This is a genomic window from Kocuria sp. CH-021 (genome assembly GCF_049716185.1).
Classification (GTDB): Bacteria; Actinomycetota; Actinomycetes; order Actinomycetales; family Micrococcaceae; genus Kocuria; species Kocuria cellulosilytica.
In genome coordinates this window covers 1-194,124 of the sequence record NZ_JBNAFK010000003.1, presented here as the reverse complement: position 1 = coordinate 194,124, position 194,124 = coordinate 1, and the positions used below count along the sequence as shown (strand labels likewise).

Here is a 194,124-nt window from a genome sequence, read left to right as displayed (position 1 = left end):
GCCCTCGGGACGTGCGCCCTCGGGACGTGCGCCCTCGGGACGTGCGCCCTCGGGACGTGCGCCCTCGGGACGTGCGCCCTCGGGACGTGCGCCCCGGCGGGCCCTCAGGAGCGGGCGCGGCGTCCCCGGGATCGGCGGACCAGGGCGGCGGCGATCGCCGCGACGCCGGCCGCCGAGAGCCCCACGACCCACCCGGTGGCGGCGGAGCCCGCGGACGCGTCCTGGGCGGGGACCCGGGTCACGGTCCCCAGCGAGATGCGCGTGAGCGTCCCGGGGCTCACCTGCTGCTGTCCGGGCAGCAGCTGCCCTCGGGCTCCGGGGGCGTGCTGGAGCAGGGCTCCGGAGCCGGGACGGTGGACCGCGGCGGCACCGGGTCCGACGAGGGAGGCCTGCTCCATGGCGGGGGGCTCCGCCGCGTGCGCGCTCCGGTCCGCCGGGGTCCCGGCGCCCGCCTCCGCCGGGACCTCCTCGGCGCCGAGCTCCCCGGTGCGGTCCTGGCCGGCCGGACCCTTCCCGGCGCGGTCCGCGCCGTCCTCCGGAGGCTCGGACCCCTCGGTGCCGGGGGAGGGGCGGTCGTCCGCCGGTGTGCCGCCGGCGTCGGGCGCCGCAGTGCCCTCGGGTGCGGAGGCGGGGGGCTCGGCCGGGCCGGGGTCCGGCAGGGGGTCGGCCGCGCCGGCCGGTCCCCCGTCCGGCGCAGGCTCGGGCAGGGGCTCCTCGGCGGGGGAGCCGGCGGCCGGCGGAGGAGGCTGCGGGGTCTCGGCGGCGTGGGCCGCCCCCGGTGCGGGGGCGAGGATCAGGAGGGCGGCCAGCGCCAGGGGGCGAAGGGTCATGGGGGTCTCTCCGGGGGGTGACGACGGATCAGGACCACATCGTAACGTTGCGTCGCTCCACCACCCGCGTTCGCTAATGCAATATCCTGCTGATGTGACGGAACGGGCTGTTCCGCCGCACCCGCAGCTGCCCCCCGGCTGCTCTCCCCCGTCCTCTATCCCCCCAAGAGGTCCTCCTTGAAGCTGCCTTCGTTCCCCATGCCCTCGACCGCCCTGCCCGCCGCTCTCCTGGCCGGCGCGATGCTCGCCGGCACGATGGTCGGGGCGACCGCCCCGGCCCACGCCTCGACGACCAACACGGTCCACACCGCCGCCGGCGTCTCCTCGCAGTACCACCTCTACGACGCCGGCGTCGACCGGTCCGAGGCCGTCGGCGTGGTCTTCTACTTCGACGGCGACGGGCAGTACTACGCCCAGCGCCCCACCGCCTCGATGCTCAGGACCATGGCCGCCCGGGCCGCTGCCAAGAACATGATCCTCGTGGTGCCGGTCGCCCCCGCCAACCGGTCCTGGACCTCGAACAGCGAGGCGGTCGGTGACTGGTTCCGCGCCCTGGCGGCCAGGGTCGTCTCCGAGCAGCGTGTCGACACGACCCGCATCCACCTGGCCGGGTACTCCGGCGGCGCGGAGTTCATCTCCACCGAGGTGCTCTCCGACCGCGCCGGCTGGATCCGGGGCGGCGGGTCGACGCTGATCGGCGGCGGCGGCGTCTACAACGGCCGGCTCGAGAGCACCCCCGACGCCGCGCTCCGGGCCACGGACCCGACCTGGTACGTCGGCTCCCTCGACAGCTACGGCGCCACCCAGCCGTCCAACTGGTCCGCGCTGGACGCGGCCGGCAAGGGTGCGGCCGCCTACCGGAACGCCGGCTTCGCGAAGGCCGACCGCGTGGTGATGGCCGGGCTGCACCACACCAACTACGACCTGGCCGACCTGGTCGGTGACGACGTCGACCGTCTCTACGCCGGCACCGGCGCGGCCCCGGCGCCCGGGACCGTCTCGCCCACCGGCAACGACGTCGTCAACGGCTACCAGCTCACCGGCGCGATCGGGCGCACGTGGGCGGCGCTGGGCGGCACCGCGTGGGCCACGCCGGTCAGCGCGGAGTACGCCTCCGGGCACGGCTCCGTCTACCAGCGCTTCGCGGGTGCCGACGGCCGGGACAAGGCCCTCTACTGGTCCAAGGCCACCGGGACCCGGATGGTCGACTACGGCGGGTCGATCGGCCGGAAGTTCGCGGCCGACGGCTACGCGGGCAGCTACGGTCCGCCGCGGACCAACGAGAAGCGGACCGCCGACGGCGGTGCCTACCAGGTCTTCGACGCGTCCGGGAAGCGGACCAAGATCATGTGGTCCTCGCGCACCGGCTCGAACGCGATCAAGGAGTACGGGGCCATCGGGCGGAAGTGGGCGGCCCTGGGCCACGAGCGGGGCCTGGGCTACCCGACCACCGACGAGTTCAGCACCTCGAGCGGCATGGCCCAGAACTACACCGGCGGCCGGATCGAGTGGAACGCCACCACCCGGGCCGTCACCGTGACCCGGAGCTGACGCCGGAGCCGGCCCCCGGGGGCGCCGGCGGTCCCTGCGGACCCCTCGCCGGAACCGGCAGCGCCCCCGGCGGCCCGTGCGCCGCCGGGGGCGAGGGTGCACTGGCCACCGGCAGCGCGCCGGGCAGTGGCTCCCCGTGCGCCGCGGGGCCCGCCCCTAGGATGAACGCATGATCTTCAAGTCCGTGGGCGACTCGCGTCCGTACCCGGACCACGGTCTGGTCACGCCGACGGACTGGTCCGGCGTCCCGCCGCGCCGGGTCCGCCTGGACCAGCTGATCACCACGAAGACCACCCTCGACCTGGCCAGCCTGCTGGACGCGGACTCCACGTTCTACGGCGACCTCTTCCCGCACGTGGTGCGGTGGGACGGCCACCTCTACCTGGAGGACGGGCTGCACCGGGCGCTGCGCACCGCGCTGCACCACCGCACGGTGATGCACGCGCGCGTGCTGGAGCTCGGCCCCGCACCGGGTGCGCGTGCGGAGCGGGGCGCGGTCAGGACGCGGCGCTGAGCGGAGGCCGTTCGGGGGCGAGCGGCACGGGGTGGCCCTCGGCGTCGAACTGCGCCCCCAGGCCCTGCTGGATGAAGCGGACGGTGGAGCGGATGTGCTGCTCCCGCGCCGCGCGGTCCTGGTCGGAGTTCTGCCCGCGGTCCGCCGCGGCGGTCAGAGAGCCGTGGACCAGGGCGGCGAGCTCCGAGATGTCGCCCTGCGGCAGGTAGGACTGGCCGATCGCGTCCCGCAGGATCGCGGCGAGCAGGCCCTGCAGCTCGCCCACGTGCTCGCCCAGCTTCTGGTAGTCCTCCGGGGAGAGGACGGTGCGCATGGTGGGACCCGGGGGCAGGTGGCGCCTCGTGAGGTCCTCGATCTGGGCACGGATGTAGACGGCGAGCCGGTCGACCGGGTTGGCGACGCCCTCGAGGTCGCGGCGCAGATCGGTCATGAACCGCTCGGTCTCGTCCAGGGCGTAGGCCACGAGCAGCTCGCCCATGTCCGCGAAGTAGTTGTAGACCGCGGTGCGGCCCACGCCGGCGTTCTTGGCCACGTGCGTCATGGTCAGTCCGGTGAGGCCCTGCTGGTAGAGCAGCTGGCCGAAGGAGTCGAGGATCGCTCGTTTGGTGTTCTCCCGCTGCGCGGCATTGGTGGCCGCAGAAATACGAGGCATGATGACACCTTATCTGTGCGTGTCACCAAATTATGCACACTGTGCTGAGCGTTGGTGACGGTATGTCTGACTATGACACCACCGTTTCCGGGAATTCGGCTCCTCCGCGCAGAAGATCTGGGGAAACGTCCAGGAAACCCTCAGCAGGACTGTGCTCCACGGCCTCGCGGGCCGGACGCCCGCCGGACCGGCCGGCGGGCGTCCGGGCCCTCACCCGCTCACCGCTCGGCGGCCGAGCCGCCCTGCCAGAGGGAGTCGAACGGGGCGCGCGAGCTGAGCCGGCGCCGGATGCCCGCGGAGACGAAGGCCTTCGCGGCGCGGGCCGCGTCGAGGGGCTCGGCCCCCTTCGCCAGCTCCGCGGCGACCGCGGCCGCGAGCGTGCAGCCCGCCCCGGCCACGGGGACCTCGCCGACCTTGGGCTCCGAGAGCACCTCGAGGGTGGTCCCGTCGTAGAAGACGTCGACGGCGTCGGGGCCGGCGAGTCGGACCCCGCCCTTGGCGAGGACCACGGCACCGGACGTCTCGTGGATCCGCCGCGCGGCCTCCACGAGGTGCTCGACGGTGCTGATCTCGTCCATGCCGGACAGGGAGAGGGACTCGAAGTGGTTCGGGGTCACGAACGTGGCCAGCGGCAGGACCTTCGCCTTCAGCGCCTCGTCCGTGTCCAGGGCCGCGCCCGGCTCCTGGCCCTTGCAGATGAGCACCGGGTCGAGGACCAGGTGCCGCGGCGCCAGTGCGGTGAGGACCTCGGCCGTGGTGGCGATGGTCTCGGGGCTGCCCAGCATGCCGATCTTGACGGCGTCGAGCTCGTGGGCGGCCGTGATCGCCTCGAGCTGCTCGCGCAGCACGTCCTGCGGCACGGGGAACAGGCGGTGCCCCCAGTCCTCGGCCGGGTCGAAGGAGACGATGCAGGTGAGGGCGAGGGAGCCGAAGACCCCGAGCTCCTGGAAGGTCTTGAGGTCGGCCTGGGCGCCGGCGCCACCGGTGGCCTCGGAGCCGGCGATCGTCAGGGCCACGGGCGGCTGGGCGGCGCGGTCCGCGGCGGCGGGCGTGGGAACGGTGCTGGTGTCGGTCATGGGAGCCATTGTGCGCCCCCGTCCGGGGCCGGGGCCAACCGCCGGGGCTAGACTGTCGGACGGTCTCCGGCCGGTCCGCGGGTCCCCGCCCGGGGCCCGCGGCGGCGGGGAAGGGGCTCCCGGGTGGCAGGCGGGGCCCCGCGTCCGTCCAGCACACCGCACAGATCGAACCACGGCGTCCGCCCGCGCGGGCCGGCGCCGCGTCAATACAGATTGGTGACCGACCGTGTCCTCCTCCTCCGGCCCGGCCCCCGCCGGGTTCGCCCGCCGCCCCCGCACGCACTTCGACCTCGTCGTGGCGGCGTACTGCGTGGTCCTGGTGCTCTCCAACGTCGCCGCGACCAAGGGGGTCGCCTTCGGCCCCGTCATCACCGACGGGGGGTTCTTCCTCTTCCCCCTCGCCTACGTCCTCGGCGACGTCGTGGCGGAGGTCTACGGCTTCCGCTCCGCCCGCCGGGCCATCGTCACCTCGTTCGCCGCGGGGCTGTTCTCCTCGGTCGTGTTCTGGCTCGTCATCGCCCTGCCGCCGGCGGAGTTCTACGACGGCCAGGCCGCCTTCGAGGCCGTCCTCGGCCCGGTCCCGCTCATCGTGGCGGGATCCCTGCTGGGCTACCTCGCGGGGCAGCTGCTCAACGCCTTCGTGATGGTCCGGATCAAGGCCCGCACCCGGGAGAAGCACCTGTGGGCGCGGCTCATCGGCTCGACCCTGGTGGGCGAGCTCGTGGACACCGTGGTCTTCTGCACCGTGGCGGCCCCGGTCATCGGCATCACCACGGCGGGGGACTTCCTCAACTACGTGGTGGTGGGCTACGTGTACAAGGTCCTGGTCGAGGTGCTCGTCATGCCGGTGACCTACGCCGTGATCGGCTGGCTCAAGCGCCGGGAGCCGACCTACGGCGAGGCCGGCGTCGCGGGGGAGGCCCTCGCGCCCCTGCGCTGACGAGCCGGGCCGGGTCCGGCGCCGGGGAGGCGGCCCCGGCCCGGGTGCCGAGGGGCTACAGCCTCGCCTGGGCGCCGAGGGGCTGCGGCCCCGCCCGGGCACCGAAAGGCTTCGGCCCCTCCCGGCCGCCGAAGGGGCTGCGAGCCCGCCCGGGTCCGCGGACAGGGCTCAGAAGCCGAGGTAGGCCAGCTGCGCGCCCACCGAGCTGCGGGCGGCGGGCAGCACGTGCGCCGGGACGTCGGCGTAGATCCGGGCCGTGATGGCCTCGAGGGTCGCCGCGCGGCCCAGGCTCCGCAGGGCTTCCCGGACTTCGGCGAGACGCTCCATGCGGTGCTCGAGGAGCTCCTCGCACACCGACTCGACGTCCTCCCGCACGTCCGCGTGCGCCGGCAGCACCAGGGCGTCGCCCAGCACCGCCAGGCGCTGCAGCGAGCGCAGGTAGTCGCCCAGGCTCCCGTCCGGGTGGTCGAGCATCGTGGTCCCCCGGCCCAGGACCGTGTCTCCGGTGAGCACCGAGCCCGTGGCGCGCGCCGCGGCCACGGCGTCCCCGCCCGGGGCCGGCGTGTCGTCGGGCAGGTGGAAGCTCACGGAGTCGGAGGTGTGCCCGGGGGTGTGCAGCACCCGGATCCGGCACCCGGCGGCCTCGATCGTCTCGCGGTCCGCCAGCGGGGCGGCGTCGCGGCAGAACTCCGGCAGGAAGGCGCGCACGGGCGCGCCGGTGAGCGCGTGGAAGTCGTCGACGGCCTCGGTGTGGTCGGCGTGGCGGTGCGTGACCAGCGTCAGCACGGTCCGCCCCGCCGCGGCCAGGGCGGCGAGGTGGCCGCGGTCGGCCGGACCCGGGTCCACGACGACGACGTCCTGCTGCCCCGGCGCCCCGATCAGCCACGAGTTGGTGCCGTCCAGGGTCATGGGCCCCGGGTTGGGCGCGGTCAGCCGCCGGGTCAGTGCAGTGGTGCGGGTCGCGGCGTCCTGGGTCATGCGGGCAGACTATCCGAGCCCGGCGGGGGACCGGCACACCGGTCCCCGGCGCCGGCGGTCGGTACAGTGGCGCACGTGAGCACCGAACCTGCGCCGGAGCCGGGGGCCCGCGAGCCCGGCACGCGGCCGGCGTGGGTCACCGCGCTCAAGGGCGGGGCGCTCCTGGTGCTGCTGGGCGTGGCCGTCTGGTACCTCATCGGCCACGAGCTGCCGACCGTGGAGCAGGTGCGGGCCTTCGTCGAGGAATTCGGCGCCTGGGGCCCCCTCGTCTTCGCGGGGGTGTTCGTCCTGGTGGCGGCCACACCGATCCCGGTGACGATCATGGCCGTCTCCGGGGGGTTCCTCTTCGGCATGGCCCAGGGCAGCGTGGTCGGGGTCGTCGCCACCACCGCCGGGGCCTGGCTGGGGTACTGGCTCGCCCGGTTTCTCGGCCGCGACGCCCTGTACCGGCTCGCGGGCAGCCGCGTCGAGGCGGTGGAGCGCAAGCTCGTCGGGAAGGGCTTCCTCACGGTGCTCGTGCTCCGGCCGGTCGTGCCCAACTGGACCCTCAGCTACGGGGCGGGGCTCGTGCGCATCCCGCAGCGCGACTACCTCGGGGCCACCCTGCTGGGCGGGATGCCGGGCCAGGTGAGCTTCGCCGCGGTGGGGGCGTTCACGTCCCGGCCGTCGTGGCCGGCCCTGGCGGTGGTCGCGGCCTCGTGGGCGGTCGTGGTGGTCGTGGGCGTGCTCGCCTGGCGGAGGTCCCGGCACGAGTCCCGGCGCGCGCCCGGTGCCGACGGCGCCGGGAGCACCGAGTAGGCGCAGCCGGTCGGGCCCCGGGCACGGCGACGCCCGGCCCTCGGAACGAGTACCGGGCGTCGGCCGTGCGGTGCGGCCGTGCGGACGCGCCGAGGGTCAGGCGTCGTGGCGGACCGCGGTGGACCCGTCCGACGGCTCGTTGCCGAGGAGGTGCAGCGTGCCGCTCTTGCGGTCGGCGAGGTACTCCTTCATCTCCTTCTTGATGACGGGCAGCAGCAGGTAGACGCCGAGCAGGTTGACGAATCCGCAGACGAACAGCGCCGCGTCGGCGAAGGCGATGACCTCGCTGAAGGTCAGGACGGTGCCGGCCACGGTGAAGAACAGGTAGATGCCGCGGAAGATGTTGTCGCTGAGCCGGCTGCGCCCGAACAGGAACTCCCACGCCTTGAGGCCGTAGTAGAACCAGGTGATCAGGGTGGAGAAGGCGAACAGGATCACCGCGATCGCCAGGATGATCGGGAACCAGGGGATGACCGTGGCGAAGGCGTCCGAGGTGAGGATGACGCCGTCGGGGGCGCCCCCACCGGCCTGCACCTGGTCGATGCCGGCCTGCAGGCTGGGGGCGCTGGCGATGACGATGGCGAGGGCGGTCATGGTGCAGATGATCACGGTGTCCACGAAGGGCTCGAACATCGCCACGAACCCCTCGCTGACGGGGCGGCGGGTCTTGACGGCCGAGTGGGCGATCGGGGCGGAGCCGAGGCCCGCCTCGTTGGAGAACGCCGCGCGCTGGAAGCCCACGATCATGACGCCCAGGACGCCGCCGGCCATGCCCTCCGGGGAGAACGCGCCGTCGATGATGGCGGCGAACGCCGCAGGCACCTGACCGATGTTGACGAAGATGACGACCAGGCACGCGGTGACGTAGACGGCGGCCATGGCCGGCACCAGCCGGCTGGTGGTGGCGCCGATGGACTTGATGCCGCCGATGATGACCAGGCCCACGCAGCCCGCGAGGATCAGCCCGAAGATGAGGGCCGCCCCGGCGCTGCCGAGGAAGCCGTCGGGGCCGCCCGTCACGTTGCGCGCCTGGGCGAACGTCTGGTTGGCCTGGAACATGTTGCCGCCGGCCGCGCCGAACAGGAGGATCGCGACGGCGAAGATGCCGGTGAAGATCTTGGCGACGACGCTGCCGAACTTGCCGTAGGCGACGAGCAGGTACCGGAAGGGCCCGCCGCTGACGGTGCCGTCCTCGTGGACCTCGCGGTACTTCACGCCGAGCGTGCACTCCGCGAACTTCGTGGCCATGCCGAGCAGGCCGGCGCAGATCATCCAGAAGGTGGCGCCCGGCCCGCCGAGGGCCATCGCCGCGCCGACACCGGCGATGTTGCCCAGCCCCACGGTGCCGGACAGCGCGGAGGTCAGGGCCTGGAAGTGGGGGACCTCACCGGGGTCGTCCTTGGACGAGAACTTGCCCCGGACCACGTCCCAGGAGACCTTGAGGCCGCGGAACTGGATGAAGCCGAAGTAGACGGTGAAGATCACGCCGGCCGCGATGAGCCAGGCCACGACGAACGGGAAGCTGACGCCCGCGACGGTGATCGGGACGAAGACGATGGTCGAGAAGACCTCGGTGATGGGGGCGAACGCCGAGTTGATGGCGTTGTCGATGGCCGCCAGCCATTCGACGTCCTCGGCCACGGTCGCCTTGGGTGCCGCTTGTGTGATCTGCATCTCACCACTACACCCTGCCGGAGGGCCGTTGGCAACAGACACGCCTGTCGTCCGAAGTGCGATCTTGTCATGGCAACAAGAAGTTAACACGCGGCGGCCCGGCCTCTCGCGAGAGGCCGGGCCGCCGGGGGTGCTGCTCCGGTGTCGTCGTCGGCGCCGGAGCGCCGGGGTCAGCGACCGGCGTGCGACCCACCGGTCAGGTACTGCGGGGAGGTCATGGCGCACACGCGGAGGCCGCGGGCGAGGTCGCTGCCGGCGCGGCGCAGGGCGCCCTCGGCGCGGATGCCGGCGGGGGCTGCGGCCCGTCCGATGGCGGTGAACAGGAGGGCGGGGAGACCGAAGACGAAGAGCAGAGCCATGGGAACATCGAGCTTTCTGTGCGCGGGGCGAGAAGATCCGTGGGTCCGAGGCTGGGTCGCCGGACGTGCCGGCGAGGGGCTGTTCCTCGGTTGACATCTAAAGTCTAACGGGCCGATAGTGAATCATTCAATGTGATTGTGCTCACGGGAGGAGCGAATTGTTGCGTCTTGACGATATTGACCGGCAGATCATTGCGTCACTGGTCCAGGACAGCCGGGAGAGCTATGCGGCCATCGGCCAGAAGGTCGGTCTGTCGGCCCCCGCGGTGAAGCGCCGGGTGGACGTGCTGCAGCAGACGGGTGCCATCAAGCGCTTCACCGCGGAGGTCGACCCCCTCGTGCTGGGGTGGCACATCCAGGCCTTCGTGGAGCTGCACTGCGACGGCGGCCTGTCGCCGTCGATGATGCGCACGATGGCCGCGGAGATCGCCGAGGTGACCGCCGCGTACACGGTCACCGGCGAGGCGGACGGCATCTTCCTGATCCGCGCGGAGAACACCACCCACCTCGAGGACGTCATGGTCCGGATCAGGGAGTGGAAGGGCGTCAACCACACGAGGAGCTCGGTCATCCTCTCGCACCTGTGAGCGCGTCGCCGCGGGCTCTGTGATACTGGGCACACATCATCGGCGTCAGGACAGCGAGGACGGGACATGGATCAGCAGTCGGATGGAGTGATCGTGGTGGGAGTCGACGGGTCTCCCCAGTCCGTGGCGGCGCTGCGCTGGGCCGCGCGCCTCGCGCCGGCCTACGGCGCGACCCTCACGGTCGTGGGGGCGTGGGAGAACCCGCCCGAGTACGTGAACTTCGTGCACTTCAAGGACGACCACTTCGACGAACTGGCCCGGAAGCGGGTGGACCGGGCGGTCCACGAGGCCTTCGGGGACGACGTCCCGGCCGGGCTGCGCACCGTGGTGGAGTTCGGCCACCCCTCCAAGGTGCTGATGCAGCACAGCGAGGGGGCCACGCTGCTCGTGGTCGGGCGCCGGGGGCACGGCGGCTTCAAGGGGCTGCTGATGGGTTCCACGAGCTCGGCCTGTGTCGCCCACGCCCCCTGCCCGGTCCTCGTCCTCCCCGAGGAGTCGGTCGAGGCCGAGCACGCCGGGGCGGCCGCGAGCGCCGGCTGAGGGCGCCGGCGGCCCCCGGGGCGGCCGGTGCCCGTCACCGCGACGTGCGCCGGCCGCGGCGCGCACGGCGCCCCGCGCTCTGTGATACTGATCACGTCAGGGTGATCACACGAGCAAAGGATCGGGCATGAGCAACGGAACCGCAGCAGCGATCGTCGTCGGGGTCGACGGCTCCCCCCAGTCGGTGGAGGCACTGCGCTGGGCGGCGCGGACCGCGGACGCCCTCGGCGCGGGCGTCAAGGCGGTCGGGGCGTGGGAGTACCCGCCCGAGTACGCCGGGTACGTCCCGCTGGGCAGCGACAACTTCGACGAGATCACCCGGAAGCGGGTCGACAAGGCGGTCCACGAGGCGTTCGGGGACGACGTGCCGGCCGGGCTCAGCACCTCCGTGGTCTTCGGCCACCCGGCCAAGGTCCTGGTGCACGAGAGCGAGGACGCCACGATGCTGGTCGTGGGGCGCCGGGGCCACGGCGGCTTCCGTGGGATGCTGCTCGGCTCGGTCAGCGCCGCGTGCGTCACCCACGCCTCGTGCCCGGTGCTCGTGATCCACGAGGACCCCGACGCCGGGCGGGGGGCTCAGGACCGGCCCGCGTAGTAGCGGCCCAGGACCTCGTCCCGGTACTCGACCCAGGTCCCGTCGGCCATGGCCTCGCGGGCCCCGTCCACCATGCGCACGACGAACCGCTCGTTGTGGATCGACGTGAGCGTGGCGGACAGCCGTTCCTTCGCCTTGAACAGGTGGTGCAGGTACGCCCGGGTGTAGTGCGTGCACGTGTAGCAGTCGCAGCCGGCGTCGATCGGGGCGAGGTCCGTGCGGAAGCGGGCGTTGCTGACGGTGAAGCGGCCGTCCGGGGCGTACACGGTGCCCGAGCGGGCCACCCGGGTGGGGGAGACGCAGTCGAAGGTGTCCACGCCGTTCTCGAGGGCCGTGAAGATGTCGTCCGGCTCCGAGATGCCCAGCAGGTGCCGGGGCCGGTCCTCGGGCAGCTCCTCGCTGCACCAGCGCACGATCGTGCCGAGGTTCTCCTTCTCGAGGGCCCCGCCGATCCCGAAGCCGTCGAAGTCCATCGCCCCGAGGTCCCGGCACGCCTTCCGGCGCAGGTCCTCGTACTGGGCGCCCTGGATCACGCCGAACAGTGCCTGGTACGGCCTGTCGGCGCGCTCCTCGGTGAGCCGCACGTGCTCGGTCACGCACCGCTGCGCCCACCGGCGGGTCCGCTCGAGGGACGACTCCTGGTAGCCGCGGGAGTTGTGCAGCGTGGTCAGCTCGTCGAACGCGAACATGACGTCCGCGCCGAGCCGGTGCTGCACCTGCATCGAGATCTCCGGGGTGAACCGGTGGACGTCCCCGTTGATGTGGGACCTGAACGTGACCCCGTCGTCGTCGACCCGCGCCAGGCGCTCCTTGCCGGTCGCGACGTCGTCGTCCCCCGCCGTCGCGGCCGTGGACATGTCGATGACCTTCCGGAACCCCGACCCCAGGGACATGACCTGGAAGCCCCCGGAGTCCGTGAAGGTGGGGCCGGACCAGTTCATGAACGACCCGAGCCCGCCGGCGGCGTCCAGGACGTCCGCGCCGGGCTGGAGATAGAGGTGGTAGGCGTTGGCGAGCAGGGCCTGCGCGCCGAGCTCCGCCATGGACTCGGGCAGCACCGCCTTGACGGTGGCGGCGGTGCCGACGGGGACGAAGGCGGGGGTCCGGATCGTCCCGTGCGGCGTGGTGATGGTCCCGGTGCGGCCCAGGAACGGGCCGCCGCCCCCGGCGCGTCCCCGGGGGGCCGGGGCGGTGTCGGCCAGGCGGTGCTCCGGCTCGAAGCCGAAGGCGGCGCGGGCGGCGCTGGGCGGAAGGGTCTTCTCAGGTGCGGGCACCCGTCCATTGTGCGGCACCGGCCGGGGCCGTGGAGCGCGGTCCGGGCCGGGGCCCAGGGCCCCGTGCGCGGGCGGGACCGCTCAGCGGCCCCAGCCGGCGTGGGCCACGGCCTGGCGCACCAGGTCCCCGCGTCCGCCCGCGAACTCGGCCTGGACCTCCGGGCTGAGCGCCTCCTCGGGGCTCATCCAGGACAGCTGCAGGGCGTCCTGGCGCGGGCTGCACTCGCCGCGCACCGGCACGATGTAGCTCAGCGCCACGGCGTGCTGGCGGTCGTCGGTCAGGCCGGTCTCGGACGGGGAGGGGAAGAACTCGGCCACGGCGAACGGCGTGGTGGACACCGGCAGCTGCGGGAAGGCCATGGCGCCCAGGTCCTTCTCCAGGTGGCGCAGGAGCGCCGCCCGGATGGTCTCCCGGTACAGCACCCGCCCGGAGACGAGCGTGTACATCATCTCGCCCTGGGGGGTGGCCTGCAGCAGCAGCCCGATCTCGGAGAGGTAGCCCAGCGGGTCGAGCCGGACCGGCAGGGCCTGCACGTACACCATCGGCAGGCGGCGGCGGGCCTCCTGCAGATCGTCCTCGTTGAGCCAACCGGGATGCGGATCGGGGGTGCGGAGGAAACTCATACTGCTGTTCTATCCCAAGACCCCGGGCGGGGCCACGGCCCCCGCCGCCCCGGAGGGCCGGTTCAGCGCACAGCGGAGCCGGGAGCTCCCGCCGCGGTCACGGGCGGGTCAGCCGGGCGGCGGCCTCCAGGACCGTCCACGCCTGCACCTGGGTGGACAGCTCGACCGGCACGCCGGGGCGCTGCGACTCGTCGGCGTGCCGCGCCGGGTCCGGGGAGAAGATCGCGACCGTCTCGCCGGCGGCCGTGCTGTCCGGCGCGCTGAAGTCGACCGCCGGGTCGAACTCCCGCCGTCCCGCCCACAGGGCGTCGGCGGTGCCCGTCACCAGCTCCGCCGCGGTGCCGCGGACCGCGGCGGGCAGGCCCGGGTGCAGGGCGGCGTCGGCGAGGTAGCGGGCCAGGATCCCGCTGAACAGGCCGGCGTCCCCACCCCCGTGGGTGCGCAGGACGGGGTGCCCGTCCAGCTCCCGGCCGTACTCCGCCGCGGCGCCCGCCACCACGTCGGCGGCCGCGCCCAGCAGGTCCGCCCGGTCCGGCCCGGCCGTGCCCGGGGCGTCCGCGAGCTCGAGCAGCGCGCCGAGCACGGGCCCGGAGTTGTAGCTGAACAGTCTCTCGTCCAGGCGGGTCACCTCCGCCCCGGATCCGGCGGCGACCAGGCGCAGGCCGTCGTGGAAGACCTTCCGCTCGGGGTTCCACAGGGTGCCCCGCAGCCAGCCGAGCACCGCACGGGCCTCCTCCGTGCGGTGCGTGCGCACGAAGGCCAGGGCCGTGGGCGCGGAGGACGCCGTGTTCTTGACGTCGTGGCGGGTGTTCCAGAAGACCCCGCCGCCGAGGTCCCCGGTGTGGCCCTGCTCCAGCCTGGCGAGCAGGGCGCTGCCGGCGTCGAGGCACGCCACGTCCGGCCGGCCGGTCAGGGCGCGGTCCAGTCCGGCGAGGCGGCCCACGGCCAGCAGCAGCCACGCCATGTCGTCGTAGTAGGAGTTGTGGGTCACCCGGCCGCCGCTGCGCAGGGTGATGCCCCGCAGCAGCCGGTGCCCCTCCCGGCGGAACCTCCCCGCCCGCGCGGGCTCGTCCAGGTGCCGGAGCCCGGCGTCCACCAGCGCGTCGAGCAGGTGCGCCTGCCACCAGTAGTGCCACGGGGCCTTCAGGGACGTGGGACGCGGGTGCGCCGGGGCGCCGAGCAGCGTGCCGGGCACCCCCAGCGCCCGCCCGCCGAACAGCTCCCGGACCGAGTGCGCCGCCCGGTCCGCCTGCTCGGACCGCTCCGCGGCCGTGGCGGCAGGTCCGGCGGCGCCGGTGGGCTCGGTGGTCTCGGTGCGGTGCGCGGCGCTCGCGCCGGTCGTCGTGGGCATGGGGGCTCCTGTGTCGGCGGGGGAGAAGTGCTGCGACCGAGCCTAGGCGCTCGCCGGGGGCGGCGGGACGCCCCGGTCCCGGGCCCGGCCGAGGAAGAGCCGCCGGTGCAGGGTCTCGGCCGGTCCGGGCCGGCCCTGCCGCTCCAGCACGGCCGCACCGAGCAGCGTGGCCAGCCACACGGCGGAGCCGAGCAGCAGCGCGGCGGTGGGCGTCAGGGAACGGCCAAGGCCCAGCGCGAACGGGGGCAGCAGCACGGTGAACAGCACGGACTGCGCGAGGTAGCCGCTCATCGACCGGCGGCCCAGGGCCTGCAGCGACCACAGCGCGGGGTGCTCCCGCGCCCTGAGGGGTCCCGCCGCGGCGCCGGGGGCGCCGCGCAGCACCCGGTCGCAGACCAGCGCCACCACGAGCGCGTAGCCGATCCCCTGGGCGGCCCCTGTCACCGCGTCCGCCCCGGTGAGCACGGACCCCGCGACGGCAGAGGGCTCGAGCCGGTCCGTGGTCAGGAGCCCGGTGCCGGCGCCCGTGAGCAGCCCGAGGCCGATGCCGGCCAGTGCGGCGGCGAGCAGCCGGCCGCGGCGGGGACCGGGCTCCTCGAGCACCCGGTACCGGCTCAGGGCCAGCCCGAGCAGCAGCATGGGCAGCAGTCCCAGCAGCTGGAGCGGGGCGAAGGACACCACCCCGAGTCCTTCGGCGAGCCCGAGCGCCAGCCGCTCCGGGACGGAGCCCGCCACCAGGCTGGGGAACGGCGGCGCGCCCGGCGACCGCACGGCCCAGCTCGCCGCGCCGTAGAGGACCATGAGGACCGAGCCGAGGGCCGCGAGGACCACGAGGGTGAGCGTGCTCTCGGCGATCAGCACGGCCAGGAAGAGCCCCCCGAACGCGTAGGCGGTGATGATGTCCCCGGGGAAGAGCAGGCAAGCGTGCAGGGCCCCGAAGAGCAGCAGCCACCCGTAGCGGCGCAGCAGCAGCCGGCGCGCCAGGGGCAGGGGCGTGCCGCGGGCCGCCTCCCGCGCGGTGATCTGGCCCACACCGTAGCCCACCAGGAACGAGAACAGGGGGAAGCCGCGGCCGTCCACCAGCATCGACATGGCCATGTTGACGACGTCGTCCGCCGTCCACCCCGCGGTGCCGGCGCCGGTCCCCAGGGTCCGGTCCCGGGGGCCGTCGGTGGGCCCGGCCGCCCAGATCCACACGGTGATGTTGGCGACCGCGATGACCCAGAGCATGAGCCCCCGGGCCACGTCCGGGGCCGGGACGCGCCCGGCCGCCCGGGGGGCGCGCGGAGCGCTCACGCGGCGTCGCCGGTCATGAGGGCGCGCCGGCTCTCGAGCACGAGCGGCACGCCGGTCACGGGGTGGACGAGGGCGATCCGCCGGGCCAGCAGCTGCAGCGGGCGGTCCGGGTCCTCCGCGCCGGCCGGCCGCACCTCCGGGTACAGGGGGTCGTGCCGGACGGGCACGCCCAGCCCGGCCAGGTGCACCCGGATCTGGTGGGTGCGCCCGGTCTCGGGCCGGACGGCGTAGCGGGCCCACGTCCCCTCCGCGTCCGTGAACGGCGGCCCGGCCGCCTCGAGCACGGTGCGCGCGTTGACGGGGCCCGGGACCTCCCGCGCCTGCAGGGACGTGCGGTCCTTGACGATGCGGGACTCGACGAGGCGGGGCAGGTCCAGGCCGGGCCGGTGCTCGGCCACGGCCTCGTACTCCTTGCCCACCGCCCGCGCCTGGAAGAGGCTCTGGAACCGGCCGCGGGTGGCGGGGTCCCGCGAGAGCAGCAGGACCCCGGCGGTGCCGCGGTCGAGCCGGTGCAGCGGGGAGAGCCGGTCCTCGCCGCGGGAGCGGCGCAGCTTCACGAGCGCGCTCTGCGCCACGAACCCGCCGCGCGGTGTGGTGGGCAGCCCGTGCGGCTTGTCGACCGCCAGCAGCCACTCGTCCTCGAACAGCACCGGCAGGTCCCCGGGCAGCTCCGGCTCCTCGGGCAGGGCACGGTGGTACCAGACCGAGGCGCCGGGGCGGAAGGGGGCGCCGGGGGAGAGCGGCCGTCCGGCGTCGTCGACGATCCCGCCGCAAGCGAAGAGCTCCTCGAGCTCCGGGGCGGACGCGGGGAACCGGTTCAGCAGGTGGTCGCGGACGGTCCCGGGGGCCTCGGCCTCCCCGGCGGGCAGCCGGACCCGGACGGGGTCCACGCCGTCCCGCAGCGGCAGGGGAGCGGGGGCGGGCCGACGTCGTCGCATGGTTCCCGATCGTGCTCCGCCCGCGCCCCGTTGTCCACTCCGCGGGCCCGCGTTCCGCCGGCCCGCGGTTCCTGCGAGAATGGACGCGCACGTCACCGCCCTCCGACCGGAACGAGGCCCATGGCAGCCGAAGAGGTCGTCCTCCTGGACGACGAGCACCGTCCCATCGGGACCGCGCCCAAGGCCGGGGTGCACACCACGGACACCCCGCTGCACCTCGCGGTCTCGTGCTACGTCCTCGACGACGCCGGACGGCTGCTGCTGACCCGCCGGGCGCTCGCCAAGAAGACCTGGCCCGGGGTGTGGACCAACAGCTTCTGCGGCCACCCGGGCCCGGGCGAGGGGTTCGTCGAGGCCATCGCCCGCCGGGCGGGCCAGGAGCTGGGCTTCGAGGTGACGGGGATGCGGGAGGTGCTGCCCGACTTCCGCTACCGGGCGGTGGACGCCTCCGGGATCGTGGAGAACGAGTTCTGCCCCGTCTACGTGGCGCGGGCCACCGGCCGGCCGCGGCCCCTGCCCGCGGAGGTCGCGGAGGTCGCCTGGATCGCCCCGGAGGAGCTGTTCGCCGCCGCGGCGGCCGCGCCGTTCCTGCTCAGCCCCTGGCTGCTCGAGCAGGTCGCGGACGACCGGCTGCGCGGGGCGCTCACGGAGCGGGCGCCCGCCCGCCCGTAGCGGCCCGCCCCGCGGCCGCCGGCTCACTCCATCCGCCCGGCCAGGTCGGCGGCCACCGTCTCGAGGGCGGCCCGCAGCGCGAGGATCGCCGGGCGGTGCGCGCTCGAGCCGCGGATCGAGGTGAACACCGTCCGCCGCGGCCCGGTCGGCAGGTCGACCAGCCGGCAGGGCGAGTCCCCGCCCGCCCACATGAGGTCCGGCATGAGCGCCACGGCGTTGCCGGACTCCACGAGCCGGGTCTGCGCCTGCAGGTCCGCCGTCGAGAACCGGACGTCGGGCTCGAAGCCCGCCCGCCGGCACAGCTGCTCGCCCCAGTGCCGGGAGGCGGCGCCGCGCGGCTCCATGACCCACGGCAGCTCGCGGGCCTCCCGCAGGGACGTGACGGACGCGTGCTCGGGGCCGGGCGGAACGGCCAGGCGGATGGCGTCCGTGATCAGCCGCCGCCGGTCCAGGTCGGGGTGGTGGGCGGCGGCGTGGCTCGGGTACTGCTCGGCCACGACCACGTCGAACTCCCGGGTCCACGTCTCGTAGAGCGCCCGCTCCGGCTCCGCCTGCACCATCTCGACCCGCACCTCCGGGTGCTCGCGGCGCATGGCGCCCAGCACCTCGGGGAGCAGGGCCAGGGCCGCGGACTGGAACACGGCGACCCGCACGGTGCCGGTGACCGTGCTCAGCGACGCCGCCAGGTCCGACTCGGTGCGCTCCAGGACGTCGAGCAGCTCGGTGGTGCGCGCCACCAGGATCTCCGCCTGCGGGGTGAGCTGGACCCGCCGGCCGGCCTTGGACAGCAGCGCCACCCCGGCTTCCTTCTCCAGCGCGGAGAGCTGCTGGGAGACCGCTGAGGGGCTGAAGTTCAGGGCCGTGGCGACCTCCGCGAGGGTGCCCCGCAGCGCGAGTTCCCGGAGCAGCCGCAGCTTGCGCACGTCCAGCACGGCGCCACCTCCAAAGGGTCAGTTCCGCTGATGAATGATCTGCGGAAACATTCACTTTATCCGAATCGTCCCGGGCCGCATAGTGGAGACATCGCAGTGCTTTCGGCCCAACCCAGGGAGTACCACCCATGACCACGATCCCCGTCCCCGCGACCGCGCCCACCCCCGCGGATCCGTCGACAGGTCGCACCCTTCCCCACGCCGCCGTTCCCGGGTCGCTCCCCGAGCAGGCCGTGGCCACGGTGCGCCGCTGGCTCACCGAGGCCGAGGAGTTCCCCAAGGACGCCTCGGGCGAGCAGCTGGCCGGGGTGCTCAAGGATCCCAGCGGCCTGGACTTCACGGTCGGGTTCGTCGACGGCGTCATCCGCCCCGAGGACGTCCGGGTGGCCGCCCGCAACCTGGCCCGGCTGGCGCCGAAGGTCCCCGCCTTCCTGCCCTGGCACCTGCGCACCGCGGTGCGCGCGGGCGGGGCCCTGGCCCCGGTCGCCCCGCAGGTCGTGATCCCGGCGGCCCGCAGGGCGCTGCGCGAGATGGTCGGGCACCTCATCGTGGACGCCAGCGAGGCGAAGCTCGGGAAGTCGATCGCGAAGATCCGCAAGGACGACGTCCGGCTCAACGTCAACCTCCTGGGCGAGGCCGTGCTCGGGGACCGCGAGGCCGCCCGCCGGCTCCAGGGCACCCATGACCTGCTGGCCCGCCCCGACGTCGACTACGTCTCCATCAAGGTCTCCTCCACCGTCGCCCCGCACTCCGCCTGGGCCTTCGACGAGGCCGTCGCCGAGGTCGTCGAGAAGCTGACCCCGCTGTACGCGCAGGCCGCCTCCTTCACCACGCCGAAGTTCATCAACCTGGACATGGAGGAGTACAAGGACCTCGACATGACCCTGGAGGTCTTCACGCGGATCCTCGACCAGCCCCGGTTCCGGGAGCTCGAGGCCGGCATCGTGCTGCAGACCTACCTGCCCGACTCCCTCGCGGCGATGATCCGCCTGCAGGAGTGGGCCCGGGCGCGCCGCGCCGCCGGCGGCGCCCCCGTGAAGGTGCGCGTGGTCAAGGGCGCGAACCTGCCGATGGAGCAGGTCGAGGCCTCCCTGCACGACTGGCCCCTGGCGACCTGGGGCACCAAGCAGGACTCGGACACCCACTACAAGCGGGTCCTCAACTACGCCCTGCAGCCCGAGCACGCGGACGCCGTGCGCATCGGGGTGGCCGGGCACAACCTCTTCGACATCGCCTTCGCGTGGCTGCTGGCCGCCGAGCGCGGCGTGTCCGGGGCCGTCGACTTCGAGATGCTGCTGGGCATGGCGACCGGCCAGGCCGAGGCCGTCAAGCGCGACGTCGGCTCCCTGCTGCTCTACACCCCCGTGGTGCACCCGGCCGAGTTCGACGTGGCCATCGCCTACCTGATCCGCCGCCTGGAGGAGGGGGCGTCCCGGGAGAACTTCATGTCCGCGGTCTTCGAGCTGGCCGAGGACGAGGAGCTCTTCGAGCGCGAGAAGCAGCGCTTCCTCGCCTCCCTGGCCGGGCTCGACGACACCGTGCCCGCCCCCCACCGGGTCCAGGACCGCAGCCTGCCGGAGGCGCCCGCCCCGACCGACGCGTTCGCCAACACGCCGGACACCGACCCCGCCGTGGCCGCCAACCGGGACTGGGGCCGGGCGATCCTCGACCGCGTCCCGGGCTCCCGGGCCGGCACGGACACCGTCACGGCCGCGGCGCTGCGCACGGAGGAGCAGCTCGACCGCGTCATCGACGCGGCCCTCGAGGCCGGCCGCGGCTGGGCCGCGCTGACCGGCGCCCAGCGCGCCGAGGTGCTCCACCGGGCCGGCGAGGCCCTGGCCTCCCGCCGCGCCGAGCTGCTCGAGGTCGCGGCCGCGGAGGCCGGCAAGACCCTCGACCAGGCCGACCCGGAGATCAGCGAGGCCATCGACTTCGCCCACTACTACGCCGAGCGCGCCCGGGAGCTGGACGAGGTCGACGGCGCGTCCTTCGTCCCCTCCCGGCTCACCGTGGTGACCCCGCCGTGGAACTTCCCGGTGGCCATCCCGGCCGGGTCCGCGCTGGCCGCCCTCGCGGCCGGCTCCCCGGTCGTGTTCAAGCCGGCCGGCCCGACCAAGCGCTGCGGCGCCGTGGTGGCCGAGGCCGTCTGGGAGGCCCTGGACGCCTCCGGGGTGTCCCGCGACGTGCTCGCCCTCGTGGACCTGGAGGAGCGTGCCCTCGGCCGCCAGCTGATCTCCCACCCCTCGGTGGACCGGCTGATCCTCACCGGCGCCTACGAGACGGCCGAGCTCTTCCGCTCCTTCCGCAGCGACCTGCCCCTGCTGGCGGAGACCTCGGGGAAGAACGCCCTGATCGTGGCTCCCAGCGCGGACTTCGACCTCGCCGCCAAGGACGTCGCCTACTCGGCGTTCGGCCACGCGGGCCAGAAGTGCTCGGCCGCGTCCCTGGTCATCCTCGTCGGCTCCGTGGCGCAGTCCCGCCGCTTCCGCAACCAGCTCGTGGACGCGGTGACCTCCCTGACCGTCGACCACCCCACCAACCCCGCCGCGCAGATGGGCCCGCTCACCGAGCCCGCCGAGGGCAAGCTGCTCCAGGCCCTGACCACCCTGGAGGAGGGCCAGTCCTGGCTGATCGAGCCGCAGCAGCTCGACGGGACCGGCCGGCTGTGGAGCCCGGGCGTGCGCACGGGCGTGCAGCGCGGCTCCGAGTTCCACCAGGTCGAGTACTTCGGCCCGGTGCTCGGCGTGATGACCGCCGAGACCCTGGAGGAGGCCGTGGCCATCCAGAACGAGGTGGAGTACGGGCTCACGGCCGGGCTGCACTCGCTGGACCCGGAGGACATCGCCTACTGGCTCGAGCACGTCCAGGCCGGCAACCTCTACGTCAACCGCCACATCACCGGGGCCATCGTCCAGCGCCAGCCCTTCGGCGGCTGGAAGAAGTCGGCGGTCGGTCCCGGCACCAAGGCCGGCGGTCCCAGCTACCTCATGGGCCTGGGCGAGTGGGAGCCGGCACCGCTGCGCGGGGACGGGCTGCCCGTGGCCGACGCGGCCGTCGTCGAGCTGCTGCAGGCCGCGCAGTCGGGGACGGCGGAGCTCGTGCCGGCCGAGGCGGAGAGCCTCGAGCAGGCGCTGCGCAGCGACGAGGCCGCCTGGGCCGAGGAGTTCGGCGTGGCCAAGGACGTCACCGGCCTCTACGCCGAGCGCAACGTCTTCCGCTACCTGCCCCTGCCCGTGACGGTGCGCCTGTCCGAGGGCGAGCCGCTGGCCGACCTGCTGCGCGTCGTCGCCGCCGGGCTGCGGGCGGGCTCCGCCCTGACCGTCTCCTCGGCGCGCGAGCTGCCCGCCCCGGTGCGCGCCGTGCTCACCGACCGCGGCGTGCCCGTGCAGGTGGAGGACGACGCCGCGTGGCTGGCCGGCGCCCCGGCCCTCGGCGGCGGCCGCGTCCGGCTGATCGGCGGGGACCGTGCGGCGTTCATCGCCGCGACGGGCTCGCGCCCGGACCTCGCCGTCTACGCCCACCCCGTGACCGGGGCCGGCCGGGTCGAGATGCTGCCGTTCCTGCACGAGCAGGCGGTCAGCATCACCGCCCACCGCTTCGGCACGCCCCACCGGCTCACGGACGAGCTGATCTAGCGGCTCACCCCGCGCAGCGCGGGGTGAGGCGGTGGCACCAGGGCATCCCGTGCCCGAGGACGGGCTCACCGCGCTGCGGACCGCAGTCGTGCCCCGGTCCCGGGGACGGGAGAGGCGCCGCCCTCGCGGATCAGTGCGAGAGCGGCGCCCACGGAGCCCGGCCGGCTGTGCTCCGGTGTCCCCCCAGGTGCATCGCACATCGGACCCGTGAGCCGCCGGGACTCGTCACCGCAAGGTTACTGACTTGTAGACCAGTGTTCCGCATTTCGTAAGGCGGCTCACAACCCGGGTGGGCGCCGCCTCCACGTGCGGGGACGCCCTCCGGCGACCGGGGGTGCTGCTGTCGCGCCGGGGCGCGCGGAACGGGGCTCAGTAGTCGGTGCGCGCGGCGTTGCGGGCCCATGCCTCGAACGGCGCGGTGCGCTCGTCGAGGGCCACGGGGAGGACCTGCAGGGACCGCTCGTGCTCGGGCTTGGCGAAGTACTCGTAGAACTCCGCGTCGTCGAAGCCGCCGGAGGCCGCGTCGTGCCGGTCCGCGGCGTACCAGACGGCGTCCAGCCGGGCCCACAGGGAGGCCGACAGGCACATGGGGCACGGCTCGCAGCTGGAGTAGAGCGTGGCGCCGGAGAGGTCGAAGGTGCCCAGCTCGCGGCAGGCGTTGCGGATCGCCATGACCTCGGCGTGGGCGGTGGGGTCGTTCTCCGCCGTGACGCGGTTGACCCCGGGGAAGCGGCGGCCGTCGGGGGCGACGACGACGGCGCCGAAGGGTCCGCCGTCGACGGCCGCGTTGCCCACCGCCAGGTCGATGGCCTCGAGCAGCAGCTCCCGGGCGTCGGGAGGCGGCGTGCGGTCTGTGTCCATGCGGATCTCCCGGTGTGGGCGCAGGGGCCGCCGCGGAGCCTCCCGGCCCGGGGCGGGGTGGGGCGCCGACGGCGGCCGCCGCGAGGTCGACGGTGCGGTTCCGCCTGCTGGGCGGTCTCCGGGGATCCGGACCCGCCGCGGGCTTGTCCAGAGGCTACCGAGGAGTCTGCCGGACCACAACGGCCGCGGCGGCGGAGGAGCGGCTCCCGGACGGGGCGTCGCCCGCAGGGCTCCGTCCCGCCCTCAGGCGGCCCGGCCGGTGTCCACGGGCAGCCCGCCGAGGCGCCACTCGAGCAGACCGTCCTCGAGCCGGCGGGCCCGGCGTCCCCGGGCGCGCAGGAGGTCCACGGCCTCGTGGGCGAGCACGCACCAGGCGCCGCGGCAGTACGCCACGACCTCCCGCCCGTCCGGCAGCTCCGCCAGCCGCGCGGACAGCTCCTCCAGCGGGATGGAGACGGCCCCGGGGATGTGGGCGGCGGCGTACTCCTCGGGCGGCCGGACGTCCAGGACGGTGAGCTCCCCGGCCTCCGCCCGGGCCAGCAGTTCGTCGCGGTGCACCTCCCGCTCGCCCGCCTCCCCGGCGAGGGCGCCGCCGGTGCCGAGGTAGTCCTCGCGGGCGCGTTCCACCTCGGCCAGACGGTCGCCGGCCACGGTGCGCAGCTGCGCGTAGAGGCGTGCCACGTCCTGTCCCGCCAGGTCGTAGTGGATCCTCGTCCCGTCCCGGCGGGTGGTCACCAGTCCGGCCTGCTTGAGCACCTGCAGGTGCGCCGAGGCGGTGCTCAGGCCCAGGCCTGCGGCCGCGGCGAGGTTCTCCACGCTGCGCTCGCCCTGGGTCAGCAGGTCCAGCAGCTCCAGCCGCTTCCCGTTGCCCAGGGCCTTGCCCACTCGGGCCAGCTGCTCGAAGAGCGCGGCCTTCTTGCCCGGGTCCCCCATGTCATCCTCCAAAGATCTGTGGAACACTGTTGGAAGCATTGTTCCACGCTTCCGTGGAATACCGGACCACTCGCCGCCCGGCGGGTCCACGACACGAGAGGGAACGGTCATGAACCGGCGCACGAGCCCCCGCCCCACGGCTTCCCGGCCCCTCCGCCTGGGCCTGCGCGCCAACGCCGCCCAGTTCGCCCTGCTGGTGGCGGTCAACGCCCTGGTCGGCGGCATGGTCGGCCAGCAGCAGACCGTGCTGCCGTTGCTGGCCGAGGGCGAGTTCGGGCTCAGCGGCTACACCTTCATCTTCACCTACGTGGCCGCCTTCGGGATCACCAAGGCGATCGCCAACTGGTTCGCCGGGACCTTCTCCGACCGGTACGGGCGCAAGCCCGTGCTGCTGGTCGGCTGGCTGTTCGCCGTGCCCGTGCCGCTGATGCTGATCTTCGCCCCGGACTGGGGATGGGTCGTGGCGGCCAACGTGCTGCTGGGCATCAACCAGGGCCTGACCTGGTCCACGACCGTGGTGATGAAGATCGACCTCGTGGGCCCGGCCCAGCGCGGGCTGGCCATGGGGCTCAACGAGGCCGCCGGCTACGGTGCGGTGGCCGTGACCTCCCTGCTGGCCGGGTACCTGGCCGAGCAGTACGGGCTGCGCCCGGCGCCGTTCCTGCTGGGCATCGCCTACACCGCCCTGGCGCTGCTGCTGTCCGGGGTGTTCGTCAAGGAGACCCGGGCTCACGCCCTGCTCGACGCCGGCCGGCACACCCCCCGCGCCGACGGCCTCCACGACCATCTGCACGGGGAGCTCACCGACCGCCAGGTCATCGCCCAGACCAGCCTCAAGGAGCCGGCACTGTCCTCGGCGAGCCAGGCGGGGCTGGTCAACAACCTCAACTTCGGGCTCTCCTGGGGGCTGTTCCCGCTGCTGTTCGCCACCGCCGAGCTGACCGTGGGACAGATCGGGCTGCTCTTCGCCCTCTACCCCGGAGTGTGGGGGATCGGGCAGCTGGTCACCGGCGCCCTGTCGGACCGCATCGGGCGCAAGCACCTGATCACTGCCGGAATGGCCGTCCAGGCCGCCGCCCTGGTGCTCATCGCCCTGGGGGAGGGCTTCGGCGGCTGGGCCGCCGGCACCGTGCTGCTGGGGGCCGGTACCGCGATGGTCTATCCGACCCTGCTCGCGGTGGTCGGTGACGTGGCGCACCCGGTGTGGCGCGGCCGTGCCGTGGGCGTCTATCGCGTCTGGCGCGACCTGGGCTACGCGGTCGGGGCCGTCCTCGGCGGGATCGTGGCCGACCTGCTGGGCCTGCACGCAGCCGTCTGGGCCGCCGCCGGCATCAGCGCCGTCTCGGCGCTGGTGGTGGCGGTGCGGATGTACGAGACCCACCGCCCGATCGCGGCCGCGCCGCGGCCCTGAGCCCCCGCCCGCGACGCCCCGGCCCTGCGCGGCCGGGGCCTGCCCAGCAGGGTGCGGGCCCGGGCGTGCTGCGGCCGGTCGCTAGAGTGGAAGCCACCCACCCGCCCCACCGGGACCGCACCCCACCGGGCCCGGCCCGGGCGCCGGTGCCGCACCGGCGACCCGGACCCCGAACTCCCCAGGAGGGCACTCCTCCCATGGCCGACCTGCTCGACTTCAACCACGGCGGCGCCACGCATCCCGGCGCGCGCGCCGCCGTCCATCCCGGCGCGGACTCGGGCGAGCACGTGGTGCTGTACACCGTGGTCGCCGAGACGGACGAGCACATCGTCCTCGACGACGGCTTCACCTACGACAAGCGCACCGGCGTGGTCCAGGGCCCCGCCGGACGCCCCACGCTCCAGAACCGCATGACGGCCACCGAGGGCAGCGCGATGTTCGCGTCCTGGTCCCCCATCGCCCAGCAGCCCCGCCGCCCGTTCCCGGCCGGCGCCCCCGGCGGCGGCTCCGGTCCGCAGGGCGCCCCGGAACGCCGCCTCAGGACGGTGCTCCGCCGCCTCGGCCGTCGGCGAGGCCGGTGACCCGCGGCGGCGGGCGGCGGGGCAGCGCGCTGACGGCGTGCGGCGCCGGCAGGCCATAGGCTGGACGGCGGACCTGTCCACCCGTTCCCCTGAGGAGTGCACCGTGCCCCTGATCCAGCGACACCTGTTCGGCCCCGGCCCGTCCAACCCCTACCCGGAGGCCACCGCGGCGCTGGGCCACCCGCTGCTCGGCCACCTGGATCCCGCCTTCCTCGACATCATGGACAGCGCCTGCGACGGCCTGCGCACGGTCTGGGGCACGGACAACCGGCGCACCCTGCCGCTGAGCGCCACGGGCTCCGCCGGCATGGAGGCGGCGTTCGTCAACACCGTGGAGGAGGGCGACGTCGTCGTCGTCGCCGTCAACGGCCTGTTCGGCGAGCGGATGTGCGACGTCGCGGCCCGCTGCGGTGCCGAGGTGGTGCGCGTGGACTTCCCCTACGGGGAGCCGATCGACCCGCAGCGCGTCGCGGAGGCGCACCCGTCCCCCAAGATCATCGCGGCGGTGCACGCGGAGACCTCCACGGGCGTGCGCTCCGACATCGCCGCGCTGGGCGCGCTCAAGGGCGACGCCCTGCTGCTCGTGGACGCGGTCACGTCCATCGGCGGCATCGAGCTGCGCGCGGACGACTGGGGCGTGGACCTCGGCTACGCGGGCACCCAGAAGTGCCTGGGGGTCGCCCCGGGGCTGGCGCCGTTCACGATCTCGGACGCCGCGTTCGAGCGCCGGGTGCAGCACCCCCGCTCCTGGTACCTCGACCTCGGCATGCTCGGCGGCTACGTGGGCGAGGCCCAGGGCGGTGCCCGCACCTACCACCACACCGCGCCGACGGCGATGATCGCGTCCCTGGACGCCGCGCTGCGCCGGATCGCCGAGGAGGGCCTGGAGAACGTCTGGGCCCGCCACCAGGCCGCCGGGGACGCGCTCCAGGCGGGGCTGCAGGACATGGGCCTGGAGCTGTTCGCCGCCGAGGGGCACCGCCTGCCGGAGCTGACCACGGTCAAGGTGCCCGAGGGCGTCGACTCCGCCTGGGTGCGGTCCTACCTGCTGGAGCACTTCTCCGTGGAGATCGGGGCGGGCGTCAAGGAGTACGCGAACACGGTGTGGCGGATCGGCCTGATGGGCCCCAATGCCCACGCCGGATCGGTGGCCCTCGTCCTGGGCGCCCTGCAGGAGGCGCTGCGGAAGGCCCCCGCACTGGTCTGAGCCGTCCCTGCGCGCCGTGGTCCGCCGCCCGCACCGGTCCCGCCCGCACCGGTCCCGCCCGCACCGGTCCCGCCCGCACCGTGCGGGCGGGACCGGCGAGCGCGCGGGGCGGACCTCGCCGCGCGCACCGGGCGGGTGCCGCGGGAGTTCTCAGCCGAGGTCGGTCTCGGAGCGCTCGATGCGCTCCCCGGTGCCGGGATCCGCCACGGTGCTGCGGGTGGAGCGGCGCCGGGACGGCACGGCGGCGGCGATCAGGACCAGGGCGAGGTAGGCGACGCCCACCCAGAAGATGATCTGGCCGGCCAGTGCGAGGTTGACCGGGCCCACGACGGACGGCAGCGCCAGCCAGAGGATCAGGCCGACGGCGATGGTGATCAGGGGGCCGGCAGGGTTGAGTCGCATGGCGGGTCCTCTCGGGAGGGCGGACGGAGCACGAACGTATTAAGTAAAGCAAATCAATGCTCGATCATGGGGAACGCGCCCAGCCGGGGCGGGGAGCACGTCCGGCGGGACACGGCACTGCCCGCCGTGCCCGACGCGCGGAGTCATGTTCGGTCGCGGCCGCGCCCGTTCCCCGCGGCACCCCGGCGCCCCGCGTGCCGTGCCCCGGCGCCCCGCCCGCGGGACCGCCCCGGCACGGCTCGGGACCGGCCCGGGAGCGTGCCGCCGAAGAGCTCTCTGACCAGGAGCGACTCCCGGGTCGACTCCCGGGTCGGGGCCCGGACGGGCCCCGATCCGGCTCGGCGCGGTCCCCTGGCGGGCACGGGCCCGGCCCGGTGCCCGCGGCGCCGGGAACGCGGCCACGGGGCGGCCCGGCACGCCGCTGCCCGCCGCTGCGCCGGACTGCTGGCCGGACCCGTGCGGCTCTGCTTCTATTGAGGAACGTGGGGGCCTACCGAGGAGGAACATCCGATGGAAACCTGGATCTGGATCGTGCTGGCCGTGGTCGTGCTGGCCGTGGTGCTCCTGGCCGTGCTGGCCGGGAGCCGCAAGAAGAAGGAGCGCGACGCCGCCCAGCGGCGGGAGGACCAGGAGCGCGCCGCCGAGCTGCGCTCCCGCAGCGAGGAGGAGGACCTCTCGGCCCGTGAGCGCAAGGCGGACGCCGACGCGGCCCGTGCCGAGGCCGAGCGGGCCCGGATCGAGGCCGACCGCCTCGAGCAGGACGCCCAGCGGCGGGCCGAGGACGCCGAGAAGGTGCGCCAGGAGGCGGAGACCCACCGCCGGGACGCCGCGGCGCTTTCCCCGGACGGGGACGACTCCACGGCCGGTGCCACCCCGCGCGGCCGCCACGAGGACGGCGCCGGCCACGAACGGGACGCCCGTTCCGACGACGCCCCCTGGCAGGACGTCGACGCCGGGCCGGACACGCGCTCCCGGGGCGACGGTGATCTCCGGTCCGACGGCGACGCCGGGCCGGACACGCGCTCCCGGGGCGACGGTGATCTCCGGTCCGACGGCGACGCCGGACCCGACCCGCGGACCCGGGGCGACGGCGAGCCCGGGCCCGGGGACCGGCCGCGCGCCTGAGCCCCGGTGACGCCCGCGGCCGGTGCCGGGATCCCGGCACCGGGCGCGGGCCCGGACGCTCCTGCGGTCACTTCTCCCAGGGAGCCTTGATGGGGTAGTAGCGCTCGAGGAAATCCGTCATCCGCTCGGCGCGCTCGGGTGCGGGCACCTCCGGGAAGCTGCCGTCGTTGAGGCAGAACATGTCCAGGTTGCGCCGGCCGAGCAGCTTCTCCATCTGCTGCAGCCCGGAGCGCGTGGTGGTGTCCACGTACTGGGTGCGGGCCGTCTCCTGGGTCACGGCCCGGCCGGTCAGCAGCGCGTAGTAGTGGTAGAGCGAGTTCGTGACCGAGATGTTGTCCGCCGCCCGGAAGCGGCTGGCCGCGGTGCGGGCGAACTCGGCGGGGAACTCCCGCTCCATCTCGGCCACCACGCTGCGCCGCAGGGGCGCGGCGCAGTGCTGCAGGTGGCGGGTGGTGATCCGGCCGAAGCGCTCCCACAGGAGCCGGCGGTTGACGCGGGCGGCGTTCTCGAAGCCCGAGCGCTCGGCGGAGTTCTCGCCCAGGCCGATGCGGGTCTCGTTCTCCACGAACTTCGTGATCCCCCCGGGCGAGAAGAACAGCGCCGGGCCGATCGGGCGGCCGAAGAACATGTCGTCGTTGGAGTACAGGTAGTGCTCCGAGAGCCCCTCGATGTGGTGCAGCTGCGCCTCCACCGCCTGGGAGTTGTAGATCGGCAGGGCCGAGGTGTCCGCGAAGAACTCCTCGCTGCGCACGACCCGCACGCGCGGGTGCTCGGCCAGCCACGCCGGCGGCCGGGAGTCGGTGGCGATGTAGATGTTGCGCACCCAGGGGGCGAACATGTGCACCGAGCGCAGGGCGTACTTCAGCTCGTCGACCTGCCGGAACCGGGCCTCGTGCGCGTCGCCCTCGCCCACCACGGCGTCGGCCATGTACGAGGCCCGGACCCTGCGGTACTCCTCGTCGGAGCCGTCCACCCACGAGAAGATCATGTCGACCGCGAAGTCGATGTCGATGGCGTGGTCGGCGAACATGTTCTCGATCGTGGGCCAGGTGAGACCGAAGCGCTCCACGGTGCCGCGCACGGCCTCGGCCACCGGGACGGTGCGCCGGGTCAGCGAGTTCTCGATGGGCAGCCGGATCTCGTCCTCCCCGAACTCCCAGAGCTCCACCTGCACGCCCGTGCCCGCGCCGTAGTAGAGCTGGGCCTCCGCGGAGTAGTGGGGCCGGAACAGCCGCAGCACCCGGGCGTTGCGGCGGGAGGACAGCTCGCCGTCGGCCAGCAGCTGCACGGTCTTCTTCTTGGTGTCCATCGGCTTGACGTAGTAGGGCTCGCCCACGGCCGCGTCCACCAGGGCCTGCCGGAGCCGGGGCCGGTCCTTGAGGTCCACCGCGATGACGGGGCGCTCGTCGTTGCCCCGCACCAGCAGGTAGTCGACTCCCGCGGAGTCCAGGACCCCGCGCAGGAAGAGCAGGTTCTGGACCATGACGTCGTGCGGGGTCTGGTCCGTGATCCGCAGGGCGAAGCGGTCCTTGTAGCGGACGACGTCCTCGCGCTGGTCCAGGGCCGCGGCCGAGGCACGGGACGCGGAGCGGAACTCCTCACCGTCCGCGCCGTCCTCGGGTGCCGCGAAGTACTCTGCGCCGAGCAGGGTCGTGTTGATGGTGCCTCCTCATGATGTCGGGCCGCTGGGGCGGCGATCTCATGATAAGCCGCCACGGCCGGACTCAGCGGGGGAGGGGCTGGCAGCGCTCGCAGAACCACACCGGGCGGTCCCGCGGCGGCCCGGGGTGGGGCTCGCCGGGCACGAGCTCGGCGTCGTCGATCCGTGCCTCCCGGATCGGGGCCCCGCACCGGCGGCACGGCTGCCGGCCGCGGCCGTAGACCCAGAACTGCTCGCCCCGGCGGGCGGGACCGCCCACCGTGGAGCGCTGCGAGCGGTCCCGGTTGGCGTGCAGCAGCCGGTGGGCGAGGTCCACGACCGCACCGAGGTCCGGGACGGCGGCCACCGGGGTGAAGGGGTGCAGCCGCCGCAGGAACAGGATCTCGTTGCGGTAGACGTTGCCGATGCCGGCGAGGTTGCGCTGGTCCATGAGCGCGGCCCCCGCGTGCCGTCGCGGGTGCAGGGCCAGCCGGGCCAGGGCCTCGGCCCGGTCCCAGTCCGGGCCGAGCAGGTCCGGGCCGAGATGGCCCACGAGCTCGTCCTCGTCCGCGGTGGCCACGAGGTCCAGCATGCCGAGGTCGAAGCCGACGGCCTGCGCGGCCGCGTTCTCGAGCACCGCCCGGGCCTGGTGGCCGGGGCGCCGCCACCGGGCGCCGGGCGGATAGACGTGCCACATGCCCTCCATGAGCAGGTGGGAGTGCAGGGTGAGCGGGGGCAGGGCGTCGGGGCCGCCGTCGGTGCGGACCAGCAGGTGCTTGCCCCGCGGCAGCACCTCGGTCACGATGCGCCCCGAGAGGTCCGCGGTGGCGATCGACGGGAAGCGGAGGTCGCTGCGGGTCAGGACCTTCCCGGCCAGGGCGCGGCGCAGCAGGGCGGCCTGGCGGTGGACGGTGTCACCCTCGGGCACTGCAGCCCCCGGGGTCCCGGTCGGCGCTCATCGGCGCATCCTCAGCCCGCGCGGCGTCGAGTAGAACCCGCCGGCCAGCAGGGACTCCCGCACCGCGGTCTCGACCGGGCCGTGCCCCAGGACCCCGGCGCCGTTGACCTTCTCGACGGTCAGCTTGTCCACCGCGCCCCGGCGGACGGTCTCGGCCACGGCGGGCCCGGCGGCGGCCAGCGCGGCCGCGTCGTCCGTGAACGCGAGGACGGTCCGGCCGCCGCGCTCGACGTACAGGACCAGGGCCCCGTCGACGAGCACGACGACGGCGCCCGCCTTGCGTCCGGGCCGGTGCCGCCCCGCGGGCGCGCCCCCGCCGTCCGGGGCGGGGACGGACACGGGCTCCGGCCACTCGAGCGCGGCCCCGTAGGGGTTGGCGGGGTCGGTCGCGGCCAGCGCCAGCGCCACGGGCTCCTCGGCGCGGACCTGGTCGTCGGTGCTGAACGTCCGGAGGTGGTCCACCGTGGCGGCCTGCGCGAACTGGGCGGCGCCCAGGCCCTCGATGAAGTAGCCGCGGCGGGCCCGGCCCGTGTCCTCGAGCGTGGAGAGCACCTTGTAGACGGTGGCGAAGCCGCCGGGGAGCTCCTCGACCGCCACGGGGCCCTTGGTCACCACGCCGTAGCGGTCCATGAGCAGCTCCGCGGTGGCCGACGCCCGCAGCGTGGGGTCGAGGGGTTCGGGGCGCAGCATCGACCAGCGCCCGGCCACGAGCGGGGAGTCGTGGCGCTCCAGGGTGGCCGCCCGCGCCGGCGCCCGCAGCGCCCCGCCGATCCCCGGGCGGGAGGCCGCGCCGGGCCGCAGCCGGGCGGCGCCCCGGCGGGACGTGGTGCGTCCCCGCGGGGCCTGGGCCCGGTGCCGGTGGGCGGCCTGTCCGCCGGAGAGCAGGGAGCGCACGGGCAGGAAGGTGTCGTTGGTGATCAGCCCGGACCAGACGAGGTTCCACAGCGCGGTGGTCAGCTCGGCGGCGGGAACGGGCTCCCCGGCGGCGTCGAGCAGGCCCAGCAGCTGCGGGAAGAACCACGCGCCGCCGGGGGCCAGGACGTCGAGGACACGCCGCTCCAGCGTGGAGTCCAGGGCTCCGGCCGCGACCGCGAGGGTCTCGGCCGGGGGCAGGGTGAGCTGGGCGGCCTCGCTCAGGTGCAGCGACACCCACCCGTCGTCACCCGCCAGGGACCCGGCCCCGGACCAGAGGATCTCCCCGGTGGCGGTCAGCTCGTCCAGCAGCTCGGGGCGGTAGTCGGCCACCCGGGCCGCGAGCACCAGCGGCTCCCAGGCCGAGGCGGGGACGGCGACGCCCGCGAGCTGGTCCACCACCGTCAGCACCCCGTCCTCGCCGCGCAGCTGGTGGCCCCGGCCCACGTGCTGCCAGGCCGGCAGGAACCGGGCGTAGACCTGCCCGGAGACGGGCTCCACGTCCCGGCGCAGCGCGGCCAGCGAGCGGCGCCGGATCCGGCGCAGCACCTCGGACTCGCACCACTCGGAGGCCGCCGGGCCGGCCCCGCCGCCGTCGGGGCGCACCGGGCGGAACTCGCCCTCGACCACGCGCCGGTCCGCGGCCAGCCGCTCCAGGGTGGTGCGCACCACGGCCGGGCCCAGTCCGAGCCGCGCCGCGGCCTCGTCCACGGTGAAGGGCCCGTGGGTGCGGGCGTAGCGGGAGACGAGGTCGGCCAGCGGGTCCTCGACCGGTTCCACGAAGGCCAGCGGCACCCCCATGGGCAGGGGCACGCCGAGGGCGTCGCGCAGCCGGGAGGCGTCCTCGATCGCGGCCCAGTGCTCGACGCCGCGCAGGTGCACCCGCAGCGCGCGGTTGGCGGCCACGAGCTGGTCGAGCCACGCGGCGGCGACCTCCTCGGGGCACGCGGCCTCCGGGTCCCCGGGGTCCTGGAGCCGGCGGACGGCCTCGGCGGTGGTGAGCGGGCCGAGCAGGCGCAGCAGGTCCGCCGCGCCCTCGAGCCCGCGCAGCCGGCGGTCCGGGGCCAGGCGCTGCAGCTCCGCCTCCGTGCGCTCGATGACGTCCGGGTCCAGCAGCTCCCGCAGCTCGGCGCGGCCCAGGAGCTCGTTGAGCAGGGCGGCGTCGAGGGACAGCACGGCGGCCTTGCGCTCGGCGAGCGGGGAGTCCCCCTCGTAGAGGAACTGGGCCACGTAGCCGAAGAGCAGGGTGCGGGCGAAGGGCGAGGGCTGCTCCGTGGTGGTCTCGACCACCCGGATCGCGCGCCGCTCGACCGCCCGGTGGAGCTCCTTGAGCGCGGGCAGGTCGTAGACGTCCTGGAGGCACTCGCGGATCGTCTCCAGGATGATCGGGAACTGCGGGTACTTCCGGGCCACGTCCAGCAACTGCGCCGAGCGCTGGCGCTGCTGCCACAGCGGGGAGCGCCGGCCGGGGTCGCGGCGCGGCAGCAGCAGGGCCCGGGCGGCGCACTCCCGGAACCGGGACGCGAACAGCGCCGAGCCGCCCACCTCCTCGGTGACGATCTGGTCGAGCTCGTCGGCGTCGAAGAGGAACAGCTCGGCTCCGGGGGGCTCGTCCTCCATGGCCGGCACGCGCAGCACGATGCCGTCGTCGGCGGCCTGCGCGGAGCCGTCGAGCCCGTACCGCTCGTGCAGCCGGGCCCCCACGGCCAGCGCCCACGGGGCGTGCACGGGCATCCCGAACGGCGAGTGCAGCACCACGCGCCAGTCCCCGAGCTCGTCGTGGAAGCGCTCGACGACGAACAGCCGGTCCGACGGGACCTGCCCCACGGCCTCCTTCTGCTCGCCCACGTAGGCGAGCAGGTTGTCGGCCGCCCACTCGTCGAGCCCGGCCGCGCGCAGCCGGGCCCGGGCGTCCGGCTCGGCGGCCCCGGCGATCTCACGGTTGAACCGGCCCACCGCGCGGCCCAGCTCCACGGGCCGGCCGGGGCCGTCGCCGTGCCAGAACGGGAGCTTGCCCGGCACGCCCGGGGCGGGGGAGACGATGACGCGGTCGTGGGTGATCTCCTCGATCCGCCAGCTGGAGGCGCCCAGGGCGATCACGTCCCCCACGCGCGACTCGTAGACCATCTCCTCGTCGAGCTCGCCCACCCGCTTGGAGTTCTTCCCGTCCTGCTCGCCCACGAGGTAGACCGCGAACAGCCCGCGGTCCGGGATCGTGCCGCCGGAGGTCACGGCCAGGCGCTGCGCCCCGGGCCGGCCCTCGATGGTGCCGGTCTCCCGGTCCCACACGATCCGCGGGCGCAGCTCGGCGAACTCGTCGGACGGGTAGCGGCCCGCGAGCAGGTCCAGGGTGGCGTCGTAGGCGGAGCGGGGCAGGGTCAGGAACGGGCAGGACCGGCGGACGGTGTCGAACCACTCCTCGACGTCGACCGGCCCCAGCGCGGTCGCCGCGACGGTCTGCTGGGCCAGCACGTCCAGAGGGTTGAGCGGCACCGCGAGCGGCTCGATCCGGCCCTGCAGCATCCGCTCCACGGTGACCGCGGCGTCCAGCAGGTCCCCGCGGTGCTTCGGGTAGAACCAGCCGCGGGAGACCTCGCCCACCTGGTGCCCGGCGCGGCCCACGCGCTGCAGGCCCGAGGCCGCCGAGGGCGGGGCCTCGATCTGGACCACCAGGTCCACCGCGCCCATGTCGATGCCCAGCTCGAGGGAGGACGTGGCCACCACGCAGCGCAGCCGTCCCGTCTTGAGGTCGTCCTCGATGACGGCCCGCTGGTCCTTGGAGACCGACCCGTGGTGGGCGCGGGCCAGCACGGGCGCCGCGCCCTCGTAGCGGCCGGTCTGCCGGCGCAGGTCCGCGGGCTCGGGCCCCGCCGCCCCGCCGGCCGCGGCCGCCTCCGGCCCGGCCAGGGCGGAGCGCAGCACGTCCCCGACCTGGCGGGGCCCGGGCGCCCCGCCGTCGTCGTGGGGGCCGGCGCCGTCCCGGCCCGTGCCGCCGCTGTCCGGGGCGCCGCCGTCCCGGGCGCCGCCGTCCGGCTCCGCGTGCGCCACCCGGAACGCGTAGATCTCGTTGAGCCGTGCCGTGAGCTTCTCGGCCAGGCCGCGGGAGTTGGCGAACACGATGGTCGACCGGTTCTCGAGCACGAGGTCCACGACCCGCTCCTCGACGTGGGGCCAGATCGACGCCGTGGTCGTGGGGGCGAGGGCATCGAGGTCGTCGTCGCCGAAGGCGGAGCCCGCCAGCGACGGGGAGGCGCTGGGCCCGCCGAGCACCGTCATGTCCGGGATGGGCACCGAGACCGTGAGGTCCCACGTCTTCTCCGCCCGGGGCGCGACGACGGTGACCGGTTCCCGCCCGCCCAGGAACCGGGCGACCGTCTCGATCGGCTCGACGGTCGCGGACAGCCCGATGCGCTGCACCGGCTGCGCCAGCAGGGCGTCCAGCCGTTCGAGCGTGAGCGCCAGGTGCGCCCCCCGCTTGGTGCCCGCCACGGCGTGCACCTCGTCCACGATCACCGTCTGCACGTCCGTGAGGGTCTCGCGCGCCTTGGAGGTCAGCATCAGGTACAGCGACTCGGGGGTGGTGATGAGGATGTCCGGGGGGTTCGTGAGCAGGGCCCGGCGGATCGCCTGGGGCGTGTCCCCGGAGCGGACGCCCACGCTGATCTCCGGCGGCTCGACCCCGGCGTGCCGCGCCGTCTGCGAGATGCCGATCAGGGGGGCCCGCAGGTTGCGCTCCACGTCCACGCCCAGGGCCTTGAGCGGGGAGATGTAGAGGACCCGGGTTCCGCGACGCTCGCCCGCAGCGCTCGCGGACCGGGCCTTGGCCCGCAGGGTCCGGCCGCCGGCCGCCGCGGCATCCGCGGCGCCGCCCGCTGTGCCGGCCGCACTGCCCTCGGCCGTTGTGCGCTCGGCCGTTGCACGGGCGGTCGTTGCATGGGCGGCTGCTGCACCGGCGGCCGGGGCCGCGGCGCCGGGAGCCGCGGCGGCCTCGGCCACGAACCGGTCCAGCGCCCACAGGAACGCGGCCAGGGTCTTGCCGGAGCCGGTGGGCGCCACGATCAGGGCGTGGTGCCGCGCAGCGATCGCCCGCCACGCGCCCTCCTGGGCGGCGGTGGGCGCGGCGAACGCACCCGAGAACCAGGCCCGGGTGTGCTCGGTGAACAGGCTCAGGGCTGGGTCAGGCGCCAAAGCCCTGGATCTCGAGCTGGTGGATCTGCGGATCGGCGCAGGCCTTCACGGGGAAGGGGATCACGACGGACTCCGTGTTCTCGGGCGGGTAGACGCGCAGCCCGGTGGCGGACCGGGCGTCGCAGGACTGGTGGTTGGCGGCCTGGCCCACGCGCAGGCCGGCGACGGCGGACTCCCCGGGCGCCAGGACCCGGCCGGTGCCGGGAACGGTGGCGTCCCGCACCGCGGGGGAGCCGATCATCGTGCCGGCGGCGTCGACGAAGGAGACGCCCGCGTAGCCGGCCAGCGTGCACGGGCCGGCGCCCGCGTTGCTGAGGACGAGGTTCACGTGGACGGAGCCGGCGGCGCCTCCCACCGGGGTGGCCGCGGCCTCGAGCTGGGACGTGGCGCACAGCGGGGCGCCGCCCCGGGTGCGCGCGCCCGCCGCGCGGCCGGCAGCCGGGCCGCCGGCGGCCGTGCCGTTCTCCGCGCCGGCGCCGGCCGGCACGCCACCGTCCGTGCCGTCCTCGGCCGGCACGCCACCGTCCGTGCCGTCCTCGGCCGCGCCGGGACCCTGGGCCGGATCGCCCGCCGCCGGGGCCTCCGCCGGTCCGGCGGTGGACCGGTCACCGGGCTGCTCGCCGTCCTGCTCGGCCGGCTCGCCCGCCCGTTCCCCTGCCGGCTGCGCGGCGTCCTCCGCGACGTCCATCGTGCTGTCCCCCGCCCCGGTCGCCGGGGCGGTCCCGGACGGCGCCGCCGCGGAGGGGGCCGCTCCGCTCCCGGCCGCACCGGCCCGGTCCGGTGCCCCGCCCGCGCAGGCGGTCAGGGCCAGGGCAGAGACGAGGGCCAGAGCGCCCAGGACGGGGCGGGGAGCGGGGAAGAGCGAAGACATGGGGGGATATCCTCCTCGTGCGGACGTCGTGGCGTGCCACGTCCCGGGAAGCGGTCCCGCCCGGGCCCCTCATTCTAGGCGGGCCCACCGACACGGCGGCCGGAGGCGGCGCCGCCGGCCGCCGGTGCCGGCGGCCGTGCGCTACCGCCCGCCGGGCTCCACCGGGGGCAGCGCCGCGCGCATCACCTCGGCGAGGTGGACACCGTCGGCGCCGGTGCCCTGGGCGATCTGGGTGCGGCACGAGAAGCCGTCGGCGAGCACGATCGTCCCGTCCGCGGCGGCCCGGATCGCGGGGAACAGCTCCCGCTCGCCGAGGGTCTGCGAGACCTCGTAGTGTCCGGGCTCGAACCCCCAGTTGCCCGCGAGCCCGCAGCACCCGCCGCCCACCACGGCGGTGTCCACGCCCAGCTTCGCGAGCACCTCGAGCTCCGGGCCGTAGCCGCTCATCGACTGCTGGTGGCAGTGGACCTGGCACACGGCGCCGGCGGGACCCGCCTCGGTGGCCAGCTGCCGGAACGGCCACGCGCCGCCCTCGGCCAGGTGGCGGGCCGCGAACGCGCCGATCGTCGTCGTCAGCTCGGCCACGCGCCGGGCCCGGGGGTCGCCGGGGAGCAGCTCCGTGATCTCCTCCTGGAGCATGACCGTGCACGAGGGCTCGAGCCCGATGACCGGGTAGCCGGCCTCCAGCAGCGGCTCCATCACGTCGAGGGTCTCGCGCAGCACCTTCTGCGTCATGTCCAGCTGCCCGGTGGAGTGCCAGGTCAACCCGCAGCAGACGTTGCCCATGGGCATCAGCACCCGGTAGCCCATGGCCTCGAGCACCTCCACGGCGGCCCGCCCGGGGGCGTCGGCGGAGAAGTTCGTGAACGTGTCGGGCCACAGCACCACGGTGGGCCGGCCGTCGGCGTCGTCACCGGGGCGGTGGGCGGCGGACCGGCGGCGGAACCAGCGGGTGAGCGGCTGCTCGGCGAAGGAGATCATCCGCCGCCTCGGCTCGATCCCGCCGAGCCGCTTGGTCAGCTCCTCGACGGCACGGCTGGACTCGAGCAGGTTGATCGCCCGGAAGGAGAAGGGCACCTTCTCGGCGATCCGCATCAACCACGGCATCCAGCCCATCGTGAAGTGGGCCATCGGCCGCCGGTCCCGGCCCAGGAACGAGAGCAGCCCGTGCCGGTAGTGGTGGTGCAGGAACTCGGCCTTGTAGGTCGCCATGTCCACGTTGACCGGGCACTCCGAGGCGCAGGCCTTGCAGGACAGGCACAGGTCGAGCGCCTCGAGGGTCTCCTTCGACTTCCAGCCGTCCGTGATGGACTCCCCGCGCAGCATCTCGGCGAGGGACCGGGCGCGGCCGCGGGTCGAGTGCACCTCGTCCCGGGTCGCCTGGAAGGACGGGCACATGGCCCCGACGTCGGAGCGGCACGCGCCCACGCCCACGCACCGGTTCACCGCGCTGGAGAACGAGCCACCGTCACCGGAGAACGCGTGCACCGGCGTCAGGTCGAACGTCCGGGCGCCGGGCCCGGGCCGGATGCCCCGGTCGATGGGCTCGGGATCCACCAGCACGCCCGGGTTGAAGACGCCGTCCGGGTCGAAGACGGCCTTGAACTCCGCGAAGGAGGACAGCGCCTCGGGGGAGTAGATCGTGGCCAGCAGCTCGGAGCGGGCCCGGCCGTCGCCGTGCTCGCCGGAGACCGAGCCGCCGTAGCGGTGCACCAGCTCCGCGGCGCGCTCGATGAACGTCCGGTAGGCCGCCACCCCGGCGTCGTCGGAGAACTCGAAGGAGATGCGGATGTGCACGCAGCCCTCCCCGAAGTGCCCGAAGGGGATGCCGGTGAGGCCCAGCTCGTGCAGGAGGTCGTAGAGGTCGCGCAGGTACTCGCCCAGGCGCGCCGGCGGGACCGCGGAGTCCTCCCAGCCGGGCCAGGCCTCCCCGCCCTCGGGCAGGCGGGTCACGATGCCCGCGCCGGCCTCGCGGATCCGCCACAGGGCCCGCGCCTGCCCCGCGTCGGAGACGATCACGGAGTCCACGACGTTCTCCGGGACGAGCCCCGGCAGCGTGCGGGCGGCCGCCTCGGCCTCCTCGAGGGTGTCCGCGCCGACCTCGCAGTAGAGCCAGCCGCCGCCCCGGGGCAGCTCCGAGCCGGCGCGCTCCTGGCCCTGCCGGGTGCGCAGGGCGTCGAGCAGGTCCGAGCCCATGCCCTCGATCGTGTAGACGCCGGGCACCCGCAGCTTCGGCGCCGCCGTGGCGGCCTCGAACGCGTCCTCGAAGCCCAGCACGGCCAGGGCCGTGTGGGCGGGCTTGCGGACCAGGCGGACCGTGAGCTCGGTGATGATCCCGCACGTGCCCTCCGTGCCGGCGAAGGCCTTGGCGGCGTCGAAGCCCTTCTCGCCGAGCAGGTAGTGCAGCCCGTAGCCGGAGACCTGGCGGGGGAACTGGCCGAGCTCGGTGCGCAGCATCGCCAGGTGCCGGTCGCGGATCCCGGTCAGGGCCCGGTCGATCCCCGGCTCGGAGGTGCCGCCCTCGCGCAGCTCGACCACCCGGCCGTCGGCGAGCATGACCTTCAGGGAGACCAGGTTGTCCGCCGAGGTGCCCCACGCCACGGAGTGGGAGCCGCACGCGTTGTTGGCGACCATCCCGCCGATCGTGGCCCGCGAGTGCGTCGAGGGGTCGGGGCCGTAGGTGAGGCCGAACTCGGACGCCGCGGTGCGCAGCTGGTCGCAGATCACGCCGGGCTCGATGGTGGCGGTCAGCGCCTCGGGGTCGATCGACAGGATCCGGTTGAAGTGCCGGGACGTGTCGACGACCAGTCCCTCGCCGATCGCGTTGCCCGCCACGGAGGTGCCCCCGCCGCGGGAGACCACCGGCCAGCCCCGCTCCCTCGCCAGGGCCAGCAGCTCGCGGACCTCCTCGACGCTGCGCGGCTCGGCCACCGCCTCGGGCAGCCGGCGGTAGATCGACGCGTCCGAGACGTAGGCGGCGCGGGTCGTGAGGTCGTCACGGATGTCGGTCATGGTCCACTTCCTGCGCCGCGCCGGCGGCGGTCCGTCCGGGATCTGGTCAGAGCTGGCGGGGTCGTCCCCGCAGGGACGGGCGGCTCACCACTCGGGGGCGATGGTGACCTCGGCGCCGTCGAGCTCCTCCGACCACTCGACCTGGCAGCTGAGCCGCGAGGTGTCGTGCCGGGTGTCGTCGAGCATGTCGAGGAGGTCCTCCTCCTCGTCGTTGATCTCGTTGGCCTTCGAGAAGGAGCCCTGGTCGAGGTAGGAGTGGCACGTGGAGCAGGACGCGTTGCCGCCGCAGGTGGCCAGGATCGGGTACTTGTGGCGGGTGAGGGCCTCCATGAGGCTCTCGTAGTCCTTCCACTCGACACCCTCGGTGCGGTTGCCCTCGCGGTCGATCACGGTGATGTTGATGCTGCTCACTTCGATGGCCTCCTCGGGGCGCGCTCGCCCCTGGTCTCGACGTCGGGAATCCCGCCCCATTGTACGGTCGCACGGCGGACGCCCCGGACGCCCCGGACGGGCCGGGGCCGGTGCCCGCCGGGGCCGGGGCGGCTCAGCCGGAGACCGGCAGCGGCCGGATCGTCAGGGACTGGGCCACCTGGCCGAGGTAGCCGGCCTCGTCGTGCAGTGCGGACTCGGTGAGGCCCACGCCGGTCGCCCCGAAGGTGACGTGCGTGTCGAGGCCCACCCACGGGGAGACCGGTTCCCGGACCAGGTGCACGCTCAGGTCCACGTTGGGGAAGGCCATCTCGTCGGGGCCCACCCGCACGGCGATGCCGTTGGCGGCGTCCACGGCCGCCAGGAACCGTGCCGTGGTGGAGGACTCCTCCCCGCCGACGACGGCGTGCGGCGCGCGCAGCCACATGGCGGCCCGGCCGGGCCGGTGCTCGCGCACGGTGCGGCCCTCGAGGGACGCGATGTACCCGCCCGGCCACCGCCCGGTCATCGTGGTGGGCAGGGCGTCGGTCACCGGCGGCAGGGCCTCCCGGTGCGTGCCGGCGGAGCCCGCGGTCTCGCCCCGGAGCAGCCGCCACACGCTCAGCCGGATGCAGGAGCGGCCGCCGTGGCTCATCGTGGCCTCGACCAGCTCGATGGTCCGGCCCGGGCGGACCACCCGCGTGGTCACCTCGACCTCGCCGCCGGGGATGAAGCCGAGGATGTCGTAGGAGAAGCGCACGGGCAGCAGGTCCTGGCGGGGGTGGTCGGCCTCCACGGCGTGGGCGAGCAGCCCCGAGGCGGCGCCCATGTGCTGCTCGGCCTCGTTCCACGCGCCCTGCGAGTGCAGCGTCGAGCGGAACCGGGTGCCGTCCAGCCGCACGAAGTACGCGTCCGGGTACTCCTCCCCGTCCGTTCCCAGGTGTCCGACTGCCTGTGCCGACGTCGTCATGCTCCGCCTCTTCCGTCCGGGCCCGCCGCTCGGCGGGCGTGCTGATCGCCACCACGGTATCCGCTCCCGGCCTGCGGGTCCGGGTCCGGGCCGTCGCGTGCTCCCGCGGGCGCACGAGGATCCCGGGGCCCGCGGGCGGCGTGGGCGGGCACGCGGAAGGCCCCGGGTCCCTCAGGACCCGGGGCCTTCCCGACTGGCGGTGACGGAGGGATTTGAACCCTCGTTGGCTCTTACACCAAACATCATTTCGAGTGATGCACCTTCGGCCGCTCGGACACGTCACCAGCTCGCAGTACTGTACCGGCTGGCGTGCTCAACCGCCAAAACCCGCGGAGCCGGCGGGGCCGGGGGCGGCCGGCCCGGCGCCGCCGCGCCGGTGCCCCGCGAAGAAGTCGAGGAGCAGCCGGGAGCACTCGTCCTGCAGGACGCCGCCGGTCACCTCCACCCAGTGGTTGAGCCGCCGCTCCCGGAGTACGTCGAGGACGGAGCCGGCCGCCCCGGCCTTGTCGTCCCACGCGCCCAGCACCACCCGGGGCACCCGCGCCAGGACGATCCCGCCCGCGCACATGGCGCAGGGCTCAAGGGTCACCACGAGCGTGCAGCCGTCCAGCCGCCACGAGCCCAGAGTGCGGGCGGCCTCGCGCAGGGCCAGGATCTCGGCGTGGGCCGTGGGGTCGCCGTCGGCCTCCCGGCGGTTGCGGCCCCGCCCCACCACCGTTCCGTCCGGGCCGACGACGACGGCGCCGATCGGCACGTCCCCCGTCCCGAGCGCGGCCCGGGCCTCGGCGAGGGCCAGCCGCATCCAGGCCTCCGCCCGGGCCTCGGATCGGGTGCGCGGGGGCAGTGCCATGCGGGTCTCCTCCTGGGCGGATCCCCCTGGCGGGGGCGGGCCCGGCGAGGGGGCGGGGCGCCCCGGTGGCCCGGTGGTAATTTTGGTCCATGCGAGTGACCGTTCTCGACCACCCTCTGGTGGCACACAAACTGACCGTGCTCCGGGACAAGAACACCACGTCCCCGGTGTTCCGCCTGCTCGTGGAGGAGCTGGTGACGCTGCTCGCGTACGAGGCCACCCGGGGGGTCCGGGTGGAACCGGTGGAGATCGACACGCCGGTCACGCGCACCACGGGCGTGGGGCTGTCGAAGCCCCGGCCGCTGGTCGTGCCGATCCTCCGCGCCGGCCTGGGCATGCTCGAGGGCATGACCCGGCTGGTCCCCACGGCCGAGGTGGGCTTCCTGGGCATGGCCCGCAACGAGGACACCCTGGACATCATCACCTACGCCGAGCGGCTGCCCGACGACCTCACCGGGCGCCAGGTCTTCGTCCTGGACCCGATGCTGGCCACGGGCGGGACCCTGCGGGAGGCGATCAAGTTCCTCTACCGCCGCGGGGCCGAGCAGATCACGTGCGTGTGCCTCCTGGCCGCCCCCGAGGGCCTGGCCGCCCTCGAGGAGGAACTGGGGGACTCGGAGGTCAACATCGTCCTGGCCGCGAGGGACGAACGGCTCGACGAGAACGCCTACATCGTCCCGGGCCTCGGGGACGCCGGGGACCGGCTCTACGGCGTGGTCGACTGACCGCCGTCCGCGAGAATCCGCGGACCAGGTGCGAGAAAAGGCCCGCCGGCCGCGTCGGCGGGCCTTTTTCACTCCCGCGACTTCCGTCCACATCGTGAGACAGGAGATCGGCGACCGGAGGCGTCTTGACAAGTGCCGCGCAACCTGCCACCCGTGCGGAGTGCGGAACGGATCGGCCCAGATCTCTGATATCCCGGGGGAGATGCGCTGACCGCCGCCGCTGCGGCCGGCTGAAGGGGGTTCATTTTGGCGGAGAAACTGGACAGCAGTCGTTCTAATCTCACATCGTGAGAAAGCGTCGTGAATGTTTCTTGCGGGATCGGTGAGGCTGGTGGACGATGAGAGCAACGCCACTGTCAGGGATTTTTCAGCTTCGCGGGGACCCTCCCCGGAACCACCACGGAGTGCGGGGATCCGGACGCCGGCAGTGGTGAGGCCGTTCCGAGGGGCGGTTCGACTCAGGCGGACGGAACCTCGTCCGCCGCACGACGGAAAGACGAGGGGCACCAGATGCCAGGCACACCGGGATACGTGCACATCTCCCAGCGCAACCGCGCGAGCGAAGCTCGTGCTGTCCGCGGTCCGGCCGCGGCCCCCGAGCGGGGGCAGACCGCCCCCGCGGACTACCGCAGCCTCCGGAACACGCTCGGCCCCATGCCGGCCGCCCCGGGGGAGGCGCCGCTCCCCACCCGCCTGCAGCGGGACACGGCGCCGCGTCCACAGGCCCAGGAGAACGAGGCGCGCGGCTTCGTGATCTACGTGGGTCTCAACGAGGAGACCGCGGCGGCCAGCGGCACGTCGCTGGTCAAGATGGTCCAGAGCATCCGGGCCTACGCCCAGCAGCTGGTCCCGCAGGCCGACTCCTACGCGGCGGTGGCCCTGGCCCCCGCCGACACCGCCGGCACCGACCTCGAGGTCGTCCGCAACGCCCTGGGGGACCCCACCTCGGGGGCCGTGCGGCCCGCGGCGCCCGCCGCGCCCGCGCCGGCGCCCGAGACGAAGACGAGCCAGTCCACCGGGGTGCTCATCGACCTCTCCCGCCGGGAGGTCTTCCTCGACGGCGGACTCCTGAACCTCACCTTCAAGGAGTTCGAGCTGCTGAACTACCTCGTGGAGAACGGCAGCCGGACCGTCGGGCGCCACGAGCTCCTGCACAGCCTGTGGCGCGACTCCGAGGAGGTGCCCAACGAGCGGACCATCGACGTGCACATCCGGCGCCTGCGCTCCAAGCTCGGCCGGCTCGCGAACACGGTGCGCACCGTCCGCGGCCAGGGCTACCGCTTCTACGAGCACCCCGAGGTCGTCGTGTGGGCGGCCCCCGAGTACTCGATCTGATCCGTCGCCGGCCCCGGCAGGCCCCGGTCCCTCCCGCAGCGCGGAGGCGCCGGGGCAGGTCCGTGCCCGGCGCTCGCGTGGCATCATGAACCGATGACCCGCCACGACCGGAAGAAGCTCGTCCTCATGCGGCACGCGGAGGCCGAGCACCCGTGGGGCGTGGCCGACCACGACCGCCCCCTGCACCGGGACGGGGCGACGGACGCCGCCGCCGCGGGACGCTGGCTGCTGGCCCACGGGCACGTGCCGGACATGATTCTGTGCTCAAGCGCCCTGCGCGCGCGCCAGACCTGCACGTGGGTGTGCAGCGAGCTCGGCGACCTCGCACCGACCGCCCGGCTCGACGAGTCCCTCTACGCGGCCCAGGACAGCCGGATCATCGCGGTGGTCAACCACGTGCCCGAGACCGTGGAGTCCCTGCTGGTCATCGGCCACCTGCCCGGTCTGCGCGACGCCGCCCTGCGCCTGGCCACCCCCGACTCCGACTACGACGCCGTCATGGCGCTCGCCGACGGCTGCCCCACCTCCGGCCTGGCGGTCCTGGAGGTCCCGGGCGCCTGGGCCGGACTGGACGGCGCCGACGCCCGCCTGGTGGACTTCACGGTGCCGCGCCCGTCCGCGGGGGACCGCTGACCGGCGGGCTCCGGCCGCCCGCGCGGCGGCCGGACCGACGAAGGAGCAAGGGATGCGACAGATCGAATTCACCCCGTCCGGGGACCGCGTGGGCGTGATCGGGTTCGGAGCCATGGGCCTGAGCTGGGTCTACGACCGGCACGGGCTGACCGAGCGGCGCAAGCACGAGGTCCTCGGGCTCGCGGTGGACCTCGGCATGAACGTGGTGGACACCGCGGTGCTCTACGGCGGGGGAGCGAACGAGGCGCTCGTCGGCGCCGCCCTCGGCGGGCGCCGCGACGAGGTCTTCCTCTGCTCCAAGACCGGTCTGCGCGCCGCCTCCCTCGACCCGCCCCGGACGGAGCGCTGCGGGCGGCCGGACGAGGTGCGCCGATCGGCCGAGGACAGCCTGCGCCGGCTGCGCACCGACGTGGTGGACCTCTACTACCTGCACCGCGTGGATCCCGACGTCCCCCTCGAGGAGACGTGGGGCGCGATGGCCGAGCTCGTGACCGCCGGCAAGGTGCGCCACGTGGGGCTCTCCGAGGTCAGCACGGAGCAGGCCGACCGGGCGCACGCGATCCACCCGGTCGCGGCCGTCCAGTCGGAGTACTCCCTGTGGACCCGCAACCCCGACGGCTCGGGGCCCACCGCCGACGGGGACCCCTCCGGGGACGTCATCGGCTGGTGCGCCGAGCACGGGGCGGTGTTCGTGCCCTTCTCCCCGCTGGGCCGCGGCTACCTGGCCGGTGGCCTCGCGGGCCGGGAGTTCTCCGGCGCCGACTTCCGCTCGCGCAACCCCCGGTTCACGGCCGAGGCCATGGCCGCCAACGAGGACGCCGTGCTCGCCCCCCTCCGCGAGGTCGCCCGCCGGCACGGGAGCACCTGCGCGGCGGTCGCGATCGCCTGGACCGCGGCGCGGGGCGAGCACGTGCTGCCGATCCCCGGCACCACCGACCCCGGCCACCTGCGGGAGGACGCGGCGGCCGCGGAGCTGCGCCTGACGGCCGAGGACCTCGACCTGCTGGCCGGCGTCGTCGCCGTCGGCGACCGGTACTGAGCGGCGCGGGCCGTGCGCGCGGTCGTCTGCGGGGCGGGCATCGCGGGACTGGCCCTGGCCGGGTGCCTGGGCCGGCAGGGCTGGGACGTCGTCGTCCTGGAGCGGGCGCCGCGCCCGCGGGAGCAGGGCTACATGATGGACTTCTTCGGCCCCGGCTGGGACGCCGCGGAGGCGATGGGCGTGCTGCCCGCGGTCCGGGAGCTCGGCTACACGGTGGACCGGCTCAGCTACGTGGACGAGCACGGCCGCGACCGGGCCGGCCTGCCGTTCGCCCGGTTCGCCCGCGCCCTCGACGGGCACCTCGTCAGCGTGATGCGCCCCGACCTCGAACAGGTGCTCCGTGAGCACGCGCGAGGTGTGGCGGAGCTCCGCTTCGGACGGCGCGTCGTCGGCGTGCGGCAGCGTCCCGGCGGGGCCGGCGCGGTGCTCGACGACGGCACCGTGCTCGACGCCGATCTGGTCGTGGGCGCCGACGGGGTGCACTCGGCGGTGCGGCGCTCGGCGTTCGGGCCCGAGGAGCGCTACCGCCGCTGGCTCGGCCTGCACACGGCGGCGTACGTGTTCGAGGACCCGGAGTCGTACCGGCGGATCGGCAGCCGCTTCTGCCTCACGGACAGCATCGACCGGGCCATGGGCTTCTACGGGCTGCGCGACGGGCGCGTGGCCGCCTTCGCCGTGCACCGGAGCGCCGCGCCGTCCCTGCCGGCCGCGCCCCGCGAGGCCCTGCGCGCCGTCCACGGCTCGCTCGGCTGGATCGTGCCCCGTGCCCTGGCGGCCTGTCCCGCCGCGGACCGGCTCTACTACGACGCGGTGACGCAGGTCGAGGTGCCGCGGTGGAGCAGCGGCCGGGTGGTGCTGCTCGGGGACTCGGGCCAGGCGGTGTCCCTGCTGGGCGGCCAGGGCGCGTCCCTGGGGATCGCCGGGGCGTGGCTGCTCGCCGAACGGCTCGCCCGCGCGGCATCGGTCGACGAGGCGCTGGCGGACTGGGAGCGGGTCTGGCGGCCGGTCGTGGCCGAGAAGCAGCGCGTGGCCCGCGGCGGGGCGCAGTGGTTCCTGCCGTCCTCCCGGGCGCGCCGGCAGGCGCGGCGCCTGGCGCTGCGCCTGGCCGCCCTGCCCGGGCTCGACTCCGTGGTGACCCGCGGTCTCGTGGGGCGCGCCGGGGGCGACATCCACGCCCTCGCCGCGGCCTGAGCTCTCCGCCGCCCGGCCGGAGCCGGGCACGAAAAAGCCCCTCACCGGCGTTTCCGCCGGTGAGGGGCTTCTCGACTGGAGTGCGCCCGAAGGGATTCGAACCCCCAACCTTCTGATCCGTAGTCAGATGCTCTATCCGTTGAGCTACAGGCGCATCGGCGTCCCGGCGTCACCGCCGTTCAAGCCGGACACAACTCTACATGTGGCCTCCGGCTGCGCAAAATCCACCGGTGCCCGGCCGGACGCCCGGCGCGACGGGCCGCGGCGCGCGTAACCCTGCTGGGGCGTGGCGGGGCCGGGACGATAGGATGGGGCCACATCACAGTAGAGACCGGCCGCCCACCTCCACGCCGCTCACTGTGGGCCCGGTGACACCGGGTCGAGTGTTCGACGACGAGCACCACCACGAGAGCCCCGGGCGGTCGGCGGACGGCCTCAACGAGGAGACATGTCAATGGCTGACAACCCCACTGCAACGACGGAGACCACCGGGCTGAACGAGGCTGTGAAGGGCGCTCTGAACAACGCGCCCACCACCCACGCGCACCTCCTCTCGTGGGTGCGGGAGATGGCGGAGCTGACCCAGCCGGACCGCATCCACTGGGTGGACGGCTCGGAGGCCGAGTGGACGCAGCTCACGGACGAGCTCGTGGACGCCGGCACCTTCGTCCGCCTGGACGAGACCAAGTTCCCCAACTCCTTCGCCGCGTTCTCCGACCCGGACGACGTCGCCCGCGTCGAGGAGCGGACCTTCATCTGCACCAAGACCGAGAAGGGCGCGGGTCCCACCAACAACTGGGAGGACCCGGAGGTGATGAAGGGCACCCTGCGCAAGAAGTTCCGCGGCGCCATGCGCGGGCGCACCATGTACGTCATCCCCTTCGTCATGGGCCACCTGGAGGCCGCGAGGCCGAGCTACGGCGTGGAGATCACCGACTCCGCCTACGTGGTGTGCTCCATGCGGATCATGGCGACCATCGGCACGCCCGTGCTGGAGAAGATGACCGAGCAGAACGGGTTCTTCGTCGAGTGCCTGCACTCCCTGGGCGCCCCGCTGGCCCCGGGCGAGGAGGACGTGCCCTGGCCCTGCAACCCGTCCAAGTACATCGTCCACTTCCCCGAGGACCGGGCCATCTGGTCCTTCGGCTCCGGCTACGGGGGCAACGCGCTGCTCGGCAAGAAGTGCTACGCCCTGCGCATCGCCTCCGCCATCGCCCACGACGAGGGCTGGCTGGCCGAGCACATGCTCATCCTCAAGATCACGAACCCCGAGGGCCGGAGCCGCTTCATCTCGGCGGCCTTCCCCTCGGCCTGCGGCAAGACCAACTTCGCGATGCTCGAGCCCACCCTCGAGGGCTGGAAGGCCGAGATGGTCGGCGACGACATCGCCTGGATCCGCTTCGGCAAGGACGGGCAGGCCCGGGTGACGAACCCGGAGGCCGGCCTGTTCGGCGTGGCCCCGGGCACGGGGTGGCCCACCAACCCCAACGCCATGCGCGCCATCGCCCGGGGCAACACGATCTTCACCAATGTGGCGCTGACCGACGACGGCGGCGTCTGGTGGGAGGGCATGACGGACGAGACGCCCGAGCACCTGACGGACTGGAAGGGCCGCGACTGGACCCCGGAGAGCGGCCGTCCCGCCGCGCACCCGAACTCGCGCTTCTGCACCCCCATCAAGCAGGCCGACATCCTCGCCCCCGAGTACGACGACCCCGAGGGCGTGCCGCTGTCCGCGATCGTCTTCGGCGGCCGCCGCAAGACCACCGTCCCGCTCGTCTCGCAGTCCTTCGGCTGGGAGCACGGCGTCTTCCAGGGCGCCACGCTGTCCTCGGAGACCACGGCCGCCGCGAAGGGCGCCGTCGGCGTGGTCCGGCGCGACCCCATGGCCATGCTCCCGTTCATCGGCTACAACGCCAACGACTACCTCGAGCACTGGGTCGAGGTCGGCGAGCGCATCGGCGAGGACGAGATGCCCAAGGTCTTCTACGTCAACTGGTTCCGCCGCACCCCGAGCGGGGGCTTCGCCTGGCCGGGCTTCGGCGAGAACTCCCGCGTGGTCAAGTGGATCTTCGACCGGCTCGAGGGCACGGCGGGCGGCCGGGAGACCCCGATCGGCACCGTGCCCACCAAGGAGGACCTCGACCTCACGGGCCTGGACGTCTCCGACGACGAGCTCGAGGCCGCCCTCAAGGTCGACGCCGGGGAGTGGAAGGCGGAGCTGCCCAGCATCGACGAGTGGTTCCAGCGGCTCGGCCACGTCCCCGAGCCCATCCTCGAGCAGCGCGCGGGGCTGGAGGACCGCCTGAACCAGGCCTGATCCCGGTCCGGGCCGCAGCGCCCCGACCCGGACGCGGACGAGGGGTCTCCCTGACGGGAGGCCCCTCCTCCGCGTCCGGGGGCCGCGTGGGACAATGGAGATGTTCCCGCGGACGGCCGGGACGCACCAGGACTGGGAAGGAGCCGCCATGAGCGAGCGGAGGACCCGGACGTGCGGCTGACGGCCTTCTCGGACATCGCCCTGCGCGTCCTGCTGCTGACGGGAGCCGTCCCCGAGGGGGAGAGGCTCACCACGCGCGCCATCGCCGAGGGCGTGGGCGCCCCCTACCACCACGTGACCAAGACCGTGGGCCGGCTCAGCGGACTCGGCCTGCTCGCCTCGAGCCGCGGCCGCACCGGCGGGGTGTCGATCACCCCCGCCGGCCTGGACGCCTCCGTCGGCTCGCTCCTGCGCGAGCTCGAGGCCGGCTCGGCGATGGTCGAGTGCGAGTCGGCCGGCGGGGACTGCCCCCTGGACCACGGCTGCCGGCTGCGCCGCGCCCTCGCCGACGCCCGGGAGGCCTTCTACGGCGCGCTCGACGACGTGCGCGTGCGGGACCTCGTGAGCGAGCGCCAGGTGGGTCCGGTGCTGGTGTCCATCGGGCTGCGCCCGCCCGAACCGCCGGGCGGCGCGGCGGGCGGCGCGCCGATTCCGTAATCCAGCATCTTAAATGCTAGTTTGGGGATGTCACCCACCGGCACCCCAGGAGGCAACCGTGCTGTCCGACCAGTCCCGTCCCGTCATCGAGCAGACCATCGGCGTCGTCGCCGAGCGCATCCCGTTCATCACCCCCGAGTTCTACCGGTCCATGTTCGAGGCGCGCCCCGATCTGCTGGACGGCATGTTCAGCCGCTCCAACCAGAAGAACGGGACCCAGGCGCAGGCCCTCGCGGGCTCCATTGCGATGTTCGCCTCGTGGCTGCTGTCCCACCCCGAGGGCTACCCGGACGAGCTGCTCTCCCGCGTGGCGCACAAGCACGCCTCCCTGGGCGTGCTCCCCGAGCACTACCCGATCGTCCACGAGCACCTGTTCGGCGCGATCGCCCGGGACCTCGGCGACGCCGCGACGCCCGAGGTCGTGGCGGCCTGGGACGAGGTGTACTGGCTGATGGCCGACGCCCTCATCAAGATCGAGGAGGGCCTCTACGCGGGCCAGGCCAACACCGTGGTGTTCGCCCCGTACCGGGTCGCGGCCAAGGAGCGGACCGGGACCACCACCACGGCGATCACCCTCGAGCCCGCCGACGACACCCCGATGACGCCGGCGGAGCCCGGCCAGTACGTGACCGTCGAGGTCCGGATGCCCGACGGCGTGGAGCAGCCGCGGCAGTTCACGCTGGTGCCGGGTCCCGAGGGCACGCGCCGGATCGCGGTCCGCCTCGACGAGCGCGGCGAGGTCACCCCGGTCCTCCACCACGACGTGCAGGTGGGCGACGTCCTGCGGGTCTCCAACCCCTACGGCGACGTGGTGCTCCCGGACGGGGACGGGCCCCTCGTGCTGGCCTCCGCCGGCATCGGCGTCACCCCCATGCTCGCGTTCCTGGACCGGCTGGTCCGCCAGGAGTCGCAGCGCCAGGTCCTCGTCCTGCACGCCGACCGCTCGGCCGCGACCTGGCCGCTGCGCGAGCTGCACGAGATGCTGGTCGCCGAGCTGCCCTCGGCCCGCCTGGAGACCTGGATGGAGACCCCGGGGGAGGGCGACCACGACGGGTTCATGGACCTCGACGCCGTGCCGGTCCCGGCCGACGCCCAGGTGGTGCTCTGCGGCCCGCTGCCCTTCATGAAGGCCGTCCGTTCCGCGGTGATCGCCCAGGGCGTCCCGGGCCGCAACGTGGCCTACGAGATCCTGGGCCCGGACCAGTGGATGCTCCACGACGAGGCGCGCGAGACCGCCGGGGTCTGAGGCGCCCGCAGCGCACGGGGCCCCGCCGGACGAGCTGTCCGGCGGGGCCCCGTGCGTTCCGGAGGCGTCAGGCGCGCACGATCCCGAGCACCCGGTCCCGGACCCGCTCCATGGTCGGCCGGTCCTTCGCCTCGACGTTGAGACGCAGGAACGGCTCGGTGTTGGAGGGGCGCAGGTTGAACCACCAGCCCTCGTCCGGGCGGCTGAGCGTGGTGCCGTCCAGCTCCTCCACGGTCACGTCCCGGCCGGCCAGGGCGTCCACGACCCGCCGGACGGCGCCCGCCTTGTCCTCGACCGTGGAGTTGATCTCCCCCGACGCCGCGTAGGGGTCGTACTGGTGCATCAGCTCGCTCAGCGGCCGGTCCTGCTCGCCCAGGGCGGCCAGGAGGTGCATTGCGGCGAGCATGCCGGTGTCCGCGTTGAAGAAGTCCTTGAAGTAGTAGTGGGCGGAGTGCTCGCCGCCGAACACGGCGCCCTCCTCGGCCATCACGGCCTTGATGAACGAGTGGCCCACCCGGGTGCGCACGGGGCGCCCGCCCCGTGCGGTGACCAGCTCGGGGACGGCGCGCGAGGTGATGAGGTTGTGGATGATCACCGGCTGCTCGACGCCCTCCGCCCGGGCGCGGTCGATCTCGCGCTCGGCGACCAGCGCGGTGACGGCGGACGGGGAGACGGTCCCACCCTGCTCGTCGACCACGAAGCAGCGGTCGGCGTCGCCGTCGAACGCGATTCCCAGGTCCGCGCCGTGCTCGAGCACGGCGCGCTGGAGGTCCACGAGGTTCTCGGGCTCGAGCGGATTGGCGGGGTGGTTGGGGAACGTGCCGTCCAGCTCGAAGTACAGGGGCACGATCTCCAGCGGCAGCGCCTCCAGCACGGCGTCCCCCAGCACCGCGGGGGTGGTCAGCCCGGCCATCCCGTTGCCGGCGTCGGCCACCACCTTGAGCGGCCGTGTCCCGGACAGGTCCACGAGCGAGCGCAGGTACTCCGCGTAGCCGGCCAGGACGTCCCGCTCGGTGACCGTGCCGGGCGCGGAGGCCTCCGGGACGGCGCCCTCGTCGAGATAGCGCTGGGCGAGGTCACGGATGTCGTAGAGCCCGGTCTCGGAGGAGACCGGGACGGCGCCGGCCTTCGACATCTTCATGCCGTTGTACTCGGCGGGGTTGTGGCTCGCCGTGAAGGTCACCCCGGCGGCGTCGAAGGTCCCGCACGCGTAGTACAGCTCATCGGTGGAGATCAGCCCGATCTTCACGACGTCCGCGCCGCGGCGCACGGCGCCCTCCGCGAAGGCGTCCACGAACTCCGGCGAGGAGGGGCGCATGTCCCCGCCCACCAGGACCGTCAGGCCGGCGAGGCCCAGGACGTCCACGAACGCGGCGCCCGTGGCCCGGACCGTCTCTGCGGTGATGGACTCGCCCACGATGCCGCGGACGTCGTAGGCCTTGAAGGAAGCTGAGAGATCGATAGTCACAAGGGGTGATCTTAGGCCACGGCCGCTCCCGGGCGCCGCGGGGCGCGGGCGGTCCTGTGATTGGATGACGAGCATGGTCGAGATCCTCCGCATGCGCAACCCGGTCCAGCACTATGCCTGGGGCTCCCGCGAGGTGCTCGCCCGGCTCCAGGGCAGGCCGGTCCCGAGCGATGAGCCCGAGGCCGAGCTGTGGGTCGGCGGGCACCCCGCCGCCCCCTCGACGGTGGTGCGGGACGGCCGGGACGAGCCGCTGGAGGGCCTGCCGTTCCTGCTCAAGATCCTGGCCATCGACGCCCCGCTGTCCATCCAGGTCCACCCCTCGCCGGAGCAGGCCGCGGCCGGCTTCGAGCGCGAGCAGCGGGCAGGGGTCCCGCTCGACGACCCGCGGCGCAACTACAAGGACCGCTCCGCCAAGCCCGAGACCGTGGTGGCCCTCACCGGCGTGGAGCTGCTCACGGGCGTCCGGTCCGCGGAGCGGCTGTGCGCCACGGCCGAGCGACTGGGACTGGACTGGCTGCGCGAGGTCGCCGGCGGCGGGCGCCCCGTCCTGCCGTCCGTGCTGACGATGGACGAGGACGCCGCCGCCGCCGCCGTGCGGGCCACCGTCGCCGCGGCCCGCGCCGCGGACCCGGAGGACCCCGTGGCCGCCATGGTCCGCTACGTGCAGGACCGGCACCCGGACGACCGCGGTCTGCTGGTCGCGGTGTGCATGAACCACGTCCGCCTCGCCCCCGGCCAGTCCCTGCACACCCCGGCCGGGCAGCTCCACGCCTATCTGTCCGGAACGGCGATCGAGGTGATGAGCTCGTCGGACAACGTCCTGCGCGCCGGGCTGACGGGCAAGCACGTGGACGTGGCCGAGCTGCTCGCCGTGCTGGCCGACGAGCAGGCGGAGCCGGAGGTCGTGGAGCCCGCGGCCGACGAGCGCGGCCGCCGCGTCTACCCCCTGTGGGACGAGCGGCTGTCGCTGACCGTCCACGAGCTCGTGCCGGGACGGTCCGTCCCGGTCGAGCTGGAGGGCACCGCGGTCCTGCTGAGCACGGGGGAGCAGGTGCTGGTGCGCGCCGCGGACCGGGAGTGGGAGCTGGGCGGCGGGGAGTCGCTGCTGCACCGGGGCGGCGGCGCCGTGGAGCTGTCCGGCGACGGCCGGGTGTTCACGGTCTCCTGCCGCTGAGCCGCGCCGCCGCACCGCGGGAGCAGATGGGGCCGGGGTCGGGGCCCGCCGGAGCCCGCCGTACCCGTCAGGGGCGGCGGCGGTGCCGGGGCACGGGGTGCAGCGGCGCCGACGGGTCCGGGGAGACGGACGCCCGCATCGTGTCCACGATCAGCTGCGCGAACCATCGCTGCGCGGGCCGCTGGTGGCCGGGCTCACGGGTGTAGACGGCCAGCTGCAGGACCGGCATCTCGACGGGGTGCGGGAAGACGCGGATCCCGGCCGCCTCCACGAGCGTCTCGGCGAGGTACCGCGGCAGCACCGCGAGGCAGTCGGTGCGCTCCACGACGGAGACCAGGCCCGTGAAGTGGGACAGCCGCAGGGCCGTGCTGCCCGGGGCGCCCGCCCGCTCCGCCGCGACCTCGGCGAGCTCGTGGCCCATCGAGGGGGCGAGCCGGATCCGCGGCTCCGCCGCGAACTGCTCGAGGGTGAGCTGCTCCCGGACGCGCGGGTGGTCGCGGGCGGCGATCACGACGTACTCGTCCGTGCCGATGACCGTCCGCACGATGTCGGCGCCGCCGATGTACGGGGCGCAGATCGCGGCGTCCACCCGGTTGCGCAGCAGGTCCTCCGGGACGTGCTCCACGTCCAGGGGCAGCACGGTCAGCTCCACGCCCGGAGCCTGCTCCCGCAGCGCCGTCATCACGGACGGCAGGAACGCCAGCTCCCCGAGGTCGGTCAGGGCCAGGGTGAAGCACTCGCGGGCGCTCGCCGGATGGAACCGGCCGCCGGAGGAGACGGCCGCCGTCACCTGCGCGATCCCCGCCTTCACCTGGGGGAAGATGCTCCGCGCGAACGGGGTGGGGCTCAGGCCCCGGCCCTCCCGGACGAAGAGCTGGTCGTTGCACTGCCGGCGCAGGTTCTTCAGGGCGTGGCTCACCGTCGGCTGGGTGAGGTGCAGCTCGGCCGCGGCCCGCGTGGCGCTGCCCTGCTCGTAGACCGTGCAGAACACGCGCATCAGGTTCAGGTCCAGCTCCACGGGGATGCTCCTCGATCGGCGGCTCATAGACGTCATGTATCGGTCCATCGACAAGATGTACTGGTTTGTGAATGCTACGCCACTAGAGTGATCCCTATCACAGCCCGGGTCCGCCGGGTCGCACAGCGCGGTGCGGACGGCGGGCCCGGCACCGACCACGGACGTCAGCACCGGACCGGCGTCAGCACCGACATCACCACAGAGAACACAGGGAGGCATGATGCGGCGTCCGCTCATGGGCTTGGGAGCAGCAGGATCCGTACTGGCGCTGGCCGCGTGCGGCGGCGACGGCGGCGGGGGCGCCGAGGGGGAGATGCAGGACGTCACCGTGGGCGTCATCCCCATCGTCGACACGGCCGCCATCTGGCTGGGGGAGGAGCAGGGCTTCTTCGAGGAGGAGGGCATCAACCTCGACATCCAGACCACCACCGGTGGTGCCGCCGCCGTGCCCGGCGTGGTCAGCGGGGACTTCGACTTCGCCTTCGGCAACACCCTGTCCGTGATGGTCGCCCAGGACGAGGGGCTGGACATCCGCTTCGTCACCAACGGCACGACGACCTCCGGCGACGCCGAGCGCGACTTCAGCGCCGTGGTGGTCCCCGCCGACTCGGACATCCAGGGGCCGGAGGACCTGGCGGGCAAGACCGTGTCGGTGAACAACCTCAACAACATCGGCGACACCACGATCCGCCACGTCGTGGAGCAGGCCGGCGGCGACCCCGACTCCATCGAGTTCGTGGAGGTCGGCTTCCCGGACGCCCCGGCGGCCCTCGACCGCGGCCAGGTGGACGCCGCCTGGATCCTGGACCCGTTCCTCACCCAGGTCCTCGACGAGGGCGCCCGCGCGGTGTCCTACAACTTCGTGGAGTTCGACCCGGAGCTCGACATCGCCGGCTACTTCACGACGGCGCAGCGGATCGAGGAGGACCCGGAGCTCGTCGAGAGCTTCCAGAACGCCATGAACAGGTCCCTCGAGTACGCGAACGAGAACCCGGACGAGGTCCGCGACATCGTGGGGACCTACACGGAGATCAGCGACGAGCTGCGCGAGAAGATGGCCCTGCCCCGCTACCGGACCGAGTTCGACCGGGAGTCGTTCCAGAAGCTGGGCAGCGCGGCCGTGGAGTACGGCTCGCTGAACAACGAGCCCGACCTGGACACGCTCCTGCCGTAGCGCAGGAGCACGGACCGACAGGAAGGATCCCATCCATGGCACGGACCCGCGCCGGCCGGTCCTGGGGGCCCGGCGTCCTCGGTGTGCTGGGAATCCTCGGATTCCTGCTCACCTGGGAGCTGCTGCCCCTGACCGGCATCGTCAACCCGCGCTACCTGCCCCCCGCCAGCGAGGTCCTGCTGGAGCTCGGGGAGCAGCTCGGCTCGGCGGGCTTCTGGCTGGCGGTCTGGCAGACCGTGCGGGCCTGGTTCCTCGGGCTGCTCATCGCCGCGGTCGCCGCGATCGTCCTGGGGCTGGTGATCGGCAGCAGCGCGTTCCTGCGCCGGGCCACGCACAGCACCATCGAGTTCCTCCGGCCCATCCCGTCGGTGGCGCTCATCCCGCTGGCCGTGCTGCTGTTCGGGGTGCAGCTCGAGTCCACCCTGCTGCTCGTGGTGTACGCGTCCTTCTGGCAGATCCTCATCCAGGTCCTCTACGGGGTCGGTGACGTGGACACCGTGGCGCAGGACACGGCCAAGAGCTACGGCCTCGGACCGGTGGCCCGCGTCCGGTACGTCACGTGGCCCACGTCCCTGCCCTACGTGATCACCGGGCTGCGGCTCGGGGCGGCCGTGGCCCTGATCCTGGCGGTGACCGCCCAGCTCGTGATCGGCACGCCCGGGCTGGGCCGGGAGATCTCCCTGGCCCAGTCCGGCGGCGCCGTGACCGCCATGTACGCGTTCATCGTCACGGCCGGGCTGCTGGGCGTGCTCATCAACCTGGGGATGCGGGCGCTCGAGCGCCGGGCGCTGTCCTGGCACTCGTCCGTCCGTGGAGAGGTGGCGGTGTGAGACTCGTCAAGACCCTGGGCTACGCCCTCGCGCTGCCCGTCCTGCTGATCCTCGTCTGGTGGGTCTACACCCTGGTGGAGACCAGCTTCTACGTCCCGGAGCCGGGCGAGTTCGCCACGACGTTCGTGGACGTCTGGTTCGGGGACCGGTTCTTCGACGACGTGCTGCCGAGCATCGGCCGGCTCCTGGTGGGACTGGCGCTGTCCATCCTGCTCGGTGTCGTCGCCGGGCTCGTGATCGGCTCGGTGCGCTGGCTGCGGAACCTGCTGGAGCCCGTGCTCGAGTTCTTCCGGGCCATCCCTCCGCCGGTGCTGGTGCCCGTCCTGATGCTGCTCATCGGCGTCAACGACCAGATGAAGGTCGTGGTGATCGTGCTGGGCTCGGTGTGGCCCGTGCTGCTGAACACCATCGAGGGCGTGCGCTCGGTCGACTCCGTCATGAACGAGACGGCGCGCTCGTACGGGATCCACGGGTGGTCGAGGATCATCCACCTGGTGGTCCCCGCCGCCAGCCCGCAGATGATGGCCGGCATCCGCCAGGCCCTGTCCATCGGGCTGATCCTGATGGTGATCTCGGAGATGTTCGCCTCGTCCTCGGGGCTCGGGTTCACCATCGTGCAGTTCCAGCGGTCGTTCGCCATCCCCGAGATGTGGAGCGGCATCGCCGTCCTGGGTCTCATCGGCGTGCTGCTGGCGTTCGTCTTCCAACGTGTTGAGCACAAGGTCCTCGCCTGGTACCGGGGCCTGAAAGAGGTGGAGAATGCAGGCTGAATCAGGAAGCTCGGCAGCGGGCGGCGGCGCGGCCGCCGACCGGACCGGCCCGGACGGGACCGCCACGGAGGTCTCGGACGGCGGCGCCGGCCGGACCGGGGGCAAGGACGTGCTGCTGTCCGTGCGCGGGCTGCAGAAGATCTACCAGAGCGACCACGGCGACGTGGAGGCCGTCCGCAACCTCACGTTCGACCTCAACCGCGGCGAGCTGGCGTGCCTCGTGGGACCCTCCGGCTCCGGCAAGACCACGCTGCTCAAGTGCATCTCGGGGCTCATGGCGCCGACCTCCGGCGAGGTGCTGCTGGGCGGGGAGCAGGTGACCGGCCCGCCTAAGGACATGGCCGTGGTCTTCCAGGAGTACGGGCGCAGCCTCTTCCCGTGGATGACGGTCCGCGAGAACGTGGAGCTGCCCCTGAAGAACGCCAAGCTGGCCCGGGACGAGCGGAGCCGGCTCGTGGAGGAGGCGATCGCCGCCGTCGACCTGCGCGGCGCGGACAAGAAGTACCCGTGGCAGCTCTCGGGCGGCATGCAGCAGCGCGTCGCGATCGCCCGGGCGGTCGCCTACCAGCCGAAGATCCTGCTCATGGACGAGCCCTTCGCCGCGGTGGACGCCCAGACCCGCGCCGACCTCGAGGACCTCATCCGGGACGTGTGGCACCGGATGGGTGTGACCGTGCTGTTCGTGACCCACGACATCGACGAGTCCGTCTACCTCGGCGAGCGCGTCATCATCCTCTCGAGCTCGCCCACGGTGGTCCAGGAGGACCTCGCGATCGACCTGCCCGACGACCGCGACCAGCTCACCACCCGCGGCCTGCCGCGGTTCACGGAGCTGCGCGGCCACGTCTACGAGGAGATCCAGCGCGCCAAGCGCGAGGCCGGCACGAGAGCCTGAGCCGGCCGGCGCCTCCACCGGCCCCCGGGCGGAGGCGCCGGCGGGCCCCGGGCGGAGGCGCCGGCGGGCCCACTACACTGGGCCCACCGGCTCCGGAGCGCCCGGCGCCTGTTCCCACGGGAGGCACGCCATGAGCACCACCCCGTCCGAGGGACTGCGCGGCACCACCGCGCCGTGCCCGCGCTGCGGCGCCACCGGCTTCGAGCTGGTCTACGTGCAGATCATGCCCGACGACTGGGACCAGGCGCGCGACGTCGAGCTGGCGTCCCCGTCGATGATGCTGCCCGACGGGCGCGCCCCCGAGTTCTCCTGCCAGAACGGGCAGTGCCGCCACCTCTGGTGAGCCCCGGCCGCCCCCGGCGGTGACCACCGCCGGCCCCTCGCCCCGCCCGGGGGCACGCCGGGCCCTGCCCCCGGGACCGTCCCCGGACGCGGCCCGGCAGTCGCGGGTCAGTCCGGGGAGCGCCCGCTGCGCCCGCCCGGACCGGGGGAGTACCCGTGGTCGGTCGCGTAGGCGCCGAGCACCTCCTCGGTGCTCTCGCCCGAGCCGTGGAACTCCGTGCGCAGGTGCTGGCCGATGTCGGAGACGGCCGAGGAGAGCATCGCGGCGCTGAGCCGGACCTCCTCGGCAGGGGACTCCCCGGCGCGGGCCGCGATCTCCATGGCGTAGGGCAGGAAGACGGCCAGCGCCGCGTCCTCCTTGACCTCACGGAAGTAGTAGGACTCCGCGTTCTGCACGAGGGCCACGTGCACGTCGACCACGTCCGCGGTGAGCTGGTCCACGGTCCGGCTCGCGCCGGCGCGGTCCAGGTGCGCCACGCGTTCCGCGAAGCCCACGGCCTGCAGGGCGCGCAGCCGCACCGCGAGGGCGCGCCGCCGGGCCAGGGCCGGATAGATCTGGATGAACCACGACACCGTCGCGGTCAGCAGCGCGAAGCCGATCAGGGCCTCGATGGGCGAGACGAAGCGCAGCCACGCCCCGGTGGGCACGACGTCCCCGAAGCCGAGCGTGCCCAGGGTCACGAGCGAGATGTGGAGCGCCTCGGCGAAGTCGTCGTACTCCTCCGGGTTCATGCCCTCGGCGTAGTAGAAGCCCTCCGGGACGTACGGGTAGTACACCAGGGCCCACCCGAACGCCTGGAGCATGCCCCACAGCACGATGACGACCACCACGCCGAGCGGCCCCGCGAGGGAGCCCCAGCGGTGGTCCGTGCTGCGGGAGAGCCTCCACACCAGCCGCAGCACCCAGAAGCTGATCGTGCCCCGGCCGCTGGGATACAGGAGCCCGCGGAACACGTCGTAGAGCCCGAAGCCCACGAGGCCGAGACCGAGCAGGGTGAACACCTCGTCCATGGATCTCCTCCCCCTCGGACGGCCGGACGGCGCGGCGGCGCGGCCGGCTCGTCGGTCGCCCCAGGATACCGGCGCGGCGCCGGTGCCCCGGGCCCGCCCCGGGGCGGGGCGGTAGCGTGGTCGCCATGGACTCCAGCACCCTCGTGAACATCCTCCTGATCCTGCTGTTCGTGGCGGTCGGAGGGGTCTTCGCGGGCACCGAGATGGCCATCGTGAGCCTGCGGGAGAGCCAGGTCCGGAGGATCGAGCGCTCGGGGCGCAAGGGCGCCCGGACCGCCGCCCTCGTCCGGGACCCCAACCTCTTCCTCTCGGCGGTGCAGATCGGCGTGACGGTCGCCGGGTTCTTCTCCTCGGCCTACGGCGCCTCCACGCTCGCCCCGGACGTGGCCCCGCTGCTCGTCCGGGCCGGGCTGTCCACCGCCGCCGCGGAGACCACGGCGCTGATCGGCATGACCCTGGTCATCGCCTACCTCTCCCTGGTCCTGGGGGAGCTCGTGCCCAAGCGGCTGGCCATGCAGCGCTCGGTGGGCTTCACGAAGGCCCTGGCCCCGCCGCTCAACCTGTTCGCCAAGCTCATGCGCCCCGTCATCTGGCTCCTCTCCGTGTCCACCGACCTGGTGGTGCGGCTCGTGGGCGGGGACCCGCACGCCGCCGCCGAGGAGGTCTCGGCGGAGGAGATCCGCGAGATGGTCGTGGACACCCGGGGCATCGGCCCCGTGTCCCGCTCGATCCTCACGGACGTCTTCGAGGCGGGCGAGCGCCGTCTCGCGGAGGTCATGCGCCCCCGCCCCGACGTCCAGTTCCTGGACGGCACCCTGCCCGTCACGGAGGCGTACCGCACGGCGCTGACCCTGCCGCACTCCCGCTACCCCGTCCTCGGCACGAGCGTGGACGACGTCCTGGGCTTCGTGCACATCCGCGACCTCGTGCTCGCGGACGAGGACGGGGACGGGGTCATCGAGGCACCGCCGCGGACCCTGCGGGACGTGGTGCGGCCCATCCCGTTCCTGCCGGAGACCAACCACGTGCTGCGCACCCTGCAGGCCATGCGCAAGGGCGGGCACCACATCGCGCTGGTGGTCGACGAGTACGGCGGGACGGCGGGCATCGTGACCCTCGAGGACCTGGTGGAGGAGCTCGTGGGGGAGATCTACGACGAGTTCGACGCCGGGATCCGGGAGCACGAGGACACGGTGCTGCGCCGGGGCGGGGCCGTCCTCGTGGACGGCGGGCTGATCATCCAGGAGGTCCCGGCGGAGGCCGGTCTCGTGATCCCCGAGGGCCACTACGAGACCGTGGGCGGGTTCGTGATGGACCGGCTGGGGCGGGTGGCCCGCCCCGGCGACGTGGTCGTCGTGGACGACCACCGGCTCGAGGTCCTCGCCGTGGACCGCAGTCGGGTGGAGCGGGTGCGCATCACCCGTGCCCCGCAGGACGCGGCGGGGCACGAGCAGCCCGGCTCCTGACCGCCGGCGCGCCCCGGACGGCGGCGCCGTCCAGCACGGCGAGGACGTCCCGCGCCCTGAGCGCGCAGTCGCCCACGACCCCCAGGTCCAGCGGCCGGTCCGCCGGCCGGTGCGCGCCCAGGACGGACTCCTCGAGGTCCACCTGCACCACCGGGGCCTCCGGGCCGAGGAAGCGACCGTGCCGGTCACGCCGCGGGCCGCTCGACGAGGGCGAGCACCCGGGCGGGGCTGCCTGTTCCGCCCACCAACGGCAGGGGCGCGACCACGAGCTGCGCCCCGAGGACCGGCAGCCGGTCCAGGCGGCGCAGGGAGGTGAGCCCGTACTCGTCATGCCCCAGCAGGTGGTGGTGGGCGGGGAGCGGCGGATCGAAGCCGCCGGCGACACCCGCGTCGATGCCGACGGTCTCCACGCCGAAGCCGCTGACGTGCGGATGGGCGGCGAGCCACTCGGCGGCCGCCACCGACGGGCCGGGCGGTCGGGTGCGCCCGCTGCCACGCGCGCACACTCCCATTCTGTGGCATCTGTGTTCACATAGTGGGTGCACACGAGGTCTCGGAGGTTGTCCCGGTGTACTGTGATGGGCGTCCCAACGGCTCGCGATGCTCTCCCCGCAACCGGCACCGGCTGCGCACCGGGGGTGGTCGGCGCCGCCGCGTCCTGCCCGCACCCCGCAAGGAGTCCTCCATGAGCACCACTTCCGAGTCCTACCTGGTGGGCCTGATCGGCGACGGCATCACCCGCAGCCTCACCCCGCCGATGCACGAGACCGAGGCCCACCACCACGGCCTGCACTACCTGTACCGCCCGGTGGACCTCGAGGTGATCGGCCGCCCGGGCGAGGACGTGGGAGAGCTGCTGCGCGCCGGCCGCGACCTCGGGTTCAACGCCTTCAACATCACGCACCCGTGCAAGCAGCTGGTCCTGGAGCACCTCGACGAGGTCGCCCCGGAGGCGGCGGCGCTGCGGGCCGTCAACACGGTGGTGATCCGCGACGGGCGGTTCATCGGCCACAACACCGACGTGTCCGGCTTCGCCGCGGGGTTCCGGGCGGTGCTCCCCGGCGCGGCCAAGGACCGCGTGGTCCAGGTCGGGACCGGGGGCGCCGGCTCCGCCGTGGCCTCCGCCCTGCTCAGCGCCGGCGTGCGGACCCTCCACCTGTTCGACGTGGACCCCGCCCGGGCGGCCGAGCGGGCCGCGGCCATGGCCCGGCTGTTCCCCGAGCAGCAGGTCGAGGCGGCCACCGTCGAGGGCCTGCCGGACCTGGTGCGCGCGGCCGACGGGCTGGTCAACGCCACCCCGGTGGGCATGCACCACCACCCCGGCACGCCGGTGGACCCGGACCTGCTGGCGGCCCGGCAGTGGGTCGCGGACGTCGTCTACCTGCCGGTGGAGACCCAGCTCATCGCCGCCGCCCGGGCCGCGGGGTGCCAGGTGCTCGACGGCGGCCACATGGCCGTCGGCCAGGCGGTGGACGCGTTCCGGCTCATCACCGGTGTGGAGCCCGACCGCGGCCGGATGCGCGCCCACTTCCTCGACCTCGTCGCCGCGCAGAGCAGCTGAGCGCACCCTGTTCCACCCGTCCCGGGGCGGGACCCGTCCGTCGTCCGGCCCGGGTGGGCGGGGTCACTGCTGCTCCTGCCGGGGGACGGCGGCGAGGTGCTCGGGCTGCACCGGCACGCGCACGGCGGGGTGGTCGGGGTGCGTGCGCAGCCACTTCTTGATGTAGGGGCACACCGGGACCACGGGCAGCCCGGCCGCAGCGGTGTCGTCGAGGGCCTCCCGGGCCAGTCTCGAGCCCAGGCCCTGCCCGCCGTAGGCCTCGTCCACGCTCGTGTGGTGGAAGATCCGCTGCGGTCCGTCCGCGCCGTCGAAGGGGACCCAGTGGGCCGTGCCGATCACGGTCCCCCCGTCGAGGAGCTCGTAGCGGTGCCGGCCGGGGTTGTTCCGGACCGTGACGGCGGAGGTGTCCATGGTGCTCTCCCGGGGGGTCGGGCTCAGCCGCGGGGACGCAGCTGGACGGTGGGCAGCGGCGGGGCCGGCAGCGGGGCGGGCTGGTCCGGCGGGTAGGGGCCGAAGCGCGGATACGGGGCGCCGTCGGCGTAGGTCCCGCCCACCGGGGCGGCGGCGGGTTCGGCCTCGATCTCCGCCTGCCAAGCGGCGCGGTAGGCGACGACCTCCTCGTGGGTGCGGCCCACGAAGTTCCACCACATCACGATCTGCTCGCCCAGCGGCTCCCCGCCGATGAGCAGCAGCCGGACCGGGCTGAGACCGGCCTCCAGCACCACGGACCCCTGTCCGACCGGGAGGTAGGCGAGGTGGTCGACCGGCACGGGGGCGCCGTCGAGCGTCAGGTCCCCGCTGTCGAGCAGCACGCCGTGCTCGAGGCCCGGGTCGAGCTCGAGCTCCAGGCGGGCCCCGGGCCGCAGGAGGGCCTCGGCGGCGAGCAGCGGCGGCGTGAAGGTCTCCACCGGGGACGTGACCCCGGCCAGGGAGCCCAGGTGAACGCGCAGCTCGGTGCCCTCGCCGAGCACCGGCTCGGGGGCGTGGTGCTCGAAGGCCGGGGCCATGTGACGGGTCGCGTCCGGCAGGGCGTACCACAGCTGCACCCCGTGCAGGAGGGTGGTCCCGGGGGTGGAGAACTCCTGGTGGGAGATGCCCCGCCCGGCGATCATGAGGTTGACCTCCCCCGGCTTCACGATCGCGTCGTGGCCGGCGGAGTCCCGGTGGGCGATCCCCCCGGTGAACAGCAGGCTCACGGTGGCCAGCCCGGTGTGCGGGTGCCTGGCCACGGTCATGCCGCCGGACTCCGAGACCAGGTCGGGGCCGTAGTGGTCCACGAAGCACCACGCCCCGATGAGGCTGCGCCGCCGCTGGGGCAGGGTGCGGCGCACGGTCATCGCCCGCGGTCCGCCCAGGGGCACCTCGCGCGGTGCCAGCAGCTGCGCGCCGGCCCCGGCGGCCTCGGTGCACAGGAGCTCCTGCGGGTCCACGTCCAGGTTGGTCACGCCGTGCCTCCCGCGACGGCCGACGGGGTGCGCGACGCGTCCGGCGCCTGCTCCCCGGCTCCCCGGTCCTCGGGCGCCGCCGCCCGGGGGCGGACCCGGTGCCGGGAGAGGACCGAGACCCGGTTGAAGGCGTTGATCGCCACCGCCGTCCACTGCAGCGCGGAGTACTGCTCGTCGGTCAGCTCCGCCCGGGCCACCGCCAGTTCGGCCAGCCGGGTCTCCTCGTCGGGCAGCAGGGTCACGGCCTCCCCGATGGCCAGCGCGGCCCGCTCCCGGTCGTCGAACAGCCCCGTCTCGCGCCAGGCGGGGAGCACGGCGAGCTTCTGCGCGCTCACCCCGGCCTCCACGGCGTAGCCGGTGTGCAGGTCCAGGCAGAACGCGCACCCGTTGAGCTGGGAGACCCGGATGTTGAGCAGCTCCACCAGCGCCCGGGACAGCCCGGCGTCCTCGGCCGCGGCGGCGACCTTGCGGGCCAGCCCGTTGAGCGCCCGCCAGCTGCCGGGATCCGCCTTGTCGAGGTAGAAGCGGTCGCTGGCGGTCATGGAGCCTCCTGGTGGTCGTCGCGGCTCCGCTGGGCGGTCCCGCCGTGCCTCCAGCGAATACCTCCGGCGGTGCCCCGTCAAGTGCGGGCCGGGTGCCCCGGCCGTTCCGTCGCAGGACGTGCCGCGGGGACCGGGTCGCGGGACAATGGAGGTGACCGAGCAGGAGCACCGGAACGACGAGAGGACGGTACGCCATGGACGAGGAGATCCGGCTCAGCGGGGCCGACCACCCGCACGTGCAGATCCCCCGGCTCGGGGAGCTCGATGCGATCTGGGCCCGGCGGATCGTGCTCGCCCTCGTGGCGAGCCTGGTCGTGGGGCTGCTGGGCGGCATCGCCGCCGCACTCCTGCTGGGCGATCGCGGGCTGCTGAGCCCCGCCCAGTGGGGGCTCGTGGTGGGCGGGGCCGCTCTGCTGCTCAGCGGCATCATCCTCTCGCTCACCCGCGCGGACGACGCACCCCGCAACGACCTCATGGACGCCCGCGCCCGGGCGAGCAAGGGGCTGCGGACCTCGGTGCGCCGCGCCGCCGTCCCGCAGGACCCGGCGCTGCGAGAGATGCAGGACTACATGGCGGTGGAGATGGTGCAGTACGCCTGGCCGATCCTGCTGACCGTGCCCGGCATGGCGCTGGTCGTCTGGGCGGTCTTCGTGCCCGTCCCCGCCGTGCTGGTGGCGCTGCTGCTCGTGCTGGTGTGGGCCGTGATCCGGGTCAACGGGACCGTGGTGGGCCGGCGCTACTACAAGCTGCGCGGCCTGGTCTGAGGGGGCGCCCCGCCGGGGCGGACCGGGCGGCGTCAGCGCCGGGGGAGGCGCACGAGCTCCACGTCGGTGAGCCGCCCGCCCGCGGCGGCGGCCGTCAGGTACGTGCAGTACGGCTGGCGCCGCCGGTCCGTGGGGGAGCCGGGGTTCAGCAGCCGCATCCCCGCCGGGGTGGTGCTGTCCCACGGGATGTGGCTGTGGCCGAAGACCAGGACGTCGAGGCCGGGGAACGCCCGGTCCGCGCGGGCCTCCCGTCCGGCGGCGGCCCCGGTCTCGTGGACCATGCCGAAGCGCACGCCCCCGAGCGTCTCGCGGGCCACTTCGGGCAACCGCTCGCGCAGCTCCGGCCCGTCGTTGTTGCCCCACACCCCCACCAGGCGGGCGGCGCGCTCCTCGAGCCGGTCGAGGGTCGCGAGGTCGATCCAGTCGCCCGCGTGCAGCACCACGTCGGCGTCGTCGACAGCACGCCACACCGCGGCGGGGAGGTCGCGGGCGCGCTTGGGGACGTGCGTGTCGGCGAGCAGGAGGAGTCGGACCACGGGCTCAGCCTCGCACAGGGACCGGCCGGCCGTCGCGGCGGAACCGGTCCAGGGCCCGCGAGCCCAGCCAGACGGCGCCGAAGAAGACGATCACGGCCATGCCGAGGAAGTTGAGGTCGACCGCCGCCACGAGAGCGAGCGCACCGCCGCTCGGCTGCACGAGCTCGGCGAGCACGGACAGCAGGCTCGCCCCGCCGATCACGAAGGCGATGAGAACCGAGACGGTGGTCACCGTGACGTTGTAGTTCAGCTTGCGGCGGGCGTCGACCGAGGCCCAGCCGTAGACCCGGTGCATCAGGATGCCGTCGGCGCTGTCGAACAGCGTCATGCCGGCGGTGAAGAGCACGGGCAGCACGAGCGCCGCGTACCAGGGCAGCTCGGGGGCGAGCCCGCCGGCCATGACGAACAGCCCGATCGAGGCGGCCGTGTCGAGGCCGAGGCCGAAGAGGAAGCCGACGGGGTACATCCGGGCCGGGCGGTCCACCGCTCGCGTCATGGGGTGCAGCACGCGGTGCAGCACCCCGCGGTCGGCGAGGTGGGCCTCCAGCTCGGCGGGGTCCAGGACGCCGGTGCGCGCGGTGCGGCGGGCCCGGCGCAGCCGGAGCAGCACGGCGAGGTTGAGGGCCCCGGCGGTGACGAGGAACAGCCCCGAGACGGTGCCGCCCCAGATCCCGGCGGCCCGGCGCAGCCCGGAGCCCTCGTCCGCGAGGCCGCCGGCGAAGGCCTCCACCCCGAGGGTCAGCAGCAGCACGGAGACGAGGACCACCGAGGAGTGCCCCAGGGCGAACCAAAAGCCGGTGGCCGTGGACTCCCGGCCGCGTGCCGTCAGCGAGCGCGTCGCGTTGTCGATCGCGGCGATGTGGTCGGCGTCGAAGGCGTGCCGGATGCCCAGGGCGTAGGCGCTGAGGGCGAGGCCCACGAACAGGCTCGTGCCGCCCTGGGGGGTGTCGGTGCCCGCGACGAGGGCGAGCAGTGCGCCCCAGCCGGCGAGGTGCAGGAGGACGACCGCGGTGCCGATCACGGTGACGCTGCGCCGTCCGGCGGCGGACGGGGGGACGGTGCGGGAGGTGCTCACGGCGGGCCTTTCACTGGGGTGGGGCGGCTGCGGGGAGGGGCCGCGGGGAGGGGCCGCGGGGCCGGGCGCGCGGACCCGGCCCCGCGCCGGCGTCAGCTCTCGAGCGGGACGCCGGCCTCCTCCGCGTCGGCGAACAGGGCGTCGATGTGCACCGGGTCCTTGCCGGCGCGCTCGAGCAGGGAGGCGGCCACCCCGGAGCGGTAGCCGGAGCCGCAGTGCACCCACAGTCGGCCTTCGGGGACCTCGTCCATCCGGGGCAGCAGCTCGTGCAGCGGGATGTTGACCGCGCCGGGGATGTGGGAGTCCTCGTACTCGTCCACCCGGCGCACGTCCAGGACGGTCTCGTCCTCGGGGCGCTGGTCGAGCATGCCCGTCCAGTCGACGCGCGGGTAGGAGGACACGGTCGCGCCGGGGGCGAGCTTCGCCGGGTCCTCGCCCAGGGCGGCGTCGGGGGAGTCGATGCCGATCCGCGAGAGGTCGCGGATCGCGTTCTCGACGTCCGCACGCGAGCCGACGAGGGTCAGCTGCCGGTCGTAGGGGAAGATCCAGCCCAGGAACGCGGTGAAGCTGGAGCCGTCGCCGTACTCGAAGCTGATGGTGCCCTTGAGGTGGTCGGAGGAATACGCCACGCGGTGGCGCAGGTCCACCACCCACTCCCCGGCCTCCAGGCGGGAGCGGAGCTCGGCGGGGTCCAGGGAGTCGGGCACCTCCAGGTCCGGTTCGGTGGGGCCGGCGGCGTTGGCCGGGCCCATGTGCACGTAGTAGTTCGGGTAGGCGGTGAGGTTGGCGATCAGCTCGGAGACGAAGTGCTCCTCGTCCGGATCGGTGTAGACGTGGTTCGTCCGGATCTGCTCGCCCAGGGTGGACTCCTCCGCGCCGGTGGCGGGGCCGGAGGAGCAGAAGGAGCCGAAGCCGTGGGTGGGGTACAGGGCGGCCTGCTCCTGGGCCTCGGCGGCGAGGCGGCGGGCGGAGGCGTACTGGTCGTGGGTCAGGCCCACCATGTGCTCGGAGCCCAGCAGGTCGGTGCGGCCCACGGAGCCGTAGAGGACGCTGCCGCCGGAGAACACGGCCTGCTCCTCGCCGTGGGTCACCACGAAGGAGAGGTGGTGGTGGGTGTGGCCGGGGGTGGCCACGGCCTTCACGGAGAGCTCCCCGACCCGGACGGTCTCGCCGTCGGCGATCGGGGTGCGCTCGAAGGAGACCTCGTCGGCGGCGTTGACGAGGTAGGCCGCGCCGTGCTTGCGGGCGTAGAGGCAGCCGCCGGTCAGGTAGTCGTTGTGGATGTGCGTCTCGGCCACGTGGGTGACCTTCACCCCGGCCTGCGCCACGGCGGTCTCGACGCGGTCGATGTCGCGCTGGGCGTCGATGACCAGGGCGACCTGCCCGTCGTGCACGAGGTAGCTGCGGTCCCCGAGCTGCGGGGTGTCGATGACGGTGACGTCCATGGTTCTCCTCCTGTAGCGGGTGGTGGAACGAGGGGACGGGGGGCGAACCCGCCCCCAACATACCCCCAGGGGTATGACGGTTCAAGGGGGGCGGGTCAGGCCTGCCGCCCGGCCTGCTGCCGGGCGAGCTCGGCGTGGACCTCGGCCATGTCGAGGTCCTTGACCGCGGTGATGACCTGCTCGAGCCCGGTCGCGGGCAGCGCCCCGGGCTGGGAGAACACGAGCACGCCCTCGCGGAAGGCCATCAGGGTGGGGATGGAGCTGATGCCGGCCGCGGCGGAGAGCCGCTGCTCGGCCTCGGTGTCGACCTTCGCGAACACCACCTCCGGGTGCTTGGCCGAGGCGGCCTCGTGGGTCGGGGCGAACATCCGGCAGGGCCCGCACCAGGACGCCCAGAAGTCCACGAGGACGATGTCGTGGTTCTGGACGGTCTCGGCGAAGGCCTGCTCGGTGAGGTCGACGGTGGCCATGGGGATCTCCTTCTCGATCGTGCTGGTCGGTGGTCGGTATCGGGTGCTCGGTGGGTGGGGTGGTCAGGCGGCGAGCGGGGTGCGCAGCGGGCACTTCGGCACGGCGAACCAGCAGACGGCCGCGGCCACGCCGGCGGCCGCGGCGATGGCGCCCACGGCGATCCCGGCCGCGCCGGGCAGCTCCTGGACCAGGACGAACACGCCCATGACCAGGACGAAGATCCCGAAGCCCTTGCGCAGGGCCGCCTCCGGGATGCGCCCGGCCAGGCGCGCCCCGGCGAACGAGCCGGCGACCGCCGCGACGGTCACCGCACCGACCAGGGCCCAGTCCAGGGAGACCGTGGTGAGGTAGCCGGCGAGCCCGGCGAAGGACTTCATCGCGATGACCACCAGGGAGGTGCCCACGGCCACGGGCATGGACAGCCCGCCCAGCAGGGCCAGGGCCGGGACGACGAGGAAGCCGCCGCCGGCGCCGACCAGGCCGGTGACCAGGCCCACGACCAGGCCCTCGGCCACGACCTTGAGAACCGGCAGCTCCCCGTCGTGGGCCGTGGCGGGCCCGTTCTTGCGGCCGCGGATCATGGCCAGGGAGGTCGCGACCATCATCAGGGCGAAGGCGACCATCAGCACGGTGCCCGGGATGTAGCCCCCGGCCAGCCCGCCCAGGAAGGCCCCGGCCATGCCGGCGGCGCCGAAGACCAGGCCGGTGCGCCACTTCACCCGCCGGTTGCGGGCGTGGTTGACGGCGCTCACGGCCGAGGTCACCCCGACCACGAACAGCGAGGCCGCGATGGCCTCCTTGGGATCCAGGCCGGCGACGTAGGTGAGGATCGGCACGGTCAGGATGGACCCGCCGCCGCCGAGCAGGCCGAGGGAGAGCCCGATCAGCACCGACAGCAGCAGGGTCAGCACGAGGGTGACGGTCATGGTGCGTGTCCTTTGCTTCCCCGCAGGGGCGGGGCGGTCGGGTCGTGGAGGGGTGCCGGCCGGTGCGCCGGGCGTTCCCTCCGAGTATGGCAGATACCCCTGGGGGTATTCAACTACCCCCAGGGGTATCGAATCCCGCTCCCCGTATCGCCCAGCGAGAACCCGGCCGCCGGGCCCTTCCCTTTCCGGGCCCCGCGTGCCAACAGTGGAACCGCGAAGCACGAACCCGGACCGAGAAGGAGCGCCAGCATGAGCTACACCAACGCCGTCGTCGTCCCGCTGCCCTACGCCGAGGCGGTCGAGCGGACGCGGGCCGCCCTGTCCGAGCAGGGCTTCGGCATCCTCACCGAGATCGACGTGCGCGGCACGTTCGAGCAGAAGCTCGGCGCCGAGGCCGCCGAGGAGGTGGGCGACTACGTGATCCTGGGCGCCTGCAACCCCGGGCTGGCCAGCAAGGCCCTCGCCGCCGAGCCCCAGCTCGGCGCGCTCCTGCCCTGCAACGTGGTGGTGCGCCGCGGCACGGACCCCGGCAGCTCCACGGTCGAGGCGATCGACCCGCAGACCATGGTCCAGCTCAGCGGCACCCCCGCCGTGCAGGAGGTCGCCGACGACGCCGGCGTCCGGCTCCGGGCCGCGCTCGACGTCCTCGGCGACATCGGGGCGCAGTAGCCGCCGCGGCGCGGAGCCCCGCACTCAGCCGTATCAGCAGACATCCCAGCACCGATCCACCGATCCAGGAGGCAGTCCATGACCACCGACATCACCGGCAAGAAGATCGCGTTCATCGCCACGAACGGCGTCGAGGAGCCCGAGCTCACCGAGCCCTGGAAGGCCGTCCAGGAGGCCGGCGGCACGCCCGTGCTGCTGTCCGCGGAGCAGGGCAGCATCACCGCGATGCAGGGGGACTGGGACCGTGCCGGCAGCTACGACGTGGACGGCACCCTCGCCGCGGCGAAGGCCGAGGACTTCGACGCGCTGGTCCTGCCCGGGGGCACCCTCAACGCGGACAACGTGCGCGTGGACCAGGACGCCCTGCGCCTGGTCCGGGAGTTCGACGCCGCGGGCAAGCCGATCGCCGCCATCTGCCACGCCCCCTGGATCCTCATCGAGGCCGGGCTCGCGCAGGGCAAGCGGCTCACGTCCTACAACTCGCTGGCCACCGACCTGAAGAACGCCGGGGCGGACTGGGTGGACGAGGAGGTCGTCGTCGACGGCCGGCTCGTCACCTCCCGCAACCCCGGCGACCTCGAGGCGTTCAACCGGGAGGCCCTGAAGCTGTTCGCCGGCTGAGGGCGCCCCGGCGTGCGAGAGGACCCCCGTCCGGTGCTCCGGGCGGGGGTCCTCCGGTCCGCGGGCGCGGGGCCGGTCAGCGGCGGCCTTCTTCCCGGACCTCCTCGTCCTCCTCGTAGACGTCCGGGATGCCGTCGTGGTCGGCGTCCACGGACTCGAGCTTCTCGATCATCCGGTAACGCTTGTTGCGGGCCCGCAGCAGCACCGAGGCCACCGCCGCCGCCAGCACGGACGCGGTGAGGATGGCCACCTTGGCCTGGTCGCCCGGCAGGCTGCCCGGGGTGAAGCTGAGCTCCGCGATGAGCAGTGAGACGGTGAAGCCGATGCCGGCCAGGAGGGCGACGCCCACGAGGTCGATCCACTGGAAGGTCGGGTCCAGCCGGGCGTGCGTGACCTTGGTGATCAGCCACGTGGCGCCGACGATGCCGATCGGCTTGCCCAGCACCAGGCCGAGGACGATGCCCAGCGTCACCGGGGCGGTGAGCGCGGAGGTCAGGCCTTCCCAGCCGCCCACGGCCACCCCGGCGGAGAAGAACGCGAAGACCGGCACCGCGAAGCCGGCGGAGAGGGGGCGGAAGCGGTGCTCGAAGATCTCGGCGAGACCGGGCCCTGCCTCCGGCCCGCCGCTGGCCTGGCTGCGGATCACGGGCACGGCGAAGCCCAGCAGCACGCCGGCCACGGTCGCGTGGATGCCGGCCTCGTGCACCAGGGCCCAGACCACGATGCCGAGCGGCAGCAGGATCAGCCAGGCGGCCGGGGCCTTGAGACCGAAGAACCGGCGGTACTTCTGGGCGAGGAAGAGGTAGAGGGCGAAGGGGATCAGGGCCAGCAGCAGCGGCTGGAACGAGACGTCCTCCGAGTAGAAGACGGCGATGATCGTGATCGCCAGCAGGTCGTCGACCACGGCGAGGGTCAGCAGGAACAGCCGCAGCGCAGCGGGCAGGTGCGAGCCGATGATGGCGAGCACCGCCACGGCGAAGGCGATGTCGGTGGCGGTGGGGATGGCCCAGCCGCCGGAGGTCTCGGGGTCCGAGAAGTTGATCGCGGCGTAGATCGCGGCCGGCACCACGACGCCGCCGATCGCCGCGGTGATCGGCACCACGGACTTGCGGAACTCCCGCAGGTCGCCGGCCACGAACTCGCGCTTGAGCTCGAGGCCCACCAGGAAGAAGAAGATCGCGAGCAGGCCGTCGGCGGCCCACTTGCCGAGGCTGAGCTTCAGGTGCCAGGGCTCGTAGCCGACCTCGAGGTCGCGCAGGGCGAAGTAGCTGTCGGCGAAGGGCGAGTTGGCCCAGACGATCGCGATGGCCGCGGCCAGCACGAGCAGCAGGCCGCCGATGGTCTCCTTGCGGAGGATCTCGCCGACGCGCAGCACCTCGCGGTAGCTGCCGCGGCGCAGCGTGTCGTGGCTGTGGTCCTCCGGGGGGCGGTTCTCGGGCTGGTCCTCGGGGCGGACCGTGGGGTCATGGCTGGACACGTAGTTCCTCCGTTTTCGGGCATCGGATCTCTCGTGCCGACCAGACTTCCCGGCTCACCTGGTGTGCCAGTCTACGGACAATCGTGGTGTGCGCCACCCGCGGGGCCCTCAGGCGAGCAGGTCCCGGCGGCGGAAGCCGGCGGCGGCCGCGGCCAGCAGCGCGGCCCCGAGTGCGGCCAGGCCGAGCAGGGGCGCGGCCGCCCAGTCCTCGGACGGCACGAGCGGTGTCCGCTGGACGGGGGAGAGGTCCATCGCCCATCCGGGCAGGTCCAGGAGCAGGCCGAACCACGCGACGAACACGATGTGCGCGACCACGGCCCAGCTCAGGGCGGCGGCCCGCGGGGCGAGACCCACCAGGGCGGCCGTGAGCCCGGCGGTCACGAGCACGGCCGGGAAGTACGCCAGGGCCGCCAGGGCGAGCTCACCGGTCCAGCGCAGGTCGCCGGTGGTCGCGGTGACCCCCGCCCCCAGCGCCGCCCCGGCCAGCAGCAGGGCCAGGAGGGCCTCCACGACGACGACGGCGAGCCAGCCGAGGGCCCAGCGCGCCCGGGGAAGGCCCGTCGACAGGGTGAGGGCCGTGCGGCCGGACTCCTCCTCCGCACGCAGCCGCAGCACGGCCGAGACGGCGAACGCGACCACCCCGAGCGCGAGGTAGGACAGCATCGCGGCGGCGAAGGACTCGGTGAGGGCGTCGAGGTCCACCACGAGCCACTCGGTGATCGACGGGATGTCCGCGATGCTGTTCTCCAGGGAGTCGGCCAGGGAGCCGAAGGCCAGCCCGAAGAGGACGAGACCCGCGGTCCACCCGAGGAACGTGCCGCGCAGCAGGCGGCGCGCCAGCCCGGTCGCGGAGAGCAGGGACGCCGCGGCCGTCGCCGGGCCGGGGCGTCCCCGCCGCAGCCCGGCGCCCAGGTCACGCCGCTGGGCCAGGAGCACGGCCGCGCCCAGCAGCACGCCCGTCAGCGCCGCCGACAGCGCCAGCGGCCACCACCGCAGGTCCACGTAGAGCCGGGTCTGCTGGGCCCACGCGACGGGCGAGAACCAGGACAGCCACGAGCCGGTGGGCTCGATGACGTCCCCGATCCCGCGCACCAGGAAGGCCGCGCCCAGCACGGCCATCGCCGCGCCGGAGGCGGCCCGCGCGTGCTCGGTGAGCTGGGCGGTCACGGCGGCCACGGACCCGAAGACCAGGCCCGTGAGCGCGGTGGCCAGTCCCCAGGCCACCGCGTCCGCGCCGCCCAGCCCCGCCGCGAAGAGACCCGCTGTGATCCCGGCGCCGACGGCCGCGTCCGCCACGGCGACCGCCCCGAGGGCGGCCGCGGCCGGGGCGAAGCGGCCCACCGGCAGTGCGCGGACGACCTCGAGCCGCCCGGACTCCTCCTCGGCCCGCACGTGCCGGCTCGCGAGCAGGATGCTCATGATGGCGGTGGCCACGAGCACCGACAGGCTCAGCTCGTTGACCGTCATGGCGCCCAGCGTGTAGTCGTCCGCGCCGAAGGCCGGGCCGGTCATCATCACGGCGGAGGGGTTGTCCAGCAGGGCCGCCCGGGCCTGGCGGGCCTCGCCGTCCGGGAACGTCTCCTCGAGGGCGAGCACCGTGGCGTACACGGTCCCGGTGAGCGCGAGCACCCACACGAGGATCCGCACCCGGTCCAGGCGCAGGTTGAGCCGGAAGAGGCGGCCGGTCGCGGCCCACGGCTCGGCGGTCCTCATCGGGGCGCCCCCGCGTCCCGGCCGGCGCCGTGCGGGGTCCCCTCCCGGTCGGCGGGCCCGGCCGGGCGGTCGCCGTAGTGGCGCAGGAAGAGCTCCTCGAGCGAGGGGGGAGTGACGGTCAGGTTCTGCACGCCCAGGTCGGCGAGCGCCCGGAGGACCTCGGGGACCCGGGCGTCGTCGACGTCGAAGCCCAGCCGCCCGCTGTCGTGCACGAGGTGGTGCACGCCGGGCAGCCCGGCCAGCGCGCCGGGGTCGGCGGACGTCGTGGCCGTGACGGCGGAGCGGGTGAGGTGGCGCAGCTGGGCGAGGGTGCCGCTCTCCACGTCCCGGCCGGCGCGGATGATGGTGACGGTGTCGCACAGCTTCTCGACCTCCGCCAGGATGTGGCTCGAGAGCAGGACCGTGCTGCCCTGCCCGCTCAGCCGGCGCACCTCGTCGGTGAACACGGCCTCCATCAGCGGGTCCAGCCCGGAGGTCGGTTCGTCCAGGACGTACAGCTCGGCCTCGGCGCTCAGGGCGGCCACCAGCGCCACCTTCTGCCGGTTGCCCTTGGAGTAGCTGCGCGCCTTCTTCGTGGGGTCGAGCTCGAAGCGCTCGACGAGCTCGTCGCGGCGGCGGCGCCGTCGTCGTCCGCCACGGATGCCGGTGAGCAGGTCCACGATCTCGCCCCCGGTCAGGTTCGGCCACAGGCTCGTGTCCCCGGGGACGTAGGCGGTGCGGCGGTGGATCTCCACGGCGTCCCGCCAGGCGTCGAGGCCCAGGACCGTGGCCGTCCCCGCGTCCGCCCGGAGCAGACCCAGGAGCACCCGGATCGCCGTGGACTTCCCCGAGCCGTTGGGGCCCAGGAAGCCCGCGACCTGCCCCGGGGCCACGGTGAGGTCGAAGCCGTCCAGGGCCGCGGTGGGGCCGAAGGTCTTGACGAGCCCGCGGGCCTCGATCACCGGGGTGTCCATGGGTGCTCCTGACGGGTCGGGGCGGCGGCGTCACGGGTGCCTGCCCCTCACGCTAGGCACCGTCCGGGTGCCGGACAAGGCGGCTCGCCCCGGGGTGCGGGCCGTCCGGGCCCCGGGGCGGTGACGGCGCGAGGAGCCGTCGGCCCGGCCGGCTCAGTCCGGGCGGTGCGCCGGCACGGCCCGGGGGGACGGGTCCTCCGCGCCGGAGGAGGGGACCCGGCGGTCGGGCCGGTCGCGGGGATCCATCCACGCCTTGGCCCGCAGGGCGGGCTTCTCGACGAGGGTCCACGACAGCAGCGCCAGGGGCGCCGTCAGCAGGAGGACCAGCAGGGAGTTGACGGCGACGCCCCACGACGCCGTGCCGAGCAGCACGAGGAGCTGCTGCACCGGGTACGCGTAGATGTAGACGCCGTAGGAGAGATCCGTGCGCGTGGCCCAGTTCTCGGACCGGGCCGCGCCGAGGCCGAGGAGCAGCACGGCGAGCGGCAGCTGCCCGTACAGGTCCGCCCAGCCCAGGTCCGTCAGGACGCCGTAGACGACGCCGGCGCCCGCCACGTGCACCCAGGTGGGGCGCCACCTCCCCGCCCAGGCCCAGACCGCCGCGCCCGCCAGGAAGTAGCCGACCAGCCGGGCGCCGTGCAGAGCGAGGTGGCTCGTGACCTCGAGCGGGCCCTCGGCCAGGGGGCGGAGGACGAGCACGAGGAGGAACAGCGCCGGGAGCACCCACCGGGCGTGCCGTGCCGCGACCGCGAGGCTCAGGACGAGGCCGATCAGCACGTAGGCCAGCGCCTCGTAGAACAGGGTCCACAGGGAGCCGTTCCAGGAGTCCGGCGACGGGACCCGGGTCAGGGTCCCGTCGATGCCCCACTGCGAGATCCTCAGATCGGCGTTGTGCAGCACGAAGCCGGCGGCGGAGGCGAGGTCGAAGCGCGTGCCCTCGACCGCGGCCGCGATCGGCGCGAGGACCACGGCCACCACGAGCAGGCTCACCAGGAAGGCCGGGTAGATGCGCAGGAGGCGCCGCCAGAGGTACGGCACCAGTCCGGTCCGCACCCTGCTCTCGGCGATGAGGTAGCCGCTGAGGATGAAGAATCCGTTGACGGCCACGTCGGACAGGACCTCGAGGCTCGGGCCGTCCGCACCGGTCAGCGGCCAGGCGTGGCCGAGGACCACCAGGGACGCCAGGGCCAGGCGCAGGGCGTTGAGGCGGTTGTGGCGGTCGCCCAGTCGTTCTTGGAGAGTCGTGGCCACGGCAGGTGCCTTCCGGACGGGACGGGCAGCGGGGCCGGAGCGGTCTGCTGCAGGACGGGGATCGATCCCCCGGGGGCCGGACCGGACTCCGGCCGGCGCCCCGAGCACCAGTTTAGTAATGCAAACGCATGATCTGGCGGCGGTGGTGCACAAGTGGGGACGGGCGTCCGGGCCCGTGCGGCGCACCGGCTGTCACAAAATGCCCGGTGGCCGGCGGCGCTAACGCCCTGGTAAGGGGCCGTGCCAGGCTGGACGCAGATCCGCTCGAGGAAAGGGGCTCCCGTGCTGGAGATTCGCAGCGACGCCCAGGACCGGGTCACGGGCCCCGGTCGGCGCGCCTCCGCGCCGACCGCTCCCGGCCGGCGACCCCGCACGGCACCGGTCGTGCTGCTGGGCCTGGGCGCGGTGCTCGTCGTCGTCGCGCTGGCCGCCGGACGGGCGTGGTCGGGGCCGCTCCTCGACGCCGGGGCCGTCCTGCTCACCGTGGGCGGGGTGGGGCTGCTCCTCGACGCCGCGCTGGCGCGCTGGCGCGGCGCGTGGCCCGTCGAACCGCCACGTCCCCCGGCCCCCGCCCCGGCGGCGCCCCGGGAGGACCGGCTGGGCCTCGTGGGGGTGCGCGAGGAGCTGGACGTGGTCGACGTGCTCCGGGGCGTGGGCCCCGGGCAGGAGCTGTGGTGGCTGGACACCTTCCCGCTGACGCTGGCCGGCGACCTCGATGCCATCCACAAGGCGCTCGGCGCTGGGGTCCGCGTCCGGCTGCTGGTCCTCGACCCGAGGTCGCCCGCGCTCGCGTCCCGACTCCGGGAGATCCGCCACCACTACGGGCTCTCGCCCATGGACCTGCGGCGCAGCTTCGACACGCTGGTCCACCAGCTCCGGGCGCTGGGGGAGCTGGACCCCGTGGTCGCCGAGCGGCTGGAGGTGCGGGTCCACGACGGTCCGCCCGGCGCCCCGATCTACCTGGTGCTCGGGGATCCCGCCGCGACCGAGGAGCCCGTGACCGACCAGCCCTCGATCGACCAACCCTCGACCGGGCAGCCCGCGGCGGAGCCGCGGGGGCCGGAGGTGCTCCGGGCCTTCAGCAGCTACTTCCTGCTCGACGCGAGCCAGGACATGCCCTACCTCGAGTGGCGGGACGGGCCCTTCGCCGGCCGGCTGCACGCCTACGCCCGGCACAAGTGGGCCGAGGGGCGCACGGTCTTCCCGACCGAGTCCGCCGACCGCTCGGCCTCGGCCTTCAACGTCCGGCCCGGCGCGGCGCGGCGCACGGCCGGAGGGAGCGCCGGGAGCGCCTGACGCCCGGGCCGCCGCGTCCTCGGTGCCCCGGTGGGCGCCGCGGCCTGTGGCGGTGGGACCATGAGTCTGCTGAGATGTCAGCATGGACGTTTCGGATTTCAAGACCCTGTTCGGCGACGACATCCGGGCCTGGCTCGACTGGGGCGCGCTGGACGACGGGAACACCCGGGTCGAGGACCTGGTGATCTCCTCCCGGCAGGAGCTCGGCGATCTCTACACGGTCTGGCACGTGGACCCCGAGGGCAACCCCGGGGAGTGGTCCCATCCGCAGCACCGGCCGCAGACCCTGGCCCAGGCGGCGGAGAAGCAGTGGCCCGAGGACCGGCAGGCCAAGATCGAGCACATCCGGCAGGAGCTCGCGGAGGAGTCGGGGCCCGTCCAGCTGACCGTCCCGGCGTACCGGACCGAGGGCTCGCTCGTGGTCCTGGACTCCAACCACCGCCTCGTGGGCGCCTACCTCTCCGGGGCGGACCTGCGCGTGCTGCTGGTGGTGCTGGACGGCCCCTCCTCGTCCCTGGTCCTGCCCGCCACGGCGCAGATCGAGAACGACAAGGCGGACCGGATCTGAGGCCTGTCCGTGACCGCCCGCGTCAACCGCGCCGGTGCGATCCCGCGGCTACCATGACCCCATGAGCGACGACCCCCGTCCCGAGACCCGCTGCCCCGTCCCGCACGGCGACCGGCGCAGGACCGTCCCGCCCGATGAGCGCGGCGGGCCGCGGGTGGAGGTGCTCGACGGGGTGTGGCACGTGCGGTCCCTGCCCCTGGTCCGCCAGGTGCTGCGGGAGGCCGACGCCACGGTCCAGGCCGGTTTCAGCGCGGAGACCGCCCGGCAGGGCCTCACCGGTGACCACCCGCCCGTGCTCTACGCGGACGGTCCCGAGCACCGGCGCCAGCGCACAGCCACCGCGCGGTTCTTCACCCCGGCCGCGGTGAGCCGCCGCTACCGGGACCTGATGGAGGAGCGCGCCGACGAGCTGGTCGAGCGGATCCGGCAGGACGGCGGGGCCGAGCTGTCCGCGATCACCCTGCGCTACTCCGTGGAGGTCGCCGCCCAGGTGGTGGGGCTGACGAATTCGGACGTCGACGGCATGTCCCGGCGCCTCGAGCGCTTCTTCAGCGGCCCCGTCACCGGAGCTGCCGGTCCCGGCGGTGCGCCGCGGCGGCTCGCCGGCCGGGTGGGCGCCGTCCTCGGATCCCTGCGGCCGATGTGGGCGATGAACGCGTTCCGGCTCAAGGACGTGCGCCCGGCCATCAGGGCACGACGCGAACAGCCCGAGGAGGACGTGGTCTCGCACCTGCTCGCGGAGGGTTACACCGACCGGGAGATCCTGGTCGAGTGCGTCACCTACGCCGCCGCCGGCATGGCGACCACCCGCGAGTTCATCGCGGTGGCTGCCTGGCACCTGCTGGAGGACGACCGGCTGCGGCAGGAGTACCTCGCGGCCGACGAACCGGCCCGGCACGGGATCCTGCACGAGATCCTGCGCCTGGAGCCGGTGGTGGGTCACCTCTACCGCCGGACCACCCGGGACCTGGTCCTGGAGGACGGGGACGAGCGCCACGAGGTGCCCGCCGGGGCCCTGCTCGACCTCTACGTCCGTCAGGCGAACGCCGACGAGCGGGCGCTCGGGGAGGACGCCCGGCAGCTGTGTCCGGAACGGTCCCGGCCGCGAGGGATCCGGCCCGAGGTCATGTCCTTCGGGGACGGCGCCCATCGCTGCCCGGGCGGGTTCCTCGCGATCCAGGAGACCGACGTCTTCCTGCAGCGCCTGCTGCGGCTGCCGCTGCAGTTCGCCCACCCGCCGCGGGTCTCGTGGGTCGAGCTGATCGCCGCCTACGAGGTGCGCGACGTGGTGCTGCGCGTGCGGGCCGATCAGGGGTGGCGCACACCTTCTCCGGCGAGCACCGCCCGGTAGCCCTCCCGGTAGGTGGGGTGGCGGAGCTCGAGACCGGACTCCCGCAGCCGCCGGTTGGACAGCCGCTTCGAGCCCCGGGGCGGCGCGTCCGCCTCCGGGACGTCCTCGGGCCGGGGGACGCCGAGCTCCTGCGCCAGGAACTCGAGGACCTCCAGCTCCGGCACGGGCTCGTCGTCCGTGCCGAGGTACAGGGTGAGCGGCTGGGCGTCCATGGTGAGCAGGTGCACGGCGGCGGCCGCGGCGTCGTCCCGGTGGATGCGGTTGGTCCACGCGGCCCCGGCCGCGACGTCCCCGGAGCGCACCTTGTCGATCAGCCGCGTCCGGCCCGGCCCGTAGATCCCGGACAGCCGCAGGACCGTGCCGTGGGGGAACTGCTCGTGGAACAGCTCCTCGGCCTCCAGCAGGATCTGCGCGGTGGGGGTCGAGGGGTCCGGCGGGGTGTCCTCGGTGACCTCCCCACCGCCGGCGTCCCCGCAGACGGCGGTCGAGGAGATCAGGAGGGCGCGCCGGGGGAGGGCCCCGGCGGCGCGCAGCCCGTCGGCCACGTGCCGCAGCCCGTCGAGATAGGCCGCGCGGTAGGCCTCGGGCGTCCGTCCGTCCGCGGCCGTGGCGACGACCAGGAGCTCGACGTCGCCCGGCAGCTCGGGGACCTCCGTGCTCAGGTCCACCGCCAGCCCGGTCAGGGGCGGCGGCACCAGCTCCGCGCGGCGGCGCAGCCCCAGCACCTCGTGGCCCTGCTCGGCCAGCCGCAGCCCGATCTCCGTGCCCAGGTCTCCGCATCCCGCGATCACCACGCTCATGCCCCCGATTCTTCCACGTCCCGCTCCGGTTCCCCCGGCGGCGGCGGCCCCGTAGGTTGGAGGTGGCGGCCGGGCACGTCCGGGCGGCCGAGGCGCACGGGAAGGGGACGACGGTGGACTGGTACCGCAAGGACGTGGAGGAGCTCGGGCCCGAGGACTGCTGGGACCGGCTGCGGGCGGACGGCGTCGCCCGGCTGGCCGTCGTGGTGGACGGGGCGCCGGAGATCTTCCCGATCAACTACGTGGTCGACCATGGGACCGTCGTCTTCCGCTCGGGGTTGGGCACGAAGGTGAGCGGTGCGCTCGAGGGCCGTGCCGTGGCCCTCGAGATCGACGGGCACGACCCCGCGACCAGCACGGCGTGGAGCGTGGTCGTCAAGGGCGAGGCCGAGAGCGTCCGGCCCGGCCACGCCCTGATGGAGGCCCTGCAGCTGCCGCTGTTCCCGTGGCAGGAGGGGATGAAGGACCGGTTCGTCCGCATCCTCCCGACGACGGTGACGGGCCGCCGCTTCACCATGGCCGACCACGAGGCGTGGAACTCTCCGTTGGGCGGCGACCGGAGGACGCCCACCGGGTCGGCCCGCTGGGTGCCGCAGGACACCGACGGCGGCTGAGGTCCCGCCGCCAGGACCGCGGCCCCCGTCTCCCCGCACGCCCTGCACCGGCACGGTGATCCCGGGCACCCGGGGGAGCACGCGGTCCGCCGCACCGCCCCGCAGCACGTCGGCGCGGCGCCCCCGGGGCCCGGAGGTCAGCGCAGGCGCAGCGGGACGGCGGCGAACCCGCCCACCGGCGGCAGCTCGCGCGTTCGCGCCCGGTCCCGGTCGGGCTCGATCCCGGCCGTCCCGGCCAGGACGGCGCGGGTCAGCGCCCGCAGCTCGAGGGTCGCCAGCGGCCTGCCGGGGCACACGTGCTTCCCGATCCCGTACACCAGGTTGTACGGCGCGTTCCCGGCCGGGTCGAAGGCGTCGGGATCGCCGAACACCCGCGGGTCACGGTTGGCGGAGGCCCAGTTCAGGAAGACCCGGTCGCCGGCGGCGAACCGGCGTCCGCCGACCGTGACGGGTTCGGTCGTGACGCGGCGGTTCACCACGAACGGGTCGTCGATCCGCAGGATCTCGTCGAGGACCTGGTCGAACTCCCGGTCCGGCACGCCTGCGCGCAGCCGCTCCTGCAGCCCGGGGTGGTCGGCGAGCCGGGCGAGCACCACGCCCGTGCACAGCGCCATCGACCCCAGGTCACCACCCGTCCAGTTGCGCAGGACCGAGACGATCTCGTCGTCGGTCAGCTCCCTGCCATCGACGCGTTCGCGCACGAGCTCGGTGGTGACGTCCTCGGGCGCGTCGTCACCGGTCTCCCGCCGGGCACGGGTCAGGGACCGGATGATCGCGTCGAAGCGCCGCGCCACCTCGGCGGTGCGCGCGCGGTCCCGGGAGCGCGTGGCGGCACGGTTGTCCTGCATCCACCGCAGCAGCTCGTCCTCCAGCCCGGCCGGCCACCCCAGCCAGGCGGTCTGCGCCCGCACGGCGTAGCGGGCACCGAGCTCGACGGCGTCGACCGGCCCCGGAACCCGGAGCTGCGCCACCAGATCCGCCGCGACGCGCTGCACCACGGGCTCGAGGGCGGTCATCCGCTCCCTCGTGAAGAACCGCTCCACGAGGGCACGGAAGGCCGTGTGGACGGGGCCGTCGAGGCCGTTCGGCACCTGGAGATGGCGGGAGACCCCGTTGGAGAAGGTCTCGTGGTCGAGCGCGGCCGCGACGACGTCGGCGTGGGCGAACAGCGTCCAGGCCCCGCTCGGACCGCGTGCCACGGGACAGCGCGCACGCATCGAGTCGTACACGGCCAAGGCGTCGCGACGGGCCCGCGGGCCGCGCGGGTTCCAGTCGGACGGGAGGGGGCCCGGTGCCGCGGCCGGACCGGGGTCCGCGTCGGAGTCGAGGCTGATCTCGTCGCTCGGCATGTGCTCCGTCATGCTCCCATGGTGTCCCGGACGCCCGGGATCGGGAACCCGCCGACGTCGCCCGGGGACGCCGCCGTCGCCGGTGCGCGTCAGCAGGATCAGTAGGGTGGGGGACATGACAGCGCAGACCGTCTACACCGTGGGCCACTCCACGCGCTCCGCCGAGGAGTTCGTGGAGCTGCTGCGGGAGTCCGGGGTGCAGCAGCTCGTCGACATCCGCACGGTGCCGCGCTCCCGGACGAACCCGCAGTTCAACCTCGACGCGTTGCCGGGCACGCTCGCGGAGGCCGGCATCGCGCACAGCTACTGCAAGGGCCTGGGCGGGCTGCGTCCCACCTCGAAGGACTCGGTCAACACCGCGTGGCGCAACGAGTCCTTCCGCGGCTACGCCGACCACATGCAGACCGACGAGTTCCGGGCCGCGCTGGCCGAGCTCGAGCAGCTCGCCGAGGACCGCGTCGTCGCGATCATGTGCGCGGAGGCCGTCTGGTGGCGCTGCCACCGCTCGCTCGTGGCCGAGGCCCTCCTGGTGCGCGGGCACGACGTGCAGCACATCATGGGCCCCGGCAAACGGACCCCCGCGACGCTGCGGGACTTCGCCGTGGTCGACGGAGACCGGATCACCTACCCAGGAGGAGAATCATGCAGCACCTGAACGAGATCGCCCTGCAGCACCTCAACGAGGCCCGCCACGCCCCCCACGGGCGCAGCGCCGAGCAGCTCCTGCACCAGAAGGTGCTGCGCCAGACCCTGCTGGCCCTCAAGGAGGGTGCGGTGCTCGCCGAGCACGGCGCCCCGTACGCCGGGAGCCTGCAGGTGCTGCACGGGCGGATCCGGGTCAGCTCGAGCGAGGACCTGGTGCTCGAGGCCGGGCACCTGCACGTGATCCCCGCGGAGCGGCACTCCGTGGAGGCCCTGGAGGACGCGGTGTTCATCCTCACCGCGGTGACCGGCATCCAGGACGCCGCGGAGTAGACGCGCGGCGAGGGTGCGGCAGGGGGTGCGGTCCCGCCGCGGAGCGGCAGGGCTCAGCGAAGGCCCAGGTGCTTCTCCCGGCGGTGGGCGATGAACACGCCGGACAGCGCGACCAGCAGCATCATCGCGGCGATGAGGGCGAGCGTCCACGCGCCGTCGAGCAGCGCGGCGACCAGCAGGACGAGGGCGATCGCGGACAGCAGGAGCTGGAAGATCAGCACGGGGGCAGCCTTCGGTCGGGAACAGGGGCCTCCTCGAGGCTACCCGAGCCCCGCCCGGCCCCGGGCGGTCGCCCGGGGCCGGGCGCATTCCCGGTTTCGCCCTCCGCGTGAGCCGTGTCCCTGCGACCGGTGGGGGGATAGCGTCGGGGACGAGCACCACGTCCCCTCAGCACCCGATCCGCACCCCAAGGAGCACATCCATGTCCCGCACAGCCATCATCGGCGGCCACGGCAAGGTCGCCCTCATCCTCGCCCAGCTGCTCAAGACCGGCGGCAACGACGTCACGAGCATCTTCCGCAACCCCGACCACACCGACGACGTCGAGAACACCGGCGCGACCCCCGTGGTCGCCGACGTGGAGCAGCTGTCCGTCGCACAGCTCGCCGACCTGCTCGAGGGCCAGGACGCCGTGGTGTGGAGCGCCGGCGCCGGCGGCGGCAGCCCCGAGCGCACCTACGCCGTGGACCGGGACGCCGCGATCCGCGCCATGGACGCCGCCGTGATGGCCGGGGCCAAGCGCTTCGTCATGGTCTCCTACTTCGGGGCCGGCCAGGACCACGGCGTCCCCGAGGACAACCCCTTCCACGCCTACGCCCAGGCCAAGGCCGACGCCGACGACCACCTGCGCGCCTCCTCGCTGGACTGGACCATCGTGGGTCCCGGCGCCCTCACCGACGACGAGGCGAGCGGCAAGATCGACGCGTCCGGGGGCGAGCGGGAGGGCGAGCACGAGACCTCCCGGGCCAACGTGGCACTCGTGGTCTCGGCCGTGCTGGACGACCCCTCGACCATCGGCAAGACCATCGAGTTCTCCGACGGCGGCACGCTCATCTCCGAGGCGCTCGAGGTGCAGCCGTGACCGTCTGAGCACGGACCCGCCGGAGGGGCGGCCGCCGCGGACCCGGATCCCGGGCGCGGCGGCCGCCCCTCCTCCTTGCCGGGCTCAGGCCAGGAAGTCGGCCGCGCCGAGGGTGCGCGCGGGCGCGGCCTCCCCGGTCACGTCCAGGGCGGCGATCCGGCGCTCGGCGATCCGCCAGCCGCGCGGGGTGCGCACGAGCAGGTCCAACTGGTCCCCGCCCAGCGCGGAGCCGTCCGCGCGCACCACGAGCCACTTGCTCCAGGCCCGCACGCGCTCCGGGGCGAGCCGGCGCAGCACGGTGTCGGTGATCAGGTGCGGATCCCGGGTCCCGTCCAGGGCCCGCTCGGCGATCTCGGCGTGCCCGCGCGCCGTCCCGCCCGGGGACACGACGACCGCGTCCCCGGTGAACACCCGGTCGAGGTCGTGCCAGGCCCGGGCGTCCACGACCCGGGCGCACCGGCTGAGCACGGTGCCGATCTCGAGGGCGTCGGCGGCGGGCACCCGGTCCCACCCGGTCCCCGGCGCGGAGCTCATCGGCCGGCCCGCCCTGCGGCCGCGAGCACGGCGTCGTCGAACATCGCGTAGGCGTACGGGTCGGGCGCGTATCCGCCCTCGGCGAGCGCCACGGAGGCGGAGTCGTTGCGGGGCGCCACGGTGCGCCGCTCGATCCGCCACCCGTGCTCGGTGCGGCGGAACGTGTCGATGTAGTCGCCGCAGGCCACTCGCCGGTCCCAGGTCAGCAGCAGCATCCTGGACCAGGCCACGGCGGTGTCCGCGTCCACGGCCTCCACGATCGAGTTCAGCGTGTGCGTGGCGGGGAAGCGGGAGAGGTCGACGGTCTCGGCGAAGCGCCGTACGCCCGCCGGGCCGGTGAACTCGCCCTGCGGCGCGCAGAGGCGGACCTCCGGCACGAAGACCTCCCCGAACATGTCCCACCGGCGGTTGTCCAGCAGGTGCGAGGAGAAGCTCAGGATCTCGTTGATCTCGATCCGGTCCTGGGCGCTGAGCGGCCCGGGGACGGACCCGCCGGCCTGGCCCGCGGACTCCCCGGCGGTCTTCTCCGCCGTCGTCCCTGCGGTCTTCGCTGCGGTCTTCTCCGTGTTTTTCTCGGTGATCGTCTCGGTGTTCTCCTCGGCGGTCCGGTCCGGGACCCGTGCGTCGTCCATCGGCCTGCTCTGGTCCTCTCGTGGGCAGCGCGGACCGGTCCGGCCCGCCGGCGGATGACACGTGGTTCCGCCCATGATGAATTTCTCGGCCCGACCGTGCCACGGGGCGCGGTCGTTCCCTAATCTGACCACATGAACACGCACCAGGATGACATCCAGCACATCGTCGAGTTCGTGAACCGCACCCGGGTCGGCATGCTCAGCACCCGGGAGCCCACCGGCAAGCTCGTCAGCCGCCCGATGACCGTGGTCGACGTCGCCCCGGGGGAGGACCTCAACTTCTTCACCAGCCGGGACACCTCCTCGGTCCGGGACGTGGCGGCCAACGACGCCGTCAACGTCGCGTTCGTGGGGGACCACGAGTGGGTCTCGATCTCCGGCGCGGCCGAGGTGGTCGAGGACCCGCAGGTGCTCGAGGGGCTCTGGTCCGACGCGCTGAAGGCGTACTACCCGGACGGGCCCGGCACCCCCGGCCTCGTGGTGCTGCGGGTCCGCACGGAGACCGCCGAGCACTGGCGCAGCCCCGGGACGGTGGCCACCGCGCTGCGCTGGGCGAAGGCCCGGACCACCGGTGAGCAGATCGATCCCGGCGAGTCCACGGTGGTGGACCTGTGAGCCTGCCATCGATCCACTCCGGCGCCTCCGCCGGCCGGGACCCCGAACAGCTGGACCTCGAGGAGGACCTGCGCCTCACCGCCGTGGTGCACGGCTCCGTGCAGGGCGTCGGCTTCCGCTTCTGGACCGCCCGCCACGCCGAGCGGCTGGGCCTGCGCGGCTCGGCGGTCAACAACGCGGACGGCACCGTGGGGGTGATCGCCGAGGGGCCCCGGCGCGCGGTGCGGGACCTGCTCAAGGCCCTCAACGGCGGCGGCACGCCCGGCGCCGTCATGAAGGTGGACTCGCACTACGGGCCCGCCACCGGGGAGTTCAGCGGGTTCGTCACCGCCTGACCCGCTCCGGCCGCCGGGCCGCGCCGGGCGTTCTACGATGAAGTCATGGCTCAGAACCACGCCGGGGACCGCGGGCGCGCGGAGGACGGGCACGACCACGGGCCCGGGCACTCGCACGCCGGTCCCGGGACCGACCGGTGGCGGATCGCCACCGCCTTCGGCATCACCGCGGCGCTGTTCGTCGTCCAGCTGGTGGGCGCCCTGTGGACGGGGTCCCTGGCGCTGCTCCTGGACACCGCCCACGTGCTCACCGACGCGGGCGGGCTGCTGCTCGCGCTGATCGCCGCGCAGCTGACCCTGCGCCCGCCGAGCGCCCGGCGCACCTGGGGCTGGCGGCGCGCGGAGATCGTGGCCGCGGCCCTGCAGGCCGGCGTGCTGCTGGCGGTGGGGCTGTTCGTGCTCGTGGAGGGCGTGCGCCGGTTCCTCGAGCCGCACCCGGTGGCCTCGGCCGAGATGCTGGTCTTCGGCGTCCTGGGGCTGGCCGGCAACCTGGTGGCGATGGCCGTGCTCCTCGGGGGCCGGCGCTCCAACCTGAACCTGCGCGCGGCGACGCTCGAGGTGCTCAACGACGCCCTCGGCTCGGTCGCGGTGATCATCGCGGCCGTGGTCATCACCCTCACCGGCTGGATGCAGGCCGACGCCGTCGTCGCGCTGCTCATCGGGGCGCTCATCGTGCCCCGCACCATCCGGCTGCTGGTGGAGTCCCTGTCCGTGCTCATGGAGAGCGTGCCCCCCGGGCTCGACGTCGACGAGGTCCGCGGGCACATCCTCGAGCTGCCGCACGTGGTCGAGGTCCACGACCTGCACGCGACCCGGATCTCCTCCGACCTGCCCGTGCTCACCGCGCACGTGGTGCTCGAGGAGGAGTACTTCTACTCCGGCGGCTCGGCCGAGGCGCTGGGCCGGATCCAGCGCTGCGTGGCCGAGCACTTCCCGGTGTCCGTCCAGCACTCCACGATCCAGCTGGAGCCCGCCGACCACGACGAGCCGGAGGTGTGCGCGCCCCATGACTCCTGAGCACCCGGGCACCGGGACCCACTGCCTGGTCGTCTACGTCCCCGCGACCCACGCCGAGCAGGTCCTCCGGGCCCTCGGGGACGCCGGGGCCGGGCGCGCCGGCCACTACTCCCACACCGCGTTCGTGAGCCGCGGCACCGGACGGTTCACGCCGCTGCCCGGGGCCCGCCCCACGATCGGGGAGGTCGGGACGCCGCAGGAGGTCGACGAGGTCCGCATCGAGACGCTGTACCCGGCGGCGGACCGCGAGCGCGTGCTGCGGGCGATGGCCGGGGCCCACCCCTACGAGGTCCCGGCCTTCAGCACGTTCCCGGTCCACGACCGGGGCCCGTCCTTCGACGAGCAGGGCCGGCTCAGGAGCCGTCCGGATCCTGCCTGAGCGCCGAGCGGATCAGGAACCGCTTGCCCTCCGGGGCTTCCACCGAGAAGCCGGACCCGCGCCCCTCCACCACGTCCACCGTGAGCAGGGTGTGCTTCCAGTACTCGAACTGCTCGCGCGAGATCCAGAATTCGAGCTCGGCCGTGGCCGGGTCCCCGGGCAGCGTGAACACGCCCAGCAGCACGTCCGCCGGGCCGGTGAGGAAGTCCCCGGCCGGATAGCACATGGGCGCGGAACCGTCGCAGCACCCGCCGGACTGGTGGAACATCAGCCGTCCGTGCACGTCCCGCAGCGTGCCGAGCAGCTCCACGGCCGCGGGCGTCAGGGCCACGCGGGAGAACGTCTCGCCCTCGACGGCGGGGGCGGACTCCAGGACGGCGGTGCTCTCGGCGGTGTGCTCGACGGTGTTCTCGGGGGTGCTCACGGCGCGCTCCTCGGCTCGGCGGTGTGACCCACGCTACAGCCGGCCGAGCAGTTCCTCCAGGCCGAGGCCGTCCAGCACGCCCGCCGGGTGCGGCCCGGCCGCGGCGAGGGCGTCCGCCCACGGCCGGGGCAGGGCCCGGCGACCGCCCACGAGGACGAGGTTTCCCGGATAGCGGCCCGTGAGCAGCCGCTCCTCGGCCAGGCACCACACGTCGGCGAGCGCCTCCCGCGCCGCCCGCGCCTGGCCGGCGAAGAACGCCAGGCCGGGGTCGTCGCCCACGTTGACGACCAGCACCCCGCCGGGCGCCAGCAGGCGGGCGGCCTCGGTGTAGAAGGAGGCCTCCGTGAGGTGGGCGGGGGCGTCCCGGCCCGAGAAGACGTCGAGGACCACGAGGTCCGCGGTGCCGGGGGCGACGACGTCCGGCAGGGCCGCCCGGGCGTCGTCGACGACGACCCGGACGTCCGCCCCCGCGGGCAGCGGCAGCGCCTCGAGGACGAAGGCGGGCAGCTCGCGCTCGAGCTCCACGGCCACCTGGGCGGACCCGGGCCGGGTCGCGGCCACGTAGCGGGCGAGCGTCAGGGCCCCGGCGCCCAGGTGGACCGCGGTGACCGGCGCGCCGGGCTCGGCGACGACGTCGACGACGTTGCCGATCCGCCGCAGGTACTCGTAGAAGATCTCTCCGGGGTGGGCGAGGTTCACGTGGGACTGCTCGGCGCCGCCGATGGACAGCACGAACCCGCCCTCGGTGAAGCCGTCGGGAACGATCTCGGCGTGCACGCCGGCGTCCTTGAGGTATCTGCGCATGCCGACCATTCTCCCCGGGCCTAGGATCTGGGGGTGACGTCCCGCCCACGGTGCGGACGTCGCTCTCCCCTCTCGCCCGAAGGAATCCGCCCATGTCCCACGACGTCCCCGTGCCCGCCCCGACGGGTGCGCCCGCGCCCCCGGGCGCACCGGCCCCCGTTCCCGCCCCGCCGGCCGCGCCCGTCCCGCGGCAGCCGCCGGCGGCGGACCTCGCGGCCCGCGACCGCCTGGTCATCGGGCTGCTGCTCGCGTCCACCTTCGTGGTGATCCTCAACGAGACGATCATGGGCGTGGCGCTGCCGAGCCTGATGGCGAGCCTGTCGATCACGGCGGTCGCCGGCCAGTGGCTGACCACGGCCTTCATGCTGACGATGGCCGTGGTCATCCCGGTCACCGGGTTCCTGCTCCAGCGGCTGCACACCCGGCCCGTGTTCCTCGCCGCGATGGGCCTGTTCAGCGCCGGCACGCTGATCTGCGCCGCGGCGCCGGGCTTCGGCGTCCTGCTGGCCGGGCGGGTGGTCCAGGCGGGCGGCACGGCGATCATGCTGCCGCTGCTGATGACCACCGTCCTGACGCTCGTGGCGCCCACCCGGCAGGGCCGCGTGATGGGCAACATCTCGATCGTCATCTCGGTGGCCCCCGCCGTGGGCCCGTCGATCTCCGGGATCATCCTCAGCGTGCTCGACTGGCGCTGGATGTTCCTGGCCGTGCTGCCGATCGCCCTCGCCGCCCTGGTGCTCGGGGCGCTGCGGATGCCGAACGTGACCGAGCCCCGGGCGGCGTCCCTCGACGTCCCGTCGGTCGTGCTCTCCGCCCTGGGCTTCGGCGGGCTGGTCTACGGCCTGAGCACCATCGGGGAGGGCGCCGCGGCCGCCGTCCCGGCGTGGGCGCCGCTGGGCGTGGGCGCCGCCGCGCTCGCCGTGTTCGTGCGCCGCCAGCTCCGGCTCCAGCGCGCGGACCGGGCCCTGCTGGACCTGCGCACCTTCACGTCGCGGACCTTCACCGCGGCGACCGTGGTGCTGGGGCTCAGCGTGACCGCGCTGTTCGGCACGCTCCTGGTGCTGCCCCTGTACCTCCAGCACGTGCAGGGCCTCGACCCGCTGGCGACCGGGCTGCTGCTGCTGCCGGGCGGGCTGGTCATGGGCCTGCTCGCACCGGCGGTGGGGCGGGTGTACGACCGCTCCGGGCCGGCCGTGCTGCTCGTGCCCGGCACGCTCGTGGTGAGCGGCGCGCTGTGGAGCCTCACCCTCACGTCGGAGGAGACCCCGGTCCCCGCGGTCCTGCTCGCCCACGTGGTGCTGAGCACGGGCCTCGCCCTCATCTTCACGCCCCTGTTCACGGCCGGCCTCGGCGCGCTGCCGCACGAGCTGCACGCCCACGGCTCCGCCGTGGTCGGCACGGTGCAGCAGGTCGCCGGCGCCGCCGGCGCCGCGCTGTTCATCACCGTCATGACCCTCGGCACGGCCGCCTCCGGCGCGCCCGGGGTCGAGGCCGCCGCCGCCGGGGTCCGGGCGGCCTTCCTCTGCGGCGCGGTCATCTCGCTGCTGGCCGTCGTCGGCTCTTTCTGGGTGCGCCGCCCCGCCGCCCCGGAGCCGGCCGCGGGCGGCTGAGGACCCCGCTCTCAGCCCCGGACGCGCTCGCGGATCCGCCGCGTGAGCTCCCCGGCGTCCTCGACGGCCTGCTCGCCCTGGGCCAGCCCCGCACGCAGCTCCTCCCGGATCGCGGCGTCCTTGAGCGAACGGACGTTGATCTCGAGCGTGACCATGGCCGTGGCCACGGCGGCCCGGGCCGCCTCGGCGGCCGCCGCCACGTCGCTGAGGACGTTGGGGTTGCACCAGCCGGTCAGCTCGCGCGCGAGCCCCACGACCTCGGCGCCCACCCCGATGAGCGCCCGCGGGGGCTGCGCGGCGCCCGCCGTGGCCTCCTGGACCGCCCGCGAGCGCTCGGCCCGCTCCTCGTCGGTGTCCTTCGGCAGGCCGTAGGCTCCGGAGAGCGCGCCGAAGGCCTCGGCGTCGTCGTCCGCGAGGCCCAGGGCGCGCGGGATCAGCTCCTCGGCGCGGGCCGCCGCGCGCTCGGCCTGCGCCGCGTGCTCGGACCCCGTGGAGTAGCGGGCGGACATGGCGAGCAGCGCCGCGCCCAGCGCCGCCTGCAGGGCTCCCGCGGCGCCGCCGCCGGGGGCGGGCTCGCCGGAGGCCATGCGCTCCACGTAGGCCCTGACGTTCTCCGAGCTGATCACGGTGTGTCCTTCCGGTGGTGGGACCCGGCGCCCGCCGAGGGGCGGGCGGAGGCGGTGGCGTCCGCACGAGCCTAGCCGCCCGGCGGCGCCCGCGGGGGCGCCGCCGTCCCGGACTCCTCGCGTTCAGCCGCTGTTCGCCCGGGCCGACTACGGTCGGCGCTGACAGGGCAGCGGACGAGGAGGATCATGGGGAGTCAGCGGACCGACGGCGGCCGCGACCGGGCGGACCCCGCCCGCGGCCACGGGGAGGAGCACGGCATGGTCAGCACGAGCACCCGCCAGGAGCGCGCCGCGGAGCTGCTCGACCGCGTCCTCGCCCTGGCCGACGTGGTGGTGCGGGCCCGCCGCGCGGCCGTGCCGCAGCTCGAGCGCGTGAACCCCCGGCACCGCCGCTCCGCGCTGAACCTCGTGGACTACGTGGCCGTGCGCAGCCAGGACGTGCGGGACCTGCAGCGGGACCTGAGCGGCCTGGGCGTGTCCTCCCTGGGCCGGATGGAGGCGGGCGTCATGAGCCACCTGGGCGCCGTGCTGGAGACCCTGCGGGTGCTCGCCGGCCGGGCGGCGGAGGACGTCGAGGTGCCCGGGGCCGGCCCGGAGCCCGACGGGCCCGGCCTGCCCGGTGCGGAGATCCTGCGCCGCAACACCGACGCGCTGCTCGGCCCCGGCCGGGACGGGCGCAGCACCCGGATCATGGTCACCTTCCCGTCGGAGGCCGCCGGGGACCCCCGGCTCGTCGAGGACATGGTCCGCGCCGGGATGGACGTGGCCCGGATCAACTGCGCGCACGACGGCCCCGAGCAGTGGGCGGCCATGCTGGAGCACGTCCGCGCGGCCGAGCAGGCCCTGGACCGGGAGGTCCGCGTGGCCATGGACCTCGCGGGACCGAAGCTGCGCACCGGGCCGATCGAGCCCGGCCCGCAGGTCGAGAAGATCAAGCCCGTCCGGGACAGCAGCGGCCGGGTGACCACCCCGGCCCGGCTGTGGCTGGGCGAGGCGGACACCGGGATCGACGACGACGCCCCGGCCGTGCCCGTGGCCGACGCCGCCTGGACCGCGGCCCGCACCCCGGGAGAGCGGCTGCGGCTCAAGGACGCGCGCGGCTCCGGGCGGACCCTGCGGGTGCTCGAGGCCACGGGGCCCGGCGTGCTGGTCGAGTGCTCCAAGACCGTGTACTTCGCCACGGGACTGGCCGTCGGCGCCGAGGACGGCACGGAGGGCGTGCTCGGCGAGCTCCCCGCCGTCGAGCAGTCCCTGCGCGTGCGCGCGGGGGACACCGTGGTGCTGACCCGCGACCTCACGCCCGCCCCGGTCCGGGCCGAGGGCCCCTACCGGATCGGCTGCTCCCTGCCCGAGGTGTTCACGGACGCCCGGGAGGGCCAGCCCGCCTGGATCGACGACGGGAAGATCCGCTGCCGGATCACCGCGGTGGGGCCCGACGAGATCACGCTGGAGGTGCTGCAGGCCGGCCCCGACGGCACCAAGCTCAAGGCGGGGAAGGGCATCAACCTGCCCGAGACGGACCTGCGCGTCTCCGCGCTCACCGACGAGGACCGGTCCCACCTGCCGTTCGTGGCCGAGCACGCCGACATCGTCAACATGTCCTTCGTGCGCTCGCGGGAGGACGTGGCGGACCTGCTGCGGGAGCTCGAGCGGATCGGCAACACCGCTCTGGACGTGACCCTGAAGATCGAGACCGTGGGCGGCTTCGAGTCCCTGCCCCCCATGCTCCTCGAGGCCATGCGGTGGCAGGACGTGGGCGTCATGATCGCCCGCGGGGACCTCGCGGTCGAGACCGGGTTCGAGCGGATGGCCGAGGTGCAGGAGGAGATCCTGTGGCTGTGCGAGGCGGGGCACGTGCCGGTCGTCTGGGCCACCCAGGTCCTCGAGTCCCTCGCCAAGAAGGGCCTGCCCTCCCGGGCCGAGGTCACGGACGCGGCGATGGGCCAGCGCGCGGAGTGCGTCATGCTCAACAAGGGCCCGTTCGTGGTGGACGCCATCGAGGCCCTCGACGACATCCTCGTGCGGATGGAGGGGCACACCCGCAAGAAGTCGGACATGCTCCGCCGGCTCAACGCGTGGGCGCCGCTCGTGGAGTGAGCGCCGCCGTGAGCCGTGCCACACTGGGGGGCATGGCCGCACGCGACACCGCTGTTCTCCGCTTCCTCGCCGCCCCGACCGACGCCGGGCGCACCGGCACCGTGGACGGCGGGCGCGTCCTCGAGTGGATCGACAAGGCCGCGTACGCGTGCGCCGTGGGCTGGTCCCGGGCCTACTGCGTCACGGCCTACGTGGGCAATATCCACTTCGACCGCCCGGTGTGCGTGGGGGACATGGTGGAGGTCTCCGCCAAGATCGTGCACACCGGCCGGTCCTCGATGCACATCCGGGTGGAGGTGGCCTCGGCGGACCCCCGCGAGCACGGGGTGACGCTCAAGGACACGTGCTTGATCATCATGGTCGCGGTGGACGGGGACGGCCGGCCCACCCCCGTGCCGCAGTGGGCCCCCGAGACCGAGTACGAACGGCAGCAGTCGGCGATCACGCAGCGGCGGGTCGAGCTGCGCAACAGCATCGAGGCGCTCATGGCCGAGCAGCGCTACACGGACGAGGGCACGGCCGAGGAGACGGTGCTGCGCTTCCTCGCCGCGCCCACGGACATCAACTGGGGCGGGAAGGTGCACGGCGGCACGGCCATGCGCTGGATCGACGAGGCCGCGTACGTGTGCGGAGCCCGGTGGGCGGGCCGCCCGGTCATCGCCGTCTACGCCGGGGGCGTCCGGTTCTACCGGCCCATGCACATCGGCCACCTCGTGGAGGTCCGGGCCCGGCTCATCCACACCGCGGCCCGCGGTCTGCACATCTCCGTCAACTGCTGGTCCGGGGACCCCGCCACCGGCGAGCTCGTGCTGACGACCAACTGCCTCATGGTCATGGTCGCCCTCGACGAGCAGGGGCACGCCCTGCAGGCCCGGCAGTGGGAGCCGGTCAGCCAGGAGGACCGGGACCTGGACGCGTTCGCCCGCGAGCTGGTGCGGCTGCGCGCCGAGTTCCCGGACTCGTTCCAGAAGGTCGACCCCTCCGTCTCCCGGCTGCCCGGGAGCTGACCGGGCCCCGCCCTCCGCCGTCGGCGAATCCCGGGACCCCATCAGCCTGCTGTGCATATAGTGGCTCCAGACCCGCCGTCCCGGCACCCCACAAGGAGAGCACGCCATGGACCTGAACCCCCTGAACAACGCGTTCGACGACGAGGGCAAGCCCAAGCCCGCCATGAACAAGCTCCTCGACACCGTGCTGCGCGTGCAGCGGCCCGTGGTCCTGAGCTTCGTCCAGAAGGAGCGCGCCGAGCACCCGGACGAGACGCCCGAGCAGATCGCCAAGCGGCTCGAGAAGTTCTACGTCCGCTCCGTGACGCTGGGCGGCGGGGCCGTCGGCGCCACCGCGGTGGTCCCCGGCATCGGCACCGTCGCCTCCCTGGGGCTGTCCTCCTTCGCGGTGGTCGGCTACCTCGAGGCCACCGCCCTGTACGCCCAGGCGATCGCCGAGCTGCACGGGGTGCACACCGAGGACCCGGAGAAGACCCGCACCATGGTCATGGCCCTCATGCTCGGCGAGGACGGGCGCCAGGTGATGAACCAGATCCTGGCCAGCGGCACCAAGGGCAAGGGCATGATGTCCTCCTGGGGCATCATGATGGGCAAGGACGACGCCAAGACCTTCGACGTCAGCCGGATCATCCGCAACATGTTCGTCAAGCGCTTCCTGCTCAAGCAGACGGGGGCCGTGTTCGGCCGTGCCCTGCCGTTCGGCGTGGGCGCGGTCGTCGGCGGGGGAGCGAACCTGGCGATGTCCAAGCAGGTCATCGCCGCGACCCACGAGGCGTTCGGGCCGCTGCCCACGACGTTCCCCGCCGAGCTCGGCCTCGAGGAGCGGGCCCCCCGGTTCGACGACCGGAAGGGCCGCCGGAGCAAGCGGGACCGGAAGCCGGACACGGTGGCCGCGGCCCACGGCGAGATCACCGGCGAGCAGTAGGTCCCGCGCCGCGCCTGCCCGCCGCACCACGACGCCCCGCCCCGTGCGGGGCGTCGTCGTCGTTCACGACAGCTCCGCCGGGGCGTGGTCCGGCGTTCACCGCGTCTCCCTAGCCTGGTGCGTGAAGCGGGGCCCACCGCGCCCCGACCGACAGTCGAGGGAGCGCCGTGCGGCCGATCGTCTACGCCCACCGGGGAGCCAGCGCGGCCTTCCCGGAGCACACGCGGGCCGCCTACGTGCAGGCGCTGCTGGACGGCGCCGACGGCGTGGAGTGCGACGTCCACCTCAGCCGCGACGGCCATCTCGTCCTGCACCACGACGCCCAGCTGGGCCGCACCAGCGACGGCCGGGGCCCGGTGTCCGCCCGCACGCTGGCCGAGCTGCGGCGGCTCGACTGGACCTCGTGGAAGGGCACGCGCATCCCGCCCGGCCACGGCGCGCCGGACCGCCAGCTGCTGACCCTGCCGGAGCTCCTGGACCTGCTGCGGGGCGCGGGCCGGCCCGTGGGCCTGGCGGTGGAGACGAAGCACCCCAGCCCGTACGGGCACCGGCTCGAGGAGGAGGTCCTGGGCCTGCTGATGCGGGAGGGCTGGGACCCCGAGACCGGGCGGCTGGAGAACGTCACGGTCTCGCTCATGAGCTTCCACCCCGACGCCGTCCGGCACTTCCTGGAGACGGTGCCCGCCCGGCACGTGTGCCAGCTGGTGGGGACGACCACCCGCGGCACGGTCCGGGAGAGCCTGCGCGTGGCCCGCGCGGCCGCGGCGGTCCTGCACGCCGGCCTGCGTCTCGTGGTGCCGCCGGCGCTGCCCGTGATCTCGGCGGGCCTCGTGGACCTGGTGGGCCCGGGCCTGGACCTCGTCCGGGACCGCCCCGAGCTGGTGCGGCAGTGGCGGGCCGAGGACCGCGTGCTGCGCGTCTGGACGGTCGACACCGAGCGGGACGTGGACCTGTGCCGCGCGCTCGGCGTCCAGCAGCTCACCACGAACCGGCCGGCCGACGTGCTGCGCTGGGCCGCAGCGCCGGCCGGGGTTGCCCGCGCGGTCCCGGCCGGGATCCCGCCGGTCCTCCCGATCGGCCTCCCGACCAGCCTCCCGACCGGTGGGAGGACCGGCGCGGGAACCGGTGCGGAGACCGGTGCGCCCGTTCCCGTCGCCGCCGCGGGCCGGTCGCGGTCCGCAGCCGCGACGGCCGGATGACGACCGGATGACGGCGGGATGACAGCCGGGTCACGGCCGGTCACGTTCCCGCCCGCCGGCACCCCGCGCGCGTATGCTCGTCAGCACCTGCCCGCTGCTCCTCCCACCACCGCGCGTCTCTCCCTCCCCCCCCCACCGCCAGGAGACGGTCATGCCCACCCCGATCCCGCCCCGCGCCCCGGGTGCCGGGGCCGTGCGCGCCCCCGCCCCTGACCTCCAGGCCGAGGCCCTCCGACTGGCCGAGCGCGTGCGCCGCGAGGTCTCCCGGGCCGTGGACCCTGAGCGCATCGACTCGGAGCTGTCCCTGCTCAACCGGTTCGCCGAGCACGGGGACGTCGACGTGGTCGTCGGGCCCGTCCTGGCCGAGCTCGTCGCCGCCGCCCTGCTGACCGCCCGCCTCACGAGCGGGCTCGTCGACCCCACCACCGGGGCGGCGGCCTGGCGGGCCCTGGACGGGCTCGCCCCGCGCCCGGCGCCCGGGATCGGGCACCTCGAGCTGGACGCGCCCACCCGGCGGCTGCGCATGGGCCGCGGCACCGTCCTGGACCTCGCGGCGGTCGCCGCCGCGTGGACGGCGGACCGCACGGTCCACGCCTTCGCGCAAGAGCACCCCGGTCACGCGCTGGTCGCCGAGGCCGGCGGAGCGTGCGCCGTGGGCGGACCGCTCGAGGAGGCCGCCGCCCTGGTCGCGGCCGCGCCGGCGGCCGGCACGGCGCGGCCCGCGGGTCCCGGCGCCGGGGTGGAGCCCGGGGTGCGGGCGGCCCTCGTCTGGAGCGGGCGGCGGGGCCTCGCCGTGGTCGAGCGCTCCGGGGGCGTCCTGGTCGACCCGGTGAGCGGAGCCGCCGCGGAGAGTCCGTGGGACCGGGTCGTCGTCGCCGCGCCGAGCGCCGTGGAGGCCCAGGCCTACGCCCGCGCCGCGCACGTGCTCGGCCGGGACGCCCCCGGCTGGGTCGCGGCGTGCGGCGCCGACGGCGAGTTCACCGGGACCCGGCCCGGCAGCACCCTCCGGCGCCGGCTCAGGACGCCGGGCTGGCCGGGGCGGGGCCGCGCGGCCGCCTGAGCGGCGCCGGTAGCATGAGCCCATGAGAATCGTCATCGTGGGCGGCGTCGCCGGAGGAATGTCCGCGGCCACCCGTCTGCGCCGACTGCTGGAGGACGCCGAGATCACGGTGTACGAGCGCAGCGGCCACGTGTCCTTCGCCAACTGCGGACTGCCCTACCACGTGGGCGGCGTGATCGAGGAGCGTTCCGCGCTGCTCCTGCAGACCCCGGAGTCCCTCGGCGCCCGCTTCGGCCTCGACGTGCGCGTGGGGCACGAGGTCGTCGACGTCGACCGGGAGCGGCACGTGCTGCGGGTCCGGGACCTCGCCTCGGGCCGGGAGGAGGAGCGGGGCTACGACGCCCTCGTCCTCTCCCCGGGAGCCGTCCCCGTCCGCCCGCCCGTGCCCGGCATGGAGCGCGCCCTCGTGCTGCGCGACATCGAGGACACCGACGCGGTCGTGGCGGCGGCCGGGGGCGCCCGCTCCGCCGTGGTCGTCGGCGGCGGCTACGTCGGCCTCGAGGTCGCGGAGAACCTCGTCCACCGCGGCCTGCAGGTCTCCCTCGTCGAGGCCGCGCCGCAGGTCATGGCCCCGCTCGACCCCGAGATGGTCGAGCCCGTGCACACCCTGATGCGCGAGCGCGGACTGGACCTGCGGCTGGGGACCACGGTCACCGAGGTGGGGGAGCGCACCCTGACGCTCGACGACGGCACGGAGCTGCCGGCCGACGTGGTCCTCGCCGCGGTCGGCGTCCGCCCGGACAGCACGCTCGCCAGGGCGGCGGGCCTGGAGATCGGGGAGCGCGGCGGCATCGTCGTCGACGAGCACATGCGCACCTCCGACCCGGACGTCTACGCCGTGGGGGACGCGGTGGAGAAGCGCGACGCCCTCGACGGCTCCGCCACGCTCGTCGCCCTGGCCAACACGGCCAACCTCCAGGGCCGGCTCGTCGCCGACGTCATCGCCGGCATGGACGTGTCCGACCGGCCGGTGCTGGGCACGTCCGTGGTCGGGGTCTTCGGCCTCACGGTCGCGGCCACGGGCTGGAACGAGAAGCGGCTGCGCGCCGCGGGCCGGCCCTACCGGGCCGTCCACACGCACCCGGCGAACCACGCCGGCTACTACCCCGGGGCGGAGGGCATGGCCCTGAAGCTGCTCGTGGACCCGGAGGACGACGCGATCCTCGGCGCCCAGGGGGTGGGCGGGGCGGGCGTGGACAAGCGCATCGACGTCATCGCCACCGCCATCACCGGCGGGATCCCGGCGGCCGGCCTCGCCGAGCTCGAGCTCGCCTACTCCCCGCTCTACGGCTCCGCGAAGGACCCCGTGAACATGCTCGGCTACATCGACCGCAACCACCGGGACGGGCTCGTCGAGACCGTCCAGTGGCACGAGCTGGACGACCGCCTCGCCGCCGGCGCGACCCTGCTGGACGTCCGCACCCCGGGCGAGCACGCGTCGATGCCGATCCCCGGCGGGATCAACATCGAGCTGGACCGGCTCCGGGACCGCCTCGACGAGCTGCCGGAGGGCGAGATCGTGGTGCACTGCCAGGCCGGCCTGCGCGGCTACCTCGCCGCCCGTGTCCTGGCCCAGCACGGCCGCGCCGTCGTGAACCTCGACGGCGGCTACCTCACCTGGGCGTCCCGGCCGGACCGTGCCGCGACGACCCCGTCCGGCGACGACGAGGACCGGGGCTCCCCGGCCGGCTGAGCGGCGCCGCGCCGCGCGCCGGACGCACGAGGCCCCCGGGCGGGGACAGGACCGGACGGTTCCTGCTCCCGCCCGGGGGCCTCGTGCGTGCGGGGGCCGTCCGGCGGGCGTTCACGAAAAGTAACACGGGGAATTCCTCCGTCCCCCGAACCGTGGCCGGGCCGGGGGCTCCGGCGCTCCGCCGCCGGCCCGGCGGCGCGCCCCGCCGCCGGGCCGGGAACGTCCGGCCCCGATCCGGGAACCCCGCGATTGCAGTCGAAAACGTCTCGTTGAGCGAGACGAGGCCCTGTGATCTTCACCACCGGAAACCGATCGGGCGGTCGGCATCTCCCCTGGCGGCTCGGGCGGCAAACGCATCGATAACGGCGGAATAACGGCAGCGTGACGGATCCGTGAGGAGGTCATAACACCCCCCTCCGTAGAACGGACGTGCCGGTGACACCGGTGTCCGTGCATCGAAAGGAGTTGGACATGACCTCAGTGCCACATCGCTCTTCCCGCCGCGACAAGGCCGCGGCGGCAGAGCGAGTGCTGTGGGACGAGGCCGCGGCGACAGGAGGTCCCGCCGCCGCGCTCCCCTGGACCGAGCCCTCCCGCCGAGGCGCCCGGAGCGCGGAGACGAAGCCCACCCGGCTGCACCACTTCTTCGAGCGCAGCTGCGATCTCACTCCCGATGCGCAGGCGCTGCACGCCGACGGCCGGGCCTACACCTACGCGGAGCTCGACGAGCTCGCCAACCGGCTGGCCCACCTGATCGCCGGCTACGGCCTGAGCGCGGGGGACCGCGTCGGGATCCTGCTGCAGCGCTCCACGATGCTCTACGCGTCCCTCCTGGCGATCCTCAAGACGGGCGCCACCTTCGTCCCGATCGACCCGAACCTGCCCGCGGACCGCGTGCAGTTCATCGCCGAGGACTCGGACCTGTCCCTCATGCTGACCTCCGCCGAGTTCGTGGCCGTGGTCGAGGACGCACCCGCCGACGTCGTCGACGTCGGCCGGATCGGCGAGCGGCTCGAGGAGGCGCCCGCGCACCGCCCGGCGGTCCGCCACGAGGGCGACCCCACGTGCTACATCATCTACACCTCGGGCTCGACCGGCCGCCCCAAGGGCGTCGAGGTCGCGCACTCGAGCATCTGCAACTTCATCGAGATCGTCCCCGAGGTCTACGACGTCCGGTCCGAGGACCGCGTCTACCAGGGGATGACCATCGCGTTCGACTTCTCCATCGAGGAGATCTGGCCCACCTGGGCCGTGGGCGCCTCCCTGGTGGCCGGCCCCACCGACGACTCCCGCCTGGGACAGGGGCTCGCCGAGTTCCTGCAGCGCATGGAGATCTCCGTGCTCTACTGCGTGCCGACCGTGCTGGCCACCCTGGAGCACGACCTGCCCCGCATCCGCAGCATCCTGGTCGGCGGTGAGGCCTGCCCCGCCGATCTCGTGGAGCGGTGGTCCACGCCCGAGCGGCGGATGCTCAACACCTACGGCCCCACCGAGGGCACCGTGACGGCCACGTGGGGCGAGCTGGCCCCCGGCCGGCCCGTGACCATCGGCAAGCCCCTGCCCACCTACGAGGTGCGGATCCTCGACGAGGAGATGAACGAGGTCCCCGACGGCGAGCCGGGCGAGATCTGCATCGCCGGCCCGGGCGTGGCCCGCGGCTACGTCAACCTGCCGCACGTCACCGAGGAGCGGTTCCGGCCGCACCCGGACGGGCCCCGGGCCGGGCGGATCTACCGCACCGGCGACCTGGGCCGGTTCATGCCCGACGGCGAGATCGAGTACCTCGGCCGCGCCGACAGCGAGGTGAAGATCCGCGGTCACCGCGCGGACCTGCAGGAGATCGAGAACGTGCTGCGCCGGGAGGACGCGGTGGCCGACGCCGCCGTGAAGCTCGTCTCCGGCGGCGACGACGTCGCGGCGTTCCTCACCCTGCGCGCCCCGGTGCGCGACGAGCGCGCCCTCTTCGAGCTGTTGCACGACTCCGTGGTCGCGGCGCTGCCGCCGTACATGGTGCCGTCCTTCTACGAGATCCTGCCCGCGATGCCGATGATGGTCAGCGGCAAGGTGGACCGGAAGAACCTGCCGGACCCCAGCACGCCCCGCTTCGTGACGACGATGGGCCTGGTCCCGCCGGAGACGCAGACCGAGTGGGGGATCACGGAGGTGTGGTCGAAGGTCTTCCGGATCCCCGAGGACCAGCTCTCCGTGGAGGCCGACTTCTTCATGGAGCTCGGCGGGCACTCCCTGCTCGCCGCGACCGCCACGTCCGAGCTGCGCCGGGCGCACCCGGACCAGGACATCTCCATCGCGGACATCTACACCTACCCCACCGTCCGGGACCTGGCGCGGCACCTGGACGCCGCCCCGGCGGCCGTGCCGGCCGTGGCCGCCCCGGACGACCGGCCCGCGCCGTTGCACCACACCAGCGGCCGGGTGGCGCTGTGCGGCATCGCGCAGGTGACCACGCTGGTCCTGGCGGCCATGCTCGTGGGCTCCCCGCTTGCCGCGGTGCTGTACTCCTACGGCGGGCAGTTCAGCTACGCCCTGATGTGGGACATGCTCCTGGTGGGCGTCCTGGTCTCGGTGCTCGCCCGCTTCTTCCTGCCGTTCCTCGGCTCCCGGGTGCTGGGCCGCCTCGTCAGACCCGGCCACCACGCCCTCTGGGGCCGGCAGTACTTCCTGCTGTGGTGCATCGACGGCCTGACCCGGCTCTCGCCGCTCAGTCTCCTGACCGGCACCCCGCTGGCCGCCGTGTACCTGCGCCTGCTGGGCGCGAGGATCGGCCCGGACGCCCACGTGGGCACCGCCGCCATCGGGCTGCCCTCGCTCGTCACCATCGGCTCCCGGGCCAGCATCGGCTACAACTCCTCCGTGCAGACCGCCCAGGTCGAGGAGGGGTGGGTGACCATCGCGCCGGTGCACATCGGCGAGGACGCCTTCGTGGGGGCCAACGCCCTGCTGCAGCCGGGCGCCCGGATCGAGGACGGCGCCCGCCTGGGCGAGCAGTCCCTGGCCTCCCGCAACCAGTCGATCCCCGCCGGCGAGCACTGGCTGGGCTCCCCGGCCCGGCCCGGTGACGGCGACGACGAGCTGCTCGAGCGGATGGAGCGGCGCCCGCTGCCCAGCGGCCGCTGGCCCGCCCCGCTCGCGGCGGGGCTGCTCCTGGGCTGGATGGTCCTCGAGGTCATGCCCTTCGTCCTGGTGCTCCCGTCCTTCCTCATGATCTGGGTCGCGGCCCTCGAGTTCGGTCTGCCGGTGGGGCTCGCCCTCACCCCGGCGGTCGGCATCGTCTACGTGCTCACGGTCTGCGCCGTGGTCGCGATCGGCCGCAAGCTCGTCCTGCGCCGGACGCCCACCGGCATCCACGCCGTGCGCAGCGGGCTGGGCGTGCGCAAGTGGATGGCCGACCAGCTGCTCTCCACCAGCCTGGAGAGCACGAACGCCCTGTACGCCACGATGTACACCGTGCCCTGGCTGCGCGCCCTGGGCGCCAAGGTCGGCCCGCGCTCCGAGGTCTCCACGGTCGGGCACATCGACCCGGACCTCCTCACCCTCGGCGAGGGCAGCTTCGTCGCGGACATGGCCAGCGTCGGCAGCGCCGTCTACCACCACGGCCACCTCTACATGGAGCGCACCGTGGTGGGCGACCGCTCGTTCGTGGGCAACGCGGCGTTCGTGCCCTCGGGCACGCGGATGGGCGAGGGCTCCCTGGTGGGCGTCGCCTCCGTGCCGCCGGCCGACGTGCCGGACGGCACGTCCTGGCTGGGCTCGCCCGCCATGTTCCTGCCGCGGCGGCAGGACAGCGGCAACTACGACGAGAGCCTCACCTTCCGGCCCTCGCGCAGCAAGGTGGCGGCCCGCCTCGTCATCGAGGCGCTGCGCATCACCGTCCCGCCGGCGCTGATCGGCCTGATCGGCTACCTGGGCCTGCTCGCGTCCGTGGCCCTGGTGCCCGAGCTGACGCTGCTCGGCTTCGTCGCCGTGCTGCCGCTCATCGCGCTGGCCACCGGCCTGACCGTGGTCCTCGCCGTCGTCGTCCTGAAGTGGGCGATCGTGGGCCGGTACCGCCAGCGCGTCGAGCCGCTGTGGGACAACTTCGTCCGGCGCAGCGAGTTCGTCACCGGCGTGTACGAGTCCGCGGCGGTCCCCGCCCTCATCGGCGGCCTCGTGGGCACGCCCCTCATCGGGCCGGTCCTGCGCCTGTTCGGCGCGCAGATCGGGAAGCGGACCTACATCGGCACCACGTACCTGACCGAGTTCGACCTCGTCCACATCGGCGACGACGCCGCCGTCTCGACGGACGTGTCGCTGCAGACGCACCTCTTCGAGGACCGCGTGATGAAGATGTCCCACGTGGAGATCCTGCCCGGGGCCAGTGTCGGCGCGCGCTCGATCGTGCTGTACGACACGACCGTGGGCGCAGGCGCCTCGGTGGACGCGCTGTCGCTCGTGATGAAGGGCGAGCAGCTGCTGCCCCACACCACCTGGCGCGGCATCCCGGTGCGCTCGGCGGCGCCCGCGGTGACCTCGGGACGATGACCCGGTCATGAACAGCCAGGAGGTGTCCCCGCGGCCCGCCAGCGGGCCGCGGGGACACCGTCCCCCCGCCGGCCGGAACTCCGCCGGCCGGAACTCCGCCGGCCGGAACTCCGTCGTCGGGACCGCTCCGCGCGGGACGGTTCCGGGCGGGGATGCTCGGGAGGGCGCTGCTCCGGACGCGGCTGTCGCTCCGGGCGGGAGCGCTCCGGGTGCCGGGTCCTCAGGCGCTGCGGATGTGGCCCATCAGCTGGGTGATCTGGGGGGAGGGCGGCGCTCCGAGCTCGTCGGCCATCGTGCTGCAGAAGCTGCGGAAGGTCTGCAGGGCGGGGGCGTTGTTGCCCAGGCCCAGGTCCGCCTCGATCGACACCCGGACCGCGCTCTCGCGGAGGGGGTCCATGGCCCGGACGTTGTCGGCGAGCACGTGGGCCCGGTAGAAGTCGCCGTGCTCCAGGGAGAGCCGGGCGAGATGCTCCACGGCGTTGACGTACAGCGTCCGCAGCCGGTCCTGCTCGGCCATCACCCAGGCGTCGTACCAGCCGGGCAGCAGCTGGGCGCCGTCGGGGGACAGGAACCAGGGGTCCTCCGCCACGGGCGCCGTGGCGGAGGCCGCCCGGTGCAGGGACTCGCGCAGCTCGTGCAGGTCCACGGTGACCGGCTCCGCGAGCGCGATGTTGTTGCCGCGGGTCCCGACGGCCCCGGGGACCTGGCGCGCGAGGTTGAAGACGGTGGTGCGCAGGCTCCCCATGGCGCGCTCAGCGGTCCGGTCGGGCCACAGCAGCTCGCCGAGGAAGCGGCGGGGCTTGGGGCCGAGGACGGCGAGCGCGGCCAGCAGGCGCTGCTGCCGGTGGCCCAGGGCCAGCACGGTCCCGTCGAGCTCCACCTCGACGTTGCCGAGCAGCCGCAGCCTGATCGAGTGTTCCCCATCCATTGTCATGATCCCCCGATGTCATGATCACAGTTCCCCGGTGCGCCCGGGCCGGCCTTCCCCCGAAGGCCGTGGTCCGAGCACCGCCCTCTCCGGTCCCGCGGACCCGGATCCAGGTCCGCCGCGAGAGAGGGTTCAGGCACCGATGATCCCGGGCGACGGGCTGTGAGTCAAAAGCGAACGCCGGAAGGGCGTCAAAAGCAAACAGAATTCGCGACGGCCGCAGCGCGACCCCCGTCGAGGGTGGCGCACAGGCTCGGACAGTGGTATAAGGCAGTTCCCCGCCGCCGGTGGCGCCGGGCGGGGGCACGAGCTCAGGAGTTCTTCCGATGACCGACCAGCGACCCGTCACGGGCGTCCGCACGGACCCCCTCGGGAACATCGTCGCCCTGTGCAATCCCGCCGAGGTGTGGTCCCCGCGGTCGACCACCCGGATCATCCGGGACATCGAGAGCGGGGTCCACCTCTACTACGTCCCGGGGTCCTCGGGACAGCTGCGGGTCCGCGTGGTCTCCGCGGGGTGCGAGAAGCGGCTGTGGGCCGCCCCGGAGGACACCGTCTGCAACAACCTGCACGACCTCCCGTCCGTCTGAACCGCGGCAGGGCCGGGGCCGTGCGGCACGGACCGCACGGCCCGTCCCCCGGGGGGCGCGGGGCAGCGGGCGCGCGCCCGCCCCGGCGGCCGGCGCCCCCGAGGGGCGCCGGCTCACAGGAAGCGGACGAGCTCCGCCGCGACGCCCGTGTAGGTGGCCGGGGTCAGCCCGGACAGCCGCCGCTCCGCGGCCGGGGACAGGCCCAGGCCCGCCACGAACTCCTGGAGCCGCTCGGCGTCCACGCGCCGGCCGCGGGTCAGGTCCTTGAGCCGCTCGTAGGGGTTGTCCATGCCCTCGACGCCGGCGATGGCCTCGGCGCGCATGACCATCTGGACCGCCTCCGCGAGGACCTCCCAGTTCGCGTCGAGATCGGCGGCCAGGGCCTCCTCCGCCACGTCCAGGCGGGCCAGTCCCTTGCTCACGTTGGAGACCGCGAGCAGGGAGTGCCCGAAGGCCACCCCGATGTTGCGCTGGGACGAGGAGTCCGTGAGGTCGCGCTGCCACCGGGACGTCACCAGCGTGGCGCCGAGGACGTCCAGCAGGGCGTTGGAGAGCTCGAGGTTCGCCTCGGCGTTCTCGAAGCGGATGGGGTTGACCTTGTGGGGCATGGTGGAGGAGCCCGTGGCGCCCTCCACCGGGATCTGCTGGAAGTAGCCGATCGAGATGTAGGACCACACGTCGGTGCAGAAGTTGTGCAGGATCCGGTTGAACCGGGCGAGGTCGGCGTAGAGCTCTGCCTGCCAGTCGTGGGACTCGATCTGGGTGGTCAGCGGATTCCAGGACAGCCCCAGGCCCTCCACGAAGCTGCGCGAGACCTCCGTCCAGTCCGCGTCCGGGACGGACGCGTAGTGGGCGGCGTAGGTGCCCGTGGCGCCGTTGATCTTCCCCAGGTACTCCGTGCGCTCGATCCGGGTCAGCTGGCGGCCCAGCCGGTGGGCGACCACCGCCATCTCCTTGCCCAGGGTGGTGGGCGTGGCGGGCTGGCCGTGGGTCCGGGAGAGCATGGGCGTCTCCGCCGCGGACTCGGCCAGCGCCGCGACGTCGGCCACGAGCGCCCGGGCGGCGGGCAGCCACACGTCGGTCGTGGCGTCCTTGATCCCGAGGGCCCAGGCCAGGTTGTTGATGTCCTCGGAGGTGCAGCCGAAGTGCACGAGGGGGACGAGGTGCTCCAGCCCCAGGGCGGGCAGCCGGCGGCCGATGTAGTACTCCACGGCCTTGACGTCGTGGACCGTCACGGCCTCGATCTCCGCGAGCTCCGCGATCGAGGCGGTGTCGAAGTCCGTGACGATCCGGCGCAGCCCGGCGGTCTGCTCCGCGGTCAGGGGCGCCAGGCCCGGCAGTACTGAACGCTCGGCGAGGTGGACGAACCACTCCACCTCCACGTGCACGCGGTTGCGGTTGAGGGCGGCCTCGGAGAGGTGGTCGACCAGCGGGGCGGCCACCGGCTGGTAGCGGCCGTCGAGCGGTCCCAGCGCGACGGGCGGGACGGCGGCGGCGAGCGCCGCGCGCCCTGAGGACAGGATGCGATCGGTGTTGGGCATGGGCACATTCTCCCACGGCCCGCGGCCCCGCCCCGGCGGACGATTTGTCGTCCGCCGCCAACTTTCCCGGGACCCGGTTGTAGCTTTCGCGCCGAAAACCACCGGGTCGTCCGGAGGGGCGTCATCCGTCCGGGACCCCCGGGGAGCGGGGGATAGCATGACCTCCATGAGTACCAGCGACGCTACCCGCACCCTGGCCGGCTCCGCCCCGGCCTCGGGCCCGACCACCGCCACCACCTCGGCGGTCCGGCCGCGCCCCGCTCTGTCCCGGCTTCCCCGCTACGCCGCCGGCAAGCCCCCGGTCGTGGTGGACGGACTCGTCTCCTACAAGCTGTCCTCCAACGAGAACCCGTTCGGGCCCGTGCCCGCCGTCAAGGAGGTCCTGGCCGACTGGGACGCGGTGCACCGCTATCCCGAGACGACCTCCGCGGAGCTGCGGGAGGTCCTCGGCGAGTTCCTGGGCGTGCCCGCCGAGGACATCGTCACCGGCGCCGGGAGCCTCGGCGCGCTCAACCAGCTGCTGGGCGCCTTCGTGGGCACCGGCGAGGACGGCACCCCGGACGAGGTGGTGCACGCGTGGCGCTCCTTCGAGGCCTACCCCATCAGCATCGGGCTCTCCGGGGGGCTGGGCGTGCCGGTCCCGAACCGCCGGGACGGCTCCCACGACCTCGAGGCCATGGCCGCCGCGGTCACCGAGCGGACGAAGGTCGTGCTGCTGTGCACGCCGAACAACCCGACGGGTCCCAGCCTCACCACCGCGCAGGTCGAGGAGTTCCTCGCCGCCGTGCCGCGCGACGTGGTGGTGGTGATCGACGAGGCGTACCAGGAGTTCCAGCGCCGCGACGACCTGGTGAACGGCATCGACCTCTACCGGCAGCACCCCAACGTCGTCGTGCTGCGGACGTTCTCCAAGGCCCACGGTCTCGCCGGCCTCCGGATCGGCTACTCCGTGGCGGGCCAGGGCATCACCCAGTACCTGCGCCAGGCGTCCCCCGCGTTCTCCGTGACCGACCTCGCCCAGCGCGCGGCGATCGCCTCCGTGCGCCACTACGACCAGGTGGCCGAGCGCGTCCAGCGGGTCGTCGACGAGCGGAAGCGGGTCCTCGCCGGGCTCGACGAGCTCGGCTGGCCGTACCCCGAGACGCAGGCCAACTTCGTGTGGCTGAACCTGGGGGAGCACAGCGGCGGCTTCGCCGAGCTGTGCGACGCCCACGCGCTGTCCGTGCGCCGCTTCGGCGCCGAGGGCGTGCGCGTGACGATCGGGGAGCCGGAGGCCAACACCCGGTTCCTGGAGCTGTGCGCGCAGTTCCCCCACCCGCCCGTGCTCTGAGCCGCGGCCCCGCCGGCCCGGCTCCCTCCCGAGCAACCCGAAAGGACGTCCCGCCCATGGATGCCGCTCCATCGTCCCCGGCCGCCCAGGCGCCGGGCCGCACCGTGCCGACCCCGGAGGTGCGCACGCGCCTGGTCCGGCTCCTCGACCGGGACGGCCGCCGGAGCGAGGACCCGGTCCTGTCCCCGTACGTGCAGGACGTCGGCGCCGACCAGCTGCGCGAGCTGTACCGCTCGATGGCGCTGGCCCGCCGCTTCGACGAGGAGGCGACCAACCTCCAGCGGCAGGGTCAGCTGGTGCTCTGGGCGCCGATGCGCGGGCAGGAGGCCGCCCAGGTGGGCTCCGCCCGCGCGCTGCGCCCGGCCGACCACGTCTTCCCGACGTACCGCGAGCACGCCGTGGCCATCGAGCGGGGCGTCGAGCCCGCCGAGCTGCTCACCGTGTTCCGCGGGCACAGCGCCGGGGGCTGGAAGCCGAGCGAGCACCACATGAACGTCTACTCCATCGTGCTCGGCTGCCAGGTCCCGCACGCCGTGGGCTACGCCATGGGCATCGACCTGGACCGGCGGGCCGCCGAGGCGGAGGGCCGGGAGGCCGAGCCGGCCGCCGCGGTCGTCTACTTCGGGGACGGCACCTCCACCCAGGGCGAGGTCCACGAGGGCATGGTCTTCGCCGCGTCCTACGACGCCCCGGTGGTCTTCTTCGTGCAGAACAACCAGTGGGCCATCTCGGTGCCGTTCAGCACCCAGTCCCGCGTGCCCCTGGCCGAGCGCGCCGCCGGGTACGGCTTCGAGGGCCTCCGCGTGGACGGCAACGACGTCCTCGCGGTCCTGGCGGCCTCGCGGTACGCGCTCGAGAAGGCCCGCGCCGGGCAGGGCCCCGTGCTCGTGGAGGCCGAGACCTACCGGCTCGGGGCCCACACCACCGCGGACGACCCCACCAAGTACCGGCAGCGGGAGGACGAGAGCCGCTGGAGCGCACTCGATCCGCTGCTCCGGCTCGAGGCGCACCTGCGCGAGGCGCACGGGACCGGCGACGACTTCTTCGCCGAGGTCGCGGCCGACGCCCAGGTGTTCGCCGACCAGGCCCGCGCGCTCGTGCTGGCCATGGACCCGCCCGAGTTCGAGGACTTCTTCGACCGGCCCTACGCCGAGCGCCACTCCCTCGTGGAGGAGGAGCGCGCCTGGTACGCGGCCTACCAGGCCGGCTTCGCCGACGACACGGACGACGACACGGACGACACCGACGACGACGCCGGCACCGGACCGGACCGGGGCACGCAGGCCTCGGGGCTGACCGTGGCCGCCGACCCCGTGGCCGGGGTGCCCGACGCACGGACCGCCGGCACCGAGGAGGACCTCGCATGAGCACCGCCCCCGACCTGACGATCGCGAAGGCGGTCAACGCGGGCCTGCGCCGGGCCATGGAGGAGAACCCCCGGGTGCTGCTCATGGGCGAGGACATCGGCTCCCTGGGCGGCGTCTACCGCGTCACCGAGGGGCTCAAAGCGGACTTCGGCGCGCACCGCGTGATGGACACCCCGCTGGGGGAGGCCGGGATCGTGGGGACCGCCATCGGCCTCGCGCTGCGCGGCTACCGGCCCGTGTGCGAGATCCAGTTCGACGGCTTCTCCTTCCCGGCCTTCAACCAGATCACCACGCAGCTGGCCAAGATGCGCAACCGCACCAACGGGGACGTCACCGTCCCCGTGACGATCCGCATCCCGTACGGCGGGGTCATCGGCTCGGTGGAGCACCACTCCGAGTCCCCGGAGGCCCTGTTCGCGCACACCGCGGGGCTGCGCATCCTCACGCCGTCCAACGCCCAGGACGCCTACTGGATGACCCAGCAGGCCATCTCGTGCGAGGACCCCGTCATCGTCTTCGAGCCGAAGCGGCGGTACTGGCTCAAGGGCGCGGTCGACGCCGAGCGCCCGACCGCCGACCCGTTCTCCGCGCAGGTCGTCCGGCCCGGCGAGGACGCCACCGTGGTCGCCTGGGGGCCCCTCGTGCCCGTCGCGCTCGCCGCGGCGCAGGCCGCGGAGGAGGACGGGCGCAGCGTCGAGGTCATCGACCTGCGCTCGCTGTCGCCGATCGACTTCGACACCCTCGAGGACTCCGTGCGCCGGACCGGCCGCCTCGTCGTCGCGCACGAGGCCCCGACGTTCGGCGGCCTCGGCGGGGAGATCGCCGCCCGCATCACCGAGCGGGCGTTCTACTCCCTCGAGGCACCGGTGCTGCGGGTCGGCGCCTTCCACCTGCCGTACCCGGTGGCCGCCGTCGAGGACCGCTACGTGCCGGACCTCGACCGCGTCCTCGAGGCCCTGGACCGGTCCTTCGCCTACTGACCCCGCCGACCCGCCCGCCGGAGCCCGGGCCGGCGGCACCGCAGCCGGCCCGGGTGCCGCGCGAGAGAGGAAGTACCGACATGCCCCAGATCTTCAACCTGCCCGACGTCGGCGAGGGCCTGACCGAGGCGGAGATCCTCGCGTGGAAGGTCGCGCCGGGGGAGACCGTGACGGTCAACCAGGTCCTCGTCGAGATCGAGACCGCGAAGTCGGTGGTCGAGCTGCCGTCCCCGTACGCGGGGACCGTCCTGGACCTGCTGGTCCCCGAGGGCAGCACCGTCGAGGTCGGCAGCCCCATCATCGCCGTGGGCTCACCGGGTGAGGCGGCGGACCCCGCCCCGGCCGCCGGTGTCCCCGGAGTGCCGGGGGAGGGCGGGGAGCCCGGCGCGGACCGCCCCCTCGTCGGCTCCGGGCCCAAGGCCGATCCCGTGCGCCGGCGCCGCCGGGCGGCCCAGCCGCCGGCTCCCGAGCCCGAGCCGTCCCGTCCCGCGGGGTGGTCGGAGAAGCTGTCCCGGGGCCCGCTGGGGGCCGGGCTCGGCGGGGGGATCGGCACGGCCGCCCAGGGCATCGCCGGGCGCGCCGCCCGCCTGGCCGGGGACAGCGGCGTATGGCGCCGGCCCGGCCGCGCGGACGGGCCCGCGCCCGGGGAGGGCGTCCCGCGCCGCCCGGCGCTCGCGAAGCCCCCCGTCCGGAAGGCCGCGCAGGACCTGGGCGTCGACCTCGCCGACGTCCCCGCGACGGGCGCGGCCGGGCAGATCACCAAGCAGGACCTGCTGGCCCACGTGGCGCGGCTGGGCCAGGCCGGGGACCGGCGCCGCCCCGCGGCCCCGGAGGAGCGGATCGAGCGGATCCCCGTCAAGGGCGTGCGGAAGGCCACGGCGCAGAACATGGTGCGCAGCGCGTTCAGCGCCCCGCACGCCTCGGTCTTCGTGGAGGTCGACGCCACGCGCACCATGGAGTTCGTCCGGCGGCTCAAGGCCGCCCCGGACTACGAGGGCGTCAAGGTCACGCCCCTGCTGGTGCTCGCGAAGGCCGTGCTGTGGGCCGCGGCCCGCAACCCCATGGTCAACGCGACGTGGACGGACGAGGAGATCCTCGTCAAGCACTTCGTCAACCTCGGCATCGCGGCGGCCACACCGCGCGGGCTCATGGTCCCGAACGTCAAGGACGCCCAGGACCTCTCGCTGCGGGAGCTGGCCGTGGCCCTCGACGAGCTCTCGCGGACCGCCCGGGCGGGACGGACCCAGCCGGCGGACATGCAGGGCGGCACCCTGACCGTGACCAACATCGGGGCCCTCGGCCTCGACACCGGCACGCCGATCATCAATCCCGGCGAGGTGGCGATCATCGCGTTCGGGAGCATCAAGCAGAAGCCGTGGGTCGTGGACGGCGCCGTGGTGCCCCGCTGGGTGACCACGCTGGGCGGGTCCTTCGACCACCGCGTGGTCGACGGGGACCTCGCGGCCCGCTTCACCGCGGACGTCGCCCGGATCCTCGAGGAACCGGCGCTGCTGCTGGACTGAGCCCCGGCCCCGGCGGAACGGGGCCCCGGCGGCACGGCAACGGCCCCGCACCGATCGGTGCGGGGCCGTGTGCTGCGTCGTCGACGCGCGTGCCGCCACGTCCCGCGGCTCTCCCCGCCGGGCCGAGGCCCGGCGCCGCACCGACGTGGAACAGGGCGGTGGCTTCCCGCGCCCGGCGTCCCATCTCCGGTGGACCCGTGATTGAAATCCCCCCAGACACAATCACACATCTCATTCACGATGGATCACTCGTGCGACGCCGGCCGCGGTGGCAACCTGCCCGTCGGCCTCCGGCACTGCTGCCGGAGACCTGTCCCCCCACGCCCGGAGGACCGCCTCAGCGCGACCTCCTGACGTCCAGGACTGGGACCAGTATTGCGGAGGCCTGGACAAAAGTCTGTCCCCCGATGTGCCCATGACGACGACGGCGAGGCGTGACCGCGCTCCGGCGGGCGACGGCGGGCGACGGCGGCCGTAGGCTGGGCGCATGCCTCCGCACCCGCCGCCCCGCCCCTCCGCCCGCTCGGCGGTGCCGCCGTTCCGGGTGATGGAGATCCTCGCCGACGTCGAGCGCCTGCGGGCCGCCGGCCGGGACGTGGTCTCCCTCTGCGCCGGAGAGCCCTCCGGCGGCGCCCCGGGCGCCGTGGCCCGGGCGGCCGCCCGGGTGCACGCCCGCAACGAGGGGCTGGGCTACACCCCCGCCCTCGGCATCGAGCCGCTGCGCCGGGCGGTGGCCGGCCACTACGCCCGGTGGTACGGGCTCGACGTCCGGCCTGAGGAGGTCGCGATCACCACGGGGGCCTCCGGGGCGCTCGTGCTCTCCTTCCTGGCGGCCTTCGACGCGGGGGACCGGGTGGCGGTCTGCCGGCCGGGCTACCCGGCCTACCGCAACACCCTGGCCGCGCTGGGCGCCGACGTGGTGGAGCTCGACTGCGGCGCGGCGACCCGCTTCCAGCCCACGCCCGGGATGCTCGACGCCGCGGTCGCCGCGCACGGGCCGCTGCAGGGCCTGGTGGTGGCCGGCCCCGCGAACCCGACCGGCACCGTGCTCGAGCCCGCGGAGCTGGCGGCGCTGGCCCGGTGGTGCGCCGAGCACGGGACCCGCCTGATCAGCGACGAGATCTACCACGGGATCGTGCACACCGCCCCGGAAAGCGGCGGCCCGCGCGGCGGCGGGACGTACCGGGGCACCAGCGCGTGGGAGCACGACCGCGAGGCGGTGGTGATCTCCTCGTTCTCCAAGTACTGGGGGATGACCGGGTGGCGGCTGGGCTGGGCCCTGCTGCCCCGGGACCTCGCGGCCGCGGTCGACGCGCTGGCCGGCAACCTCAGCCTCTGCCCGCCCGCCGCGGCGCAGCTCGCCGCCGTGGAGGCCTTCACGCCGGACGCCTACGCCGAGGCGGACCGGGCGGTCGAGCAGTTCGCGCGCTCCCGGAGCCTGCTCCTGGAGGCGCTGCCCGCGCTCCGGTGGGGGGAGGTCGCCCCGGCGGACGGGGCGTTCTACCTCTACGCCGACCTCGGCGAGCAGCTCGAGCGGCACGGGAGCTCCCTGCAGTGGTGCCGCCGGCTGCTCGAGGAGGAGGCGGTCGCGGTCGTGCCGGGACTGGACTTCGACGCCGCGCGCGGCCACCGCACGGTCCGGCTGTCCTTCGCCGCGGGGCCCGACCGGGTGGCGGAGGCCGTCACCCGCATCCTCCGCTTCCAGTCCCGGACCTGAAGCACCCCTCGAGGTGCCCGGGGAGCACCCCGGTGCGGAGCAGGAACCGGTGCGCGGTGGTGCGCCCCACGAACACGAGGCCCTGCTCCTTGAGCCGGGCGGCCAGCCGGTCCCCCTCGGGGGAGCGGCTGGCCTCCGCCAGCACGGTCGGGGGCGGCTCGGCGGCGGCCGGCCGCAGGTCCGCGACGTGCGCCGCCCAGTCCTCGGGTCCGAGCCCGCGGCAGGCGCGGGCGTTGTGCACCACGGCCTCGATCTTGACCCGGTTGCGGATGACACCGGGATCCAGGAGCAGCTCGTCGACGTCGTCCTCCGTCATCCGGGCGATCTCCGCGGGGTCGAAGTCCCGCAGCGCCCGGCGCAGGCCCTCCCGGCGCTGGGCGATGCTCCACCGGGCCAGCCCCGCCTGGAAGATCTCCAGGCTGAGGGCCTCGAACCAGCCGGCGGCGCCCGTGGGCGGTGCGCCCCAGCGCCGGTCGTGCTCCTCGAGGGCGGCCGGGCCGGTGGGCGCCCACGGGCAGCGGCGCAGGCCGTCCCCGCAGAGCACCGCTCGGAAGGCGTCGTCGGGGGAGCGGGTCCCGTCGGCGCGGAGGGCTCGGTGAGGGGACCGGTGGTCGTCGGTGCGGCCGGCGTCGACGGGGCAGCGGGTCCCGTCGGCGCGGAGGGCGCGGCCCGGGGACCGGTGGTCCTCAGCGCCGGGAAGGCCGTGGGGAGCCGTGCGGTCGTCGGCGGGGTGCGGGCCGTGCCCGGCGGAGTCGGTGTCCATGGGGCCACGGTAGGGAGCCCGGACGGCGGGCCGGGGCGGGCGCGGCCCCCTGTGGACGGTGCCGCCCGGGGACGGGACTCCGCTCCCGCGTGCAGTGCGGGCGCCCGCACCGCGGACGGTGGAGCCGGTCAGAACCGGGAGACCTCGCCGGTGCCGTCGGCGATCTCGATGGCCACGGGCTCCTCGTCCCCGGCGTTGCCGTCGTGGACGATGAACACCGCGGCCGGCTCTCCCTCCGGGAAGGCGCGGATCGTGACCGACCCGGAGGTCGCGGCGTTGAGCACCTCCATGGCCTGGCGGGTGGCCGCGCGCAGCACCGCCGTGGGCAGGGGCTTGCCGCGCTCGTCCAGGATGTCCACCTGCACGCCCCGGGCCCGCGCCGCCCGCGTGACCTCGAGCAGGTAGGGGGTGGCGATCGAGCGGCCCCGGATCGAGTCCCGCAGCTGCGCCTCGGTGAGCCGGAACTGCTCGATCTCGTACTCGGAGACCGGGGAGGGGTCGTGCGCGATCCGCTCGAGCAGCCCGCCCGCGAGGCGGCGCACCTCGTGCACGCGCTGCACGGAGGCGTTGACCGTGTCCTTCTCGGCCTCGTCGTGGGAGCGCGCGGAGATCACCATGTCCCGGGCCTCGGCGAACGCCGCGGAGGCGCGGTCGTACTCGTGGGCGATGAGCTGGCTCGCGAGCAGCAGGGCCGCCGCCGCCGCGTTCGTCAGCGCGGCGTCCCAGAGGCCGAGCGCGGAGCGGGCGCCCCACGTCATGGACACGGCCACCGCGATGACGAGCGTGGCCCAGCCCCACCCGGCGCGGCGCCGGATGCCCAGGGCCACGAGGAAGCCGTCGAAGCCCAGGGTGAACCACTGGCCCCCGAAGAGCTCCGCCTGGGGGTTCAGCGCGTCGTAGGAGCGCTGGATCGAGACCAGCATGAGGAGCACGCCCAGGGCCGCGGGCAGGTCGGGCAGCCGGCGCTGCCCGTAGGGGTACACGACCAGGGCCACGGCGACCACGTAGGTCACGAGCGCGGCCTGCATGAGGTCCGGCTTCACCATGCTGGGCGTCTGCAGCACCCCGAGCACCACGGGGATCAGGAAGAACACCGCGGCGGCCACCAGGCTCAGGGGGTGGAAGAGGGCGCGGGAGATCACGGCTGGGCGTCCCGGGGCCAGAGGATCGTCACGCGGGTGCCGCGCCCCGGTGCGCTGTCGACGTCCACCGCCCCGCCCACGTGGCGCACGTTGCCCAGGATGGACACGCGCACCCCGAGCCGGCGGGAGTCGATGCTGCGGACCTGGAACCCGCGGCCGCGGTCGAGCACCTGGAAGCGCAGGAAGAAGCCCTCGGGATTGATGGGGGTGGGCGGGCACACGTCGCCGTCCATGGTCACGTAGGTGACCGCGGTGCCGGCGTGCCGGGCGCTGTTGGAGACCGCCTCGGTGACCGCCTGCACGAGCGCCTGCGCCGTCTCCACGGGGATGAGGGGCCGCGGCTCGCCCGGTGGCCTGATGTAGGGGGTGATGCTGTTGAAGCGCACCCGGCTGCGCCACGGGGACAGGGCCTCGAGCAGGTCGTCCAGCAGGGTGTGCACCATGGTGGTGCCCTTGCCCTCGGCGCGGCGCTCCTCGATGGCGAGGACCTCGAGGGCCCGCTGCGCCAGTTCCCGGGTGCGCCGCTGGACGGGCCCCGGGGCCCGCCCGGCGTCGAGCAGGGCGGCCATGACGTTGTCGTGGATCAGCCGGTCCAGCCGCTCCTGCTCCTCGGCCTGGGAGCGCGAGCGGTTCAGCTGCAGCTCCTGCGCGATCGCGGCCGCGTAGACCTGGTCCGCGTTCTGCCCACCCCGGTAGACCAGGCTGATCAGCACCACGAGGACCACGCCGAACGCGATCCGGCTCGTGGCGTCGAACAGCACGCCCATCACGTCCGCGGCCTCCGTGATGCGCACCATGACCAGGACGTAGAACACCGTGACGGACACCAGGTAGGCGACCGCCAGCTCGATGCTCCACGCGACCACGGTGGCGGCGGCCGCGAGCAGGATGAAGGGCTCCACCCATGGGTCCTGCGGCGGGGCGGTGCCGGTCCAGGCGAGCGGGAGGGTCAGGACGGCGAGCGCCACGAGCACCGGCGCCGCGAGCACCGGCCACATCCGCACCTGCCGCCGGGCGCCCTGGAGGAGCATCGCGCAGCCGTTGAGCATGAGCGCCACCAGGAACACCAGGTGCCACCGATCGAAGGCGGGCAGCTGGTCCCCGACGATGGTGAGGGCCTCCAGGAAGAGCGCGACGACGACCAGCCCGTGGCAGATGTTCGCGAGCAGGTGGATGCGGTAGGAGTTCATCCCCAGCTCCTGCGGCGAGGTCGGCACCAGGAGGCTGCTGCGGCGCCGCCGGGCCGGGACCTTCCGGTAGGCGAGCGGGGGCCGGGACGCGAGGTGGCTCACGGAGCGGTGGTCCTCACCGCGGCGAGGGGCGGCTCACAGATGCTTCTCCGCCGTGGTGATGTCCGCGGTGGGCTCCACGAGCCCGTCCTCGATGGCCCGGATGCGCAGGTCGATCTTGGTGGGCGCCGGGCGCCCGACGCGCGCGTACTTCTCGCGGATGCGGTCGATGTTCGTCTTGACCGCGCTCTGCTTGATCCCCATCCGGCGCGCGACCTGGACCTGGGCGAAGCCCGAGGCGTAGAGCCGCAGGGTCTCCTGCTCCCGGGGGGAGAGGCTGGCGCGGGAGAACTCCACGTCCCCGTCGATCGCGGCGGCGAGCTCCTTGGTGATCACGGGCTTGCCCTCGGCGATGTTGCGGGCCTCCTCGATGGCGTGCTCGAGCGGGTCCGACTTGCGCACCAGGCCCAGCGCCCCGGCCCGCAGGGCCTCGCGGATCAGCGCGGCGTTCTCGCCGATGCTGAAGATCAGCACCTTCATGCCGGCGGCGCGCAGCAGCTCCACGTTGGTGGCGGGACGGGACATGTCGTCGAGGGACAGGTCCAGGAGCACGACCTCGCACTCGATCCGCTTGGCGCCCTGGGCGGTGAGCGCGGGGTTCTCGGGGTCCCGGCCCAGCTGGTCGAGGAGGGCGGGGACGCTGGAGGCCGATCCGACGAGCTTCACGTCCGCCTGCGAGGTCATGGAGACGAGGCGGACGCCCTCCCGGACGACCTCGTGGTCATCGACGACGGCGACAAGGGTGGACGGCATGGGCGATTCCTCCGGGTGCTGCTCGGTGGGCCGGTCCGCAGATTTCCGCGTGGGGGTGACGGATCTCACCGAGGTGCTCCGATTGTCCCCCTTCTTGTGGTGGGATGCGAACTCGACACGGTGCGGGGACGCAAAGTTACCGGCCCGGATCCCCCCAGCCCTCTCCCCAGCGGTCCACCCGGCGGTGGTAGCGCACGCCCCACAGCCCGCCGAGCACCGCCGCGAGCAGGTCGAGGACGAGCACGGCCACGACCGCGAGCAGGCCGGGCAGCAGCAGGTCGCCGATCAGCGCCTGGGCCGAGACGCCGACGGGTGCCAGGCCGACGGTGTCGGCCCACACCAGTCCCGCGACGGTGGCCACGGAGCGGCCGAACAGGGACCACAGCCACACGGACACGCCCTGCCGGGCGCCCGAGAAGCGCGCCATCCGGCCCGCGGCGTATCCGCCGCCCAGGAAGGCGAGGAACTCGACCAGGCCGAGGGCGGCCGCGCCCGTCCAGGCCGTCGCGGAGCCGGCGGCGAGGTCGTCCACCACGCCCCCGGCGCCGTCCACGAGCCGCAGCCCGAGCGCCGCGGCGGCGAGGCCCGCCAGCGCCAGCAGCAGCCAGGTCAGGGCCATCGCGCTGAGCCAGCCGAAGAAGCCGGGGACCAGCTGAAGGCCCCCGAACTCCTCCCGCTGCCGGGCGTGCCGGGTCGCGGCGTCGACCGGCACCCCGGCGGGGACGCCGGACGGGACGCCGGCCCCGGGGTCGTGCGCTCCGCCGGCGAGCGTCCCGGAGCCGTGCCCGCCTCCCGGTGCGGAGCCGCGGGCCCCGAGCACGGGCGCCGGGTCCGTGCGCGGGCCCGGGTCCTCCTGCACCGGGCGCTGGGCGGTCACCGCCGGCAGCGGCCGGGTGTGCTGGTCGTCCTCGTCGTACCAGGACCAGTCCTCGTCCCCGCCGCTCCCGGGGTCCCGGTCCCCGCCGGCCGCGTCAGCCGGTGCGCCGCCGGCGGGGGCGGCGAACCGGCTGACGGGGGGCAGCGGCCGCGTGGCGTCGGAGGAGTCGTGCGGACCGGTGTCCGACCAGGGCATCGGGTCGTCGGGCGAGGGCGAGCCGGGTGTCGAAGAGGGGGTCATGGCATCGGAGTCTACGGCCGGTCCCCGGGCCGGGCCCGGTGGGCGGTCCCGGCCCGCGGGCGGTGTCGCCGAGTAGTGTCGGGGACATGCCTGCCGAAACCGTGCGCGAGTTCCTGCGCGCCCGTCCCTGGACCGCCAGCTACGACCCGGGCGTCCCCGCGGACCTCGACCTGCCGGAGACCTCCCTCGTGCACATGCTCGAGCGGTCCGTCGCCCGGCACGGGGCGGGCACCGCGCTCGAGTTCTTCGGGGCCACGACCTCCTACGCCGCCCTGGGTCGGCAGGTGGACCGCGCGGCCGAGGGCCTGCGCCGGCTGGGCGTGCGCCGCGGCGACCGGGTCGCGCTCGTCCTGCCGAACTGCCCGCAGCACGTCGTGGCGTTCTACGCGGTGCTGCGCCTGGGGGCCGTGGTCGTCGAGCACAACCCGCTCTACACCGCCCCGGAGCTGCGCCACCAGTTCGAGGACCACGGCGCGCGCGTGGCGGTGGTCTGGGACCGGGCGGCCGAGCGGGTGCGCTCCCTGCCCGCGGACCTGCGGGTCGAGGCGGTCGTGTCCGTGGACGTCACCGCCGCGATGCCGCGCGCGAAGCGGCTGGCCCTGCGCCTGCCGCTGCCGGGCGCCCGGGCCGCCCGGGCCCAGCTCACCGGCCCCGCCCCGGGCACGATCCCCTGGCAGCAGCTGCTCGCCGCGGACCCGATCGCCGCGGAGCACCCGCGGCCCACGGCCCACGACCTCGCGCTGCTGCAGTACACCTCCGGCACCACCGGGCTGCCCAAGGGGGCGATGCTCACGCACCGCAACCTCGAGTCCAACGCCCTCATGGGCCGGCACTGGCTCGGTTCCGGCGAGCACGAGGTGGTGCACGGCGTGCTGCCCCTCTTCCACGCCTTCGGCCTGACCCTCGGGGTGACGTTCGCGATGTCCCTCGGGGCGAGGCTCGTGCTCTTCCCGACCGTGCGCGCGGACCTGGTCCTCGGCGCGATGAAGCGCTCGCGGCCCACGGTGCTGCCCGCCGTGCCGCCGGTGTACGAGAAGATCCTCGACGCCGCGCAGGAGCGGGGCGCCGACCTGCACGGGATCCCGGTGGCCGTCTCGGGGGCGATGAGCCTGCCGGTCCCGCTCGTGGAGCGGTGGGAACGGTCCACCGGGGGCATCCTGATCGAGGGCTACGGCCTCACCGAGTGCTCCCCGCTCGTCGCCTGCAATCCGCTCAACGACGCTCGCCGGGCGGGCTCGATCGGGATCCCGTTCCCGTCCACCGAGATCCGGCTCGTGGACCCGGAGACCCTCGAGGATGTCCCGCGGGACCGGCCGGGGGAGCTGTGGGTCCGGGGCCCCCAGGTCTTCCAGGGGTACTGGAGGCGTCCCGACGAGACCGCCCGGGCGCTGACGGACGACGGGTGGCTGCGCACCGGCGACATCGTCACCGTCGACGAGGACGGGTTCCTGCGGGTGGTCGACCGGCTCAAGGAGGTCGTGATCACCGGGGGGTTCAACGTGGCTCCCAGCGAGGTCGAGACCACGCTGCGGCAGCACGACGCCGTCGAGGACGCCGCGGTGGTGGGGCTCGTGGACCCCGGCGGCCGCGAGGTGGTCGTCGCGGCCGTGACGCTCGTGCCGGGCGCCGTCCTCGACGAGGCGGCCCTGCGCGAGCACTGCTGGGCGGGTCTCGCCCGCTACAAGGTGCCCCGGCGGATCGTGGCCGTGGAGGAGCTCCCGCGCACGATGCTCGGCAAGATCCAGCGCCGGGAGGTCCGCGAGCAGCTCCGGCGCACGGGTGTGCGGCTCTGAGCCGGGGCGCTCAGGGCAGGTCCGCCTCCGGGGCGACGTCCCGGTAGGGGGTCCGCCGGATGGATCGGATCCGTCCCAGCTCGCCCCACTCGTCGCGCCCGAGCCGCGCGATCGGGCGCAGCGTCCGCACGACCGGGCCCCGCTCGTCCATGTCCTCCTCGTCCACGACCACGTGCGTGACCTCGCCGAGGACCAGGAAGCAGTTGCCCACGGGGATGGGGTCCGTGTGCAGCCGGCACTCGATGGCGGCGGGGGACTCGGCCACGCGGGGGACGGCCACGGTGAGCGAGGGCTCACGGGTCAGGCCCACGGCGTCGAACTCGCTGATCTCGGGAGGGTAGTCGGTGCTGGTCGCGTTGATCCGCTCGAACAGCCCCTCGGGCGCGAAGCTGACCACGAACTCCCCGGTCTGCCGGATGTTGCGGAGGCTGTCCTTCTCGCCGACCGAGACGAACTGGACGACGGTGGGGTTCTCCGAGGCGACCGTGAAGAACGAGTGCGGGGCCAGGTTGTCGACCCCGGCGGCCGAGCGGGAGCTGACCCACGCGATGGGGCGGGGGACCACGAGGGACTTGACCGCCCGGGCGAAGGAGCCGTGCCGGTCGGCCGTGATGTCGGTGCGCATGGCCCCATTGCACCACTCCGCGGGCTCGTGGTCACGGGCCGCGGCCGTCGGAGGCTCTGGAACACCCCGTCGATTGCACCGACGATCTGTCCTAATAGGGCACTTTTGGTGTAGTCTGTAGATCAATGCGTGAGGTGGTGATCGACGACGGCCCCTCCGACCGAGCGGAAGGACCACTGTCACGATGGAGATCCGGCAGCTCAACTACTTCATCGCCGTGGCCGAGGAGCGCCACTTCGGCCGCGCCGCCAAGCGCCTGCACATGGCCCAGCCGCCGCTGTCCCAGCAGATTCGCCAGCTCGAGGAGCACCTCGGGGTGCGGCTGCTGGACCGGACCACCCGGCGGGTGGACCTCACCGCCGCCGGCCAGGTGCTCCTGGACCGCGGCCGGCGGATCATCAACGAGGTCGAGGCCCTCAAGGCCGACGTCTACCAGGTGGGCCAGGGCGCCACGGGCGTGCTGCGCGTCGGCTTCTCGGGCTCGGCCACCTACGGGGTGATGCCGGGGGTGGTCCGGCGGGCGAAGAGCGCCATGCCCGGGCTGTCGCTGGCCCTGCACGGCGAGATGCTGACCCCCGCCATGGAGGAGGGGCTGCGGGACCACACCCTCGACGCCGCCCTCCTGCGGCCGCCCGTGGCCTCCGCGGACATCGAGTACCGGGTCGTCGCGCGGGAGGCCCTGGTGGTGGCGCTGCCCTCCTTCAGCGCCCTGGCCGTGGACCTGCCCGTGGCCGTGCACGAGCTGCAGGACCAGGAGTTCATCACCTACCCGCCCGACTCCGTGCTCTACCGCACCGCCGCGGACCTCTGCCGCCAGGCCGGCTTCCAGCCCCGGATCGCCCAGTTGGCGGGCGAGACGTCCACGCTGCTGTCCTTCGTGGCGGCCGGCGGCGGGGTGGCCGTGGTGCCCGCCGGGGTGCGCGCCTTCCAGCTCGAGGGCGTGGTCTACCGCGACATCGAGCACTCGCCGCAGATCGAGCTCGCCGTGGCGTGGCGGCGCGAGGACCGCTCCGCCCTGCTGCACAACTTCATCGACCTCGTCGTCGACGTCCAGGACGCACCCGGGGCCCCCGGCGGCGAGCCCGTCCCACCCGCCCACGAAAGGCCCGCCCGCCCATGAAGATCGCGACCATCGAGGCGATCCCCTACTCGATCCCCTACGTCCACCCCCTGCACTTCGCCTCGGGCGCCGTCCACGAGGCGGACCACGTGCTGGTGCGGATCACCACCGACGACGGGATCGTGGGCACCGCCGACACCCCGCCCCGGCCCTACACCTACGGCGAGACCCAGAAGTCCATCGTGGCCGTGGTCGAGGACGTCTTCGCCCCGCAGCTGGTCGGCCTGGACGTCCTGGACCGGGAGAAGGTCCAGGCCGTGCTGGCCCGCACCATCCACAACCAGACGGCCAAGGGCGCGGTGGACATCGCCCTGTGGGACGTCATCGGCCAGGGCCTCGGGCAGCCCGTGAGCAGGCTGCTGGGCGGGTTCACCGACTCCATGCGGGTCTCGCACATGCTCGGCTTCAAGCCCGCCGCCGAGCTGCTGGACCTGGCGCTGGAGTTCCGCGAGACCTACGGGATCAGCACGTTCAAGCTCAAGACCGGCCGGCACCCGGTCGGCCTCGACGTCGAGGCCGCCCGGGTGCTGCGCGAGGGCCTGGGCGAGGACGCCGAGCTCTACATGGACGCCAACCGCGGCTGGTCCGCCAACGAGGCGATGGAGGTGCTGCGCCGCACCGAGGACCTGGGCCTGCAGTTCCTCGAGGAGCCCGACGACGCCCGCGAGGTGCTCGGCCGCCGCCGGCTGGTGGAGCGGTCGACGATCCCGATCGCCGCCGACGAGTCCGCCCCGAACCTCGGGGAGGCCGCGAAGGAGATCCTCACCGGCGGGGCGAACCTGCTGGCCGTGAAGACCGCCCGGTCCGGGTTCACCGAGGCCGCCAAGATCGTCGGCATGGCCGAGGGCATGGGCATCGACGTGTACGTGGGCAACCAGATCGACACCCAGGTGGGCACGATCGCCTCCGTGGTCTTCGGCGCCGCGCTGGCCCACACCTCGAAGCGGGCCGGGGAGCTGTCCAACTTCCTGGACATGGCCGACGACCTCCTGGCCGAGCCCGTGGTCATCGCCGAGGGCCGGATCCGCGTGCCCGAGGTGCCCGGGACGGGCACCGCCGTGGACGAGGACAAGCTCACCCACTACCGCACCGACCGGTAGCGCCGCACCGCGCCGCTCCGCCCGCCGCACCCCGGCCGGGCCGGGCGCCGGCACCCGGCCGACATCCCGGCCGACCGACATCCCGAACCGACATCCCGAACCGACATCCCGAACCGACATCCCGAACCGACATCCCGAACCGACGGAAGGACGCACCGTGAAGTACCTGGTCCACATGGACATCAACCTCCCCACCGACATGCCCGCCGAGGAGGCCGCGGAGATCAAGGCCACCGAGAAGGCCTACTCCCAGGAGCTGCAGCGCTCCGGGAAGTGGCCGGAGATCTGGCGCGTGGTCGGCGAGTACGCCAACTACTCGGTCTTCGACGTCGAGTCCCACGACGAGCTGCACGACATCCTGCAGAACCTGCCGCTGTTCCCCTACATGGACGTCACCGTGGTGCCGCTGGCCAAGCACCCCTCCGACGTGAAGTAGCAGCAGGACGGTCCCGCCCGCGAGGCGGCGGCCGACGCCGGCCCGGTCACCGGGAGCCGGCGTCGGCCGCCGCCTCGCGGTCATTCGGGCTCGCGGTCATTCGGGCGGACGGTAGCGGGCGGCGAGCTCGCTGCGGGAGCGGATCCCGAGCTTCCCGTAGATGCGGGTCAGGTGGTACTGGACGGTCTTCTCGGCGAGGAACAGGGCCCGCGCGGTCTCCTTGTTGGTGGCCCCGCCCGCGACGAGCTCGGCCACCGCCTGCTCCTGGGCGGTGAGCTGCACGGTGGTCCGGCCCACGGCCGCGAGCACCGGGTCGGAGGGATCGGGCAGGTTCCCGACGTCGAGACCGGCCGCCTTGAGCTCGCGGTCGCAGCGCTCCACGTAGGTGGCGGCGCCCAGCGAGTCGTAGAGGTCCCGCGCGGTCCGCAGCACGGTGGAGGCCAGGCGCCGCTTGCCCGCGCGGCGCATGCTCTGCCCGTAGGCGAAGCTGATCCGGGCGCGCAGGTACGGGCGGTTGAGCCCGCGCAGCTGGCCCAGGGCCGCCTCGAAGTGCTCGCGCGCGGTGTCCGGGTCGCCCTGCGCGGCGAGGATCCTGCCCCGGGCCCACGCCGTGCGGGCCTCGTCGGACGGGATCCGCCGCTCGCGGCGCACCCTCTCGAACGCGGTGAGGAAGGCGTCCGCGTCCTCGAGCCGGTCGGTCATGACGAGGGCGTTGACGTAGCTGTCCTGCCACGGCCAGAAGGAGACCCGCTCGTCGGTCCACGGGTCGAGGTCCGTGAGCGGCTGCAGCACCCCCAGGGCGCTCTCGTAGTCGGCGCGGGCCTCGTGGAAGCGGGCCCGCGCGAGGCTGGCCGGGACCTGCATGGCCCGGTAGGTGCCCGGCTGCACGGCGGCCTGGGAGACGTAGTGGCGGGCGCGGTCCCAGTCCCCGCGCATCGACCACAGCTCCGCGGCGGTCCAGTACAGGAGCGGCCGGATCAGCGGCATCCGCGAGGTCTCGAGACGCACCGAGGCGCGGGAGACCGTGGCCGCCGCGGCGTCCCAGTCGCCCAGCACCAGCTGGGTGCGCGCCAGCCACGCGTCCGCCCACAGGGAGATCCGCAGGGACCCGCCCCGGTACTCGGTGGGGGCCGCCGCCTGGAAGTTGACGAGCGCCGACTCCACGTCGTCGGCGCGCAGGGCGAGCCACCCGGCGCCCATCTGGACGCGCTGCTTCTGGGCGTTCTCCGCGGCGTGCTCGAAGGCCCGCTCGTAGGAGGCCTCGGCGTCCCGCAGCCGGCCCTGGGCGAAGAGGCCCAGGCCGTAGATGGCCTCGGACTCGATGTGGGCCGGGGTGCCGGGATCGGTGAGCGACATCGCGGTCTCCGCCCACCGGGTGATGAGGGGCCCGTCCCAGGAGGCCACGCCGTGCAGCACGAAGCGCTGGGCGATCTGCGCCGCGGACGCCGGGTCCCGCTGCCGGTTGCTCGTGCGCCACGCCATCTCGAGCTGGGTCTGCGCGCTGCGGTTCTGCCCCGAGACCGTGGAGAGGTAGCCGAGCACCGACGAGCGCAGGGGGGAGGACGGCATGGCGTCCACGGCGGCCGTCCACATGTCGGCCTGGGCGATGTTGCCCGAGCCGACGAGGGCGTCCACGGCCCGCAGGAGACGGTCGTTGCGGGCGCGCGCGTCCGCGGAGAGCCGGGACGCCGAGAACAGTGCCGTGGCGACCTCCTGCCAGGCCCCCACCATCGCCTGCCGGCCGGCGAAGGCCTCGAGCTCCACGGCCAGCGCCTCGTCGGGGCCCGGGGTGGCGGAGACGCGGTGGCCGAGCTGCTCGCCCTCCTCGTGCACGGCGGCCGAGGCCCGCCGGTGCAGCTCGATCCGCCGGCTCGGCACGATCAGCCCGTAGACGGCCTCGGCGGCGCCCGGCTCGAAGAACTGCACGACCGAGCGGGCCTGGTCCACGGCCAGGTCCAGCAGCCCGGCGCGGTGGCCCTCGTCGAGCGCCTCCATCAGGGCGTCCACCCCGCTCACGTGGCCCACCTCGGACAGGCCCGCGCTGCGGCCCAGCACGGCGACGGCCTCGGCCGTGCGCACCAGGTCGGGGGAGGCGCCGGTGAGGACGCTGTGCACGCGGGCGCGCACCCGGGAGCTCGCCGGCAGGTCCGCGAACCAGGAGTGCCAGGTGTCCTCGGGCAGCTCGTGCAGCAGCTCGAGCACCTGCTGGGGCAGCCCGCCGGTGTGCCGGGCGAGCCGGTGCGCGGCGGTCGCGCCGAGGTAGAGGCCGAAGTACCGGCGGGCCGCGGCCCGGACCTCCTCGGCGCCGAACGGCTCGAGGGGGATGCGCTGCACCTGGTGGCCGGTGAGGAAGTCGAGCACGCCGGCCGGGACGTGCCGGGACTGCGACGGGTCGAGGGTCAGGACGAACATGACCCGCTTGCCGTGCATCCGGCGCATGACGAACACCAGGATGCGCAGGCTCTGCTCGTCCAGCCGGTGGACGTCGTCGACGGTGACCACCACGGTGCCGCGGGTCTGCAGGCTCTCGAGGTGGGTGCTCAGGGTGGCGGCGTAGTTCACGGCCTGCGCGGGGCTCAGCTCCGCGACCGGGGCCGAGGGCAGCGCGGGCTCGCCGTCGAAGCCCCGGGACGAGCGCAGGGGCGTGGCGAGCATGAGCTGGCTGTACCCGGCCAGGGCGAGCTGGGACTCCCACTCGTCGCCGGTCGCACTGAGCACCCGGACCCCCCGGGCGGTGGAGCGGCAGTGGTCCAGGAAGAGCTCGAGCAGGGCCGTCTTGCCCGAGCCCAGCGGGCCGTCGAGCACCACGGTGCGGACGTGGCCCTTGCGCACGGTCCGCAGGACGTCGACCAGCTCCTCCAGGGCGCCGGCCCGCCCGACCAGCGGGAACTCGTCCCCGGAGTCGCCGTGGTGCAGGCCCGCCGTCATGGCCGCGAGTCTACCCCGGCGGGGTGCACGGCCGCGCCGGCGGGCCTGCGTCACCGGACGCTCAGCCGAGGTCCCCGCCGGCGACCGGCAGGACGCTGCCGGTCACGTAGGAGGCCTCGTCGGAGGCGAGGAACACGATGGGCGCGGCCTGCTCGTCGAGCGTGCCGTAGCGCTTCACGAACGAGGAGTCCACGGTCTGGTCCACGATCGCCTGGTACCAGGCCTTCTCCGTGGCGCTCTCGGCCTCGGGCCCGCGCTTGACCTTGCGGGGCGGGGCCTCCGTGCCGCCGGGGGCGGTGGCGACCACGCGGACGCCGCGGCCGGCGACCTCCATGGCCAGCGACTGGGTCAGGGCGTTCACCCCGCCCTTCGCCGCGGCGTAGGGCACGCGGTGCATGCCCCGGGTGGCCACCGAGGAGACGTTGACGATCGTGCCCGAGCCCTGCTCGAGCATGGCCGGGAGCACCGCGCGGCAGGACCACAGCGTCGGGAAGAGCGAGCGGCGGATCTCCTTCTCGATCTTCTCCTCGTCGTACTCCTCGTAGGGCCGGGCCCAGATGGTGCCGCCCACGTTGTTGACGAGCACGTCCACGCGACCGTGGGCCGCGAGTGCGGCCTCGACGGCCTGCTCGGCCCCGGCCCAGGTCTCGAGGTCGGCGGTCACGGACGTGGCGGAGCCGCCCGAGCCCGAGGCCTCGGCGGCCTCCGTGATGCCCTGCGCGACCTCGTGCACCAGCTCGGAGCGGTCCACGAGCACGACGGCGCCGCCCTCGGCGCCGATCCGCTCGGCCACCTTCTGCCCGATGCCCTGCGCGGATCCGGTCACGACCGCGACCTTGCCGGCGAAGCGGCCCGGGGTGAGGAACTGTCCCGCGTACGGCGCCCCCATCAGTTGCCGGCCTCCTTGGCGTCGATCGCCGTGGACATGGTCTCCTTGGCGTCGCGGGCGTGGGCCATGATGACCTCGCGGGCGCGCTCCTTGTCGTTCGCCTCGAAGGCCGCGACGACGTCGACGTGGTCCTGCGCGACCCGGGCGAAGATCTCGGTGCCCTCCTCGAAGGTCGCGGCCATCTGCTCGCGCACGTCGAGCCGGCGGTAGGACTCCAGCAGCGCGGGGTTGTCGCTGACCATGAAGAGGTACTCGTGGAACTCCTCGTTGGTCCGCACGTACTCCTCGGGGTCCGAGACCGTGCCGGCGCCCACGGAGTGGGTGGTGGCCTCGGCGAGCCGGCGGAACTGGTGGAGCTGCTCCTCGGTCAGCCGGCCCATCATGAGCTCGGTGACGGCGAGCTCGAGGCCCATGCGGGCGTCGAGGTGGGCGAAGCTGTCCTCCTTGCGGAACTCCAGGCGGCCGGTCTCCATCGAGGAGACCGCCTCGGTGCGGGTCATGGTGTCGCCCTCGGCGGCCACCTTCTCCGGGGACGGAGGGGCGCCGGTCTCGGCGTCGCCGCCGGTGCTCTCCTTCGGTGCGAAGCGCTCGAAGTAGAAGTTCGCGGGCTCGATCCCCTCGCTGTCCAGCCACTTGGAGACGGCGTTGACCATGGGCGGCGGGCCGCACAGGTAGACGTCGACGTCGCCGTCGTTGAGGTGGGAGGGCTCGATGATCTGGGTGACGTACCCGGTGTGGGGGGCGGAGGTGCCCTCCTCGGAGGCGATGTAGTCCCAGGTGAAGCCGGGCAGCTTCGACTCGTACGCGCGGATCCAGTCGAGGCCCACGATGTCGGCCTCGCGGGTCACCCCGTAGATCAGGTGCACCGGGGTGCTGGGCGGGTTCTCGGCGAGCTTCTCCAGGATCGACAGGAGCGGGGCCAGGCCGGTGCCCCCGGCGAGCAGCAGCAGCGGGCGCTTGGGCTCGCGCAGGAAGAACGAGCCGTAGGGGCCGCTGAACTCGACGGTGTCGCCGACCTGGGCGCGGTCGCGCAGGTACTCGGACATCGCGCCCTGCGGGGTGATGCGCACCATGAAGGCCGCGCCCTCGACCTCGGGGCCGCTGCTGAAGGAGTAGGAGCGCTCGGCGTCGGTGCCGGGCACCTTGATGTTGACGTACTGGCCCGGCAGGAAGGCGAGGTCCTCCCGCTTCTCGACGTCGAGGGTGAAGGAGATCGTGGTCTCGGAGTGCTTGTCCAGCTCCTGGAGCGTGGAGGTGAACGTGGCCGCGGAGGTCTTCGCGGACTCGGCGGTCGCCGGGATCTGGATGGCCATGTCGGACTCGGGGACCGCCTGGCAGGTGAGGAGGTAGCCCTTCTCGAGCTCGTCCTCGGTCATGGCGTCGTCGATGAAGTCCCCGGGGTCGAAGGTGCCCGAGTCGCAGAAGGCCTTGCAGGTGCCGCAGGCGCCGTCCCGGCAGTCCGCGGGAATGTTGATGCGCGCCTTGTAGGCGGCGTCCAGGACGGTCTCGTAGTCGCCGACCTTGACGACCTTCGTGACGCCGTCCTCGAAGCTGAGGGCTACCTGGTGGCCCATGATTTCCTCCTGGGTGGGGGACCGCGTCCGCGCGGCCCGGAAAAGTCTGTGGGGGCGTGCTCGGTGAGCACGGGATGTCGACGGTCCGCCGTGGCCGGCCCCGTGCGGGGCCGGCCACGGCAGGCGTCAGATCATGTAGACGTCCACGACGTGGTGGATGTAGTCGTTCTTCAGGACGACCTTCTTCTTCAGGATGACCGGCTGCTCGCCCGAGAGGTCGATCGTGTAGAAGCTGGTGCCGAAGTAGGTGTCCGTCGTGTTGTAGCGGAAGTACAGCGTGAACCAGTTGAAGCGGACCTGCACCTGGTCGCCGTCGTGGGCGAGGATCTCCACGTCGGTGATGTTGTGCCCGGTGCGGGGGTCCGGCAGGGACGTGGCGGAGGAGCGGTCCGTCTTGATGCGGAACACGCGGTCCTCGATGCCGCCGCGGTTGTCGTAGTAGATCAGGGAGATCTCGTTCTGGGGGTCCTCGGTCAGCTGGTCGTCGTCGCCCCAGGAGGGCATCCAGAACTCGGAGTCCGGGTGGTAGCACTCGAGCCACTCGTCGAACTGGCGGTCGTCCAGGAGGCGGGCCTCCTTGTAGAGGAAGGCGCGCACGGTCTCGAGGGTCGCGATCTCCTCGGCGGTCTTCAGCGCCGTCACGGGGTTCAGCAGGTTGGCCATGGTGTTCTGCACTCTTTTCTGTGGTTCGGCGGAGTCCGGGTCAGGCGGTCGCGGGGGCGGGCTGCTCGGCGGCGCGCTCCTCCGCGGCCAGCCCCTTGTCCATGACGTCCTTCCAGAAGCTGTGCTGGATCGGGTACAGGCCCTCGTCCTCGGTGCGCACGCCGGAGGCGATGACCTTGGTCATGCCGAGGGCCTGGGCCTGCTCGTCGGGCCCCTGGATCTCGTGCGCGGCGCCGCGGGACATGTCGTTCCACGGGGCGGAGGTGGCCCAGTAGGTCTTGTTGCAGGAGCGGAACTCCTCGAGGTCGTCCGGGGTCGCCATGCCGGTCGCGTTGAAGAAGTCCTCGTACTGGCGGATCCGCTTGGAGCGGTTCTCCTGCGACTCTCCCTTGGGGGCGATGCAGTAGATGGTGACCTCGGTCTGGTCCGCGGAGATCGGGCGGAAGTGCCGGATCTGCGAGGAGAACTGGTCCATGATGTACACGTTCGGGTACAGGCAGAGGTTGCGCGAGATGTTGATCATGAAGTTCGCCATCTCCTCGCCGTACTTGTCGACGAGCTCCTCGCGGCGGTCCCACAGCGGGCGGTCCTGGGGGTTCGTCCACTCCTGCCACAGCAGCAGGTGGCCGTGCTCGTAGGAGTAGAACCCGCCCTTGACCTTGCCCCACTTGCCGGCGTCCATGGCCTTGGTCGTGTTGGCGGAGTCCCCGGCGGTGCGGCGGGCGGTGGTCGCGGCGTAGTTCCAGTGCACCGAGGTCACGTGGTAGCCGTCGGCGCCGTTCTCCGCCTGGACCTTCCAGTTGCCGTCGTAGGTGTAGGTCGAGGCGCCGCGCAGGACCTCCAGGCCCTCGGGGGACTGGTCCACGATCGAGTCGATCACCGTGGTGGCGTCGCCCAGGTGCTCCTGGAGGGGCAGCACGTCCGGGTTCAGGGAGCCGAACAGGAAGCCGCGGTAGGACTCGAAGCGGGCGACCTTGGTCAGGTCGTGGGAGCCCTCCTTGTTGAAGTTCTCCGGGTAGCCGCCGTTGCGCCCGTCCTTGACCTTCAGCAGCTCGCCGGAGTTCTTGAACGTCCAGCCGTGGAACGGGCAGGTGAAGGTGGTGCGGTTGTCCGTCTTGCGCCGGCACAGCATCGCGCCGCGGTGGGAGCACGCGTTGACGATGCAGTTGAGGTTCTCGTCCTTGTCGCGGGTGATCACCACCGGGGTGCGGCCGATGTAGGTGGTGAAGTAGTCGCCCACGTTGGGGATCTGCGACTCGTGGGCCAGGTACACCCAGTTGCCCTCGAAGATGTACTTCATCTCCAGCTCGAAGATCTCCTCGTCGGTGAAGATCTCCCGCTTGGCCCGGATGACGCCGTTCTCGCGGTCGTCCACCACGGCGTCGGAGAGGACCTCGCGAACGTGGGTCAGGTTCTCGGTCATGACGTGCTCCTTCTGATCGGGATGTCTGGGCGGGACGTCTGCTCGGGACGTGCGGGCCGGGGCCGCTGCTGCGACCGGCTCCTGCCGGACGGTACAGAGCCAGTCTGGTATCCCGTGACTGCGATCACATCAGGCAAACCCCTAGGAGTAACCAAGGGTGGATTTATGCCGCATTATGCGCACAAAAGCGGCCTAATCGATATTTGTCGCGTCCTGATGCTCGGCCTAGGCTGAGGGGGACGTCGACGTGTCCGGTGTCACAGCCAGGGCCTCGAGCTGAGGGCCTCGAGCTGCATCGGGAGCGACGGGCACGACGGGCGTCCCTGACTACCGTTCAACGAGGAATGTGGAGAACACCATGACGGAGACCGGCGCGGCAACGCGCAAGGAGAACGAGGGCACCGCGGTCGAGGCCGGGTCCAAGGCGACCGAGCGGTTCACTGCCTCGGGCAAGCTGGCGAAGCTGGACGTGCCCAAGGAGCGGGTGTCCCTGCTGGCCGGCGCGGCGATCAAGGCGATCAACGACATCGCGGTCGAGCACCAGGTCACCTACGAGGAGTACAACGCCCTGAAGGCCTGGCTGATCAAGGTCGGCACCGACGGGGAGTGGCCGCTGTTCCTGGACGTGTGGCTGGAGCACACCATCGAGGACGTCAACTCCCAGGAGCGCCCCGGCGCCGTCGGCACCATCGAGGGCCCCTACTACGTGCCGGACTCCCCGGTGCTGCCCACCCCGGCGACCCTGGAGATGCGCGACGACGAGCCCGGCACCCCGCTGCTGTTCAAGGGCCGGTTCACCGACACCGACGGCAACCCCATCCAGGACGCCCAGGTGGAGATCTGGCACGCCGACGCCAACGGCTTCTACTCCCAGTACGCCCCGGAGCTGCCCGAGTGGCTGTTCCGCGGCACCGTGAAGGCCGACGAGAACGGCTACTTCGAGATCAACACCAAGCGCCCGGCCCCGTACCAGATCCCCACCGACGGGGCCTGCGGGCAGCTGATCGCCGCCGCCGGCTGGCACGCCTGGCGCCCGGCGCACATCCACATCAAGGTCTCGGCCCCCGGGCACCAGCTGGTCACCCAGCAGCTGTACTTCCCGGGCGACCCCCACAACGAGGACGACATCGCCTCGGCGGTCAAGCCCGAGCTGATGCTGGACCCGAAGCCGCGCACCGACGGCGGCGAGGGCGAGGAGGTCGTCTACGACTACGTCCTCGCCAAGGAGGGCCAGACCAAGTAGGACCCCACCCCGCGGCCGCGAGACCCGCGGCGCACGGGAACGCCCCCGCCGGCTCCAGCCGGCGGGGGCGTTCCCGTGCGCGGAGCGGACGGGGCGAGGCGGGCAGGTCCAGGCCAGTGGGTCCAGGTCGGTCGGCTCACGGGTGGGGGCGGTCACCGGACCAGGGGCGACACGGGTGCGGAACGGGCAGTCGGCTTGCTCATGCAGATCACTGGGTCTAAGGTAAATCTGTCGTCGGCGATGGCCCGGAGGTGATCCCCCCATCTGCCTCCGGATGGTTCCTGCCGGCGACTGGCGTCCCATTCCCCCGATCGGGATGCCCGACAGGCCCTGCCGATCCCCCCATGCGGCAGGGCCTGTCCCCTGTCCGGCGTCGTCCTGGAGCAGGGTCGCCCCGAGCCCCGAGCCCCGAGCCCCGAGCTCCGAGCCCCGAGCCCCGAGCCCCGGGCCCCCACCTCTGGATCCAGGGCCCCGAGCCCCGGGCCCCCACCTCTGGATCCAGGGCCCCGAGTCCCGGGCGGCTCAGGAGGCCTGTGTCAGCACAGCCCCAGTTCCTCGAGCCGGGGGACCACCTTGGCGGAGACGGAGAGCAGCGCGTCCATCTCCTCCCGGGTCAGGTGGTCGATGAGCGCCGCCCGCACCAGTTCGAGGTGGCCCGGGGCGGAGGCCTCGATCGCACCCCGTCCCTCCGGGGTGATCCGCACGTCGAGGCCGCGCGCGTCGCTGTCGCAGGGCAGGCGCTCGAGCAGTCCGCGCCGGGCCATCCGGGAGAGCAGGTGGGACAGGCGGCTGCGCTCCCAGCCGAGCTCGTGGAGGAGGTCGCGGGAGCGGATCACGCCGGTGTCGCTCTCCGACAGCAGCACGAGGACCTCGTACTCGGAGCCGGACAGTGCGCTGTCCCGGGACAGCTGGCGGTCCACCGCGGTCTGCATGCCGCGGCTCAGGGCCAGGAAGCCGCGCCAGACGCGCTGCTCCTCGTCCGTCAGCCAGTTGACCTCGCCGGTCTCCGGGTGGCTCATGCGGCAGTCCTCTCGTGGGGCGGAAAAGACGCCAGTATATATTGACATGTCAACAAATGTCAACCGCCCGGCGGACCCTCCGGCGGGGTGTCCCGTGCGTCGTCACCGGCCCCGCGGCCGTACCGGGCCCGGCGGCGGTGGATCCACTCCGAGTCGTAGTGGTCGCCGGGTCCGTGCACGGGCCGCCGGAGCCGTTCGGCGTAGCCGGTGGGGCGCAGCGGGGAGTCGTCGTCGTCGACCGGGGTGAAGGACGCCATGGCCACGAGGCCGAAGCCCAGTCCCGCGGCGACCACCAGGGTCATGCCCGAGACGACCAGGACGCTGACGTACTCCTCGACCAGGTGCGCGCGCGAGGTGCCCGCCAGCAGGGGCTGGGTCCCGAGGGCGCCGGCGAGGAGGAGGGCGCCCAGCAGCAGCAGTCCGGAGGGGACGAGCCACAGTCGCGAACGGCTCCGCAGCGGGGGCACCGAGGCGTCCCGCAGGGCCGGGTGCAGCTGGGCCTGGACGACGACGAACCCCACGAGCCCGGGCAGGAGGAGCAGTGCTCCGGCCGCCCAGCCCCACGCGCTCCCGAGGGCGGTGAGGCCCCCGCCGACCAGCAGGCCCAGCATCACGAGGGTGAAGGAGAGTCCGCGTGCCATCCGCCGGGCGGCCCGCGGGGTGGCCGCGGGTCCGCGGGCCCCCCGGGGCGCGGGTCCGGACGGGGCGTGCTGCGGCGGGAGGCGCTGCCCGTACTCGGGCTCGTTGCCGTGGGTGCTCATGGGCGGGCTGTTCCGTGGTGGAGGGGTGCTGGTCGCCTCTACTGTAGACCTCGGCCCCGACGTCGGCTCCTCTGGCGCCCCTGCTCTGATTGACATATCATCAAAAATGAGGGGCGGGAGGTGCGGCCGCCCTGCCGCCGACCGCCGTCCCGGCCGGCGACGCCCGTCCAGCAGCACCCCGAGGAGCCACCATGTCGCAGCGCAGCGCCCAGCGGTCCGAGCACAGCACCGCCGGTGCCTACGTGCGTCCCGGCGAGGAGTTCACCCGGGACACCGCCTACATCGAGGACCGGATCGTCCGCGACCCGGAGCGCGCCGCAGTGCCCGAGGACGCCCACGCCTGGCCCGTCGAGGCCGGCCGGTACCGCCTCGTCGCCGCACGGGCCTGTCCCTGGGCCAACCGCACCCTCATCGTGCGACGGCTCCTGGGGCTCGAGGACGTCCTGTCGGTCGGGCTGCCCGGTCCCGTCCACGACGTGCGCTCGTGGACGTTCGACCTCGACCCGGACGGCCGGGACCCGGTGCTGGGCATCGAGCGGCTCCAGGAGGCCTACTTCGCCCGCTATCCCGACTACCCCCGGGGGATCACCGTGCCGGCGGTCGTGGAGATCGCGAGCGGCAAGGTCGTGACCAACGACTTCCCCCGGATCACGGAGGACCTCGCCAAGGAGTGGAGCGCCTTCCACCGCGAGGGCGCGCCCGAGCTCTGGCCGGCGGAGCTCGAGGACGAGATGCGCGAGGTCATGGAGCGCGTCTACACCGAGGTCAACAACGGGGTCTACCGGTGCGGCTTCGCCGGTTCCCAGCAGGCCCACGAGAAGGCCTACGAGCGGCTGTGGGCCGCCATGGACTGGCTCGAGGACCGCCTCGCGACCCGCCGCTACCTCATGGGCGAGCACATCACCGAGGCGGACGTGCGGCTGTTCACCACCCTGGTGCGCTTCGACCCGGTCTACCACTCGCACTTCAAGTGCTCGCGCAACAAGCTCACCGAGATGCCGAACCTGTGGGGCTACGCCCGGGACCTCTTCCAGACCCCCGGGTTCGGCGACACCGTGGACTTCGAGCAGATCAAGCAGCACTACTTCGTGGTCCACGAGGACATCAACCCGTCCCAGATCGTGCCCGTGGGTCCCGACCTGGGCAACTGGGTGACCGCGCACGGCAGGGAGTCCCTCGGCGGCTCGCCCTTCGGGGCGGGGACGGCGCCGGGCCCCGTCCGGCCGGAGGAGCGGGTTGACGGACGTCACACGCCCCTGAGCGACTGAGCGTTCCGCCGGGTCGGCGCGCCGCCTAGACTGGACAGCTCCTACGGCCCGGGCCCGCCTGCGGGGACGGGCGTCCCAAGGGGCCCTCGCGTCCCCGCCGCTCCCTTCCCGGAAAGGACCCTCCCGTGGCCCCCTACCGCAACCAGCGCGCCGCCGCGCTGCCCGCCCGTCTGTCCCGCTCGTGGCTGCTGACGTCGGCCGCGGACCCCTCCGTCTTCCCGGGGGCGCTCGCGTCCGAGGCGGACTCCGTCGTGTTCGACATCGAGGACGCCATCCCCGCCGAGGGCAAGGAGGAGGCGCGCCGCAACGTCGTCGAGGCCTTCGAGGCCGGCGCCAGCGCCTGGGTGCGGATCAACGACATCACGACCCCCTACTGGGAGCAGGACCTCGCCGCCCTCAGCCGGGTCGGCCACCTGCGCGGGATCATGCTGGCCAAGACCGAGCACCCCGACCACATCACCAAGACGGCGATGATGGCCCCGGCCGGCACCCCGGTCGTGGCGCTGATCGAGTCGGCCGTGGGGATCATGAACGCCAACGACATCGCGCGCGCCCCCGGCGTGTTCCGGCTCGCCTTCGGCGTCGGCGACTTCCGCCGGGACACCGGGGTCAGCGCCGATCCCATGGCGCTGGCGTTCGCGCGCTCGAGCCTCGTGGTGGCCTCCCGCGTGGGGGAGCTGCCCGGCCCCATCGACGGGCCGACCCTGGGCGCCTCGGCGGAGGGGCTCGCCGAGGCGTGCGCCGTGACGCAGTCCATGGGCATGACGGGCAAGCTCTGCCTCGATCCGGAGCAGACGGACGGGATCAACCGCAACCTCGCCCCGAGCGAGCAGGAGATCACCTGGGCGCGCGAGCTCATCACCCAGCACGACTCCGGGCACGTGGTGGGCGACGGCAGCTACCTGCCGCGCCTGGCCCGGGCCCGCAAGGTCTCCGAGCTGGCGCAGACCTACGGGCTCTGGAACCGCTGAGCGCCCCGGGCGCCGCCCTCAGCGCAGCCAGCCGGCCATGAGCTCGCGGAAGGCGGGGTCCGTGAGCGCCGACGCCCGGTGGTGCGCGCGCACGGGGTCCCCGTCCGGGACCGACGGCACGGCCACGACCACCAGGCCTGCCGCCACGGCCGAGGCCGCGCCCACCACGGAGTCCTCCACGGCCAGCGCCTCGCCCGGCGCGAAGCCCAGCCTCCGCACGGCCTCGGCGTAGATGTCCGGGGCGGGCTTGCCGCGGGGCACGTCCTCGGAGGAGACCCACGTGCTGAGGTGCGGGGCGAAGCCGGCCTGCTCCAGCTTCACGCCGAGGATGGTGCTCGTGGAGTTGCTGGCCACGGCCACCGGCAGCCGCTCGGCGAACGCGCGCACCGTCTCGAGCGCCCCCGGCAGGGGGACGATGTGTCCGGTCAGCGTCTCCTCCTCGGTGCGCAGCACGTCGGCGTGGACCGACGCCCGGTCGGCCCCGGCGGCATCGGCGATCGAGGCGGCGACGTCCGCCGCGGACCAGCCCATCATCCGCCGCTGCATCGCCTCGGTGAACTCCAGCCCGCAGCGCTCGGCGACGGCGCGCTGGACCCGGGCCCAGTTCGCCTCCGTGTCCATGAGGATGCCGTCGCAGTCGAAGACCACGCACGCCGGGGCCCACCCAGGGGCGGGAGCGGTCAGCTCGCCGGAGGGCGTGGGCAGCGACGGCGTGGGGGCGGGAGAAGACGTCATGCTCCCATGGTGCCCCACCGTGCGGTGCCCGGGGCGGGGGTGTGAGGAGGGCAACGCCCGCGGGGCACGCGGAATAAGGAGCCCGGCCCGGGCCGTTGCCGCCACCGAACCCCTTCGTGCCCTCCGACGGAAGAAGTCCGACCCGTGTCCGCCACGCCCCGCGTCCCCCTGTCCGCGCTCGACCTCGTGCCCCTCTCGGAGGGGCGCTCCACCGCGGACGCCCTCCGCGAGGCGGTGGAGCTCGCCCGCCGGCTCGACGCGTCCGGCTACCGGCGCCTGTGGTACGCCGAGCACCACAACACGGAGGCGTTCGCGTCCTCCGCCACGGCGGTGCTCATCGGCCAGGCGCTCGCCGCCACGGACCGCCTCCGCGTGGGCTCCGGCGGGATCATGCTGCCCAACCACGTGCCGCTGACCGTGGCCGAGGCCTTCGGCACGCTCGCCAACCTCCATCCCGGCCGCGTGGAGCTCGGCCTGGGCCGGGCCCCCGGGACCGACATGCGCACGGCCCTCGAGCTGCGGCGGGGCCACGCCGGCCACGACACCTTCGAGGCCGACGTGCGCCGCCTGGTGCGCCTGTTCGGCGGCCAGGAGCAGGAGGTCGTCCGGGCGTCCGTGGCCCGGGGCACGGACGTCCCCCTGTGGATCCTCGGCTCCTCGACGGGCGGCGCCGAGGTCGCCGCCCGGCTCGGCCTGCCCTACGCGTTCGCCTCCCACTTCGCCCCGGCCATGATCATGGACGCCATCGCCCTGTACCGGCAGCGCTTCGACGCGAGCGCCCCGACCGCCACGGTCGAGCGCCCGCACGTGATGGTCGCGGCGAACGTCCTCGCCGCCGACACCGACGAGGAGGCGCGGCGCCAGTTCACCACCCACCAGCTGCTGGTGCGCGGGATCGCCCGCAACGACCGCCGCCCGCTCCAGCCGCCGGTCGAGCGCGTCGAGCTCAGCGCCGCGGAGGCCGGCATGGTGCAGGAGCACCTCGCCGTCTCGGCGGTCGGCACGCCCGAGCGGGTGGTCGCCGACCTCGAGCAGATCGTCGAGCTCACCCGGGCCGACGAGCTGATGCTCAACAGCTACGCCCACGACCCCGAGGTGCGCGCCCGGTCCTACGAGCTCGTCGCCCACGCCTGGTGAGCGCACCCGCCGGGGCCCGCCCGCCCCGGCCGCACGGCCCCGGCCGGGCGAGCCCCGGGCTGCACGACCCTCGGACCGGGCGGCCTCCGGACCGCACGACCCCCGAACCGAGACCTTCCCACCACGACAGGAGCACCGCATGACCACCGTCCCCGCCCTCGAGGCCGTCTCCGCCGACTCCGGCTTCCGGCCCACCACGATCGAGCGCCGCCCGGTCGGCCCCCAGGACGTCGCGATCGAGATCCACTACGCCGGCATCTGCCACTCCGACATCCACACCGCACGCGACGAGTGGGGCGGCACGCACTTCCCCGTCACCCCGGGGCACGAGATCGTCGGCCGCGTCAGCGCCGTCGGCGAGGCCGTGACCGGCTTCGCGCCCGGCGACACGGTGGGCGTGGGCTGCTTCGTCGACTCCTGCGGCCGGTGCGAGCAGTGCACCGAGGGCCAGGAGCAGTTCTGCACCGAGGGCGTGACGGCCACCTACAACACGCCGCAGGCCGACGGCACCGCCACCCGGGGCGGCTACAGCGGCGCGATCGTGGTCGACGAGCGCTTCGTGCTGCGCGTCCCCGAGGCCCTCGATCCCGCCCGGGCCGCCCCGCTGCTGTGCGCCGGGATCACCACCTACGCCCCGTTCAAGCGCTGGGGCGCCGGGCCCGGGCGGCGGGTCGCCGTCCTGGGCATGGGCGGGCTGGGCCACGTCGCCGTGAAGATCGCCGCCGCCATGGGCGCCGAGGTCACCGTGCTGAGCCAGAGCCTGTCGAAGCAGGAGGACGGCCTGGCGTTCGGCGCGACCGACTACTGGGCCACGAAGGACCCCGAGACCTTCGAGCGCAACAAGGGCCGCTTCGACCTGATCCTCAACACGGTCTCCGCGGACCTGCCCATCGAGAAGTACCTCTCCCTGCTGCGGGTCGACGGCGTGCTGTGCTCCGTGGGGCTGCCCACCGAGCCGTACAGCGTGCGGGCCATGGCTCTCGCCGCACGCCAGCGCGTGCTCACGGGCTCGATGGTCGGCGGGATCCCGCAGACCCAGGAGATGCTCGACTTCTGCGCGGAGCACGGCGTGGAGTCCGAGATCGAGCTGATCGGCGCCGAGGACGTCGACGCCGCCTACGACCGGGTGGTCGCCTCGGACGTGCGGTACCGCTTCGTGATCGACGTCGCCCGCACCCTGGCGTAGCCGCACGGACCGTCAGCACCCTGCGGCTCGGGCCGCGCGGATGGATAGAGTGGGGGCCATGGCCGACACCACCACCACCGACGGCGCGCTGCGCCGGCTCGCCGAGGCCTACCGGGTCTCCACGACCTACTCCGGGTTCGACGGACAGGAGCGGGAGGTCCCGGAGCCGACGCTGCGCGCCGTGCTCGACGCGCTGGGCGCCGACGCCGGCGACGACGCCGCGATCGAGGCGTGCCTCGCCCAGCGGGAGCTGGCGCCCTGGCGGCGGGTGCTGCCGCCCGTGGTCGTCGCCGTCGCGGGGGAGCGCACCCGCTTCACGGCGCACGTCCCGCACGGCGCCACGGTGCGCGTGAGCCTCGTGGCGGAGGACGGCGCACGGACCACGGCCCCGCAGGTCGACAACTGGCGCTCCCCGCGGGACGTGGACGGCGTCCTCACCGGGCAGGCCACCTTCGAGGTGCCCGAGAGCCTCGCCGTGGGCTGGTACGAGGTCCTCGCCGAGTGCCCCGAGGTCGACGACGGGCGCCCGGTCACGACGCCGCTGGCCGTGACCCCGCGGCACCTGGCCAGCACCGACCGGCTGCACGGGCGGCACCGCTGGGGCTACATGGCGCAGATCTACTCGGTGACCTCCGGGCGGTCGTGGGGCGTGGGCGACGTCTCGGACCTCGCGAGCCTCGCCGCGATCTCGGGGGAGCAGGGGGCGGACTACCTGCTGGTCAACCCGCTGCACGCCGCCGAGCCCGCCCCGCCGGTGGAGCCCTCGCCGTACCTGCCGACCAGCCGCCGCTTCTTCAACCCCCTCTACCTGCGCATCGCGGAGGTCCCCGAGTACGCCTACCTGCGCCCGGCCGACCTCGAGGTGGTCAACACGCTGGCCGCGATCCAACGCAAGGAGAACCTCGACACCAGCACCATCGACCGGGACAAGGCGTACGCGGCCAAGCTGAAGAGCCTCGAGCTGCTGTTCACCGTCCGCCGCTCCCCGCACCGCCAGCAGCAGCTGCGCCGGTTCGTGGCCGAGGGCGGGCAGGGCCTGCAGGACTTCGGGCTCTGGTGCGCGCTGCGCGAGGAGCTCGGCGAGGACGCCCCCGAGTGGGACGACGTCGCCGCGGGCCCGGACGCCCCGTACGCGGTCGAGGCGCGGACCCGGCTGTCCCGCAGGATCGACTTCCACGTGTGGATGCAGTGGCTGCTGGACGAGCAGCTCGAGGCCGCCCAGCGCGCGGCGCACCTGGCCGGGATGGACATCGGCGTGATCCACGACCTCGCCGTGGGCGTGCACAAGCAGGGCGCCGACGCGTGGACGCTGCAGGACGTGCTGGCCTCCGGCGTCAGCGTGGGTGCGCCCGCGGACATGTACAACCAGAAGGGCCAGAACTGGTCCCAGCCCCCGTGGCACCCCGAACGCCTGGCCGAGGCCGGCTACCTGCCCTGGCGGGACATGCTGCGCACGATCTTCCGGCACGCCGGCGGCATCCGGGTGGACCACGTCCTGGGCCTGTTCCGGCTGTGGTGGATCCCGGACGGCCAGGAGGCCTCGGAGGGCGCCTACGTCTACTACGACCACGAGGCGATGGTCGGCATCCTCGCTCTCGAGGCCGAGCTCGCCGGGGCCGTGGTGGTCGGCGAGGACCTCGGCACCCTCGAGCCGTGGGTGCGCGAGTACCTCGCGGAGCGCGGCGTGCTGGGGACGTCGATCCTGTGGTTCGAGGTGGACGGCGACGAGCCGCTCCCGCCGGCGCGGTACCGGGAGCTGAGCATGGCCTCGGTCAGCACGCACGACTTCCCGCCCACCGCGGGCTTCCTGCAGGGCGTGCAGGTGGACGTGCGCCAGGAGCTCGGCCTCCTGGCGCGGCCCGTCGAGGAGGAGCGGGCGGAGGCCCGCCGTCAGCTGGACACGTTCTTCGCGGCCGTCGCCGCGGACGGGCTGCTCCCCGACGGGGACGCCACGGACGAGCAGGGCCGGGTCGAGGCGCTGCACCGCTATCTCGCCCAGTCCCCGGCCCTGCTGTTCAACGTCTCCCTCGTGGACGCCGTCGGCGAGCGCCGGATGCAGAACCAGCCGGGCACGAACGACGAGTACCCCAACTGGCGCGTCCCCCTGGCCGACCACGCGGGCAACCCGGTGCTGATCGAGCAGCTGCCGGACAACGCCCGGGCGAACTCCCTGGTGCGCGCGGTCAACGAGGCGCTCGGCAACCGGTCCCGCTTCCGGCCGGTCGGGGAGCCCGAGCAGCCGCAGCACACCGACCGCACGGCGCCCTGACCGGGCCGCGCACCCTGCCCACGTCCCCGAACGGAGAGCACCCCGCATGACGGATCCGACGACGCCCCGCCCGGCCGCCGTGCCGCTCGCCCCGCCCGTCCGCTACGTGGCCCTCGGCGACTCCATGACCGAGGGCGTGGGCGACCCCGACCCCGCGCGCCCCAACGGGGTGCGCGGCTGGGCCGACCTCGTGGCCGAGCAGCTGACCGCCGCCCACCCGGACACCCGCTACGCGAACCTCGCGGTGCGGGGACGGCTGCTCCGCGGGATCGTGGCCGAGCAGCTGGAGCCGTGCCTGGCCCTGGAGCCGACCCTGGTGAGCCTCTACGCCGGGGGCAACGACCTGCTGCGCCCGCGGGCGGACGTGGACGCCCTCATGGAGGTCTACGAGCCTGCGGTCGCCCGGCTGCGGGCCTCCGGCGCCCAGGTGGTGCTGTTCACGGCCTTCGACCCCGGCCGGGACGCCCCCACGTCCTGGACCCGCCCCCGGCAGGCGCTCTACAACGAGCACGTCCGGGAGATCGCGGACCGGCACGGGTGCCTGGTCCTCGACTACTGGCGGATGCGCGTCCTGCAGGACTGGCGCTACTGGGCGGTGGACCGGCTGCACATGTCGACCGCGGGGCACACCCGCGTGGCCGCCGGGATGCTCGAGCTGCTGGGCGTGGAGCACGCCCTGGAGCTGCCGCCCACGGAGCGGCTGCCCGTCACCGCGAGCCCGGGCGTGCTGAAGGAGGACCTGCACTGGGCCCGCGAGTACCTCCTGCCCTGGCTCGCGCGGCGGGTCCGCGGCACCTCCTCCGGGGACACGGTCGCCGCACGCCACCCCGGGTACACCACGCTGCACCCGCGTCCGGTGCTCCCCGCCGGTCCCGCGCCCCGCGACGGGGCGTCGGCCCCCGTCCGGCGCGGCTGAACGGGCCGTCCCCCGGTTTGCGGGGGTCGGGCGAGCCGGTAGACTGACCCGAAGCTGGTCACACCTGACGTCAGGTTGCGGGGAAGTCCGTCCGGGCCTAGACTTCAAGGCTGTCGTGTGGTGGAGTCCACCTTCCGGCACCTTGATCTTCACCGTCTTCATCGTGGCGAGGCCTTCGCCGGTTCCGGCCGCGGGCCTTACGAGAGGGCCCGGTTGGCGAACGGTGGCAATTCTGAAGGTGGCGGGACGCCCGTTGCCGCAGCTGAGTGATCATCTGCGGCACCCACTGCGTGCCGTCATTTCGTCAACATTGGAGGAGAACACTATGGCAGCGCACTGCCAGGTGACCGGAGCTCAGCCGGGCTTTGGGCACAGCATTTCGCACTCGCACCGCCGTACCAAGCGCCGGTTCGACCCGAACATCCAGAAGAAGCGCTACTGGGTGCCTTCGCTGCGCCGCAGCGTGACGCTCAACGTCAGCGCCAAGGGCATCAAGGTCATCGACGCCCGCGGCATCGACGCCGTCGTGACCGACATGATCGCACGTGGGGAGAAGATCTAGCATGGCCAAGGACAAGGACGTTCGTCCCATCATCAAGCTGAAGTCCACCGCCGGCACCGGTTTCACCTACGTGACCCGCAAGAACCGCCGCAACGACCCGGACCGCATGGTGCTCAAGAAGTACGACCCGGTCGTCCGCAAGCACGTCGATTTCCGCGAGGAGCGCTGAATCCATGGCCAAGAAGTCCAAGATCGCCAAGAACGAGCAGCGCAAGGTCGTCGTCGAGCGCTACGCCGCGAAGCGTGCCGAGCTGAAGAAGACCCTCGTCGACGAGAACGCCACCGACGAGGCCCGCGAGGAGGCCCGCCTGGGCCTGCAGAAGCTGCCCCGCGACGCCTCCCCGGTCCGGCTGCGCAACCGCGACCAGATCGACGGCCGCCCCCGCGGCACCCTCCAGAAGTTCGGCATCTCCCGCGTCCGTTTCCGCGACATGGCTCACCGCGGCGAACTGCCCGGCATCTCCAAGTCCAGCTGGTAATTTCTGACGCAGGAGCGCGATCGGTCCCCCGTGCCGCGCTTCCCCACGACCCCAAGTCCAGGAGGACATGAACATGGCTAAGAACCGCAGTGAACTCGTCGCAGAGGTCGCCGAGAAGGCCGGGACCACCAACGCCGCCGTCAACGGCGTCCTGGACGCGATGTTCCAGGTCTTCGAGGAGTCCGTCTCCGCCGGTGAGAAGATCACCATCCCGGGCTGGCTGGCCGTCGAGCGCACCGACCGTGCCGCCCGCACGGGCCGCAACCCGCAGACCGGCGAGACCATCGAGATCCCGGCCGGCCACGGCGTCAAGCTGACCGCTGGTTCCAAGCTCAAGGCGGCCGTGTCCAAGAAGTAAGGACACCCGCGGGTCCGATCCGGACCTCGTCCCACGGCTTCGTCCGAAGGGGCGGCCCCCGCACGGGGGCCGCCCCTTCGGCGTGTCCGGGGTCCTGCGCGGGGCACGTCGCGCTCCCGGTCGCGCGATTGGTCCGGCGCCGGGGCGCGCGCGCATAATGGGGGCACCGGCCCGAGCGGCCGGCGACGAGACGGGAGGTGGAGGCGTGAGCCCACGTGCACGGCGCCTCGCCCGAGGCTGGGCCGGAGCGTCCGTGGCCACCTCCGCCGCCGTGCTCTCCCACGCGGCCGCCGGCGGGCAGGCCCCGCCCGCGGTGCTCGTGCTCCTGTCCCTGGCCCTGTCCGGGCCGCTGTGCATGGCGCTGGCCGGCCGGGTGCTCTCCCGGTCCTCCCTGCTGCTGGGCGTGCTGCTCAGCCAGTCCGTCCTGCACACCCTGTTCGCGGCCTCCGGCGGCGTCAGCACGGTGGCCCACGCCGCCCAGCACTCCGCGCACCACGGGGGCGCCGCCGGCTCGCCCGGGGCCGGCCCCGCCCTGGTGCTGGAGGTCCAGTCCCACGCCGAGCACGGCGGGGCCGTCATGGTCGTCGCCCACGTGCTGGCCGCACTGGCCGCCTACGTGCTCATGCGCCACGGCGAGGTCGCGGCCGTGGTCCTGCTGGAGGCGCTCCGACTGCGGGTGCGCCGCCTGCGGCAGGCCCTGACGGCTCCCGTGGTCGTCGCCCGGCCGCGCGCCGTGCGGGCGGGGCGCCCGCACGTGCTGACCGACCAGTCGCTGCTGCGCCCGGTGCGCTCCCACCGCGGGCCGCCGCGCGCCCGCCGTCGCCCCCTGCTGCCGGTCCTCCTCCCGGGACCCGCCGCGCTGCCCGCCGGCTGAGCCGGCCGGCCGCGGGGCGCCGCCCGGGCCACGGGCCGCGGCGGGACGTCCGACGGCCCCCGCGCGCCGCCCGGCCGTCCCGGCCCGGCGGTCCCGGCCCACCGCCGCCCGGCCCTCGAGGAGATCCCATGCCCACGCCCACCACCCGACGCACCGCGGCCCTGCTCGCCGCGGGCGCTCTCACCGCACTGACCGTCCTGCCCGCCTCCGCGCACGACGAGCTCACCGCCGTCTCGCCCGAGCCCGGCTCCGTGCTCGCCACCGCGCCGGAGGAGCTCGAGCTCACCTTCTCCGGGGAGGTCATGGACATCGGCCACCAGGTCCTGGTCACCGACTCGGAGGGGCGCTCCGTGACGGACGGCCCGCTCGAGCCGGAGGGCAACCGGGTGGTCCAGCCGCTGGCCGGGTCGGGGACGGAGGACGAGACCTACCGCGTGGTCTGGCGCGTCGTCTCCAGCGACGGGCACCCCATCGAGGGGACCTTCAGCTACGACGTCGGCTCGGGCGACGAGCCCACGGCGGGCCCGAGCGCCCCGGCGGAGGACCCCGCCCAGCGCGCCGAGGACGCCACGGACCGTGCCACGTCCGGGGACGTCCCGCTGTGGGTCGTCGCCGTCGGCGGCGGGGCCGTGGCCCTCGGGGTGCTCGGCCTGGTGAGCCTCGTCTCCCGCCGGCGCCGCAGGGGCTGAACCGTCCGGGAACCGCCCCGGGTCCCCACCGTCCGATCCGCCGGCCGCCGCCGGGCCTCCGCTGCGCCCCGCGGCCGCCGCGGCACACCCTTCTCTTCCCGCACTGCCAGGAGCAACCATGCCCATCTCCATGCCCATCGCCGTGCCCGGCACCGTGCCCACCGCACTGCTGCGCACCACCACCGTCCTCGCCCTCGGCGCCGTCGCGCTCACGGGGTGCGCGTCCCCGGCCCCGGAGGCCGCCCCCGCCACCGCGGCGGCGTCCGCCTCCGGCGGCCCGTCCCCGCACGACGCCGGGGACACCGCCGCGCCCGGGCCGCTCACCGTGGAGCGGGCCTGGGCGAAGGCGAACCCCGCCGGAGCCATGACCGGGGTCTTCGGCACCCTCGTCAACGAGGGCGACGACCCGGTCGTGCTCACCGGCGCGGCCGCCGAGAGGATCGCCGGGGCGGTCGAGCTGCACGAGACCGTGCTCGACCCCGACACCGGCAGCACCGTCATGCAGCGGATGCAGGACCCGGTCGCCATCGACGCGGGCGCGTCCTACGCCCTGGAGCCCGGGGCGGACCACCTCATGCTCCTGGACCTGCGGTGCGACCTCCGCGCCGGGGACGAGCTCGAGCTCGTCCTGCGCTTCGAGGACGGGACGGAGCAGACGGTCACGGCGGCCGTCCGCGACTACGCCGGCGCGCAGGAGGAGTACGACCCGGCGGCCGGCGACCGGGAGAGCCAGGACGACGGCCACGGCGATGACCACGGCGAGGACCACGCGTCCGGGGACGGCACGGGGCCGTCCGCCGGCGCCACGGCCGGCGCGGAACCGGCGGGCTGCCGTGGGTGAGGCCCGTGGCATGAACCGGCGGCGCATGCTCGTGGCGGGCGGCGCCGCCGGCGTGGGCGCCGCCTCGGCCCTGGGCCTGGAGTCGGCCCGCCGCGCCGGGGCCCTCGCCCCGGCGCCGCAGGAGGCGCCCGGGCCGGCGCAGCGAGGGCACGGGCAGGCCACGGAGCCCTTCCACGGCGCCCGGCAGGCCGGGGTGGCCACCGCGCCGCAGGCCTTCGCCGCGTTCGTGGCGCTGGACCTGCACCGGGACACCTCCCGGGACGCGGTGCGGCGCCTGCTGCGGGTGCTCTCCGAGGACGCCGCCGCCCTGACCCGGGGCCGGGCGCCGGTCGCCGACCAGGAGCCGTGGCTCGCCGCGAACCCGGCGCGGCTCACGGTCACCCTCGGCTTCGGGGCGCGGCTGCTCGGGCTGGTCGCCCCGGACCGCGCGCCGGCCTGGCTGCGGCCCCTGCCGGCGTTCTCGATCGACCGGCTCGAGGAGCGCTGGAGCGGCGGCGACCTGCTGCTGCAGATCTGCGCCGACGACAGGCTCACCGTCTCGCACGCCCAGCGGGTGCTCCTCAAGGCCTCCCGCTCCTTCGCCGCCGTGCGCTGGGTGCAGCACGGGTTCCGGCACACCGCGGGCTCGGTCCCCGACGGGCAGAGCATGCGCAACCTCTTCGGCCAGGTGGACGGCACCGTCAACCCCCGGGGCGGCGCCGAGGAGTACGAGCGGGTGGTCCACGGCCACGGCGGCTTCACGCCGTGGATCCAGGACGGCACGGCCCTGGTCGTCCGCCGGATCGCCATGGACCTGGACGCCTGGGACGAGGCGGACACCCCGGCCCGGGAGGACGCCGTGGGCCGGCGCCTGCGCGACGGCGCCCCGCTGACCGGCGGTGCCGAGCACGACGAGCCCGACCTCGCCGCACGGGGACCCCTGGGCTTCCCCGTCATCGCGGACTACGCCCACGTGCGCCGCTCCCGCTCGGAGGACCCGCTGGAGCGGATCCACCGGCGGGTCTACAACTACGACCTGCCCGTCGCGGACGCCTCGGGCGCGCGGCCCCGGGGCGCGAGCGCCGGAGGCATCAGCGACGCGGGCATGGTCTTCGCGGCGTACTGCGCGGACGTGGACCGCCAGTTCGTCCCGATCCAGCGCCGGCTCGACGAGCTCGACATGCTCAACGCCTGGACCACGCCGATCGGCTCGGCGGTCTTCGCCGTGCCCCCGGGCTGCGCCGAGGGCGGGTTCGTGGGGGACGTGCTGTTCGAGGACTGAGGCCCGTCCGTGTGGGCTCCGGCACACGCGCACGGGCCGGCGCGCGCGGAGGGGGACAATGGAGAGGTGCCGCTCCGTCGTCGTGGGGCGGATGAAGGAGACTGACCATGAGTTCGAGGACGGCCGAGCGCGCCGACCACGGCACCGCCGCCCGGGCGGGCGGCCGGGGGATCGACCCCTGGTGGCTCGCGGTCGTGCCCGTCGTGGCCCTCACGGCGCTCGTCCTGGCGATGCTGTGGACCGGGTCCGGCGCGGCCCGGCTCGCGGCCGACCCCGGGGCGCTGGTCCGCTGGGGGCTGCCCGCCGCCGAGCTCGTGCACAACAGCGCGCTCGTGGTGGTCATGGGCGCCCTGCTGTTCGCGGTGGGGATCGTGCCCCCCACCCGGGACGGGCGCCGCCGGGGCGGCCGGGACCGGGCACCGGCACCGGAGCACCCGCTCTTCGGCGCCACCGTGCGCCTCGCCGAGGCCGCGGCCGTGGTCTGGACCGTGGCCGCGGTGGCCGTGCTCGTCCTGTCCTACTCCGACGTCGCGGGCGTGCCCGTGGGCGGGGACGGGACCTACACCCAGCAGCTGCTGCACTACGCCACGGACATCCCCACGGGGCAGGCGCAGGCGGCGATCGTCGTGGTCGCCGCCGTCGTGACCACCCTGGTCTTCGGGGTCCGGGCGCTGCTCGGGCTGCTGCTGACTCTCGCCCTGTCCTGCGCCGCCCTCGTGGCGATGGCCCTCAACGGGCACTCCGCCGGCGGCAACGACCACATGGGCGCCGTCAACTCCCTGGGCCTGCACCTGCTGGGCGCGGGGCTGTGGACGGGAGGCCTCGTGGTGCTCGCCTGGCTCTCCCCGCAGCTGAGCGCCCCGGACGCCGGCACCGGGACGCTGCCCGAGGGCGCCGCCCGGGGCCGCGCGCCGGCCGGGGCGCGGAACCGCGTGCCGATCGCCGCGGTGGTGCTGCGCCGGTTCTCCGCGGTGGCCCTCGGCGCCTTCCTCCTCGTGCTGCTCTCCGGCACGGTCAACGCCGCGGTGCGCATCGGCTCCTGGGACCAGCTCTTCAGCGGCTACGGAGGGCTCGTGCTCGTCAAGGCCGTCCTGACGCTGGGGCTGGGCCTCGCCGGCCTCGCCCACCGCCGCTGGCTGGTCCCCGCGCTCGAGGCCGGCCGGCTCACGGCCCGCCGCGCGGTGTGGCAGCTGGTGCTGGGGGAGCTGCTGGTGATGGGCGCCGTCATGGGCGTCGCGGTGGCCCTGTCCCGGACGGCCCCGCCGGTGCCCGAGGAACTGGCCCCGGACGCCTCCCCGGCGCTGATCCTCACCTGGTACGAGCTGCCGCCCGAGCCCACCGCGGCGTCCTGGTTCACCACGTGGCGCATCGACTGGCTGTGGCTCGCGGTCTGCGTGTTCCTCGCGGCCGTCTACCTGTGGGCGTTCGTGCGCGTGCGCCGGCGCCGGGACTCGTGGTCCGTGCTGCGCACCCTCTCGTGGCTCACCGGGCTCGGGGTGCTGTTCTACATCACCTCGGGCGGCTTCGCCGTCTACGGCCGGGTCCTGTTCTCCGCGCACATGGTCGAGCACATGACCCTGACCATGGTGGTGCCGATCTTCCTGGTCCTGGGCTCGCCGGTCACCCTGCTGCTCAAGGCCCTGGAGTCCCGCCCGGACGGCACCCGCGGGCCCCGCGAGTGGATCCTGCGGCTCGTGCACTCCGGGTTCGGCAAGGTCGTGACCCACCCGATCTTCGCCGCCGTGAACTTCGCCGGCTCCATCGTGGTCTTCTACTTCACCCCGCTGTTCCACTTCACGCTGCACTACCACGTGGGGCACGTGTTCATGGTGGTGCACTTCCTGATCACCGGGTACCTGTTCATGCTCGTGCTGATCGGCACGGACCCCATCCCGCACCGCCCCGGCCACATGATGCGGCTGGTCCTGCTGCTGGCCACGATGGTCTACCACGCCTTCGTGGGGGTGGCCCTGATGGGCTCCGACACGCTGCTGCAGGCCTCCTGGTTCGGCAACACCGGCCGGGACTGGGGGCGCACCGCGATCGAGGACCAGCAGCTCGGCGGGGCCCTCATGTGGGGGATCGGCGAGTTCCCCACCGTCGTCGTCGCCGTCGTCGTCGCGATCATGTGGGCGATCGAGGGCACGAAGGAGAACCGCCGTGCGGACCGCAGGGCCGACCGCACGGACGACGCCGAGCTCAAGGCCTACAACGAGATGATGGCCGGGCTCGCGGAGCGGGACGACCACGCCCGGCGCTGAACCCCGTCCGTCCAGCCTCGCCCGTCCCGGCCCTGCCCCGTCCCCGTCCCGTCCCCGTCCCGTCCTGTTCCGTTCCGAAAGGATCCCCACCCGTGCGCCTCACCTCCCGCGTCCGCGCCTCCGAGCTGCAGGGCCGTGCCTGGCTCAACACCGGGGGAAAGGACCTCGACCTGGCCGCGCTGCGCGGCAAGGTCGTGGTCCTGGACTTCTGGTCCTTCTGCTGCATCAACTGCCTGCACGTGCTCGACGAGCTGCGCCCCCTCGAGGAGCGCTTCTCCGACGTCCTCGTCACGGTGGGCGTGCACTCCCCGAAGTTCGAGCACGAGGCGGACCCGGACGCGCTCGCGGCCGCGGTGGACCGCTACGAGGTCCACCACCCCGTGCTCGACGACCCCGAGCTGACCACGTGGGACGCCTACACGGCCCGCGCGTGGCCCACGCTCGTGGTCGTGGACCCGGAGGGCTACATCGTGGCGCACCTCTCGGGGGAGGGCCACGTCCAGGGGCTGGTCTCCCTCGTGGAGGAGCTCGTGGCCGAGCACGAGGCCCGGGGCACCCTGCACCGCGGCGACGGGCCGTACGTGCCGCGGCCCGCGCCCGAGGGCGACCTCCGGTTCCCGGGCAAGGTGCTGCCGCTGCCGGACGGCTCGTTCCTCGTCTCCGACACGGGCCACCACCGTCTCGTCCAGCTCGACAACGACCTCGAGACCGTCCGGCGGGTGATCGGCGCAGGGAAGGGCCACGCGGACGGGGACCCGGGGACCGCGCGCTTCACCGAGCCCCAGGGGCTCACGCTGCTGCCCGAGGAGGTGCGCGCGGCGGCCGGCTACGACGTGGTCGTGGCCGACTCGGTCAACCACCGGCTCCGCGGTGTGGAGCTCGCGACCGGGCAGGTGCGCACGGTGGCCGGCAACGGGGTGCAGCGGCTGCTCGACGAGGAGCGCGCCCGCGGGGCGGAGCCGAACCACATCGACCCCGGCGCCGATCCGCTGGACGTGGCGCTCTCCTCCCCGTGGGACGTCGTGTGGTCCGCCCGGGCCGACCTGCTCGTGGTGGCGATGGCCGGGACCCACCAGCTGTTCTCGTTCGACCCGCGGACCGGGCGGCTCGCCGTGCTCGCCGGCACCGGGGACGAGGGGCTCAAGGACGGGTCCTCCGCCGAGGCGTGGTTCGCGCAGTCCTCGGGGCTCGCGGAGGACTCCGCGGGCAACGTGTGGGTCGCGGACTCGGAGACATCGGCCCTGCGCGTCCTCCGGTTCGACGACGACGGGGCCGTCACCGTCGAGACCGCCGTGGGTGAGGGGCTGTTCGACTTCGGCTTCCGCGACGGCGACGCCGGCCAGGCGCGCCTGCAGCACTGCCTCGGCGTGGCCCAGCTGCCCGACGGGTCGGTGGCCGTGGCGGACACCTACAACGGCGCCGTGCGCCACTACGACCCCCGGACCGGTCAGGTGGCCACCCTGGCCCGCGGCCTGGCCGAGCCCTCCGACGTGCTGCTGGACGTCTCGGGGAAGGAGCCGCTGCTCGTCGTCGTCGAGGCCAACGCCCACCGCCTGGTGCGCGTGCCGATCCCGGCGGCCGCCCAGCGCATCGACGAGGGAGCGTCGCGGACCCAGCGCGCGCGCACGAAGCTCGCCCCGGGCGCGCTCGGGATCGAGGTGCGCTTCGCGGCGCCGTCCGGGCAGAAGCTCGACGACCGGTGGGGCGATCCCACCCAGCTCAAGATCTCGTCCTCGCCCGAGGACGCGCTCGTCGAGGGCGCGGGCACGGCGCAGGGCCTGCGCCGGCAGCTCGTGCTGGCGGAGGGCGTCACCGAGGGCGTCCTGCACATCACCGCGCGCGCCGCGGCGTGCGACGGCGAGCCGGGCGGGGAGATCCCGGACCACGCGGCGTGCCACCTCTACCAGCAGGACTGGGGCATCCCCTTCGTGCTGGACGCCGCGGGGGAGACCGAGCTGGTCCTGGACCTGCGCGGGGTCAACTGAGCGGTGTCAGTGCTGCGGCGTCGGCGGAGCGGGGACCGGCCGCGCAGGACCGGTGGAGCAGTGCCGGCCGAGGCCGGATCGATGGCGCAGGGCCGACGGAGTGGGGGACGGGCTGTCGGGGCCGGTCGCGCAGGGCCGGCGGAGCGGGGACGGCCTTGTCGGAGCGGGGACGGCCTGTCGGGGCCGGTCGCGCAGGGGCGGCCGGCCAGGAGCCGCCCGCGCGGCACCTCCGCCCGCACGGCACCTCCGCGCGCCGCGCTCAGCCGCGCGGGGTGACCCGCACCGTCGAGTCGTCGATGGCGAGGTCGGCGGCGACCTCGAAGGGCACGGTCCGCTCGAGCCGTTCGACGTCCCCGGTGAACAGGTCGAGGGAGTCGAAGGCGATCCGCGCGGTGCCCCGCGCTGGCTCCAGGGCCCAGCCCCCGCCGCCCTTCGAGCCCACGACGATCTCCGGGTCCGGATAGGACTCGATCGTCCACTCGACGTCCCCGGCGACCCGGCCGTCGAACTCGAAGGAGAACGGGCAGCCGGACGGGAAGAGGGCGCTCTGCCCGGCGCAGCGGTCGAGGTGCTCCTTCAGCTGCCGGTCCACCTCCTGCTCGAGCGCCTCGGTCGGCCGGGCCTCCAGTGCGATCTCCTCCTGCTGGCCCGGGTCGGTCAGCACGACGCTCTCCGGCTCCGCGGCCACGAGCTCGGACGTGTAGGAGGCCGTGTAGACGCCCGGGAAGAACGCGGCGAACTCCCCGGAGGAATCCGGCAGGGCCACGGACATGCCGTTCACGTCCACCGAGGTCGCCCCCGGCAGGCTGACCGTCACCGTGGGCAGCGGCGTCTCGTCGAAGGCCCACACGGTGAAGAAGCCCCACTGCGTGTCCACGGGGTGCAGGGAGAACTCGGAGCTGTGCTGCTCTCCGCCGAGGGTGTAGTCCGCGCGCACCACGGCCCGCTCGCCGTCGTCCGAGACGGTGGAGACCTCGACGTCCTCGAGCTCCTCGGCCGAGGTCTCCAGCGGGTCGCCGTCGAGCATCGCCGCGTTGGCCTCCGGGACACGGGCGTTGAGCAGGCCCAGGGCCTCGCCGCCGTCCCCGTCCCGCAGGTCCTCGAAGTACGCCCGCACGTCCGTCTCCGGGCCGTACATGTACTTGTTGACCAGGGCGATGGTGACGGCGGCGGCCGCCACCCCGAGCAGCACGAGGAACAGCCAGGCCCCGAGGGCCTTGAGCACGCGGGCGTTGGACTCCATCCGATCACGCTAACCGATCGGCCTCCGGCCCGCGCGTGCACCGGGCCGTCCGGGGCCTCCGGAAGGCGCGGCCCGCCCCGGGCGGGTACGCTACGTGCCGCACCCCTTCTCCGATCCATTCCCCGTCCCGGGTCCCAGCCCGGCCCTGTTCCCCTCTGGAGCTGACTCCCCATGGCCGACTCCGTCCGGCAGGTCCCCGAGAAGTACGGCCCCGTCCGCGCCGTGCTGCGCCCACGGCTGGGCTCCTACGGGCGGCGCCTGCTCTCCTGCCTCGGCCCGCTGCTGCTGGGCGCGGTGCTCGTGCTGTTCCTCTGGGCACGGCGGCCGGCCCCCGGCGTCGCGGTGGTGGTGCTCGCGCTCGTGCTCCTGGCCGGCACCGCGTGCTGGCTCCGGCTGCGCCCCGTGCTGGTCGTCCGCACGGACAGCCACGTCCTGCGCTCCCGCACCGTGGGCTTCGCCGCGACGCCGCTGTCCGACGTCGAGCACGTCGTCACGGTCGGGGCCCTGCACCGGGCGCCCGGTGCCGCGCGCCCGGCCGCCCGCCCCCACCTGTGGGCCGCGGGCCGCTCGGGCCGCCGGGTCCTCGGCCTCGACGGCGCGGTGTGGGACGCCCGCGCGCTCGAGGACGTCGCGGCGTCGCTGGGCGCGCCCCGCACCCACCTCGAGCGCGCGACGGCGCGGGAGGCCGCCGCCCGCTGGCCCCGGCTCGTGCCGTGGGGGCTCCGCCACCCGCGGCTGCGCTCCGCCGCCTCCGCCGCGGGGCTGCTCGCCGGCCTGGCCCTGGTGGGCTGGTTCTCGATCGGCCTGCCGGGCACCGGCTGAGCCCCGGGCACGGGCCGGCCGCGGGGCCGGCACGGCCCGGGGCATCAGCGAACGGCCTGGCCGCGGCTGCTCCTCGGCCCCGGAACGCGGGCCGACCACCGGGCACCGGCTGGGTCCTGAACAGCTGCTGTGCCCCCGTGCCCGGCCCCCAGATCCGGCTGCGGGGCCGCGGTCCGCACGCGCGGGAGCCCGCCGCCCCGGACGACGGGCGGCGGGCTCCTCCTGCGTGCAGGGCGGTCCGTGCTCAGCCGGCCGTGGCCAGCTCCTGGCGGGCCCGCTCGATCTCGGCCTTGCGCTCCTCCACGGCCTCGCGGGTCAGCTCGGCCCCGGCCTCGGCGTCCCGGGTCAGGTTCTCCCCGGTCTCGGGGTCGAAGACGTGCATCCGTCGGGTGTCGATCCAGATCCGGCCCTGCGCCCCGCCCCGGATGCGGGAGGTGGCGTCCAGCTCCACGACGATCTGCGGGTGCATCTCGTCCCCGTCCAGGTCCTGCGCCAGCTCGTCGAGCTTCGCCTTGACCTCGGGGTCCTGCTCGTAGTTGATGTAGCCGTACTGCTCGTTGCCCATCCACTCCGTGTGGGTGAACTGGGCGTCGAAGGTCGTGCCGCGGGAGACCTTCGCCTCGTCCACGAACTTGGCGTCCTCGAAGTGCTCCGGGCGCAGGCCCAGGAGCACGATCGACCCGTCCGTGGGCAGCTTTCCCTTGGCCTGGTCCGGCACGGGGAACTCGCCCAGCGGGGTGTCGAACACGTCGCCCCGCACGTGCGCCGGGAGGAAGTTCATCGACGGCGAGCCGATGAACCCCGCCACGAACAGGTTGGCCGGCTGCTCGTAGAGCTCCCGGGGCGAGGCGATCTGCTGCAGGATGCCCTTCTTGAGCACGGCCACGCGGTCGCCGAGGGTCATGGCCTCGGTCTGGTCGTGGGTGACGTAGACCGAGGTGATGCCCATCCGCCGCTGCAGCTGGGCGATCTCGGTGCGCATCTGGCCGCGCAGCTTCGCGTCCAGGTTGGACAGGGGCTCGTCGAACAGGAACGCGTCGGCGTCCCGCACGATCGCCCGGCCCATCGCCACGCGCTGGCGCTGACCGCCCGAGAGGTTGGCCGGCTTGCGCTCGAGGTGCTCGTCGAGGTCCAGGGTCGACGAGGCGTGGCGCACCTTCCGGTCGATCTCCTCGTCGGAGAACTTGCCCTTGGACAGCCGCAGCGGGAACGCGATGTTCTCGTACACGGTCAGGTGGGGGTAGAGCGCGTAGTTCTGGAACACCATGGAGAGGTTGCGCTCGCGCGGCTCCTTCTCGTTGACGCGCTCGCCGTTGATCAGCAGGTCCCCGGAGGTGATGTCCTCGAGGCCCACGATCATCCGGAGCAGCGTGGACTTGCCGCAGCCGGAGGGCCCCACGAGGATGAGGAACTCGCCGTCGGCGATGTCGATGGAGACGTCGTTGACGGCCGGGAAGCCGTCGCCGTACTTCTTGACGAGATGGTTGAGGGTGATGGATGCCATCTGGGACTCAGTCCTTCGGTCGGTTCGGGAAGATGCGAGGTGGCGGGGCGGGCTCAGCCCTTGACCGCGCCCTGGGTCAGGCCGGAGACGATCTGGCGCTGGAACAGCAGCACCAGCAGCACCACCGGGATGGTGACGACGATGGCCGCCGCGGAGATCGCGCCCGCCGGGTCCTCGAACTGCGAGGCGCCGGTGAAGAACGCCAGCGCGGCCGGGACGGGCCGGGCCGCCTCCGTGGAGGTGAGGCCGATGCCGTAGACGAAGTCGTTCCACGCGATGAAGAACGCGATGATCGCGGTGGTGAACACGCCCGGCAGGGCCAGCGGCACGATGACCTTGCGGAACGCCTGCCACGTGGTGGCGCCGTCCACCTGGGCCGCCCGCTCGAGGTCCCAGGGGATCTGCTGGAAGAACGCCGTCAGCGTCCAGATCGAGATCGGCAGGGTCAGCGAGAGGTAGGGGATGATCAGGCCGGGCCAGGTGTCGTAGAGCCCGATCTGGCGCCACAGGTTGAACAGCGGGGTCACGATCGAGACGACCGGGAACATGGACACCGCCAGCGCGACCGTGAGGATCATCTTCTTGCCCGGGAAGTCCAGGCGGGCGATCGCGTAGGCGCACAGCGTGGCGAGCACCACGGCGATGGCCGTGGCGATCAGGCAGATGCCGATCGAGTTGATCAGCGAGGGCACGAACAGATCACGGGCCGAGCCCACGAAGATCGCGGCGTAGTTCTCCCCGACCCACTGCGTGGGCAGGAACTTCCCGGACGTCAGGTCCGCGGGCGTCTTGAAGGACGTCATGAGGATCGAGAGGACGGGGAACAGGGCGTAGATCAGGACCAGGACCGAGACGACGGCCCAGCCGACCTTGTGCTTGGTGGACATGGGCGGTTACCTTCCCTTCCCGGCGCCGGCGAGGTCGACCTTGAACACCTTGATGGCGATGAAGGCGATCAGCAGCACGCAGACGAACAGGATCACGGAGATCGCGGAGCCGAGCCCGATCTCCAGACGGCCGATGGACGTGCGGTAGGCCAGCAGGGACAGCGTCTCCGTGCCGTACTGGCCCTGGGTCATGATGAAGATGTTGTCGAAGATGCGGAACGCGTCCAGGGCGCGGAACACGACCGCCACCATGATCGCGGCCTTCATGTTGGGCAGGATCACCCGGGACATCCGCTGCCACCAGCTGGCGCCGTCCACCCGGGCGGCCTCGGTGTACTCGCTCGGCACCTGCGCCAGGCCCGAGAGCAGCAGCAGCGAGATGAACGGCGTGGTCTTCCAGATCTCGGAGGCCATGATCACGAACAGGGCCGACCAGGTGTTGGCGAACCAGTTGAAGTCCGGGCCGATGCCCGGCACCCAGGAGAACCAGTTGTTGATGTAGCCGGTCGTGATGTCGAACGCGTAGAACCAGGCGAAGGCCGAGACCACGGTGATGATGCCGTAGGGCACCAGGATCGCGGTGCGCAGCAGCCCGCGGGTGTTGCGGATCGCGTTGTTCATCACGAGGGCCAGCGCGAAGCCGAGGACGAGCTCGACGACGACCGTGACGACCGTGATGAGCACGGTCACGCCCAGGTCCCGCCAGAACACGATGTCGGAGAGGACCGTGGCGTAGTTGCCGAGGAGGACGAACTCCTTGTTCCCCGGGTCGGTGAGCCGGAAGGAGAAGAACGAGTCCCACAGCGCCTGCAGGATCGGGTACATGGTGACCAGGAGCATCACGATGAACGCCGGCCCCGCGAGCATCCAGCCGAGCTTGCGTTCCGACCGGGCGCGGTCCGACATGAGCGGCTTGGCGCTGCGGCGTCCTGTCACGGGCGCGGGTGCGGCCTCCCGGGGACCGGTGCCGGGAGCGTTGGGGTTGACGACGGTGCTCATAGCAGCTGGTCTCCCTTCAGGACGGCCTCGATGAACTCGGCGGTTTCACGGGGCGTGTTCTCGTTCACGGACGACGGCGGCGTCCACTCCTGCTGGATGGCGGTGGAGACCTCGTTGTAGTAGGGGGTCTGCGGACGCGGCGCCGCCTGGTCCAGGGACTCCCGGATGGTCTCGTACATCGGGAAGGCCTCCCGGACCTCCGGGTCCTCGTAGGCGGCCTCGGACGCCGCCGGGTTGCCGTTGCTCACGAAGTAGTACGCCTGGTTCTCGGGCTGGACGACGCACTCCACCGCCTCCCACGCCAGCTCCTGGTGCTCCGAGGTGGAGCCCACGCCCAGGTTGATCCCGCCCAGCGGGGGAGCGGAGGGCTCGTCCGGGTTCACCCGCGGCCACAGGGCCCAACCGATGTCCTCGAACATGGACTGCTCCACCGTCCCGCCCTCCACGGCCGCGGCGGTGGCGGCGTAGATGAAGGGCCAGTTGACCATGAAGGACCCGTCGTCGGACTGGAACTGGGCCATCGTGGAGTTCTCGTCCGAGGTGGGCAGGCCGGGCCCGCCGAGCCCGTCCCGGCCGATGGTGCCGACGATCTCCGCCGCCTGGCGGCCGGCCTCGGAGTCCATGCCGACCACGATCTCGTCGGCCGGGGCCTCGGGGTTCTCGATGATGTCGCCACCGGCGGACTTGATCAGACCGTTGACCCACACCGTCATCGACTCGGCCGACGTGCCCTGCACCCCCAGGTACTTGTCCTGCTCCCGGGCGGCGTCCATGATCTGCTTCCACGTCACCGGCTCGTCCATGTTCAGGCCGGCGGCCTCCGCCACGGACTCCCGGTACCAGAGCAGCTGTGTGTTGGCCCAGAACGGCACCGAGACCAGCTCGTCCTTCCACATCGCACCCTCGAGCGGACCCGCCAGGACGTCCTGAGTGGTGGCCTCCTCGACGTCCCCCGGCACCGGGGCCAGGAAGCCCGGCTCGGCCAGCTCGGGGATGAAGGGCGGGTCCAGGCTCATGATGTCCATCGAGGTGTCCCCGGCCGCCAGGCGCCGGGCGAGCTGCTCGCGCTGGGACGCGGCGTCGCGCGGGAGCAGCGAGGTCTCGATGTTGTACCGGCCGCCCGACTCCTCGGAACACTTCTTGGCCAGTTCCGCCTGCCCTCCGGCGTCCGGATTGATGTACCAGGTCAGGGTCGGGGTGCCGCCGGCGTCGGCGTCACCGCATCCCGTCATGATGAGGGCGCCCACGGCGCCCAGGGCGGCGGCAGCGCTGAGCCGTCGCCTCCCGGGGGACCTGTGGGGGTGTGAGGTGGTGGTCAACGGTCTGTTCCTCCCCTTCGGCGATGTGGCGGTCCGCGTGGGACGTCGAGGGGATCCTGTGGGACCCGGTCGGCGGGACGGTCGGCGGCGGGTGCTGCCGGTCGACTTCCCCTGCGCGGAGCCTTCAGTCTATGAGTGGTCCACCTCACAGACCAGTAACCTGACCGTTTGCATCAGTGTGCCCCGGCGTGTCCCGGCGTGTCCCGGCGGATCCGCCCGTCCGGGGCGTCCCGCGCGGCCGGGAACGGCTCGGCCCCGCGAGAATTCAGGAGAGCAGCAGGGCCACCCCGGCCATGGTGAGCATCGCGACCACGGTGGTGAGCAGCACCGTGTCCCGGCACAGCTGCTCAGCCCGGCCGTAGCGCACGGCCGCGATGTAGATGTTCTGGGCGGTGGGCAGGGCCGCCATCACCACCACGGAGTAGAGCAGGTGCCCGTCCAGGCCCAGGGCGAAGCGGGCGAACAGGAACGCCAGCGCCGGGTGCAGGACCAGCTTGAGCACGCCGGCCAGGAGCACGTCGCGGCGGGGAGTGCCGCCGCGCCGCAGCGGCGCGGCGCCCACCAGGGAGATCCCGAAGGCCATCAGCATCGCCGGGATGGAGGCCCCGGCCACCAGCTCCACGGGCTCGTGCACCACCTCCGGCAGCCGCCAGCCGGTCACGGCGAAGAGGATGCCCAGCCCGGAGCCCACGATCATCGGGTTGGTCACGACGTTGCCCAGGACGCTGCCCGGGCTCGGCCGGCGCCCGTCCGTGAGGGTGTCCATGATCGTCAGGTAGACGGGGGTGTTCAGCGCCAGCTGGAACAGGATGACGGGCACCACCATGGTCGCGTCCCCGAGCACGAAGACCGCGATGGGGATGCCGAGGTTGGCGGAGTTCACCTGGGAGGCGGCCTGGGCGCCCATCACGGTGGTCGCGGCGTCGCGGCGCAGCACCCAGCGGGCGATCGCGGCGTAGACGAGGGTGGTGGCCACCGCCGAGACCGCGGCCACCAGCAGCGGGGCGGAGAGGATCCGGGCGATGTCGGCCTCGGAGATGGTCAGGAACAGCAGCGGCGGGCTGGCCACGTAGAACGCGAACTTGCTCAGCACCAGCTGCCCGTGGGGCCCCAGCACGCCGCGCCGGCCCACGGCGTAGCCGGTCAGGATGACCGCCCAGACGATGAAGAACCCCGAGAACACTCCGGCCACGGGACCCTCCCTCGAACTGCTGCGGGTCCGCGTCCGCGGGCCCCTACAGTTCTATCCCATGGCCGGGGCTATTCCCCCGTGGGCCCGTCCGCGGTGGGGCCGGGACGGCTCACGCGGCGGGCAGGTCGGCGCGGGCGTCGGCGAGGGGCAGGTCGGCGCGGGCGTCGGCGAGGGGCAGGTCGGCGCGGGCGTCGGCGAGGGGCCGGGAGTGCGGGGGACGGGCGACGCCGTCGAGCAGGGCCTCGGCGGGATCCGCGCCGAGGTCGACGATCCGGTTGTCCGCGTCCACGTGGACCACCGACGGCACGTGGGCGCGGGCCTCGGCGTCGTCCATCTGCGCGTAGCTGATGAGGATGACGAGGTCCCCGGGGTGCACGAGGTGGGCGGCGGCGCCGTTGATCCCGACGACGCCCGAGCCGCGCTCGCCGGCGATCGTGTAGGTCTCCAGCCGGGCGCCGTTGGTGACGTCCACGATGGAGACGAGCTCGCCGGGGAGGATGTCGGCGGCGTCGAGGAGGTCCTGGTCGACGGTGACCGAGCCGACGTAGTGCAGGTCGGCCTGGGTCACGACGGCACGGTGGATCTTGGCCTTGAACATGGTGCGCAGCATGACGGGAGAAGAGCTCCTCGTGAGCAGGGTGCGGATGATGGCGCAGGACCCAGGTGGTCGTCCGGGTGCTCGCCGCCCCGGGGCGGGCCGGGGAGCGGGGCGCGGGAACATCCTACCGCGCGGTGCCCGGGGACGACGAACGCCCCGGCCGGAGGGGCTCGGGGCGTTCGGTGCGAGAGCGGCTGACGGGAATCGAACCCGCGTATCAGGCTTGGGAAGCGTGCGCTCTACCATTGAGCTACAGCCGCGCATCCGTGGTCCGTCCGGCGCGTGCACCGGACGAGGACACCACATACTCTACACCACCGGCGGCGGCGGGTCCGGTCGGGCGGCGCGGTCCGGGCGGCCGGCCGTGCGATACCTTGGGGACCGTGCTGATCTCTGACCGCGACATCCGGCGGGAGCTCGACGGCGGCCGGGTCGTCCTCGAACCCTACGAGCCCGCCCTGATCCAGCCCGCCAGCATCGACGTGCGGCTGGACCGCTGGTTCCGGCTCTTCGACAACCACAAGTACGCGCACATCGACCCGTCCGTGGAGCAGCCCGGGCTCACGCGCCTCGTGGAGGTCGACCCGGACGAGGCCTTCGTGCTCCACCCGGGGGAGTTCGTGCTGGGCTCCACCTACGAGAAGGTGACCCTCCCGGACGACATCGCCGCCCGCCTCGAGGGGAAGTCCTCGCTGGGGCGCCTGGGGCTGCTGACCCACTCCACCGCGGGGTTCATCGACCCGGGCTTCTCGGGCCACGTCACGCTCGAGCTGTCCAACATGGCCACGCTGCCCATCAAGCTGTGGCCGGGCTCCAAGGTGGGGCAGCTGTGCTTCTTCCGGCTCTCCTCGCCCGCGGAGCACCCGTACGGGCACGGCGCCTACGCCAACCGGTACCAGGGGCAGCGCGGTCCCACGGCGTCGCGCAGCCACCTCGGGTTCTCCCGCACCCGGATCTGAGGACCTGCGTCCGAGGGCTCGCTGTCCGGCGTGCCCCGCTGTCCGGCGTGCTCCGCTGTCCGGCGTGCTCCGCTATCCGGCGTGCCCCGCGGGCGGCGCGGCGGCGGCCGGCGCCGCCGCGGTCGTCGGGTCGCGCGCGCCCAGCAGCAGGAGCAGGCCGGCGCCGATCACCAGGAGGATCCCCAGGATCCCCCAGCGCTGGGCGCCGAGCACGGAGACGAACACCGCGAACAGGGTGGGCGCCAGGAAGCTCACGGCCCGGCCCGTGGTGGCGTAGAGGCCGAACAGGGCGCCCTCCTCGCCGGTCCGGGTGAGCCGGCCGAGGAACGTGCGGGAGGCCGACTGCGCGGGGCCCACGAACAGGCACAGCAGCAGTCCGCAGACCCAGAACGAGGCCGTGCCCTCCAGGAAGAGCAGCGGGGTCCCCGCCAGTAGGATGCCGACGAGGGACACCACGATGACGCGCTTGGGCCCCACCCGGTCGTCGAGCCGGCCGCCCACCAGCGCCCCCACTCCGGCGGCCACGTTGCCGACGATCGCGAAGACGATGACCTCGCTCAGGGTGAAGCCGAAGGTCCCGGCCGCGATGACGCCGCCGAAGGTGAACACCGCGTTGAGCCCGTCCCGGAACACGGCCGAGGAGAGCAGGAACCACAGCGTCTGCGGGGTGTCCCGGTAGAGCCCCCGCAGGGTCTCCCACAGCTGGCGGTAGGAGTGCGCCACGGACGGGCGCGGGCCGCGGCGGGCCGGGCGGATCTCGGGCACCACCACCAGCACGGGGATCGAGAACAGGGCGATCCACAGCCCGGAGAACAGGGCCACGGCCCGCACGTTGAGGGCGTCCTCCTCCGGCAGGCCGAGCAGGCCGGGGGTGATGAAGCCGAACAGCACGATCGCGAGGGCCACGATCCCGCCGAAGTAGCCCATCGCCCAGCCCTGGCCGCTCACCCGGCCGATGTGCTCGCGGCCCGCGATCCCCGGCAGCATCGCGTTGTAGTTGACCACGGCGAACTCGTCGAAGACGTTGGCCAGCGCCAGCAGGCCCACCCCGAGGTAGAGGTACGGCTGCTGGGGGAGGACCAGGAAGCACAGGGCGGTGAGCAGCGCCGTCAGCATCGTGTTGATCCCGAGCCACAGCTTGCGCCGGCCCGCCCCGTCGCTGCGCTGCCCCACCACCGGGGCCAGCAGGGCCACGACGACGCCGGCGGCACCGATCCCGTAGCCGAGCACCTCCGAGGCGTGGTCCTCCCCGCCGAAGGGATCGCTCGTGAGGTAGACCGTGAACACGAACGTGGTCATCACGGCGTTGAAGGCGGCGGAGCCGGCGTCCCACAGGCTCCACGCCCACACGTGCGAGCGGCGCGGCGCGAACGGCGTCGCGGGCGGTGCGGGGGAGGGGACCGGGGGACCGGGGGGAGTGGCGTCCATGGCAGTCATGCTAGGCCGGTGGGGCGCGGCCGGCGCGGCGCCCTCGCCGACGCCGTGCCGCGGACCTCCTCGTTCCGTCCAGGCGACCGTCCGGGAACGCACAGGATCCGTGCAGGCCCGGTGGGGTGCGAGGACACGGGGCGGACACACCCCTTTGATAGGCTGGACGCCCCGGGTGCGTCCCGGCCACCCCGTGCTCGCACAGGTCCTCCGTGCCCGCGTCCGGGCTCCTCGACGCCCGACCGCCGCTCTCTTCCTCGACCTCCGGAGGCGCCTGATGACCGCTGTGCTCCTGCTCCACGCGGTGGTGGCGGCGGTCGCGCCCCTGCTGTTCGCGCGGATGGGACGCAGCGCCTTCTACCTCCTGGCGGCCGTGCCCTTCGCCGGCTTCCTGTGGCTGCTGGGCTCGGCCCCGCGGGTGTACGGGGCCGAGGGCGGGTGGACGGAGGGCGGTCAGTGGATCCCGTCCCTGGACCTCGACCTGGTCCTGCGGATGGACGCCCTCGCGTGGACGATGTCGCTGCTCGTGCTCGGTGTCGGCTCGCTCGTGTTGTTCTACTGCGCGCGCTACTTCAAGTCGGACGCGAGCGGCATCGGCGGCTTCGGCGCCCAGCTGCTGGCCTTCGCGGGTGCCATGTTCGGCCTGGTGACCGCCGACGACATGCTGGTGCTGTTCGTCTTCTGGGAGATCACCACCGTCCTGTCCTTCCTGCTGATCGGCTACAGCCGGACCCGCCTGTCCGCCCGGCGCGCGGCGCTGCAGGCCCTGGTGCTCACCACGGCCGGCGGGCTGGCCATGCTGGTCGGCATCGTGATGCTGGGCCAGGCGGCGGGGACGTACCGGATCTCCGAGGTGCTCGCGGCGGCCCCGGAGCTGGCCGGGCGCGGGACCGTGGTGGACGTGGCGGTGCTCCTGCTCCTCGTGGGGGCCGTGACCAAGTCCGCCCTGATCCCGCTGCACTTCTGGCTGCCGGCCGCGATGGCCGCGCCCACCCCCGTCTCCGCGTACCTGCACGCCGCCGCGATGGTCAAGGCCGGGATCTACCTGGTGGCCCGCTTCGCGCCCGGTTTCGCCGAGACGGCGCTGTGGCAGCCGACCGTCGCGGTCCTCGGGCTGGGCACCATGCTCTTCGGCGGCTGGGCGGCCCTGAAGCAGTACGACCTGAAGCTGATCCTCGCCTACGGCACCGTCAGCCAGCTCGGCTTCCTCGTGGTGATCGTGGGCCACGGCTCGGCGGACACGGCGCAGGCGGGGATGGCGATGCTGCTGGCGCACGGGCTCTTCAAGGCCGCGCTGTTCCTCGTGGTCGGGATCATCGACCACCGGGCCGGCACCCGGGACATCCGCCGGCTGTCGGGCCTCGCCGGCCGCGTGCCGGTGCTGTTCGCCGTCTCGCTCGTCGCCGCGGCGTCCATGGCAGGCCTGCCGCCCCTGGCCGGGTTCGTGGCCAAGGAGGCGGTGCTGACCGCGTTCGCCCACGCCGTGGACTCCGCGGCGGGCGCCGTGGTGCTCGCCGGGCTCGTGGTGGGCTCCGTGCTGACCGTCGCCTACAGCGCCCGCTTCCTGTGGGGCGGGTTCGCGCAGAAGTCCGCCGAGTTCTCCGAGCTCGACGCGGGGGTGGGCGGCAAGGCCGTGATCAGCGACATGCAGCGGGTCGAGACCGCGTTCCTCGCGGCCCCGCTCGTGCTCTCCGTGCTCACCGTGGTCTTCGGCCTGTGGCCCCAGCCGGTCAACGCCGTGCTCCAGCCCTACGTCGACCAATTCCCCGACCCGGGCGAGCACGAGTTCTACCTGGCCCTGTGGCACGGGCTCACCCCCGCCCTCGGGCTCTCCGCCCTCGTCGTCGCGGGCGGGCTGCTGATGTACCTGGGCCGGCGCCCCGTCGCGGACCTCCAGCGGGCTCTCCCGTCCCTGCCCGCCGGCGAGCTCGTCTACCGCAAGGTCGTCAACGTCCTCGACCTCGCCGCCGTGTGGATCACCGGCCGGACCCAGCGCGGTTCGCTGATGTTCTACCTCTCGGTCATCCTGATCACGGCGATCGTCGTGCCGCTCGTGGCGCTGTTCGTCGAGGAGACCCCGCCCCTGGGGTCGCTGCGGGTCTCCGACGGCCCCGCCCAGCTGATCGCCGGCGCGGCCATGGTCGTGGCGGCGCTGCTGGTGCCCCTGGCCAAGAAGCGGTTCCTCGCGGTCCTGCTCGTGTCGGTCACCGGCTACGGCCTGGCCCTCATCTTCGCCCTGCAGGGCGCGCCGGACCTCGCCCTGACGCAGACCCTGGTCGAGACCGTGCTGCTGGTGGCCTTCGTGCTCGCGCTGCGCTCGCTGCCGGCCCCGCTGTGGCACCGCAACCCGGCCGGGCGCCGTCTCCTGCGCGGCACCATCGCGGTGACCTTCGGGCTGTTCATGATGGCGCTCGCGGCGTTCAGCATCTCCTCGCGCACGGCCGATCCCGTCTCCCTGGAGCTGCCGCGGATGGCCTACGAGCTCGGCGACGGGGCGAACGTGGTCAACGTCATCCTCGTGGACATCCGCGCGTGGGACACCTTCGGGGAGATCTCGGTGCTCGTGCTCGCCGCGACCGGTGTGGCCTCGCTGATCTTCGTCACGGGCCGCGGGGACCGCATCGTGCGGTCCGGGGAGGACCCCACCACCGACCAGCTGCGGGTGATCCGCCGGCGCAACGCCGCGGCCGTCTCGCCCGGCGGCCAGCCCCTGGAGATCGGGCTCGCCCGCCGCGACGACGACCTGGAGGACCCCTATCTGCTCGCCGGCAGGACACTGGCTCCCGAGCGGCGCTCGATCGTCTTCGAGGTGGTCACCCGGCTGCTCTTCCACACGTTCATGATGGTCTCGCTCTACCTGCTGATCGCCGGGCACAACGACCCCGGCGGGGGCTTCGCGGGCGGGCTCATGGCGGGGCTCGCCCTGACGGTGCGCTATCTCGCGGGCGGGCGCTACGAGCTCGAGCTGGCCACCCCGATCAACGCGGGCACCATGCTCGGGGCCGGACTCGCGCTCGCCGCTCTCTACGCCGTCACCCCGGTGTTCCTGGGCGGGTCGGTGATGCAGAGCTACACCTTCGAGGCCGAGCTGCCGGTCTTCGGGGCCGAGAAGTTCGTGACCGCCCTGATCTTCGACGTCGCGGTCTACCTGATCGTGGTGGGGCTCATCCTCGACATCCTGCGCTCGCTGGGCGGCCGGATCGACCAGCGGATCGAGGAGGACGCCGTCCGGCGGCGGCGGCGCGCCCCGGGGCGCGGCACGCGCATCCGCGTCACGCGGCAGCGGAAGGTGGCCGCCGGCGCCCCCGCGGGTGCGACCGCGGTGTCGTCCGCGACGTCGCCGACCCCGGCCGTCCGGACCGGCCCCGACGGAGGGAACGAGCACCGATGACCGTGAACCTGACCCTGCTGGTCGTGATGGGCGTGCTCTACGCCGTGGGCGTGTACCTGCTGCTCGAGCGCTCGCTCACCCGAGTGCTGCTCGGGCTGATGCTGCTGACCAACGGCACGAACCTGCTCATCCTGCACGCCGGCGGGGAGGCCGGCTCCGCGCCCCTGTACGACGCGTCGATCGCCGCCGAGAACTACAGCGACCCGCTGCCCCAGGCCCTCATCCTCACCGCCATCGTGATCTCCCTGGCCGTCACCGCGTTCCTCCTGGGCATGATCTACCGCTCCTGGGTCCTCGGGCGCCGGGACGAGATCCAGGACGACGTCGAGGACCGGCGCGTGGCCCGGCAGTCCTCCTACGACGTGGAGAGCGACGCCGACATCCCCGCCGACACGACCGAGTTCGACGACGTGCCCCCGCCCCGGGACCCGGAGGAGTCCCTCGAGGCCCCGGGCGTGCTCGGCCCCCGGAGAGGGAGTAACCGGTGACCGTCAACCTCGCCCAGCTGGCGCCGCTGGCCGTCATCATCCCGTTCCTCGGCGCCGCCCTCAGTCTGCTGCTGCTGCGGCGCAACGCCCTCCAGCGGACCGTGGCCATCGGCTCGCTCGTGCTCACCCTCGCGGTCGAGGTCCTCGTGCTCGTGAGCACGTGGGACGTGGGCCCGCAGGCGGTCCACCTCGGCGGGTGGGAGGCGCCCTGGGGCATCGTCATGGTCGTGGACCAGCTCTCGTCCCTGATGCTCGTGGTCTCCACGGTCGTCTCGCTCGCCGTGCTGGTCTACGCGAGCGGGCAGGGGGTGGCCGACGGCGACGAGGAGGGGCCGATCTCGATCTTCCACCCCTCGTTCCTCATCCTCGTGGCGGGAGTGTCGAACGCCTTCCTCGCCGGGGACCTGTTCAACCTCTACGTGGGCTTCGAGATCCTGCTGACCGCCTCCTACGTGCTCATGACGATGGGCGGAACCGTCCAGCGGATCCGCACCGGCGTGACCTACGTGGTGGTCTCGGTGATCTCCTCCGTGCTGTTCCTGATCACCATCGCGATGATCTACGCGGCCACGGGCACCATCAACATGGCCGACCTCTCCGTCAAGCTCGAGGGCCTCCCGGTGGGCACCCAGATGCAGCTGCACCTGATGCTGCTCATCGCGTTCGGCATCAAGGCGGCGGTCTTCCCGCTGTCCTTCTGGCTCCCGGACTCCTACCCCACGGCCTCCGCGCCCGTCACCGCGGTGTTCGCCGGCCTGCTGACCAAGGTGGGCGTGTACTCGATCATCCGCACCGAGACCGTGCTGTTCCCCGGGGACCGGCTCGACGACCTGCTGATGTGGGTCGCGCTGCTCACCATGGTGGTCGGCATCCTGGGCGCGCTCGCGCAGATCGACATCAAGCGCATGCTCTCCTTCACGCTGATCAGCCACATCGGGTACATGATCTTCGGCGTGGCCGTGGGCACCCAGGAGGCGCTCTCCGCCACGGTGTACTACGTGGCCCACCACATCGTGATCCAGACCAGCCTGTTCCTGGTGGCCGGGCTGATCGAGCGCCGCGGCGGATCCACCAACGTGGACCGGCTGGCCGGGCTGGCCCGGATCTCCCCGCTGCTCGCGCTGCTCTACCTCGTGCCCGCGCTCAACCTCGGGGGGATCCCGCCGTTCTCGGGGTTCCTGGGCAAGGCGGGCCTGCTGCAGGCCGGTGTGGACCAGGGGGACGGGCTGGCCTACGCCCTGGTGGCGGGGTCCGTGGCGGTGTCCCTGCTGACCCTGCTGACCCTGATGCGGGTGTGGAACCGCGTGTTTCTGCGCGCCCCGGAGGACGCGGAGTACCCGGACCCGATCCTGCTGGCCCCGGTGCCCGCGGGCTCCCGGTTCCTGCTCACCTCCGGTGCCGTCGACGACCAGGCGGGCCGGTTCGCTGGCAAGGGCGACGTGCGCCTGATGTCCCCCTCGATGCTCGGCGGGGCCTCGGCCCTCGTCGCGGTGGGCGTGGCCCTGACGGTGTTCGCCGGGCCGCTGTTCCAGCTCGCGGACAACGCCGCGGAGAACCTCTCCCGCCCCGAGCGCTACGTCGAGGCCGTGCTGGACCCTGCGTCCGCGCCGCGGCCCGTGGTGGAGGAGACCCCGTGACCCGGCCCAGGAACTCCCTGCTCGTCGAGCTGCCGCTGCTGGTGTGGCTCGTGGTCGTGTGGGGCGCCCTGTGGGGGGACTTCGGCCTCGGCAACCTGCTGGTCGGCCTGGTGCTGGCCCTGCTCGTGACGTGGGTGCTCTATCTCCCGCCCGTGCAGCTGTCCGGCCGGTTCAACGTCCTCCAGTTCGCGGTCTTCGCCGTGACCTTCGTGTGGCAGGTCGCCAAGGCGAGCGTCGAGGTGATGCTCATCGCGATCCTCGTGGGGCCGCGCGCGCGCAACGCCGTGGTCGGCGTGCGCCTGCGCACCCGCTCGGACCTGCTCCTGACGGCCACCGGGCACACCATGACCCTGATCCCCGGCTCATTCGTCGTGGAGGTGGACCGTGCCGCCGGGACGCTGTACTTCCACGCGCTCAACGTCCGCAACGCCGAGGAGGCCGAACGGTTCCGCCGCTCCGCGCTGCGGGTGGAGGCCGCCTGGATCAGGATCATGGGCACGCCGGAGGAGCTCGCCGCACTGCGGGCCGAGCGCCGCGGAGGAGGACCCGCCGGCACGGACCACCGGGACAGCGCCGCGATCGGCTCCCCGGTCACCGCGAGCCAGCAGATCGTGGGCGGCCGCCGCGACGACGCCCCGGCCGATCCGACGGCCGATCCGGCGGCCGATCCGACGGCCCAAGGCCCGACCGACGCCCCGACCGATGCCCCGACCGATGCCCCCGAGGAGGACCGCCCGTGATGGAGATCGCCGTGGCCGTCGCGGCCGTGCTGCTCAGCGCGGCCGCGGCGGGCACCCTGTACCGCCTCGCCAAGGGTCCCTCCCTGCTGGACCGGGTGGTGGCCACCGACGTGCTGCTGGCCGTCGTCGCGGCCGCCCTCGCCGTGGAGATGGCCTACCACGGGCACCTCAACAACCTGATCCTCATGGTGATCGTCTCCCTGGTCGGCTTCATCGGCTCGGTGACGGTGGCCCGCTTCGCCACCCAGACCGCCGAGCACGGGCGGTGAGCGCCGTGCTGGACACCGTCCTGGACGCCGCCGCGGCCGTGTGCCTCGTGGTCGGCGCGCTGATGTCCCTCGCGGCCGCGATCGGCCTGGTCCGCTTCCCGGACCTGCTGACGCGCATGCACGCCGGCACCAAGCCGCAGGTCTTCGGGCTGCTCCTGATGCTCACGGCGGTCGCGCTGGAGAACCGTGATCCCGTCATGATCCCGCTCATCGTCCTCGGCTGGATCTTCCAGCTGCTCACCGTGCCCGTCTCGGCGCACATGGTGGGACGGTCCACGTACCGTTCCAAGCACCTCAATCGGAACACGCTCACGCAGGACGACCTACAGGAGGTGCTCAACCGGGCAGGGAAGAGCGCCACAGAGAGCGCCATGGAGAGGGCCACGGAGAGCGCCGGGGAGAGCCACGGAGAGGATGCCGCGGGGAGCGCCGCCGGGGATGCCGCCGGGCGCGCCGCCGCGGGGACTCCGGCGCCGAGCGCGGACGGCCGGCGAGCGGACGGACAGCAGACTGACGGATCGGCGGGGACGCGTTAGGCTGGTCGGGATCGACAGGGCGCACTCGCGTCCCCCGGACGACAAGGAGCAGCACTCCATGAACGACAAGGTCATCGAACTCCTCGGCACCGGCGCCTCGCTGGGCGGCGTGGTCCTCTCGCACAAGGTGCTCGGCTCGGTCTGGACGCGCGTCACGGGCAACCCGCCGCCGGCCAAGAACCCGGACCCCAGCGAGACCTGGACGGCCATCATCATCTGGTCCGTCATCACCGGCCTCGTCGGCACCATCATCAAGGTCGCCGTGCACCGGCAGGTCGCGAAGATGGAGAACAAGTCCCAGGAGAACCCCAAGGCCTCGAGCCAGGCCGAGGTCTGAGCGCAGGGCGCACCTCGTGAGGGGCCCGTCCGGTCGCACACCGCTGCGGTGCGCGACCGGACGGGCCCCTTCGTCGTGCTGACCCCTTCGTCGTGCGGCCCCCGCACAGCGGGGGCATCCGGAACCAGCACGGCGGCGTGCGGAAGGGGCGCCGCAGCGTCGCGGCGGGATGCTGGTGCCTGCGGACGTGCACGGGCGGCCGGGCGGCGGGGTAGACTCGGTGGCACTGAACGACAGGGGAGCGCCCCGCCCGGGACACCGGCGTGGCGCTGAGAGTGCGGATCGCCGCAGACCCTCGAACCTGCTCCGGTTAGCACCGGCGAAGGGAGTCGAGCATCTCAGGGGTGTTCCCCGGGAGCGCGCCACCGGCGCGGCCCGGAGGAATCCCGTCCCCTCCTGGCACCGACGGCTCGCTGAGCCCAGGAGGAACCCACCGTGAACACCACCACCCACCGCCCCGCCCGCCGCCCCGGCACGTCCGGCGCCTCGTCCTGGCGCGTCGTCGACATCGTCGTGGCCGCCGTCCTCGCCGCCGTGTGCGCGGTCGTCTTCTGGGCGTGGTCGAACCTGCTCTACCCCGTGGTCGGCACGGCCGCGGTCGCCTACCCGCCCGCCGTGGGCCTGATCGCCGGCGGCTGGCTCGTGGCCGGCGTGCTCGGCGGACTGATCATCCGCAAGCCCGGTGCCGCGCTGTTCTGCGAGCTGCTCGCCGCCGTGATCGAGAGCTTCCTGGGAACCCACTTCGGCCTGCTCGTGGTCCTCTCCGGCCTCGTCCAGGGCGTCGGCGCCGAGCTGGCCTTCGCCGCCTTCCGGTACCGCCGCTTCGACGCCCTCACGGCGGCCGTCGCAGGCGCCGTGAGCGGGATCTTCCTGGGCGTGCACGAGAACATCCTCTACAACTACGAGTGGGCGCTCGGCCACCAGGTGGTCTACGTGCTCCTGACGGCCGTCTCCGGGGCGGTGCTCGCCGGCCTCCTCATGCACGCCGTGGTGCGGGCGCTCGCGGGCACCGGCGTCCTGCAGGGCCTCGCCTCCGGGCGGGCCGTGCGGCGATGACGGCGCCCACGGCCCAGCGCCGTGCGGTGCCCGCCGCCCGCGGCGCGCGCGTCGAGGCCCGCGGCTTCGGCTGGCACCACCCCGGGCGGGACACGGCGGCGCTGCGCGGCCTCGACCTCGTGGTGGAGCCTGGGGAGCGAGTGCTCCTGCTGGGACCCAGCGGGGCGGGCAAGTCCACCCTCCTGCACGCCCTGGCCGGGGTCCTCCACGACGACGACGGGCAGTCCGGGTCCGGCGAGCTGCTGCTCGACGGCATGCCGCCGCATCAGGCGCGGGGCCGCGCCGGACTCGTGCAGCAGGACCCCGAGTCCCAGGTGGTGCTGTCCCGGATCGGTGACGACACCGCCTTCGGCCTCGAGAACCTCGCGGTGCCCCGGGAACAGATCTGGCCGCGGGTGCGGGCGGCGCTCGACGACGTGGGCCTCGACCTCCCGCTCGGGCACTCCACCGCGGCCCTGTCGGGCGGGCAGAAGCAGCGCCTCGCGCTCGCCGGCGCCGTGGCCATGAGCCCCGGGCTGCTGCTGCTCGACGAGCCGACCGCCAATCTGGATCCTGCCGGCGTGCGGCAGGTCCGCGACGCCGTGGTGGCCTGCCTGGACCGCAGCGGTGCCACGCTCGTGGTCGTGGAGCACCGCGTGGCCGTGTGGGCCGAGGTCGTGGACCGTGTCCTGGTGCTCGGCCACGACGGGGGCATCGCCCACGACGGGTCCCCGGAGCAGGTGCTCGGCGCGGCGGCCGACGAGCTCAGCAGGGCGGGGGTGTGGGTCCCCGGCCGGGTGCCGGCCACGCGCGCGCCGGCGCGCCGGTCCGAGCAGGAGCGTCCGGAACGGGAGCGTGCCGGGCTGTCCTGTCCTGAGCAGGAGCGTGCCGGGCCCGAGCGCCCTGGACGGGAGGGTGCCGGGCAGTCCTGTCCTGAGCAGGAGCATCCCGAGCGGGAGCGTGCCGGTCAGGAGCGTCCCGCGCAGGACGGTCGGCTGCTGAGCGCCACCGGTCTGTGCGTCTCCCGCAGCCAGCCCTCGGCACGCCAGCTGCGCGCCCGCCGCCGGGCGCGGCGGCGCGGACGCACCCCGGACGACGCCGCCGTGGGACGGGACCTGCCCACGGCGGTCGAGGACGTCCGCCTGAGCCTGCACCGTGGCCGCGCGCTGGCCCTCACCGGGCCCAACGGCGCCGGGAAGTCCACGCTGGCGCTGACGCTCGCGGGCTTGCTGGCCCCCGTGCGCGGCACTGTCACCGCGCACCCGCGCCTCGACCGCGGGGCGGGTCCGGACCCTCTCGACTGGAGCGGCCGGGAGCTCGTGGCCCGGATCGGAACCGTCTTCCAGGAGCCCGAGCACCAGTTCCTGCGCGCCACGGTGCGCGCCGAGCTCGAGCACGGCCCCCGGCTGGCGGGCACCCCGGCGGCCGAGCGGCAGCGGCGCACGGACGAGCTGCTTGGCCGGCTGCGTCTCGCCCACCTGGCCGACGCCAACCCGTTCACCCTCTCCGGCGGAGAGAAGCGGCGGCTGTCGGTGGCCACGGTGCTCGCCACGGACCCGGACGTGCTGGTCCTCGACGAACCCACGTTCGGCCAGGACGCCCTGACGTGGGCGGAGCTCGTGGACCTGCTCGTGGAGCTGCTCGACGCCGGCACCTCGGTCCTGGCCGTGACGCACGACGAGGACTTCGTGCGGGCCCTCGGCGCCGAGGTGCTCGAGCTCGGGACGCCCGGACCCCGCACTCCCGTGAGCCGTGTCCTCGAGGCCCGCACTCCGGAGCAGCCCGGTCCGGAGCAGCCCGCCCCGGAGCCGCGCGTCCCCGGTTCCCGCACGGCAGAGTCCGGTGTCCTCGGGATCTCCGCACCGAAGCCGCACGTGCCGGGGCCTCGCACCTCCGGATCCGGTGTCCTCGAGGCCCGCACTCCGGAGCAGCCCGCCCCTGAGCCGCACGTCCCCGGTCCCCGCAGCCCGCAGGACGGCCGTCCGGGGCCGCCCCACCGTCCGCCGCCCCGGTCCCGGCCGGCGGGGGAGCCGGTCCGATGAGCGCTCCCGCGATCGCGCCGTCGTCCCGGACCTCCCTGCTGGGACGGACGAACGCGGTGGTCAAACTGGCCGGGGCGCTGCTGCTGACCGTGGTGCTCGTGCTCAGCGCGGACCCCGTGACGTCGGGGACCGTGCTGCTGGGCGAGCTGCTCCTCCTGGCGCTGGCGGGGCAGCACCCGCTCGCGCTGCTGCGCCGGGCGTGGCCCGTGGTCGTGGCGGCCCTCGTGAGCGGGTGGGGCACGGCGCTGCTCGCCGAGGACTCCGGACCGGTGCTCCTGGATCTGGGCGTCACCGGGATCTCGGCCGGCGCGCTGGCCGCAGGCGCGGCGATCGCCCTCCGCGGGCTGGCACTGGCACTGCCCGGGCTGATCCTGGTGCTCACCACGGACCCCACGGACCTCGCCGACGGCCTCGCGCAGACACTCCGCCTCCCGGCCCGCTTCGTGCTGGCGTCCCTGGCCGCGCTGCGGCTGGTGGGCGTGATGGCCTCCGAGTGGGCCACCCTCGCGATGGCCCGGCGGGCGCGCGGCGCGGGGGCCGGGCACGGACCGGTGGGCGCACTGCGGGAGTTCGGCGGTCAGGCGTTCACGCTGCTTGTGCAGTCCCTGCGCCGGGCCACCCGGCTGTCGGTCACCATGGAGGCGCGCGGCTTCGGCGCGGGACCGCGCACGTGGGCCCGCGTCCCGGAGCACTCCTGGCGGGACGCCGTGGTCCTCGCGGGCTGCGCGGCGGCCGCCGCGGCGGGCCCCGCGGTGTCGGTCCTGCTCGGGACGCACCGGTTCATCTGGGCCTGAGCGAAGGATCAGGCCTGCGAGACCCAGCTCGTGACGAGCCGGGTCAGGTCCGGGTCCACCGGCAGCGGCTGGTGGTCGAGCCGGCGCACCGGCACCGCGAGCCGCACGCTGGAGACCAGCCACACGGCGTCGGCCTCCATGAGGTCCGCCGGGTACAGCGGGCCGTAGCCGAGCTCCCAGCCGTCCCGGCGGGCGGCGGCGAAGATCTTGGCCTGCGTGGTGCCCGGCAGGATCCCGTGCGAGGGCTCCGGCGTCAGCAGGGTGCGGCGGTCGCCGCGCACGCGGGCGCAGACCACGGAGGACGTCGCGCCCTCCAGGACCCTGCGGCCCTCCGTGGTGAAGACCGCCTCGTCCGCCCCGAGGGAGCGGGCGTGGCGCAGGGCGGCCATGTTGATCGCGTAGGAGAGCGTCTTGGCCCCCGGCAGCAGCCACGGGTACCCGGCGTCCAGGGCGGGGTCGTGGCCGCGCGGCAGCAGCACCGCGGTCACGCCCTCCCGCCGCTGCCGGAACGTGGTCCCGGGCACGGGGCTCACCACGACCCAGGACCACGGGCCGTCCTCCGGCGTGCCGCGGCTGATCACGACCTTGACGCTGTGCTCGGCGCCCAGGCCGCCGTCCCCGCCGGGGGCCGCGTGGGCCAGCGCCAGCTCCACCGCCCCGCGGGTGTCCCGTGCGGACGGCACGGGCAGCTGGGCCAGCCGCGCGGAGGCCGACAGCCGCTGGTGGTGGGCCTCGAACTTCTGCACGACGCCGTCGACGGCGCGCATGGTCTCGAAGACGCCGTCCCCGCGGGTCAGGCCCTGGTCGTCGATCCGCACGAGCGGGACGGAGGGATCGGCGAGGGCGCCCCCGGGGTGGGCGGCGTCGAGGACGACGACGGTGCTGGTCACGGATCCTCCTGTGGGTGCGTCCGGGGTCTCAGCAGACCGGGCCGGGGTGCAGGATGTCCACCTGTTCCCAGACGTGGTCCTCCGCCAGGTAGGCGTCCTCCTGGGCGGCCCAGCGGTCCCAGTGCTCGGCGTAGTACGAGCCGTCACGGCTCAGCGCACGGTCGTAGCGCAGCGCGGTGGGCAGCTCGACCCACACGGAGACGTCCAGCAGCTGCCGGGCCTCGGCGCTGCAGGCGCCGACGCCCTCCAGGACCACGACCTCCGCCACCCGGGTCAGCCGCGGGGTGCCCGGGGAGTCGGTTACCCAGTCCCACGCGCTCCACTCCGCGTCCCGGCCCTGGTCCAGGGGGGTGAGGACCTCGTCCACGTAGGTCCGCCGGCCGGGCCCGAGGCCGTCCCAGCCCGGATAGAGGTCCTCGAGGTGGAAGAGCGTCACGTCCCGCACCGGGCGCAGCACCTCGACGAGCTGTTCTGCGAGGCTGGTCTTGCCGGCGCCCGAGCGCCCGTCGATGCCGATGAGGTACGGGCGGCGGGTGGGGGAGGGGAGCAGCCGCGCCAGGTTGGTGCCGGCGGGGTTGGCCGCGGCGAGCGACGGATTCAGCTCGAGCTCGATGTCGATCACGCGCGGCCGGCGTCCTGCGCGGAGCCCCGGCCGGCGCCGAGCTCCCGGGCGACGGCGCGGACGACGCCCGGCACGGCGGCGGCGATCATGCCGTAGGTGGTCTCGAAGTCCTCCGGGCCCCCGTACCAGGGGTCGTAGATCCCCAGCTCCTCGGGCTCGAGGGCCTCGGCGTCGGGGTCGAACTCGCGGAGCAGGCGCACCTTGGCCGCGGCGGCCTCGTCCGGTGCGAGCTCCCGCAGGCGCCGCCAGTGCACGACGTCGAGGGCGAGCACGAGGTCGCGGTCGTCGAAGCGGACGGGGTCGAAGACCCGGGCCTCGTGCCGGGAGGCGTCGAGTCCCTCGCGGCGCATGAGCTCGCCGGCGCGGGAATCCACGGGGTTGCCCAGCTCCTCGTCGCTGACGCCCGCCGAGTCGATCCGCACGCGCTCGGCCAGTCCTGCGGCCTCGAAGGCGCGGCGCAGGGCGAGCTCCGCCATGGGCGAGCGGCAGATGTTGCCCGTGCACACGGCCACGATCGAATACATAGCGGGCAGTCTAAGCCGTCCGGTCCCGGCACGAGAAGTGCGGCCGCCGCCCGGAGGCTGCGGCCGCACGTCTCGTGCCGTGAGGTCAGGTCCGGTCGCGGTCCTGCCGGAGGGGAAGATCCTCGTCCGGGTCCAGGTGCGAGCGGTCCGGGTCCTGGCGCGAACCGTCCGGGTTCAGGACCGATCCGTCGGGGGCCGAGCGCGATCCGGTCTCCGCGGCGAGGTCGATCTCCCGGCCGTGCTCGTCGACGCGCCGGTACCAGTCGGTCACGGCCGGGTCGTGCGAGTCGAACGTCTCGCCCGCGGCGCGGGCGCCCGGGGCGTGCTCCACCTGGAGGGCGAAGTCGTCGCCGTGCTCCTCGATGCCGTGGATCACGGCCTTGCGCACGGCCGTGAGGGCGAACGCGTGCCGGATCGTGGCCGGGTCGCTGCGCAGGTCCTTGTAGAAGGAGACCATCAGGAGGGCGACGATGACCGCGAACGGCAGGGCCGAGACGGTGACCAGGTTCTGCATGCCGGTCAGGGCGTCGTCGCCGCCCACGAGCATCATGACCGTCGCGATGCCGCCGAGGCACAGGCCCCAGAACACCACGATGAAGCGGCTGGGCTCGGGCCGCCCGCGCTGGGACAGGGTGCCCATGACGATGGACGCGGAGTCCGCGCTGGTCACGAAGAAGATGCCGATGATGACCATGGCGAGCACCGACGTGATCGCGCCGAAGGGCAGGGCGTCGAGCATCCCGAACAGCACGGCCTCCTGCCCGCCGGCGGCCGCGAGGTCGGTCCCTGTGCGCTGCAGGTACATGGCGGTGCCGCCGATGACCACGAACCAGAGCACGCACATCGAGGAGGGCACGATGAGCACCACGGTCACGAACTGGCGCAGCGTGCGGCCGCGGGAGATCTTGGCGATGAACATCCCGACGAACGGGGACCAGGACAGCCACCACGCCCAGTAGAAGACGGTCCAGCCGCCGGCGAAGGCGGTCGAGTCCTCGCCCCAGCCGCCGGTCTGCCCGGTCATCCACAGGTACTCCTGCAGGTACGTGCTGAACACGGCGGGAACGAGGTCCAGGATCAGGACGGTGGGCCCGGCCACGAACACGAACAGGGCCAGCAGGAAGGCCAGCAGCAGGTTCGTGTTGGAGAGGTAGCGGATGCCGCGGGCCACGCCGGAGACGGCGGAGACCACGAAGGCGGCCGTGAGCACGGCGATGACGGCGATGAGGCCCCCGTTGCCGAGCGGGCCCCAGCCGGCCACGATCTCGAGGCCCCGGGAGATCTGCAGTGCGCCGATCCCCAGGGAGGCGGCGGTGCCGAAGAGGGTCGCGAAGATGGCGAACACGTCGATGAGCCGGCCCAGGCCGCCCTCGGCGCGCTGCTGGCCGATCAGCGGCACGAAGATCCGGCTGATCAGCGGGGGGCGCCCGCGGCGGTAGGCGCCGTAGGCGACGGCGGAGCCGACCACGGCGTACATGGCCCAGGGGTTGAGGCCCCAGTGGAAGGCCGTCTGGACGAGGGCGTAGACGGTCATCTCCTCGGAACCGGGCTCCGCCCCGAAGCCGGGGACGCCCGCGCCGAAGTGGCTCATGGGCTCGGAGGCGCCGTAGAACATCAGGCCGATGCCCATGCCGGCGGCGAAGAGCATGGCGAGCCACGAGAAGAAGGAGTACTCGGGCTTCTCGTCGTCCATGCCCAGCGGGATGCGGCCGGTGCGGCTGAAGCCGACGACGAGCATGAACAGCACGGCGGCCGTGGACAGCGCGGTGAAGAACCAGCCGGCGTTGCCGGTGACCCATCCCAGGGCCGCGGTGGAGGCGGCGGTCAGGGACTCGGTGGAGAGCACGCCCCACGCGATGAACCCCACGATCAGCGCGGCGGTGACGAGGAAGACCACCTTGTCCGTGCCGTAGTGCAGCTTCTGGTCCTCCACGGCGATGCCGGGGACGAGGGCGGGGTGGATGCCGTGGGGGTAGTTGATCTCCCGCAGCACCTCGCGCGGCTTCGGCCGGTGGGAGGACCCGTTCGGGCTCGGTGGTTGCGGCGAATGGGGTGGTGTGGTGCTCACGGAGGCTCCTGCGGTGTCGGGGGCGTGCGGTGTCGTGTCGAAGTGCGTGCGTGGGCGTGCGGGGCGGACCCGGTGATCTCGATGGGCGCCCGGCGGTCCGGGCGCAACAGTCCAGTCTACCGGAGAGCTCCCACGGCAGCAGAGCGGTGAGCGCGTTCTCACACCCGGCACCGCAGATAGGTTGAGTCGATGGGACTCAACTTGGCTTGACATCGGCGGCTCACGTGGCAGACTTGAGCCAGGAAAACTCAAGACCTGAGACCTCCGGGACCCAACGGGGCCACCACGGCCCGCCCGGTTCAGCTCGACCCGAAGGAGAACACGTCCATGTCTCGTGCAGTAGGAATCGACCTCGGCACCACCAACTCCGTGGTGTCCGTGCTGGAGGGCGGCGAGCCCACCGTCATCGCCAACGCCGAGGGCAACCGGACCACGCCGTCCGTCGTCGCCTTCTCGAAGGACGGAGAGACCCTGGTCGGCGACATCGCCAAGCGCCAGGCCGTCACCAACGTGGACCGCACCATCGCCTCGGTGAAGCGCCACATGGGCACCGGGTGGTCCACGGACATCGACGACAAGAAGTACACGGCGCAGGAGATCTCTGCGCGCATCCTCATGAAGCTCAAGACCGACGCCGAGTCCTACCTGGGCGACAAGGTCACCGACGCCGTGATCACCGTCCCGGCGTACTTCAACGACGCCGAGCGCCAGGCCACCAAGGAGGCCGGTGAGATCGCCGGCATGAACGTGCTGCGCATCGTCAACGAGCCCACCGCCGCGGCGCTCGCCTACGGCCTGGAGAAGGGCAAGGAGGACGAGCTCATCCTCGTCTTCGACCTCGGCGGCGGCACCTTCGACGTCTCCCTGCTGGAGGTCGGCAAGGACGAGGACGACTTCTCCACCATCCAGGTCCGCGCGACCGCCGGCGACAACCGGCTGGGCGGCGACGACTGGGACCAGCGCGTGGTCGACTGGCTGCTGGCGCAGGTGAAGTCGAAGACCGGTGCGGACCTGTCCAAGGACAAGATCGCCCTGCAGCGCCTGAAGGAGACCGCGGAGCAGGCCAAGAAGGAGCTGTCCTCCGCGACCAGCACCAACATCTCCCTGCAGTACCTGTCCGTGACCCCCGAGGGTCCCGTGCACCTGGACGAGCGCCTCACCCGCGCCAAGTTCGAGGAGCTCACCCGGGACCTGCTCGAGCGCACCGAGAAGCCGTTCAAGGACGTCATCACCGAGGCCGGCATCTCCGTGTCCGACATCGACCACGTGGTGCTGGTGGGCGGCTCGACCCGCATGCCCGCCGTCGCGGAGACCGTCCAGCGCCTGGCCGGCAAGGAGCCCAACAAGGGCGTGAACCCGGACGAGGTCGTCGCCGTCGGCGCCGCCATCCAGGCCGGCGTGCTCAAGGGCGACCGCAAGGACGTGCTGCTGATCGACGTGACCCCGCTGTCGCTGGGCATCGAGACCAAGGGCGGCGTGATGACCAAGCTCATCGAGCGCAACACGGCCATCCCCACCAAGCGGTCCGAGACCTTCACCACCGCCGAGGACAACCAGCCGTCCGTGTCCATCCAGGTCTTCCAGGGCGAGCGCCAGTTCACCCGGGACAACAAGAACCTGGGCACCTTCGAGCTGACCGGCATCGCCCCCGCCCCGCGCGGGATGCCGCAGATCGAGGTGACCTTCGACATCGACGCCAACGGCATCGTGCACGTCTCCGCGAAGGACAAGGGCACCGGCACCGAGCAGTCGATGACCATCACGGGCGGGTCCTCCCTCTCCAAGGAGGACATCGACCGCATGGTCAAGGACGCCGAGGCCAACGCCGAGGCGGACCGGGTGCGCCGTGAGGCGGCCGACCTGCGCAACAACGCGGAGCAGCAGGCCTACTCCGTCGACAAGCTCCTGAAGGACAACGACGAGAAGCTGCCCGCGGACGTCAAGTCCGAGGTGCAGGCGGACGTCGACGCCCTGAAGCAGGCGCTCGAGGGCGAGGACGACGACGCCGTGAAGTCGGCCTACGACAAGCTGCAGCAGTCCCAGACCAAGCTCGGCGAGGCCCTCTACGCGCAGTCGCAGGCCGAGGGTGCCGAGGGCGCCCCGGGTGCGGGCGCGGCCGGTGCCACCGGTGACGAGGACATCGTCGACGCCGAGGTCGTCGACGACGAGGACGAGAAGAAGTGAGCATGCCCGACCCCACGCCAGGACCTGACGAGAACGCGGCGGAGAACGGCCCCGGGAACGTCCCCGGGGACCCCGCAGCGCAGCCCGAGGAGCACCGCGCGCAGGATCCCGGGACCCGCCCCCAGGAGGAGGCCGGGCCCGAGGGCCTGACGGTGGACGACATCCTCTCGACGCCCCAGTCGACCGACGCCGAGTCCGGGGACGCCGCGGCGCCGGGCGCCGCAGGGGAGGACTCCCCGTCGGCCGCCCTCGCCGAGGAGCGGCTCGAGGAGCTGCGCCGGCTGCAGGCCGAGTTCGTGAACTTCAAGCACCGCACGGCGCGCGAGAAGGAGCAGCTGCGGACCTTCGTCACGGGCGACCTCCTGCAGACGCTGCTGCCGGTGTTCGACGACATCGACGCGGCCCGGCAGGCGGGGGACCTCACCGACGGCCCGTTCGCGGCGATCGCGAACAAGCTTGAGGAGACCCTCGTGCGGCAGGGGCTCGTGCGGATCGGGGAGGTCGGGGAGAAGTTCGACCCGAACGTCCACGAGGCGGTGCTGCAGCAGCCCACGAGCGAGGTCGAGCCCGACCAGGTCTCGATGGTGCTGCGCTCCGGCTTCCGGATCGGTGAGCGCGTGGTGCGGCCCGCCCAGGTCGCCGTCGCGGTCGCCGAGTGAGGCCGGTCCCGGCCTGATCCGAGCGACGGCAGGGGAGGTCCGCCCCGCGGGCCTCCCCTGACCCGTCCACCCGTCCCCGGCGCCGCGGCACCGGGGACCACCCCAGCACCACCACCGGGCCCTGCTCGACAGGACCCCGACCGGCCCCACAGAAAGGAGGCGTCATGGCCAGCCAGGACTGGATCGACAAGGACTTCTACAGCATTCTCGGCGTCTCCAAGGACGCGTCCGCAGCCGACGTCAAGAAGGCCTACCGCAAGCTCGCCCGCGAGCACCACCCGGACCAGAACCCGGGCGACGCGGAGGCCGAGCAGCGGTTCAAGGACATCACGGAGGCGAACTCCGTGCTTTCCGACCCCGAGGAGCGCAAGCAGTACGACGCGATCCGCGCGATGGGCTCCGGCGCGCGCTTCACCGCGGGCGGCGCCGGCGGCGGGGGCGGCTCGGCGAACTTCGAGGACCTCTTCGGCGACATCTTCGGCGGAGGCGGCGGAGGGCGCCGCCGGCGCACGACCTACTCCACCGGCGGCGCGGGGGGCCCGGGCGGGTTCGAGGACCTGTTCGCGCAGTTCGGCGGCCAGACGGGCTACGGGGCGCCCGGCGGCTACGGCGGGTACCAGGCCCCGCCGGCGCGCGGGGAGGACATCCGGACGGAGACGACCATCCCGTTCCGCTCCTCCGTGCACGGCACCACGATCAAGCTGCGCCGCGGCAACGGCCAGGAGACCACGGTGCGGATCCCCGCCGGCGTGCGGGACGGGCAGAAGCTCAAGCTCGCCGGCAAGGGCCACTCCGGGCCCGGCGGGGCCGGGGACCTCTACGTCACCGTCCACGTGACGCCGCACCCGTTCTTCCGGCGGGTCGAGGGCACGGACGACGTCGAGGTCACCGTGCCGATCTCGTTCCCCGAGGCGGCTCTGGGCGCCACGATCGAGGTGCCCGTGCTGGACGGCGGCACCGTGCGGCTGAAGGTGCCGGCGGGCACGTCCTCGGGCCGGCGCTTCCGCGTCAAGGGGCGCGGGTTCAGCACGGCCAAGGGCTCGGGCAACCTGATCGTGACGGTCGAGGTGCACGTGCCGGCCGAGCTCGACGAGCAGGCGCAGGAGGCCGTCCGGGCGTTCGCCGAGGCGACCGCGGCCCAGGACCCCCGGGCCGGCCTGGCCGCGAAGGCGCGGGTGTGAGATGGCACTGGACGCAGACCAGCCGCTGTTCGTGATCTCCGTGGCCGCGGAGATCGCGGAGATGCACCCGCAGACGCTGCGCCAGTACGACCGGCTCGGCCTCGTCAGGCCGTCCCGCGCCCCGGGCCGGGCCCGGCGCTACTCCCAGCGCGACATCGAGAAGCTGCAGCAGATCCAGGTGCTGTCCCAGGAGGGCGTGTCCCTCGAGGGCATCCGGCGCATCCTCCAGCTGGAGAACCAGGTCGCGGCCCTGCGCGCGAGGGTGGCGGAGCTGTCCCAGGAGCTCGAGGACGCCCGGGACCGGGCCGAGGAGTCCTCGCGGATCTTCGCCGCCGGTGTCGGCGGGGACGTGGTGCGCATGGCCCGCGGCGCCCGTCCCCGCGCCCGCAAGATCTCGCAGGCCGTGGTGCTGTACCGGCCCCCGCGCCAGCAGGAGCGCTGACCGGCCGGTTCCCGCGCCGGCAGGAGCGCTGACCGGCCGGTTCCCGCGCCGGCAGGAGCGCTGACCGGCCGGTTCCCGGCCGGCCGGTTCCCGGAACGGCCGGACCCGGACCGGTGCGCGTCAGCGCAGGTGCTTCTCGAAGCCCACGTCGTACACGCCACCCGGATAGATCTGCGCGGTCCCGGGCAGCAGGACGTAGCCGCTGCGGCGGTAGAGGGCGAACGCCTCGGGCTGGCGGCTGCCGGTGGTGAGGTAGATGCGCCGATACCCCGCCGCGGCGGCGAGCCGCTCGAGCTCGGCCAGGACCCGCCGGGAGATCCCGCGCCGGCGGTGCGCCGGAGCGGTCCACACCCGCTTGAGCTCGGCGGTGGCGTCGTCGTGCCGGCGGAACGCGCCCCCGCCCACTGTCACGCCGTCCTCGAGGAGGAGCAGGAGCGCCCCGGTGGGGACGGTGAAGTCGTCCACCGGGTGGTGCGCCATCTCCTCCGCCCCGATCTCGGGGCCGTAGCGCACCACGTACTCGAGGTGCAGTCCCTCGAGCAGCGGCCGCGTGCGGGGATCACCCGGGCGCACCACGACGAAGCCGTCCCGCTCCGGGCCGGAGGCTGCGCTCACTCCGTCCGGCGGTAGACGAGGTCGCGCGGGACTCGGCCCGCCTCCCGCGCCTTGCGCTCGAAGCTCGTGAGGATCCGGCCTTCCCAGCGGGGGGCCCAGCCCGTGTCCGGGTGCTCGTCGTCGGCGAGCGGGCCCGGGTGGACGTTCTCGAAGTGCGGGGACGCGTCGAGGACCTCGCGCATCACCAGCGCGTACTCCTGCCAGTCCGTGGCGAGCCGCCACAGCCCGCCCGGCGCGAGCACCCGGGCGGCGAGCTCGGCGAACGCGGGGGAGACCAGGCGCCGCTTGTGGTGGCGGGTCTTGTGCCAGGGGTCCGGGAAGAACACCCACAGCTCGTCGACCGAGGCCGGGGCGAGCAGGTGCTCCAGGACCTCGGGCGCGTTGGCCTGCACCACGCGAACGTTGTCCACGCCGGCCTGGCCCGCCTTGAGCAGCAGGTCCGCGATCCCGGGCTTGTACACCTCGACGGCGAGGAAGTTCCGCGCGGGATCCTGGGCGGCGGCGTGCACGACGGCCTCGCCGAGCCCCGAGCCGACCTCCACGACCAGCGGCGCCTCGCGTCCGAAGGCCGCGGTCGCGTCGAACTCGTGGTCGGGGTGCACGGAGGTGTCCGTGCGCACGCGCGGGACGTCGATCACCCGGGTGGGCGCCCAGTCGTCCCAGGCCTTCTGGCGGCGGGCGGTGAGGCGGTCGCCGCGGCGCACGAAGGAGTACGGCCGGCGGTGGAACTCCTCGGGAACGGGGCCCTGCACGGGGCCCTCAGCGGGGGAAGGGGTCTGCTCGCTCATCGCCCACCATCCTAGGCGCAGGGCGGGTGGTCGCGGACCCGTCGGTGGCTGGCCTGGTGGTCGCGGACCCGTCGGGCGTGGACCCACTGGGTGCCGGCTCGTCAGGCGTGGACCCGCCGGGCGCCGGCCGGCCGGCTGCAGTCCCGCCGGGTGCAGGCCCACCATGTGCAGTCCCGGTGGGCACCGGCCCGCTGCCCACGGCGGGCGGCTCGGACCAGCGGCGGGGCGGCGCCTCCCACGCCGCGAACCGCGCCAGCAGCTCGTCCGCGTCCTGGGCGACCACGGCCGCGTCCCGGTACTCGGGGTGCACGAGGCCGGCCGCGGACATCGAGGCCACCGCGTCCAGCAGGGGTCGCCAGTAGCCGGCCACGTCGAGGAATCCGACCGGCTTCGCGTGCACCCCCAGCTGCAGCCACGTCCAGGCCTCGAAGATCTCCTCGAGGGTGCCCAGGCCGCCGGGAAGGGCCACGAACCCGTCCGCGAGAGCGGCCATCTCGGCCTTGCGCTCGTGCATCGTCCCGACGATGCGCAGCTCGGTCAGCCCCGGGTGGGCGGTCTCGTCGTCGACCAGGGACTGCGGCATGACCCCGACCACCTCGCCCCCGGCGGCCAGGGCGGCGTCGGCGACGACGCCCATCAGCCCCACGTGGCCGCCGCCGTAGACGACGCCCACGCCGCGGCGGGCGAGAGCGGTGGCGAAGGCCCGGGCGGCCTCGGGGAACAGGGGGTCGGAGCCGAGGGAGGCCCCGGTGTACACGGCGAGTCTCATGAGGACATTGTCGCCGCTCGTGGCCGCCGTCAGCTCCCCGCGCGGGGCGTCGATAGCATGAGTCCCGCCCAGCACCCGTGCCGAAGGACCCGCCGTGAGCTCACCGCCGCCCGACCACCCCGTGCGCTCCCGCCTGCGCCTCTCCGGCGGCAGGGACCGGGTGGTGCTGGTGGCGGCGCTGGGGATCCTCAGCGCGGTGAGCCCGATGGCCACGGACATGTACCTGGCCTCGATGCCGGCCATGGCGGAGCACTTCGGGGCGTCGGCCTCCGCGGTGCAGCTGACGCTGACCACCTACATGGTCGGCATGGCCGTGGGGCAGTTCCTGCTCGGCCCGGTGTCCGACGTGCTCGGGCGGCACCGGCTCATGGTGGCCGGCAACGCGCTGTTCCTGCTCAGCTCCGTCGCCGTGGTCCTGGCCCCGAGCATCGGGGTGGTGCTGGTCCTGCGGGCGGTCCAGGGCCTCGCCGGGGCGGCGGGCGTGGTGATCGCCCGCGCCGTGGTCTCGGACATCGCCACGGGGCGCGGGGCCGCCAAGCTGTTCTCGATCCTCGCGACCATCACCTCGCTGGCCCCGGTGGTGGCCCCGCTGCTGGGCGGGGTGATCGCCACGGTGGCCCCGTGGCAGACCGTGTTCTGGGTGCTCGCGGCGTTCGGGCTGCTGATGCTGGCGTGCTCCGTGCTCGTGGTCCCCGAGACCCTGCCCCCGCACCGGCGGCACCGCGGCGGGGTCGGCGCGGTCGTGACCGGGTCCTGGCGCGTGCTGCGCACCCCGTCCTTCATGGCCTACGCCCTGGCCTTCGGCCTCGCGTTCGCTGCCCTGTTCTCCTACATCTCCGCGTCCTCCTTCGTGGTGCAGAACGTGCTCGGCTACTCGGCCCTTGGCTACTCCGTGGTCTTCGCCGTCAACGCGGGGGGCTCGATCCTGGGCGCGGTCGTCAACACCCGCCTCGTCGACCGGGTCGAGCCCGGCACCATCCTGCGCACCGCGATCGTGGTCATGGCCACCGTCAACGTGGTGGGACTGGGGCTGATCCTCGCCGGGATCACCGGATGGACCACTCTGGCGCACCTCTTCGTGAGCCAGACCTGCATCGGCTTCGTCATGGGCAACGCCGTGGCTCTCGCCCAGAGCCGGGTGCCGGGCCGGGCCGGTGCCGGGTCGGCCGTGCTCGGACTGGTCCAGTTCCTCCTGGGCGGGCTCGTGAGCCCGCTGACGGGTCTGGCCGGGCAGCACACCGCCGTGCCCATGGCCGTGTCCATGGCGGTGTGCTCGCTGCTCGCCACCGGGACCGTGCTGCTCGCGCGCCGGCTCGCGCGGCAGGCCCCGGAGGACCCCGGTCGTCCCGGGCCGTAACCGGGCAGAAACGGGCCGGGACGAGACTGTGGCCGGTCCACCGGTCAATGGCGGGCGGACCTCCGGACCTGTGATTAGATGCCTTCGGCCGAGACGGAGGTCACAGCCTCGTCACGGTTCCTTCCCTGACCCACCCGACACCCACGGGAGAACACATGCTCCAAACCATCGAGACCGCCCTCGGCGAGCTGGGCGGCATCATCTGGGGGCCCTACGTCCTCATCCCCCTGCTGCTGCTCACCGGCCTGTACCTGACCGTCCGGCTGGGCGGTCTGCAGTTCCGCAAGCTGGGCTCCGCGCTGCGGCTGGCACTGTTCGAGCGCAAGGACGCCGAGGCCCAGGGCGGCGACGTCTCCCAGTTCCAGGCACTGACCACGGCGCTCGCCGCGACCGTCGGCACCGGCAACATCGTGGGCGTGGCCACCGCGATCTCGATCGGTGGGCCGGGCGCCCTGTTCTGGATGTGGGTCACCGGTCTGCTCGGCATGGCCTCCAAGTACTCCGAGGCGTTCCTGGCGGTGCGGTTCCGCACCACGGACGCCAAGGGCGAGATCTCCGGCGGACCGCAGTACTACCTCGAGCGCGGCATCCGCAACGGGTTCGGGAAGTTCCTGGCGATCTTCTTCGCGATCGCCGCCGCACTGGCCGCGTTCGGCATCGGCAACATGACCCAGGGCAACGCGATCGCCTCGAACGTCGAGGGGTCCTTCGGGGTGCCGACGTGGATCACCGGCATCGTCCTCGCGGTGCTGACGCTCGCCGTGCTCGTCGGCGGCATCCGGGCGATCGGCCGGGTCACGGCGGCGCTCGTGCCGTTCATGATCCTCTTCTACGTCCTGGGCGCGCTGTTCATCCTGCTCGTCAACGTGGCGGCGCTGCCGCAGGCGATCGCCCTCATCTTCACCGACGCCTTCACGGGCACCGCGGCCGTCGGCGGGTTCGCGGGCTCGGCCATCATGCTCGCGGTGCAGATGGGCGTGGCCCGGGGACTGTTCTCCAACGAGTCGGGCATGGGCTCGGCGGCCATCGCGGCCGCGGCGGCCCAGACCACCCACCCGGTCCGGCAGGGGCTGGTCTCCATGACCCAGACCTTCATCGACACGATCATCGTGGTGAGCTTCACGGGCCTCGTCCTCATCACCACCGGCGTCTGGGAGCAGGGCGCCGACTTCGCCGCCACCATGACCGGCGACGCCTTCAGCCGGGGCCTGCCCGGTGAGTGGGGGCACGTCGTGGTGACGGTGGGGCTCGTGCTCTTCGCGTACTCGACGATCCTGGGCTGGGCGTACTACGGGGAGCGCTGCATGGAGCGCCTCTTCGGGCGCCCGGCGGTGATGCCCTACCGGGTGGTCTTCTCCCTCGTGGTGTTCGTGGGCGCCACCGTCCCGCTGGCCGTCGTGTGGAACTTCGCCGACGTGATGAACGGCCTGATGGCGCTGCCCAACCTCCTCGGGCTGCTGATCCTCTCCGGGCTGATCGTCCGGGAGACGAAGCACTACCTGGACCACGACCCCACGCTGCGGGCGGACCGCCGGACGATCGAGGGGTTCATGGAGGGCCGTCCCGGAGCCATCGACTCCTACGAGCGCACCGGCGTCTGACAGCCGAGCGCACCGGCGTCTGACCGCCGTCGGCGCACGAGGGCCCGGCCTCCTGACGGGGGCCGGGCCCTCCGTCTAGCCTGAGGGGCATGAGCGAACTCCCAGATCCCCGCCCGTTCTCCTGCGCGGACGCCACCGGTGCCGTCTACGACCAGGGCGCGCACGTGACCGACTGGATCCCCACGGGCCACGCCCCGGTGCTGTGGCTGTCCCCCAGCACGGCGCTCGAGACGGGCAGGCCCGTGCGCGGTGGTGTCCCGATCTGCTTCCCGTGGTTCGCCGACGGGGCGGACGGCGGGCGCGAGCCCAAGCACGGTTTCGCCCGCACGCTCCCGTGGCACGTCGAGTCGCGCGAGTCCTCCGACCACGAGGCGATGGTCGTCTACCGGCTCTCGGACGCGGACGTCACCGACCCCGCGCACCGGGAGCAGTTCCCGTACCCGTTCGAGGCCTACTTCGTGGTGCGCTTCGGCACCGAGCTGTCCCTCGAGCTGAGCATCACGAACACCGGCGAGCAGCCGTTCGACTTCGAGGAGGCCCTGCACGCGTACCTGGTGGTGGGGGACGTGCGGAAGGTCCGCGTCGAGGGCCTGGACGGCGCCTCCTACCGTGACAAGGTCCTGGACCAGGAGGACTGCGTGCAGAAGGGGGACGTCCGGTTCGACGGCGAGACCGACCGGGTGTACCGCTCCAGCGACGACGTGGCCGTCGTGGACCCCGTGCTCGGACGGGTGCTCCGGATCCGCAAGAAGAACTCCGACACCACCGTGGTGTGGAACCCGGGGGCGGAGAAGGCGGCCGCGCTGCCCGACGTGGGACCGGACGGCTGGACGGACTTCGTGTGCGTGGAGGGTGCCAACACCCACGCCGCCGCGGTGCACCTGGAACCGGAGGAGACCCACAGCATGGGCTACCGGGTCTCGGTGGAGACGACGGCTGAGGACCCGGGCCGGTCCCCCGCCTGACCGGACCGGCCGACGGTCAGAACGGGGGAGGGTCCGCGTCCTCGGGCGCGGCACGGCCCGGTGCGGCACGGTCCGGTACGACCCGGGGCGGTGCGGCACGGTCCGGTACAGCTTCATCGGGCACGGCCCCGAGCGGCACGGTCCGAGCGGGCACGGCCCAGTTCTGGACAGCGCCGTCCAGCACGTCCCAGACCGACGCCGTCCGGCCCGGTGGCATGCCGGCCGAGGGGTCCGGCTCCGTCCGGTGGGTCAGCCCGGCCGGCGACGTCCACTCGAGCGCTCCTCCGAAGGGGGCCGGGCCGAGCTGCCGCACCGACCAGCGTCCGAGAGCACCCCGGCGGTGCTTGACGAGATGGTGGTGGCGGCACAGGTGGACCAGGTTGTCCGCGGCGGTGCGACCACCGTCCTGCCACGCCACCGTGTGGTCGAGGTCGCAGCGCTCGACCCGCCGGCGGCACCCGGGGAAACGGCAGGTTCCGTCCCGGAGCCGCAGCCGGCGCCGCAGATCGGCGGGCACGGCGTAGGTGCTGCGGTCGTGGTCGAGAACGGCGCCGGTGACGGGATGCGTCAGGACGCGCTGCCACGACGGGGCGCCGGCGGCCAGCTCCCGGGCGGCCTCCGCGCTGATCGGACCGTGACCGACGAGCACCGGGGCGTCCGCGGGCACCCCGCCCGCCGGGCCGCCGGGACGGCACTCCAGCAGTGTGAGCACCGGGACCGTCACGCAGACCTGCCCCCGCACCCCCTGCGGGAACGCGGGGTCGTCGGGGACCTCCCCGGCGAGCAGGAGGTCGGCGAGGACGTCGGCCCGCAGCTGCGCCTCGGTCCGGACGGCCACGGGGCGGCCGTCCGGCCCGGGATCGGGCCGCGCGCTGAGGTCCGCGGCTCCTGCCGGATCCCCGTGAACGGGCGCGTCCGTCCCATCACCGGGGCACGCGCGGGCGGCCGCCTCCGCGGGCGCCAGGAGCGCCACGAGCGCGTCGAGCCGGTCCTGCACCGCGAGCGCGGTGGGCGCGTCCAGCAGGGCGTGCACCCACGCCATGCCGTCCTCGCCGTGCTCGACCCACACGCGGCGTCCGGCGCGGGCCGCCCGGTGCCTGGCCTCCTGCGTCTCGGCCAGCAGCGCGGCGCGCCGCCGCCGGGCCCACGCGCGCAGCTGCGCCACCGTGCAGTGCGGCGCCCGCTCCGTCAGTTCCGCGGCGAGCTGCTGCGCGACGTCGTACGGGGCCTCCTGGTCCGCCGGGGCGTCCTCGACGAGCTCGCGCCACTGATCGGCGATCACCGAGGCGTGCCGGGCGCTGAAGCGGCCCGCCTCCAGGGCCTCGAGGGTCTCCGGCAGGTGCAGGCCGAGGACCAGCGCCTCGCGGACGCGCTCCAGAGCCGTGCCGGCGGGCAGGCGCAGCGCCGGGCCGATCTCGTCGGCGAGGTCGCGCACCAGCTGCTCGTCCGTCTCCAGCAGGGAGCACACGAGCTCGTCGGCCTCGTACGGCATCAGCCCGGCGGTGGAGACCCAGTCGATCTCGCGGTCCTCCCAGGCCAGCAGCCACAGTCGGTGGATGCAGCGCAGCTGGCGTCCGGCCTCCTGCGCCTGCGCGGCCGCCGAGTCCACGAGCTCCCCGACGACCGCCCGCACCTCTGCCCGGACACCGGGGTCCAGGACCCGCTCCCCGGCGGGAGCGGCTCGGTGCGGACCCGGATCCGGACGGGCCCGGCGGTGCGCCGTCGTCGTCATGGGTCCCATTCTCCCCGGTGGCCCGGACGTCCTAAGGGGAGCGGGCGCCCCTCAGGAGCGCCGTGCGCGGTGCCCGGCCGGGAACGGGGAACGGGGGCCGCCCGTCCGTGCGGACGGGCGGCCCCCGTGGGACCCTTCGGAGGCCGTGCCTACTTGGAGACCACCAGGGCCGCGGCGATCGCGGCCAGGAAGGCGTCCTTCGAGAGGCCCGTGCCGGCCTCGGTCGGGCGGACACCGTCCTCCTGCGTCATCTCGGGGTTGCGGAAGTACATCGAGAGCAGCCCGGCGGAGAACGCGCCGAGGGCCAGGCCGGCGAGGCGCTTGTTGACGAACGGCGTCAGCAGGGCGGCGCCGATGCCCATCTCCGAGTACGCCACGAACTTGCCGAAGGTGTCGGCGTCCCACTCCTTGAACTGGGGGACGCCGGTGGCGGCGAACTGCTGGAGACCCGCGGCGGCCTCGGTGGGGAGGTCCTTCTTGCCGTAGCCGGACTGCAGCAGGTAGGCGCCGGAGACGCCGCGCAGGATCGCGTTGGAGAGGCTCATGGTCGGTCCTTTCAGGAGGTCGAACAGGGTCATTGAATCGTCAATGACCCTATCAGGGGAGCTCCCGCCCGCATCCTGCAGGACGGGCCCGGAGCGAACACCCGTCCCGGCGGAGGTCCCCGGCGCCTAGGCTGGCCACCCGCCCGCGGGACGCCCTCCGCGTCCCGCCACCCGACGGAAGGACAGACATGGACATCGAGACCATGAAGAAGGTTCTGCTCGTTCTCACCAGCCACGACACCCTCGGCGACACCGGGGAGCCCACGGGGTACTTCGTCGGCGAGGCGGCCCACCCGTGGAAGGTGTTCCGGGACGCCGGGTACTTCGTCGACTTCGCCTCGATCGCCGGCGGGCAGCCCCCGCAGGACGGCAAGGACGAGGAGGACGAGGTGCAGCGGCAGTACCTCGAGGACGAGACCGTGCGGGCCTCCCTGTACAACACCCCGCGGATCAGCGTGGTCGACCCCGGTCAGTACGACGCCGTCTACCTCGTGGGCGGGCACGGCACCATGTGGGACTTCGCCGGCAACGCCGACCTGCAGTCGCTGGTGGCCGCCGTGCACGACGCCGGGGGAGTCGTCGGAGCCGTCTGCCACGGGCCGGCCGGGCTCGTCGACGTCGAGCTCTCCACCGGGCTGCGCATCGTCGAGGGCCGCAAGGTGGCCGCGTTCACGAACGCCGAGGAGGACGAGGTCGGCAAGTCGGACGTCGTCCCCTTCCTCCTCGAGGACAAGCTCGTCGAGCAGGGCGCGGACGTGCGGACGGCGCCGAACTGGACCGAGAACGTCGTCGTCGACGACCGCCTCGTCACCGGCCAGAACCCGCAGTCCGCGGCCGGCGTGGCCAAGGAGATGACCAAGCTCCTGACCGAGGTGGTGCGCGGGCAGAAGGCCGCCCAGGAGGCGGACTCCGCCGCGCTGCGCCGGGCTCACGACGCCGAGAAGGCCGAGGACGACGAGGGCTGAGCCCCGGCCGGCCCGGGTGCGAGGAGCGACGCGGGCGGAAACCCCCGCGCGGTCCTCGCGGGTCCCGGCGTTTCCGGACAGACTGGGAGTGCCGGGCCACCCGGTCCGGCCCAGCGGACACACGGCAGGAGAACCACATGGCTGACCTCAAGGACAAGGTCGCGCTCGTCACCGGCGCCGCCTCCGGCATCGGCGAGGCCTGCGCCAAGGACCTCGCGGCGCAGGGCGCCAAGGTCGTCGTCACGGACATCGACACGCGGCGGATCGACGACGTCGTCCAGGCGATCATGGCCGCCGGCGGCGACGCGGCCGGCTTCCGCCAGGACGTGGCGAAGCCCGAGGACTGCGAGGCCGCGGTCGAGTTCGCCCAGCAGACCTACGGCGGGCTGCACCTCGCGGTGAACAACGCCGGGATCGGGGGCACCGCGGACGCCGTCGGAGAGTCGGACCTCGACGCGTGGGTGCGCACCGTGCAGATCGACCTGCACGCCGTCATGTTCGGCATGCGCTACCAGCTGCCCGCGATCGAGCAGGCCGGCGGCGGGGCGATCGTCAACATGTCCTCCGTCCACGGCACCGTGGCGGTGGCCGCGGGCAACAGCGCCTACACCGCCGCGAAGCACGGGGTGGTCGGCCTCACCAAGCAGGCCGGGGTGGAGTACGGGCAGCGCGGGGTGCGGATCAACGCCGTCGGCCCCGCCTACATCGACACCCCGCTGCTGCGGACCGCTCCCGCGGCCGTCCTCGAGGGACTCGCCGCCAAGCACCCGCTCGGCCGGCTGGGCCGCGCCGAGGAGGTCGCCGCCCTGACCACGTTCCTGCTCTCGGACAGGGCGTCCTTCATGACGGGCGGGTACTACCTCGTCGACGGCGGCTACACGGCGCTGTAGCCGGCCCCGGTGCCGGGCCCGGGCCCGGCCCGGCACCGGCCGCCGGGCCCCGGCGCCGGGCCGGCGCCGGGCGGCCCCGGCCCGGCGCCCGCCCCCGACAAACCCCCCCCGGGCGGGGCCCCCCCCCCCCGGGCCCCCCCACGCGCCCGGGGGGGGGGGGGGGGGCCCCCGGGGGGGGGGGGGGGGGGGGCGGCCCCCCCCCCCCCCCCACGACCGTTCCACCCACCCCGCCCCGCACCGGGGCACCACCCTCCTTTGGAGCATCACCGTCATGGCCATCAGCG

At 73.9% G+C, this 194,124-nt stretch carries 178 protein-coding genes, 3 tRNA genes, 1 pseudogene and 1 riboswitch; of the genes and pseudogenes, 99 read left to right on the top strand and 83 right to left on the bottom strand.

What is annotated here, in order from left to right; genetic code table 11:
* Window positions 1-104 precede the first annotated feature (104 nt).
* Window positions 105-830, bottom strand: coding sequence for a hypothetical protein (locus ACPYN7_RS03405; protein ID WP_424346692.1), 726 nt, complete (start codon window positions 828-830; stop codon window positions 105-107).
* 177 nt (window positions 831-1,007) lie between these two features.
* Here ACPYN7_RS03405 and ACPYN7_RS03400 point away from each other — a divergent pair, with 177 nt between their 5' ends.
* Together ACPYN7_RS03400 and ACPYN7_RS03395 are read left to right on the top strand one after the other, a co-directional pair.
* Window positions 1,008-2,381 carry a hypothetical protein gene (locus tag ACPYN7_RS03400; protein ID WP_424346691.1) on the top strand — a complete coding sequence of 458 codons (1,374 nt, stop codon included), beginning with the start codon at window positions 1,008-1,010 and terminating at the stop codon, window positions 2,379-2,381.
* A 169-nt stretch (window positions 2,382-2,550) separates the two neighbouring features.
* Window positions 2,551-2,895, top strand: a complete 345-nt coding sequence (locus ACPYN7_RS03395; protein WP_058873878.1) for a type II toxin-antitoxin system VapB family antitoxin — start codon at window positions 2,551-2,553, stop codon at window positions 2,893-2,895.
* On the opposite strand, the gene ACPYN7_RS03390 is transcribed toward ACPYN7_RS03395, so the two are convergent.
* Together ACPYN7_RS03390 and ACPYN7_RS03385 are read right to left on the bottom strand one after the other, a co-directional pair.
* Window positions 2,879-3,547 carry a TetR/AcrR family transcriptional regulator gene (locus ACPYN7_RS03390; protein WP_058873879.1) on the bottom strand — a complete coding sequence of 223 codons (669 nt, stop codon included), beginning with the start codon at window positions 3,545-3,547 and terminating at the stop codon, window positions 2,879-2,881. The two genes, ACPYN7_RS03395 and ACPYN7_RS03390, sit on opposite strands and share 17 nt — an antisense overlap.
* Before the next feature lie 218 nt (window positions 3,548-3,765).
* Window positions 3,766-4,623, bottom strand: coding sequence for a hydroxymethylpyrimidine/phosphomethylpyrimidine kinase (locus ACPYN7_RS03385; RefSeq protein ID WP_058873880.1), 858 nt, complete (start codon window positions 4,621-4,623; stop codon window positions 3,766-3,768).
* A 226-nt stretch (window positions 4,624-4,849) separates the two neighbouring features.
* On the opposite strand from ACPYN7_RS03385, the gene ACPYN7_RS03380 reads away from it, so the two are divergent.
* Window positions 4,850-5,563, top strand: a complete 714-nt coding sequence (locus tag ACPYN7_RS03380; protein ID WP_424346690.1) for a queuosine precursor transporter — start codon at window positions 4,850-4,852, stop codon at window positions 5,561-5,563.
* 168 nt (window positions 5,564-5,731) lie between these two features.
* Here ACPYN7_RS03380 and ACPYN7_RS03375 read toward each other — a convergent pair whose 3' ends face one another.
* Window positions 5,732-6,541, bottom strand: a complete 810-nt coding sequence (locus ACPYN7_RS03375) for an MBL fold metallo-hydrolase (RefSeq protein WP_058873882.1) — start codon at window positions 6,539-6,541, stop codon at window positions 5,732-5,734.
* A 75-nt stretch (window positions 6,542-6,616) separates the two neighbouring features.
* Here ACPYN7_RS03375 and ACPYN7_RS03370 point away from each other — a divergent pair, with 75 nt between their 5' ends.
* Window positions 6,617-7,339, top strand: a complete 723-nt coding sequence (locus tag ACPYN7_RS03370; RefSeq protein ID WP_157571347.1) for a TVP38/TMEM64 family protein — start codon at window positions 6,617-6,619, stop codon at window positions 7,337-7,339.
* Window positions 7,340-7,435: 96 nt separating this feature from the next.
* Here the strand turns inward: ACPYN7_RS03370 and ACPYN7_RS03365 are convergent, their stop codons facing one another.
* Window positions 7,436-9,013: an alanine/glycine:cation symporter family protein gene (locus tag ACPYN7_RS03365; RefSeq protein WP_424346689.1), complete on the bottom strand. Its 1,578-nt coding sequence runs from the start codon at window positions 9,011-9,013 to the stop codon at window positions 7,436-7,438.
* 170 nt (window positions 9,014-9,183) lie between these two features.
* Window positions 9,184-9,372, bottom strand: coding sequence for a hypothetical protein (locus ACPYN7_RS03360; protein WP_058873885.1), 189 nt, complete (start codon window positions 9,370-9,372; stop codon window positions 9,184-9,186).
* Window positions 9,373-9,533: 161 nt separating this feature from the next.
* Between ACPYN7_RS03360 and ACPYN7_RS03355 the strand changes: the two genes are divergently transcribed.
* The 3 genes from ACPYN7_RS03355 to ACPYN7_RS03345 all read left to right on the top strand — a co-directional run bounded on the left by ACPYN7_RS03355 (window position 9,534) and on the right by ACPYN7_RS03345 (window position 11,094).
* Window positions 9,534-9,959 carry an Lrp/AsnC family transcriptional regulator gene (locus ACPYN7_RS03355; RefSeq protein WP_231738330.1) on the top strand — a complete coding sequence of 142 codons (426 nt, stop codon included), beginning with the start codon at window positions 9,534-9,536 and terminating at the stop codon, window positions 9,957-9,959.
* A 66-nt stretch (window positions 9,960-10,025) separates the two neighbouring features.
* The gene (locus tag ACPYN7_RS03350) at window positions 10,026-10,499 is read left to right on the top strand and encodes a universal stress protein (protein ID WP_058873887.1); all 474 of its coding nucleotides are present in this window, start codon (window positions 10,026-10,028) and stop codon (window positions 10,497-10,499) included.
* Between the two features lie 127 nt (window positions 10,500-10,626).
* Window positions 10,627-11,094, top strand: coding sequence for a universal stress protein (locus ACPYN7_RS03345; RefSeq protein ID WP_424346688.1), 468 nt, complete (start codon window positions 10,627-10,629; stop codon window positions 11,092-11,094).
* Here ACPYN7_RS03345 and tgt read toward each other — a convergent pair.
* The 5 genes from tgt to ACPYN7_RS03320 form a co-directional block, all read right to left on the bottom strand.
* On the bottom strand, window positions 11,076-12,368 hold the full coding sequence (gene tgt / locus ACPYN7_RS03340) for a tRNA guanosine(34) transglycosylase Tgt (protein ID WP_424346687.1): 1,293 nt from the start codon (window positions 12,366-12,368) through the stop codon (window positions 11,076-11,078). The two genes, ACPYN7_RS03345 and tgt, sit on opposite strands and share 19 nt — an antisense overlap.
* An 81-nt stretch (window positions 12,369-12,449) precedes the next feature.
* Window positions 12,450-12,992 (bottom strand): NUDIX hydrolase family protein, encoded by a 543-nt coding sequence (locus ACPYN7_RS03335; protein ID WP_424346686.1) that lies wholly within the window; start codon window positions 12,990-12,992, stop codon window positions 12,450-12,452.
* Window positions 12,993-13,089: 97 nt separating this feature from the next.
* Window positions 13,090-14,343, bottom strand: coding sequence for a glycoside hydrolase family 76 protein (locus tag ACPYN7_RS03330; protein ID WP_082697033.1), 1,254 nt, complete (start codon window positions 14,341-14,343; stop codon window positions 13,090-13,092).
* Between the two features lie 42 nt (window positions 14,344-14,385).
* Window positions 14,386-15,639 (bottom strand): DUF418 domain-containing protein, encoded by a 1,254-nt coding sequence (locus ACPYN7_RS03325; protein ID WP_424346685.1) that lies wholly within the window; start codon window positions 15,637-15,639, stop codon window positions 14,386-14,388.
* On the bottom strand, window positions 15,636-16,577 hold the full coding sequence (locus ACPYN7_RS03320; RefSeq protein ID WP_424346684.1) for a pseudouridine synthase: 942 nt from the start codon (window positions 16,575-16,577) through the stop codon (window positions 15,636-15,638). Before ACPYN7_RS03320 ends, ACPYN7_RS03325 begins: the two co-directional genes overlap by 4 nt.
* 120 nt (window positions 16,578-16,697) lie before the next feature.
* On the opposite strand from ACPYN7_RS03320, the gene idi reads away from it, so the two are divergent.
* Entirely contained in the window at window positions 16,698-17,249 is a 552-nt protein-coding gene (gene idi / locus ACPYN7_RS03315; protein ID WP_058873893.1) for an isopentenyl-diphosphate Delta-isomerase, read from the top strand.
* Window positions 17,250-17,272: 23 nt separating this feature from the next.
* Here idi and ACPYN7_RS03310 read toward each other — a convergent pair whose 3' ends face one another.
* Window positions 17,273-18,181 (bottom strand): LysR substrate-binding domain-containing protein, encoded by a 909-nt coding sequence (locus ACPYN7_RS03310; RefSeq protein WP_368825064.1) that lies wholly within the window; start codon window positions 18,179-18,181, stop codon window positions 17,273-17,275.
* A 128-nt stretch (window positions 18,182-18,309) separates the two neighbouring features.
* On the opposite strand from ACPYN7_RS03310, the gene ACPYN7_RS03305 reads away from it, so the two are divergent.
* Window positions 18,310-21,816, top strand: a complete 3,507-nt coding sequence (locus tag ACPYN7_RS03305; RefSeq protein ID WP_424346683.1) for a proline dehydrogenase family protein — start codon at window positions 18,310-18,312, stop codon at window positions 21,814-21,816.
* Window positions 21,817-22,185: 369 nt separating this feature from the next.
* On the opposite strand, the gene ACPYN7_RS03300 is transcribed toward ACPYN7_RS03305, so the two are convergent.
* Together ACPYN7_RS03300 and ACPYN7_RS03295 are read right to left on the bottom strand one after the other, a co-directional pair.
* Complete coding sequence (locus tag ACPYN7_RS03300; RefSeq protein WP_058873896.1) at window positions 22,186-22,677, bottom strand: nucleoside deaminase; 492 nt, start codon at window positions 22,675-22,677, stop codon at window positions 22,186-22,188.
* Window positions 22,678-22,920: 243 nt separating this feature from the next.
* Entirely contained in the window at window positions 22,921-23,610 is a 690-nt protein-coding gene (locus tag ACPYN7_RS03295; RefSeq protein WP_058873897.1) for an ArsR/SmtB family transcription factor, read from the bottom strand.
* Between the two features lie 109 nt (window positions 23,611-23,719).
* On the opposite strand from ACPYN7_RS03295, the gene ACPYN7_RS03290 reads away from it, so the two are divergent.
* The 3 genes from ACPYN7_RS03290 (at window position 23,720) to ACPYN7_RS03280 (ending at window position 26,809) form a co-directional block, all read left to right on the top strand.
* Window positions 23,720-25,021, top strand: coding sequence for an MFS transporter (locus ACPYN7_RS03290; protein ID WP_058873898.1), 1,302 nt, complete (start codon window positions 23,720-23,722; stop codon window positions 25,019-25,021).
* Between the two features lie 197 nt (window positions 25,022-25,218).
* Complete coding sequence (locus ACPYN7_RS03285; RefSeq protein ID WP_424346682.1) at window positions 25,219-25,602, top strand: hypothetical protein; 384 nt, start codon at window positions 25,219-25,221, stop codon at window positions 25,600-25,602.
* 103 nt (window positions 25,603-25,705) lie between these two features.
* Window positions 25,706-26,809 (top strand): pyridoxal-phosphate-dependent aminotransferase family protein, encoded by a 1,104-nt coding sequence (locus ACPYN7_RS03280; RefSeq protein ID WP_058873900.1) that lies wholly within the window; start codon window positions 25,706-25,708, stop codon window positions 26,807-26,809.
* Between the two features lie 150 nt (window positions 26,810-26,959).
* Here ACPYN7_RS03280 and ACPYN7_RS03275 read toward each other — a convergent pair whose 3' ends face one another.
* Complete coding sequence (locus tag ACPYN7_RS03275; protein WP_368825053.1) at window positions 26,960-27,211, bottom strand: DUF6458 family protein; 252 nt, start codon at window positions 27,209-27,211, stop codon at window positions 26,960-26,962.
* 510 nt (window positions 27,212-27,721) lie between these two features.
* Between ACPYN7_RS03275 and ACPYN7_RS03270 the strand changes: the two genes are divergently transcribed.
* On the top strand, window positions 27,722-28,336 hold the full coding sequence (locus ACPYN7_RS03270; RefSeq protein ID WP_424346681.1) for a hypothetical protein: 615 nt from the start codon (window positions 27,722-27,724) through the stop codon (window positions 28,334-28,336).
* A gap of 67 nt (window positions 28,337-28,403) precedes the next feature.
* On the opposite strand, the gene ACPYN7_RS03265 is transcribed toward ACPYN7_RS03270, so the two are convergent.
* From ACPYN7_RS03265 to tadA, 9 genes are all read right to left on the bottom strand, one after another.
* Window positions 28,404-29,984 carry a stealth conserved region 3 domain-containing protein gene (locus ACPYN7_RS03265; protein ID WP_424346727.1) on the bottom strand — a complete coding sequence of 527 codons (1,581 nt, stop codon included), beginning with the start codon at window positions 29,982-29,984 and terminating at the stop codon, window positions 28,404-28,406.
* A 76-nt stretch (window positions 29,985-30,060) separates the two neighbouring features.
* Complete coding sequence (locus ACPYN7_RS03260; protein WP_424346680.1) at window positions 30,061-30,903, bottom strand: DNA-formamidopyrimidine glycosylase family protein; 843 nt, start codon at window positions 30,901-30,903, stop codon at window positions 30,061-30,063.
* A gap of 27 nt (window positions 30,904-30,930) precedes the next feature.
* The gene (locus ACPYN7_RS03255) at window positions 30,931-36,033 is read right to left on the bottom strand and encodes an Lhr family ATP-dependent helicase (protein WP_424346679.1); all 5,103 of its coding nucleotides are present in this window, start codon (window positions 36,031-36,033) and stop codon (window positions 30,931-30,933) included.
* Complete coding sequence (locus ACPYN7_RS03250) at window positions 36,023-36,904, bottom strand: DUF4232 domain-containing protein (RefSeq protein ID WP_424346678.1); 882 nt, start codon at window positions 36,902-36,904, stop codon at window positions 36,023-36,025. Before ACPYN7_RS03250 ends, ACPYN7_RS03255 begins: the two co-directional genes overlap by 11 nt.
* A 141-nt stretch (window positions 36,905-37,045) precedes the next feature.
* Window positions 37,046-39,916 (bottom strand): FAD-binding and (Fe-S)-binding domain-containing protein, encoded by a 2,871-nt coding sequence (locus tag ACPYN7_RS03245; RefSeq protein ID WP_424346677.1) that lies wholly within the window; start codon window positions 39,914-39,916, stop codon window positions 37,046-37,048.
* Window positions 39,917-40,000: 84 nt separating this feature from the next.
* Window positions 40,001-40,327 (bottom strand): 2Fe-2S iron-sulfur cluster-binding protein, encoded by a 327-nt coding sequence (locus tag ACPYN7_RS03240; RefSeq protein ID WP_058873908.1) that lies wholly within the window; start codon window positions 40,325-40,327, stop codon window positions 40,001-40,003.
* Between the two features lie 133 nt (window positions 40,328-40,460).
* Window positions 40,461-41,294 carry a thioesterase family protein gene (locus ACPYN7_RS03235; RefSeq protein ID WP_424346676.1) on the bottom strand — a complete coding sequence of 278 codons (834 nt, stop codon included), beginning with the start codon at window positions 41,292-41,294 and terminating at the stop codon, window positions 40,461-40,463.
* A 194-nt stretch (window positions 41,295-41,488) separates the two neighbouring features.
* Window positions 41,489-41,578, bottom strand: a tRNA-Ser gene (locus ACPYN7_RS03230).
* Window positions 41,579-41,607: 29 nt separating this feature from the next.
* The gene (gene tadA, locus ACPYN7_RS03225) at window positions 41,608-42,144 is read right to left on the bottom strand and encodes a tRNA adenosine(34) deaminase TadA (protein ID WP_424346675.1); all 537 of its coding nucleotides are present in this window, start codon (window positions 42,142-42,144) and stop codon (window positions 41,608-41,610) included.
* A gap of 89 nt (window positions 42,145-42,233) precedes the next feature.
* Between tadA and upp the strand changes: the two genes are divergently transcribed.
* From upp to ACPYN7_RS03200, 5 genes are all read left to right on the top strand, one after another.
* The gene (gene upp, locus ACPYN7_RS03220) at window positions 42,234-42,869 is read left to right on the top strand and encodes a uracil phosphoribosyltransferase (protein ID WP_058873911.1); all 636 of its coding nucleotides are present in this window, start codon (window positions 42,234-42,236) and stop codon (window positions 42,867-42,869) included.
* Between the two features lie 510 nt (window positions 42,870-43,379).
* Window positions 43,380-44,204, top strand: coding sequence for a winged helix-turn-helix domain-containing protein (locus ACPYN7_RS03215; protein ID WP_058873912.1), 825 nt, complete (start codon window positions 43,380-43,382; stop codon window positions 44,202-44,204).
* Window positions 44,205-44,297: 93 nt separating this feature from the next.
* A complete protein-coding gene (locus ACPYN7_RS03210; protein ID WP_058873913.1) occupies window positions 44,298-44,837 on the top strand; it encodes a SixA phosphatase family protein in 540 nt (179 codons plus the stop codon).
* Between the two features lie 52 nt (window positions 44,838-44,889).
* Window positions 44,890-45,876, top strand: coding sequence for an aldo/keto reductase (locus tag ACPYN7_RS03205; protein WP_424346674.1), 987 nt, complete (start codon window positions 44,890-44,892; stop codon window positions 45,874-45,876).
* Between the two features lie 12 nt (window positions 45,877-45,888).
* Window positions 45,889-47,067 (top strand): FAD-dependent monooxygenase, encoded by a 1,179-nt coding sequence (locus ACPYN7_RS03200; protein WP_424346673.1) that lies wholly within the window; start codon window positions 45,889-45,891, stop codon window positions 47,065-47,067.
* An 81-nt stretch (window positions 47,068-47,148) separates the two neighbouring features.
* Here ACPYN7_RS03200 and ACPYN7_RS03195 read toward each other — a convergent pair.
* Window positions 47,149-47,221, bottom strand: a tRNA-Arg gene (locus ACPYN7_RS03195).
* Window positions 47,222-47,521: 300 nt separating this feature from the next.
* Between ACPYN7_RS03195 and ACPYN7_RS03190 the strand changes: the two genes are divergently transcribed.
* The 3 genes from ACPYN7_RS03190 (at window position 47,522) to ACPYN7_RS03180 (ending at window position 51,290) form a co-directional block, all read left to right on the top strand.
* Window positions 47,522-49,387 (top strand): phosphoenolpyruvate carboxykinase (GTP), encoded by a 1,866-nt coding sequence (locus tag ACPYN7_RS03190; protein WP_424346672.1) that lies wholly within the window; start codon window positions 47,522-47,524, stop codon window positions 49,385-49,387.
* A gap of 171 nt (window positions 49,388-49,558) precedes the next feature.
* A complete protein-coding gene (locus ACPYN7_RS03185; RefSeq protein ID WP_424346671.1) occupies window positions 49,559-50,044 on the top strand; it encodes an RrF2 family transcriptional regulator in 486 nt (161 codons plus the stop codon).
* Window positions 50,045-50,102: 58 nt separating this feature from the next.
* Window positions 50,103-51,290 carry a globin domain-containing protein gene (locus tag ACPYN7_RS03180; protein ID WP_424346670.1) on the top strand — a complete coding sequence of 396 codons (1,188 nt, stop codon included), beginning with the start codon at window positions 50,103-50,105 and terminating at the stop codon, window positions 51,288-51,290.
* 67 nt (window positions 51,291-51,357) lie between these two features.
* Here ACPYN7_RS03180 and ACPYN7_RS03175 read toward each other — a convergent pair whose 3' ends face one another.
* Window positions 51,358-52,758: a phosphomannomutase/phosphoglucomutase gene (locus tag ACPYN7_RS03175; protein WP_424346669.1), complete on the bottom strand. Its 1,401-nt coding sequence runs from the start codon at window positions 52,756-52,758 to the stop codon at window positions 51,358-51,360.
* 73 nt (window positions 52,759-52,831) lie between these two features.
* On the opposite strand from ACPYN7_RS03175, the gene manA reads away from it, so the two are divergent.
* Complete coding sequence (manA, locus tag ACPYN7_RS03170; RefSeq protein WP_424346668.1) at window positions 52,832-53,932, top strand: mannose-6-phosphate isomerase, class I; 1,101 nt, start codon at window positions 52,832-52,834, stop codon at window positions 53,930-53,932.
* Between the two features lie 67 nt (window positions 53,933-53,999).
* On the opposite strand, the gene ACPYN7_RS03165 is transcribed toward manA, so the two are convergent.
* A complete protein-coding gene (locus ACPYN7_RS03165) occupies window positions 54,000-54,950 on the bottom strand; it encodes a LysR family transcriptional regulator (protein ID WP_424346667.1) in 951 nt (316 codons plus the stop codon).
* A 220-nt stretch (window positions 54,951-55,170) separates the two neighbouring features.
* Between ACPYN7_RS03165 and ACPYN7_RS03160 the strand changes: the two genes are divergently transcribed.
* The 5 genes from ACPYN7_RS03160 (at window position 55,171) to ACPYN7_RS03140 (ending at window position 58,962) form a co-directional block, all read left to right on the top strand.
* Complete coding sequence (locus tag ACPYN7_RS03160; protein WP_058873986.1) at window positions 55,171-56,124, top strand: ABC transporter substrate-binding protein; 954 nt, start codon at window positions 55,171-55,173, stop codon at window positions 56,122-56,124.
* Between the two features lie 35 nt (window positions 56,125-56,159).
* Window positions 56,160-56,954, top strand: coding sequence for an ABC transporter permease (locus ACPYN7_RS03155; protein WP_058873922.1), 795 nt, complete (start codon window positions 56,160-56,162; stop codon window positions 56,952-56,954).
* Window positions 56,951-57,724 carry an ABC transporter permease gene (locus ACPYN7_RS03150; protein ID WP_058873923.1) on the top strand — a complete coding sequence of 258 codons (774 nt, stop codon included), beginning with the start codon at window positions 56,951-56,953 and terminating at the stop codon, window positions 57,722-57,724. Before ACPYN7_RS03155 ends, ACPYN7_RS03150 begins: the two co-directional genes overlap by 4 nt.
* The gene (locus ACPYN7_RS03145) at window positions 57,714-58,619 is read left to right on the top strand and encodes an ABC transporter ATP-binding protein (RefSeq protein WP_424346666.1); all 906 of its coding nucleotides are present in this window, start codon (window positions 57,714-57,716) and stop codon (window positions 58,617-58,619) included. Before ACPYN7_RS03150 ends, ACPYN7_RS03145 begins: the two co-directional genes overlap by 11 nt.
* A 130-nt stretch (window positions 58,620-58,749) precedes the next feature.
* Window positions 58,750-58,962, top strand: a complete 213-nt coding sequence (locus ACPYN7_RS03140) for a hypothetical protein (RefSeq protein ID WP_058873924.1) — start codon at window positions 58,750-58,752, stop codon at window positions 58,960-58,962.
* Window positions 58,963-59,069: 107 nt separating this feature from the next.
* On the opposite strand, the gene ACPYN7_RS03135 is transcribed toward ACPYN7_RS03140, so the two are convergent.
* Entirely contained in the window at window positions 59,070-59,972 is a 903-nt protein-coding gene (locus ACPYN7_RS03135; RefSeq protein WP_424346665.1) for a potassium channel family protein, read from the bottom strand.
* 125 nt (window positions 59,973-60,097) lie between these two features.
* Between ACPYN7_RS03135 and ACPYN7_RS03130 the strand changes: the two genes are divergently transcribed.
* Window positions 60,098-61,438: a hemolysin family protein gene (locus tag ACPYN7_RS03130; RefSeq protein ID WP_424346664.1), complete on the top strand. Its 1,341-nt coding sequence runs from the start codon at window positions 60,098-60,100 to the stop codon at window positions 61,436-61,438.
* 185 nt (window positions 61,439-61,623) lie between these two features.
* On the opposite strand, the pseudogene ACPYN7_RS03125 reads toward ACPYN7_RS03130, so the two are convergent.
* Window positions 61,624-61,911, bottom strand: a pseudogene (locus tag ACPYN7_RS03125) (cyclase family protein); the annotation flags it as partial.
* A gap of 212 nt (window positions 61,912-62,123) precedes the next feature.
* Here ACPYN7_RS03125 and ACPYN7_RS03120 point away from each other — a divergent pair.
* A complete protein-coding gene (locus tag ACPYN7_RS03120) occupies window positions 62,124-62,999 on the top strand; it encodes a shikimate dehydrogenase (RefSeq protein ID WP_058873928.1) in 876 nt (291 codons plus the stop codon).
* A gap of 63 nt (window positions 63,000-63,062) precedes the next feature.
* On the opposite strand, the gene ACPYN7_RS03115 is transcribed toward ACPYN7_RS03120, so the two are convergent.
* The 3 genes from ACPYN7_RS03115 to ACPYN7_RS03105 are packed head-to-tail and all read right to left on the bottom strand — an operon-like array spanning window position 63,063 to window position 64,986.
* Complete coding sequence (locus tag ACPYN7_RS03115) at window positions 63,063-63,410, bottom strand: GNAT family N-acetyltransferase (protein WP_424346663.1); 348 nt, start codon at window positions 63,408-63,410, stop codon at window positions 63,063-63,065.
* A 23-nt stretch (window positions 63,411-63,433) separates the two neighbouring features.
* On the bottom strand, window positions 63,434-64,444 hold the full coding sequence (locus ACPYN7_RS03110; RefSeq protein ID WP_424346662.1) for a pirin family protein: 1,011 nt from the start codon (window positions 64,442-64,444) through the stop codon (window positions 63,434-63,436).
* The gene (locus ACPYN7_RS03105) at window positions 64,441-64,986 is read right to left on the bottom strand and encodes a carboxymuconolactone decarboxylase family protein (protein ID WP_424346661.1); all 546 of its coding nucleotides are present in this window, start codon (window positions 64,984-64,986) and stop codon (window positions 64,441-64,443) included. Before ACPYN7_RS03105 ends, ACPYN7_RS03110 begins: the two co-directional genes overlap by 4 nt.
* A gap of 194 nt (window positions 64,987-65,180) precedes the next feature.
* On the opposite strand from ACPYN7_RS03105, the gene ACPYN7_RS03100 reads away from it, so the two are divergent.
* A complete protein-coding gene (locus tag ACPYN7_RS03100) occupies window positions 65,181-65,750 on the top strand; it encodes a hypothetical protein (RefSeq protein ID WP_058873932.1) in 570 nt (189 codons plus the stop codon).
* A gap of 32 nt (window positions 65,751-65,782) precedes the next feature.
* On the opposite strand, the gene ACPYN7_RS03095 is transcribed toward ACPYN7_RS03100, so the two are convergent.
* From ACPYN7_RS03095 to ACPYN7_RS03075, 5 genes are all read right to left on the bottom strand, one after another.
* Entirely contained in the window at window positions 65,783-66,286 is a 504-nt protein-coding gene (locus tag ACPYN7_RS03095; protein WP_424346660.1) for a metallophosphoesterase family protein, read from the bottom strand.
* A 4-nt stretch (window positions 66,287-66,290) separates the two neighbouring features.
* Window positions 66,291-67,361, bottom strand: a complete 1,071-nt coding sequence (locus tag ACPYN7_RS03090; protein WP_424346659.1) for a HoxN/HupN/NixA family nickel/cobalt transporter — start codon at window positions 67,359-67,361, stop codon at window positions 66,291-66,293.
* Between the two features lie 92 nt (window positions 67,362-67,453).
* Window positions 67,454-68,806 carry an MBL fold metallo-hydrolase gene (locus tag ACPYN7_RS03085; RefSeq protein WP_424346658.1) on the bottom strand — a complete coding sequence of 451 codons (1,353 nt, stop codon included), beginning with the start codon at window positions 68,804-68,806 and terminating at the stop codon, window positions 67,454-67,456.
* 95 nt (window positions 68,807-68,901) lie between these two features.
* Window positions 68,902-69,276 (bottom strand): thioredoxin, encoded by a 375-nt coding sequence (gene trxA / locus ACPYN7_RS03080; protein WP_424346657.1) that lies wholly within the window; start codon window positions 69,274-69,276, stop codon window positions 68,902-68,904.
* A 63-nt stretch (window positions 69,277-69,339) separates the two neighbouring features.
* Window positions 69,340-70,203, bottom strand: coding sequence for a sulfite exporter TauE/SafE family protein (locus ACPYN7_RS03075; RefSeq protein ID WP_424346656.1), 864 nt, complete (start codon window positions 70,201-70,203; stop codon window positions 69,340-69,342).
* 249 nt (window positions 70,204-70,452) lie between these two features.
* Between ACPYN7_RS03075 and ACPYN7_RS03070 the strand changes: the two genes are divergently transcribed.
* Together ACPYN7_RS03070 and ACPYN7_RS03065 are read left to right on the top strand one after the other, a co-directional pair.
* Entirely contained in the window at window positions 70,453-70,872 is a 420-nt protein-coding gene (locus tag ACPYN7_RS03070) for a DUF302 domain-containing protein (RefSeq protein ID WP_424346655.1), read from the top strand.
* A 78-nt stretch (window positions 70,873-70,950) separates the two neighbouring features.
* Window positions 70,951-71,493: a type 1 glutamine amidotransferase domain-containing protein gene (locus ACPYN7_RS03065; protein ID WP_058873938.1), complete on the top strand. Its 543-nt coding sequence runs from the start codon at window positions 70,951-70,953 to the stop codon at window positions 71,491-71,493.
* Between the two features lie 76 nt (window positions 71,494-71,569).
* Here ACPYN7_RS03065 and nhaA read toward each other — a convergent pair whose 3' ends face one another.
* The 4 genes from nhaA to ACPYN7_RS03045 all read right to left on the bottom strand — a co-directional run bounded on the left by nhaA (window position 71,570) and on the right by ACPYN7_RS03045 (window position 76,887).
* Window positions 71,570-72,892, bottom strand: a complete 1,323-nt coding sequence (nhaA, locus tag ACPYN7_RS03060) for a Na+/H+ antiporter NhaA (protein ID WP_424346726.1) — start codon at window positions 72,890-72,892, stop codon at window positions 71,570-71,572.
* Window positions 72,893-73,078: 186 nt separating this feature from the next.
* Window positions 73,079-74,683, bottom strand: coding sequence for an ABC transporter permease (locus tag ACPYN7_RS03055; RefSeq protein ID WP_424346654.1), 1,605 nt, complete (start codon window positions 74,681-74,683; stop codon window positions 73,079-73,081).
* Window positions 74,680-75,636 carry an ABC transporter ATP-binding protein gene (locus ACPYN7_RS03050; RefSeq protein ID WP_058873940.1) on the bottom strand — a complete coding sequence of 319 codons (957 nt, stop codon included), beginning with the start codon at window positions 75,634-75,636 and terminating at the stop codon, window positions 74,680-74,682. The genes ACPYN7_RS03055 and ACPYN7_RS03050 overlap by 4 nt, the downstream gene beginning before the upstream one ends.
* Before the next feature lie 153 nt (window positions 75,637-75,789).
* Window positions 75,790-76,887, bottom strand: coding sequence for an acyltransferase family protein (locus ACPYN7_RS03045; RefSeq protein WP_058873941.1), 1,098 nt, complete (start codon window positions 76,885-76,887; stop codon window positions 75,790-75,792).
* Window positions 76,888-77,169: 282 nt separating this feature from the next.
* Between ACPYN7_RS03045 and ACPYN7_RS03040 the strand changes: the two genes are divergently transcribed.
* The 3 genes from ACPYN7_RS03040 (at window position 77,170) to ACPYN7_RS03030 (ending at window position 80,102) form a co-directional block, all read left to right on the top strand.
* Window positions 77,170-78,183, top strand: a complete 1,014-nt coding sequence (locus tag ACPYN7_RS03040) for a hypothetical protein (RefSeq protein WP_424346653.1) — start codon at window positions 77,170-77,172, stop codon at window positions 78,181-78,183.
* An 82-nt stretch (window positions 78,184-78,265) separates the two neighbouring features.
* The gene (locus ACPYN7_RS03035; protein ID WP_058873943.1) at window positions 78,266-78,751 is read left to right on the top strand and encodes a hypothetical protein; all 486 of its coding nucleotides are present in this window, start codon (window positions 78,266-78,268) and stop codon (window positions 78,749-78,751) included.
* A gap of 61 nt (window positions 78,752-78,812) precedes the next feature.
* Window positions 78,813-80,102 carry a cytochrome P450 gene (locus ACPYN7_RS03030; protein WP_424346652.1) on the top strand — a complete coding sequence of 430 codons (1,290 nt, stop codon included), beginning with the start codon at window positions 78,813-78,815 and terminating at the stop codon, window positions 80,100-80,102.
* Here the strand turns inward: ACPYN7_RS03030 and ACPYN7_RS03025 are convergent.
* Window positions 80,060-80,902, bottom strand: coding sequence for an SDR family oxidoreductase (locus tag ACPYN7_RS03025; RefSeq protein WP_058873946.1), 843 nt, complete (start codon window positions 80,900-80,902; stop codon window positions 80,060-80,062). The two genes, ACPYN7_RS03030 and ACPYN7_RS03025, sit on opposite strands and share 43 nt — an antisense overlap.
* Before the next feature lie 113 nt (window positions 80,903-81,015).
* On the opposite strand from ACPYN7_RS03025, the gene ACPYN7_RS03020 reads away from it, so the two are divergent.
* On the top strand, window positions 81,016-81,516 hold the full coding sequence (locus ACPYN7_RS03020) for a pyridoxamine 5'-phosphate oxidase family protein (RefSeq protein WP_058873990.1): 501 nt from the start codon (window positions 81,016-81,018) through the stop codon (window positions 81,514-81,516).
* Between the two features lie 137 nt (window positions 81,517-81,653).
* Here the strand turns inward: ACPYN7_RS03020 and ACPYN7_RS03015 are convergent, their stop codons facing one another.
* Complete coding sequence (locus ACPYN7_RS03015) at window positions 81,654-82,877, bottom strand: cytochrome P450 (RefSeq protein WP_424346651.1); 1,224 nt, start codon at window positions 82,875-82,877, stop codon at window positions 81,654-81,656.
* Window positions 82,878-82,980: 103 nt separating this feature from the next.
* Between ACPYN7_RS03015 and ACPYN7_RS03010 the strand changes: the two genes are divergently transcribed.
* Both ACPYN7_RS03010 and ACPYN7_RS03005 read left to right on the top strand, forming a co-directional pair.
* Window positions 82,981-83,520, top strand: a complete 540-nt coding sequence (locus ACPYN7_RS03010; protein ID WP_424346650.1) for a DUF488 family protein — start codon at window positions 82,981-82,983, stop codon at window positions 83,518-83,520.
* Window positions 83,508-83,840: a cupin gene (locus ACPYN7_RS03005; RefSeq protein WP_424346649.1), complete on the top strand. Its 333-nt coding sequence runs from the start codon at window positions 83,508-83,510 to the stop codon at window positions 83,838-83,840. Before ACPYN7_RS03010 ends, ACPYN7_RS03005 begins: the two co-directional genes overlap by 13 nt.
* Before the next feature lie 53 nt (window positions 83,841-83,893).
* Here the strand turns inward: ACPYN7_RS03005 and ACPYN7_RS03000 are convergent, their stop codons facing one another.
* A complete protein-coding gene (locus tag ACPYN7_RS03000) occupies window positions 83,894-84,061 on the bottom strand; it encodes a hypothetical protein (protein WP_157571350.1) in 168 nt (55 codons plus the stop codon).
* A 200-nt stretch (window positions 84,062-84,261) separates the two neighbouring features.
* Between ACPYN7_RS03000 and ACPYN7_RS02995 the strand changes: the two genes are divergently transcribed.
* Window positions 84,262-84,921 (top strand): SDR family oxidoreductase, encoded by a 660-nt coding sequence (locus tag ACPYN7_RS02995; RefSeq protein ID WP_058873949.1) that lies wholly within the window; start codon window positions 84,262-84,264, stop codon window positions 84,919-84,921.
* Window positions 84,922-85,005: 84 nt separating this feature from the next.
* Here the strand turns inward: ACPYN7_RS02995 and ACPYN7_RS02990 are convergent, their stop codons facing one another.
* Both ACPYN7_RS02990 and ACPYN7_RS02985 read right to left on the bottom strand, forming a co-directional pair.
* Complete coding sequence (locus ACPYN7_RS02990; protein WP_424346648.1) at window positions 85,006-85,455, bottom strand: nuclear transport factor 2 family protein; 450 nt, start codon at window positions 85,453-85,455, stop codon at window positions 85,006-85,008.
* Window positions 85,452-86,087 (bottom strand): nuclear transport factor 2 family protein, encoded by a 636-nt coding sequence (locus ACPYN7_RS02985; protein WP_424346647.1) that lies wholly within the window; start codon window positions 86,085-86,087, stop codon window positions 85,452-85,454. The genes ACPYN7_RS02990 and ACPYN7_RS02985 overlap by 4 nt, the downstream gene beginning before the upstream one ends.
* A 132-nt stretch (window positions 86,088-86,219) precedes the next feature.
* On the opposite strand from ACPYN7_RS02985, the gene ACPYN7_RS02980 reads away from it, so the two are divergent.
* Genes ACPYN7_RS02980 through ACPYN7_RS02965 form a run of 4 tightly spaced genes read left to right on the top strand, consistent with a single transcriptional unit; the run spans window position 86,220 to window position 88,433 of the window.
* On the top strand, window positions 86,220-86,702 hold the full coding sequence (locus ACPYN7_RS02980; protein WP_424346646.1) for a pyridoxamine 5'-phosphate oxidase family protein: 483 nt from the start codon (window positions 86,220-86,222) through the stop codon (window positions 86,700-86,702).
* Window positions 86,699-87,037 carry an acylphosphatase gene (locus ACPYN7_RS02975; protein WP_424346645.1) on the top strand — a complete coding sequence of 113 codons (339 nt, stop codon included), beginning with the start codon at window positions 86,699-86,701 and terminating at the stop codon, window positions 87,035-87,037. The genes ACPYN7_RS02980 and ACPYN7_RS02975 overlap by 4 nt, the downstream gene beginning before the upstream one ends.
* A gap of 45 nt (window positions 87,038-87,082) precedes the next feature.
* Window positions 87,083-88,054 (top strand): cation diffusion facilitator family transporter, encoded by a 972-nt coding sequence (locus tag ACPYN7_RS02970; RefSeq protein ID WP_058873953.1) that lies wholly within the window; start codon window positions 87,083-87,085, stop codon window positions 88,052-88,054.
* Complete coding sequence (locus tag ACPYN7_RS02965) at window positions 88,044-88,433, top strand: hypothetical protein (protein ID WP_424346644.1); 390 nt, start codon at window positions 88,044-88,046, stop codon at window positions 88,431-88,433. Before ACPYN7_RS02970 ends, ACPYN7_RS02965 begins: the two co-directional genes overlap by 11 nt.
* On the opposite strand, the gene ACPYN7_RS02960 is transcribed toward ACPYN7_RS02965, so the two are convergent.
* Complete coding sequence (locus tag ACPYN7_RS02960; RefSeq protein ID WP_368825004.1) at window positions 88,408-88,857, bottom strand: DUF779 domain-containing protein; 450 nt, start codon at window positions 88,855-88,857, stop codon at window positions 88,408-88,410. The two genes, ACPYN7_RS02965 and ACPYN7_RS02960, sit on opposite strands and share 26 nt — an antisense overlap.
* Before the next feature lie 33 nt (window positions 88,858-88,890).
* Window positions 88,891-89,661 carry a spermidine synthase gene (locus tag ACPYN7_RS02955; protein WP_424346643.1) on the bottom strand — a complete coding sequence of 257 codons (771 nt, stop codon included), beginning with the start codon at window positions 89,659-89,661 and terminating at the stop codon, window positions 88,891-88,893.
* Window positions 89,662-89,753: 92 nt separating this feature from the next.
* On the opposite strand from ACPYN7_RS02955, the gene ACPYN7_RS02950 reads away from it, so the two are divergent.
* Complete coding sequence (locus ACPYN7_RS02950; protein WP_424346642.1) at window positions 89,754-91,271, top strand: DHA2 family efflux MFS transporter permease subunit; 1,518 nt, start codon at window positions 89,754-89,756, stop codon at window positions 91,269-91,271.
* 11 nt (window positions 91,272-91,282) lie between these two features.
* On the opposite strand, the gene ACPYN7_RS02945 is transcribed toward ACPYN7_RS02950, so the two are convergent.
* Complete coding sequence (locus ACPYN7_RS02945) at window positions 91,283-91,897, bottom strand: cyclodeaminase/cyclohydrolase family protein (protein WP_424346641.1); 615 nt, start codon at window positions 91,895-91,897, stop codon at window positions 91,283-91,285.
* 186 nt (window positions 91,898-92,083) lie between these two features.
* Here ACPYN7_RS02945 and ACPYN7_RS02940 point away from each other — a divergent pair, with 186 nt between their 5' ends.
* The 7 genes from ACPYN7_RS02940 (at window position 92,084) to ACPYN7_RS02910 (ending at window position 104,417) form a co-directional block, all read left to right on the top strand.
* Entirely contained in the window at window positions 92,084-93,994 is a 1,911-nt protein-coding gene (locus ACPYN7_RS02940; protein ID WP_424346640.1) for a pyruvate kinase, read from the top strand.
* Between the two features lie 32 nt (window positions 93,995-94,026).
* On the top strand, window positions 94,027-95,001 hold the full coding sequence (locus tag ACPYN7_RS02935; protein WP_424346639.1) for an acyl-CoA thioesterase: 975 nt from the start codon (window positions 94,027-94,029) through the stop codon (window positions 94,999-95,001).
* A gap of 106 nt (window positions 95,002-95,107) precedes the next feature.
* The gene (locus tag ACPYN7_RS02930; RefSeq protein ID WP_058873958.1) at window positions 95,108-95,926 is read left to right on the top strand and encodes a hypothetical protein; all 819 of its coding nucleotides are present in this window, start codon (window positions 95,108-95,110) and stop codon (window positions 95,924-95,926) included.
* A gap of 167 nt (window positions 95,927-96,093) precedes the next feature.
* Window positions 96,094-97,125, top strand: coding sequence for a glycerophosphodiester phosphodiesterase (locus ACPYN7_RS02925; protein WP_424346638.1), 1,032 nt, complete (start codon window positions 96,094-96,096; stop codon window positions 97,123-97,125).
* A gap of 151 nt (window positions 97,126-97,276) precedes the next feature.
* On the top strand, window positions 97,277-98,185 hold the full coding sequence (locus tag ACPYN7_RS02920) for an FAD:protein FMN transferase (RefSeq protein WP_424346637.1): 909 nt from the start codon (window positions 97,277-97,279) through the stop codon (window positions 98,183-98,185).
* A gap of 22 nt (window positions 98,186-98,207) precedes the next feature.
* Window positions 98,208-99,878, top strand: coding sequence for an FAD-dependent oxidoreductase (locus tag ACPYN7_RS02915; protein ID WP_424346636.1), 1,671 nt, complete (start codon window positions 98,208-98,210; stop codon window positions 99,876-99,878).
* Between the two features lie 471 nt (window positions 99,879-100,349).
* Window positions 100,350-104,417 carry a Pls/PosA family non-ribosomal peptide synthetase gene (locus tag ACPYN7_RS02910; protein ID WP_424346635.1) on the top strand — a complete coding sequence of 1,356 codons (4,068 nt, stop codon included), beginning with the start codon at window positions 100,350-100,352 and terminating at the stop codon, window positions 104,415-104,417.
* Between the two features lie 220 nt (window positions 104,418-104,637).
* Here the strand turns inward: ACPYN7_RS02910 and ACPYN7_RS02905 are convergent, their stop codons facing one another.
* Window positions 104,638-105,345 carry an AfsR/SARP family transcriptional regulator gene (locus ACPYN7_RS02905; RefSeq protein ID WP_058873961.1) on the bottom strand — a complete coding sequence of 236 codons (708 nt, stop codon included), beginning with the start codon at window positions 105,343-105,345 and terminating at the stop codon, window positions 104,638-104,640.
* Window positions 105,346-105,671: 326 nt separating this feature from the next.
* On the opposite strand from ACPYN7_RS02905, the gene ACPYN7_RS02900 reads away from it, so the two are divergent.
* Window positions 105,672-105,935, top strand: a complete 264-nt coding sequence (locus ACPYN7_RS02900) for a hypothetical protein (protein WP_058873962.1) — start codon at window positions 105,672-105,674, stop codon at window positions 105,933-105,935.
* A 113-nt stretch (window positions 105,936-106,048) separates the two neighbouring features.
* Here ACPYN7_RS02900 and purB read toward each other — a convergent pair whose 3' ends face one another.
* The gene (purB, locus tag ACPYN7_RS02895; RefSeq protein ID WP_058873963.1) at window positions 106,049-107,476 is read right to left on the bottom strand and encodes an adenylosuccinate lyase; all 1,428 of its coding nucleotides are present in this window, start codon (window positions 107,474-107,476) and stop codon (window positions 106,049-106,051) included.
* A 166-nt stretch (window positions 107,477-107,642) separates the two neighbouring features.
* Between purB and ACPYN7_RS02890 the strand changes: the two genes are divergently transcribed.
* From ACPYN7_RS02890 to ACPYN7_RS02870, 5 genes are all read left to right on the top strand, one after another.
* Window positions 107,643-108,806, top strand: a complete 1,164-nt coding sequence (locus ACPYN7_RS02890; protein ID WP_424346634.1) for a histidinol-phosphate transaminase — start codon at window positions 107,643-107,645, stop codon at window positions 108,804-108,806.
* A 56-nt stretch (window positions 108,807-108,862) separates the two neighbouring features.
* A complete protein-coding gene (locus ACPYN7_RS02885) occupies window positions 108,863-110,173 on the top strand; it encodes a thiamine pyrophosphate-dependent enzyme (protein WP_082697045.1) in 1,311 nt (436 codons plus the stop codon).
* Complete coding sequence (locus ACPYN7_RS02880) at window positions 110,170-111,153, top strand: alpha-ketoacid dehydrogenase subunit beta (RefSeq protein ID WP_058873964.1); 984 nt, start codon at window positions 110,170-110,172, stop codon at window positions 111,151-111,153. Before ACPYN7_RS02885 ends, ACPYN7_RS02880 begins: the two co-directional genes overlap by 4 nt.
* 80 nt (window positions 111,154-111,233) lie before the next feature.
* Window positions 111,234-112,676 (top strand): dihydrolipoamide acetyltransferase family protein, encoded by a 1,443-nt coding sequence (locus ACPYN7_RS02875; protein WP_058873965.1) that lies wholly within the window; start codon window positions 111,234-111,236, stop codon window positions 112,674-112,676.
* Window positions 112,677-113,163: 487 nt separating this feature from the next.
* Window positions 113,164-114,393, top strand: coding sequence for an aminotransferase class I/II-fold pyridoxal phosphate-dependent enzyme (locus ACPYN7_RS02870; protein WP_058873966.1), 1,230 nt, complete (start codon window positions 113,164-113,166; stop codon window positions 114,391-114,393).
* Here the strand turns inward: ACPYN7_RS02870 and ACPYN7_RS02865 are convergent.
* The 5 genes from ACPYN7_RS02865 to ACPYN7_RS02845 all read right to left on the bottom strand — a co-directional run bounded on the left by ACPYN7_RS02865 (window position 114,359) and on the right by ACPYN7_RS02845 (window position 119,457).
* Window positions 114,359-115,156: a DNA-3-methyladenine glycosylase I gene (locus ACPYN7_RS02865; RefSeq protein WP_424346633.1), complete on the bottom strand. Its 798-nt coding sequence runs from the start codon at window positions 115,154-115,156 to the stop codon at window positions 114,359-114,361. The two genes, ACPYN7_RS02870 and ACPYN7_RS02865, sit on opposite strands and share 35 nt — an antisense overlap.
* A 128-nt stretch (window positions 115,157-115,284) precedes the next feature.
* The gene (locus ACPYN7_RS02860) at window positions 115,285-116,298 is read right to left on the bottom strand and encodes a hypothetical protein (RefSeq protein WP_058873968.1); all 1,014 of its coding nucleotides are present in this window, start codon (window positions 116,296-116,298) and stop codon (window positions 115,285-115,287) included.
* Window positions 116,295-117,590 (bottom strand): sensor histidine kinase, encoded by a 1,296-nt coding sequence (locus ACPYN7_RS02855; RefSeq protein ID WP_058873969.1) that lies wholly within the window; start codon window positions 117,588-117,590, stop codon window positions 116,295-116,297. The genes ACPYN7_RS02860 and ACPYN7_RS02855 overlap by 4 nt, the downstream gene beginning before the upstream one ends.
* Window positions 117,591-117,623: 33 nt before the next feature.
* Window positions 117,624-118,340, bottom strand: a complete 717-nt coding sequence (locus ACPYN7_RS02850; protein WP_058873970.1) for a response regulator transcription factor — start codon at window positions 118,338-118,340, stop codon at window positions 117,624-117,626.
* Between the two features lie 136 nt (window positions 118,341-118,476).
* Window positions 118,477-119,457: a hypothetical protein gene (locus ACPYN7_RS02845; protein WP_424346632.1), complete on the bottom strand. Its 981-nt coding sequence runs from the start codon at window positions 119,455-119,457 to the stop codon at window positions 118,477-118,479.
* Window positions 119,458-119,543: 86 nt separating this feature from the next.
* Here ACPYN7_RS02845 and ACPYN7_RS02840 point away from each other — a divergent pair, with 86 nt between their 5' ends.
* Entirely contained in the window at window positions 119,544-121,250 is a 1,707-nt protein-coding gene (locus ACPYN7_RS02840) for a long-chain-fatty-acid--CoA ligase (RefSeq protein WP_424346631.1), read from the top strand.
* A gap of 10 nt (window positions 121,251-121,260) precedes the next feature.
* Here ACPYN7_RS02840 and ACPYN7_RS02835 read toward each other — a convergent pair whose 3' ends face one another.
* Complete coding sequence (locus ACPYN7_RS02835; RefSeq protein ID WP_058873973.1) at window positions 121,261-121,875, bottom strand: flavin reductase family protein; 615 nt, start codon at window positions 121,873-121,875, stop codon at window positions 121,261-121,263.
* A 184-nt stretch (window positions 121,876-122,059) separates the two neighbouring features.
* On the opposite strand from ACPYN7_RS02835, the gene ACPYN7_RS02830 reads away from it, so the two are divergent.
* The 3 genes from ACPYN7_RS02830 (at window position 122,060) to catC (ending at window position 124,531) form a co-directional block, all read left to right on the top strand.
* Window positions 122,060-122,995 carry a LysR substrate-binding domain-containing protein gene (locus ACPYN7_RS02830; RefSeq protein WP_058873974.1) on the top strand — a complete coding sequence of 312 codons (936 nt, stop codon included), beginning with the start codon at window positions 122,060-122,062 and terminating at the stop codon, window positions 122,993-122,995.
* Window positions 122,992-124,095: a mandelate racemase/muconate lactonizing enzyme family protein gene (locus tag ACPYN7_RS02825; protein ID WP_424346630.1), complete on the top strand. Its 1,104-nt coding sequence runs from the start codon at window positions 122,992-122,994 to the stop codon at window positions 124,093-124,095. Before ACPYN7_RS02830 ends, ACPYN7_RS02825 begins: the two co-directional genes overlap by 4 nt.
* 157 nt (window positions 124,096-124,252) lie before the next feature.
* Window positions 124,253-124,531: a muconolactone Delta-isomerase gene (gene catC / locus ACPYN7_RS02820; protein WP_058873976.1), complete on the top strand. Its 279-nt coding sequence runs from the start codon at window positions 124,253-124,255 to the stop codon at window positions 124,529-124,531.
* Window positions 124,532-124,627: 96 nt separating this feature from the next.
* Here catC and ACPYN7_RS02815 read toward each other — a convergent pair whose 3' ends face one another.
* From ACPYN7_RS02815 to benA, 5 genes are all read right to left on the bottom strand, one after another.
* Window positions 124,628-127,459, bottom strand: a complete 2,832-nt coding sequence (locus tag ACPYN7_RS02815; RefSeq protein WP_424346629.1) for an AAA family ATPase — start codon at window positions 127,457-127,459, stop codon at window positions 124,628-124,630.
* A 61-nt stretch (window positions 127,460-127,520) separates the two neighbouring features.
* Window positions 127,521-128,348 (bottom strand): 1,6-dihydroxycyclohexa-2,4-diene-1-carboxylate dehydrogenase, encoded by an 828-nt coding sequence (locus tag ACPYN7_RS02810; RefSeq protein ID WP_424346628.1) that lies wholly within the window; start codon window positions 128,346-128,348, stop codon window positions 127,521-127,523.
* On the bottom strand, window positions 128,348-129,922 hold the full coding sequence (benC, locus tag ACPYN7_RS02805) for a benzoate 1,2-dioxygenase electron transfer component BenC (RefSeq protein WP_058873978.1): 1,575 nt from the start codon (window positions 129,920-129,922) through the stop codon (window positions 128,348-128,350). Before benC ends, ACPYN7_RS02810 begins: the two co-directional genes overlap by 1 nt.
* Before the next feature lie 126 nt (window positions 129,923-130,048).
* Complete coding sequence (gene benB, locus ACPYN7_RS02800; protein WP_058873998.1) at window positions 130,049-130,585, bottom strand: benzoate 1,2-dioxygenase small subunit; 537 nt, start codon at window positions 130,583-130,585, stop codon at window positions 130,049-130,051.
* A gap of 40 nt (window positions 130,586-130,625) precedes the next feature.
* Entirely contained in the window at window positions 130,626-132,008 is a 1,383-nt protein-coding gene (benA, locus tag ACPYN7_RS02795) for a benzoate 1,2-dioxygenase large subunit (protein ID WP_058873979.1), read from the bottom strand.
* Window positions 132,009-132,366: 358 nt separating this feature from the next.
* Between benA and catA the strand changes: the two genes are divergently transcribed.
* Window positions 132,367-133,251 carry a catechol 1,2-dioxygenase gene (catA, locus tag ACPYN7_RS02790; protein ID WP_058873999.1) on the top strand — a complete coding sequence of 295 codons (885 nt, stop codon included), beginning with the start codon at window positions 132,367-132,369 and terminating at the stop codon, window positions 133,249-133,251.
* A gap of 536 nt (window positions 133,252-133,787) precedes the next feature.
* Here catA and ACPYN7_RS02785 read toward each other — a convergent pair.
* On the bottom strand, window positions 133,788-134,270 hold the full coding sequence (locus ACPYN7_RS02785) for a MarR family winged helix-turn-helix transcriptional regulator (protein ID WP_058873980.1): 483 nt from the start codon (window positions 134,268-134,270) through the stop codon (window positions 133,788-133,790).
* 59 nt (window positions 134,271-134,329) lie between these two features.
* Window positions 134,330-135,031 carry a hypothetical protein gene (locus ACPYN7_RS02780; protein ID WP_424346627.1) on the bottom strand — a complete coding sequence of 234 codons (702 nt, stop codon included), beginning with the start codon at window positions 135,029-135,031 and terminating at the stop codon, window positions 134,330-134,332.
* A gap of 191 nt (window positions 135,032-135,222) precedes the next feature.
* Here ACPYN7_RS02780 and ACPYN7_RS02775 point away from each other — a divergent pair, with 191 nt between their 5' ends.
* Both ACPYN7_RS02775 and ACPYN7_RS02770 read left to right on the top strand, forming a co-directional pair.
* Complete coding sequence (locus tag ACPYN7_RS02775; RefSeq protein ID WP_424346626.1) at window positions 135,223-136,299, top strand: glutathione S-transferase family protein; 1,077 nt, start codon at window positions 135,223-135,225, stop codon at window positions 136,297-136,299.
* A gap of 125 nt (window positions 136,300-136,424) precedes the next feature.
* Complete coding sequence (locus tag ACPYN7_RS02770) at window positions 136,425-137,270, top strand: HpcH/HpaI aldolase/citrate lyase family protein (RefSeq protein WP_058873838.1); 846 nt, start codon at window positions 136,425-136,427, stop codon at window positions 137,268-137,270.
* Window positions 137,271-137,288: 18 nt separating this feature from the next.
* Here the strand turns inward: ACPYN7_RS02770 and ACPYN7_RS02765 are convergent, their stop codons facing one another.
* Window positions 137,289-138,005, bottom strand: a complete 717-nt coding sequence (locus ACPYN7_RS02765; RefSeq protein WP_058873837.1) for an HAD family hydrolase — start codon at window positions 138,003-138,005, stop codon at window positions 137,289-137,291.
* Window positions 138,006-138,149: 144 nt separating this feature from the next.
* On the opposite strand from ACPYN7_RS02765, the gene ACPYN7_RS02760 reads away from it, so the two are divergent.
* The 14 genes from ACPYN7_RS02760 to ACPYN7_RS02695 all read left to right on the top strand — a co-directional run bounded on the left by ACPYN7_RS02760 (window position 138,150) and on the right by ACPYN7_RS02695 (window position 152,823).
* The gene (locus ACPYN7_RS02760; protein ID WP_424346625.1) at window positions 138,150-139,142 is read left to right on the top strand and encodes an LLM class flavin-dependent oxidoreductase; all 993 of its coding nucleotides are present in this window, start codon (window positions 138,150-138,152) and stop codon (window positions 139,140-139,142) included.
* 139 nt (window positions 139,143-139,281) lie between these two features.
* Window positions 139,282-140,328 carry an NAD(P)-dependent alcohol dehydrogenase gene (locus ACPYN7_RS02755; RefSeq protein ID WP_058873835.1) on the top strand — a complete coding sequence of 349 codons (1,047 nt, stop codon included), beginning with the start codon at window positions 139,282-139,284 and terminating at the stop codon, window positions 140,326-140,328.
* 58 nt (window positions 140,329-140,386) lie between these two features.
* The gene (gene malQ, locus ACPYN7_RS02750; protein ID WP_424346624.1) at window positions 140,387-142,597 is read left to right on the top strand and encodes a 4-alpha-glucanotransferase; all 2,211 of its coding nucleotides are present in this window, start codon (window positions 140,387-140,389) and stop codon (window positions 142,595-142,597) included.
* Window positions 142,598-142,643: 46 nt separating this feature from the next.
* Window positions 142,644-143,513: an SGNH/GDSL hydrolase family protein gene (locus ACPYN7_RS02745; protein WP_058873833.1), complete on the top strand. Its 870-nt coding sequence runs from the start codon at window positions 142,644-142,646 to the stop codon at window positions 143,511-143,513.
* A 325-nt stretch (window positions 143,514-143,838) separates the two neighbouring features.
* Window positions 143,839-144,075: a 50S ribosomal protein L28 gene (rpmB, locus tag ACPYN7_RS02740; protein ID WP_047804470.1), complete on the top strand. Its 237-nt coding sequence runs from the start codon at window positions 143,839-143,841 to the stop codon at window positions 144,073-144,075.
* Between the two features lies 1 nt (window position 144,076).
* The gene (rpmG, locus tag ACPYN7_RS02735) at window positions 144,077-144,244 is read left to right on the top strand and encodes a 50S ribosomal protein L33 (protein ID WP_017832642.1); all 168 of its coding nucleotides are present in this window, start codon (window positions 144,077-144,079) and stop codon (window positions 144,242-144,244) included.
* 4 nt (window positions 144,245-144,248) lie between these two features.
* Window positions 144,249-144,554: a 30S ribosomal protein S14 gene (gene rpsN, locus ACPYN7_RS02730; protein WP_058873832.1), complete on the top strand. Its 306-nt coding sequence runs from the start codon at window positions 144,249-144,251 to the stop codon at window positions 144,552-144,554.
* A 73-nt stretch (window positions 144,555-144,627) separates the two neighbouring features.
* Window positions 144,628-144,912 (top strand): HU family DNA-binding protein, encoded by a 285-nt coding sequence (locus tag ACPYN7_RS02725; RefSeq protein WP_031282576.1) that lies wholly within the window; start codon window positions 144,628-144,630, stop codon window positions 144,910-144,912.
* A gap of 205 nt (window positions 144,913-145,117) precedes the next feature.
* A complete protein-coding gene (locus tag ACPYN7_RS02720) occupies window positions 145,118-145,786 on the top strand; it encodes a hypothetical protein (RefSeq protein WP_424346623.1) in 669 nt (222 codons plus the stop codon).
* A 128-nt stretch (window positions 145,787-145,914) separates the two neighbouring features.
* Window positions 145,915-146,475: a copper resistance CopC family protein gene (locus ACPYN7_RS02715; RefSeq protein ID WP_058873831.1), complete on the top strand. Its 561-nt coding sequence runs from the start codon at window positions 145,915-145,917 to the stop codon at window positions 146,473-146,475.
* Between the two features lie 118 nt (window positions 146,476-146,593).
* Window positions 146,594-147,316 (top strand): copper chaperone PCu(A)C, encoded by a 723-nt coding sequence (locus ACPYN7_RS02710; protein ID WP_424346622.1) that lies wholly within the window; start codon window positions 146,594-146,596, stop codon window positions 147,314-147,316.
* A gap of 10 nt (window positions 147,317-147,326) precedes the next feature.
* Complete coding sequence (locus tag ACPYN7_RS02705; protein ID WP_424346621.1) at window positions 147,327-148,577, top strand: Dyp-type peroxidase; 1,251 nt, start codon at window positions 147,327-147,329, stop codon at window positions 148,575-148,577.
* A gap of 107 nt (window positions 148,578-148,684) precedes the next feature.
* A complete protein-coding gene (locus tag ACPYN7_RS02700) occupies window positions 148,685-150,838 on the top strand; it encodes a cytochrome c oxidase assembly protein (protein ID WP_424346620.1) in 2,154 nt (717 codons plus the stop codon).
* Between the two features lie 92 nt (window positions 150,839-150,930).
* Window positions 150,931-152,823, top strand: coding sequence for an NHL domain-containing thioredoxin family protein (locus tag ACPYN7_RS02695; protein WP_424346619.1), 1,893 nt, complete (start codon window positions 150,931-150,933; stop codon window positions 152,821-152,823).
* 259 nt (window positions 152,824-153,082) lie between these two features.
* Here the strand turns inward: ACPYN7_RS02695 and ACPYN7_RS02690 are convergent, their stop codons facing one another.
* The gene (locus ACPYN7_RS02690) at window positions 153,083-154,066 is read right to left on the bottom strand and encodes a hypothetical protein (protein ID WP_058873826.1); all 984 of its coding nucleotides are present in this window, start codon (window positions 154,064-154,066) and stop codon (window positions 153,083-153,085) included.
* 171 nt (window positions 154,067-154,237) lie between these two features.
* On the opposite strand from ACPYN7_RS02690, the gene ACPYN7_RS02685 reads away from it, so the two are divergent.
* Complete coding sequence (locus tag ACPYN7_RS02685; protein WP_424346618.1) at window positions 154,238-154,888, top strand: hypothetical protein; 651 nt, start codon at window positions 154,238-154,240, stop codon at window positions 154,886-154,888.
* Between the two features lie 244 nt (window positions 154,889-155,132).
* On the opposite strand, the gene ACPYN7_RS02680 is transcribed toward ACPYN7_RS02685, so the two are convergent.
* The 7 genes from ACPYN7_RS02680 to ACPYN7_RS02650 form a co-directional block, all read right to left on the bottom strand.
* Entirely contained in the window at window positions 155,133-156,392 is a 1,260-nt protein-coding gene (locus ACPYN7_RS02680; RefSeq protein ID WP_058873824.1) for an ABC transporter ATP-binding protein, read from the bottom strand.
* Window positions 156,393-156,445: 53 nt separating this feature from the next.
* On the bottom strand, window positions 156,446-157,279 hold the full coding sequence (locus tag ACPYN7_RS02675; RefSeq protein WP_058873823.1) for a carbohydrate ABC transporter permease: 834 nt from the start codon (window positions 157,277-157,279) through the stop codon (window positions 156,446-156,448).
* 6 nt (window positions 157,280-157,285) lie between these two features.
* Entirely contained in the window at window positions 157,286-158,278 is a 993-nt protein-coding gene (locus ACPYN7_RS02670; RefSeq protein ID WP_058873822.1) for a carbohydrate ABC transporter permease, read from the bottom strand.
* A complete protein-coding gene (locus ACPYN7_RS02665) occupies window positions 158,275-159,597 on the bottom strand; it encodes an extracellular solute-binding protein (RefSeq protein WP_058873821.1) in 1,323 nt (440 codons plus the stop codon). The genes ACPYN7_RS02670 and ACPYN7_RS02665 overlap by 4 nt, the downstream gene beginning before the upstream one ends.
* 265 nt (window positions 159,598-159,862) lie before the next feature.
* Window positions 159,863-160,789: an AEC family transporter gene (locus tag ACPYN7_RS02660; RefSeq protein WP_058873820.1), complete on the bottom strand. Its 927-nt coding sequence runs from the start codon at window positions 160,787-160,789 to the stop codon at window positions 159,863-159,865.
* A 109-nt stretch (window positions 160,790-160,898) separates the two neighbouring features.
* Complete coding sequence (gene panD / locus ACPYN7_RS02655; RefSeq protein ID WP_424346617.1) at window positions 160,899-161,399, bottom strand: aspartate 1-decarboxylase; 501 nt, start codon at window positions 161,397-161,399, stop codon at window positions 160,899-160,901.
* 177 nt (window positions 161,400-161,576) lie between these two features.
* Window positions 161,577-161,647 (bottom strand) — tRNA-Gly (locus ACPYN7_RS02650).
* Between the two features lie 123 nt (window positions 161,648-161,770).
* Between ACPYN7_RS02650 and dcd the strand changes: the two genes are divergently transcribed.
* Complete coding sequence (gene dcd, locus ACPYN7_RS02645; RefSeq protein ID WP_058873818.1) at window positions 161,771-162,346, top strand: dCTP deaminase; 576 nt, start codon at window positions 161,771-161,773, stop codon at window positions 162,344-162,346.
* A 72-nt stretch (window positions 162,347-162,418) separates the two neighbouring features.
* Here the strand turns inward: dcd and ACPYN7_RS02640 are convergent, their stop codons facing one another.
* The gene (locus ACPYN7_RS02640) at window positions 162,419-163,774 is read right to left on the bottom strand and encodes an MFS transporter (protein ID WP_424346616.1); all 1,356 of its coding nucleotides are present in this window, start codon (window positions 163,772-163,774) and stop codon (window positions 162,419-162,421) included.
* A gap of 277 nt (window positions 163,775-164,051) precedes the next feature.
* Here ACPYN7_RS02640 and ACPYN7_RS02635 point away from each other — a divergent pair, with 277 nt between their 5' ends.
* From ACPYN7_RS02635 to ACPYN7_RS02590, 10 genes are all read left to right on the top strand, one after another.
* The gene (locus ACPYN7_RS02635) at window positions 164,052-167,165 is read left to right on the top strand and encodes a Na+/H+ antiporter subunit A (protein ID WP_424346615.1); all 3,114 of its coding nucleotides are present in this window, start codon (window positions 164,052-164,054) and stop codon (window positions 167,163-167,165) included.
* Window positions 167,162-167,653: a Na(+)/H(+) antiporter subunit C gene (locus ACPYN7_RS02630; protein WP_424346614.1), complete on the top strand. Its 492-nt coding sequence runs from the start codon at window positions 167,162-167,164 to the stop codon at window positions 167,651-167,653. The genes ACPYN7_RS02635 and ACPYN7_RS02630 overlap by 4 nt, the downstream gene beginning before the upstream one ends.
* Complete coding sequence (locus tag ACPYN7_RS02625) at window positions 167,650-169,290, top strand: Na+/H+ antiporter subunit D (RefSeq protein ID WP_424346613.1); 1,641 nt, start codon at window positions 167,650-167,652, stop codon at window positions 169,288-169,290. Before ACPYN7_RS02630 ends, ACPYN7_RS02625 begins: the two co-directional genes overlap by 4 nt.
* The gene (locus tag ACPYN7_RS02620) at window positions 169,287-170,030 is read left to right on the top strand and encodes a Na+/H+ antiporter subunit E (protein WP_424346612.1); all 744 of its coding nucleotides are present in this window, start codon (window positions 169,287-169,289) and stop codon (window positions 170,028-170,030) included. Before ACPYN7_RS02625 ends, ACPYN7_RS02620 begins: the two co-directional genes overlap by 4 nt.
* On the top strand, window positions 170,027-170,299 hold the full coding sequence (locus ACPYN7_RS02615; protein ID WP_058873812.1) for a monovalent cation/H+ antiporter complex subunit F: 273 nt from the start codon (window positions 170,027-170,029) through the stop codon (window positions 170,297-170,299). Before ACPYN7_RS02620 ends, ACPYN7_RS02615 begins: the two co-directional genes overlap by 4 nt.
* Complete coding sequence (gene mnhG, locus ACPYN7_RS02610) at window positions 170,296-170,835, top strand: monovalent cation/H(+) antiporter subunit G (protein WP_424346611.1); 540 nt, start codon at window positions 170,296-170,298, stop codon at window positions 170,833-170,835. The genes ACPYN7_RS02615 and mnhG overlap by 4 nt, the downstream gene beginning before the upstream one ends.
* Before the next feature lie 58 nt (window positions 170,836-170,893).
* Entirely contained in the window at window positions 170,894-171,172 is a 279-nt protein-coding gene (locus ACPYN7_RS02605; RefSeq protein WP_058873810.1) for a DUF4235 domain-containing protein, read from the top strand.
* Window positions 171,173-171,397: 225 nt separating this feature from the next.
* Window positions 171,398-171,517: riboswitch (TPP riboswitch) on the top strand.
* Between the two features lie 90 nt (window positions 171,518-171,607).
* A complete protein-coding gene (locus tag ACPYN7_RS02600) occupies window positions 171,608-172,228 on the top strand; it encodes an ECF transporter S component (protein ID WP_424346610.1) in 621 nt (206 codons plus the stop codon).
* The gene (locus tag ACPYN7_RS02595; protein WP_424346609.1) at window positions 172,225-174,249 is read left to right on the top strand and encodes an ABC transporter ATP-binding protein; all 2,025 of its coding nucleotides are present in this window, start codon (window positions 172,225-172,227) and stop codon (window positions 174,247-174,249) included. The genes ACPYN7_RS02600 and ACPYN7_RS02595 overlap by 4 nt, the downstream gene beginning before the upstream one ends.
* On the top strand, window positions 174,246-175,043 hold the full coding sequence (locus ACPYN7_RS02590) for an energy-coupling factor transporter transmembrane component T family protein (protein WP_424346608.1): 798 nt from the start codon (window positions 174,246-174,248) through the stop codon (window positions 175,041-175,043). The genes ACPYN7_RS02595 and ACPYN7_RS02590 overlap by 4 nt, the downstream gene beginning before the upstream one ends.
* An 8-nt stretch (window positions 175,044-175,051) precedes the next feature.
* On the opposite strand, the gene ACPYN7_RS02585 is transcribed toward ACPYN7_RS02590, so the two are convergent.
* From ACPYN7_RS02585 to ACPYN7_RS02570, 4 genes are all read right to left on the bottom strand, one after another.
* Complete coding sequence (locus ACPYN7_RS02585) at window positions 175,052-175,933, bottom strand: aminotransferase class IV (RefSeq protein ID WP_368824940.1); 882 nt, start codon at window positions 175,931-175,933, stop codon at window positions 175,052-175,054.
* 28 nt (window positions 175,934-175,961) lie between these two features.
* Window positions 175,962-176,555: a uridine kinase family protein gene (locus tag ACPYN7_RS02580; protein ID WP_058873806.1), complete on the bottom strand. Its 594-nt coding sequence runs from the start codon at window positions 176,553-176,555 to the stop codon at window positions 175,962-175,964.
* The gene (locus ACPYN7_RS02575; protein ID WP_424346607.1) at window positions 176,552-177,079 is read right to left on the bottom strand and encodes a low molecular weight protein-tyrosine-phosphatase; all 528 of its coding nucleotides are present in this window, start codon (window positions 177,077-177,079) and stop codon (window positions 176,552-176,554) included. The genes ACPYN7_RS02580 and ACPYN7_RS02575 overlap by 4 nt, the downstream gene beginning before the upstream one ends.
* 85 nt (window positions 177,080-177,164) lie before the next feature.
* Entirely contained in the window at window positions 177,165-179,147 is a 1,983-nt protein-coding gene (locus ACPYN7_RS02570) for a BCCT family transporter (RefSeq protein WP_424346606.1), read from the bottom strand.
* A gap of 327 nt (window positions 179,148-179,474) precedes the next feature.
* Between ACPYN7_RS02570 and dnaK the strand changes: the two genes are divergently transcribed.
* From dnaK to ACPYN7_RS02550, 4 genes are all read left to right on the top strand, one after another.
* A complete protein-coding gene (gene dnaK, locus ACPYN7_RS02565) occupies window positions 179,475-181,331 on the top strand; it encodes a molecular chaperone DnaK (RefSeq protein ID WP_058873803.1) in 1,857 nt (618 codons plus the stop codon).
* Between the two features lie 2 nt (window positions 181,332-181,333).
* Complete coding sequence (locus ACPYN7_RS02560) at window positions 181,334-181,990, top strand: nucleotide exchange factor GrpE (RefSeq protein ID WP_424346605.1); 657 nt, start codon at window positions 181,334-181,336, stop codon at window positions 181,988-181,990.
* A gap of 164 nt (window positions 181,991-182,154) precedes the next feature.
* On the top strand, window positions 182,155-183,171 hold the full coding sequence (locus tag ACPYN7_RS02555; protein ID WP_424346604.1) for a DnaJ C-terminal domain-containing protein: 1,017 nt from the start codon (window positions 182,155-182,157) through the stop codon (window positions 183,169-183,171).
* Between the two features lies 1 nt (window position 183,172).
* Window positions 183,173-183,613, top strand: a complete 441-nt coding sequence (locus ACPYN7_RS02550; RefSeq protein ID WP_368824933.1) for a heat shock protein transcriptional repressor HspR — start codon at window positions 183,173-183,175, stop codon at window positions 183,611-183,613.
* Between the two features lie 120 nt (window positions 183,614-183,733).
* On the opposite strand, the gene ACPYN7_RS02545 is transcribed toward ACPYN7_RS02550, so the two are convergent.
* The 3 genes from ACPYN7_RS02545 to ACPYN7_RS02535 are packed head-to-tail and all read right to left on the bottom strand — an operon-like array spanning window position 183,734 to window position 185,785.
* Window positions 183,734-184,228, bottom strand: a complete 495-nt coding sequence (locus ACPYN7_RS02545; RefSeq protein ID WP_424346603.1) for a GNAT family N-acetyltransferase — start codon at window positions 184,226-184,228, stop codon at window positions 183,734-183,736.
* A complete protein-coding gene (gene trmB / locus ACPYN7_RS02540; RefSeq protein ID WP_424346602.1) occupies window positions 184,225-185,016 on the bottom strand; it encodes a tRNA (guanosine(46)-N7)-methyltransferase TrmB in 792 nt (263 codons plus the stop codon). Before trmB ends, ACPYN7_RS02545 begins: the two co-directional genes overlap by 4 nt.
* Window positions 184,988-185,785, bottom strand: coding sequence for a TIGR00730 family Rossman fold protein (locus tag ACPYN7_RS02535; protein WP_424346601.1), 798 nt, complete (start codon window positions 185,783-185,785; stop codon window positions 184,988-184,990). The genes trmB and ACPYN7_RS02535 overlap by 29 nt, the downstream gene beginning before the upstream one ends.
* A 94-nt stretch (window positions 185,786-185,879) precedes the next feature.
* On the opposite strand from ACPYN7_RS02535, the gene ACPYN7_RS02530 reads away from it, so the two are divergent.
* The 3 genes from ACPYN7_RS02530 (at window position 185,880) to ACPYN7_RS02520 (ending at window position 189,708) form a co-directional block, all read left to right on the top strand.
* Complete coding sequence (locus tag ACPYN7_RS02530; RefSeq protein ID WP_424346600.1) at window positions 185,880-187,142, top strand: multidrug effflux MFS transporter; 1,263 nt, start codon at window positions 185,880-185,882, stop codon at window positions 187,140-187,142.
* Between the two features lie 155 nt (window positions 187,143-187,297).
* Window positions 187,298-188,743, top strand: coding sequence for an alanine/glycine:cation symporter family protein (locus ACPYN7_RS02525; RefSeq protein WP_058873796.1), 1,446 nt, complete (start codon window positions 187,298-187,300; stop codon window positions 188,741-188,743).
* 89 nt (window positions 188,744-188,832) lie between these two features.
* Window positions 188,833-189,708, top strand: a complete 876-nt coding sequence (locus ACPYN7_RS02520; RefSeq protein WP_058873795.1) for a D-hexose-6-phosphate mutarotase — start codon at window positions 188,833-188,835, stop codon at window positions 189,706-189,708.
* Window positions 189,709-189,724: 16 nt separating this feature from the next.
* Here ACPYN7_RS02520 and ACPYN7_RS02515 read toward each other — a convergent pair whose 3' ends face one another.
* Both ACPYN7_RS02515 and ACPYN7_RS02510 read right to left on the bottom strand, forming a co-directional pair.
* On the bottom strand, window positions 189,725-191,440 hold the full coding sequence (locus tag ACPYN7_RS02515) for a DUF222 domain-containing protein (protein ID WP_424346599.1): 1,716 nt from the start codon (window positions 191,438-191,440) through the stop codon (window positions 189,725-189,727).
* Window positions 191,441-191,589: 149 nt separating this feature from the next.
* The gene (locus tag ACPYN7_RS02510) at window positions 191,590-191,985 is read right to left on the bottom strand and encodes a hypothetical protein (protein ID WP_058873841.1); all 396 of its coding nucleotides are present in this window, start codon (window positions 191,983-191,985) and stop codon (window positions 191,590-191,592) included.
* Window positions 191,986-192,173: 188 nt separating this feature from the next.
* On the opposite strand from ACPYN7_RS02510, the gene ACPYN7_RS02505 reads away from it, so the two are divergent.
* Entirely contained in the window at window positions 192,174-192,950 is a 777-nt protein-coding gene (locus ACPYN7_RS02505; protein WP_424346598.1) for a type 1 glutamine amidotransferase domain-containing protein, read from the top strand.
* Window positions 192,951-193,087: 137 nt separating this feature from the next.
* Window positions 193,088-193,840, top strand: coding sequence for an SDR family NAD(P)-dependent oxidoreductase (locus tag ACPYN7_RS02500; RefSeq protein WP_058873792.1), 753 nt, complete (start codon window positions 193,088-193,090; stop codon window positions 193,838-193,840).
* The last annotated feature ends 284 nt before the right edge of the window (window positions 193,841-194,124 follow it).

What these genes read in the sequence shown, in the direction of transcription:
- ACPYN7_RS02850 (WP_058873970.1), bottom strand. Translation starts at nt 118,340, where the DNA reads ATGCCGTCCACCCTTGTCGCCGTCGTCGATGACCACGAGGTCGTCCGG.
- ACPYN7_RS03070 (WP_424346655.1), top strand. Translation starts at nt 70,453, where the DNA reads ATGAGCTACACCAACGCCGTCGTCGTCCCGCTGCCCTACGCCGAGGCG.
- catA (WP_058873999.1), top strand. Translation starts at nt 132,367, where the DNA reads ATGACGGAGACCGGCGCGGCAACGCGCAAGGAGAACGAGGGCACCGCG.
- ACPYN7_RS02845 (WP_424346632.1), bottom strand. Translation starts at nt 119,457, where the DNA reads ATGACCCCCTCTTCGACACCCGGCTCGCCCTCGCCCGACGACCCGATG.
- ACPYN7_RS03375 (WP_058873882.1), bottom strand. Translation starts at nt 6,541, where the DNA reads ATGACCCAGGACGCCGCGACCCGCACCACTGCACTGACCCGGCGGCTG.
- ACPYN7_RS03015 (WP_424346651.1), bottom strand. Translation starts at nt 82,877, where the DNA reads ATGACGGAGCACATGCCGAGCGACGAGATCAGCCTCGACTCCGACGCG.
- upp (WP_058873911.1), top strand. Translation starts at nt 42,234, where the DNA reads ATGCGAGTGACCGTTCTCGACCACCCTCTGGTGGCACACAAACTGACC.
- purB (WP_058873963.1), bottom strand. Translation starts at nt 107,476, where the DNA reads ATGCCCAACACCGATCGCATCCTGTCCTCAGGGCGCGCGGCGCTCGCC.
- ACPYN7_RS02680 (WP_058873824.1), bottom strand. Translation starts at nt 156,392, where the DNA reads ATGGCATCCATCACCCTCAACCATCTCGTCAAGAAGTACGGCGACGGC.
- ACPYN7_RS03270 (WP_424346681.1), top strand. Translation starts at nt 27,722, where the DNA reads ATGGAAACCTGGATCTGGATCGTGCTGGCCGTGGTCGTGCTGGCCGTG.
- ACPYN7_RS03050 (WP_058873940.1), bottom strand. Translation starts at nt 75,636, where the DNA reads ATGGACACCCCGGTGATCGAGGCCCGCGGGCTCGTCAAGACCTTCGGC.
- idi (WP_058873893.1), top strand. Translation starts at nt 16,698, where the DNA reads ATGGCAGCCGAAGAGGTCGTCCTCCTGGACGACGAGCACCGTCCCATC.
- ACPYN7_RS03210 (WP_058873913.1), top strand. Translation starts at nt 44,298, where the DNA reads ATGACCCGCCACGACCGGAAGAAGCTCGTCCTCATGCGGCACGCGGAG.
- ACPYN7_RS03140 (WP_058873924.1), top strand. Translation starts at nt 58,750, where the DNA reads ATGAGCACCACCCCGTCCGAGGGACTGCGCGGCACCACCGCGCCGTGC.
- ACPYN7_RS02595 (WP_424346609.1), top strand. Translation starts at nt 172,225, where the DNA reads ATGACGGCGCCCACGGCCCAGCGCCGTGCGGTGCCCGCCGCCCGCGGC.
- ACPYN7_RS02940 (WP_424346640.1), top strand. Translation starts at nt 92,084, where the DNA reads ATGGGGAGTCAGCGGACCGACGGCGGCCGCGACCGGGCGGACCCCGCC.
- ACPYN7_RS02930 (WP_058873958.1), top strand. Translation starts at nt 95,108, where the DNA reads ATGGACCTGAACCCCCTGAACAACGCGTTCGACGACGAGGGCAAGCCC.
- ACPYN7_RS02985 (WP_424346647.1), bottom strand. Translation starts at nt 86,087, where the DNA reads ATGGACGACGCACGGGTCCCGGACCGGACCGCCGAGGAGAACACCGAG.
- ACPYN7_RS02980 (WP_424346646.1), top strand. Translation starts at nt 86,220, where the DNA reads ATGAACACGCACCAGGATGACATCCAGCACATCGTCGAGTTCGTGAAC.
- ACPYN7_RS03205 (WP_424346674.1), top strand. Translation starts at nt 44,890, where the DNA reads ATGCGACAGATCGAATTCACCCCGTCCGGGGACCGCGTGGGCGTGATC.
- ACPYN7_RS03190 (WP_424346672.1), top strand. Translation starts at nt 47,522, where the DNA reads ATGGCTGACAACCCCACTGCAACGACGGAGACCACCGGGCTGAACGAG.
- manA (WP_424346668.1), top strand. Translation starts at nt 52,832, where the DNA reads ATGGTCGAGATCCTCCGCATGCGCAACCCGGTCCAGCACTATGCCTGG.
- benC (WP_058873978.1), bottom strand. Translation starts at nt 129,922, where the DNA reads ATGGGCCACCAGGTAGCCCTCAGCTTCGAGGACGGCGTCACGAAGGTC.
- ACPYN7_RS03390 (WP_058873879.1), bottom strand. Translation starts at nt 3,547, where the DNA reads ATGCCTCGTATTTCTGCGGCCACCAATGCCGCGCAGCGGGAGAACACC.
- ACPYN7_RS02815 (WP_424346629.1), bottom strand. Translation starts at nt 127,459, where the DNA reads ATGACGGCGGGCCTGCACCACGGCGACTCCGGGGACGAGTTCCCGCTG.
- ACPYN7_RS02670 (WP_058873822.1), bottom strand. Translation starts at nt 158,278, where the DNA reads ATGAGCACCGTCGTCAACCCCAACGCTCCCGGCACCGGTCCCCGGGAG.
- ACPYN7_RS02875 (WP_058873965.1), top strand. Translation starts at nt 111,234, where the DNA reads ATGCCCCAGATCTTCAACCTGCCCGACGTCGGCGAGGGCCTGACCGAG.
- ACPYN7_RS02590 (WP_424346608.1), top strand. Translation starts at nt 174,246, where the DNA reads ATGAGCGCTCCCGCGATCGCGCCGTCGTCCCGGACCTCCCTGCTGGGA.
- ACPYN7_RS03405 (WP_424346692.1), bottom strand. Translation starts at nt 830, where the DNA reads ATGACCCTTCGCCCCCTGGCGCTGGCCGCCCTCCTGATCCTCGCCCCC.
- ACPYN7_RS03115 (WP_424346663.1), bottom strand. Translation starts at nt 63,410, where the DNA reads ATGGACACCTCCGCCGTCACGGTCCGGAACAACCCCGGCCGGCACCGC.
- ACPYN7_RS03215 (WP_058873912.1), top strand. Translation starts at nt 43,380, where the DNA reads ATGCCAGGCACACCGGGATACGTGCACATCTCCCAGCGCAACCGCGCG.
- ACPYN7_RS02520 (WP_058873795.1), top strand. Translation starts at nt 188,833, where the DNA reads ATGAGCGAACTCCCAGATCCCCGCCCGTTCTCCTGCGCGGACGCCACC.
- ACPYN7_RS02745 (WP_058873833.1), top strand. Translation starts at nt 142,644, where the DNA reads ATGACGGATCCGACGACGCCCCGCCCGGCCGCCGTGCCGCTCGCCCCG.
- ACPYN7_RS03120 (WP_058873928.1), top strand. Translation starts at nt 62,124, where the DNA reads ATGAGCACCACTTCCGAGTCCTACCTGGTGGGCCTGATCGGCGACGGC.
- ACPYN7_RS03335 (WP_424346686.1), bottom strand. Translation starts at nt 12,992, where the DNA reads ATGAGTTTCCTCCGCACCCCCGATCCGCATCCCGGTTGGCTCAACGAG.
- ACPYN7_RS03145 (WP_424346666.1), top strand. Translation starts at nt 57,714, where the DNA reads ATGCAGGCTGAATCAGGAAGCTCGGCAGCGGGCGGCGGCGCGGCCGCC.
- ACPYN7_RS02785 (WP_058873980.1), bottom strand. Translation starts at nt 134,270, where the DNA reads ATGAGCCACCCGGAGACCGGCGAGGTCAACTGGCTGACGGACGAGGAG.
- ACPYN7_RS02635 (WP_424346615.1), top strand. Translation starts at nt 164,052, where the DNA reads ATGACCGCTGTGCTCCTGCTCCACGCGGTGGTGGCGGCGGTCGCGCCC.
- ACPYN7_RS02910 (WP_424346635.1), top strand. Translation starts at nt 100,350, where the DNA reads ATGACCTCAGTGCCACATCGCTCTTCCCGCCGCGACAAGGCCGCGGCG.
- ACPYN7_RS03360 (WP_058873885.1), bottom strand. Translation starts at nt 9,372, where the DNA reads ATGGCTCTGCTCTTCGTCTTCGGTCTCCCCGCCCTCCTGTTCACCGCC.
- ACPYN7_RS03330 (WP_082697033.1), bottom strand. Translation starts at nt 14,343, where the DNA reads ATGCCCACGACGACCGGCGCGAGCGCCGCGCACCGCACCGAGACCACC.
- ACPYN7_RS02915 (WP_424346636.1), top strand. Translation starts at nt 98,208, where the DNA reads ATGAGAATCGTCATCGTGGGCGGCGTCGCCGGAGGAATGTCCGCGGCC.
- ACPYN7_RS03065 (WP_058873938.1), top strand. Translation starts at nt 70,951, where the DNA reads ATGACCACCGACATCACCGGCAAGAAGATCGCGTTCATCGCCACGAAC.
- ACPYN7_RS02675 (WP_058873823.1), bottom strand. Translation starts at nt 157,279, where the DNA reads ATGTCCACCAAGCACAAGGTCGGCTGGGCCGTCGTCTCGGTCCTGGTC.
- ACPYN7_RS03245 (WP_424346677.1), bottom strand. Translation starts at nt 39,916, where the DNA reads ATGACCGACATCCGTGACGACCTCACGACCCGCGCCGCCTACGTCTCG.
- ACPYN7_RS02965 (WP_424346644.1), top strand. Translation starts at nt 88,044, where the DNA reads ATGACTCCTGAGCACCCGGGCACCGGGACCCACTGCCTGGTCGTCTAC.
- ACPYN7_RS03085 (WP_424346658.1), bottom strand. Translation starts at nt 68,806, where the DNA reads ATGGACGTCACCGTCATCGACACCCCGCAGCTCGGGGACCGCAGCTAC.
- ACPYN7_RS02715 (WP_058873831.1), top strand. Translation starts at nt 145,915, where the DNA reads ATGCCCACGCCCACCACCCGACGCACCGCGGCCCTGCTCGCCGCGGGC.
- panD (WP_424346617.1), bottom strand. Translation starts at nt 161,399, where the DNA reads ATGCTGCGCACCATGTTCAAGGCCAAGATCCACCGTGCCGTCGTGACC.
- trmB (WP_424346602.1), bottom strand. Translation starts at nt 185,016, where the DNA reads ATGAGCGAGCAGACCCCTTCCCCCGCTGAGGGCCCCGTGCAGGGCCCC.
- ACPYN7_RS03010 (WP_424346650.1), top strand. Translation starts at nt 82,981, where the DNA reads ATGACAGCGCAGACCGTCTACACCGTGGGCCACTCCACGCGCTCCGCC.
- ACPYN7_RS02905 (WP_058873961.1), bottom strand. Translation starts at nt 105,345, where the DNA reads ATGGATGGGGAACACTCGATCAGGCTGCGGCTGCTCGGCAACGTCGAG.
- ACPYN7_RS02780 (WP_424346627.1), bottom strand. Translation starts at nt 135,031, where the DNA reads ATGAGCACCCACGGCAACGAGCCCGAGTACGGGCAGCGCCTCCCGCCG.
- ACPYN7_RS02870 (WP_058873966.1), top strand. Translation starts at nt 113,164, where the DNA reads ATGCCTCCGCACCCGCCGCCCCGCCCCTCCGCCCGCTCGGCGGTGCCG.
- ACPYN7_RS02900 (WP_058873962.1), top strand. Translation starts at nt 105,672, where the DNA reads ATGACCGACCAGCGACCCGTCACGGGCGTCCGCACGGACCCCCTCGGG.
- ACPYN7_RS03130 (WP_424346664.1), top strand. Translation starts at nt 60,098, where the DNA reads ATGGACTCCAGCACCCTCGTGAACATCCTCCTGATCCTGCTGTTCGTG.
- ACPYN7_RS03365 (WP_424346689.1), bottom strand. Translation starts at nt 9,013, where the DNA reads ATGCAGATCACACAAGCGGCACCCAAGGCGACCGTGGCCGAGGACGTC.
- ACPYN7_RS03275 (WP_368825053.1), bottom strand. Translation starts at nt 27,211, where the DNA reads ATGCGACTCAACCCTGCCGGCCCCCTGATCACCATCGCCGTCGGCCTG.
- ACPYN7_RS02725 (WP_031282576.1), top strand. Translation starts at nt 144,628, where the DNA reads ATGGCTAAGAACCGCAGTGAACTCGTCGCAGAGGTCGCCGAGAAGGCC.
- ACPYN7_RS02830 (WP_058873974.1), top strand. Translation starts at nt 122,060, where the DNA reads ATGGAGATCCGGCAGCTCAACTACTTCATCGCCGTGGCCGAGGAGCGC.
- ACPYN7_RS03235 (WP_424346676.1), bottom strand. Translation starts at nt 41,294, where the DNA reads ATGACGACGTCGGCACAGGCAGTCGGACACCTGGGAACGGACGGGGAG.
- ACPYN7_RS02955 (WP_424346643.1), bottom strand. Translation starts at nt 89,661, where the DNA reads ATGCGCAGATACCTCAAGGACGCCGGCGTGCACGCCGAGATCGTTCCC.
- ACPYN7_RS02700 (WP_424346620.1), top strand. Translation starts at nt 148,685, where the DNA reads ATGAGTTCGAGGACGGCCGAGCGCGCCGACCACGGCACCGCCGCCCGG.
- ACPYN7_RS03100 (WP_058873932.1), top strand. Translation starts at nt 65,181, where the DNA reads ATGGACGAGGAGATCCGGCTCAGCGGGGCCGACCACCCGCACGTGCAG.
- ACPYN7_RS02515 (WP_424346599.1), bottom strand. Translation starts at nt 191,440, where the DNA reads ATGACGACGACGGCGCACCGCCGGGCCCGTCCGGATCCGGGTCCGCAC.
- ACPYN7_RS02950 (WP_424346642.1), top strand. Translation starts at nt 89,754, where the DNA reads ATGTCCCACGACGTCCCCGTGCCCGCCCCGACGGGTGCGCCCGCGCCC.
- ACPYN7_RS02890 (WP_424346634.1), top strand. Translation starts at nt 107,643, where the DNA reads ATGAGTACCAGCGACGCTACCCGCACCCTGGCCGGCTCCGCCCCGGCC.
- ACPYN7_RS02840 (WP_424346631.1), top strand. Translation starts at nt 119,544, where the DNA reads ATGCCTGCCGAAACCGTGCGCGAGTTCCTGCGCGCCCGTCCCTGGACC.
- ACPYN7_RS03250 (WP_424346678.1), bottom strand. Translation starts at nt 36,904, where the DNA reads ATGTCTTCGCTCTTCCCCGCTCCCCGCCCCGTCCTGGGCGCTCTGGCC.
- malQ (WP_424346624.1), top strand. Translation starts at nt 140,387, where the DNA reads ATGGCCGACACCACCACCACCGACGGCGCGCTGCGCCGGCTCGCCGAG.
- benA (WP_058873979.1), bottom strand. Translation starts at nt 132,008, where the DNA reads ATGACCGAGAACCTGACCCACGTTCGCGAGGTCCTCTCCGACGCCGTG.
- ACPYN7_RS03385 (WP_058873880.1), bottom strand. Translation starts at nt 4,623, where the DNA reads ATGACCGACACCAGCACCGTTCCCACGCCCGCCGCCGCGGACCGCGCC.
- ACPYN7_RS03395 (WP_058873878.1), top strand. Translation starts at nt 2,551, where the DNA reads ATGATCTTCAAGTCCGTGGGCGACTCGCGTCCGTACCCGGACCACGGT.
- ACPYN7_RS02835 (WP_058873973.1), bottom strand. Translation starts at nt 121,875, where the DNA reads ATGCGCACCGACATCACGGCCGACCGGCACGGCTCCTTCGCCCGGGCG.
- rpmG (WP_017832642.1), top strand. Translation starts at nt 144,077, where the DNA reads ATGGCCAAGGACAAGGACGTTCGTCCCATCATCAAGCTGAAGTCCACC.
- ACPYN7_RS02685 (WP_424346618.1), top strand. Translation starts at nt 154,238, where the DNA reads ATGGCCGACTCCGTCCGGCAGGTCCCCGAGAAGTACGGCCCCGTCCGC.
- ACPYN7_RS02525 (WP_058873796.1), top strand. Translation starts at nt 187,298, where the DNA reads ATGCTCCAAACCATCGAGACCGCCCTCGGCGAGCTGGGCGGCATCATC.
- ACPYN7_RS02865 (WP_424346633.1), bottom strand. Translation starts at nt 115,156, where the DNA reads ATGGACACCGACTCCGCCGGGCACGGCCCGCACCCCGCCGACGACCGC.
- ACPYN7_RS02535 (WP_424346601.1), bottom strand. Translation starts at nt 185,785, where the DNA reads ATGAGACTCGCCGTGTACACCGGGGCCTCCCTCGGCTCCGACCCCCTG.
- rpsN (WP_058873832.1), top strand. Translation starts at nt 144,249, where the DNA reads ATGGCCAAGAAGTCCAAGATCGCCAAGAACGAGCAGCGCAAGGTCGTC.
- ACPYN7_RS02640 (WP_424346616.1), bottom strand. Translation starts at nt 163,774, where the DNA reads ATGGACGCCACTCCCCCCGGTCCCCCGGTCCCCTCCCCCGCACCGCCC.
- ACPYN7_RS03290 (WP_058873898.1), top strand. Translation starts at nt 23,720, where the DNA reads ATGAACCGGCGCACGAGCCCCCGCCCCACGGCTTCCCGGCCCCTCCGC.
- ACPYN7_RS03030 (WP_424346652.1), top strand. Translation starts at nt 78,813, where the DNA reads ATGAGCGACGACCCCCGTCCCGAGACCCGCTGCCCCGTCCCGCACGGC.
- ACPYN7_RS03055 (WP_424346654.1), bottom strand. Translation starts at nt 74,683, where the DNA reads ATGAGGACCGCCGAGCCGTGGGCCGCGACCGGCCGCCTCTTCCGGCTC.
- ACPYN7_RS03135 (WP_424346665.1), bottom strand. Translation starts at nt 59,972, where the DNA reads ATGGACGAGGTGTTCACCCTGCTCGGTCTCGGCCTCGTGGGCTTCGGG.
- ACPYN7_RS03320 (WP_424346684.1), bottom strand. Translation starts at nt 16,577, where the DNA reads ATGCGACGACGTCGGCCCGCCCCCGCTCCCCTGCCGCTGCGGGACGGC.
- ACPYN7_RS03005 (WP_424346649.1), top strand. Translation starts at nt 83,508, where the DNA reads ATGCAGCACCTGAACGAGATCGCCCTGCAGCACCTCAACGAGGCCCGC.
- ACPYN7_RS02885 (WP_082697045.1), top strand. Translation starts at nt 108,863, where the DNA reads ATGGATGCCGCTCCATCGTCCCCGGCCGCCCAGGCGCCGGGCCGCACC.
- ACPYN7_RS02690 (WP_058873826.1), bottom strand. Translation starts at nt 154,066, where the DNA reads ATGGAGTCCAACGCCCGCGTGCTCAAGGCCCTCGGGGCCTGGCTGTTC.
- ACPYN7_RS02550 (WP_368824933.1), top strand. Translation starts at nt 183,173, where the DNA reads ATGGCACTGGACGCAGACCAGCCGCTGTTCGTGATCTCCGTGGCCGCG.
- dnaK (WP_058873803.1), top strand. Translation starts at nt 179,475, where the DNA reads ATGTCTCGTGCAGTAGGAATCGACCTCGGCACCACCAACTCCGTGGTG.
- ACPYN7_RS02605 (WP_058873810.1), top strand. Translation starts at nt 170,894, where the DNA reads ATGAACGACAAGGTCATCGAACTCCTCGGCACCGGCGCCTCGCTGGGC.
- ACPYN7_RS02505 (WP_424346598.1), top strand. Translation starts at nt 192,174, where the DNA reads ATGGACATCGAGACCATGAAGAAGGTTCTGCTCGTTCTCACCAGCCAC.
- ACPYN7_RS02995 (WP_058873949.1), top strand. Translation starts at nt 84,262, where the DNA reads ATGTCCCGCACAGCCATCATCGGCGGCCACGGCAAGGTCGCCCTCATC.
- ACPYN7_RS02880 (WP_058873964.1), top strand. Translation starts at nt 110,170, where the DNA reads ATGAGCACCGCCCCCGACCTGACGATCGCGAAGGCGGTCAACGCGGGC.
- ACPYN7_RS02630 (WP_424346614.1), top strand. Translation starts at nt 167,162, where the DNA reads ATGACCGTGAACCTGACCCTGCTGGTCGTGATGGGCGTGCTCTACGCC.
- ACPYN7_RS02775 (WP_424346626.1), top strand. Translation starts at nt 135,223, where the DNA reads ATGTCGCAGCGCAGCGCCCAGCGGTCCGAGCACAGCACCGCCGGTGCC.
- benB (WP_058873998.1), bottom strand. Translation starts at nt 130,585, where the DNA reads ATGGCCAACCTGCTGAACCCCGTGACGGCGCTGAAGACCGCCGAGGAG.
- ACPYN7_RS03035 (WP_058873943.1), top strand. Translation starts at nt 78,266, where the DNA reads ATGGACGTTTCGGATTTCAAGACCCTGTTCGGCGACGACATCCGGGCC.
- ACPYN7_RS02990 (WP_424346648.1), bottom strand. Translation starts at nt 85,455, where the DNA reads ATGAGCTCCGCGCCGGGGACCGGGTGGGACCGGGTGCCCGCCGCCGAC.
- ACPYN7_RS02970 (WP_058873953.1), top strand. Translation starts at nt 87,083, where the DNA reads ATGGCTCAGAACCACGCCGGGGACCGCGGGCGCGCGGAGGACGGGCAC.
- ACPYN7_RS02765 (WP_058873837.1), bottom strand. Translation starts at nt 138,005, where the DNA reads ATGACGTCTTCTCCCGCCCCCACGCCGTCGCTGCCCACGCCCTCCGGC.
- ACPYN7_RS02810 (WP_424346628.1), bottom strand. Translation starts at nt 128,348, where the DNA reads ATGGGGGCGCCGTACGCGGGACAGTTCCTCACCCCGGGCCGCTTCGCC.
- ACPYN7_RS03160 (WP_058873986.1), top strand. Translation starts at nt 55,171, where the DNA reads ATGCGGCGTCCGCTCATGGGCTTGGGAGCAGCAGGATCCGTACTGGCG.
- ACPYN7_RS02705 (WP_424346621.1), top strand. Translation starts at nt 147,327, where the DNA reads ATGAACCGGCGGCGCATGCTCGTGGCGGGCGGCGCCGCCGGCGTGGGC.
- ACPYN7_RS02560 (WP_424346605.1), top strand. Translation starts at nt 181,334, where the DNA reads ATGCCCGACCCCACGCCAGGACCTGACGAGAACGCGGCGGAGAACGGC.
- ACPYN7_RS03105 (WP_424346661.1), bottom strand. Translation starts at nt 64,986, where the DNA reads ATGACCGCCAGCGACCGCTTCTACCTCGACAAGGCGGATCCCGGCAGC.
- ACPYN7_RS03345 (WP_424346688.1), top strand. Translation starts at nt 10,627, where the DNA reads ATGAGCAACGGAACCGCAGCAGCGATCGTCGTCGGGGTCGACGGCTCC.
- ACPYN7_RS02555 (WP_424346604.1), top strand. Translation starts at nt 182,155, where the DNA reads ATGGCCAGCCAGGACTGGATCGACAAGGACTTCTACAGCATTCTCGGC.
- ACPYN7_RS03025 (WP_058873946.1), bottom strand. Translation starts at nt 80,902, where the DNA reads ATGAGCGTGGTGATCGCGGGATGCGGAGACCTGGGCACGGAGATCGGG.
- ACPYN7_RS03305 (WP_424346683.1), top strand. Translation starts at nt 18,310, where the DNA reads ATGACCACGATCCCCGTCCCCGCGACCGCGCCCACCCCCGCGGATCCG.
- ACPYN7_RS03155 (WP_058873922.1), top strand. Translation starts at nt 56,160, where the DNA reads ATGGCACGGACCCGCGCCGGCCGGTCCTGGGGGCCCGGCGTCCTCGGT.
- ACPYN7_RS02920 (WP_424346637.1), top strand. Translation starts at nt 97,277, where the DNA reads ATGCCCACCCCGATCCCGCCCCGCGCCCCGGGTGCCGGGGCCGTGCGC.
- ACPYN7_RS02510 (WP_058873841.1), bottom strand. Translation starts at nt 191,985, where the DNA reads ATGAGCCTCTCCAACGCGATCCTGCGCGGCGTCTCCGGCGCCTACCTG.
- ACPYN7_RS03285 (WP_424346682.1), top strand. Translation starts at nt 25,219, where the DNA reads ATGGCCGACCTGCTCGACTTCAACCACGGCGGCGCCACGCATCCCGGC.
- trxA (WP_424346657.1), bottom strand. Translation starts at nt 69,276, where the DNA reads ATGGCCACCGTCGACCTCACCGAGCAGGCCTTCGCCGAGACCGTCCAG.
- ACPYN7_RS02710 (WP_424346622.1), top strand. Translation starts at nt 146,594, where the DNA reads ATGCCCATCTCCATGCCCATCGCCGTGCCCGGCACCGTGCCCACCGCA.
- ACPYN7_RS03350 (WP_058873887.1), top strand. Translation starts at nt 10,026, where the DNA reads ATGGATCAGCAGTCGGATGGAGTGATCGTGGTGGGAGTCGACGGGTCT.
- ACPYN7_RS03075 (WP_424346656.1), bottom strand. Translation starts at nt 70,203, where the DNA reads ATGACCGTCACCCTCGTGCTGACCCTGCTGCTGTCGGTGCTGATCGGG.
- ACPYN7_RS03295 (WP_058873897.1), bottom strand. Translation starts at nt 23,610, where the DNA reads ATGGGGGACCCGGGCAAGAAGGCCGCGCTCTTCGAGCAGCTGGCCCGA.
- rpmB (WP_047804470.1), top strand. Translation starts at nt 143,839, where the DNA reads ATGGCAGCGCACTGCCAGGTGACCGGAGCTCAGCCGGGCTTTGGGCAC.
- ACPYN7_RS03300 (WP_058873896.1), bottom strand. Translation starts at nt 22,677, where the DNA reads ATGGACACAGACCGCACGCCGCCTCCCGACGCCCGGGAGCTGCTGCTC.
- ACPYN7_RS02825 (WP_424346630.1), top strand. Translation starts at nt 122,992, where the DNA reads ATGAAGATCGCGACCATCGAGGCGATCCCCTACTCGATCCCCTACGTC.
- ACPYN7_RS02935 (WP_424346639.1), top strand. Translation starts at nt 94,027, where the DNA reads ATGGCCGCACGCGACACCGCTGTTCTCCGCTTCCTCGCCGCCCCGACC.
- ACPYN7_RS02500 (WP_058873792.1), top strand. Translation starts at nt 193,088, where the DNA reads ATGGCTGACCTCAAGGACAAGGTCGCGCTCGTCACCGGCGCCGCCTCC.
- ACPYN7_RS02575 (WP_424346607.1), bottom strand. Translation starts at nt 177,079, where the DNA reads ATGTATTCGATCGTGGCCGTGTGCACGGGCAACATCTGCCGCTCGCCC.
- ACPYN7_RS02755 (WP_058873835.1), top strand. Translation starts at nt 139,282, where the DNA reads ATGACCACCGTCCCCGCCCTCGAGGCCGTCTCCGCCGACTCCGGCTTC.
- tadA (WP_424346675.1), bottom strand. Translation starts at nt 42,144, where the DNA reads ATGGCACTGCCCCCGCGCACCCGATCCGAGGCCCGGGCGGAGGCCTGG.